This is a genomic window from Emticicia fontis (assembly GCF_054779675.1).
The window spans coordinates 1-200,371 of sequence record NZ_BAAGXU010000006.1 but is presented as its reverse complement, the minus strand read 5'-3'; the positions used below and the strand labels follow the sequence as shown (position 1 = coordinate 200,371).

Sequence of the window (200,371 nt, the reverse complement as noted above, 5' to 3'; positions counted from 1 at the left end):
TACAGACTTACTCAAATCTATGCTTAACGATACCTACCCCACAGCTTTTATACTTGATCCCATCTTTTGGGATAAGTTCAAAAAAATGAAATTCAAGCATTCTCAAATCAACATCGAATAAATAATTATCCTAAAATGTTTTACCTATGTTTTACCCAACAAAAAAAGGCAGCTATGAAATTGATTCATAACTGCCTGATAATTAAGGTGGTAATGGACGGAATCGAACCGCCGACACAAGGATTTTCAGTCCTTTGCTCTACCAACTGAGCTACATTACCTTATTACCACCATTTCCCGTTATTTGGGACTGCAAAAGTAGACAAAAAAAAATCAATTACAAACTTATACCAAAAAAAAACTTAAAAATTTTCATTACTCTTGCATTATCTAAAATTTGACTATATTTGTAATAGTATGCTTGCATACTAATATGACAGTATAACCAAGACTTATTCCATCAGTATTCACCCAAACTGAATATTATGCAAATCCTATCACAAATCTTATTCATCGCAGCATTAGGTATCGCGTCCTATTTTATTACCCGTCGGGTAATGCTTATCAAAAAAACTATCCAGTTAGGTCATGATGAAGACCGCACTGATAGACCTGCTGAGCGCCTAAAAATGATGCTCTTGATTGCTTTCGGACAAAAAAAGATGTTTAACCGACCACTGATAGGGTTGATGCACTTTGTTATTTACGCGGGGTTCCTGATTATTAATATTGAAGTGCTGGAAATTATCCTGGATGGTATATTTGGTACGCATCGCCTATTCTCTCCTTTTTTGGGAGGTTTCTATACTTTTCTGATTAATTTCTTTGAGGTATTAGCCGTTGGTGTACTAACAGTTTGCGTAGTATTCCTGCTTCGCCGTAATGTTTTGAAGGTACAACGTTTTCAGGAGAGCCGTCATCGAGAAATGAAAACATGGCCTCGTACTGATGCGAATATCATCCTGACGATTGAAATTCTATTGATGTGGGCTTTTTTAAGTATGAATGCCGCCGACACGCTTCTGCAAGGAAGAGGTGTTGGTCATTACGCAGAGACTATTACAGGAAATTTTGCAATCAGTCAATGGCTACAACCGATTTTCGGTAATTGGAGCGATACGGCTTTAGTGATTTACGAGCGCTTTGCCTGGTGGTTTCATATTTTGGGCATCATGGGCTTTGCGCTATATGTTACCTACTCTAAGCATTTGCATATCTTCCTGGCTTTTCCAAATACCTATTTCTCTAATCTTAAGCCTAAAGGAGAGATGGCTAATATGCCTGCAGTAACCAAAGAGGTGAAAATTATGCTGGGTATGGAACAACCCGACGCCAATCCGGCAGAGGTAGGGCGTTTTGGAGCTAAAGATGTGAGAGATTTAAGTTGGAAAAACCTGATGGATGCTTATAGCTGTACCGAGTGCGGACGCTGTACCTCAGCTTGTCCGGCCAATATTACAGGCAAAAAACTATCTCCACGTAAAATCATGATGGATACACGTGATCGTCTGGAGGATATACAAAAGGGTTGGCTGAAAAATGGACAAGATTATGATGATGGCAAAACACTTTTAGGAGATTATATTCTGGAAGAAGAAATTCTGGCCTGCACCACTTGTAATGCCTGTGTGCAGGAATGCCCTGTCAATATTTCACCGCTTGATATTATCCTGGAACTTCGCCGATACAAGGTTATGGAAGAATCATCGGCCCCGGGTTCATGGAATGCGATGTTCTCTAATATGGAAAATAACATGGCTCCCTGGAAGTTTTCACCGGGTGACCGGTTCAATTGGGTAGATGGCGTAAAGTAATTAACCGTTAAATAAATAAATCGCTATAATATTTGTAGAAAAATAGCTTTTTCTTATTATTGAATTATTTTAATGCCTAAACATTTTGCACTTAGGAAATATTTTTTTTAACTTTACAAAGGCTTCAACAAAAACATATTGGTATGTTATTTGAAATAAGCTGTTGTGTTTGTAAATTTATTTTAGCCTAATGTGCATTTTTGCCTCTAACCTCCATGAGAAAATTTAATTCATCCATGTTTTTACAATGGATAGTTTTTATGCCGTTGTTATTACCATTGGCCATTGTAAGCGGGGCATTTGATGGTATTAAGCGTGTTTTTGAGCAAGCTACTTCTGATATTATCGAAAAAGAAATAATATCTTAATCTAGCTTTTAGCTTTCCAAATCCTATAAAAAGCGTCTGGCCCAAAGAAATTTTCTTTAGGACATCTCCCTTTTTGTGATTTAATCAGGCAAATTTCTGAACAACACTTTTCAGTTGCGGTAGTGATAACACTCCCGACTGGCGCCATTTTAGCTCGCTTTTCTTAAATAGCATCAAAGTAGGCACGCCCGAAATTTTATACTTCGTGGCTAATTTCGGATTTCTATCTACATCAATCTTCACAATCTTTATATTATCACCCTGGTCCTCAGCTAGTTGTTGTAGCGTAGGAGATAATACTTTGCATGGCCCGCACCATTCTGCGAAGAAGTCAATCAAAATGGGTGTTTCCGAGGCAATCAGTTCTTCAAATGTCCCTGTCATTTTGTATGTATTTACTGGTTTCTCTTCTTAACAAAAAACAAGCTCCGGTGGTTTCAAAATTATTTTGCCTGAACTTTGATTTACCCCTTATCTTTGCATCCACAGGCATCCATTCTGATTCAGAAAACGTCTATGCATATAAGATTACCATTTTGATTATTGTTTGTTATGAGAAAACACACCTTTATTCTACCATTATTAATCTTTTTGAATTTTAATTCTGCTTTTGCCCAAAGTCTACCAAAGAATGAAGAAATTTTAAAGACCATGAATCTGGCTAATGAGTATTTTATGCTGAAATGGTCTGACGTAAGCAAACCGATTGTAAGACCCGACCGCACTCGTCCGAGTAATATCTGGACAAGGGGCGTGTATTATGAAGGACTTATGGCGCTTTATAAAATTGACCAGCAGAAACGCTTTTACGATTATGCAGTAGCCTGGGGAGAAGCCCATAAATGGGGGTTACGTAACGGCGTGACAACCCGTAATGCTGACGATCAATGTTGCGGACAGACTTATATAGATTTATACTTATACGACCCAAAACCTGAGCGCATCCGTGATATTAAAGCTTCTATTGATAGTCTGATTAATAGCCCTAAAAAAGATGATTGGTCTTGGATAGATGCTGTACAAATGGCTATGCCAGTGTTTGCCCAACTCGGCGTGATTTATGAAGATAATCGTTATTTCGAGAAAATGTATGAAATGTATATGTACACCAAAACCATGCATGGCGACAAGGGATTGTATAATCCGGCAGAGGGGCTTTGGTGGAGAGATAAAGATTTTGACCCACCCTATGTAACACCAGGGGGCAAAAGCTGCTATTGGTCACGTGGGAATGGATGGGTTGTCGCTGCTTTGGTCAGAGTGCTGGATATTCTACCGAAAGATGCACCTCATCGTGAAGAATACGAAAAAACCTATCGTGAAATGATGAATGCGCTTTTACCGCTCCAAAGGCCTGATGGATTCTGGAACGTAAGTCTGACTGACCCCACTGATTTTGGGGGTAAAGAGCTGACAGGTACTTCACTCTTTTTATACGGCATGGCATGGGGTATCAATAAAGGGGTGCTGGATAAGAGAAAATTCTATACGCCTATGGCCCGGGCAGTATACGCCCTGATGAACAACTGTGTTCATCCTAGCGGATTTCTGGGTTTTGTACAAGGTACGGGTAAAGAGCCTAAGGATGGCCAGCCGGTTACTTATGAAAAGGTTCCTGATTTTGAAGATTTTGGACTAGGATGTTTTCTCTTGGGCATGACAGAGGTCTATAAGATGAAACGTTAATGCTAATTTTCTTACTTTTTGTATTAAAATTCTGATAAAACGCAGCTATGTTTCTGAATGTAGCTGCGTTTTCCATTTAATTTCCTAATTTTGGTAAAATCCAAACCACTTAGCATGAAAATCTTAGTAATTGAAGACGAAGTCAGAACTATTCAACTGATCAGACAGGGGCTCGAAGAGCAACAGTGGGAAGTTGATATAGCGTATGATGGAGCTATGGGTTTTCAATTAGCTACAAGGCAGGTTTATGCACTGATTATCTCTGACATTATCTTACCCGGTATGAATGGTCTCGACCTCTGCCGCAAACTCCGCGAGGTGGGTGTCTCCTCTCCTATTTTACTCTTAACAGCTTTAGGCACTACCGATGATAAAATTGAAGGACTGGATGCAGGTGCGGACGATTATCTGGCTAAGCCATTTGAGTTTAAAGAATTAATGGCGAGAGTGAGAGCTCTGACACGCAGAAGCATCGGGATTATTCATACAGCTAATACATTGAAAGTAGCTGATCTTGAGATGGATTTAGATACGAAAACTGTAAATCGTGCCGGACAAGAAATTACATTAACTGCTAAAGAATTCGGGCTTTTAGAGTACTTTATCCGTAATCAGGGGCGGGTAATATCCAAAGCAGAACTGGCTGAAAAAATATGGGATGTCACTTTTGATACCGGTACCAATGTCATTGAAGTATACGTCAACTTTTTGCGCAAGAAAATAGATAAAGATTTTGAGCCTAAACTGCTTCATACCCAGATAGGTATGGGCTATGTACTCAAAGTAACTTCCTGATGAGAAATATCCGCTCCCGCCTAACCTATCAATTCGTAGTGTTAGTCAGTGCCGTACTTCTGTTTTTTTCGTTCGGGGTTTATTTTTTCAGTAAGCTATACCTCGAAAAGCGTTTCTATAAACGCCTGCAAGACCGTGCCATCACCACTACTACCCTACTCTTTGATATTCAGGCGGCCGATACTACTGTTTTAAAATTAGTGAATGTATCAGACCGGGAGTTGCTTACCAAGGAGAGTATCTCGGTATATAACGAATCTCTGGAGCAGTTTATCTTCTTTACCCATCCATCAGATACCAGTTTTCACCAGAAATTGCTGCCTTTGGTAGTCAGCAAGAACTTAACTACTTATGCAAAATATAATGGTTATCAGGTATTAGGTATTCATTTGACCACCCGGGGCAAGGGCAATTGGGTAATTGTGAGTGCCATTGACCAGAATGGACAAGATGCCTTGCAGGATTTAAAGAAAATCCTGATTGTGATGGTATGCGTAGGAATTCTGCTATTAGGTATTTCGGGCTGGATATTCGCCAACAGGGCCTTAGCACCAGTTTCTGGAGTTATCAGGCAGGTAAATCAGATTTTCCCGCGGAATGTAAAGAAACGGGTTGAGTATCCCAATCCCGATGATGAGATAGGTACATTAGTAGCTACTTTTAATCAATTACTTGACCGTATTGAGGAGGCACTTGTTACCCAGAAAATGTTTATTGCCAATGTATCGCATGAATTAAAGAACCCTTTAACCAAAATCTATTCGCAGATAGAAATAGCCCTCTTACAGAAGCGTTCGCCCGAGGCTTATGAAAAAAGCCTGAAATCATTACAGGAAGATACCCGTACGCTTACGCAACTGACCAATACTTTATTGAATCTGGCAACAGTGGTGGCTAATGCCGAAAATGTAAAATATACGCCCGTTCGTTTAGACGAATTGCTTTGGGAGGCGAAAAGCCAATCACAGAAATGGCATGAAGAATATCAGATACAATTAAATTTTAGTGATTTCCCTGATGATGAAGAGGTACTGATTATTCAAGGCAATGAAGCCTCTATGAAAGTGGTTTTCATGAATCTGATGGATAATGCCTGTAAGTTTTCTGAAAATCATACTTCAACAGTCAGCTTTAATGCTTCTGATACCGAAATAGTAATTTCTTTCTTTAATAAAGGCCCTGTTATTCCGAAAAGTGATATTCCTTATATCTTTCAGCCTTTCTACCGAAGCAATGCTTCTGCCCAAAATGTCAAGGGGCACGGGGTTGGTTTAGCCATTGTAGCTCAAATCATGCGCTTGCATAATGGCGAAGTAGAGGTAAAATCTACCCCCGAAGGTACTACTTTTACCCTTATTTTTACCCGATAATCGTCTCTTTTCATCTAACATCGATTATCCCGTGTAAAAAACCGGCTGGCACATTTTTTTTACTATCTGTCTGCGAAATCCCTTCAATCACATTTTAAGGTAAATTTAAAGTCAATTTAACGGCTGTTTAAGTTGCGTGTTATTCATTTGCGATATGGAAATAACTGATACAAAAATGGCATCTGCTGGTAATCAAGGTATATTGAAGGTCTCTTTCGGAGTACTGATAGGTATATTAGCCTTACTTGGCTACTTATTTATGGGTGCAAGAAACGAGACATTTGAACTGCAAAAATCATTGACTGAGAAAGTAGAGCAACTTTCTTCTACACAAATAAAACTTGATTCTATTTCGAAAGTTTTAGACGAAAAAATAGCCAAAATTAACAAATTAGGAGGCAATATTGTCGAATTGAAGCGAATTAAGGCGCAGTTGGAGAACGACAAGAAATCGTTAAAATCAGACTTAAATTTCTCGGTTCAGAAATATAGCGCCAAAATAAAAGATTATGAAAACTTCCTGACTGTTAAAGACAAAGAGTTTAATAATCTGAAAGAAGAAAATACGCAGTTAAAAGCCCGCACCGAGATACTGGAGCAGGAAAAAATAGAAGTATTGACAGAAAACACCAATTTAAAGAGCGATAAAGAAACGTTATCACAAACTGTAGCCGAGTATTCTGCTGAAAACTATAACCTGCAACGTCAGGTAACGCTGGCTTCTTCTATGAAAGCCATCAATGTACAGGTAGCCGCCTTATCATCAAGTGGTAAAGCTCGTGAGGGAAATTCTTTTAAATCATCCCGTATTCATCGCTTAAGAATCTCTTTTATCATGCCCTCTAATTCGATTGCAGTTAAAAACAGAAAAGAGATTTATGTAAGGATTCTTGATGCGAATGGTGGGGTGATTAGCGATAATGTGAATAGTGGGGTTTTAGAATATGAAGGAAATGAGATTGGTTATAGTGTTCGCCAAGGTGTTTTATTTGAAAACAATGACCAGAAAGTAGACATTATTTATGTGCAGGAGGCACCTTATCCTCCCGGAAAATATGAGATAGAACTCTACTGTGAAGGATTTAAAATTGGTAAAGGCGGATTTGAGGTGAAATAAAAGAGGAGCCTTACCACTAATAATAAACTGTTGACCCATAATTATTACGCATATGGTTGTATTAAATGGCTTTAAAATATTTGTCTTCGCTATCTTCCAGACTATGGGAGAGATTGCGATGGAGGGGCTAAGAATTACATTCAGAGCATTCAAGAAATTTCCACGCTCTTATATAGCTGTGTTCTATCTGTTTATAGCAATGGCCTTTTGTTATTATCCGATTTTCGACCATTGGCTGACAGGGTTTATCATGATGAGTCTTCCAGTTGCCTTGCTGGCTGGTTTAATAGCCAGTTGTTACCTGCTTTATAAAAAGCAGAAAATCATGGCCTCGGTGGGTTTGATATGGTTTCTGATGACCTTTCCGATTATCAAACGATTTGTTGGGATAGGCAATGGCAAACCCGAGTTTAATAATACTTCTTCATTAAAAGTTTTAAGTTTTAACAGTGAGAGCTTTGGTGAACAGAACGGCAAAGGCGTTAACTGGAGTTCATTAAAATCGGATATAGCTTGTTTTCAGGAATATTCGCCTAATGAAAACATTGAATCGCAATACAGTGATAAGTTGGTAAAACTGACACCATTCGACCGTAACAGACATATTGGTTTAGCCTTGTTTTCTCAATATCCGGTTGTGAAAGAGTATAGTAAAATCTGGGACAGAAAAGGACAACCGAACATCAACGGCTTTATCTGCGCTGATATTGCCTACCGACAAGATACGGTACGGGTAGTAAATGTACATTTATGGTCGATGGGTGTACGGGTTGATCAGGTGACGGCTGCTTTAAAAAAGGGTGACATTAAAGGCTTTGCCTGGGAGATTTTTGATACATTCCGTCGTTTGAAAGAAGGCTTTGAAGCCAGAGATGAGCAGATAAAAGAAGTAGAATCTTATGTATCAGGCAGTAAATATCCTGTTATTATCTGTGGCGATTTCAACGAAATTCCTTTTGGATATGTATATGGTAAATTGAGTCTGAGTTTTAGCAATGCTTTTGAAGAAGCAGGGCAAGGCTTAGGATTTACATTGAATCGCCGCCCTTACTGGGTTCGGATTGACCAACAATTTTTTAGCTCCGACTGGAAAGTGCAGTCATGCCAGACAATGAAAGGCATTACTATTTCAGATCACTTCCCTGTCGTAGCCCAATATGTACTAAAAAAATCACTGGATACACCTTCTGATCTGGTGGCGAATCGTTAATCACAATTTAAACATCTTTGCCAGAACTTTGTGGTAGGTGTTCGGAAAAACCCGGGCAATTACATCCATAGTTCTGGCATCATTGCCTATCAGTATACGAGGCTTGTTTTTCTCAATTCCATCTAAGATAATAGCCGCGGCTTTCTCTGCAGGCATTTTTAACACAGCTCTTTCAAAATTTGCTACGGCTTTTTTCCCCTCATCATTGTCTTTATTATGTCCCTTGCGAGAATTTCGGGCAATGCCTGTTTTGATGCCTCCCGGGTGTACGGTAGAAATTTTCACATTTGTCCTGATTAATTCAAGCTTTAGTACATCAGAAAAACCTTTTACAGCAAACTTAGCGGTAGCATAAGCCGAATTTTCAGGCATACCTACAATACCAAAAATACTAGATATATTCACAATATGCCCCTGATTCTGTTTTACCAGATGCCTCAAAAAAGCCTTGGTCATTCTTACTACTCCCCACAGGTTAATATTTATGAGCCATTCAAAATCTGTTAATGATGTTTCCAGAAAACCTCCTGAAAACAACGCCACGCCTGCATTATTCACTAAAATAAAGCGCTCATGAAAATGCTTTTTAATAATATCACTGGCAAAGTTTTTAATTTGCTCTTCGTTAGAAACATCTAAAATATACTTTTCGATCCTTCCTGTAGCTTGGCTAAGAGTTTCATCTAGTCCAGCCTCGTTTACATCAGTCGCAATTACTTTTGCTCCGGCAGCAGCCGCTTGTATAGCCAAAGCCCTGCCAATACCTGAAGCAGCGCCTGTTATGATAAAAACACTGTCTTTAATCTGGCTCATATACACTGTGGTAGTTTATACAAAAATAAAGAACAGGATAAGATTTTATCCTGTTCTGCCATAGTTTTATTTTTCGTACCTATATTTCGCCGTATTTCTCCAATAATTCATTCTGTATGTACATCACCTGCTTGCCTTCTTCACTAAGCAGAAATGTTTCTAGCGTAGCTCCTGCTTCACCCATAAAGTTAGCATCTGTTAATCTGGAGATAATTGCCATATAGACCATTGTGTTATTTTCAACCATACTTAATCCTCCATTCTCTCCATCATTATGTATGCCCTGCATCACTTTAATGGCATTTTCAAAACATAGGCTACCCGGCACCAGTGTAGTTTTTAATATGACTTTCGAATTACCTATCTGATAATTATGCACAATGTCTTTCTTAACTGTTGTCGATTCTCCTGCTTTCAGAATAATCTCTTCGTTTCCATTCCAGATTCTGATTTCACCTTCCAGTACTTCAAAAGTTTTATCGAATTTTCTGTGATAATGTGGAGGAATGCTTGCTCCCGGAGCAAATTCCGCCTCTATCACCGTGCGCTTGCCCTTATTGGTCTTAACCGATTCTTTAATTGATGCTGCCTTTTCCATTGCGGTATTTGTTGTAACGTGTTTACTGATTCTTAAGAATCAGTAATTCTCAATGTATCAATGGTAGCAATCAGGCTAGTATATAACAAAGAAGCTGTGCTAAATGTTAGCACAGCTTCTGAAAATTTATTGCTTAATCACTAATACATTAAACTTAGCATTCGTTGGGATAACCGTGTTATTCTGATTAAAGATTTCCCATTTTTGTCGAACAGAATTATAGAATACACCAATGGGTGAGTTATTATAAGTGGGACCAGAAGAAATCATTCTTTGGGTGACAAAAAGTAGACAATCAGGATCTCCATTGCATAGTGGATTATCAATATCTGTTCCGTTTGCACTTAATTTATTGCCGACAGTAGCTGTATGAACAAACGCTGATTTAAAGACTCCTGCTACTCTTATAGCACCATTGTCTATCTCTAAAGCTGTACCTACGCCTTGTCCTGCATATTTGGCTTCTACACCAATACCATTTGCGCTGAAGGTCTCTCCTCTTACCCCTATGCTATAAGCACTATTGTCAGTACTGAGGCCGTATACTCCCCAACCTTTTGATGATTCTCCATAAATACCCCAACCGCTTCCGGCATGGTACCCTATAGTCCCGATTCCCAGAACTCCTGTACCATTATTCACTCCTCTTACCGCCGCAGAATATCCTCCCGGAGAATTGGAGTTTATTTCTCCTAACACTCCTGTTACACCTACACTTGCTCCTAATCCGTGGGTGCTTGAACTGCTTGTACCTTTCAGGCCGATCTGGATTCCATCAGGGGCAGTATTAGCTCCTACTACTCCAATGCCTCCGCCATTAGTAATACCTGTAAGCGCATCTTTTGTACTATTAACATTTTTTATCCGAAATATACCAGCTGCTGTTGTAGCGTCTGGTGTTACAACCTCTATTTGTGCGTAAACAGCAATAGATAAAGTAGAAATAATTAATGAGATAAAGACTGTTTTCATGTTATAGAATGATATTTTGATAAATACATCTCAAAAGTATTTGGTGAAGTTTTTTTAATCAAAAATATCAAACCTAATGGATTAGAATTTCAATCGAATGGATGAAAAATATGAACGAGAGGATACTGATAAACACAGCATATAAGAGACAATAAAAAAACAGGATAAGCCTAAGGGCCTATCCTGTCTGCATTCAAAACACTTAATTTATTTTAATTTAACACTACTAAAATTACTGTTTACTGTAATTCTGCAAGTAGGAGAACCTTTGCCAACCTTACCTTCGTAATATTTGGTCGGGTTAAAGCCATAGCTTTCTTTCTTTTCGGTTTCGGTATTTCTGGTAAATGAGATACCCTTATCTTTCGGATAATCAAAGTCGCCGTAGTGCGCTTTTACATCAAAATCATACGTTACGTTATCATCTAATGTCAATGAAACAGGCGAATAACTGGCTTTGATATCCAGGTCTTTTACATTTTTACCCACGCTTCCCAGTTTGAAATCGCCGGAGAATTCTAATTTCCAGTTACTCGATTCTTTCAACATACCGATTGAGCCGCTCGAATAACTGATTTTAGCATCAACTCTGCCTACTTCCTTTATATCAATATCTCCAAAGCTATTATTGAAATCAAAATTATCAGCTTTTTCCATCTTGATACCAGAGTAAGAAGCATTTAATCGGCCTCCTGACATTGACCTGATATAAGAACCCTGACAGAAAGCTATCTTAATATCTGCCTCAGCGTTTGAAATATCTTCAGCAACCAGTTTTCCGTAGCTTTGGTCTACTTTCAAAGGGGCATTAATGCTTGGGAGAAAAGTATTACCAAAAGAGTTTTTCACCTGCAATGGATTTGATTTAGGCATGTAAACCATATAATCAATCTTCAATGAGTGTTTTTCGCCCTTATTACTCCAATTTCTGTTGTCAGAGCGTTCAATATTGGTCTTGATAGTTACCTGACCATCATCTTTTTTGCCTATTACATCAACCGAGTTGATAAAGTCGGATGCTCTGTCGTCAGAAGAAGCATTGGCTACAATCAGTACCTCTACCTTTACTTCTTTTTTATCCCAGAAGTTGACTTTAATATCGCCAAACTGATTGTGCAGATACACTTTATCTGATGAAGAAACCGGATAAGACAAGTTCACATTTTTCTTTTTCTCAATCCATTCTTTATCATCTTTGGCAAAAGTCTGTGTAACTGTTAAAAGGAATAATACCCAGAACACTCCTCTCTTTTTGGTGGACAGGCTACACCATCGTTTTAATTTTTCCATTTTTAACATCTTTAATTTTTTGAATTATTTGTAACTGTTGGTTTAACAGATCGATCTGCATAGTTAAGTTTTGTACCATAGCCTTCAGCAACTCTTCCGGATTCGGATTTTGCGGTAAATCATTTTTAAGGCTTTGGTAATTTTTGTCTAACGCCTTTAATTCGGCATCAAACTGGTGATAAAGTTGAGGGTCTGCACTTTCTAAGGCTTTCAACTCTTCTCTTTTCTGCTCAATTAAAGAGGCAAATTGTACTAATTCTTTACCGTAGGTTTTCTCATATACACGAGGTACGTCTAGGCCTGCAAAGGTTTCAGGAATTTGCGAGTACATAAAGAATCCATACCCTACTGTCAATAATATGGCAATACCTGCGGCAATACTTATACCTAATCTGGCGCCACCAAATCTTACTACTTTTCCGTTCAGGCGTTTGCCTGTAGGTTGTTGTTTCGCAACCTCCACCTCAATTTTCTTCCATAAATCCTTCGATGGTTCGTAGCTATCAAAGTCTTCACGGTTATCTCTCACGAATCTTTCTAAACGGTCTTTCATATCACTCACCCTTTGCAGGGATTTTTTAATTAAATTAATTCTTCAGTTTAGTCAAAACATTTGTCTGTTTACAATTTCTAATAGCCTTTTTTTGGCCCGCATATATTGTGTGCGAGAGGTTGTCTCGCTTATACCCAATATATTCCCGATTTCTTCGTGGTCGTATCCTTCAAATAAGTATAAGGATAGCACAACCCTGAAACCCTCAGGCAATTGTTCCATTGCCCGTTTGATACGCTCTACTTCCAGCTTTGTATTGTCTTCATTATAGGGCTCGTTTTCTGCATAATCGGCTACATCATATTCGTCTCCGCCAAAATTATAATCGTCAATGTTTACCAGTTCTACTTTTCTTGACCTCAGATGATTGATGGCTTTGTTGACCACAATCTGTTTCAGCCAGACCCCAAAAGTAGCCTGCTGACGGAAGTCTCCGATTTTGGCAAAAGCATCAATGAACGAATCCTGCAATACATCCTCTGCCTCACCTATATGATTCAGTATCCGCATACAGACGTTGAACATAGCCTTTGAGTAATGCTTGTACAACTCGTACTGCGCTTTACTCTCGCCACGCTTACATTGCTCGACCAGGTCGGCATGCTTATTAATGAATACTGTATTTGTCAGAGGGTTATCCTGTTTTATGGTTTCAAACAAAAGATGCTTAAAAAAACAGAACGTTGCACGATTTACAAAAGATTTTCAGAAACCTTACGTAAATCACTGATAATGAGCAGAATAAAAATATCAGAAAAAATAAGTAACTGATAATAAACTTAGAATAACACCAAGAGAGAGACCCGCCCAGGCTTGTTTGGGCGTATGAGCATTGAGTTGTAAGCGCGCACCAATGAGATAACCTGCTATAATCATTGAGCACAGGAAAGGAATAAACAGTGCGCCTTCGCCGAATTTTACCATGATGGCTGCCAAAGCCCCTACTACCCCGCCGATACCTGCAGCATGAGCACTGATTTGCCACCAGAAACTAATAATGGCTACGCATAGAATGACGAGCGTGATGCTCCAGAGAATATAGGCACAGGCAAAAAGGCTTGAGTTTTTGGTATATAAGAAATAACCTAAAATGCCGTAGATAATGGCAGTCATCAGATACGGAATGCGGCGCTCTTGCAGGTTTTCCATTTTAAGGCTGCTGATAAGACCCCAGCGTTTGAGCAGATAGACCAGATATGCCGGAATGGCAAAAGTATAAATAAATACAAAGCCAATGACAATCCATCTGAAAGTTGCATCCATCCCCTCAACTCCTAACGGAACCGGAGCCAGGAAGAATAGAATCAGAAACAACAGGGTTGGCATCAATAGTGGGTGTAAGGTGCCGGATAAGAAATTGGCTAATCGCGTATTCAAAGGAAATCTGTTTTTTTTCTCAAAGTTATCAGATTTTTTTCAATGCACGAACTAAAACCTGAAGTGTGTCGTTATTGAATGGCTAGTAAAAATATTAGGCTTATATTTTGGATATAAATTTTAAACCTAACATCTTTGTACTTGTCTAAGAACACATGAACATTCGTCTTCCCATAACGCCCGTTCGATTTATCAGGTCCGAAAGGACTCGACTGTAACCGTTTTGCCTGCGCGGTAAAACACCCCCTCATCTTATTTTCTCTTTATTTCATTTTTAACAATTTTAGGATACAGCGTCTCCATTTGTGGAAAGCCCAATAAATGACGATGAATAACACAGAAATAATTTCCGACGACCAATATATTGTAGAAATAGCTAACGAAAAGCACTACAGCTTAGCCGAAACGATTTGTGACGAGATGGCAGAGAGTGCGAAAGCCCGTGGTACAGGGATTGCCAAACGTTCTCCTGATTATTTACGTGAGAAAATGCGTGAAGGTAAGGCTATCATTGCCTTGACAAAAACAGGGAAGTGGGTAGGATTCTGCTATGTTGAAACCTGGGAACATGGTAAATTTGTAGCAAACTCAGGCTTGATTGTGAGCCCTGATTTCCGTAAGAGTGGGATTGCTACGCGTATTAAACAAAAAGCCTTTGAACTTTCGCGTTCAAAATATCCTGATGCGAAGATTATCGGTCTGACTACGAGTCTGGCTGTTATGAAAATCAATTCGGATTTGGGTTACGAACCAACTACTTTTAGTGAGTTGCCTGCTGATGATGCATTCTGGAAAGGTTGTTCGAGTTGTGTGAACTATGATATTCTGACGCGTACTAACCGTAAGCACTGCTTATGTACGGGTATGTTGTTTGACCCTGTAGAGGCAAAGAAGAAAGAAGATGCAGGTAAAGAGGATGATAACTGGGATTTTCTGAAAGAGTTGCCTTTATATGAACGTTGGATGCGATTCAAACAAAGAATCTTATTGAGACGTGAGGAATTGAAAAAAAAAAGGTTGGCAGCCGCAAGGGAATTAGTGGAATTATAGATACTATTAATGGTATTATTGAATAAAAAGAGGCTCGTTTGCATAAACGGGCCTCTTTTGTTAATTTATCTTTTTGAATTTTATTTGGGAAGGTAGCCTGTTAATTCTTTTCCATTTACCCGCATTTTTAAGATATATTTATCCGGCGATTCTTCGATAATCCAGGCGATCTTCTGTTCGTTATGCTTGCGTTTCTCTACCGAATAGGCATCTAGTAGTTCAGCATTTGAGGGCTCATTCAGAAATTGAGTGAGGGTAGGTCTGGTATCTTTGATTTTAGGAAAATCTGCAAAAAAAGGCTCGCTTGCTGTTGCGTTTGCTGAGGTGAGCGCGTTTATACAGCCACTCATATTAGCTACAAATTGCGCACCGGCTTTTGTTTCAAATCCCGGATTCAGCGTAATGTACTTGTTGGCATTGTAACTCACCTTTATACCATCATTTATCTTATTGGTACCGACAATATATTTATCTACTGTAAAGTTAGTATTCTGGCTAATTGGGTTGGTAATGGTCATAAATTCCGGACAAGTGAAATCCCATACCCAGAGTTCTTTGCCGTTTATGCCGTCGTCAGCCGCAAAATAGAGTTTATTTTTATGATAGAGGTACTCCGTAATCTCCATACGGGCATTGGTGGCTTCTTTTTGTCGGATAATTGTCATCAGGTTTGTACCATTGGTTGTGCCATCAGAAGCCCACAATTCGTGCCGTGAAGTATTAGGGAGTACATCAAAAATCAATAAATTGTTATTCACATTCATCAATTCTGTAAACCAAGGGTTTATCGCCGAATTTCCCAATGACTTAAGTTGAACAGGTGTTTCAATACCATCTGTCGACCATAAATAAACACCGGGTAAGGGGCCATCGAAGCCTATAAATACTAGTTTATCCTTAAATACTTTTGGTTTACTGACACTTGTTATGCTGCTAAAAAACACGGTGTGCGCACTGGTGCCATCAGACTTGAACAGACCTGAAGTATTTCCGTTGAAAGCATTAAAATAAAGGGTATTGTTATAAACAATCAGGTTTGAGATACTAGCCCCGCTAGTGCCCGGGTTAATATCTTTCACTAATACAGTACCTGTTTCTGTGCCGTCGGTTCTCCATAATTCAAGACCATAGGCTAAGTTTTCAAAGGCAAACATCAACACACCGTTCACCTCATAGAACTTTGACATAATAGTACCTCCCGAAAGGTCTTTTACCAAGACTGTACCCTCACCTGTTCCATCACTTTTCCATATTTTGCTATTATCGTCGCTTGTGAAATACAATAAATCACCCCAGACAAAAAAATTACTCGGGTCTCCTCCCTCGGGCCTTGACGATAAATCTATTACTAACTGAGATGTGTTGCCATCTGTTACAAAAAGGTCGTATCCTATTCCGGAAAGGGAGTTGTACCCCTTATAAAAAACTTTATCCTTATAGATGATAAATTCAGGATTCTTAGGATTGACGAGATAAAAGTGGCTAAATGGCGTTGGGGGAGTAGTCTGGCTAAACTTTACCAATTCGCTGGTAATCTGTGCAATGATTACATCATGGTAAGCAATCATTCCTGAAATAAAAGAATAATAATTTACATCAGGATTAAAATTGGCGTTGAGGTCGGCAAACAGCTGAGTATTTGCGGCGGTACCATCTGTTTTCCAGATTTCACGACCATACTTCATATCATCAGCTGTAAAGAACACATCATTGTTCAGCGCTAAAAACTGTGCCGGTGCCGACGAAGTTATGCCTTTGTTGATATTCTTAAGCATAAATGTACTCACACTTGTGCCATTGGTTTTCCATAACTCAAAGCCATTGAGGGCATCGTAGGCAGTAAAATAATAAGTATCGCCCACAACTGCCAATTGATTATACAATGAACCAGTAGAAAAATTCGGATTCAGGCTATTAATATTAACAGTTCCGGCAGTTGTTCCATCGCTAACCCAATGCTGGGTAATATTCTTAAATTGATTATTACGAAAATTGGAGATTTGAAGGTATATTTTTGAAGTGCCTGCGATAATTTTTATATCTAAAAAAGTATAATCCGTGGTGTTGACTATGGTTTTAATTTTTTCAGAGCCTGCACTTGTACCATTGCTTTTCCATAATTCGAAGTCAGTTCCATTGCGTTTGATGTAATACAACAGGTTATTCAGTTTTACAATATCACCGAATACTTTTAACCCCGTGTTTTCTACTGTTGCAGCATTCTCGTCAGTTTTATACAAACTACCGTTATAGATGGTAAAAAACAGCTGATTATTATAATTTACTTTATACTGTGGCGCATAGCTATAATCACCGTCAATCTCATCAGCAACTACCACAGTACCGGCTTCAGTACCATCGGTTTTCCATAATTTCGGTTGATAAATCGGTGAAGCAGCAAAAAAGAAGACGGTATTTCCGACTTTTTCAAAAGAAACGGGATTGCTCGAACCCGGGCCAGCTTTTATATCTTTTATAATTTTAGTACCACCTGCAGTTCCATCAGTAACCCAGGGCTCATAACCGAAAGTATCGTTTGTAAAACTGAAATAAATTTTATTTCCGGCATTTAAAAAATTTTTATTGTGAAAGATAAAGTGATGCGACCCGGTATAAATATCTGTTACTTTACTCGTATTCAGGGTTGTACCGTCGGTTTTCCATAGTTCTAAAACATTGTTGGTATTATTGCTTACAAACACATAAAGCCACCCGTCTATCACACTTGCTTTCTGGATAGTACTGTTTCCAAAAGCTTTTACAAGGGTGATCGCACTTCCATTAGTGGCATATAAGTTTGAATCTCCAAAATCCATATAATACGCCTTCCCTTTATAGTTAGCCAATAGGCTATAATAATGGTCTGTCTGTTGATCCCCATTCGTAACTTTCTTTGTATTGGCGGTAGTACCATTGGTAAACCAGATATTTTTATACTCATAATTGGTATAAGAAGTATCCTGAGCTATGAAAAATAGGGTATCACCCTTAATCAGGTAATTAGCAAGGTCAACTACATTTCCGTTGACATTAGAACTGGCATCAGAAGAAGCAATATTTTTCAATAATCTTTGTGCATACGAATGCGAATAGATGCTTAGCAGCAAGAAGAGAAGCAGTAGGCGACGATTCATTAGTTTTTTAGTCAGAGTTTATTTAGAATAGTAGTCGGGATATGATGCAATTTAGTTATAAAATATTAATCAAAATTCTAAGGGTAAAAATTCTTTTCCATGAAATATAAAGAAGAATTAAAATAGTATTGAATAAACAACCAAATATCGTAATTTTCAGCGCTTAATCTTAACTATTCAAGCATTAACGTACGAAATTGTTTACTGTTCTTTATTTTATACACTTCGTTTAAAGATGAAAATCTTTGAATTAGCTATTAGCTTAATATTAATTATTTTTTCTGGAAGTCTGATTTTTTTGGGAATTATCTCATTTCTTCAGCGAGATGTTTCTAAAAAACATTTGGATAATGAAGGCTATCTGTTTTTTGGTTTGATTTTGATACCTATCTTCGTTTCAGGCATTTTTGCCATATACAAACACCTTCGCTCAAAATAATAATTTATGATTGCGTAGAATATTCTTGCAGGAATATCGTAATTTTCAGCGCTTTAATCTTAACTACCTAAGCACCATCGTATGAAATTGTTTACTATTCCTAATCTCATGACGCTCGGCAATCTGCTGTGCGGGTGTTTTGGGATTCTTTTTGTTTTTCAGGGCGAATTGACTTATGCCGCCTATCTTATATTTATCGCTGGCGTTCTCGATTTTCTGGATGGTTTTGTGGCTCGTTTGCTCAAACAGCATTCTGCAATTGGTAAAGAACTTGACTCATTGGCTGATATGGTTACTTTTGGTGCATTACCTGCATTTATTGTAGCAAGGCTTATCAGCGATACTATGCATAAAGATTCTATTCTTTCAGAACTTGTGTCTTCTTCCATCGTTTCACAGATTTCATTTCATCCGCTTTCATATGTGGCTTTCGTTCTGGCACTTTTTTCTGCCTTACGTCTGGCTAAGTTTAATGTAGATACTCGCCAGTCAGATTCATTTATTGGCGTGCCTACGCCAGCCAATGCTTTTGTAGTAGCGGCATTCCCTTTGATCCTGGAATTCAATGCTGATTATGAATTTATTATTCATAATAACATCTTTCTGATAGCCTATACTTTGCTGATGAGCTACCTCCTGGTGTCCGAAATCCCGTTGTTTGCCTTGAAGTTTAAAAATTTTTCGTGGGTTGATAACAAAATCAAGTACATATTTATAATTCTTTCTGTAATTTTGTTGGTGGTTTTGCAGTTTCTGGCCATTCCACTGGTTATATTTCTATATATAGCCTTATCTCTTATTAATAAATCTGCCCCTGTTCCCAAAGGGGAGTAAATGTTTAAACAAAATCCCCCTTATCGGGAAAGGGGGTTGATACTTATGAAATTCCTCGCTTCGATTGACGTAATGCCTATCAAAGAAATCCTTGACCCTCAAGGAAAAGCCGTATTACTAGGTTTAAAAAACCTTGATATCCAAGGTTTTAGCGATTGTCGTATCGGCAAACATATTAATATGGAAATTGAGGCTGCCGATAAAGCAACTGCCGAAAGCATTGTAGAAGATGCCTGCAAAAAACTATTGGCCAACCTGATTATGGAAGAATATACGTTTGAATTAACAGCTATCTAAGTCAAAAATTATCAATAAATCCTTTATGCAGAATCCATTTGAGGAGAACGCCGCACCCATGCGGCCTGTATTGCTGACTATCTTGTGTATGCTTACCTTCTTATGGAATGCCTATAAGTTTTATGGGGCTATTCCGAGTGTGCTTACGCCTGAAAAAGTAGCGGCAAGTAAAGAACAGGCTAATGAAATGATGATAGATATGATGTCGAAATATTTATCGGGCAAAGAATTAGAAGAGGTTGAGAAAAATCAGCCGGATATGGATAAACTTTTTGACGAAAAAAGATTGGCAACCAGTGGTGTAGCTTCCATTATTTCGGCTGCTTTACTGGTTCTGGGAGGTATCTGGATGTGGGGATTGCGCAAAAAAGGATTTTATGTATACATAGCCGGAAATGCCATAGGTGTAATTGCACCTATTATTATTTTTGGCGGAACAATGGGCTGGTGGATAGGAATTTTCTCCTTAATCAACGCAGCTATTTTTACAGGATTGTATGGAATACATTTAAAATATTTATCTTAAATGTTAAGCGTTTGTTAACGCCAACAGAAACCAACTCAGATTTGAGTTGGTTTTTTAATTTTATACGGCTTTAACAAATTTTGCCCCTACTACCTTTTTCTATGAAAAAACTATTATTGCTACTCTTTTTTTATAGCTCTATTAGTTATGCACAGATAGATTTTACAAGAATCTACCACCCCATTATCAATGAGGCTGAACTGGCTATTGTTGATACCAGTTATCATGAGGCATTAGCATTTTATAATGAAGCCTTTGCCAATGTAGAAAAACCCTTTGCCAAAGATTATTACAACGCTGCTATCTGTGCTACATTAGTCGGCAAAATGCCTGTAGCATTCGATTTTTTGGAGAAAATCGTAGCTAAAGGATATCTGGTGGAGAATTTCAGAAAAGATTTCTTTTTTAAAAATGTAGCTGATACCTGCAAACAATGGGCAAGCTTTGAAAAGCAGGCTAGGCTCATAAAACCCCTGATCAATACTGAATTACGGGATTCGCTACAGAAGATGTATCTTGCCATGACAAACACCCCTACAACTCCGCTTACGGCTGAATTAAGGAGCTATATTAAAGAACATGCCAAAGACCAGAAATGGATGCCTGTAGATAGTTTATTAATAATGCGAGATATGCCCGAACCTTTATTTCAACAAATAGACAGTCTCCGAAAATTGAATGGGATGAAAGGTTCGATAATTATCCGGGATAATTTCCTGAAAACCTATAAATTATTAGAAACACATGGTTTTCTTGATGAAAATATATTAGGTCTTAATCAGATTATCCAGACTCGTTCACAAGGCCCTCCTTTCCGAAGTACGCTTTCCTCGTCTTATTTGTATGAAAATAACTTAGTAAGCGATATAATAATTTTCAGTTCATTTCAACAGCAAGTAGAAAAAATTGATGTTTCACCTATAATCAAACAAGCCATAAGAGATGGGAAAGCACATCCGGCTATTATAAGGTCATTGCTTGATTATTCTACTGATGAACCCTGTACAATGGGCAAGGTATTGGTTGTTCAGGTTCGACTTGAAGATAATATCAGTTGTCCCAATAATAATTGGGAAGAAAAAAAAGAAAGATATTACTGGAAGAAAGAAAAATCTGCTTCCTTAAGTGAGGTAGAAATTAATGAAAGAAGGCAAAACCTTGGCTTGGAAAAACTGGATGATGCCTATCGGAAAGCTTTTTTTAAATCCCGCCCAACACCATTTCTTATTTATGGTGGTAGTTATCAGTCTGAGTTAGCGTATATTCCCAGTTGCGATTTAATAGATAAAATGATTAAGGGTGCGGTCGTGCTTAGATAAAGAACTTGTTCGAAATATCATTTTTTCAAGAAAATACCCGCTTATACTAATTTTGTCAAAAGATTCTTTGGTTCAATATTATTGTTCTTCTAACATTCCATTAAATTTGTACTCATTCTTATCATTTGTACTTCTTAAATCGTACATCAAATAATCAATATGTCTGTACAAACAACGCTCTATCGTGATACCGAAATCTTCGACTTAATCACGAAAGAAAACAACCGCCAATTACATGGTATTGAACTGATTGCTTCTGAGAACTTCGTTTCACCACAAGTAATGGAAGCCGCAGGTAGTGTACTTACCAATAAATATGCCGAGGGGCTTCCGGGCAAGCGTTATTATGGCGGCTGTGAGGTAGTAGATCAGGTTGAGCAAATTGCTATCGACCGTCTGAAAGCTTTATTTAATCTTACCTGGGCTAACGTACAGCCACACTCAGGAGCACAGGCTAATATGGCTGTTTTTCTGGCGTGTTTACAACCGGGTGATAAAATTTTAGGATTTAACCTTTCGCATGGTGGACACCTTTCGCATGGTTCGCCTGTAAATATCTCTGGTAAATATTTCCAACCATTTTTCTATGGCGTTGAGCAGGAAACAGGTTTGATCGACTGGAATAAAGTAGAAGAAACAGCACACAGAGAAAAACCGAAATTAATTATTTGCGGTGCTTCGGCTTATTCTCGTGACTGGGATTATATCCGTCTTCGCCAGATTGCCGATTCTATCGGTGCTATTCTTTTAGCAGATATTTCGCACCCTGCGGGATTGATTGCTAAAGGTCTATTAAACGATCCATTCGATCATTGTCATATTGTTACTACTACCACACACAAAACCCTTCGTGGAACGCGTGGTGGGGTTATTATGATGCGTAATGACTTCCCGAATCCTTTTGGTATTACAACTCCTAAAGGTGAGGTAAGAATGATGTCTTCTTTATTAGATTCGGGTGTTTTTCCGGGTACACAAGGTGGACCACTAGAGCATATTATTGCTGCCAAAGCCATTGCTTTTGGTGAGGCTTTAACAGAGAACTTCTACAACTACGCCGTGCAGGTTCAGAAAAATGCGAAAGTAATGGCTGCTGAATTTGTGAATCGTGGCTATAAAGTTATTTCAGATGGTACAGATAATCATTTGATGTTGATTGACCTGCGTCCGAAAGGATTAACTGGTAAAATCGCTGAAAACTCTTTGATTCAGGCTGATATTACAGTTAACAAGAATATGGTACCGTTTGATGATAAAACTGCCATGACGACCTCAGGAATGCGTGTAGGAACGGCTGCTATGACAACCCGTGGATTGGTTGAAAAAGACATGGTAAGAATCGTAGATTTGATTGACGACGTATTGATGAATCATGATAAAGCAGCAACAATTGCGGCTGTTAAACAAGAAATCAATACCTGGATGCAGGATTATGCCTTATTCCAGTTTTAAGATTAGCATTTCATACGAGTAAAAAATAAGAAAAGCGTGGTTCAAAGAACCGCGCTTTTTGTCTAAACCTTAACTAAACCGTATGAAAATAAGAATCTTTATTATTAACCAATTACCTGGTAATCAAAATCTTGTTTAATGGCAAAGTAATCGCATTTGCTTTTCTTGAAAGACTTTATTGCGATACTTTTAGAATGAAATAGCTTCTCCGTAAACAAACTGATAACATAGTTTGCACACATCTCTATAAACGACTCCTGATTATTTTCTTCCTCAATCTTTTCAGTAGAAGCCATCAACGAACTCTGTAATACTTGTGTCTCTGTCAGTGCTACTGATTTAGCAGTTGCCTGATTCAATGTACGCTTTTGTCCATAACTATTATGCGGGAAACTCAAAGCCATAGAATTAAGGCTGAATAATAGAGTTGCGAATAGTAATAATAGCTTTTTCATAATTTTATTTTTTTGGAGAGCATTCATCATTCTTAATTGACAATACAAAGATATATGTTTTAATTGGTATTATGCGATACATAGTACTATTATTTTTCTTTGTTTTGGATAAGTGGTCATATATCTGGATGAACGGCTCTTTTTTACCTTGTAAATTTTGTTCTTTTTGTATTACACTTATTAGATGCAAAACTTTGATACAAAGTTGCACTATAAATAATATTTTTTAGGCTAAAAAAAGTTAAAGAGTGTTAAATCATCCGTGAACTGCCAGAATTTTGGAGTGAACTGTGTTGGGCAATAAAAAAGGGGAGAAGCTTGTCAGCCTCTCCCCTCTTCAGGTGATTAAGATTGCTCTTAATATTCCCATAAATTATGTTCGAATTCCATCAGCTTATTCTCCATTTGCTCCGATTGAAGCATACCTTCACGAGCTGATTTGTAGATATCATCTAAGTCTCTATCACCGGCATTCGATATTTTGGTAATTCTGCCATGGAACAAACGTAGTTCAAACGCATCAGCCAAATTTTTGTGTTGCGCTATATTCGCTGCATTGTACCAGATACATTTTGGATTCGAACGGAAATAACGCTCTAAATCTTTATATCTGAAAAATGCTACCGGGCGGTCGAAACCTAAGGTAGTTTGTGCTGCCGGAATCACAATTCCTAACGATTGAATATCGAAATACTGGCGAGAACGTTGTTTGTCAAAAATCCAATCTTCTTTCAGCTCAATGGTTGTAAGTTGGCTTGGGAAATACTCAGTTGCACTGCTTGCAATAGCTGTTGGTGCAGAAAAACTTGCGCCAGTGGTATCAGCACCTGCTGTAGTTTTATCACCGCCACCACCGCCCCAGCCGTCGTCACCGCCGCCAGCTGCAGACGTTTCAGCGCCAAAACCTGCATCTTTTTCTTCTTGCGATAAACCACCACCTTCTTCTTTCATTTGTAAACGCTCACTGAATTGCTCTAAAGTCAATTTAGTGGTCAATGAATCGTTGGTATAAGCATCTAATAAACCTGCTTTTACAGCATCCATCAGGTGCTTAGTAATCTCGCTACCTTTGGCGAAAAGTGGTTGATTAATTTTTTCTCTTAAATCAATTTTTCTCCAAAGCGTTGTTTTGTACATCACATTTGAATCATTAATCGGGCGAACCGAAAGCGGATTCAAATGATTATTCGTTTTTTCCTGAGCTACTGCTAACTGGCTGGTTATTAGTGCAACACCCAAAGCCATGCCGTGTAATTTTCCCATTAGCTGAAATTTATAAATTATTTTTAATTCAAAGGTATAGTAACAATGACACTTCCTACGTCAACCGTTTCAATCTCTCCTTTAAAGTTTCTACGTTCTACTTTTTTCACTTCAATTACATAACGGTCTCCTGCTTGTGCTTGTTGTGCCAGAGTAGCAATATTTGCTGCACCAGTGCCTGACACGCCGTTTACTTTCTTACTGCCGCGCGCAAGGTTCACTTCGAACTCAGATACACGGTAATTGGCATCTTTAGGGTTCGTTGTTTTAAAGTTTTCATCAGCAGCAGCTACGGCTACGATACCGCGTAAACCTGCAGCAGATTCACCTCTTTTCTCATCTAGTCTTTTACCGCCTTGTGTAGTGAAATACACTGTTGGTTTAGGTACACGACGAACTTTGAAAGGGAAATCTTTCAATTTAAAACCGCTATTCGTAACACTTAAAGTTACTTGTGCTGAGTTAGGTACAACGGTTACTCTTCCGCCACCGCCGGGGATAAATTCAGCACCGGAACCTCCGAAAGTTGGAGAATACAAGGCACCTAAACCAGGCGATGAAGTTTGAAGTTCGTTAGCACATTTAAAATACAATGGTGGTAAAGAAGCAGATTCTATCTGTACAGAAGGTTGAAGAACGGTATAGCTTTCTTCTTTATTAACCGTTTTCATGCTTCCATCTGGAGCAGGATAAGATACAGTTGCGTTATAAGAACGTTTCAATTGTCCGTTTTTATCAAATTCTCCACCTTGAGCAGTAATTTCATATACACCTCTACCGTCTTTAATAGGCAAAGAGGTACCATTAATACTAATACGAGGAGTAATAGACTTTGAATAAGCCCCGATGGCTACTTCTGCATGGTATTTCTGGCCTGCCACTACAGCACGAGAATCTGGAATTACCAAGGCTAAGATTTCATCAAACTTAATTTCTTTAATCCCTACCTGAGTCGCCAGATAATCTAATACCTGACTTTCCAGACGTCGAACCTCTGATTGTTTCTGACTTAATACTGCCAAAGCTGCCGGAACAGGTGTCTGAGCAAAATATAATTCAGAGAAATCTTTATTTCTTGTCAAAGCGTCAGTTTTTGCTAATGCCGGGTCTTGGGAAGCATCAATCGCCAGTTCAGAAAATTTGGTATTCGGAGCAGCAAATTTCTGAAGAGCTACACTGAAATCATTCAGTTTTTTCTTCAATTCATATCCTTTACCATTTTTATTAGCACCAACCATCAGGATGGCTACTTTCTCTTCCTCAGAAGGGTTTTTCACACCTCCCGTTATTGGGTCTATTCCGCCACCCGCATTGATTACTTCTTGTTTTAAACCAGCGATATAACCGTCGATTTCAGCAGTCATTTTTCTTACGTCATTTGCCTGACGCAATACATCTGCATATTTTGCAGCAGTCGCATCCTTCTCAATCTTATCTTTAATTGCCTTTACTGATTTACCGTTTGTTTCGTTTGCTGCTGAGTTTGATCTTTCTATACTATTATTCAATAGCTGAAATTTCTGTAGAATAGCATTACTTATCTGGAGTGCCAACATTGCCGTCAGAACCAGATACATCATGTTGATCATCTTCTGACGTGGTGACTCTTTTCCGCCTGCCATATATATAGTAGTATTATACGGTTAGTAAAAATTTTAATTAGAATTATTTTCTATCTCTCAATAATAGTTCCAAAACCAGTTGAGGATAAAACAGATAACTATCAGTTACCTTTCATAGCTGATAACATACTGCCATAAACGTTGTTCAACGAGCTAAGGTTGTTTGTCAATTTAGACATTTCTGACTTAAATTGTTGTGTTTCCTTAGAGGCTTCAGCCATATCTTGCATAGCAGTAGTAAGGTTGCTATAGAAAGCGTTCATAGCTTTCAGGTGCTTGTTAGTATCTTGTAATTCTAACTCGTATACGGCGTTAAGCGCACCCATGTTTTGCGTAATTTTACCAAATTGCGCTCTGTATTCCTGTGCATCTTTGGTAGCATCTGCCATGCTGTTCATTGCTGTTACGGCTGTTCCGTAAGCACTGTTCATAGCAGTTACCTGATTTGATGCTGTTTTTACATTCTTAGCATATTCGCTGGTTGCTACAGTAGCATCGCTCAAATCTGACATTTTAGCTACCTGGCCTGTCAAGCTTTGGATACCTGATTTAAGGTTATCAAAAACATCAGGAGTAATTCTGGCATTGGCCAGCATATCATCCATTTTAGCTGTTAAGCCTGCACCTTGTGTTGGAGCAGCACTTCTTCTTACTGGCTCACCTGCATAATCATCAGCTAATTCAGGATACGCTTTTTCCCATTGGTACTCAACAGGAGGGAATAAGAATGATTGGATTGCGTATAGGATAAAGATTACTGCTTCTGTTGCTAATCCGATGGGAAGCATAAATGCAAGGGCCTCATAGTGCATGATTTTACCCATTGCACCCAAGATTACAACTGCCGCACCCAATGCATAAATAGTAGGTATTAGTCTATCCCAAAAGAAGTTTGTACTTTTCTTTGCTGCCATTTGTTTAAATAAATTAAGAGTTTTATTATACTTTCTATAAAAGGTTATTAAGACACGAAATAAAGAATTTGTTGTTCTAATAAAAAATTAAAGCAACAAATTTATTTTATGGATTATAACGGTAGATTCCGTCTGAAATTTTATTTGTTCTTTGATTTTAAATAATTCCAGCTTTAATGGCGGAATATGCTATCAGGTACAACTATAATCAAACAAGTTTCTATTTAAAAGAATTGCGAAATATGAAGATAGATAGTATTCTTTAACGAATACCCGTTCTTCATATTTCGCAATGAGTTATTCAATTTATTCTCTTCCCGGAACGCTTCCCAGACGGTCCATTACACAACGGAAACCGATATAAGAACGACGTTCGTTACGATATTCATAAGTATTAGTACCTGTTTCCAGGAAATAAGCTACGTCTTTCCACGAGCCACCTTTAATTACTTTTCTTGGTTCGTTATCGTCATTATATACAGGGTTCAAGTCCCAGGTAACAGGCATATAAGATTCTGCATACGCATCCTGACACCACTCTGCTACGTTTCCTGCCATGTTGTATAAGCCGTAGTCATTCGGATTAAAGGCATTTGAAGGAGCTGTATAAGGATACCCATCTGCACGGTAATTACCACGATATGGTTTAAAGTTTGCCAAGAAACATCCTTTGCCATTGGCTACGTAAGGGTTACCCCAAGGATATTTAGCACCTTCTTTACCGCCACGTGCTGCCCACTCCCATTCAGCCTCTGAAGGCAAACGGAAACGCGGAGAACGGAAGGACTTATGCTCTGTTAAATAAGTATTGTATAATTGTGAACGCCATTTGCAGAAATATTGAGCGGCATCCCAGCTTACACCTACTACCGGATACATATCGAAAGCAGGAGACGAGTAGTAGTACTCTGTCATCTGGTCGCCGTTATGATAAGTAAAATCTTTTGTCCAGACTGATGTATCAGGATATAACTGAGACATGATAAACTCTTCTCCCAATACTGAAACCGAATCTTCAACCATCCGATCCATAAACTGGCGATACTCGTGGTTAGTAATTTCTGTGTCGTCCATGTAGAAAGGCACAATCGTTACTCTTTTGTTCATCGAAACACGCGCCGACATTACATCTTCATCTGCTTGTCCCATCATTAAAGACCCCGAGGGAATCAACACCATACCATCAGGAGATACCTGTTTGTAACCTTTACGAGCAAAAGCATTAATTTGCCCATTGCGGATACCATCAGCTCCAGCTTCTTTCGTACTACCATCTTTTCCTTTCTTTCCTCCAAATAAACCACCAAGGCCGCTCTTTCCAGAACCACAACCTTGCATTATAATAATTGGGGCAACGATTAACAGACTTTTAAATAAGGTCTTAAGCATTTGCTTGTTCATAGCGTAAAACAAGTTAATAATCTATATTTTGGGGTACTTACTCTATTTGTTGTAAAAACGCGGCTTACGAAAACATTATTGTATTAACAGACAAAGTTATAAAAAAAATTGGATTTTTCGGGTAATACTCCACTTGTATAGCAATTATTAAGCCAAAAGGCACCAATTTAACCGGATATTGAACCGATTCGGGTAATTTTATAAACCTGTATTGAAATTTAATCAATTACTCAAGAAAAGAGAGGACGAGACTCATTTTGTTATTAAACGGCATAAATTGTGCCAAAATAATAATCTGAGAGGTATTGAATAAGAAGCTAAACTTGCCCTTAGTCACCAATAGCGTTTTTTCCTGATTAAAAATAAAATTCTCCTTTATTGAAAATATTTACTGTTTATTCTCAATTAGGCAACTAAGTTACAATAATTGTTGAAAAAACAGTTAAAAATTTGTCATTAAAAAATAATAAACAATTTTCTGCCATCTATACCAATTTAGCTGATAATCAGCTCTTATTAGTATCTGTATCTAGGTGTACGGATGATTGATTTTTTCCCTGCCCTGAACGGAGCTAACGCATAGCTAAGCATGACCTCATGGGTTGTAGCACTTTTTGCCTGTGCACCGCCAACGATTACGTCTATTGCGTAGCCAATTCTTAATGTATTATTCAAGATATTAGCCCCTAAAAGTGCTGTTACGGCATCACCCACACGATAGCTTGCGCCAAGCCAATAAGTATTGTCATAGGTAGCAATAGCACCTGCCGAAAAGCTTGTAATACTCATATTACTCAGATTTGAACTCAGCATGAACATCGGGCTCACATCAATCATATACGATACTCCGAACAACATCGTACCTGTCAGGTAGGCGCTGCGGTCTAAAACATTGGTTGCTCCCTTAATTGCATCAGTTGCCAGACCATATTTAGGTTCATTTAAGTGATTGACTGAAAGCCCTATTGAATAGGTTGGACTGTAGAAATAAGCGCCTGCACCTAAGTCTAGCTTAGTTTGGCTTATCACACCAGTGCCTAACAAAGGGTCATTATCGTCTCTTGGGCGTAAACGTCCGTAATCAATGCCTCTTGTAAAAAGTCCTCCGTTTACACCAATGGCCAACTGGCTCCCTCCTACCGGAATATGATAAGCATAAGATAATTTTAAGTCTCTTTGGATACTGGCACCAATTTTATCGTTCACAAAAGTCAATCCTACCCCGCTTTTTATCATCTTCAAAGGTACATTGGCAGATATTACCTGTGATACCGGTGCTCCTCCATCATCGAATGTACTTTGATACCCCGTATATTGTGTTCTGTAGATAGCCTGAAAGCGCGTAACATTCTCTGAACCAGCAGTGGCCGGATTGAAGAATAGCTGATTAAAGTAGTAGTGGCTAAATTGCGTATCTTGTTGAGCAGTAGCTGTAAAAAGTGTCAGAGACAATATTACAATGTAAAATTTTTTCATAGTAGGCCAGGGGTCTTCTGTTTTTCCTTGAGCAATATAAGCAAAAATAATATTTGTAATATTATAACGTAAAAAATTAGGCTAAACTTGTGGTTTAGCCTAATAAATTCTATGAAAGATGATTTGCTTTTTTGATGTAGAGTTCCAGTGCCCCTGTCATCGATGGAGCGTTGGGCAGTGGGGCTTCTATATCGAGAATATAGCCCGCATCCCTAATGGCTTTGGCGGTTGTTGGGCCGAAGGCTGCCAATCGGGTATTGTTTTGTTGCCAGTTCGGGAAGTTGGCGTCCAGAGACGTAATTCCTGATGGGCTAAAGAAACAGATAATATCGTAGAAAACTTCTGTCAAATCAGATAAATCAGCAGGTACAGTTTCATACATAATAGCTTCTGTTAAGTGAAGATCATTACGATTCATCAGGTTCGGAATCTCGTTGCTTCTGATGTTTGAACACGGAAACAGGAATTTCTCGCTTTTATGTTTCAGAATCAATGCTTCTAAGTCAGCAGCTGTTTTTTGTCCTACAAAGATTTTACGTTTTCTGATAACTATATATTTCTGTAAATAATTAGCCGTTTGCTCCGAAATACAGAAATACTTCATATCAATCGGTATTTCGATGCGTAGTTCTTTGGCTATTCTGAAAAAGTTATCTACTGCGTTCCGGCTGGTCAGGATAATAGCAGTATGTGCCAGAATATCCACTTTTTGACGACGGAAGTCACGGTGATCCAGGCCTTTAACTTCAATAAACGGACGAAAATCTACTTTGAGGTTGTATTTTTTTTCTAATTCAAAGTAAGGAGACTTTTCGTCAGTTGGTCTTGCCTGGGTTACTAAAATGCTCTCAACTTTACGGAGGCGTTCTTGAAGAAGTTTATCTGTCATTTCACTCATCCAAATTGCGGGGTTTCAAGTACAGAGTTTATTTCTGATATTAATTTTCAACAATTAAGTCAACAGTATCGGCTATTATCTACCTAATAATTAAATAGCGAATCTGATTCCAAGTATAATCGGTAACAGTTCTACAATGCAAAGGTACGAAATTAAATATAGACTTTGTATAGGTACACTTCTATTTATCGTAAAATACAGGATAAAGGATCTGATAAGATAGAATAAAATCATTGGTGTATACAGGTAGGCAGTCCAATTGAAATCTACCGGAAAATACTCTAAAAACAGAACCAGTAATACTATTACCAAGAAGGTATAGAAAATAATAGACGACTGAACGATTTTGAAATAGTGCAGATCGACTACCTTTTCAAGATTAAATAATTGCCCGATAAGACTAATAAAAAAATATTTAAAAATGAGTGCCATGAACACCGCCAGGCATATTCTGAAATAATTAGACGCCAATACCCCCAGGGTTTCACCCTCTTGCAGGAATGTTCTCGCGCCAAACACATAAATCCCCTTACTCTGCAATAACATACAGAAGAAACTCATAATCATGGCCAGCATCACAATAAACATGATGTTCATGCGGCTCAGGGGCTTATTAATGAGGAAAGACTGGTCTCGCACCAGCGTATTGAGCAAATCGCGGAGGTTATAGTATCGCTCAAAGGCCCTTACATAAGAGTTTGATAAGTAAGTGAATATCACCAGAATAAACATCGATACCAGTACAAAGTAATTTTTATAAGGAGCGGGAGTACGAGGCTGGGCTTTAATGCTTGATTCGGCCAGAACAATCGGCTTCTGATTCAACTGGCGTTTATAACCCAGATATAGTCTTTTATCTTCAATATTAGGCGAACCATAAAGCGTAATATAAATCTGTGGTTGCTCATATACTTTATACAGACTATCGATATTTAATACAATCCATTGATTACCTGGGATCTTCTGACGAAGTGAACCATTGATAAACAGGAAGTTATCTTCTTTTTGTGCGTGTACTAACAGGTTATATCCCCGGTTACTTTCAATGTCGCAGAAGACGGTATGAGAAGGATAATTGACGTGCTGCTCGGCAATATAAGGCACATAGGCCTTCATGCGGTCGTTATATACCTGCCAGTCGTCATGATAATCATGAACTAAGTAATATCCTCCGTTTGGACCAACAGTTCCAGCAAACGAGTTAAACGAAACCAACAGGAAAAGTATATAAAGGCCCTTTTTCAATCTATTAAGCAGAATTTTTGCGCAAAATTAACAAAAAAAGGTCAGATTTTCACATCTGACCTTTTATCATCTATTAATTTTTTTTCAATTATGCTTTACCAAGCGCTTTTAGCATTGTAGCACCAATATCAGCCGGTGAAGCTACTACGTGGATACCACACTCTTCCATGATTTTCATTTTTGCGGCAGCAGTATCATCTGCACCACCGATAATAGCTCCTGCATGACCCATACGACGACCTTTAGGGGCTGTCTGGCCAGCAATGAAACCTACAACGGGTTTAGTACCGTGTTCTTTAATCCAATGGGCTGCTTCTGCTTCCATACCACCACCAATCTCACCAATCATTACGATACCTTCCGTTTCAGGGTCGTTCATCAATAGTTCAACTGCTTCTTTGGTTGTAGTACCAATGATTGGGTCACCACCGATTCCGATAGCCGTTGTTTGTCCCAAACCTGCTTTAGTCAATTGGTCTACCGCTTCATAAGTAAGGGTACCCGATTTTGACACAACGCCGATTGTTCCTTTTTTGAAGATAAAGCCCGGCATAATACCTACTTTACATTCTTCGGCTGTAATAATACCCGGACAGTTAGGGCCAATCAAACGAACGTTTTTGCCTTGGATATAAGATTTTGCCACAACCATATCTTTGGTTGGGATACCTTCTGTAATACAAACGATTACTTTGATACCTCCATCAGCGGCTTCCATAATCGCATCTGCTGCGAAAGCCGGTGGCACAAAAATAATTGAAACATCTGCTCCTGTTGCTGATACGGCTTGTTCAACCGTGTTGAATACTGGTTTGTCTAAGTGTAGTTGACCACCTTTTCCGGGCGTTACACCACCTACAACATTAGAACCGTACTCAATCATTTGTCCGGCGTGGAAAGTTCCTTCTGAGCCAGTGAAACCTTGTACAATTATTTTAGAATTTTTATTGACTAAAACGCTCATTATATCATTGATTAGATGATTAGTAGAATTTTTATACTCAAAATGAGGTAAAACCTGTGGCTTTCTCAATTTTACGTAAAAGTAGTTTGAAATGGGAAAAGTGCAAAAGTTTTTTTGAAGCAAAAAAAAGCAGGCTCAGGCGAGAAAGCACAAAACATTGGTAGTCAGACTATTATGTGTTAAAAATTATCTATTAAAAATAAAATACCCTTTGATTCTTTACAATTAGATAAAGTAAGATAGGTGGTAGAAGAACAATAAAAGTTTAAAGATAGGGTCAAATGATGGTTTGTAAAAAACAAACACATTAGAGTAAGCTTGAATAGATGATGCAAATATAGCATATTTCTCATAAAAAATAGGAGCCAAATAAGAGAAAGGTGTTTTTTTATTCATCTACTAGCCTTTTAATAGCTAAATGCCTTACTATCAAAACACTAACTTTTTCAAATTTTTTATTAAAAATCAGTTCTAACAAAATCATTAGATAAAATTAAAGGCGAAAATAGCTTCGTTTAAAATGAAGTCCCTGTTCTATACAATAGATTTGTTGAGGATATACCGTAGGATATTTTATCGAATCATTCAACAATTATAGCTTTGGAAAATCTAAAAACCACAAAGCGATATACAATTTTAATCAGTCTGATAATATTTGTGGTCGCACTTACACAAACCGCTATTACTTATCAGGACTATAACGGGCAAAAAACACATGATGGAGGCTCATTGTTTCTGGTTGGTGGAATTGTGATTCTTGGCGGTGGGCAGAAAGAACGGTTTGTGTGGCTGGCTAATCCATTATATCTGATAGCCTTAATTCTGTTCTTTAAGTGTAAGAGATTAAGCGGAATATTCTCAACAATAGCCCTCTTACTTGCTTTATACTTTATTACTTTTAAAGAAATTTTAGCGGCAGAAGACGGGTGCATGGCTCAGATTCAAAGCCTGAATGTAGCGTATTGGTTATGGATAACAAGTATGGCAATCTTGACTGTCGGAGCATTTTATTACTTTACACAAGCATCTAAAAATACAGTAAACGCATAGTTATTATTTAAGGAATAGCTTTACTAATTCAAAAAACACTAAATTTGTGGCATATTGAATTAATAATCTGCTTCTCAATGACGGTTCAAACCAACGTATCGCTCAAACCTTATAATACTTTTGGAATAGATGCCACTGCTAAATACTTGGTAGAAGTATCAAGCATTGAGCAATTGCAAGACATTCTCCAAAATCCAGACTATCAAGGCATTGAACGTTTAATTTTAGGCGGCGGCAGCAATTTGCTTTTGACTAAAGATTTTAACGGAATTGTGATAAAAATAGCGATTAAGGGAATAGAGAACTTTAAAGAAGATGGCGAAAATATCTGGCTGAAAGTTGGTGCAGGTGAAGTATGGCATGATTTGGTGATGTATTGTGTCAATCATGGTTATGCAGGTGTTGAGAACTTGTCATTGATACCGGGTACAGTAGGCGCTGCTCCCATGCAAAACATCGGGGCCTACGGAATAGAGATTAAAGAAGTATTTGAAAGCCTTGAAGCGATTGAGATAAAAACCGGCAAAAGTAGAATCTTTACCAAAGACGAATGTCAGTTTGGGTATCGGGAAAGTATTTTTAAACATACCATAAAAGGCGAATATGTGATTGTTACTGTCAATTTCAAATTGAGCAAAACACCTGTTTATCATGTAGAATATGGTGCGATTAAAGATACTCTGGCTGAAATGGGTATAGAGCACCTAAGTATCAAAGCCATCAGCGATGCCGTTATTAGTATCCGCCAGAGCAAATTACCTAATCCTGCTGAAATTGGCAATGCGGGAAGTTTCTTCAAAAATCCTGAAATACCTAAAGCACAATTTGATTTATTGAAAGAGCAATTCCCTACTATTCCCTCCTATCCTGTCAATGAGCAAATGGTTAAAGTACCAGCAGGTTGGTTGATTGAGCAAGCCGGTTGGAAAGGTCAACGCTTTGGTGATATTGGTGTACACGCCAAGCAAGCTTTGGTTCTGGTTAATTTTGGCGGTGGTAAGGGCAATGAGATAAAAGAACTCTCACAAAAAATTCAGGATTCTATCAAAGAGAAATTCGGTATTCAGCTACATGCTGAGGTGAATTTTGTTTAAATACATTTTACTATATTCGTTCGGTGAAATATACTATCCCTATGACGGGATATTTTTCAAATTCCAGAGGGACGATTATTAAAAGTTTTCAAATCTATTTTACTCTTCAAGTTTTACTATCAATTGATAATACCGCTGGTCTGTCGGTTTTAGCCACTCATCATTCCTGCAAATTTTTTTTTATTTCTGCGCAACCCTAGTTGTTGCTTTCTGCATCTTGTTTACGAAAAGCAACAAAAAAAGTCTTTTTAAAAACTCCGCGGCAGTTTTTCTAAATATATCAGAACAGATCATTTTAACGATTACAATTATGAAAACGCTTGTAAAAACAATTGCCGCATTAGCCGTAGCTATGACCGTAAATTTCGGAGCATCAGCACAAGAAGAAGACCACTTCGGTACTTCAGAAAAGAAAGATTACAACAGCGATTACACTGAGAAACATTACGAAAGAAAAGAAAGAAGATACAATATGTTTTCTCGCAGAGACTTCGGTTTATATTTAGGCTTGAATACTTACGACAGCAAAAACCTACCTGAATTAGATAACTGGAAATCTCGGTATGTTGCCTTAAGCTGGAAGAAAAATCACCGCTTATTGACTGGTAAACAAGTAGATGTAGCCTTGGGAACGGGATTTGAATTTGCCTGGAATAACTATATGTTGAAAGACAACATCACTTTAGCTAACCAGACTGTAGGTGCTGATTTTATTGAAGTAAAAGACGACTTGCAAAAATCTAAATTAGTGGTTACCAATTTCAATATTCCGGTGATGTTACAATTTGGATTCAAACAAAGCAAATGGATATTAGGCTTGGGTGCGTATGGTGGAGCAAGAATTGATAGTTATACTAAAACCAAAGGTGAAAACGGTACTAAACGTGACCACGGTGCGTATAATATGAATAAGTTTCACTATGGTTTGGCAGCAGAGTTAGGACACAAAAGTTTTACTTTATTTGCCCGTTATCAAATGACTCCTATGTTTAAAGATAACAACCCTGTGAATGGCAATAGTATTATGTTTGGGATTCGTTTGTAAGGATTGATACTATAAAGTGACTTAACAAAGTGCCACGGTTATACTCATTCGAGTTTGGCCGTGGCACAGTTATTTTTATACTCTTGTATATTTTTTAGTTTGTCTGAGTGCTTAAGCGTGCCCCCCGCGCGGCGGCCGCCCCGTTTAAGGTCGAGTAGAGGGGTGACACGCTGGACTCAAATCTTTTCAAAATTTAAAGGCTGAATATCAGGTTCTACCAGACCTAATCGGGCTTCTTTTGTAAAGAGATAGTCTTTTGTATAAAAAATAAAAGCATTGCCTCTATCGCTGTATTTACTTTGCAGAAACTGATTACATACTTGCTCAAATGATTGTCCTTCGCCCGAATATCTATTCCAGAATTCATTTAAAAGCCATATCCAGAAAAGGGTAATGGTATCATGATAACCACTTGAATCTGTATTCATCCCTCCTACTGACTCATTATACGTTGGAATATTCAAACGCATTTCAGCTAAAGCATTTTCATAACCTAGTTCGGCTACATGCCATAGGCCCGTTATCAGATGCGCCTCATGCGTCCATTCTTTTGCAGGGAGCATTTTGGTGCGAAAGCCTCCAACAATATGCTCAAACTCTTTTTGGGTAGAGGGTATATAATAGTCCATTCAGACAAATTTTATTTTGAAATTTCTACAAAAAACGATTTAATATTATAAATTTCAAAATATTATTCTGCCATATTTTTCAATTTTATATTTTTTCTATATTTGTCAAAAAACTAAAATACTATGAGCCCTATTTTCGACCATACCATCCTTAAATTAATACAAGTAGCCATCTCACTTTTTGCCGGTGTTCTTTTTCTGCAATCCGGTTTTGATAAAGTGATTGATTTCAGTGGCAATAAATCTTATATACAAAGCGTATTCGCCAAGACCTTTCTGAGCAGTTTTTCTTCTGTCTTATTTATTGTCATCACTATTCTGGAAGTATCAGCAGGTATAGTAAGTTTCTTAGGAGGAATCTATTATTTTGTAGAAGGACAGGCAGATTTTGCTATTTTAGGCTTAGAATTAGCCGCATTAGCTATCCTATCTCTTTTTACAGGACAACGTATTGCTAAAGATTATGCTGGTGCAGCTTCTTTGGTAAGTTATTTTTTATTGATGGTTTTTGGGCTGTATTTGTATACTTTGCAGGGGTAGATAAGTGTATGCGGAACGCCGCACGCATACATACTAAAACCATTCACTTTGCATATCAATCGTTACCTGGTCGGGGCTTAGTAAACGCTTCATGAGTGAGTCTGCTTTTACTAATTCGTATTCATAAAAATAGCGGGCAGTCATGAGTTTCCCCTGATAAAAATCACGGTCGGAATCATGTGCCTCTGATAGATTTTGTTGGGCAATAATGGCTTGTATGAGCCATTGCCAACCGATTGTAATAAGGCCGAATAACTCTAAATATAAGGTAGCATCTGACAGATATTTCTCAATTTCGCCTTTCTGCGCCAAGCCTAACAAATGACCTGTAAGCTGTTGTGCTTTGCCTAAAGTCTTTTGTAATTGCTCAGCTAAAGGTTTTAATTCATCTATAGTACTGGCTTCTGCCAATGTTTTAGAAACTTCTTCAAAGAATATCTGTGCAGCTTTGCCTTGATGAATTGTGATTTTTCTACCCAATAAATCAAGCCCGTGAATACCCGTTGTACCTTCATGTATCGGGTGAATGCGTGCCTCTCGGTAATATTGTTCTACCGGGAAATCAGTAGTATAGCCTGCCCCACCTAAAATCTGAACGGCTGCGCTGGTGGACAGACAGCACATTTCAGATGGATACGATTTGGCTATTGGAGTTAGCAAATCTAATAATAGCTGAGCTCTTTCTTTGGTTTCACCTTCTGCCACATGGGCTATATCGGCCAGTTTACTGGCATACATTAACAATGAAAATGCACCCTCCGTAACTGCTTTCTGAAACAACAACATTCGCTTCACATCCGCATGATTGATGATAGAGGTTTGCGGTTTGGCAGGGTCTTTTTCTGAAATCTTTCTGCCTTGTGGGCGTTCTTTTGCATAAGCTAAAGAAGCTTGGTAAGCTGCCGTACCGATAGAAACTGCATTTAAACCTACACCTATGCGGGCCTCATTCATCATCTGAAACATATAGTTCAAACCCTTATGCGGTTCGCCAACGAGATAACCTTCACAATCATCGTTTGAGCCCATCATCAGGTGCGCAATCGGCGCTCCCTTATAGCCCATCTTATGATAAACGCCTGCTGTAATTACATCATTGGATGAGAGTTTACCACCTAAATCAGGTCTTTGTTGAGGTACAACAAATAAAGATATGCCTTTTGCTCCTATAGGGCCTCCTTTGATTTTGGCTAACATCAGATGCACTACATTGTTGCAGGCATCATGGTCTCCGCAAGAAATGAATATTTTTTGTCCTTTAATCTTATAAATGCCTTCTTTTTCGGTAGATTCAGCGGAAGTTGTAATATCAGATAATGAGCTTCCGGCATTGGGTTCGGTCAATGCCATCGTACCTTGCCATTCGCCGGAATACATTTTTGGGGTGAAAGTTTCTATCAAATCCTGTGAACCAAAGCTGCGAATCAGGTTAGCCGCTCCCGTAGTCAGAAAAGGGAAAACGCTTGCTGAATAATTGGCGGTTTGAAATATAAAACCTGCTGCATTAAGAATAGTAGCAGGTAATTGCTGTCCGCCTTCTTCATAGGAGAAACCTGCGTTTATCCAGCCATCCTGTCCGAATTGCTTCACGATTGGCTTCATACCCGGATGTACCTTTATCTTGCCCTCTATTAGTTGCGGTTCTTTTCTGTCCATCTCGGTCAGTAGCGGATAAAGCATTTTTTCTGCTATCTGCTGGGCAGCATCCAGGACCATATCAAATGATTCGCGATTATGATCCTGAAAATAAGGGTATTGGGTAAGCGCTTCGCTATCAAGCACTTCGTATAGGTTAAACTGAATATCACGCTTTGAAAAAAACATTATCTTCTTCTACGTTTGCCTTTATCTTTGTTAGAACTACTTTTATCTGAGCTTTTACCTGTACTTCTTTTTGAGTCACCTCTTCCTGAATCACCTCTTCTGGAATTACTTCTTGATGAACCGCCTCTTCCATCACGCCCTTTGGCTTTATTGGCCATTCCTGACGATGATTTATAGGCTTTTCCTCCCACACTTACCAGTTCTAAATCCATGCTTCGGCGCTCCATGTCGGTAGCTTTTACTCTCACTTTTACAGCTTCGCCGAAAGTAATGATACGGCCGGTGCGTTTACCTACTATCCGGTAATTCTCCTTATCCAATTCGTAGAAATCGTCATTCAAATCGGCTAATCGCACCATACCTTCACAACTGGTTGAAGTAATTTCAACGAAAATTCCAAAATCGGTTACACCTGTTACAACCCCATCAAAAATCGTATTATGGTCTTGCATACTCATAAACTCGACCTGCTTGTATTTGATGGAAGCACGCTCAGCTTCGGCAGCTAGTTTCTCACGGTCTGACGAATGCTTTGCTTTCTTTTCATATTCGTCCAGACTTGGAGCCTTTTTCTTATCCAGATAATTCTGCAACAAGCGATGCGCCATCATATCAGGATAACGACGGATTGGTGAGGTAAAGTGGCTATAATGCTCAAAAGCCAAGCCAAAGTGCCCAAGAGGTTCGGTAGTATAACGAGCCTTAGACATCGTTCTTACAGCTAATTGCTCCAACACATTCTGCACGCCTGTTCCTTCCACTTCTTCCATCATCTTATTCATGGTAGAAGACAAGCCTTTCTCCGAATCGGTTCTGATAGTAAATCCTAAACGCGCAGCAAAATTGGCAAAGTTTAAGAGTTTTTCAGGATTTGGTGGTTCGTGTGTACGATAGACCATCGTATTACCACTCTCTTGTTCCTGGCCGTCTTTGGTTTTCTTTTTGCCTAAGTTAAATACAAATTCGGCTACTTTTTTATTGGCCAATAGCATAAACTCTTCAATCAGTTTATGCGAGTCTTTTCTTATCTTTAATTCTACACCGAGTGGCTTCCCTTGTGCATCCAGCTTGAATTTTACTTCATTCGTTTCGAAGTTGATTGCTCCTTTCTGGAAGCGTTCTTTTTTCAGGATTTTTGCCAGATGGTTAAGCGTTTGCAAAGGTTTAAGGTATTGCAGCGCTATTTCATCTACCACTATCTGCCCTTCTTCTATTTCTAAAACTGTCTGGGCTTCCTCGTAAGTAAATCGTTTATCTGAATGGATAATCGTACGACCGAACCACTCACCCACTACCCGGCCATCATGGGTCATTTCAAAAACAGCCGAGAAAGTCAACTTATCCTCATTTGGGCGAAGTGAACAGAGATTATTCGATAATTTCTCCGGCAACATCGGGATAGTTCTATCTACAAGATATACCGATGTGGCACGATTTAATGCTTCTTCTTCTAATCTTGTGCCTAACTTCACATAATGCGTTACGTCGGCGATATGCACCCCTACTTCATAATTGCCATTTTCTAATTCTCTGAAACTCAGGGCATCGTCGAAGTCTTTGGCATCATGTGGGTCAATGGTACAGGTAAGAATATTCCTAAAATCTCTTCTTTTCTTGATTTCGCTCTCCTCAATCTTTTCAGAAATCGCCTCTGCTTCTTCCTCAATTTCTTTCGGGAATCGGATAGGTAAGCCAAATTCAGCTAAAATGGCGTGCATTTCAGCATTATTTTCTCCTGCTTTTCCTAAAATCTCGATTATTTCACCAACGGCTTGTTGGGTATTGGTAGGATATGCATTGATTTTTACAATAACCAAATCATTTTTAGTAGCTCCATTGATTTTGTCTTTAGGAATAAAGATATCTTCATGAAGACTTTTATGATCGGGTTTTACGAGTGCGTAGTTCCCAAAAACCTGTACTTTTCCCACTACTTCGCTTCTTCCTCTTTCAAGGATTTCGATTACTTTTCCTTCCGGGTTATCTCCTTTTCTGTAGAATTCTCCGAAGGTTGCCACTTTTACCAGGTCTCCGTCTATGGCGCCATTCAGGTCATCGGCACTTACCCATATGTCGGGTTTGCCTTCTTCATGCCGGATAAATCCAAAACGTTGGTTCACATGGTCGAGGCGGCCAATGACTGCATTGGCTTCGGCGTCGACTGTATATTTCCCTTTCTCTACCTGATATATCTTACCTTCTTGCAGCAAGTCTTCTATCACCATGCCAAAGAGCATTTTTTCTTGCTTGCTATGTACATCATAGTGTTGATAAAGGTCTTGCAGCGTATAAGGTTGTGTGGTATTGACCGACAAAAAAGCTAAAATCTCGGCCTTTTGCTGATCATAATATGATTGATGTTTATTTTTTGCCATTTTACTGTTTGGCGAACTAGTAGTTCGCCCAAATATATATTTACTATTTAGTTTGGTTGAATGATGTTACTAAAGCTGTGTATTAATCATTAATTACTGCCATTCATACAATGGATTCAAAGTAGGATCCCAGTTTGGATAAATCTTGAAATGTTTGTCCTGAACTTTATTTAATAAAATATCCCGCAGCTCAGCGATATTTTCTTTGTGTTCGGCCGAAATGAAAACTACATTTTCTGTATTTTTGGTCAGGTAGCTTCTTTTCAGTTTTTCAAGATTGCGTTTCAAATCATCTTCTGTTACCGTTTCCAGATGCTCATCAAGATTCTCTTCTGTTTCGGGTTTAAACAAATCTAGTTTATTAAATACCAATACAGTAGATTTCTCAGCTGCCCCGATTTCTGCCAGTGTTGAGTTTACCACTTCAATCTGCTCCTCAAAAGCCGGATGCGAAATATCTACTACGTGAATGAGTATATCAGCCTCACGAATCTCGTCTAAGGTTGATTTGAAAGACTCAATTAATGAAGTAGGCAATTTTCTGATAAACCCAACGGTATCTGTCAATAAGAATGGAATGTTTCCTAATACTACTTTTCTAACGGTAGAATCAATCGTTGCAAACAGTTTATTTTCTGCAAATACATCAGTTTTCGCCAGACGACGCATCAAAGTAGATTTCCCAACGTTGGTATAACCCACTAAAGCTACACGCACCAGACGACTACGTTCTTTGCGGCGGGTGGCGCTTTGTTTGTCTATTTTCTCTAATTTATCTTTCAGGAAAGCGATTCTATCCTGCACAATCCGTTTATCAGTTTCCAACTCTTTCTCTCCAGGGCCACGCATACCAATCCCCCCTTTCTGGCGGCTCAAGTGAGTCCACATACGGGTGAGTCGAGGCAATAAATATTGGTATTGGGCCAGCTCTACCTGTCGTTTAGATTGGTCGGTTCTGGCGCGTTGAGAGAAAATATTTAAAATCAACAGACTTCTGTCAAGAATCTTTATATCCTTAAACGCGGCTTCGAGGTTACGTACCTGAGAGGGCGTTAGGTCGTCGTCAAAAATAATAGTATCAACAGGATTTTCAATAATCCATGTTTCTATCTCCTCTAGTTTCCCCTTGCCGACAAACGTCTTCTGGTCGGCCCTATCCAATCTTTGTACAAATGTTTTTTTAGTAACAACTCCGGCTGTTGTAGCCAGAAAATTTAATTCGTTGAGGTAGTCATAAGTACGCTCAGCGTTTTGTTTCTGCGTAATCAGACCAACCAATATGGCCGTTTCCTGATGCTTAGCAGTAGAAAAAATGGGTGAATTAAGCAATTTTTAAAATTTTTGATCCTAAATAAAATAACTATTAATCTATATGAAAAGTTTCTGCGATAAATTACACGTTCTGAGCAGATTATCTTCATAGAAATGCTTACCAAAAGCAGTATAGAAAAGCCAGGTATGGAGAAGAAAAACCAGACTTATTTTCTGTATACTTTGTTCCTACACAAAAAACTACGGTCTTTTTTGGTAAGAATATAAATATAACAAAAAAAAATAAAAAAATTACATTTTTTTTTGAATAAATTTACGTCCGATTAAAAAATGCCGATAAAAAAGGAATAAAATATTTAATAAACTGGCTATCAGTAATTTATAAGAATATATACCCTTTTAATAAATTAACTAAGGAACTTGGCATAGTTTTGGCGTGTTAATTTGAACGTTATAAAAACATAAAAACCATTAAAACAATCGATTTTCCTAAATGTTATTGTAAGAAAATTTTCATTTTAATTGCGTTTTCATGTTTTATATCATAAATTGCGCTACTTAACCGTAAAATTCGCAAATTTTAAATAGCGGTACACATTTTGAGGAGTGAGATGCGTAAAATGAGGATTAAAATAGTGTATCACGAAACTATTTAAGTTTGCTCAGAGAGGTTTCATTAGAAACTTCTCATTGGAATCGAATCCAGATAGAGCTTATACATGGATTATTAGGAAAGCACGTAAGTCGGAATCCCTGTCACTATTTTTGAGGCAGGGATTTTTTTTATTTATACATTTGTATAAAGAGTACCTCTAAAAACTTTTAACAACAGGCCCTGATATTTGGTGTGTTTGTTCTATAAAAGTTTAATATCAGAGTATAGTCTTTATACACTATACAACAGTATACATTATGAAAGAAAAAATTGCAAAAAAGATTGACGTATTTAACAAGAAGGCTGGGTTTGAGTATTTCTTTTTAGAGAAATATGATGCGGGAATGGTATTGACCGGAACAGAAATTAAGTCGATTCGGATGAATAAATTCAATATGACAGATGCCTATTGTTTTTTTGTTGATGGAGAATTGTTTGTCAAGAACCTGAATATCTCTAAATACGACCAAGGCACCATCTATAACCACGAGCCTTTGCGCGACAGAAAACTCTTATTAAAAAAGAAAGAATTGAAGCGTCTGGACAATAAACTAACAGATAAAGGTCTGACAGTGATACCGACCCGTTTGTTTATCAATGACAGTGGCTTAGCGAAATTAGAGATAGCACTTGCCAAAGGAAAGAAGCTCTATGATAAGCGTGAGACAATTAAAGAAAGAGATGTATCACGTGAGCGCATGAGAGACGAATAAAATTATTCAAAATACTATATCAACCACCAAAACTTGTAAGACCAATGCGCCCAAACCGATTGAAACAACTGTGGAAAGAAGATAAAACTGTGGTAAATGCCTGGGTTACGATACCCTCTTCATGGACGGCCGAGGTAGTAGCACATTCGGGCTTTGATGCCATGACGATTGATGCGCAACATGGCCTGGCCAGCGATCACATGACTATCCTGACCATGTTTCAGGCGATTTCTACGACTGATACGGTTCCATTGGTAAGGGTTCAATGGAATGACCCAGCCTCGCATATGAAAATGTTGGATATGGGTGCTTATGGAATTATCTGCCCCATGATTAATACACGTGAAGAATCAGAAAGTTTTGTGGGGGCGTGCCGGTATGTGCCAGATGGCTATAGAAGTTTTGGGCCTGTAAGAGCAAGTGTATATGGTGGGGATGGCTATTTTGAAAAATCGACGGAAGAAATTGTGACGATGTCGATGATTGAAACGGCTGAGGGTTTGAAGAATGTAGAAGATATTGCTAAAACGCCTACCATGACTGGTCTTTATATCGGCCCCTGGGATTTAAGCATTTCCATGAGACGTCCTCGTCAGGGCGATTTTGACGATGTAGAATTATTAAATGCTTTTGATAAGGTTTTGAATGCCTGTGCCAAGAATAACCTGATTGCCGGAATTCAATGTCCATCTCCTGAGGTTGCTATCAGAATGTCAGAAATGGGATTCCGGTTTGTAACGGCTGCCAATGATACTACTTTATTGAAACAAGGCGCGGTTGACACCGTGAAGACATTCCATCATAAAACCATAAGCGGTAAATCTAATAATGTAAGTAATCCTTATGCTTAAGGTTTAAGAATCGTTGTTTGCTCTGCTACATCTTTAATTTTCTCTTTGGAGAAATAGACAGGAAAATATTGCCCTTTAGCCCACAATTCTATCAGATCTTTGTAGTGTGGGCTATCAGGATTACCCGATTGTCCGGGCGAATTGTTACCCAGTGTTCTATCCCAATCTTTTGTATCTACTATAATTCTGAAAGACGCGCCATGGGCTTGATTCAGGTTATCGCCTGTGCTATTGACCGTTTCTCCATTACCCCCTCTGATAAATGGCCCGACGTTGATTTTCTCTTTCATATCGGCATTAACCAGCGTACTCATCGGGTGTGTAATATAAATATGCTTGTTCTTCAATTGCCCATATTGCCAATCGTGCATATCATTGCCAAGCCTTTTCCTGATGGTATCAACTGCTTTCTCTAAACAAGCAATGATAAATTCGTTACGTCCTTCAATAGGATTCTTACCAAACTCTTTTCTGCCTGAAACCAGCCAGTCAACCATTTTTATAGTAGAGAGGTATTTGACGTACGTACGCGCATTTTCGGGCACTATTAATTTAATTAATTCCTGCTCCATCAATTCTCTCCACTCTAAATAGACTGTAGCCGGAATAGAACCAGGTTCCATAGTAAAATCCCAATCTAATAATAGCTTTCTGGCTTTTTCGGTGTCTTTATCTTTAGACGAAACACCACTTAAAAGAGGCACAAAGTTTCTGGCAGGCAAAGACACATAATCGTTCTGCAATTGCATGAAGTCGGTCAGGGTTTGTCGTTTACCACTACCCAGGACCTCCTCAATGCGATGTGCCCGATATGGACTTGCCCATTCCCAACCTATGGCATTGCGGTTTGGAAAATTTTCAGGAGTAAGATTATCGTTAGCCGTAATGATATAATTTTCGGTGGGATTCGATTTATTTGGCAATTGTTTAATGTTGAGATAACCAGCCCATTCGTATCGCCCATCGCCTGAAACTGGCACTAAACCCGTCCAATTAGGGCGAACAGGTGAGATGCCTACTGCCTGCCAGCCAATATTGCCTTTTCTATCTGCCCAAATCATATTCTCACCAGGAATACGGCTAAAGCTACAAGCTTCTCTGAACTCATCCCAATTTTTTGCCTGATTCATACGTAAACTTGCCAGATAAGGCGAGCAACCGACCTCCAGCCAACCTGCTCTTACGGCAAATAATTTCCGGCTATTGCTATCTTCAAATACTACCGGCCCGTGTCTTGTATATTTTAGCTGAACAATGACAGGTTCGGCATTTAGCACTTTAATGGTATCTGTAATCATTTTCAGATTCTCCCAAACACCTTTGTAGCGATACTGATTCGGATTTTCAGGGTTTACGTCATAGACGTATAAATCCTCATTATCCGTCTGAAAAATAGTTAATCCCCAGACACCATACGCATTATGACCTATTGAAATACCCGGTATGGTTGGCTCTCCACCCCCTACTACATTCCAGCCAGGGGCATTCAGATGACACCAATAGCGTAAGGCTGGGGTACTTTGCGCGCGATGTGGGTCATTCGCCAGCATAGGGAAACCACTCTGTGAGATTTTACCACTAATCACCCAGTTATTGGAGCCTGTAAATCTTGAATCGTCAATGGTATTTTCCAGAAAACTGGTTTTTACTTCTTCTTTATTAAAAGTTAAAGGCTTGCGGAAGGCATCATATAATTCGAGGATATTCTGGAAAAGCAATTTTCCATCAATACTTTTATCCAAATCAATATCAGGCTCGCCCGGATGGAAGTTCAGTATGTCTTTTACTTTTTTGGCGCCTAATAGCTGTACTAATCTGCCATAATTCAGTTCTGATTGTACATTGCTTAATAAACCCTGATGACGGCTGATTACTACTTCGGGCGTCCAAAGCATGGGTTTGATATTCAATACCTTAAATTCGAAGGGGAGTTTTTCAGGGGTTTTGAGTATTTCGGAGATATAAGCATTGATGCCTTTAACAAAGGCTTTTATAATTATGGCACTACGAGGGTGATAATGATTGAGTTCCTGCTCAATGTTCCCTCTGAATTTGAATAATCTTGTGCCAATATCACGTTTAGTTTCTTTAGCACCCAATATTTCTGCTACTGTTCCAGTGGCTTGTCTGCGCCATATTTCAAACTGAAAGAGTCGGTCATAGGCCGCAGAATATCCCTGTGCAAAAAATAAGTCTTCTTCGTTTTGTGCATAAATATGTGCAATTCCCCACTGGTCTCTGATAATCTCGACAGGCTTTTTAAGTCCGTTTATTTTCAAAGTATCTTGTGCCAATACGTTTAAACTAAGTAAGCCCAGACAAACCAATACGAAGAATTTGCTCATAAGACATCTATTTATTTTGAATAAAAGCTATCAAATCGGCCATTTCTTTTACACTGATGGCATTTTCCAGACCATTCGGCATAATTGAGGTTTCAGATTTTACCAGTTTGGCTACGTCCTTTTTCTGTATCACACTTTCTTTCCCTCCCACTTCTCTCAATGTCAATACATTGGCATTTTCCTGCAGTATCAAGCCACCCATACTATTACCATTCTTGAAAGTCAATGTCCAGAAATCATATTTATCGGCAATAGAGTTATTCGGGTTAATGATTTCTGTCAGAATCGAATTAGCATTACGGCTTCTTAAGGTTGAAAGATTCGGGCCAAAATTGACCCCATTTACACCTTCAATCTGGTGACAGGTAGCACAGTTTTTCTCAAATACTTTTTTGCCATCGGCCTGTACACCTTTCATATCAAGCGCTTTCATATAAGTCTGCAAAACGGCTTTGCGGTCTTCATTTACTGCTAAAACTTTACGGGCAAAAGCGCGGATATTGGTTTCTTCATAATTCATCAGATCAACCATCTGGCGCCAACCGATTGCCGATTTATCAATTCTCTTCTGTTCTAAGGCAGTCAATAATAGTGGAATGCGCTCAGGCTTTGCCATTAACAATTCTACTACTTTTTGCTGAATTGGCGCAGAAAAACTCTTAAATTCTTTTAATAAGAAATCAAAAGTCGATTTATCTCCTATTTTACTTAGCGTTCTTAAAACACTGGCCTGTACAAGTTCAGGTTCTTTAGCGCTTAATATCTGCAAGAAATCCTTTTTATATGCACTGGCATTGGCAATAGAAAGTAATTTCACGGCATCAGCACGTAGGTTTTCATCCTGACCTTTATCGGCTAACAACTCTTTTGCTTCTTTGATTTTACCTGCACTGCCACCACTTTTTGGCAAGCCAGTTACCTCTAATAAATCCAGACAGGCGCTTCTGAATTCGGGTGAATTATTGGCTGAGAAAGCCAATACCAGACGATCTTTATCTGCATCGGCAAGCGGAACAGTAATACCTTTATAATGCCAGAGTTTAGAGATACCATTGATGGTAGCCGCTTTCCACCAATCATCGTTGGTGTTTTCGCCTGTGTTACTTATATAAGAAAAAATAGCAGCAAATACCTCTTTGTTTCCGCTATTGGCAATGGTTGCGCCTAAATTGGAGAAAAACTCTGCCGTTTCTTCTGATTTTTCCTTCGCCAGTTCTTTTACTGCGAAATCAAATACCTGATTCTCTTTGCCTGCAAACGAAGCGATACAAGCCACTCCTATCCATTTATCATGAAAATCTCTTTTCAGAATAGCCAAACGGGCTTGTTCTGATTCAGGTGTTTTGACAAATCCTAATGTATTCAATAATTGGAACCTTACCTTATTATTGCCATCATTACCTAGGCTAATGAGTTCTTTCTTTAGCTTTTCGGCATCTGGTTTAGCGGGCGATTGGTTGATATAATTTTCAGCCACCTTAATACCATTTTCTCTTACACCTGCTTCATCATCACGAAACGCTTGAATAATATCTTGTGTTTCAATAGTTTTCAACCCATCCAGCAGCCACAAAGCATTGATTTTTGCTTCAGGCAAGGTGCTTTTGCCGATAATATCTCTCAAAGCGCTACTTATGCCTTTTGCCTGACGTTGGAATAATAATCTTTGAGCTGTGCGGCGATACCAGATATTCTCGTTTTCCAATAATTTTACCAGTTCTGCATCTGATTGTTTGGATAGATTCAATTTACCCAGCCAATCCATCGGTAAACCTTTTTCGGGTACTACCCTGTAAATTCTCCCTTTATCAGAACCATTGTACAAGGCACCTGATTTATTGATTTCATCTGACATCCACTCAGGGTGCTCGATAATCTGGCGGTAATAGTCAATTATATATAAAGCCCCATCAGGCCCGATATAGAAATTCACCGGACGGAACCAATCATCTTTGGATGCTAAAAATTCAGATTTTTCATTCAGACGGCTGGCTGTAAAGCTTGCCCCTGATTGCTTGATTACATCTGCATGTACCAGATTATGCACAGGCTCACCTACAAAGGTTACATCTTTGAATTTATCACCAAATGCCCCACCCAAATACCATGTAACGCCGCAAGAAGAGGTAATGACACCTACATCAGTTAATAATTGATGATTAGGGTTCTGCGTAATCGGATAGATTTCCGCTGCATTGCCGTGGTCAGAAATATCCTGACTGGCATTTGAAAGCAATAAATTGGGGTTGTTTTTCAGGTATTGACTAGCTAGAACCTCATGAAAGAGGTGGTCGGCATTGCTGGTGTAGAGATGATGCCCCCAGGCATCCATTGTATGTCCGAACTGTGTTTCGCCAGATACTTCTTCTACCTGATAGGTATCAGGTTTGAATCTTACGGCACGGCCATTGGCGTTTTTGCCTAAGGTTTGCCCCAATGGCATACCCGGAAAATAGATGTTCTGTCCCTCATCGCCAAATTCTTTTTTATACACAAATGGCGTAACTACAGCCTCATGCCCAAGATAAATCCAGTTGTCTAATTCAAAACGGGGTGTATTCAGGTTATGTTGAGGATTGGATAGTGCAAAGCCTGTCAGCATTACTTTTCTTATATCGGCCTTGCCATCATTATTGGTATCTTCTAAATAAACAACGTCAGGTGTATCAGTAATGATGATTCCTTTTCCCCAACGCATGATGCCTGTGGGTAATCTCAGGCTATCAGCAAAGACTGTACTTGTGTCAGGATAGCCATCGTTGTTAGTATCTTTCAGTAGTTTTACTTTTCCTGTGCGGCTTAAATCTAATGGATAGCCATGCATCTCCACCACATACATATTTCCGTCTTCGTCTACCTCCATCGCCACTGGGTCAGCTACCAGAGGCTCTGATGCTACCATCTCTACTTTAAAGCCATCCATCACACTGATAGACTCAAGAGCCTTCTGGTGTTCGGGTGAAAGTGCGGGTTGTTGTGTTTTTTGCTGACAAGACAACAGCAAACCTAGCGAAATCAGGGAAAGGTAACGCATAGAGGAAATATTCAGAGTGTTAGAGTCTGTTGGTAAATTACTAAAAAATAAGCTTTTATGCTCGCCAATAAGAAATTAAAATCCTGGGTTACGATAATTTTCTGGCTTATACTCTACAAGAGTCGGTAAATGCGGTCGTATTAGTCTTTTTACTCTCGTGCTTATTTGTTTATATACTGCCGGATACAAAAAAAGGGCTATTCAAAGCCCTTCAATTCTATAAAAATTTATCGACAGAAGTAGCTTTACTTCTTCAGATATAATCTTCTTAATGCCCCTGCTATAAAACTAAAAACCAGCGATTGTCCTACGGCTACGTGTGAGGTAAACATGGCCAGGTCTTCATCAACAGGCTCAATAGGTTTGATATAATAAAAGCTTATCACGATTGAGGCTTGTATCAGGGCGAGAATCCAGCCTTTGCGGGGTTCCAGGTATCCAATCAGGAAACTTGAAAGTGCAATAACCGACATAGCCAGGTAACCGTTTCGTGTATGAAAATTGGTATACACAATTAAAGAACTGGTACCTATGGCAATGAATATATTTCTTGCTAAAAGTAAATAGGAATGATTTATTTTGGCTGTCATTAGCTGATTATTAAAATTTAGAACAAATGTACTAAATAATAATTAATTAGAACAAATGTTCTAATTAATTATTATTATGAATCTGCCGGAAATCTGTGTAAAGCTACTTTTCTGAGGCTAAAACAAGCGTTCAATCCGAATGAAATAAAATTATTTCATTCAGTATCAGACATTTTGCTTTCAGTTTAGTTATAAAACTAATAGTCTTCAAATTCATTTCCTCATGCTGGCATTAAATTTTAAGATTGTATGTATTACACAAACAAAGCACAACGATGAAAAAACAAATCATGACAATTCTGGCGGCTATGCTGCTTGGTCTATCCTCTTGTAAAAACAACTCCCAGAAAGCGGCTGAAACCACTGCCGACGGCGATAGTATCTCAACAGGGGCTTCGGTAGAAACTGAAAAACCAAATACAGATTATAAACCTGCTTTTGCCGGACAAACCAGAATAGGGGCTGTAAAATCACAGACGCTTTACGAAGGTACGGTATTAACCAAAGACCTGAAAAAACCCTGGGGCATTACAAGCTTGCCTGATGGCCGATTGCTGATTACAGAAAAAGAAGGAACGATGAGGATTGTCAGTACCACAGGCTCAGTAAGTGAAGCTATCACTGGTATTCCAAAGGTAAATTCGGACGGACAAGGGGGCTTATTAGGATTAACCATTGATCCTGATTTTAGTAGTAATCGCATGGTTTACTGGGTTTTCTCTAACAAACTTTCTGACGGAAATCTCACTGCAGTAGCCAAAGGCAAATTATCTGCCGATGAAAAAACTATTGAAGGGGCTACCGTGATTTATATGGCCACTCCTGCCTATAATGGAGACAAACACTACGGTGGCAGAATCGTATTTGATAAGAGTGGAAACCTCTTTGTAAGTACCGGTGAACGATCTGACCTTGAGACCAGACCACAAGCGCAATTCTTGAACTCGGCATTGGGTAAGGTTTTAAGAATTACGAAGGATGGTAAACCAGTAAGCGGGAATCCATTTGCCGGAAAAAAAGAGAATAAAGCTGAAATATATTCTTATGGACACCGCAACGTACAGGGACTGGCTTTCCATCCCGTTACAGGTGATTTATGGGAAAACGAGTTCGGGCCTAAAGGTGGCGATGAAGTGAACATTATTAAAGCCGGGAAAAATTATGGCTGGCCTATTATTACTTATGGAATTGAATATAAGGGGCCAAAAATCGGTGCAGGTATTCAGCAACAAGAAGGATTGGAGCAACCGGTCTATTATTGGGATCCGGTTGTATCGGCCAGTGGTATGACTTTCTATAGCAGTGATGCGATACCCGAATGGAAAAATAATTTATTCCTTGCCTGTTTAAGTGCCAAACACGTTGACCGCCTGGTGATTGAAAATAACAAAGTAGTAGGTGAAGAGCGATTATTGGCCTCAGAAGACCAACGTTTCCGTGATATTACTCAAGGTAAAGATGGAGCTTTGTATGCGATTACTGACGAAGGGAGATTGTATAGAATTTATAAGAAGTAAATTCAAATAGTAGCATTGCTCAAAAACCTGATTAGAACAAATGTTCTAATCAGGTTTTTTTCGTATCTTCGCTGAAATATTCTCTGATTATTTCATGACTACCAAACAACGGATTCTTCAAACATCACTACATTTATTTAACCAATATGGTATAGATGCAGTTACGGTGCGGCATATTGCGAAGGAATTGGGCATGAGTCATGGCAATTTATGTTATCATTTCCCGAATACTGATGCAATTGCAGAGACACTCTACGAACAATTAATAGCAGAATTGAATCAGGTAATTGAAGAACCTGCGGTATTTTCTACCACTAACCTGCGAGCATTTTACAAGCTTTGTGCTTTTGTTTTTGAAAAACTATATAATTATAAATTCCTTATTCAGGATTTCATCAGTATTACCCGCCGGAATCCGGGTTTGAAACAAAAACATCGGGATTTGCTGACAAGCAGGAGAATCTTTCTCAGAATAGGAATAGATGCAGGTATTCAGGCTGGATTTCTGAAACCTGATATTATTGAAGGGCAATACGAAAACTTTTTCAATCAGCTTTTTATCATCGGCGATTTCTGGCTGGCCAGTGCCGAGATTTTGTTTGAGGGAAAAGAAGAAGATAAATTACCCACTTACCTGAATATTGCTTTTACGCTGATAATACCGTATCTGACTGAAAAAGGTCTGAATGAGTATAAGGGCTTATTAAAACAAACAGAGTCGGTTAATTAGCCGACTCTGTTTGTTTACTAATTCTATAAAGTATGCGAGCCGGAAGCGACCGTCGCTCGGCTCGCGCCACAATTATTAATTCTTTCCGCCTGTTTGCACACCTGCTGCTGAACCTGGTGTACCAGTTGCTGGTTTTTTATCGAAATCTCCTGCTTTTACGATAGAGATTTTCTTAGGATCAACAAATTTCTTCATAGCTGCATTTACTTGTGCTGCGGTTAAAGCTTCCACTTTCTTCTCAAAATCCGCATCAAAAGCCAATGTTCTGTCGTAATACAAGTAGTTGTTCAAACGGCTTGATAACTCGTTATCCTGCGAACGAGATACACTACGACTTTGTAACCAGCCTGTTTTTGCAGCTTTTAGCTCTTCTTCTGTAAAGCCTTCGGTTACCACTTTGTTCATTTCTTCGAAGAACGCTTTTTCCAGTTTCTCAGCATTTTCAGGAGCATAGATAGCGTATGTCATAAAGGTACCTGATTTATCAAATGGCATACCTGACAATTGTGAACCTACACCATAGCTAAGACCGTCTTTCTGACGGATTCTTACGGCCAGACGAGAGCTTAATAAGCCACCACCCAGCATATAGTTACCCAAGATAAGGGCAGGGTAATCAACATCTGTATCCTGCAAAGGTAAGTTCAGACCTGCCAGGAAGAGTGCATTGGCTTTATCAGGTGTTTTGATCGCATTGGCACTTGGCGCAATATCCTGATAAACTGCCTGAATACGTTTGAAAGGAATCGGGTTTTTCCAGTTACCTAAAGAAGAACTGATGATGTTTTTAACTACTGGCTCATCAAAATCTCCTACTACTGAAACTGTAGCTGCCGAAGCACCATAGAAATCTGAGTAGAATTTCTTCACGTCTTCCAGTTTTACGTTCTTCACGTTTTCCAGTTGCTCATCTAATGTTCCTACATAACGCACATCGCTTTTAGGATAAGGATTCATTGTGCGTTGGAAAGCTGTGAATGCCAGGCCTTGCGGGTCGCTTTTTTGTGCTTCTATCTGAGCAATGTTTTCTTGTTTTAATTTATCGAACTCGTTGGCATCAAATACCGGATTCTTCAGAATGTCAGTTACAATAGCCAGCGCTTTTGGTAAATTTTCTTTACTTGATTCGATATTTATAACAATATTATTTCCGCCGCCACCGACAAATACCTGCGACTTGATTTTATCGAGACTATCTTTGATTTGTTGACGATTCAGGCTTTTTGTTCCTTTATTCAACATCGAAGCCGCAAATGAGGAAATCGTTTGTTTGTTTTGCAGGCTTTGCTCATCGCCAATTCTCAAAGTAATATTAGCTCTTACGGTATTACCGCGCGTTGATTTTTGCAATAGCGCGTATTCCAGACCATTAGGCTCTTGTCCGCGTTTCGTTCGGTTTTCGATATTAGCCGGAGATGGGTCAAACGCTTCTCCTTGCGCTACTACCGCACGGCCTTTGTAGTTTTTCACTAAATCATCTACGTTCGGAGAATCCGGTACTTTTACACGGTCAGGTGTTTCTTCTGGTATAAACAAGCCAATCGTACGGTTGGATGATTTGAAGTAGAATTTTGCAACCCGGGCTACATCGGCAGGTGTTATTTTTTCTATGGCATCACGGTAGATATATACTAATCTCCAATCTCCTGCGCCAATGTATTCGCTCAATTGTAAACCTGTTCTTTCAGTATTGCGTAAAGTCAGCTCAAGCCCTTTGATGATTTCGTTTTTGGCACGATCTACATCTTCTTTGGTAATTTCCATGGTTGGAACGGCGTCCAAAGTAGCCAACATGGTCTTTTTAGCATCTTCCAGATCTTTATCTTTCAAAACCGAGGCATTGAAATACAAGATTGTCGGGTCTTTGTTTGTGAATGAATAGGCGTATTGACCCGATGCTTTTTTAGTTTCAACCAAGGCTTTGTAGAGTTTTCCTGCAGGCTCGCTGGTCAGGATTCCTTGTAAAATGTCTAAAGCCGGATAATCAGGGTGCGCATTGCCACAAATATGATAAGCCACGCCTATGGCTTGTACATCACCTACTCGGCGTAGGGTTACTGAACGCTCGCCATCCTGCACAGGTTCAACTGTATAAGTAGGTTGTAATACGCGTGTCGGGCGAGGAATATAACCAAAATATTCGTTTACCATTTTGATGGTTTTGGCTTCATCAATCTTTCCGGCTACCAACAATACGGCGTTATCCGGTTGGTAATATTTTCTATAAAATGCCTGTAGATTATCGATTGGTACCCGCTCAATGTCTTCGCGTGAACCGATGGTTGAATTACCGTAATTATGCCATAAATAGGCCGTTGAAATCACTCTTTCGCCTAATACGCTTTCAGGGTCATTTTCACCCATTTCGAATTCATTTCTCACCACTGAAAACTCTTTTTCTAAATCTTCTTTCTTAATAAATGAATTCACCATACGGTCAGACTCCAGATCTAAAGCCCATTTCAGGTTTTCTTCAGTTGCCGAGAAAGTCTCAAAATAGTTGGTACGGTCGAGCCAGGTAGTACCATTCGGGCGCGCACCGTGGTCGGTCAGTTCCTGTGGGATATTGGTGTGCTTGGTTGAACCTTTAAACACCATGTGCTCCAACAAGTGAGCCATACCTGTTTCGCCATAGCCTTCATGGCGAGAACCTACCAGATAGGTAATGTTTACGGTAATCGTTTGCTTAGATGGATCGGGGAACATCAACACTTTTAAGCCATTGCCCAGGGTGTACTCTGTGATTCCTTCTACTGAAGTAACTCGTACCGGATCGGGGATGACCGGTTTTTCAGCCATAGCGGCGGCATCGCCTTTTTTCTTCTTTCTTTTCTTTTCTTTTTTCTGGGCAAAAACATCGCCGCCGATTAAGAAAAGTCCCACAAGCAAAGTAATAGCTATCTGCCTGATCGGGAGTTGTCGGTAGGTTTTTAACATAATTTTGAGGTGTATTGAGGAATAATTACATACAAATAAACGCCAAAGTAAGCATAAGTTTTTTGCCAATGCCCATTTTGTCGTTTATAATTTTGCTATAACGAATAAACAGAATTAAATAATTTAATCCAAACAGAAAATGTTAAGGTATGTTAAAGGTTGATGAATGGTTCACGGAGAAGAAAGCAACAGTTTGATTATAGCAAAAAACTTCTAAAACACTTTGAAAACACAATTCTAAGTCGGAAATTTAGGGAATGTCTACTTGGAGATACAAAATCTTGCATAAACATTCACAACTAGACGTCCGTATAACCACTATTGACATGAGAAAACGCGCAAAGCAAATCAATGCAAATAATTTCTGCTTCTGTTCAAATATTAACCACTCAAGCGGCCTCAGAAAAGGTAGTCGTTACGGTGAATACCTTTTTGAAAGAGGGCAGAGAGGGATTTGAATTATGAAGGGAACAACTAAGGAAGATACTATAAAAGCCATAAAACTCGTTTCAGAAAAAAAAAAAAATTATAGAAGAAATACCCGGAATTAAAGAATAAATTGCAAAAACTACTAAAAACATACCTCCGTCGGCTAACGAACCTTACTTCGCGTAACAGGTCGCTTTTATTATTAAATTTACCTCAGGAACAATTTCTTGATTTACATAGTCTGAATTTTTTAGACAACAAACCCTCTTTTGACTATATCCAACAGTTAATCAGCCAGAAAAACCAGATTTTGCTGTGCGATGTACAGGATAGTCGCTACGATAAAGTGAACGAAGTAAGCCAAAGGCTACGCAAACTGGCAAGAACGGAGAGTTTTATTGAAGAAGAACGCGGTGCGAAAGACTTATATGTAGGTTATCCTTTTGTAAAAGGCAAGCTTTCTGATGGGACTGTTGTGCGCTGCCCATTACTTTTTTTCCCGGTTACATTAAAGAATACTGGCAAAAAGTGGATTCTGGAACAACGAGATGAACCGGAAGGATTTAATAGAAGTTTTCTGCTGGCTTATTCGTATTTTAATAAGATAAAACTACCTGATGAATGGCTGGAAAAATCTTTTGAGGATTTTGATAAAGATAGTCTGGGTTTCAGGACCCAATTGTATGAATTGTTGAAAGACAGCCCTTTTGAAATTAATTTCAATCAGGAGGTTTTTCAGAATCAACTGATTGATTTTGAAAAACTGGCTAAATCAGAATTAGATGCCAATGAGCGTAATGGTGAACTAAAATTGTATCCGCAGGCTGTATTAGGGATTTTCCCACAAGCAGGTTCTTATCTGGTACCAGACTATGAGCAATTGATAGAAAACGCAGAGGAGGGGCATTATGAACTGGATACTTTTGAAGAGTTGTTTCAACATAGTTCTCCGCCTAGTCTCCGGCCTGTATTTAAAGAAGAAACAGCTTTTCTGCCTTTTGCGATTGATGCATCGCAGGAAGATGCTATCAAGCAGGTAAAAGAAGGATATTCGATTGTGGTACAGGGGCCTCCGGGTACAGGAAAATCACAAATGATCGCCAACTTGATTGCTGATTTTACGGCACGTGGGAAAAGGGTATTGGTAGTTTGCCAGAAACGTGTGGCATTGGATACTGTTTATCAGCGCCTGCGAAAAGTGGCTATGACAGATTTCGTGGCTTTGATTCATGATTTTAAGAATGATAGAAAAACACTTTTTGAGAAAATTGCCAGACAAATAGAGCAGATTGAAGATTTTCAGAAGAAAAATAAAGGGTTGGATGCGATTTTTCTGGAACGCCATTTTACGCAAATCAGCCGTAGAATTGATAAGATTTCAGAAGAATTACAGAGCCTGAAAGAAGCACTGTTTGATGAAACCATTTTTGGAACATCTGTAAAAGAATTGTATTTGAGTAGTAGCCTCAACAAGCCTTCTATTGATTTACAAGACATTTATCGCTCCTTCTCACTTAATGAACTAGCTGATTTTGAGGGTAGACTAAGCCGTTATCTGCAATATCAGGCTAAATTACAAAACGGACTTGGCTATGACTTCTGGCAATTGCGCAATTCATTCAGCAAAAGAGCTTTTACTGATCTTGTAAAAATTACGGATACCATTGGAGCTGCCATTGCTTTTCAACAAAAAAATGGCCAGTTGTTTTCTATTATTGAACTGAATCAACTGGATGAAAATACGGTGGATGAGTTCATTCAATATTTTGAAAATGCACCAGTAGGCAAAATTTTTAAAGCGATTGTTCTGGAAAGAAAATTCATCAGTAATCGTCAGTTTGATCTGGAAAAAATCTATGCTGAGTTGGAGCAACTGTTTATTGAGGATGGTATTGAGCAAAGTATAACAGCCCGTGACCTGTTACTCAGAAAAACGCAGGCAGAAAAAGCCTATGAGGCAAGTCAATCGGGGCTTAATTCTCTTGTCTGGAAATTCTTTTCGAAGGATAAAAAAGAAATTGAAATCCTGTTAGCTCAAAACAGGCTTCCACTGAGCGAAGCGGGTTTGCAGGTATTGAATAAGAAGATTCAGCAGCGCATTGCCTTTGAAGATATTAAAGAAAGGCTGGGCAAAAAGGAGATTGCCATCAATGAAAGAGATAGTTGGGAAACGATTAAAAATCAATTACAGAATTATATTCTGGCCAATAAAGCGTATGCCATTTATCAGCAAGAAGAGCCTATCCGGCGCCAGACCAGTTTGATAATTAATCAATCAAAAATATTTTCTATTAATCCTTTCAGGGATTTAGCAAAGCTGATTGTTGATACCAAATTGGAATTTGTGCAATGGCAATTGTATTTGTCTTATCAGCAAATTGAAAAGCTGGTTGATAAGCCCGAAGAAAAACAGGATTGGATTGCCTATCTGAAACAAAAATTTGATTTGCTTGTTGAGGCTGATGAATTGAAAGAATCTTTTAGTTCAACTGAATCAGAAGTATTACAACGCTTATTGAGTTATGAAAATTCGAAGGTAGACATCAATGCTTTAACAGAGGTTTTCCTCAACTCTATACGCATCGCATGGACACAACATATTGAGACCCTCTACCCTATTTTACGTGGAGTAAGTTCTTTAAAAGTAGAACAATTAGAAACTGAATTACAGGAATGTGTACTCAAAAAACAGGAATTAAGTCAGGAAATATTATTGTTGAAATTGCGTGAACAGACCTATCAGGATCTGGTGATTAATCGGTTGCAGAACGTAGTTACTTACCGTGAATTGCAGCATCAGACTACCAAAAAGCGTAAACTGTGGTCTGTTAGAAAATTATTGGAAAACCATTCAGAAGAAATCTTTAAACTGATTCCTTGCTGGATGGCTTCGCCTGAATCAGTATCAGCTATTTTTCCTTTGGCAGGCCAGAATCCGACTGAATCCCTTTTTGATCTGGTGATTTTTGATGAGGCATCTCAATGTTTTGCAGAGAATGGCATTCCGGCTATTTATCGGGGTAAACAGGTGGTTATTGCCGGAGACTCCAAGCAATTGCAACCGACTGACCTATACCAGATTCGCTACGATGAAGATGCCGAAGATGAGACGGTATTAGAGATAGATTCTCTACTTGATTTAGCTGCGCAATATCTGCCGCAGGCCTGGTTAAAAGGGCATTATCGCAGTCATTCGTTAGATTTGATTGACTTTTCAAATCAGCATTTTTATAAGAATTCCTTACAATTATTGCCTCACTACAGCGAAATCAGTAAGAATAAACCTGCTATCAGCTATATCAAACTGGATGGTTTCTGGGAGAATAATACAAATCCGACGGAGGCGCAGAAAGTATTGGAGATTGTAGAAGATTTGAAACGTAAAGCGCCAGATAAAACTATTGGCGTGGTAACTTTCAACTTTAAACAGGCTGATTTGATTTACCAGACTATCTCACCCGTCTTGGGCGAAGGCTGGGGTGTGATTAAAAATATAGAAAATATACAGGGAGATGAATATGATATTATTATTTTCTCAGTTGGCTATGCACCTAATCTGAAAGGTAAATTATTAATGAACTTCGGTAGTCTGAATCAGCAGGGAGGTGAGAATCGATTGAATGTGGCTGTTACGCGTGCAAGAGAGTTTATTTATATTGTGAGCAGTATTCTTCCACATCAATTACAGGTAGACCAATCACAGAATCTAGGGCCTAAATTATTGAAGAAATATCTGGAATATGCCTTAGAAGTATCGCAAGGTGATTATACGCCTGAGCCGCATACGACTGAAAAGTTTAATACCCGCTGGCTCCTGAAAAATCAATTGGTGAAAGAGAATAAAGGCTTCCATCTGGAGCTGCCTTTTGCAGATATTACCGTAAAAGACGCTGACACTTACGAATCATTGATTTTAACGGATGATGACTTGTATTATGAAAGCATTTCGCCAAAAGATGCCCATGCTTATCTGCCTATCAGTCTGCGTGCAAAGGGTTGGAAGTTTGAAAGATTGTGGAGCCGTAACACGGAATGATATTGACATTCCGTGTTACGGCTGCATAAAATATCATGCTGCCGGTTTCTTCTCAGGAAACACCACACTTGCCCCTACACTGATGACCAGTATACCCACAATCACCAGTAAGGAATGAACATTCGTAAATCCGATGGCGGTCAGTTGGTGATGTAAAAGCATTTTGACACCGATAAAAGTCAGTAAAACGCCTAAACCATATTTGAGAAAACGGAAAAGCGTCATGATACTTGCCAGAAAGAAAAACATTGACCGAAGCCCCATAATGGCAAATACATTAGAGAAGAAAACAATGTAAGGGTCTTTGGTGATAGAAAAAATAGCAGGGATTGAATCAACCGCAAAAACTACATCAGTTCCGGCAATTACCAGCATTACCAGAAAAAGTGGTGTCACATACCATTTTTTATAACGTTTGTTAAAAACTAAAAAGTGGTCAATCACATTCCGTTTATAGACATTGAAGTATTTAGAAGCAAATTTTACCACCGGATGCTTGGCAGGATCTATTTCTTCTTCTTCACCGTTATTCCGCAAGATATTAATACCCGTATAAATCAGGAATGCGCCAAAGATGTATAGAATCCATTCAAATTCCTGTATCAAGGCTGCACCGACGAAAATGAAAATAAAGCGCAAAATAATAGAACCAAGGATACCCCAGACCAATACTTTCTTATAAAACTTCTTTTGCACCCCGAAGGAATTAAAAATCAGAATAAATACGAAAATATTATCTATCGACAACGAGTATTCTGTCAGATAACCCGTCAGATAATCAATAGCCATACTATTCTGAAAAGCCCTTAAGGCAGCCTCAAAATTAGGAGGAAGTATCAACGACTCATAATACTTCTCTTTAACTTCATGTATATGTGACAAGTTACTTATATCGTGAATCAGGTGACCATATTGCCTGATAAAAAAGAAGAAGGCAATAGCCAACGTCACCCAAACGGCACTCCAGATACCTGCTTCTTTAAAACTTACTACATGGCTTTTCGATTTACTGAACGCTCCCAGATCCAGCGCCATCACTAATGCTACAAAAATCGAAAATCCTATAAAAAAAATTGTTTCACTTGATAATGTCATAATAAAAATGGTAACACAGGATTTAGTTCTGTGTATTGATAAATATGATTTGGCATTTTGTTTGCCTAGTTATAACAGGCTAGTAAATAATTTGTTCTTGGAAATCAAAAGAATCATGCTGTATTTTACAGCCCAATTCCCAAATGGTGATATATCACCGCAAATCGGTTGCAAATTAGCACCGAAAACCTGAATATTTTATGTATAACAACAAAAAAGTCGTAATCGTGATGCCAGCTTACCGGGCTTCACAAACACTTGAGCGCACTTACCGAGAAATTCCATTTGATATTGTTGACGAAGTAATTTTAGTAGACGACTACAGTCCGGATGATACTGCCGAAGTAGCTAAAAAATTGAACATTCATCACGTGATCCGCCATGACGTAAACAAAGGTTATGGTGGCAACCAGAAAACCTGCTACACCAAAGCACTTGAAATAGGCGCAGATATAGTGGTAATGGTTCACCCTGATTATCAATATACGCCTAAATTAATCAGAGCCATGGTAAGTATCATTGGCGAAGACTTATATCCTGTTGTTTTTGGATCAAGAATTTTAGGTAAAGGGGCTTTAAAAGGAGGTATGCCGATGTATAAATACATTGCCAACCGTTTTCTGACTTTTACTCAAAATCTATTATTAGGACAAAAACTCTCAGAATACCATACAGGTTACCGTGCGTTTTCAAAACAAGTATTAGAAACTGTTCCTTTCAGAAAATGTGATGATGATTTTATTTTTGATAATGAAATGATTGCACAGATATTCTGGAAAGATTTCGAAATAGCAGAAGTGACTTGTCCGACTAAATATTTTGAAGAGGCCTCTTCTATTAACTTCGTCAGAAGTTCAAAATATGGCTTGGGCGTATTGAGAGTCTCTATTTTGTATAGACTTGCCAAAATGGGTATCAAGTGGGACTTACTTCAATAAACCATTAGTATATAAAAATAAGAGGGCGAATATCTGGTTAGATATTCGCCCTCTTATTTTTATACCGATTTCAATTCAAAAATTGTAATCTCCGGATAAATCCCTAAACGTCCCGGATAACCTATATAACCAAAACCACGATTTACATAGAGTTTCTGGTCTCCTTCTTCATACAAACCAGCCCATTCTTTGTAACGCAATTGCACCGGCGACCATTTAAAATTCCCCAATTCGACGCCGTATTGCATTCCATGCGTATGGCCTGCGAATGCCACATCAATATCTTTGTATTTAGGCAATACCTGTGCTCTCCAATGGCTTGGGTCATGCGAGAGCAATAATTTAACAGGATATTCCTGTGTATTAGCAACTGCTTTCTCCATATCTCCATGTTTCGAAAAACCACCTGCACCCCAGTTCTGAATACCCAGAATTCCAATTTTCTCACCATCCACTTTCAATTCACGGTGTGTATCCATCAACAAATCCCAACCCATGGTTTTATGCGCACCCGTCAGGTCTGCCAGATTCTGACGTTTTTTCTCTAATGATCCCCAATCTGTATAATCCCCGTAATCATGGTTACCCAGTGTAGAGAATGTACCCAGAGGTGCTTTAATTTTAGAGAAAATCTCAATATAGTCTTTTACCTCTGGCGCAATATTATTCACTAAATCGCCGGTAAAGAAAAATACATCCGGTTTCTCTTTCATCAGCATTTCTACCCCACCTTTTACAGCTGTTTTATTAAAAAAACTACCTGAGTGAATATCTGATAGCTGCGCAATAGTCATTCCGTCAAATTGCTTGGGTAAATTTTTTAGCTTAAGCGTTACTCTTCTCAGATGGTAATCATGCGCACCTGATAAAATACCATAGGTCATGGCACCCACATGCAAACCGCCTAAACCTAAAGCAGTTTTAGCAAGAAATTCCGAACGACTGATACCCGTGGATACAGGTTGTAAATTTTCGGTAACTGGTGTTTGCGTTTGTGCAGGAGTACTTTGAAAAAACGAAGCAATCCATCTGAAAAAGCGAATGATATCATCAATAAATAATACCAGTACAGAGAATATTTTTGATATATAGATAATAAAAACTCCTGCCAATAAAAATGTACGAAAACTGGCTTTAACAGGTGGTGCTGCGGGTGAATAGGTCAACGCTGCGATAAATGCTATGATTGAAACGATGGTGAAACCCCAATATCCGTATCCGACTACTCTTTGTGTAAGCACACTTGACGAACGTATCAGCAATTTAACTGCCTGCCAGACATATAAGTCAATCAAAAAAAATACGACCACCGCTATAGGAAGTCCAAAAGCTCTATTCATATCGTTATGATAGTGTTTGTAAAAACCAATGAAAACAAAACGGTTTTCACAAAAATATGGTTTCCTAAGCTTATTTTTTAATCTCTATATATGATGAAAGGCATATTTTGAGGTAGAATAGGTATTAATTACTCCATAGAAGGAAATTACATAATAGTACAGAAAAATTAATGTTCAAATTTTACCTACCAACCGTTTGGTAAAATCAAAACTCTTTGTATATTTGTCAAGCTATTCGTCAGTTGCTTTATTTATCAGATACTAATGCCCATTCAGAAAGTTACAAAAGAGGAAATCTTGCTAAAGTCATCAGATATTTTCCGAACCAGGGGGTATCATAATACCTCTATGCAAGACCTCGCCCAGAATTGTGGTTTATTAAAAGGCAGCTTATATCATTATTTTCCGAGTAAAGAGATGCTGATGAAAGACTTGCTAGTCTGGATTCATGATTATCTGAAAGAGAGGGTTTATCCGATTGCACAGGATTTGAGTCTTACCCCTGAAGAGCGCATGAGTAAACTCCTGAAAAAAATGGGTAGGCTGCTTTTAGAGAAAGAGGGAGGTTGCCTGGTAGGTAATACCACACTCGAAACTGTCGGAGTAATACCTGAGTTTCATGACGTATTGAAAAACATCATGAACGATTGGACAGTGGCACTACAAGAGATTTTTATGACTAAAAAAGACAAGGAGACTTCTTTCAAATTAGCGCAATTAACCATTATGGAGTTTGAAGGCGCAGTGATGTTTTCGAAACTCTATGGAGAGAAACAGTATCTCTATGATGCTTTCAGCCGTACAATGTTGAAATTACAATAGATTTAGAGTACCGAACGGATACATATTTTAGTTTTTGATTTCAGAAACGAACGTTTGGTATAAATACAACGATTTTAATAGTGCGTTAACAGGTAATAGGTCAGGGAACGTGCCGTGTACGTTCCCATGATTTCCTTCATCCATTTTTCAATCATACAATCATGACAAAACCAGAACTAAAAGAAGCTATAACAGCGCGTTTCAGCAGTATTGCACAAGAAATTGAGAATGTCAATGAAACTCAATTCTTTGCCCCTATTGGCGAAAAATGGTCAATTGCTGAAAACCTGCTGCATCTTACCCAATCTGTTAAGGGATTGAATCAAGGGTTAGCCCTTCCAAAAGAAGTTCTGATTAATCAATTCGGTAAAATTGACCGCCCTGTTTTAGACTATGATGGGGTTGTGAGTGCTTATCTGAATGTTTTGGGAACAGGTATCAAAGCAACTGGTAAGTTTGTCCCACTATTACCCGAAAATCCATCAAAAGACATTCTGCTTAATAGTTTTGTAAAACATCATGAAACACTTGTCAATTATCTGGACGAATGGTCAGAAGCCGAAGTAGATGAAGTAGCTATCAGGCATCCTGTTTTAAAACTGATGACAATCAGGGAAATGTATTATTTTATGCACTATCATATAGGGCATCATCAGAAAGCTATTCAGAAAGGGGTATAAATTAACCCTTTCTATTATAAAATAAGCCTTAGAATCACTATATGACCCAAGTCAGTGTTTATCTGCTAAAAGATTTTTATATTTGTCTGATGATTAAATTTAAACTATCGGTATTAAAATAAATCTAATATACGTACGTTAAGTTTAGCAGATTTTTGATAAAAATCACATAACATGAAAAAGGAAATTGGGTTTGTTTTGAGTATGTTCATTGGAGTAAGTCTTTATACCCCTCTGGCGATAGCTATGGATAGAGAGCTTCCTGAGCCAACCCAAAAAGTTCTGGCTGGTTATGGCGTTGGTGATGCCATAGCTGATTTCAAGTTGAAGAATGTTGACGGCAAAATGGTTTCCTTAAAAGACTTTGATTCGGCGAAAGGCTTCATTGTGGTCTTTATTTCCAACCATTGTCCGTTTTCTAAATCTTACGAAGACCGCGTGATTGATATTGATAAAAAATATGCACCACAGGGCTATCCCGTTATTGCTATCAATCCAAATGATCCTGAGGCTTATGAGGAAGATTCTTTTGTCAATATGCAGGCAAGGGCTAAAGAAAAAGGCTATCCTTATCCATACCTCACAGATAATACCCAGGCTGTTTCTAAAGCATTTGGTGCCATGCGTACACCTCATGCTTTTGTATTGAATAAAGAGAATGGTAAAATTATTGTGCATTATATTGGCGCTATCGACGATAATCCGCAAGATCCTGCTAATGTAACCAAGCACTATGTGAGCGATGCCGTAAATAGTTTATTGTTGGGTAAGCCTGTCGTAACTCCCACTACCAAAGCTATCGGCTGTGCCATTAAATGGAAAACTTAATGAGAATTATTCATTGATTAATATTTTGCCATCTGCTCATTTCAGGTGGCTTTTTTGTTTTTTATTCCCGAACTTTACGAAAATTTCAAGCTAGCAATAATAGATTTATGAGCAATAAACTTCCTTTGGTATTTCCTCCTGAACGCATGGAGAAACTCATGGCTTTCGACCGATTGTTGACTATTATGGACGAATTGAGAGAGCAATGTCCGTGGGATAAAAAACAGACCATGGATACTTTGCGCCATCTGACTATTGAAGAAACCTATGAGTTATCGGATGCTATTCTGGAAAAAGACCTGCCTGAAATAAAAAAGGAGTTGGGAGATATTATGCTCCATCTGGTTTTCTATTCAAGAATTGCTTCTGAAACAGGCGATTTTGATGTAGCTGATGTACTAAATGCTATCTGCGATAAACTCATTTCCCGCCACCCGCATATTTATGGCGATGTAAAAGTAGAAAATGAAGAACAGGTAAAACAGAACTGGGAACAGTTGAAACTGAAAGAGGGAAACAAATCAGTTCTGGGTGGTGTGCCACAATCTTTGCCTGCTTTGGTAAAAGCTATGCGAATTCAGGAAAAAGCCAGAGGTGTGGGTTTTGACTGGGAAGAGAAAAGCCAGGTATGGGGCAAGGTAGAAGAAGAAATGCAGGAGTTTAAAGAACTATTCAATGCTGAAAATGAGGAAGTGATTGATGCCGAAAAAGCAGAGGGTGAATTTGGTGATTTATTATTCTCTCTTGTAAACTATGCCCGATTTATTAACCTGAATCCTGAAACGGCCTTAGAGCGTACCAATAAGAAATTTATCAAACGTTTTCAGTACCTTGAAGAAAAAGCCAAAGAAGCCAATAAAAATCTGAAAGATATGACACTGGCCGAAATGGATGTTTTCTGGGAAGAAGCCAAACGTATCTAGTTCATCTTAAATAAGACAATCAATTGCCCAGAATACTAGCTATCGATTACGGAGCCAAACGCACAGGCTTAGCCGTGAGTGATCCGCTCAAAATCATCGCCTCAGCCTTAGAGACAGTCCCCAGCGAAACGCTGCTTGAGTATCTGAAAACATATATGCAATCAGAGGAAGTAGAAGCGTTTGTGTTAGGTATGCCTAAAAATCTGGATGGCTCCGATACACATGGCACCGCTTATGTTAACCGATTACTTGAGGAATTAAAAACACATTTCCCAAATATACCTGTTCATTTACAAGACGAACGGTTTACTTCAAAAATAGCTGTGCAGACTATGGTTGCCGGAGGAATGAAGAAAAAAGACAGACAAGTGAAAGGGAATATTGATAAAATAAGTGCAGTGATTATATTGCAGGGTTTTATGGGGATTTAAATCTCAATTTGAAAGATTTTAGCAGATAAATATGATAAAGCATATTCTTTTAATGGACGGGCCGGATGCCAAAGGGCTCATTTTTCTGGTAACCAGTGTATTATATAAAAACGAATGTAATATTCTGTCACAAGATGAATACGTGAGTCCTGACGGGCAGTTTTTTATGCGTACAGAGTTTGTAGCACCTCCTGAGCTAGACCCTGAGAAAGTCTTAAAAGACCTGCGAGAAAATATTTTGTCTACAGCTATTAATCTGCGAATCAATCCTAAAAAGAAGAAAGATGTAATAGTGTTGTGCACGAAAGAGCATCATTGCTTATCTGATTTATTAATCCGTTATAATTTTGATGAGCTCGATGCTAATATTCTGGCTGTGGTAAGCAATTATAATATCCTGCAACCCTTGGTGAGCAAATTCGGTATTCCTTTTCATTATGTGAGCCATGAGCATAAAACCCGTGAGCAGCATGAAGAAGCAATCTTACGCACTTTAGAGATTTATCAACCGGAGTATGTAGTTTTGGCTAAATATATGCGTATTCTTTCTCCTGAATTCGTGACGCATTATCCTAATAAAATAGTAAATATTCATCACTCTTTCTTACCAGCCTTTATTGGTGCTAACCCATATAGACAGGCTTATGAAAGGGGTGTAAAGATTATAGGTGCAACGGCTCACTTTGTGAATAATAATTTAGATGAAGGGCCCATCATTGCCCAGAATATAAAGAACGTTGACCATAAATATACCTATATGGATATGGCACGTGATGGGAAAGAAGTAGAAAAATCTGTGTTGACTCAGGCTTTGAAATTAGTCTTTAACGATAGAGTTTTTATCTATGGGAATAGAACTGTGATTTTGTAAATCACAGTTCAAGACAAATATTACTTCCTTACAATAACCAACTGCACACGGCGGTTTTGGGCTCTGCCTTCCTCAGTATCATTGGTCGCGATTGGCTTCGTTTCTCCCAAACCCACACTGGTTACCCTTGCGGCCTGAATTTTCTTAGAAACGATATATTTTCGCACAGCCTCTGCTCTATCCTCTGATAGTTTTAAGTTGCTTTCATTAGAGCCTACATTATCCGTATGTCCTTGAATCTCTATTGCCAGATTTGGATTTTCTTTCATAGTATCCACAATTCTATCTAATTCCGGATAAGAATCAGGGCGCAATGTGGCTTTCGCATATTCAAAGAAGATATTATTGAGTGGCAATTCTACGCCTACTTCTATTGGAGCCACTGTTATATTATCGTTTTTTATTTCCTTAAACTCATTTACCTGTGTTAAATCTATGAATTTTTCAATACCTATCGATCCGGTCGCTTCGGCCCGATAACTGTATTTCGCTCCATAGGGTAACACAATTTTATATTCATTGGTGAGTGGATTCACATACGCTTCCCCCTCATCACCATTAGGTAATACTTTATAAATAATCTTAGCGTCTTGTAATGGTTTCCCAGTTTTACTATCTATTACTCTCCCACTTACAATTACTACAGGTGTTGGAGCCAGGCTATTAGCATCAATAGGTGTACCGCCGTTATCCAGACTTTTTTGTTCTTCCGATTTTCCAGATGTTTGCAAACCTGCTACCACAGGTTCCTGCTTTTTCTCTTCACGCAATTTAAAACGAACAATATCATTCTTTCCAACTGAATTCTTTTTTGTACTCATATAGGCATACTCTCCTGATGCTGCTACCGAAAATGAATATTCATTGGCATCTGTGTTCACCTTATCGCCCATATTCACCGGCTTCGACCATTTCGTCCAGCTTCTGTCCTTACGTTTGGCAACCCAGATATCTGTTCCGCCTAATCCTCCATCTTTTCTGTCCGAAGCAAAATATAAGGTATAATTGTCTGATGCCAGAAAAGGTGTTGTTTCAGTACTACCAGTATTAATATCAGGCCCCAGACTCTCAGGCTTTGACCATTTCCCGTCTTTTGCCAAAAAACTTACGAACAAATTATCTTCTTTTGAATTCTTCTTTTCACTAAAAGCCAGTATCAAAGTCTTACCATCATTAGATAAACAGGCAGTCAGATATTGGCCTTTACAGATTTCATCAAACTTCGGAATTACAATCTGTTCAGGCTCCGACCAGCCAGTTTTTGTTCTTTTACACATCGAAATCCCTACTGCATTTTCTCTTCGGCCGTTATGATAAACGCCCGAAATCAGAATCTTATTCCCATCAGGTGTAATACTGAACAAATCATTATATTGATCTTTATTAATTGTATTAGGCATTCTGCGGGCTATCGTCCAGTTTCCATCATCACGCTTTTCCGAATACCATACATCATGGCTTCCTGGCGCTTCCGGACTACCTTTCGTACCAAAGCTATTAGAAGGATGGCTTACTCTTACAAAATACAAAATTTTATCATCAGGTGAGATAATCGGATTCAGTTCACTATACTCTGTATTGATGGCAGAGCCTAACTGCTCTAATTTCTGGGCAGTTGCATAAAAAGAACTTAGTACAGCTAATAAAAGGATACTATAACGCATAGTTTTGTTGGTAGTCAGTATGGCAAATGTACTCTTTATCTATTTGATTATCGTGTTTTTATAATCTTATTGATTAAAAACAATCGCTTACAAATAACGCAATCTCTCTGCCAAAATGTATGATTTTTTTAAAAAATCGTTTAAAATCCTTACTTTTGCATCTCCAAAAAATAGTTGGTAATACGAAATCCATATTTGAATGACAGTCAATCAAATTTTTGATTCTTTTGATAATCTGCGAGTCTTAATTATAGGTGATGTAATGATTGACTCTTATATATTCGGAAAAGTAGAAAGAATTTCACCAGAGGCGCCTATACCGGTTGTGAATGTAAAACGCAAAGAAATACGCTTGGGTGGAGCCGGAAATGTAGCCATGAATATAAAATCTTTAGGCGCTACACCTGTGTTATGTTCAGTAATTGGGGCTGACTCAGAAGCGAAAGATTTAATCGAATTATTAAATACCAGTCATTTACCTACTGAGGGCATTATACAAAGTCCTGGCCGGGTAACGACAGTGAAACAGCGGATTATGGCGGGTTCGCAGCATGTGGTGAGAATAGATTCTGAAATGGATACGCTTATCAATGCACAAGAGAGAAGCCAGTTGGTAGAAAAAGCTAAATCTCTGATTCCGACCTGCGATGTGGTGATATTTGAAGATTACGACAAAGGAGTTTTAGACCAACAGAGTATCCAGGAAATTGTCGCTTTTGCCAAAGCGCATCAAAAACCTACTATTGTTGATCCGAAAAAGCGTAACTTTACTCATTATCAGGGAACAGATTTATTTAAGCCAAATCTAAAAGAGTTGAAAGAAGGCTTGAAAATAGATTTCAATGCTGATAATCTGGAAGATATTAAGTCGGTGGTAGCTGAAGCAAAAAAAGCATTAGGTGTCAATGGTATCTTCCTGACTCTCTCTGAAAGGGGTGTTTTTATTGATTTTCAGGATGAGGTGCATCATGTAGCGGCACATTTAAGAAGTATTACAGATGTGTCTGGCGCAGGCGATACGGTAGTAAGTATTGCAGCTATTTGTTTAGGACTGAAATTATCACCTAAAACTATTGCAGAATTATCTAACTTAGGGGGTGGCCTGGTTTGTGAATCAGTCGGGGTGGTGCCTATCGAGAAAGAAAAACTAAGAGCAGAGTACCAGAAAAATAGTCAATAAGAAGACGTTAAGGGCATATATCTATACACCCTTAAATGATAGGCAAAAGATTCTCTGTACTGGCTTGTATAGCCAATAAGTATAGAGAACCTGATATTTGAGTAAAATTTTTTTGGCTACAATTCATATGAGCTAAATTATCTTACATAAGGTCTGTAATAAGGTAAGGTTGGGTTGGTTTTCTTTGTTAAAGAAAAAACCACAACTCCCACAGCTACAGCAGCGATTCCGAATAAAACTCCCTTCTTCATGGTTGTATTAGATTTGTTTAAATAATAGATAATCCTGATACTTAAATAACGTAAGAAGTGAACAAAACGTTGTGGCAAACTCTTAAAAATTTCTTAAAATTTTATTTAACGGCTATTTTTCTAAGTATATCCTATATAATTAATAGACAATAGTCAAATTTGTGTTAAAATTTAGATTTACGTAAGTAGTTGTTACAAAACGCTTTGTTAAACGGGGCCAGCTTTCATAAAAAATTAAAAATGAGAATTGTTTTGTTTTTAAGATTAATTTAAGCTTTGTTGTTTAAATTGTATTTAAGCATTAATTAATTAAACTCTAGCAAGTTTTGAGCCAAAAGATAGGTTTAGTCATGCGTTCTACGGGTTCCTGGTATGAAGTTCGTACCAGTGAGGGGAATGTTTTGCAGTGTCGGTTAAAAGGGAAGTTTAAAATCAAGGATTTAAAGGTAACAAACCCCATAGCCGTAGGAGACAAAGTAGCCTATGAAATTGAAAGCGAAACCGAAAATACTGGTATTATCTACGATATTCTCCCTCGGGAAAACTATATTATCCGCCAATCAGTGCATAAAACGGCACATGGGCATTTATTAGCTTCAAATCTCGACCAGGCTGTCTTAATTGCCACGCTAACCTTTCCGAGAACTTCTTTAGGCTTTATTGACCGCTTTCTGGTAACTGCCGAATCATTCAGAATTCCAACGGTCTTAATATTCAATAAACTGGATATTCTAGACAATGAAATGATAGCTTATCAGGAAGAACTTGCTGACCTATACGAAAGCCTGGGGTACAAATGTTTATTTACTTCTGCTATCAACAATATAGGGGTAGATACTTTCAGTGATTTGCTGAAAGGGAAAGTAACACTTCTGTCAGGTCATTCGGGCGTTGGTAAATCTACTCTGGTGAATGCCATTGCTCCTGATTTAGATTTGCGTACCTCAGAAATCTCAACCTTTGCCAACAAAGGTGTTCATACCACTACTTTTGCCGAAATGTTTGAAATAGACGCTGATACTTTTATCATTGATTCTCCCGGTATTAAAGAATTAGGATTGGTAGATATGGAAAAAGAAGAAATCAGTCACTACTTTCCAGAAATGAGAGAGCTTTTAGGCGAATGCCGTTTCCATAATTGTTTACACATTGACGAACCCAAATGTGCTGTAAAAGATGGAGTGATAGAAGGTTCTATCGCCGAGAGTCGGTATAGTAGTTATTTGAGTATGGTTTTGGGTGAGGATAACCGGAAGTAATATTTTTGTGGCGCGAACGTCCGCGCAGCGTACCGCCCGTTCGGGGTTGGGTTATTAACTGGCAATAGTCTATCTATTTGAATTATGCTTTCTCTTCTAACAGCGAACGGGACGTTCGCGCCACAATTAGTACAATCGCCAGCACCACCGCCACACCTAATATACTCCCCACAAAAACATCTCTTGGGAAATGTTGGAATAAATAGACTCTTGAATATCCTATCAACATTGCTAATCCTAGCCACAAAAAACCAAGTGTTTTGTTTTTGGCCACGAGCATATAAAAGCAAGCAAAAGCAAAACCTGTGAAGGTATGCCCTGATGGAAAACTCTGCCAATGGTGTATATCCAGCCCCTGAATCACATGAATCGCTCGGCCGCTGTGTTCATACACTTCCATCGGTCGGGGCAGATTAAAAAGATTTTTCAGTGCAATAGAGATAATTCCTTTGGTAATCCAAATAATTATAAGCATTATTGCTTTGTTTTTTACGTCTTTTTTTTCTCTGAAATATTGGTATAGGTACACCAGCAATGGTACAAGCCAGATGCCATCTTCACCTAAGAGCGTAATCAATTGAAAGAAAGTATCGAGGAAAGTATTATTGTGTTGGTTTACCCAAAACATCATCTCGGTGGGCGAAAAAAATATCTGTAAACAGGCCAGAATAATCAACCACAAGAAAAACAGGATAAAAAACGCACGATGATTTCTAAGAATTTTAAGCATTTTCTCTAAAAACTTTCTTAATTCCAAAATTAGCAGTAAATTTGCAACCTTTCTGTAAAAACGTGAGCAAGGTAACATCAAAATATGACATTCATATTCAGGGCCTCGAAAATAATAAGCATTATACTTATGAGTTTGAAGGGGGCAATGAATTTTTCGAGTTTTTTGAACAGGATATTATTACAAAAGGCCATTTTAAGGCTACTGTAGTACTTGATAAGAACTCGGCACTGATGCAATTGTCTTTTGATATTGAAGGAGTTGTAGAATTGACGTGTGATCGATGCCTGGAACCCTTTGAAGAGCCGATTCATGTAAAAGAAAGATATATCTATAAGTTTGGTGACAGACATGAAGAAATCACCGACGAAATAGAGATTATTCCTCAACACACCGCAACTATAAACCTTGCCCAACACATTTATGATTTTATCGGGGTTTCGCTTCCTATGAAGAAACTACACCCGAGATTCAGAAATGAAGAGGAAGAAGAGGACGATAAATTTATATATTCGACAGACGAAGGAGGACAGGACGAGGAGAAAGAAGAGGCAATTGACCCACGCTGGGCTGCACTCCTATCGCTGAAGAACCCGAATGAAGGACAGAATTAAGTTAATATAAAGTACAAAAAATATTAATGCTTTCTTGGGAAAGACGGCATTAGTTAAATTAAATAGAAAAATGGCACATCCAAAACGAAGACATTCGACTACCAGAAGAGATAAACGTAGAACACACGATGCTTTATCAACAAAAGCATTGTCGGTAGATGCATCGACAGGTGAAATCCACCTACGCCACCGTGCGCACGTATTTGAAGGAAATTTGTATTATAAAGGTAAATTAGTGGTTGAAAGCTACGAAAAAGCATAAGACTTTATCGTAAATACTTGATTCTGGTTATTTATTTGAATAGAGTATTCTCTTGAAAATCACTCAGAAACAAGCAAACATTTATTCACTAAAGCCATTCCTTTATGAAAATTGCCGTTGATGTTATGGGAGGAGATTTTGCTCCCAAAGCCATTATCGAAGGTGCCGTAATAGCTGCTAACCATTTACCTGAAGGTACGAAAATCGTATTGGTGGGTAAGCAGGGAGTAATGTTAGATATTTTAAGAACCTTAAAGTATCCTGCTAACTCTATTGAAATGGTTAATGCCGATGACATTATCGAGATGAGTGAGCATCCTACAAGAGCATTTTCACAAAAACCCAATTCCAGTATTGGAGTTGGGTTTAAGCTTTTAAAAGAAAAGCAGGTAGATGCCTTTTGTAGTGCAGGTAATACAGGTGCAATGATGGTGGGTTCGCTGTTTACATTAAAAACAGTGGGCAATATCCAACGCCCTCCTATTGCCGGCTTTTTCCCTTTAAAAAATGGTGGATATAGCCTTATGCTCGACATAGGTGCTAATGCCGACTGCAAGCCGGAAGTATTAGCCGAGTTTGCAGAACTGGGTTCCTTATATGCCAAATTTGCATTTGGTATCGAGAAGCCAAAAGTAGCTTTGCTTAATATCGGTGAAGAAGAGCAAAAAGGCTCTACCGTTGTACAGGCAGCTTATCAGTTGTTAAAAATCAGCAAGAAGATAAACTTTATCGGTAATGTTGAAGGTCGTGATTTGTTTGATGGCAAAGCCGACGTGATTGTTACAGAAGGGTTTACCGGAAATGTAATTTTTAAAATGGGTGAGTCTTTGTATGACTACGCCGCAGGACAAGGCATTCATGACCCTTTAATTGACCGCATGAACTATGAAGTTGGCGGCGGTAGCCCGATTATCGGTATCAAAGGAAATGTGATTGTGGCCCATGGTATTTCAAGCCCGGAAGCTATCAAAAACATGATTTTACTAGCCAAGCGCCAGGTAGACTCAAAGGTAACGGAACAAATTGTAGAAGCATACGAAAATAGATAAGCCCGTAGTGTAGAACATTACAGGCTTATTTTTTGTTAATAAAAATACTTTTCCTACTGATAAACTAACCCCGGTAAGAAAAGCAACCTAAGCTCACCTTCTGTTAAGGGGTTGGAAAAAATCGTACAATGAAACTTAGAGCAGCTATCACAGGTGTTCATGGCTACGTGCCAGAAGATATTTTGACAAACGACGACTTATCTAAGATTGTAGAAACCAGTGATGAGTGGATAACCACCCGAACAGGTATCAAACAACGCCATATTCAACGTGGAGAAGGTCTAGCTACCTCTCACATGGCAGCCGAAGCCGTAAGAGGTCTCCTCAAAAAAACAAATACCCAGCCCGAAGAAGTAGAATTAGTAATATGTGCGACGGTAACACCAGATTATATGTTTCCGTCAACAGCCAATCTGGTTTGTACTCAGGTTGGTATACCTACCATTGGTAGTTTCGATATTCTGGCTGCTTGCTCTGGTTTCTTATATGCCCTTTCTATTGGTTCACAATTTATCGAATCGGGTAAATATAAAAAAGTGGTTGTGATTGGAGCAGATAAAATGTCTGCTATCATTGACTATACCGACCGTACTACTTGCGTATTGTTTGGTGATGGTGCAGGCGCTGTATTGCTTGAGCCTACAACAGAAGAGAATGGACTGATGGATTTTCTGTTACGTTCTGACGGAACAGGTGAAAATCATTTGATTATGAAAGGTGGTGGAAGCCGCTTCCCTGCTTCTCACGAAACCGTTGACCAACGCTTACACTATATTCATCAGGAAGGTCAGTCAGTATTCAAATTTGCGGTAACGAACATGGCTGATATTTCAGCAGAAATCATGGAACGCAATAATTTGATTAGTGATGATATTTCGTGGTTGGTACCACATCAGGCTAATAAGCGTATCATTGATGCAACTGCCCGCCGCATGGGTATTGGCGATGAGAAAGTAATGCTAAATATCCAGAGATATGGCAATACTACAGCCGGAACAATTCCGCTTTGTCTTTTCGATTATGAGAGCCAGTTGAAAAAAGGAGATAACCTGATTCTGGCAGCTTTTGGAGGTGGTTTCACGTGGGGTTCGGCCTATATTAAGTGGGCTTACTAAGAAAGTAAAAAACAACATACTATCTATACACAACGCAGTAAAATGAGAAAATTACTGATACTTACAATAACTCTATTAGGGTTGAACGTCTCATTTGCACAACAAATGAGAGTAGTTGAGCACTACTCATTAAATTACGGTTTCGATAAAAAAACAGAGGTTCCGTCTTTTATGTATAGTCAAACCCTGGTAATGGGCAAAAAGAATAACTTTGCCATAGGAACAGGTCTAAGAATAACAACTTTTTTTGCGAAAGGTAAAACCTATGAGGGCATCGAATCGAAAAACAAGGCAGTTAGCTTTACTCCTTATCCTAGAGCCAGTGCAAACGCATTTAATATTCCATTGATTCTGGAATTCCAGGCAAACAAAGTACTTATAGGTGCCAATTTCGATTTAATCGGATTTGCCTTTGGAAGAACAAGGGATTCGCTTGTAGTAAATAATAAAAGCGGACAGGTTCTTGACTCGATGAGTGTGAGACCACCGCATTTAAATTTAGCTTTTGGCGGGCGAGGTACTACCAATAACGAAGTATACATTGGTTTCAAACCGCAGGATGGCTTCACGGTACGGGTAGGCGTAAGTCTTTTATTCAGCCAATACGGTGCACGTTATCGTAGAAACAATAAAGATGTTGATTTTGGGCGGTTTAAATACGATTTTCCTTTGATGCCTTTTGTGAGTATGGTATTTAATTTTGAACGATAAATATATTTGATAATTAAGCTTTATTTTAGCTAATCACTCATTAGTAATGGCAACAACAGCAGATTTCAGAAATGGCCTTTGTCTTGATTGGAACAATGATCTATATACAATTGTAGAGTTCCAACACGTAAAACCTGGTAAAGGTCCAGCCTTCGTAAGAACAAAACTTCGTAACCTTCGTACAGGTAGAGTAATCGATAATACTTTTAACTCTGGTGTGACGGTTACTACAGCAAGAATAGAAAAAAGACAATACCAGTTTCTTTACAAAGACGAAACAGGTTTCAATTTTATGGAAACCGAGACATTCGAACAAGTAAATATAGACGACAAAATGGTTCCACAAGCCGATCTTATGAAGGAAGGCCAACAAGTGGATATTCTGGTACACGCCGAAACTGAAACGATTCTAAGCGTTGAGTTACCTGCGTATGTAGAGCTACGCGTAACTTATACAGAACCAGGCGTAAAAGGTGATACAGCCAATAGCCCGTCGAAACCTGCTACTGTTGAAACTGGCGCAACCATTAAAGTACCTCTTTTCATTGAAAACGACGAGTTGATTCGTGTAAATACAACTTCTTACGAATACGATTCGAGAGTAAAAGAGAAATAAGATATTAGTAAAAGACGACATCTCATTTGTGTAGAAATAAGGAGTGAATAGAATTGATTTAAGAGTTTTTTAATTCTGAAATCAACGCATAGCGTTCCGGATTTCTTTGTGGGTGTCGTCTTTATTTTTACTTTTGTAGGAATATACTCCTAAGAACCAGATAAAAATACTCAATTACAAACGACAAATCTTTACCCTTCATGGAAACAAAAGACATTCAGAAACTGATAGACTTTATTGCTCAATCAGGACTAGATGAAGTAAATATCGAAACATCGGAGTTAAAACTGGCTATCAAACGCTATTCAAATGTAGCGCCTGTGGCAGTTCAGCAAGTAGCTGCTCCTGCTATTCAGGCCCCTGTTTCTGCTCCAACTCCTGCTGCAGTAGCTCCTGCCGCTCAACCAGCAGCGCCTGCTGCACAAGCTGCCGCAGACACCAGCAAACTAATCACGATCAAGTCGCCGATGATTGGTACATTCTACCGCTCTGCAGGCCCTGATAAAGCATCGTTTGTAGAAGTTGGTGATGAAGTATCAACTGGTAAAGTAGTTTGTATCATTGAAGCGATGAAGCTATTCAATGAAATTGAATCAGAAGTATCTGGAAAAATCGTGAAAATATTGGTTGATAATGCCTCACCTGTTGAGTTTGATCAGCCATTGTTCTTGGTTGAACCTTGATAGGTTTAATTGTAGAACAGGTTTCATAACATTTTTCTATCAAAATTGTTAATTGATTCAATAGCCGAAACGCTTACAATTCCTAATTGAAACGATATGTTCAAGAAAATACTTATAGCCAACCGTGGTGAAATTGCCCTGCGTATCATCAGAACCTGTAAAGAGATGGGCATAAAAACGGTGGCTGTTTATTCAACTGCCGACCGCGACAGTTTACACGTACGCTTTGCCGACGAAGCCGTTTGTATCGGCCCAGCTGTCAGCAAACAATCGTATCTGAATATTCCAAATATTATTTCTGCTGCCGAAATCACTAATGCTGATGCTATTCATCCGGGTTATGGTTTCTTGTCAGAAAACGCCGAGTTTTCAAGAATTTGTGCTGAATACGGTATCAAATTTATTGGTGCTACTGCCGAGCAAATCAACTATATGGGTGATAAAGCTACGGCTAAGGCAACCATGAAAGATTCTGGTGTACCTGTTATTCCGGGTTCAGAAGGTTTATTGGAGTCAGTTGAAGAAGGCAAGAAAATTGCAGCAGAAATCGGGTATCCAGTTATTGTGAAAGCAACTGCCGGAGGTGGTGGACGCGGAATGCGTATCATCAAAAATGAAGGTGAGTTTGAAAAAGCCTGGGATGATGCCAAAATGGAATCAGGAGCGGCTTTTGGTAACGATGGCCTATATCTGGAGAAATTTGTAGAGGAGCCTCGCCACATCGAAATTCAGGTGGTTGGTGATCAATACGGCAAAGTATGCCACTTATCAGAGCGTGATTGCTCTATCCAACGTCGTCACCAGAAATTAGTGGAAGAAACCCCATCTCCTATTGTTTCGCAAGAGCTTCGTGAGAGAATGGGTGAGGCGGCTATTAAAGGTGCCGCAGCTATCGGTTATGAAGGTGCCGGAACCATCGAGTTTCTGGTTGATAAATATGGTGAGTTCTATTTCATGGAAATGAACACCCGTATTCAGGTAGAGCACCCGATTACTGAAGAGGTAACTGATTTTGACTTAATTAAAGAGCAAATAAAAGTAGCGGCTGGTGTACCTATTTCGGGTAAAAACTACTTCCCGAAATTGTACGCAATGGAATGTCGTATCAATGCAGAAGATCCGGGCAATAATTTCCGTCCGTCACCGGGTAAAATCACTAATCTGCATTTACCGGGTGGACATGGGGTGAGAGTTGATAGCCACGTGTATGCAGGTTATACCATTCCGCCAAACTATGACTCTATGATTGCCAAGTTAATTGTAACAGGCCAATCAAGAGAAGAAGTGATTACCCGCATGAAACGCGCCTTGCAGGAGTTTGTGATTGAAGGAGTGAAAACCACGATTCCTTTCCATATTAAACTCATGGAAGACGAGCAGTTTAAATCGGGCCACTTCACTACCAAATTCTTAGAAGGTTTTGATTTCAGCGATTTATAAATAAAATGCCCTCATTTGCATGAGGGCATTTTTTATGAATTTACAGTATTATTTCCCTATTAAAAATTCACTGTAAAACTTATACCATATTGTGGTAGTGACTTTAGTTCACCACCTCCCAGATTTTGGTAAATGGGAAGTCGATAAGATACTCCAACATTAAATCTACGGTAATACATTTCAACTCCTGCATTGGCAAGTGCCGCAAAACCTCCTGTTTGTGAATTACGTTGCCCTTCTTTTATATCTCTAAATCCGTAATCCATTAAAACACCTGCATTTGGCATAATAGAAAACACACCAAGACTTTTAGAATAAAAGGCTGTTAATGAGCCATTGATACGATTTCCAAAACGGTATTTAGCATTACTTTTGGTTGAAATCCTTCCACCAATCTCTGTATTTAAACCCCAATCATGGATTTTGATAGTATGAATAGCACTTAGCAGAAAATCTGTGCTTCCTGTACCTAACTGAAAATTAGGATTAATTTCATCCTCATACCCATATTCAAATTTCCCAGTAGCTAATTTTACCCCCCCGCCAATCATTAAACTTTGGTAAATATGGCTTGTATTAGTTGTATCCATAAATGTATTAAACACATTTACATGACCTAAAATAATTGCATCACCAATGCCGCTTTTTAAGGCTTCTGTACCGCTATTTAACAAAACCTGATGATTGTTATTATAAGGCACGAAAACCATTAATTGAAAATTTTTGATTGGATAAAACCTTGCCCATAATTCGGCCGTTTGAAAGGTTTCACGGGTTTTCAGTAATACACTATTCAAGTGAGAATCATAAGAACGGTATCTATAACGGATACCCGCAAATTGTGCACCTGCCCGTGGTGTGAGTCCAACAAACGCACTGCCATTGGCACAGCCACATATATCGCAGGCAAAAACCTGAATATGGCTGATTAATAATCCTATAAGGAGTAATTTTTTCATATTATTCTATTTACAGATAGTTATATTGCTTTCACAACAATACCTTAAAATTTCTCTTTTCTTTACGTTTGCTTTTAATTCATCCGCATCATAACCAATCGAAATAATATATTGCTTCAATTTTTCGGGACTGGTCTTGGTTGCATCATAAGAAATCTTGATTGTTTCTTTTACCCAATCAACTTTCACGTCCTTTACCCCTTTTTCAAAATAGATACTTTTCCCTAACTTAAACTGACAAATATTACAAATACGTTTAGTCTTTATAATACAGTTAGAAGGCTTTTCATTCTCTAAAACTAAAAGACCTGACAGATTAAAAGTTAGCGTTGAGATGAATTTTTTTCGATTCATTTCTTTACATATTTCTCAGGGTCTTTATCGAATTTCTCTTTGCAAGACTTACCGCAAAAGCCATGTTGCTTTTCTTTATAAACACTTACAAGCGACGTTCCTTTTTTTACTTTCATGCCACAAACAGGGTCTTTACCATCTTTTTCTAATTTAGAAGTTGGTTCCTGACTTATACCATTGAAAACAATCATTCCAAATAATATAAAAGCAAAATATTTTTTCATGTTTAAATGCCAAATTTTTTGTTTTTCAAAAATTCTTCATCCGTTAATGTTTTCAGAAATGCAGTCAATTTTGCTTTCTCATCTTTGTTGAGTGCAATACCTAACGTTTGATTATTCTTTAATGAACCATCTAATGTTTTTGAATCTATTATGCCATCTGTATAATGATTCAAGACAGCATCTAAACTATAAAAACGCCCATCGTGCATATAAGGGGCTGTTACGGCAATGTTCCTTAGACTTGGTACTTTAAACTTATAACTGTCTTCTTCTGATGCTGTAATACGTTGCCTACCCGTATCATCTTTATTATAAACAGGTAGCCCATTATTACGATACGAATGGTCAGTAAATAGTTCACCCGAATGACAAGAGGCACATTTTTGTTTAAAGATATCTAATCCTTCTAATTCATCAGTACTAAGTGTGCCGCCTGTCTCTTTCCTTATATACTTATCATAGCGTGAATTGGCTGATACCAGTGTAAGCATAAATTGTGAAAGTGCTTTCAGGAATCTTTCAGTTGTAATTTCTTTACTTCCGTAGGCCTTCTGAAAAAGCGTAGCATATTTTTCCTGTTTACGTAGTTTCTCTAAAACGTTTCCTAATTTTTCGTCCATTTCTACTGGGTTTTCAATCGGAGCGATAGAAAATAAATCTAAATCAAATACGCCCCCATCCCAGAAAAATTCTTTTTGAAAAGCCATATTCTGAATAGGTGGGGCATTGCGGATGCCAATCTTGTTATCAATACCATGGCTTAAATCATGTCCATGATGGGTGAATGCATACGGTTGGCTATGACATTCAGCACACGAAATTGTTCCATCTCTTGATAAGTTCCCATCAAAGAAAAGTGCTTTACCTAACTCGAAGCCGTCATTAGTAATAGGGTTCTTAGAAAAATCGTACACCGGTTTGGGGAAATTAGCAGGAACCGTGAAAAGTTCTTCGGGTTTAACCTCTTGGGAGCTATCTTTTGAACAAGCAACTCCCAAGTAAATCAAACTGCTAATAACTAATATAACGAACTTTGATTTCATTATTTTTCTTCGTTATGAACATGGTCTACAATAAAACTTTTTGCATAGTTCTGACCTATTGGAATACCTGCTTCGGGTGCATGGGTCATATAAGAAGTAGCAATGCTTACTTTATTTACCCCACTAAACACTTTTTGAACATCATTAATAATATGAATTTGTGGTGAAACATTACCTCTAACTTGTGCCGTTGTAGTAGTTATTGGTAAGATAATAGTTTTAAGATTGTTTGGTGTCTTACCTGTCATCCCACCAAAACCACCAACGTGAAACTGATACTCAGTCATATTCATCATGTTTGGTGGAATGGCACTTGATTTTCCTTCCATTTTGAAGAAGATGTAACCCATGTTCCAAGACCAATACATGTTATCGTCACCATAAGAAGCAGGGTCAAGTACACCTGTGCGTTGACCAACATCAGATACCGATTTTAAGCTATCTACGCCAATCATGTACGAAACCTCATTGTAATTACCAGCAGGAACATTTTCGAGTTTAATAAGCCATGAAGTAGGGTCTGAATGCTTTACAAGAAAATATTTATCAGAGAACTTTATTACATTACCATTCTCATTTTTAAGAGAAATGTTTGAAACGAAGTAATTAAGGCGTGTAACTGTAAAATCTTCATTCAAAGAGTTTTTTGCTGTGGTTGTACCTAATACTAGTTTTTGGTCGCCAATACGATTATCAAATTCAAGCGTTACTGTATTTTTATCATTAGGATTGATAGCATCTTCCTTTTGGCATGAAACAATGATAAGAGATGCAAAAAGGGCAATAAACAAATATGAGAAGTTTTTCATTATTGTAAATGTATAAATATGCGTTTTTGAGATACATATTAGCATACCTCAACAAACACAGATGATTTGTTTTGAAATAAAATATATAGAAATAAGTAAATAGCCATCCGAAAGGAGTTTGGCTATAAAACATCAATAATAGAATGTATTATTGGTATAAAGGGGGATGAAAAATAGAAGATGAAAAATCAATTGTTGTCTTTTCTGCAAAGGAGAAATTATTAACAGAAAAATCTTTAATCTCAACCACATTAGTAAAATCAAAATTACTTTGACTTTCAAATGTATTTATTTCTAAGAGTTTATAAATGAAGTTTTGAAGGGCGTTTTGTTCTTCTTTTTCGGTCTGTGCATGAATTTTTTTAGCCAAAAAACATTTACCATCGCAATGTAATTCAGGCTTGTTCTTATTAACGCAGTAGTTTTTGATAATAAAGTCTTTACGAAGTTCATAATCTAAGCAAATGAAAGGAACTACAAACGATTTCACCACTAAAGCGAGTGAAAGGAATATAAGTCCTATTTGCTTGAATTTAAACATGAGTACAAATGTAGTGCATAATTAAGAATCTTAGTATTTTTTTTATCTAAACTTCCTGTTAAATTAAATCAGGCACTTATATAAAACGAAAATACACTTCTGTATTGTTAATAGTATGCAAAGAATTAAGCTCTGAATATTTTACTTAAAACCAAAAGTATAACTTCCCCAATAACTTTAGTCGGCTTCTTCAAGATTAATATAAGAATCATGTATGGGTAGTAATTATTGCCGTTTATTGTATCTCTTTCTTACAAAAAAATCGGTAGACACAAGCCCACCGATTTTTTCAGGTTTTCAAAATATGTACTAATTGAAGAATAACCAATTACTTCCAACCACCACCTAATGCCTTATAAATATTTACTTCGGCGTTCAGTTGTTTTTTCTTAATTTCCATCAATTCCATTTTTGCTTCGAGTGCTTCTCTCTGCGTTAATAGAACCTCGGTATAATCTGCTCTTGCTGATTTGAACAGGCTATTAGAGATTTCGATAGAACTGCTCAGAATATCTACCTGATTGGATTTGGTTACGTAACTTTCAGAGTAATTTTTATTCCCTGCCAATTGATTAATTACCTCCAGATGCGCATTCAAAACTGCTTGCTCGTATTTATATACTGCCTGAATCTGCTTTTCGTTGGCATTATAGTAATTGGCCTTAATCGCATTTTTGTTGATTAGGGGAGCAATTAAATCGCCCAGAAAATTAACGGCAAGAGATTTAGGATTAATCAGATAAATCGGATTAAATGCCTGTAAACCAATCCCTGCACGAAGGGTGATATTAGGATAAAAAGCAGCTCTTGCTACTGCAATATCCAGTTTTGCGGCCTCTAGTTCCTGTTCTGCCTGGCGGATGTCAGGACGATTGCTCAACAATTGCGATGGAACTCCGGCAGAAATCTTCAAAAATTGAATATTATTCAAATTGGCAGAATTACGCTTAACAGGCTGAGGATTTCTTGCCAGCAAATAATTAATCCGGTTTTCGGTTTCTATAATTTGCTGCTGAATCTCATATTTAAGGTTTTCGGTATTCAATACCTGCGCCATAAAACGATTTACCGCCAATTGGTTTACTCGTGCCGCATCTTTTTGCACTTTTACCATTTCAAGCGCATCTTTCTGAAGACCAATATTTTGTTGTACAATTTCCAACTGATTGTCTAGCACTACCAGTTCATAGTATGAGTTGGCAATTTCGGCAATGAGGTTTGTTACTACAAAATTTCTACCTTCAATTCCAGACAAATAACGCTTTACAGCAGCATCCTTGGCATTATGGAGTTTTTTCCAAACGTCTATTTCCCATGAAAATGTCCCCATCAAAGCCTGTTCACCAATATACTTCGGTAGTTTTTCCGATCTTGATTTCGCATCTTCTTCCGAAACACCATCCCAGGTATAATGGCCTGACTTCTCAGCACCCAAACCTGCGGTTAGAAAACCAAATGGCTGATACTCCCCTTTTCTGGCCATGATTTCGTTCCGACTGATTTCGATTTCATGAAGCATGATATTCAACTCCTGGTTGTTTTTAAGGGCTTCATCTATCAGGTCGGTCAGGTTACTATCGTTAAAATAGTTTCTCCAGACAATACTTTCGGCTTTAGTAGTATCCGCATTCATTGCGTACTTGTCTGGCAATGAATTGGTGACTGTTTTGGTTGGCAGGTTTTCTACCTTACAGCTACCTAATGCAACAATCAGTCCTAGAAAGACACTATATCTTTTTATTCTTTTGTTCTTCATTTTGATTCAAGATTTTTGAAATTAACTTTCTAAGTCTACTTTGTTCACCCAATTCAGTTTGCCCTTCTACTAAATCTTCACTCAATGTCATGACGGCTTCATCATTAATTAATTTTCTGCCATCAATCAGTGTACCGAAAATATAATATAGCCCTGGCACAATTAATACCCCGAAAATTGTTCCGAACAACATCCCTCCCATGGCAGAAGAGCCGATGGTTTTATTACCTACTGCACCCGCACCATGTGCTCTAACCAGTGGTATCATACCCGCAATAAAGGCAAAAGAGGTCATAAGGATAGGTCTGAAACGCTCTTTTGCACCCTCAATAGCAGCTTGCAACACCGTAACACCTTCGTTACGTTTTTGAATGGCGAACTCTACGATCAATACGGCGTTTTTACCTAATAGACCCGTAAGCATGATCAGACCAATCTGAGCAAATACGTCATTACTCAATCCCATTCCTTTTAATAATAAGAAAGAGCCGAATATACCCGGAGGTAAAGACAGAATAACGGCCAGCGGCATGATAAAGCTTTCGTATTGGGCTGCCAAAACCAGATAAACGAAGAATACTACCACCATGAAAATGATGATTGCTTCATTTCCACGACGAGCCTCATCGTATGACAGACCTTCCCAGGCAATATCGTAACCTTTAGGTAGAGCCGTTGCAGCTACTTCACGAATCGCACTAATTGCATCACCTGAAGTATAACCCGGAGCCGGAACCCCATTGATAAGGGCTGATGTATATAAATTATATCTGGCAATCTCGTTAGGCCCTTGTGTCTTTTTAATAGTTGTAAAAGCTGAATAAGGCACCATTTCTCCCTGATCATTTTTGATGAACATATTCAAAATATCAGTCGGGTCTTTTCTGAAAGCAGGGTCAGCTTGTGTATAAACCTTGTAGTATTTATTAAAGCGTATAAAACCTTGCTCGTATGTACTACCAATCATAATATTCAGGTTTTCCATGGCTTTACCTACTGAAACCCCTTTTTGCATCGCCAATACATTATTTACTTGTATCTCGTATTGAGGATAGTTGGCAGAATAAAAAGTAAATAAACCTGAGAGTTCCTTACGTTTTTTCAAGGCAGCCACAAAGTCTTTATTTACCTGATCGAATTTCTGGTAGTCTACGTCGCTACCTTTATCTAATAAACGAACCGCAAAACCTGAAGATGCACCATAACCCGGTACCGCTGGTGGCTCGAAATATTCAATAACCGCTCCGATATTTTTTGTTTTCTCCTCCAGCTCTTCAATAATCTCTTTCACCGATTCTTTTCTCTCCGACCAGTCTTTCAAGTTAATTAAACAGGTACCAGCATTAGAACCACGACCTTCGGTCAGGATTTCATAACCTGCCATAGCCGTTACCGATTGTACACCCGGCGTTTCTTTAGCTATTTTCTGTAGTTCCATTGAAACTGCATTCGTTCTTTCAAGGGTAGTACCAGGAGGTGTCTGAATAATCGCATAAATCTGCCCTTGGTCTTCACCCGGAATGAAACCAGCTGGTAGAATAGTGTTGATCCCCATAATACCTGCTGCGAAAAGTATTAATACCCCAAAAGTCACCACTCTACGATTCACAATTACTGTCAGGAATTTGGTGTATTTACCTAACAACCATTCAAATCTTCTATTGAACCAATCGATAAACTTATCAATAGGTGATTTTTTGCGCGCTTGTCCATGTGTATTTTTCAAAATCATGGCACATAATACAGGCGTAAGCGTAAGAGCCACCACACCGGAAAGTACGATAGACGAAGCCATTGTAATGGCGAATTGTCGGTAAAGTACCCCCACCGGACCTGTCATAAATGCTACCGGTACAAATACCGCTGTCATGATCAGGGTAATCGCTATAATCGCCCCACTGATTTCGCTCAATACTTTCTGTACAGCTTTGAAAGGCGTTAAATGTTCATCATGCATCTTTACGTGCACCGCCTCTACTACCACAATGGCATCATCGACCACAACCCCGATGGCTAATACTAAGGCAAAGAGCGTGATAAGGTTGATACCAATCCCAAAGAACTGCATGAAAACGAATGCACCAATCAACGAAACCGGTACGGCCAAAGTTGGAATCAAAGTAGAACGGAAATCTCCTAGGAAAAGGAATACCACTAATGAAACCAGAATAAATGCCTCTAAGAGCGTATGCAATACCTGATCAATAGAAGCATTTACGAAGCTTGAAACGTCATAGTTGATTTCGTAATCAACGCCCGGAGGGAAGTTTTTCTTCAACTCTTCCAGTTTTGCTTTTACATCACCAATAATTTTATTGGAGTTACTACCAGGGTTTTGTTTCAGGATTAAGGAAGCCGAAGGATAACCATCTTTATTGGTATAAATATCCACAAACTCACTACCTACCTCTACGTTGGCTACATCTTTCAATCTTAAAATCTCACCTTCAGAGTTTGCCCTGATGATGATGTCTTTATACTGCTCAGGCTTATTGTACCAGCCCTGATAAGTAAACACGTACTCGAGTGACTGGGCAACCTTACCGGAACTCAAACCCACACGACCCGGACGCCCCAATACACTTTGTTCATCAATGGCAGTCAATACTTCATCAGCAGAAATATTATAGGCTCTCATTCTGTCAGGATTCAACCATACACGAATAGAGAAGGCACGGCTACCAACAATTTCAGAACGACCTACCCCACTGATACGTTGTAATTCAGGTACAACCAGGTTATCAGCATAGTTAAACAAGAACTTCTGGTCATACTCTTTATCTGTACTATAAAAGTTGACATACATCAACATACTCGGCTGTACGGGTGTAATAATAACCCCCTCACGTTGTACTAAAAGAGGTAAGTTTGCCCAAACCTGATCCACACGGGTTTTTACACGAGCTGCTGCAATGGTTGGGTCGGTGCCTGGGTCAAATACAATCTGAACTGTTGCTTCACTGGCACTTGTTGCATCCGACATCATGTATTGCATACCCGGCACACCATTGATGGCACGCTCCATGATAGTCAGGGTCGATTTTACCAATACGTCTGCATTTGAACCAGGGAACTCAATGAAAATATTTACCCGTGGCGGGGCTATTTCAGGGAATTGGGATATGGGGCGCGTAAAAATCGACAACACCCCCAAAAAGACGATCGCCAGAGACATGGCAATAGCCAGGACTGGTCTATGTATGAATTTACTAAACATTTTTTCTGAGTTTTGTCAATACCTTATGGGTTGCGAATAGTCGCACCATCTAAAACCAATAAGGCTTTTGATAAGATTAAAAATTACTCTGCGTGAAGGTTTTTCAACTCTTCAACAACCGTCCGGTAAGGTTTAAATTTAGTTTTAACGTGGTCGCCGTTTTTAACTTTACGTAAACCCTCAACTATAATTTTATCATTTGTAGACAAGCCGCTCGTAACCGTATAAATATGAGGCATTTCTAAGCCAGTTGTGATTTGTCTGGTTTGAACAACGCCTTTTTCATCTACTACAAATACAAATTTTTTATCAAGAATATCAAAAGTAGCTTCTTGTGGAATCAAAAGGGCATCTTTCACATGCGAAGGCATCAGGATTGTGCCTGTTTCTCCATGACGTAAAATACCTTCCGGATTCGGGAATGTGGCACGGAAAGCGATGTTTCCGGTTTCATTGTTAAAATCAGCTTCAACCGTTTCAAAAAGACCATCATGATTGAAAATCTCATTATTGGCCATCAATAATTTTACTTTTTGAGGTCCTTCTTTTTTGATGCGGGTAGCATACTCCAGATATTCAGCTTCCGGAACATTGAAATAAACCCACAATTTACTGTTATCAGATAAGGTAGTCAATAATTCTCCTTCGTCTACCAGACTTCCCAATCGCATATGGAATCTATCCATGATACCACTAAAGGGAGCATTAACACTTGTTAGACCCAGGTGAGTACTTGATAATTTTAAGTCAGCTTTTTCACGGTCAAGTTTTGCTTTAGCTAGAGCCAGTTCTTGTGGTGAAACAATGTTTTTATCGGCTAGTATTTTGGTATTCTGGTACTCAATTTCAGCGTATTCTACGTCAGCTTTCGACTTTTCCATTTCAGCCTGATACACCAGAGGCATAATCTGAAACATAGGTTGCCCCTGTTTGATATGCTGACCCTCATCAACAAATATTTTTGTTAAATACCCTCTTTCCAGAGAGCGCAGTTCGATGTGATTGCTGGCTCGAATCTGGCAGACATACTCCTTATTAATAGAAGTATCAACCTTTATCGGGCTACTTACTATAAATTCAGATACCTCTTCTTTTGTGTGCTCAGCGTGGTTGCAACCTGCTATATACAATGCAGAGATTGCTAAAAAAATGATTGAATATTTCATGAATATTTTAAAAATAAGAATGGTAAGCCTATTGATTGAAAGAAATTTTCAAACTAAATAATGCCTTAAAAAACCTTTGAAAATTTAGATTTTAAATCCAGATGTAAGCAACCAATTAATTAAATGGGATCTTCCACGAATGATGGAGTAAGAAAAAGGGGATCGTAATTCGTTTTTGAAGAGATAAATTAAAATTTATAAACGAACTCTCTAGAAAATTATAATTAAAATAGGATATGTGTAAAGGGAATTCACTTTCAATAGTGTCGTCCCCTGTACTTTCGTCGGTAGGATCTACTTCTTCTCCTGAACTCAGGATTGATAATAAATCGTATGGAATAGTTGAGTCCCAATCCTGAGAGACACTATTGGCAGTATTGTCTTGACTTGCTGTGAAATAATAGCCTTGTATTTTTTCGTAATTAGCGCTACTGCCTTTAACAAAAATAGAAGTAACCAAAAACAAGCCACAAAATATCCCGAATATTTTGAGGAGGTGACTCGTTATACTATTTCTATTCATAATTTTCATATCTCTATACAAAGCTAACAAACCATTTTTAAATATTGATATAGTTGCTATGTAGACCTGTTTTCATTTCTGATAAATACAATATAGCAACAAAAGTCAATTTATTGATAATCAATATATTGCAATCATAAAAACACAATATTTCTTGAAATAATGAAAATTTAATGTGCAAATTTTAATCACATTTTAACTGCTTATAGCCCTATTAAAACTCGCTTTCTGACTCCAACCTTATGAATATTTGCCATATCATTTTTTTAGATAACAACCAAATCTTTGCTTGCAAAGAAATAAAACGAACCATCCATTACTTATTTGACCCACTTTTGAATAGCTCACTGATAAAAAATGATGTGGTTACTCATACAATTACTAGCAGCTATACATCAATTTTACAGCATAAAAAAAGTCCGCGTTTGGACTACTCTCAAAAGTTAGACACTTATTGAGGCAGTGCAAACAGGGACTTTTCTTATACTATCTCTATACTGAATTCTATCAGGCTATGAATTTAAAAGTCTCATGGACAACCTTCTATGCTAGCCTTGAAAGTACTTCCGCTCTGTGTTTCGAAGCCTGTATTTAATACAATAGCATTACCTGCTTTATAATCTACTTTAGCTGGTGAAATCACTTTATTAGAAGCAGTAATAGTTTGGGTAGCAGCAAATGCAGTACTTCCGCTTGAAATATTAGCTGTCAGGTTTACGGCAGGAGCATTTACTAAAACTGTGCTGGTTGCTACTCTTGAGCTTTTAGTATTTCCACTCTCACAAGTGGCATAATATGTCGTATTGGCTGTTGGGCTTTGGCTCAAGCCATTACCTGTGCCAAGGGCAGAGCCTCCAGTTGGTACATTATACCATGTTATTACGCCTGCGGCACAATTGGCTGATAAAGTAACGCTGGTACCACTACAAATAGCTGTTGAGCTTACCAATACATTGGTTGGAGCAGCAATACTACCCGAAGTAATAGAAAAATTACTGTTGGAAATATCGAAGAAGATATTATTGCTGCTTTCTACCTTGATGCGGGCAGTAGCTGTGTTTACATTGGGGAGTATAATTGATTCTGTGCCATCATTAGGTGTATTAGCGGCAAGGGTAATAGGGAATGTTAATCCACCATCAGTTGAGAGCAGAATATTTACCTGAGCACAATTGACAGGGGCGGCTGTGGTATTAGCTACGCTCCAGGTAATTATTTTACTTGTATTGCCTGTATAGGTTCCAGCCAGATTAGTAGTTTCTAAAAATGGTCCTGAATTGGCATCAACTGTTACAGTTACCTGGCTATAAGTAACTCCACCTACACCATCCCGCACAGTCATCCGATGGGTTGTGACTACCCCTACTGATGGGAGTTTATCGCCTATAGCTTTGTTTGTTCCATTCAAGACAGCCTCTAATCTTGGATAATATCTTATACCCGTAGCAACAGGAGGATAGCTTCTGAAAAAGGGAGCCTTGGTATTATCACTTAAGGTAGTAGGATCTGGCACAACAGTTCCCACGTTAGTTCCTTCCCACGAATAGCTTAATACATTGCTGCTATTCGCATCAGAAGCTGTGCCTTTTAATACAAACGGTGTTGATTTTGGGATAGTGATATTGGCAGGAAACGAATTTATTACCGGAACCGTATTGTTGGTATTCGTAGTGGTAAAACAAGTTAAAGTAGCAATATAGGCCTCTGCCTGAGCATAGCTAACTGTATGAAAATTCAAAAAAGGCTGATAGGATGATTCATAATCGTCATTCCCTGTTTCATCGCTACAAGTATAGCCATAACTCATAATGGTGGTACCAGACCCCGGCTCAACAGAAGTGCCTGGCTCACGAGTAGTACAAACCGGAATAGAGCTATTATAGCTATGACTCATACCAAATTGGTGCCCCATCTCATGTGTTATTAACTGGTCATCAAAAACGGGTGCAAAAGAACCGTCACCTACGCCAGATACGCCTGCTCCTTTAACGTCGTTATTACAAGCCGAAGGACTAAAAGCAATACCTCCTCCTGAGCCAAGCGCAGTTCCTAAAACGTGCCCTATATCATAGTTAGCATTTCCAATGATTGAATCTAATGCCATTTGATTTTGCTCTAACATTGCTGTCTGGTCATTATTGTTATAAGGGTCGGTAGCAGTATTGGTAAAGACCACATTTACATCACTTACTAAGGTAAACGCCACACTTAATTCAGCACGATAAACGGCATTTACTCTATTTACATAACCAACCAATCCGGCAAAGGCATTATTTTTATTACCCCCATATACCGCTTGCTGAGTAAATTCAGCATCGGCAGCCATGGCTAGCCGAAAAGTACGGAGCGTGGCACCTGAATTATTAGTAGTAGCATTCGTACTCTTGACTCTATTATTATTGGTCTTCGGCAAAGTAATTTTTGTATCCAGCACGCCACATTTATTACCCGTTCCGGTAGTAGATTTCTGACTTTTAGGGCTTATCGCATCTTTGGCAAAATAAACCCGGTATAAATGGTCTGATGTGTCTTTTGAAACTTTATCATAATAAGCTGCGTCGTTATCAATCCCTAAAACAATTGCATTAAAACCTATGCCCGTAAAACTGATACGAATCGTATAATTCGTATTCGATTGACCTCTGCCGGTATAAGTTTTAATCTCCGGGTGGTTAGCGGCTACCTGTGGCGATAAAATCGGCGACTCAAACATATGAAAGGTTTCCATCTTTCCATTGGGCAAAGGGATTTCTAGTGGAAGCGCCACACCATTACTGAATTCAAGAGGAGCCTTTGATAAATAGGCTCTTAATTCGCTTTCTTTGAGTTGGTAAAAATCTGTTTTTTTAATGTTTTTTGAGAGAGAGGGGTCTGCACTTAAACGTGTATTTGATAAGTTTTCGGCGATAAAGTAGTTTTTCTGTGCCTTAGCACCGAGAGAACATAGCAATAACAGGCTCCAGTAGAGAGTCGCTTTAAGGTAAAAAGTTAACTTCATAAATAATGGTTAAAATTGTTAAGAAAATGACATGCGCTAACAGCCAATCTATTGATTGTCAGATTTTTAAATGGTCAGCTTGAAATTTTAGTAAATGAGTATGAGGAGAGAAAGCGCACTATAAGAAGCCGTAAAATAGCACTTAGATAGTTTTGCTCATGACATAAGGTGAACAAAGATAAAGAAAAAAGTATATGCTTGATTAAAGCAGATTATTTTATTTCTTAAATTTTAATGCTTAAATGGGAGTGAATCTATGTGGGTATAAAGTAGAGGCAATTAATATAAAGAATAGGTGGATAAACTGAGTCAACTCAAGTTTATTTAAAAATCTGTAACACATCATAGCCAAACCTCACTATTAATCCCAAAACCACAATCAAAAATATCACCCGCACAAAGGCATTGCCACGCAGAATAGCTATTTTGCTACCTACATACGAGCCTGCCATGTTACAAATCATCATCGGAAACGCTATCTGAAACATCACAAATCCCTTATTGATAAAGAAAATCAGCGAAGCAACATCTGCTATTACATTGACTACTTTTGAAATGGCTGATGCCGATAAGAAGCTGTAACCCACAATACTTACAAAACCAAATACCAGTAAGCTACCTGTACCCGGGCCCACAAAACCATTATAGAATCCTGTAGCCATTCCAATCAGCAATCCACAGAAAGGAATGACTTGTAAGCTAAAGCGAAGTTTTTCTTCTTGTCCTAAATCTTTTTTGCGATAGGTATAAATGGCTATTACACTCATTAAAATCAGGATAGTAGGCTTCAAAATGCGAGCGCTCATCATGCTTGATAATAATGCACCTGAATACGACATGACAGCTGCACCGATGCCAGCATAGATTACAGTTCTCCAGGGAATCTTCACTTTTTTGGCGTATTGATAGCCTGCCACGGCGGTACCCATAAACGAAGAAAAGCGATTAGTACCAATGACCTGTGGCACCGAATAAGAGGGAAACAAAATAAACAAAGCAGGGACTTGCACCAAGCCCCCGCCTCCTACTATAGAATCGATAAAGCCTGCAAAAAAAGCTGCGATACAGGCAATGGTTGTTGTTGAAAGCATAATACTATGGAGAAGGGAGAATGGAACAAGGAGAAAGGAAAAGTACCTTTTTCGGTTTTAAATTTTTCTGTTTAAAATTTATACCTTTTCCTTTTTCCATTCTCCATGTTCCGTTTTCCAACTATTGCGACCACTCTGTTGGGGTTCTGTCCCAACGATGGGTTTTGAGTTTTAAGCGGAGATTTTCGTCTAATTTTTTTCCATCGCTGCTACCGATATTGGCTTCTACGTGGCGTATTTTTCTCATACCCGGTATAATAGTATGTACATCGTCATTACACAAGATAAAGCGCAAAGCCATTTCGGGCATGGTCATACCTTCTGGTACTAATGGTTTTAGGGCATCGGCATGTTCTACACTTGGAATCAGGTTTTCTGGCACAAAATAAGTAGAACGCCAGTCATCAGCAGGAAAAGTAGTATCCTTCGTCAATAAACCTGTTAATGTTCCTTCATCAAATGGCACACGGGCAATTACACCAATATCCATTTTTTTACAAAGTGGAAACAATTCGTCCTCCGGATTCTGGTCGAAGATATTATAGATTACCTGTACGGTGTCTATTAAGCCTGTTTTCAAAGTCTCTAATACATTGTTCGGCTCCCAACGGTTTACGCTGACACCAAAGTTTTTTACCTTACCTTCCTGTTTCAGTTTGGTAACAGCTTCTTTCCAATCATCGTTATTGGCCCAGGCATCTTCCCAAACGTGGAATTGTTGCAGGTCAATGCAATCAACACCCAGATTCTTCAAACTCTTTTCTGTATACTCAATGATATGACTGGCCGGGAAACAATCTTCTAATAAAAAGTGTGATTTTGAAGGCCAGGTAAAGTTCTTAGGAGGAATCTTGGTAGCGAAATACAAGCGTTTATTCGCATATTTTTTTAATACATCACCCAAAATTTCTTCGCTTCTTCCGGCGCCATAGCCCCAGGCGGTATCAAAAAAATTACAGCCTAATTCAACTGAGCGGTCAAGCGACTGCCCTACTTCATCCTGGTCAGAGCCTGTCCAACCTGCTAATCCCCACATACCATACCCTATTTCGCTGACGTTCCAATCGGTACGTCCAAATCTTCTATACTCCATGGTTTTTTATAATTGTTTAATTTGAAATACAAAGTTTGGGAAAATGGAGAAAGGAACAAGGAGAATGTAAAAAGTATTGTAAAATTAATATTCATACTTTTTACTTTTTCCTTGGTCCATTTTCCTTTCTCCTATCTATTAAGCAAAATTCTTTTTCTTTACTACCGCAATAATCCATGCTACAATACCTATCAAAAATAATGCAATGCTGGTACCAAAGGCTATCCATTTGAACATTCCGGCATTAGAGGCAAAACTGGCCGCGTTATCAGCTCTTTCAGGGAAAGCATTGAGCATGGCAATAATACCTGCGTTTTCTGCAAAATCGCCAATAGTGGCTAGAATCGGAAAAATATTGAGCTGTTGAATAAAGCTATTAGCTGGGAATCCTTTTTTGAAGACATAACTAAGTAGCAAAACATTGGTAATGGTGTAAATTATCGGATAAACAATGTCAATGACTGCTTCGGCAAAGAAGTAATATTTTCTTCCTTCTTCCCCATAAGCCTTTAACATATTATAGGCTTCGTCGGGGGTGAATCCGAATTTCAGGTCTAAAACGCCTAATGTGTTTGTGGGGTCAAATTTGCCTTGCATATAAGGCAGAATGATGGCTGAAATAATCATTTGCAGAACAAAGAAAATCAGCACATTTCGCCCCGACGCATAGCGCCGAACGAAATTTGAAAAGGAAGTAAGCATTACAGTTTGAAGGTTAGATAAGTGAACTGATTGATTACAAATATAGAAGTTGTTTAGGATTATTCCTTCCATTCAAAGATGTGTTGTTTTGGTTACGCCTGCATCAAATAATTTCGACCATAGCTCTGCTATGGCTCTATCATTTGATTTGGCTCACTCAAAACACCCCTATTTTTAACAAGTAACGAAAATCCTAAACAACTTCATAAAAAACGAATGTAAATTTCTCTGTATTTATCCACTATTTCAGCGCACTTTTTCCACTTTTACGGCCACATTATTAAAAGCCGCATTGCCAGTCAGTTCATCTAAAACATACTCGTCTGTTAAATCATTAATGCTTACACCTGCGTATTTAGACGCAATATCTAATTGTACTCCTTTACGGGCATGTCCATAACCATGCGGCATACTCACTACCCCCTGCATCATGTGGTCGGTAATCTCAATGGGTATCTCCACGCATCCTACTCTTGAGGTTACTTTCACTATTGACTGGCTATCTAAATTGAGTTTTTGCGCATCTGCCGAATGCATCATCAGTGTACATCTGTTTCGGCCTTTCACCAATCGCTCCGAATTGTGCATCCATGAATTATTATCTCTTAAATGTCTTCTGCCAATTAATAGATAATCAAATCCCTTTTGAGCATCAGTAATTTTTAAAGATTGATAAAGCCTTGCTATGTCTTTCACCAAAAGTTCAGGAGCTATATTAATGCGCTTATCCGGTGTCAATAGCCGTTTTGGCAAAACTGGCTTTAATGCACCAAGGTCGATGCCATGCGGATTATCTTTTAATTGTTGTAAGGTGAGTTGATAAGGGCCAAACTGCAAACCCATATCTAATTTCACTTCTGGTGGTTCGGGTTTAAAAGGTGTATCAGGAGCGCTATTTAATCTGTGTACCAACTCCTGATATATTTCCCAATCATACTTAGTTCCTTCTGCTTTCGGGAATAGCGCTTCTGAGTATTTAGCCGTATTTCTGACTGCCAATACATGGAAAGTCATGTCATAATGTGGCACTTCCAGCCCGGTTGCAGGCGGCAAAATTATATGTGCATGGCGGGTAGTTTCGTTGATATAAATATCAATAGCTACCATAAACTCCAATTGCTCAAAAGCCTTGTCTGATTGCCCACCGTTAGGCGTAGAAAGGACAGGATTTCCGCAGCTGATAATCATGGCCTTAATCTGTGATTCGCCCTCCGTTAATATCTCTTCTGCCAGGGTAACCACCGGTAATTCACCTAAAAATTCAGGCAGTTTTCTGACCCTGCTTTGCCAGCGGTTAAATTTATTTTCTGGCTTAGCTCTTGCTAAAAAATCTACTGCAGGGCTGGTAAACATTGCCCCTCCTACACTATCCAGATTGCCTGTCAGTACGTTGATGGCATTAATCAACCATTGCGCAATACCTCCAAAAGTTTGTACAGATACACCTACTCTGCCATAACAAACGGCAGCCTTTGCCTCTGTAAAATCAGATATTAGTTGACGAATTTGCTTAGCAGAAATCCCTGTTTGTTTTTCTACTCTTTCGGGAGTAAAAGGTAAAGAAAGCTCTTTCAAAGCTTCAACACCATCTGTAAACTCAGCTAATCTCCCTAAATTCGCAAGGTTTTCAGCAAAAATAGTCTGAATCATTGCCAACAAAAGAAAAGCATCCGTTCCCGGTCTGATAAAATAATGTTCATCAGCTTTGGCAGCTGTTTCAGTAAAGCGCGGGTCGACTACTACCACTTTACCACCTCTTTTCTGAATAGCTTTCAGACGATTAGCTACATCTGGTACAGACATAATACTACCATTAGAAGCAATGGGATTCCCGCCAATAATGAGCATATAATCGGTATGGTCAATGTCTGGAATAGGCATCAGCATCGGATGCCCGAACATTTGCCAGGCAGCAAAATGATGAGGTAGCTGGTCGGCAGAGGTAGCAGAAAACAAGTTTTTGGTATGAAGTGCTCTGGCCAAACCGGGAGAATTCATAGAGGTACCCAAATTATGTACTGAAGGATTCCCCTGATACATGCCAACTGCATTGTTTCCGTATTTTGCTTGTATCTCTTTTATGCGGCTAATAACTTCTTCAAAAGCGTCTTCCCATGAGATTTGCTGCCAACCATCCGCAGTACGCTTAAGGGGGAATTTCAATCTATTGGGGTCTTCATAAATATCTTTTAGCGCTACTGCTTTAGGGCAAATATGTCCACGGCTGAAAGGGTCATTTTTATCTCCTTCTATCTTTATCACTTTCCCGTCTTCTACTTTGATTTCGAGCCCGCACATAGCCTCGCATAGGTTACAGGTACGGTAATGTGTCAATGTTTGCATAGGTTTAAAGCAGATAGTATAAAGCAAGTTAATAGTTTTTTAAGACACTTTTTTGAAGCAGAAAATAATTTTAGCTGAATTGATAGTTACAAATCAAAAAAAATTAAATTTGCATATATGACTGCACGGCGGCCGATGTCGTTGGATAACGTAATTGATTAATATATATATTGACTCCGTAGCTCAGTTGGTAGAGCAACTGACTCTTAATCAGTGGGTCGAGAGTTCGAGCCTCTCCGGGGTCACCTGATAATGAAGCATTTATGAGACTATTCTTGTAAGTGCTTTTTTATTTGCACAAGATTTGCACAGAAATTTTAGCAATAAATTTGCTCACAAATTATACTATCTTTTTTATAGAGTGGCCAAAACATATTCTACAGCATTATAATAAAGAAGTATAATCTTAAATTTAACTTCCTTGCTTTTCAATTTCAGCTTTTTTGATGTAAGCAATAAGACCTATTTGCAAAAAAATTAAAAATATCTATTTCTAACTAATTCATACTGAGCAAATTATTTTTGCTGTAATTATTGCCAAACAGTAGATATTAGAATAGATTATGTTACATTTGTCTATGAGTCACTGATTGACAAACGCTCTTCTCCTTTTGTAATCAATTACACTACCCTTGTAATAAGCAGTCATTTATTCCTCAACTTTAAATATTTAAAGCCATAAAAACTGATAACTACAAGAAGCTATGTTTTATTTTATTTGTGTCATTTGTCGTGATGTATGCCGTAATGTATTTAAATGTAAGTCAATTCGACCACATTTATCTGAGTATGACAAGATTCTACATGACCTTACTGATGGTCTTACCTATGGCAGTTCTGATGATTCTATTGATGCCCAAAATGTATGCAAATAAGAAATTAAATCTCATCATTATTCTGACTTGCATTATTACATTCGGTATCACATTGACATTTTTAAGAAAGCAGACTTTTATCAAGGACCAGTAATATATGAAAGGTATGATTTCTCATCACTCTTCTGCTATTTTGACATGTGAGCATGCTACTATTGAAGATGTCGAGGTAAGAAAACTGGCAAATCAAATAATAGAAAGCCAGAAAAAGGAAATAGAGCAAATGAAGAAATGCTGGATAGGATGGAAAAAGATAGCGTTGAATTGTTTTTGCGATAGAAGAGCTAATCAAAACGCATATCAGCAACTTTTAAATCCGCTTTGATAACTCGTGTTATTATTGCAGGCTTGACGCTCTTGATTTTTTAGGCCCTTATTTGTAATGGGATATCCAAAGGTCAATAATCTTTTGTGGTAAATTATTTTTCCGTTTATATTAGTGGTTCTTATTTCAAGCTATGCAGGTAGTTCAATTAAAACTTTATAAAGTATTGTTTTTGATGTAGTTATAGCATCCATTGGGTATTTATTCATATCCATAGCTTTGGAAAGAAAATTATACAAGATGTGCTTTTGGCATAGGACAAGGGAATAGAATAGTATTTACCTTTTCTAAGCGTTTTAGGGCCAATTGTACCTTTTATTAGCGGATAATTATCCTGAAATTTTAACTAAGAAGGCCTTATATTAACGACATGAACAGCTACTTTCTATTAATTATCCTCATTACGCTCTCAGCGGCTTTTGCCTATGTGAATCATCGGTTTATTAAAATGCCATTTGTGATTGGCTTGTTTTTCTTATCTACTATTTTTTCTCTGATTATCGTCAGTAGCAAAATCTGGGATTTTCAGCATTACCTGCTTGTCAAAAACATCATTGCCCAGACAGACCTTAGCTATGTTATTCTGGATGTAATGCTGGGATTTCTCCTATTTGCAGGTTCATTGCATACCCCCTGGAATGAAATAAAGAAACAATGGAAACCTATAGGGATATTTGCGGTGGGTGGGGTGATTGCCTCGACAATCATTATTGCATCTATTTTATCTCTTTTATGCGACTGGTTACAACTTCCGGTTAGTTTTATTCATTGTCTGGTTTTCGGCGCTTTAATTTCGCCAACCGATCCTATTGCCGTATTAGGAATCCTTACCAAAGCAAATGTCTCTAAACGGATTGAATCCACTATTGTTGGGGAATCTTTGTTTAATGACGGCGTGGGGGTAGTTATTTTTATAGCATTACTAGAGACCCTGAAACTAGGTAATTCCCACATTGATTTTGGACATTTTGCCGTACTCTTTATTCAGGAAGCTGTTGGAGGAATATTCTTCGGTTTAATTCTGGGCTATTTGTTATACTGGTTACTTAAATCAATTGATAATTATGAAACAGAAGTACTGATGACCATTGCCTTTGTGATGGCCGGGTATAGTCTTTGTTCATATTTCCATTTGTCAGGAGCTTTGGCAATGGTTATTATGGGGCTTTTTATCGGTAACTACAACCAAAACAAAGCCATGAGCGATACAACCCTGGAATATGTGCATAAATTCTGGGAGTTAATTGATGTCATCCTCAATGCTATTCTGTTTATTAGTATTGCATTTGTAGTCATTGTGATAGATTTCAAGTCTACCTATTTTATTGTGGGATTTGCTTCTATTATTATTGTACTTTTATCAAGGATAATAGTAGTATGGCTTCCGAATTTACTGCTGTCTGACCTTACTCGTTTTAAGCCGAAAGAAGCAAGACTTATCATATGGGGCGGATTAAGAGGTGGCTTGTCTATTGCGCTGGTGCTATCATTACCAGATAGCGAAGCCAAGCAAATTCTTATTATTGCTACCTATGCCTGTGTGGTATTTAGTATCCTGGTGCAGGGTTTAACTATTGGTAAAGTGGCAGCAAAGATAACTCAAAGCTAAAATCATTTCTTCAGTATTTTAAGTACTACAGAATTACTTCTATGGAAATAATCAGTACAAGAGATATCAGTAAATACTTTGGCAATACTGCTGCTATTGATCATATCTCTATTCATGTAAATGAAGGAGAAGTATATGGCTTTCTGGGGTTAAATGGGGCGGGTAAAACAACCCTCATCCGAATGCTGCTAGGTATGATTCAGCCAAGCAATGGAGAAATTTCTTTATTTGGCCGAAAACTGACACGTGATTTTAATTTGTGGAACAATATCGGGTATCTGGTAGAAACACCCTATGCCTATCCGAATTTATCAGTCTTGGAAAACCTTGAAGTCTATTATCAATACAGACAGCTAAGAGACAGAAAATTAATCAATAACATTATAGAGCAATTAAAACTAGGGCATTTTATACATACAAAAGCGCAACATTTATCTTTAGGCAATAAACAAAGGTTAGGTCTGGCAAAGGCACTGATACACAGACCCAAGCTATTGATATTAGATGAACCCATTAATGGCTTAGACCCCGAAGGCATTGCTGAGGTAAGAGAACTGTTAATTACACTGGCTAATGAAGGCTCTACTATTCTTCTTTCGAGCCATATACTCAGTGAAATAACAAAGGTAGCCGATCGAATAGGCATTATTCATCAGGGGAAACTTATTGATGAACTTTCTATCGGAGAGTTAAATAAAAGATTAGTAAAGAAAGTATTAGTCAATACGCACAATAACAAAAAGGCACTACAATATCTCATTGAGGCTCGATATGAAGTTATACTGAATGCTAATAATGAACTCGAAGTTATTAATGAATGTGCCATTACTAATCCTGAATATCTAGCAACTTTATTGGTTGAAAAAGAGATTCCACCCACTCAACTCTATTTACAAACCGAAGACCTTGAGATGTTTTTTTTGAGAACGATCAGACCCTAAGTCATGAAAGGACAAATACAGGCAATACGAACAGAACTTATAAAAAGCAAAAATGTCAACATTTTGTGGGTAAGCTTCATTGCCTTTGGATTAGCACCTATTATGGGAGGAATCTTTATGCTGATGATGCGCGACCCAAAGGCTTTAGAAAAAGCTGGTTCATTTAACGCGAAAGCACAAGCCATGAATTTTGCTGCCAGTTGGGATTCATATTTTATGATCCTGACTCAGGCGGTTGGTGTGGGTGGTATAATGGTATTTGGTTTTGTTGCAAGCTGGATTTTTGGCAGAGAGTATAGTGAAGGAACAGCTAAAGATTTACTGGCTTTGCCAACTTCACGAACGCAAATTATAAATGCCAAATTTTTCGTATACCTACTGTGGTGTCTTGCTTTGGCGATAGCCAATGTTTTGATAGCCTATCTTATTGGTACTATCCTTCAAATTGCCCCTTTTCAAGCTTCAAATTTGTCTGCTTATATACTTGATTATTTAATTACTACACTTTTAACAATTCTGCTTGGTACTCCTATTGCTTTCTTTGCTATCTGGGGTAAAGGGTATCTGGCTCCGTTGGGTTTTGTAGCGCTGGCATTGGTATTTGCCCAGATTATTGCAGCAACCGGATATGGCACTTATTTTCCGTGGGCTGTTCCTGGCATATTTAGCGGAGCTAGCGGAATTTATCGTTTACAACTCAATATTTTCAGTTATCTGATTGTATTTTTAACCAGTGTAGCAGGCTATGTAACGAGCATCTTCTATTGGAAATATGCTGACCAAACCAGTTAGGTATCGATAGTGATCTTAAAAACTGTTCCTTTATTTACTTGAGATGTCACTTCAATTTTGCCTTTGTGTATTTTGACTATCCTATCTACCAATGAAAGTCCTATGCCGTAGCCTTTCACATCAGTTGTTTTTTCAGCCCTGTAAAAAGGCTGGAATATTTTTTCTATTTCTTCTTTACTTAAACCAATACCATTATCTTTTATATAGATTTTTTTCTGTTTAGCACTGGCTGAAAGGCTGATATAAGCCTGATTGTCATAAGAAAATTTACAGGCATTTTCGACAAGATTAAATAAGGCTATTTTTAAAAGAGAGTGGCTTCCTACAATACAAAGATGCTCGGGGTCTTCTGGTAAAGCCGTGAAATGGATATGGACTTTATAATGGGCATTATGATTGGCCACCATATCATGCACTTCCCAGATAATATCATCTATTCTTACTTTTTCAACCAGTAAATGCGTAATATCGCTGTCTGAGCGGGAGAGATTGAGCAGATTCTGGACTAATTCGATTAAATCGGTAGTATCTTCTAATACTGATTGAATGGTATGTTTATAATTATCGGATGTACGTTCATTTAACAAACTGACTTCAAGTTGAGAGGAAATACTCGTGAGTGGATTCTGAAGCTCGTGTGAAACATTCGCAATAAACATTTGTTGTAAATGAATTCCTTCCTCAACTCTATCCAATAACTGATTAATAGTTTCGCTTAACTGAGAGATTTCATTATCTCCATCAAATTTCCTCAATCTTAGATTTGTATTCTTTGGAAAAATCTGACTTAATTCTTCGCTGATATTTTCGATGGGTTCTATCGTTTTTTTTGCGTATATCCACCCGATGATTGATACGACAAACAAAGAAATAAGAATGAGAGCCAACATCATCCACCGCATTTGTCTAAGAAATATCATGGCGTATTCATCACGTGCCAGCGCAATAATGACATAAGATTGAGTAGAAGTTTGATAAAGCATCCCCACAGCATTGAAGTCATCTACCATAAATTCTGACTTCTGCTGGATTTTTATTTCCTCTAATCTTGTGCTATCAATCGTCTCAAAAACATTATTGTTGAATATAAATACCAGTTCATTCTTCAGATTATATATCAGAATTTCTTCGGAGGGCATCTGGTCTTTGCGAGATTTCAGCAATCTTTCCAGCAGGCGCATATTCTCCTGGTTCTCTATGGTTTGCGAAAGCCAGTTAATGACCGTTTCACTTCTGTTACTCAAACGCCGGTTAAAATTCTCATCCAGAAAATAGGCGATGAAATAGTAAATAGAAATCAGGGCAGTAAAAAGAATCCCTGTTACTACGGCCACAAATCGAATAGTTTGTTGTTTTCTTAGAGACATAGGCTAATCTTCTCTTAATACGTATCCCATGCCGATAACGGTATGAATCAATTTCTTAGGAAAATCCTTGTCAATTTTTTTACGCAGGTAATTGATATAGACTTCTACATAGTTGGTGCGGGTATCAAAATTTACGTCCCAGACATTTTCGGCAATTTGGACTTTTGATAATACCCAACCCTGATTTTTTAACAGATATTCAAGCAATCTGAACTCCAGAGCGGTCAGGTCTATTCTCTTACCACTTCGTTTGACAGTCTTTGAACCAAGATTTACTTCCAGATCGGCAAATTTGATTACATGATGGCTGATTAAAACCTCAGAAGCTCGTTTGGTTAGTGACCGGACTCTTGCCAGCAATTCAACAAACTGAAAAGGTTTAACCAGATACTGGTCGGCGCCTGCGTCAAATCCGGCAATTTTATCAGGAGTTTCTCCTAACGCTGAGAGCATTAATACAGGAGTTTTTATGCCTGCCTCCCGCAATTCCTGCGTAAGTTGCTGGCCGTTGATACCCGGCATAATTACATCAGTTATAATACAGGCATAGTTATTACGGAGTGCTAATTGTCTGGCAATCAGCCCGTCATAAGCAATATCTACTTCGTAATGGTTTTCTTCTAAGCCTTGCTTGATAGCCTGTATGGTTTTGAGTTCATCCTCTACTACTAGTATTTTCATACACCTTAAAAAAATAGTCAGAAATTCTAAGCTAAATCTAATATCGCGTTTAGCTGGCTCTAATAGATAACAAGGAAATTTGCATATCCTCTACTAAAAAACAAAATATTTTTGAGAGTAGATGACTATAAAAATATTTAAACCATCCAGATATCAGTACCTATACTGCTTCTGGTCAATAAATAGAAGTATAATTCCGGCAAACTGCTGTTAAAGACAACGAAATAACGATGACCACTAATAAATTCTGTGTAAAGATTATACAATTAAAAGGCATGCTTAAAAAAGCCCAAAAAATAAGAATTTCCTTTTTTATTCCTGAAATTTTTAAAACCCATAATGCTGAAATCAAGTCTGTACACCTAAGTATTCGGGATGAAGAAAACAATCCTATTGCGGGATGGATAAAGAATACAATAGTGAAAGGTAAGGATAAAAAAGACTTGCTGACTGAAGTGCACAAAACAAAACTTGTGGATTTCTATAAAAACCCACAAGAGATAGCATTTGAATTTCTGGCAGAGGGGAAACTTCAGTCAGGCGTCTATACTGCTAATGTCTATACAGTAGATGAATTTATTGGAAGTGTTGAATTTAAGATTAGAAAATGGTTCTGGTTCTTTTAAATAAGCCCAAGTACCTCAGACCCATTATAATCAAGTCGAGCTTGCTCATGTTGACTTATAATCCTATGAATAAGAAGATTGAAAACATACTTTTTCCTACTGATTTTTCAGAGACAGCAAATAATGCCTTAATGGTAGCTACCAGTTTCGCTAAGAGAGAAGATGCTACCCTGCACTTGCTACATGTAGTAGTTCCTAAGTTTAGTAGTGTTTCCAGAAGCCATGAAGCTTGGTTGGAATTAGAAAAAAAGAATAAAAAAGGGCTGAAAAGGTTAGCTAATGCTCTGGAAAGACAGTACAAAATCAGAACTATTACTCATACAGCCATCAGCTATATTCATGCTGCCGAGTGTATTGAAGAACTGGCAGAGCAACTAAATACCAATCTGATTGTTATGGGGTCGCATGGTTTGTCAGGTTCCAGAGCTTTTTTTATGGGGAGTAATACTTATACAGTTATGAGAAATGTTTCTTGTCCGGTGTTGGCTGTACCGGCAGATTACAAAAAGTTTACATTCCGTAATATCTTATTACCTTTCAGAAGGATGGCTGAGATTGAAACTAAATTCAAAATCATTTCTCATTTTTTTACAACCACCAGTACAAAAGTAGAATTTTTAGGCGTGGCCTCCTTTACTGAATTTACTTCTTTCGACTCTCTGACCAATCAAATAAGCAAACTGGCCATTAATTTAAGGAATCAAGGCGTGGAGTTGATTCATAGAAATGAGTTTTGCGATGATATTGCCGATTTTGTACTAGAATATGCAGATTCAAATGACGCAGAATTACTTGTGATTAATCCGATGATTGATGATGAGTGGAAAGACTTTTCATTAGGAACTCATGCACAAAAAATTCTTAACCATGCCAATAAACCTGTCTTATGCATCAAATCTGCTGTGAGACAGGAAGAAAAACAGTAATGAATAACCACTAAAACTTAATAGAAAGAAGATGATAACAGTCGTAATTCCGGCACTCAACGAAGAAAAGACCATCGGGTGTGTCATAGATATAGTTAAAACTCATCCGCAGGTGACAGAAATATTGGTCGTAGATGATAAATCAAAAGATAATACAGTAAACATTGCCAAAAAGCATGGCGCCAGAGTGATTACCAGCAATAAACAGGGCAAAGGCACCTCCATGAGAGATGGCGTATTATATGCAAAAAACGAAATCATAGCCTTTCTGGATGCAGATATTACTACCTATCCTGCCGATATAGTCGAATTGCTCTGCAAGCCACTTTTATCTAATAAAGCTGACTTTGTAAAATCTTATTTTACCCGACAGGCCGGGAGAGTTACTGAACTGGTAGCAAAACCGCTACTTTCTATCTTGTATCCTAAGTTTCCGACTTTCCGCCAGCCATTGAGTGGCATGATTGCTGGTAAAAGGAGCCTGTTTCTCAAAGTCGATTTTGAAGAAGGATATGGAGTAGACATTGGCTTACTGATTGATATGTATCACCAGAAAGCCCGGATTGTTGAAGTAAATATCGGGCATATCGAAAATCGTATGCAAAGTATTCTGCAACTAGGCAAGATGTCGAGACAGGTGGCTTCGGTTATCTTGTCAAAATCAAGATTTAAGGGTGCACATGATTTAAAAACGTATGAAGACATTCAGGTGATTAATGAGCAAATGGACATAGCAATCCATGAGAATCTGAAAAACCTTAAAAAGATTGCCATTTTTGATATGGATAATACCATTACCCGAAAGAGTTTTATCCATACTGCTGCCAGGGAATTTGATTTTGCACCAGAGCTAAATGAAATTGTGAAGCACCAGAAAAACCCTGTTACGCGTACCAAGCAGATAGCTACCTTACTGAAAGGGAAATCATTAGATGAGTTATTAAAAGTAGCAGACAGTATTCCTCTTACACCAAATATCCATCAGTTAGTAGACAGTCTGAAAGCAAAAGGGTTTATCATTGGTATTGTCTCTGATAGTTATGATTGCATTACCAAAAACCTGAAAAACAAATTAGGCCTGGATTTTACGCTGGCTAATGAACTTGAGTTCTCTCATGGGATTGCGACAGGGGAAGTAAAAATCCCTTCTTATTTCTTTCCTGAAAAAAATAAGACCTGCTCACACGAGTATTGTAAAAACCACGCCTTAACATACATCTGTAAACACTACGGGATTAATCCTTCTGACACAATTATGATAGGAGATGGCGCGAACGATGTATGTGTGATTGAAAAAGCGGGTGTTGGCATTTCTTTTTGTGCTACCTGTGAAGAAATAGACAGAGTGGCTGATTACATTGTAAAAGAATATGACTTTAGCCAGGTTGCTGAACTGATAGCCTGATAATTACGGATTAAACCAAGAAAAATCCAAAAAGAGCATGCAAACGAAAATAAATGTCATGCTCTTTCTTCGTTATTGCTCTGAAAAACAGAAAATAACAGGCTGCCCATAACTGCGCCATATGCTATACTATTTAATGGCTTTGAAGTAATAGGACAACTGCCTGTGCTGCACCCAATAAACTTCCAATAGAGAAACCCAGCCATTGCACCAATGCATGCACCTATAATCGTCAGTAAGTTTTCTTTAGCAAATTTCTTCATCAATTGTATCTTCTGTTTTTTTTCTGGTTGAAGTTGAATGAGGTACTACATCCTGAGGTACTCCCACAACCTATGTTCATCAAAGGCATTAATGAGAAAATCCCACCTAATATTACAAGTAGCCATTCGTGCACCTGAAAGCCCTGTACAATAACGACAATGGCGAATACAAGTCTCAGAATTCTTACCAGATTCCAGTTTTGCAGATATTTTCTCATTTGGTTTTCTTCTTAAATGTATTGATTCCAAAAGGCAAATACAAGGGGCAAAAACTAATAAATGAAGTTAATAGAAATACAATTGCCAACGCGCCCAAAATGATGGCTAATGTGCCCGAAATAATATGTGTGAAATATAAAACCGCTATTATAACACCTACCAGAAGGCGAATGACCCTATCGGTGGACCCCATATTTTTTTTCATATTGTTTTTTTGATTAATAGATTTATTAATAATTGTTCTTTCTGAATACCCGTTTGAGGTATTGAAGTTGAAAAGTAGTGCAGGCAGAAATGGGCATGTATTTACAGATCTGCCGCACTACATACTAAGAAATACTGCTTTACGAGTTTACCAGTTGATTCACACTATACCAGGTTCCGCCATTGATAACATTCTGAAAACCACTCTGCTCCAGAATATTTTTTGCCATACCACTCCGGTTACCACTCTGGCAAAAGACAACAATATTTTTCTTGTCTTTAAATTTTGATAACTGACTGGAAACTTTATCCAGTGGAATATTGATTGCACCTTTTACTGTACCTGATGAAAACTCACCCGGAGAGCGTACATCTACCAGAAAAGCTCCCTCTTTTATGGCTTCTATTAAATTGCCATTATCTTTTTTCCCGAATAAGTCTGAAAAGAATCCCATAATTTTTTATTTTAAATATTTATGTTTGATAGTAATGTATCAGTTATAATTTTACCTTTATCTGCCATCCATTCTTTCATTCCGCCTGAAAAGTTTCTTATGTTTTGAAATCCTTTTTGCATAAGTAATGAATACGCAATTGCTGACCTGTCGCCTGCCTGACAATGAATAATTACTTGTTTATTTTTACTGATTTTATCCAGATTATCTGTTAGAGTACCAACAAAAACATTGGTTGCTCCTTCTATATGCCCTGATTCATATTCAGTGGCACCTCTCACATCGATTATTTGCACGTCATTGTTACCAATTATGCCTTTCAATTCATCTAAGGAGATTATATCGGCAGTAGAAAGCTCCAAACCCAGGCTGTTCACGTCAGTTATATAACCATATATGTTATCCAGGCCTATACGCATTAGCTTCCGTGTCAGGTCTTCAATCTGGCTACTATCAGCCACAAGCATGAACTGTTCCTGATAATTTAACAACCAACCACACCAGGTTGAAAATGAGTCATTTCCTTGTATATTGATACTACCGGGAATAAATCCTTTGGCAAAATCTGTTTTATAGCGGGCATCAATTATTTTAATACCTTTTGTATAGGCAGAAAGAAACTGTTCTCTGGATAATTGAGGATGTTTCGGAACCTCTATTAACAGTGGCCGATTCACTTTATTCAAGTGCTTCATCATGGCAAAATATTTAGGCGGCTCTGGCTGATCTGCCAGTAGATAATCAGTAAAGCCCGGTTCGTCGTTTCCATACTGAAATGCCCAGTTACGGATTTTTTCATAGCCCACTGTAGAGCTATGCACTGCTCCCAAAGCTTTTCCACAAGCCGAACCTGCTCCATGCGCCGACCATACCTGAACATATTCCGGAAGGTTAGCAAACTTTTTTAATGACTGAAACATCTGTTTTGCACCCACTTCTTTGGTACCGATAAGACCTGCAGCTTTTTCTAATAAGTCAGGACGGCCAATATCACCTACAAAGACGAAGTCACCAGTAAAAACCATTACAGGCTTATCTGTGGCTGGGTGGTCTGTCAGCAAAAAACTGATGCTTTCGGGCGTATGACCTGGGGTATGCATTACCGTTAAGGTCAGATTTCCTACTTCAATAGTATCGCCATCTTTCAGCCCCTGATGTGCAAACTCGTATTGCCAGTCGCTACCACCTTCGTCTGAAAGATACATCATTGCTCCTGTAACAGAGGCCAGTTCTCTTGAACCACAAAGGAAATCAGCGTGAATATGCGTTTCTGTAATGTGTGTAATACGAAGGTTGTTTTGTCTGGCAATATCGAGATACACGTCTATGTCTCTCTGAGCATCAATTACTATAGCCTCTCCCGTAGCCTGACAGCCAATAAAATAGCTGCCTTGTGCTAAACTCTTGTCATAAACATGTTGAAAAAACATAGTATTCTATTTTTAATGTTTGTGTTCTTTTACTTATGCGAATTTCTATTGTTTATTTTTTTCGTACAGCTACTTTTGTTACACAAGATGAAATTTTTTCTTTCTGCTTCATTTTTCTTTTCAACCTTTCAGTTAATATGTTTTCTAACCATCTGAATTTGTGGCGGGCTAAGTATTAAAGGCATTATCCTAGTCGTATTTGATGATTATTCTCTTCTGTTTTTACTTAAAAACCTCTTTAAGGATGATATAAACACCTGTTGCAGACACAAACCAGCCAAACGCAGGTCTGAGGTTTTTGCTGTCAATTTTTGCTGAGAGAAAGTTGCCTGTTATTACACCTAATACAGCAGTGAGAACTACGCTTAATAAAAAGCCCCATTGTATGGTAGTATTTGGTATTGAAAATAAAAAACCGAATAATGAATTTGCCGATATAATAACCAGTGATGTGCCTACTGCCATTTTCATAGGCAGCTTCAGTAGATTTGTTAACGCAGGAATAATCAGAAACCCACCACCTGCGCCGATTAGCCCCGTGACGATTCCGGTAAAAAAGCCCTGCAGAAGTAATTGTGAGTACTTTAATTGTGGCTTGTGGAAACTATCTTTATGTGGATGATTGTCTTTTTTTATCATGCTATATGATGTAAAAATCATCAATACAGCAAAAAACAACATGAGAACAATATTTTTAGTAATAGTGACACTTCCAATACTAAAAAGTTTCTGAGGAATGAGCGGAAGAATAAAAACTCTTGTAAAAAAAATAGTGAGAATTGATGGAATACCAAAGACGATAGCAGTTTTACTATTGACTAGTCTTTGATTGAAATAAGAAAATGACCCTATTGCACTTGTTGTACCTACTATAAAAAGTGAATAAGTAGTTGCCAAAGCGGCATCTACTCTAAACAGATATACCAGTATGGGAACTGTGAGAATACTACCGCCACCGCCTATGAGGCCTAAAGAGATTCCAATAAAAATTGATGCCGAATACCCTGCTATGTCCATTGGTTTTTGAAAATGATACTGCAAAATTGCATCAGTTCAAAAACTCACACAGTTACTTTAGTTACACAAGAATAATTTTATTTCTTCCCAGTTGAACAGTTCCCATATCCTCTAATTGTTTTAATAGTCTTGAAACCACAACTCTGGCGGTTCCTAACTCGTTTGCAAGTTGTTCATGAGTTATATGTAATACATTACTTCGGCTGATTTCTTGTTTTTTGTGTAGTAATGATAACAAGCGCTCATCTACTTTTTTGAATGCGATTGAGTTAATGATTTCCAGCAACTCTTCGAAACGCTTATGATATAGTCTGAAAATGTAGTCTAACCATTGAGGATACTCCTTGATAAAAAAGGCTACTTTTTCTATAGGTAAGAAAAGGATCTCTGCGTCATTTTCAACTTCTGCTTTCAACTTACTTTTTTCGTTATGTAGCCCACCTAAAAAAGACATGATACAACTCTCGCCCGGCTTAATATAATACAGTAAAATTTCTCGGCCATCTTCCTCAGTTCTGATAACCTTTAGTGTTCCGCGGGTAACGATAGGGATTGAACGAATGTTTGCATTTTCGTTTAAGATGATATCGCCCGCATGATACTCTCTTTTTATGCTATACTGATAAAGTTTCTCTAACAGTTCAGGCGATGATTTAAACTCTTCTAATTGCTCAAGGGGCTTCATTATGTAATATTTCTGAATAATTGCTAAATATTAATCCTGTGCATCTATTTCCGAAATAAAGTTAAGAAGAAAGAAGGTGGAATGTTTATCTGACTGCTAAAATTAGTAGAAAAATGAAGACTATAAATGATACAGGATTTTTACAATAGTGCCAACTGGCAAATCCCCATCATATAAATCATCTATCCGAATATTAATTTTATTAGCATAGTTACGGTTAAATAATTCAACTCTCTGATTGGTTATATCTGTACCTTTAGACTTATGGTGCTTCATTGATTTCTCTTTCAGTGCACTTGCTTTTAGTCGTCCTATTCCATTATCTTTTATCAGAAACTCTACCATCGTTTCATTGATTTTCTTAATAAACACTTCTATCCGCTTATCCGGTTTTGGACTTGGCATCAATCCATGCCAGATAGCATTTTCTACAAATGGTTGCAACAGCATGGGGGGTATCTGTAAAGCTTCAGCTTCTATCTGTTCATCTATCATAAAGGCATAGCTGAAATTATCTCCGAAACGCCTTTTTTCTATATCCAGATACAGTCGTAAGGCTATCAGTTCTTCTGACAAGCGAATGACATTCTTTTCAGAGTGATTCAATATCATACGTAATAGCTTCGAAAATTTCGACAGATAGTCACTTGCATTTTCGTTGTCATTCACCATGACCATGTATCTGATAGAATTCAGGCTATTGAATAAAAAGTGAGGATTCATCTGGCTACGCAAGGCCATCATTTCTACCTGCATGGTTTTTTGTTCCAGTTGGTTTTTTATATTTCGTTCCTCTTCAATTTTTTTGGCTATGGCCAATGCAAACACAATGATTTCGAGCAAGATACCTAAAGCAAGTGTAAACAGGTGATTGAATACGCCATACCAATGCTGTTGATTGAATACACCGCCTTTAAGCCAGGCAATTAAGCCGAAAACAATTAAAAGTCCATTACCAATCATTAGATATTTTAACATTGAAGAACGTACATTTCTTGCTATATACACCAGGATACCTGTATACAATAAAAAAATTGGAATACGACTATTATTAAAAATCCAGATTTGCAGGCCAGAATCGTTTGTCAGTAGGAGCCATACAAAAATCAGTAGGCTGTATACAACAAAAACCTTAGCCACCAGACATAAAAATTTAAATAAATGAGGGTGAGTTTTCCGAATATCTAATAGTTCTGTTATAAAAAGCAGGTAAACTGCAAAGCCCAGCCACATAATGGTTTCGGCTGCATAAAACTTAATTATAGGCAATAAACCTAATAACTGCCCGACATAGGTAAAACTCCGGCTCTTAAATAAGGTAAAAGCAAAAGCAGCCAATACATAGAGCAGATAATACAGATAGATTTTTTCCTGCCTATTGCGGTAAAAAATCAGAAAGGCAATAATCAGAATTATTCCTAAACCTCCCTGATAAAAGGTTCTTACCTGTAGTTCTTCCAGGTTATGAGCATAGTAACCATTAAGCCACTGCTCATACCTTTTTTCGTTTAACAGGGCATAAGATGTTTTAATTGGTTTTTGTGAAAAGAGTCTTAGAAAAGGTATGAAGCCTTCATGGTTTGATGCCATGATATAGACTTCTATGGTTTCCAAGGCATCAATAGTAAACGTAGTTAGACCTACCAAATCGTTGCGGTTCATACCCCAGGTTGATACAAATTCACCATTACGGAGGTGGGCTATCTGCTTACTATTGTGAAAAATATAATAATCGCTCTGCTCATTATCCGGATTCCTGATAAAATATTTTTGGGGGCTATTGAATTGATTTTTCAGATAAAATCTTATCCAGACAGTCTGGTTCTGTGGTATCTGATATTCTTGAGTAAGATTTTTCCAGCCTGATTTTTTTTTTATTGTTTCAATTGATTCGGCAGAAGTGCCTGTATAAATCTGGCTATGATAATAAACAGGAGAATAGACAGAGGCATCTGTGATAATCAAGGTGTCTCTTTTCGCCTGTGCAGGAATAACTGTGCATAAAAACAGGATAATCTTCAGGTAATATCTACTCATGCAGCCAGAAAACAAAAATTTGATGCTTAAAATTGGCTAAACTTATGCAGAATACCATCAGTTTTTTGTGTATTTAAAATTCACTTTTATACGGCAAACGGGTAGATTAGGTATATTAATGGTATAGTTCATCACACCCTCCATATTCCTGGGGGTAGTTATTCTTACGTCATATACGGTAGTGAAAGTATTACTTTCTGTTAATTGCAGGATACATTTATACCCATTTGGTTCAACCGGAAACCAATTTGCTTCTTTGGCGGGTAGAAGAGGTTCTGGCGAAAAGGGTTTACTAAATTTCTTGTTACCACTTTCTATTACTTTAATATTAGCCAATTGGGCATCTATTCCTTTAGGACAGTTACCCACTTGTGGTTTTTCACTTTCTATCTTCCATTTTCCATCTTCCGGTTGAATATTCTGATAGATAGACAGCGACCACGGCACAAAAAGTGGATTGCCTTTACCACCAAATAACTTATGCAGTTCGTCAGGATTCCTTTTCCTGTCGGGGTAATGATTTGTTTTGGCATTATCCTCCAAAACAAAGGTTAGTATCCCTTTTTTTGCTTCAAAATTACCCAGATAGTCAAACATGACATCTAGTTGTTTATAGCTGAAAGGGTGGTCATAAAAAACACAGCCTTTGCCAAATTCGCAAAAAGCGACTTTGGGTTTTTCGAGGATTTGTGCAAAGGTATCAGAGATTAACCCTATCAATGATACTATTAAAAATATCCTTTTCATAATAGCATATTTTAAGTTTATAAGCTTTTATTTGATGAGCCTGTTTAAACTTTTTATTTTATGACGAGAATTAGATAATTTGCCTCATCTGAGTAAAATTATCAATTCGCAGGCAAAAGAAAGAAGTTTAAACAGGCTCGATGATTATTTACACTTAGCTAATATCTCGAACGCTAATTTTTTAGCTAATTCTATATTTACTTCAGCATCTCCGCTTATGTTTGCAATTACCCTGAATGTAACCTTACCAGATAACACAATCAGATAATTGCTACTGTATTCCCAGGCTGCGGCATCTCCAATGGCTGGTATAGCTATATACTTAGTTCTTGATGCCAGTGTTTTAGCTATATTTCCTGTATTTTTCGCATCTTTTTCAGAAACTCCCCTTTTCGTTAATTCTGTCTCTGCTTTTTTTAAGGCTGTTTCTTTTTCAACATCTGTCGGGTTTCGATATAATCGTTTAAATGTGGCTAAGGGGGCTTCTTTCTCAGAATAAAAATCAATGATCTTTACCCACATCAACCCAATTTCGTTCGATTCAGGATATGATGCACCGCCAATTGTCATTTTTCTATCGCTCGGCCATGAATAGCGATAAGAATCCCGGTCAAATTTTCCTGAGGCCGATGGGCTGTATTTTAGTTTTGCCGTTGCTAAATCGCCTTTATAGTATTTCTTGATTAAATCAAGTGGCAAAAGCTGGTTGAGTTTCCCCTGATAAGAAAGCAGGCAATCATCTGCTTTTATACTAACTGGTGAGGGTCGTTCTGCTACCAATGACGACAGCGTCATACAAATGCAGGAAAGAGTTGTAATAAGAATTAGGTTTTTCATCGCTTCTATAAATATTGATAAGTTATAAGCAGGCTATGAAACTGCAAAGTATTGCCTGTCCAGTTGCCGACTGATGAAATATTGACATAATATGTATTAGTCAGATTATTGATAACCTCACTGGTATCCTGATTGATACTTCTGATACTGGCATTAGCACTACTACTTGTGGCAGACGCAATTGTAGAAAAGGCATTGGTAGTATGCGTATTGCGGCTGAATGTAAAAGAAATATCAGAGGCCGAATTATCAACAAGGTACATACGCACATTGGTCACTCTTACTCCATCCGGAAGGTTAACAGGCAAATACATTGTACCTCCTGTATTAATGGTGTTAAACCAAGCGTAACCGCTACCTCTGCGCAACTGGTCGTCCCAGTTCTGCACCTGTACCTGGCTGAAATTATAGGATACGTACTGGGTAGAAGCTCCGCCCAATACCAGCACACCATCTTTATCGGCAAATACAGGACGCCTTTCAATAGCGTTGGTTTCGGTAAAATCAAGGTTGTGCGAACGAATAGCTCCACCAACATCAAGGCTTGCTTTAGCCTCCTGAAAAGCGTTATTCCCTATATATATAGGGTTTACTGTTACCCTACCGCTTTCATCTATACGCATGGCATAATTGCCATTAGCCGAATAGTTCTGTTGTTTTTCAGAACTCACAAATAATAAACCTGTTGAATTAAGAGAGGCAAAATCTTCCATATTATTGTTACTCATGATTCTTCCTGCTCTTAAACGCGCACGATCATTGATGTTAACAACAACACTGCCCCCTGTAACTGAAGTGCCAAAAAATGCAGCGTTTTCGCCATTCTCAATTACATTTAGCCTATAAAAGCCTGTAGTAGCGTTATCTGCCAATACAAGTTTGCCGTTTGAAGACATATAGAATTTAGGCCCTATGGTTGAATCAGTAGTAGGAAAAAGCAGAATACCGCTTTTGCCATATATCTGCATACCGCTATAAGAGGTTCGGATTCGCCCATGCAATTGTGAATAATTATAAAAATCAATGGGGGTCAGATGCTCTTCAGATGAAATTTTTAAGGGTCGGGTATGGGAAGAATTTATTTGCGTACCAATAGTTGAATTGGCGAATATACTCTGCCCAGGCTCAATACTCACCGATTGAGCTATTACCCGAACACTTGCGAGGCAAAATAAAACAAGCAAAAACTTTATTTTCATGGCTATAGTTAATTAAAGCTTGATAAACTCTACTCTGCGGTTATTGGCTTTACCCTGTGGCGTAGAATTGGGATCTGACGGTTCGCTTTCTCCTTTGCCATCTGTTTCCATTTGTTTAGTGTCAACACCAAATTCTGTATTAAGCGCATTTTTTACTGCCGTAGCCCGTCGCTTTGATAGGTCAAGATTCTTGGCATCATCACCATCGCTATCAGTATGGCCTATTATTTTTACTTTTACTGTCGGGTTTTCTTTTAGTACTGTACCAATTTCTTTCAGTACTGCATAAGATTCCGGTTTGAGTTTATCTGAGTTAACATCGAACAGAATACCTCTGGTAACAAGTTTACCCTCAGTAAGTAGTTTGTTTCTTGTATCTGGTGCACCAACGGCCACACGCAGGTTTGAGAGGTAGAGCAGACCACCAGTCGTGTAAGTAGCAAATAGTATGGAGTATTTTATATCTGCTATGAAAGCCCTTGGCAAATCCCATACTTTTGCCTCATTGATATATAACCTTACCCTATTTTTTTGTCGCCAGATAGAAATCCGGTTAGGCTTGCCCGATTTCCAATTAAGTGAAGAGCTATTATCAACTGTTTTAGTATTTTTATTGTCTATTACCCAGGCATATGTTATTCCATCACCAGCAGGTAAAGGATGAATATCAAAATTAGTTCTTGCTTCGCCATTGAAGTGCTGGTCATAAGCTGCATTACGCTGACTAAAATCTGGAAAAATCACTTTTAATCCTGAACCATTGTTGTCAAATTCTTCCGAAATCATCATATCAAACTCTAATGTGAAGTTATCAGGCAACTCATTGACGAACTCAGGATAGAATATCCCCTGAGGAGACATTTGCAGCCACTTGAATGTATTGCCCTCTATATTTACAATTTCGCCGCTGGCATTGGTATTCCATTTGGCTGGGAAGTCGCCCACGGAATCCTGTGAAAAATCTTCAAACGCTATTACTTTTTCGCCGGATATAAAATCAAATTTTGAGTAAGCTTTCATTGATGTTTTAACAGGCGTCTGCGTTGCAGAGTTAGTATTTACAGTAGTTTGTTGTGCATTATCTTCTTCTATATCCTCCTCTTTCTGAGTAGTTGATTTCTTTTTGGATTTTGAATTTTTTGTTTCTTCCTCCGCTTCGTCCTCTTCGTTTTTCTTAGCTTTTTTATCTTTTTTCTTGAATATGCTACCAATTCCTTCTTCAACCTTATCCAGGCCCTTATCTATATTGCGATCTATACTGCTATTAACGCGGTCGTTTGCTTTACGTTTAGCAGTCTCTTTGGGGTTAATGATTTGTGCAAGAGATGTATTTGCCATGATGAGCAAGGCAAATATAAGATAGAGAAGATTTTTCATGGTTTGAAATACAAATTTGATCGTATTTCAAAAATAGAACAAAGAATGATAAAAAATGGACACGAATGATTAAGCAGAATGTCTGACTGATTAATCGGTCATTTTCATTGAGTATCCGGTAGAGAGCTATATTTAAGATGTATGCTTTTAATTCAATACCTTATTTATGATACTATAAGGCTTGTTGGAGTCAGGTAAATATGAGGAAGTTCAGTTTATTCATTATTTCGTCTTTACGGCTTCTTGCAACTGTAATTTGCGTTCCATCCTGCATTTCTATATAACCGCCATCACTACGGACATATTTTTTAAGATATTTGAGATTCACAAGATGCGATTGGTGTACACGTAGGAAATTCATATCTTCAAGTAGTTCATCAAAGTCTTTCAGTGTTCTTGAAACAATCATAGATGAGTGGTCGTTAAAGAAAATACGTGTATAATTGCCATCTGACTCACATCGGATAACATCTTTTATCTCTATAAACTCAAAACCCTGATAAGTGGGTACAGCTATTTTCTCAATCGCTACGCCCGTTTGTCTAACCATTTTTTGAAGATGTTCCAGCCTGGATTTGATTTGATACTTCTTCTCCTGGTATTTAGCTATACATGCTTTCAGATCTTCTGATTCAACAGGTTTTAAAAGATAATCAAAGGCGCTGTATTTAAAAGCTTTTACTGCAAAATGGTCATAAGCTGTCACAAAGACTACCTCAAAATCATCTTTCTCAATTTCCTGCAGTAAATCAAAACCATTCATGGTTGGCATTTCAATATCCAGGAATAATAAGTCGAAGTGATTTTTTTGCAGAAACTCAATAGCGCTGGTTGGCTCATTGAATTTTCTTATTACTCGTATCTCAGGGAAATTAGTTTTTAACAGAATATCCAAGGTTTCTGTACTATCTTTTTCATCGTCTACTAATACAACTTCGATCATATTATTTATGAACTGATTTCAGAGAATTGACCAATGTAATTTCTTCTAATGTATTCACAAAGTTTGTTAAAGCTACGCTTAAATCCAAATAAGCTACTCTTACTTCGTAACTATATAGTGCATACTTAAGCCAGCAAATCTGGAAGGATATTACTCAATTACTCTGTAATTATACTTTTTGTGTGTCACCAAATCTTCATAATAGATTGTAAAAAGTTTCTGATTGATTACATATTGAGTCGTAGAAAGTGTTTTGAGCACATTGTCGCGGTTTATTCTGATATCATTTCTAATATCTCCTACGCCTGCATATTGATGAAAGTCAAGTACCTTTTCAGGGTTTAATGGTTGTTGCAAAAAATCGGCAAACCATTGTTCTCTCATCTCAATGATTTCGGGTGAATAAAGAGTAACCGACGACCAGATATGAGCTTTTGATGTATCTATTTTTTTGTTGGAAAGGGCTTTCCCATTCCATCTCAATTCATGGATTATCAGCTCTTGGATATTCTCAATAATGACTAATGTAAAAGGTTCAATTCCGGCAAAATTATAGCCATCAATAAAGGTGTTTATGGCGCTGAACTTAAAGAAATCAAGAATAACCTTACCTCTGCTTTGCCTGTAAGGAGGTTGCGGAGTATGCTTAGTAATTCCTCCATTCAAAAGGCATAAAGTTGTTTCTCCATTGCTGGCAATCCAGGTGCCACCACTACGAGGGTCTTTCGGAAAAAAAACATGGCGCCCATTGATAGCATATTTTCTGGGTGGAGTTGCCACCTCACGGGCTACAGCTTCATCTCGATTTGAGGTAAGAATAAACCCTCTTTCTTCAGTAGGAATATAGGTCAGAACACACATAAACGATAAAGAATTTAGAATTATTCAACTAATCTGCATTTCTTGAATTGTTCTGTATCGTAATAGATACAGAATCAATTTTCACAAGCTAAAAGCGCTTGTTTATGTTTAATTGTTGAATATGCTATGCCAAAATTTGGCTCAATTTTTATATGTCTGAAATTCTCCTGAACACCAATCCTGATTAAAGCAAAATGATGGATAGAATGCTCTATCATGTATACTAATTCACGCATAAAATTTGACTCGATAAGCTCAAAGTCGCTTTCGCCATAATTTACTCTGATCCTAAATGTTCTATAGAGATTTGATTCGGTTGCAATACTACGCTCAATATCAGCTAAAATATTGCGTGTAAAAAGCAGATTGGTTTCAATTAACAGATTACGCTCCCGGCCGTCATAGTCGACTATTCCAATTGAGCTGCCTTTAATTAAACATTGAAAAAACTCAATCGTATGCCTTACGTGCTGCCCGATACTACTGTTATTGAGCACCGTAAGTTTTTCTGTATATTCGGTTGAACTTAGCTGATTGAGTAAATTTCTCAATTGATTGATTACTTCTATTGATGCTGGGCGTGTCATTTTAATGTTGAACATTTAAGGTAATTGAAAGGGTAGCAATATCTTTCAGAAGAGAACTCTTCTCGCCGACTTCATAATCTAATCGGTTCACCTCGAAAGTACTCTTAAACTGAGCCTTTGAATCGCTTTGAACAAACGTGAAAGGGATTTTTATACTTTTCGTGGTTTTCTTAATCGTCAGATTAAAGTATCCCAGGTATTCATTTTCTTTTATTCCTTTTTCAATTCTGGTTGAAGTCATCGAAATTTTAGGATAATTTTCAATATCAAAGTAATTGCTGCCTCTCAGTGTTTTATCGCGTATTTCCAGGCTCGTATCAATTGTTTTGGCATCAATACTAGCTTTTATATTGGCATTTGAGAGATTTTGGGAGTCAAAAACGAGAATACCTGCAAAACCTTTAAACGAGCCATCGGCAGTTGCACCGAATGCATGTTTTATTTTAAATGTTATTGTTGCGGCTACAGGTTTCCATGTCTGAGCCTGAGCGGGCAAATAGACAAAAAGCAAAAACATCAATGGAATATTCTTAAGTCGATTAGTATCCATCTTTATAATCTGTTTTTAAAAGGTGTATAACTAATCGCTACAAATGGCAACAATGCCTTATGCCGGAAGCGGTCGTTTTCAAAGGTCAACGTTTTATCGGTTGTATATTCCAGAAATTGAAAACTTGCTCCGGCACGAACGGCAAAACGGTTGTTTAGCCAATATCTGAAATATAATTCTGAATTCAGGCTGCCCCTATCGCTATCACTGATTAATAATAAGTTGAATAGAGTCGGTTTAGCTGTTTGTGTGGTTGCATGCAATGATTTTGATTCACTAGCCACGAATTTGCCCGTTTGCTTACCACCAAATGTGAATCCGATAGCATCAATGTTGAATCCTATATCAAGTTTTTTGAAGCTATATTGCAGCACAATTGTACTATTTATACTAACAAGCTTTGATTTTGTTAGTTGCAATGTATCAAGATTACCTGCGATATTTTCAGTAAATAAGGCAACAATACTTTGGCTTCCCGAGGTAATGCTTGCGGGTGCAGTGATATAGTTGTTTTGCCCGCTGAAAAAAGTATTTAATCGCAAACCCCAACCAATCTTGAAGCGGTTAGCTTTACCAAGGCCATACAGGTTCTGATAGGAAATGGATGGGGAAAAAGCAGACCCAAAAGCAACGGCTAAATCGAAGTTGCGCTGCCTTGTAGGGTATGAATATTGGGCCGATAAGGTATGACTCAATAATAGGAATAAAATGATTTTCTTCATGGTATTTTATCTTAAGAGTGGGGTTATTTTATCTGAGCAAAGCCAAACAATACTGAGTATTTTCTACACCATACCAATACATGGTTTTGCTTCTCTAAATCAGCATCTGATGGGATTTGTAACGAGATATTACCGTTTTGTACTTTATCGGTAATCTGGATAAAGTTGGTTACAGACTTATCTTCAGCAAGGTAAATACGTAGATCGGGGCCGTCATCGGTCTTGAAATTCTCCAGAACTAATGTGCGCTTCTTGTCTTTATCTTCATAAATTTTTACAATTCCAGAAGTGCTATGCACAGCATTTTCAAAATTTCCCTTCAATAGAAGATTTTGTCCGGTTGGGTTAAATGTACCTGATGTAGTTGCAGGTTCTGAAGTAATATCATTATTGCTTATTACTTCTTTCTGACAGGAAATTAAAGCCCATGTAAGACAGAGGCCTATGAGGTATCTCTTCATCGTTTTTTGTGTTTATAATACAAATATCATGGGTTGCTGAAATTTGTATTGTCGGCTAGACGACCTAAACAAAAAACTAGGGAAAATTCAGGATATTTTTTTTAAGATGATTTCAGTACGAGAGTAATCTAAAATACCTTTTTCTTTAAATTCGTTGAAAAGCTGGGTAACTGTCTGGCGAGTGCTGCATATCAGGCTGGCGATGTCCTGATGAGTAAGGTAATTTTTAAGAATCACTTCATCGGCTGAAGGTGTTCCTTCTTTAGAAGCCCATTCTTCTAAGAAACTCATAAAACGAGTACGAACATCTTTAAACATGAGGTTTGAATATTTACTTTGAAGCCTTTTAAATCTGAAACCCATCCATTTTGTATAGGAAAGGCTCAATTGAGGATTTTTTTCCAGCAATTGTTCAAAGTCTTCCATTTTGAAACTGCAACAAATTACGTTATCAGAAACCGTGACAGCGTATTCATCAGACTGTGTTTCGGTCAAAGTAAATTCACCAAAAATATCTCCTTTTTGTATAACATCTTTCACAACTTCATTACCCTTTTCATCTATCTCTACAATTTTTAATGTTCCTTTCTTCAGAAAATAAACCCTTGTATTTTCATCGTGTGAAAACAAAATAATTTCTCCTTTCTTAGCAGTTTTGAAATTTGTTATCATACATATTGATTTCAATTCTGATGAAGAAAGTACACTGAAAAGTTTATGGTCTCGTAGATACCAGTATTTTGTATCAAGATTCATAAGGGGCCTTGAGTAATATTCTATGCTAATATACTGATTGTATGATATATCTACATAAAATGCTTTTTAATTATTGCCCACACTTCGCTGAATGGCAATGGCTGAAATCCTCTCTTCTGGTTGTGAATACTTATTTCTGCGCTGCGTTTCCAATGCCAGCGCAAATCCCGATAGGCTTGCCAGAGCCGATAGTCAGGGTCATAAATATGTCCGGGGTCAGAGCTTACACCATTCAATTCCATTATTTTTATGTTCTTACCTTGATACAAGTCTTCGATACTTGCTACTTTCATATCGAATCTGCCATAATAAAAGCCTTCAAAGCTTTCCGCTATTTTGCTGAACACCTCATCCAGTTTTTCGTTAATCAGATGATTAGCATTCACAAACTTTGTTCCCCGACAATGATTACCAATAGGCTCTAATAAAAGTTTTTCGTTTTCGAGTAGATTTTCGTGAATACTTTCACCTAATTTAGACTCTAACACTTCTAACTGAAATCGGGCACGGGTAGAATTTTCGATTAACTCTCTGATGGTCGATTTCCCGTCACCTGTAACTGTGAGAAATTCTTTCATAGTCAGCGAAGAAACCTTTCCCTTTCGTTCGTTTGGCAGGCGGCTGAAAAGCACGCCAAACTCAATCGGATGACTAATGAATTCTTGTACGATATAATCTTGCTGAGTTGTTGAATGATAGTTTTGTAGTTGTTCAGTCGTTTCAATTTTGGCAACGTTTGTACCCCTTTCACCGATATTCGGTTTTGCAATGAGAGGGAATATTAAATGGTTGGTGGATAGTACCTGAATAACTTTTTCAAAGGCACTTCTTCTATCAATAAAAACGGTTACCGGCAAAAATTGCGGATTGATTTTCTTTAGAATATCAATCTTGCTTTCTCCATAAAAACCCCCGGCTTCAATACCCGGATTTACAGAAGTAAAATAGGTAAATGAGCGGGTTTTGAATGCCAGGTAAAGCCAATACGGAGCCATTGGCAGGTAAAATACCCACCAGGGCCAGTATTCGTAATTGAAAATCTTAATGACTGAAAGCGGTAGTTTCATTTAATTTATCTGAAAAAATGACTAATAGATGTGGGCAGATATTTCTGAGCAAATGCTATCCCCTGTTTTCGATGAATCATTTGTATAGCTATTGAACAACCCAAAACTATAATGGCCAACATAAACAACTGCCCGCCGTCGCCTTTTGATTCAATGCCAATGACTAATATATGCGAAGCAATTGCACCCAACATTAAGCCCATGCCAAGCAATCCACCAATAAAGGCTGTTGCAGGTACCAATAGTAATATCCCTGTGATTAGCTCTAAAATACCTGTGCCAATTCGCCCCCAGGGTTCAGCACCCAATTTTGTAAATAGCTCAACTGATTCTGGATGTGCCGTGAATTTAAAATAAAGCGTTTGTAAAAGAATCAAGGCAGCTATGATTCGTAAAACCCAGGAAACAATTTTAAGCGTTTTCATTTGATTCATCAGATAGATTAATGAAAAATATTCATCCAGCTTTTATCAGCTTTCTGTTTCAGATTCGCCTCATCCTTATTCCATTTCGGAAGTGTATTATTAGCCCATGAATGATAAAAGAGATAGAGTTTGCCGTTTAAGACTTTAAAAGTTTCCGGGTCTATTTCTACTTTTTCACCTGTAGCACCCATGGCGTAGGCACACCAGCCACCATATTGCGGTTCATATTTTTTAGGGTCTTTTAGAAAAGTCTCTTTGTTGCTTACATTGGCAAACCGATAGGTTATACCTTCAACATTTACGCTGAATTGCTTGTTGCCTTCAATTGCTTTATTCTGACTAAAATAAGCAACAGGATCATAGCCTTGTATTGCCAAACCGTCTTCGAGGTTAAACTGTTTTGCTCTCGTAGCAGATTGAGCAAAAACCTCAACACACAAACCTAAAAATAAGAATATAAAAAAATATCGGAGTTTCATTTCAGTATTATTTAAGTTTATTCATTAGCCTTATTAAGCGTTGGCCAGTTATCATTAGCTTTTTTGATGCGGGTCGGAATATCTTTCGACCACAATTCTTTTACCTTTTTGCTATAATTCAGATAAAGTTTATCATCAACAATTGTCCAGGCGTTAGGGTCGGTTGGTGATTTATGATTTTCACTTACACCAAAGGCACAAAAGCCACCGAATTGTGGAGCATACTTAGTTGGATTAGCTTTGAAAGTATCTAAATTTGACTGAGAACTGAACAACCATTTGGTATCATTCCAGATAAAACTGAAAGTTTCATTCCCTTCAACAGGTTTACTTTCAGTAAAATACGCTACGGGGTCATACCCACCGATAGCTATCCCATTTTTTTCGTAAATAGCTTTTTCTTGTGCAAAAATGCTTCCGGTAAAGAGTAGTAATATGGCAATTACCGAAATAAGTCTGTTTTTCATTTTGATAGAGATTTAATTTTTTACAAAATTGGCACATTAGCAAAAGCCGAATTGTCGGCTCAATGACAAATTCACCGAAAAATTCGGAGAGTTTGATATAAAGACATTGAGATAAAAAACAGTCCGATGATTTTGTCAATAGAATACCTGTTAAATAAACTGAGCAATCTGATTTGAAAACGATTGGTAAGCCAGGCAAAAATCAGCAGAATAAGAAATGACCCCAGGGCCGCTCCTGAAACAAACGAGAGTTGTGAACTAAAAGATTGTAAATTAAAAAATGAATTGAGATAGACCAGAACCACCAGCCAGAAAGGCAATAGTTGCGGATTGAGCATTCCTCTGATAAATCCATTCAAAATGTCTTTTGGTTTATTAGTTGCCTTTATTTCAATACTAGATTTTGAAGCATAGTAGAAACTGTAAATGCCGATTATCAAAAAAAATGGAATAGTCGCCAGTTCCAGAAATTCAAAAAACTGTTTATTTTTTGTCAAAAAAAACTGACTTTTCAGGGCTATTATCGTATAAATGATTTCGGGAAGCGTTCCACTAATGGCAACCCAAACGCCAACTTTAAAACTACGCGAAAGTGTCGCTTGTACCACTGCCAGACTTACAGGACCTGGCTGCACAGAGCCAATAAAACTTATGAGGGCAGTCAGAAATAAGATTAATAATGATTCAGGCATACGTTTATTGATTTCATGCAACAAACGTAATACAATCTTAAATGGTGAATTGTCGGGAGTATGACAGTTTAGACTAAACTATACAATACGCTAATGAGCAATAGTCATATTATTAAATGCAACTCCTTAGACGGAAATTGAGAAACTTAGCTGATAAAAAATCTGCCATATCAGCTATTCAGAATACTCTTACTTAAATACCAATGATTAATAGCAACCTTTCTTTTCTATATCTATGACTGGTACGAGATAAACTTTTTCAGGTTCTTTGAATGTCGTCTTCCTGTTCTGATTCCGTACTAGAATAGCTGGATAAGTTCTATGTTTTTCTGGCAGAATCAGGTGGAATATACTATATTTGTATTCTTATATTTTACTTGATTATTTGTAAAATAATAGATTGAGGCATTGACAAGTACCGTTCAAGCCTCTTAAAATCACTAAAAAGTAGATTATAAACTACTGCCGTAATTTTATTATAAAATGAGAATGTTTGAGAGACGTATTGAAGACTAATAATTTCATAAAATCAAAAAATTGTCTTTTAATATTCGAACAATTAGCTTTCCATTTTACTAATTTACTATCAGTTGTTCTAGCCAAACTCTTCAAATCAGATAGTAAATCATTATTACAGTTTATTTAAAATAGTACAGTAATGCTTTGCGCCTTTGTTCATGCCCTCATTCATTAAAAGCTAATGTATTATTATTTGTTTCTAAGAGGCCCTTACAAGTCCCTAAAATTTCTATGAGTTAATATAACTTCTCAAATCACTTTATAAAACTTATAGTCCCAATATTTAATATTACTAAGCTAATATGACCAATATTTTTAGGTTCAGAACTCCTGACAACAAAATCATCCATTTGACAAAACTAACCTTTCAAGAAAAAACTAATTTATTATTAAATGACCCAAACAAACGCAGTGTACGCGCCTTAGACAGTATTTATAACCTGGCTTATGTTTTGTCTGATGGTAAAATTCTTCATGAAGCTGCGCTCAACCAATATGCTCATTTATTTAATAGTTTAGACGACTATAAAAATCTTATCAAGGGTGAGGATTTTTATGATTCTGTAATTCTCTATGATGATATTGCAGGATACGCTTCTTTCGGTATAAGGCCTGCCAAAATCAATATCTTCCTAAAAGAAAAATATACAATAGATAATACATATGTAGATAAAGAAGGATATAAACCTTATTTATTTGAGAGTGGTAGCGTTTGTTTTGTTAAGAATGTGGCACATCAGCCTAAACGAGCTTTCTGGTTTGAAAACAAGGCTTCATTTGATTATTACTTTTATCATGTATTTGATAATACGCACTGATTAAACCAGTAGTTGTTTTAACTCTATATCTGTGTCGTCTAGCAAATCATACACCGATTTCCCTTCGGCATTAGGGATATTTTTGTCCGCTCCGGCACTTAGTAATATTCCAATACTTTCCAGATGCCCGCTTATGTCTTTTTTTTCTCCTGCTTTCAAGCCATGAACTGCCCAGAAAAGTGGTGTAGATTTAAAATCAATACATAGTTTATTGAGTTCTGCATTGGCTTGCAGAAGTCTTTCTACAACACTGGGTCTGCTACACCAGGCTGCCCAGTGCAAGGCAGTTCCACCATGACATCCCGGATGATTAATATCTGCCCCTTGCTCTATATAGAAAATTGCTACTTTATCAGCATGTAGACTTGAGGCTGCCAGTAAGGGTGTATCTTTCTTTTTTATCATCTCACCTCCATTGATATCCGCCCCATACTCAAGAAATATTTTGGCCATTTCTACACCGTCTTCATCCGTATAATATCCGCTAAATACGCCATCACAAATCCGGTGTAGCGGATGCGCTTTGGTTGGGTTTGCTTCGTCATAAGGCAAGCCTTCATTCACAAGCGTTGGGTTTTGTGAAAGGATATTTCTAAGACCCATCAGGTCTTTTTTATTGATTAATTCTCTTATGATCCATTCCATCAGGTTCTTTTGTTTTTCTTACGAATATTAGTCAAGTTTTCAGAATAATATTCAAGTATTTTCAAAAAATAAAGAAATTGATAATTATATCGAATAGAGTGCGACAAATAGCTAAATTGATATAGATTCACCAGTCAAATTTCAGTAAGGAAACGCCTTGCCTTGGTAGTTTAAGATTTACCTTTAAACTACCATTGTTTGTTTTTACATAACTTGGTGAACTTAATAATGTCAATTGTCCTGCTTTTTCTAAGATAGCTATTTGTTCTTTGGTCGGGTTTTCGGGTGAGCCCATTTTCTTCCAGACTTCATAGGCATTACTGTTTTCATCATCTATCCGATAATGATAGAACCGGATTTTTCCGGCAGGCAATCCCTTCAGATCTATTTCAATGGGTGCATCTTTTGCCTGTACGTCATCATCATGGTAATGCCAGATCATCACAGCGGCCGAGGTCGCATCTTTACTAGCCAAGGCATTAATATCTGCATTTTTCCCCCTCACGCTTGAGTCCCTCACCATCTTGAAATCATATTTCATATTGCCCTTTACTTCTACACGTTTGCCCGACATCTGCCCGAACATTCTGAATACATTCAACACAGGTTTATCGATGCCATTGGTAGCTAAATCGCGGAAACCGTAGAAATAAGGTTGATTTTCAAATTCAAACGACCAGCTCACTGCGGCTTTCAGATTAACGCCATAATGGTCTGCCAAAGCATATTTACGGGCAAAGGAAGCAGCGGTATAACTTGAATACATCGTACCATTCCGATAGGCATTTTGTGGATTGGTTTTCATACCACAAGCAGCACAACCTTCCGGGTCTGACTCGCCGATAATGATAGGCAGATGTTTAAGCGTCGGAAACGAGGCCACAATTCTGAATCCTTCTGAAATATCTCTTAGCTGTGTGCCCATATTCATCTGCACATGACCATCTACAATTTTAGGCGCACCTTTGGCATGGAACGAAATAAAATCGAGCGGAGAGCCTACTTTTCCGGTTACATAATTTTTGCCCGAAATACAGTGTTTCAGAAATGTTTGCAGAAAATCTGCTGCTTTATTCCAGCTTGGGCCTGTGGTTTCGGGACCACCCATTCTAATGGTTGGCAAAGCTCTTTTGGCAGCATCGGCTGTATAATCATATAGTTTGCAATATTCGTCAACAGTACCTTTCCAGTAGCCAATATTAGGCTCATTCCAAAGCTCCCAATACCAGCTTTCTACTTCTTTTTTGCCATATCGCGCTACCGAGTGTTTTACCCATTGGTATACTAATTCTGCCCACTTTTTATAGTCTTTTGGCGGATACGCCCAGCCTGTATAAATATCATTATAAGGCATGCCGGGTTTCCAGTAATGCTCATAAGGCATAGGTTTAGGAGAAAGCGCCTGTGGCATAAAACTGAATTGCGCCAATGGCTTGATGCCTCTTTCCAGATAGGTATCAAATATTTTATCAACAATAGTCCAGTCATAGATTGGATTTCCATTGGCATCCTCGGTATATACATTGGTTGAGCCCCATTTAAGTGTTAAGGTATCATGCCCTGATGTCAGTAAATTATGTGCTCTGAAATAGACAGGTACAGGACTCATGGCCGATAATTCTGACAGTAACTTTTTCCCATCTTTCATATAAGCATAGTTGGGTTCATCAGCACCGAACCATGCCCACATGGTGGTCATATCCCCTATTTTTTTATTAAAATCAACCTGTATGAGTGTCTTTTCGGAAGAGGTACTTTGAGCAAAGCCAATAAAACTAAAAAGGACAAGGAAGCCTGTAAGAATGTTTTTTTTCATGGAAAGGTGGTTTGAATAGAATTATACAAATGTATAAATTCTTATGGCTTAACGAAAGCTATCGCTAAATTTAGACTTGCAAATTCTTTCTCCTTTTTCGTGTTCCTTTCACCTATCTCTTAAACATTGGTAAAGGATTAGCAGGGTGCTTTAAGAAGTTTTTAGTAGTAGCGCGTATCAGGAATCGATGAAAGCCTAAAGTTGGAAATTGCTGTTTATTCAATTGAATGGCTTGCTTATCTGCACCAAATGTCATTATTCCAAAACTCACATCTATCCAGTCGGCTTGCCGGAAAGTCTCTACTGTTTTAGGGTATTTATCTTTGTATGAGCTTATTTTATGATGATTGTCAATCATGAGTTTTATTTCCTCAAACGACTCCTGTTTATTGGTTTCGATAAGATATATTTTAGCTTGTTCGATTGAGGGCGCTAAGTAATCGAAAGTATGGTTAGTCCAGATGCCAATGTCGTGGAAGACGGCTGCGATGGCGTATTTATCTTCGTTATCTCGATTAGTATCCAGCAAAAGGCAATTCAGAAAAACGCGGTATACATGATTGCGATATCTATCATAATCAGCACCGATAGTTGGTCGAAATTTTTGTAGTAAGTTTTCAATGAGTGGGTTCATTATTCGAAATGTTTTTTTAGCACGGAGTTCACAAAGTAATTGCACAGAGTTTCACTGAGTATTTAATCACTAATCATTCACTCGCCCAATCATTAATCACTCAATCACACATTCACTCAATCACCGCAGCGGCGGCCGCTAAACTCTCTCTATCACCACTGCGTAACCCATCCCTACTCCCACGCACATGGCCACTAAAGCGTAGCGTTGTTGGGTTCTTACTAGCTGATTGACTGCTGCTTGTATGATGCGTGTGCCTGACATACCTAGTGGGTGCCCTAAAGCAATAGCACCACCGTTGGGGTTGATTCGTTCATCGTTATCTGCCAAGCCTAATTGGCGACTAACTGCCAGACATTGCGCAGCAAATGCCTCATTGAATTCAATAACTGCCATTTCATTTAATGATAATCCTGCTTTTTGCAAAGCTTTTTTTGAAGCTTCTACAGGACCAATACCCATAATTCGCGGCTCTACACCTACTACCGCCGACGAAACAATGCGGGCTTTTGGGGTAAGATGATAGGCTTTTATAGCTTCTTCTGAAGTTATCAACATGGCTATTGAGCCATCATTCAATCCAGCAGAATTGCCTGCGGTTACTGTTCCGTTTTCTTTTTTAAAAGCGGGTTTGAGTTTAGCTAATATTTCAAGCGTTGTATTGCCTTTAATGAATTCATCTTTATGAAAAAGATTGATATTTCCTTTTTTATCGGCTATTTCTACACCAACGATTTCTTCTGCCAGAACACCATTCTGTTGCGCGGCAAAAGCTTTTTGTTGCGAACGATAGGCAAATAAATCCTGATCTTCGCGGCTGATATTGTAGAGTTCAACCAGATTTTCGGCGGTTACCCCCATCGCATCCGTGCCGTATAGCTGGTGCATTTTAGGGTTGACGAATCGCCAGCCGAAACTTGAATCAAACATCTGGGCATCGTTGCCAAAGGGTTTTGAAGTTTTTGAAATTACCCAAGGCCCGCGTGTCATGTGTTCCATCCCTCCGGCAATAATTACCTCTCCATCGCTTGCTTTAATGGCTCTATTGGCGTGAATGACAGCCGACATACCAGAAGAACACAAACGATTCACTGTTTCGCCCGGAACAGTATATGGTAAACCTGCCAATAGCAAGGCCATACGCGCTACATTGCGATTATCTTCCCCTGCCTGATTATGGCAACCCAAAATCACATCATCAATAGCCTCAGCAGGAATGGTTGGGTTCCTTTTCAACAGTTCTTTAATAGGTATAGCTGCCAGATCATCTGCTCTGACGGTTGATAAACCACCGCCAAAACTACCGATAGGGGTACGAATCGCATCTATGATATAGGAATCTTTCATCAATTTGTTTTTAAATTTTAGCTCAGTTTTTCTACGAAACTGGCACTCGTTTTAGCTCTTACATCTTCCAGAGTTGCATTTGGCATCAATTCTATCAGCGTTAATTGATTTGCTGAATAATCAAAAACTGCCAGTTCAGTTATAATCATACTTACGACCCCCGAAGCCGTTAATGGTAAAGTACAAGTTGGGACGATTTTAGACGAACCATCAGGGTTGGTATGTGTCATGGTGATAATCAATCGCTTGGCACCTTTGGCTAAGTCCATCGCACCACCTACGCCCAATAACGGTTTTCCGGGCACAGCCCAGTTAGCAAGATTAGCCGCTTCATCTACTTCCAAGCCTCCCATAATGGCCACATCGATATGCCCGCCACGAATCATGGCAAATGAATCGGCACTATCAAAATAACTACTGCCTTTCAAAGCCGTCACAGGAATTTTTCCGGCATTTACCGGATAATCCATTGCTCCGCCACCATCGGCAGGCACTGGACCAACGCCCAGCATCCCGTTTTCGGTGTGCAGAATAACCCCATGCTCTTCTGTTATCAGGTCAGCCACTAAAGTCGGAATCCCTATGCCCAAATTAACGACATCTCCTTTTTTCAATTCTGCCAAAGCCCGTCTGGCCATATTCATCCGCGATTCATCTACTTTCTTTGAAGAAGAAACCGAAGCCGACACTCCCAAATCTTCTAAGGTCAAAGTAGCCTGCACCAGATAATCTACATAGCATCCGGGCGTGTGAATATGCTCTGGTTGAAGTTCTCCTACTGGCACAATCTCTTCTACTTCTGCAATGACCAAGTCAGCGGCAGTAGCCATGGCTTTATTAAAATTCTGCTCGGTCATACGGTATTGCAGATTCCCGGCAGTATCTGCCCGCCATGCGCGAATGAAAGCCACATTTCCTCTCAAACCTTTGATAAATACCTGCTCTACCCCATCTATTACTTTCGTTTCTCTACCTGCTGCTATCAAGGTACCTGCTGAGGCTGGTGTATAAAAACCACCGATGCCTGCGCCACCTGCTCTGAGTGCTTCGGCTAAGGTACCCTGTGGCAACAATTCATAGTCTATCAAACCTGCCTGAACGGCCTTTACGGCATCAGGATTGGAGGTAAAGAACGAGCCAATGAGTTTTTTGAGTTGGCCGTTTTTTAATAATCTCCCGCCGCCTAGTCCTACTTCTCCGGCATTGTTGCCTATAAAAGTCAGGTTTTTAGTGCCTGATTCGGCCAAGGCGTGCATCAGATGCACAGGGTTGCCTGTCATGCCAAAGCCACCTTGCAAAAGTGTATCGCCCTCTTTTACCATTCGGGCGGCTGTATGTGTATCAATAATCGGAACCTGTTTCATATTTTCTTATTCAAACGCCTCAAATGGCAAGCCTACATAGTTTTCGGCTATGGTAGTTGCGTAGGCTTCTGACACTTTTATATAATCGAATTTTGCTTTTTGTAATTGATAGGTAAACGACCCGTGTTCATCCTGTTTATGGAAGAGCGTAGTCATGAAATTAGAGAAATCCTGCGCGCGCCAGATGCGTTTCAGGGCTAGCGTTGAGTAATTATCTAATGCCTTGATGGAATTTTTCTGGTAGTATTCAGCTAAGCCATCTGCCAGATGTTTTACGTCTGCTACGGCAAGATTTAATCCTTTACCTCCGGTTGGAGGTACAATATGTGCCGCATCACCTGCTAAAAACAATCTCCCTGCCTGCATATTATCGGTAAAGAAACTACGCATAGGGGTGATGCCTTTCTCGAAAATCGGCCCGGTTTTTAAAGTCCATCCGGCTGTGCCTAAGCGAATGGCTAATTCTTCCCAGATTTGTTCGTCCGGCCAGTTATCAATCGAATCATCATTATCTACCTGAATATATAAACGACTGATTTTTTCTGACCGTAAACTATGCAGTGCAAAGCCCCTTTCATGGTAAGCATAAATCAATTCATCAGTTGAGGGAGCTACATGGGCCAGTATCCCTAACCAACTAAAAGGATAGGTTACCGAATATTCTTTGTAGGAATCTGGCGGTAAAGTCTTGCGGCCTATGCCATGAAAACCATCGCAGGCCGCTACAAAATCACAATCCAGTATACCTGCTTCGCCCTCATACTCAAAATGAATTTTCGGATTATCTGTGTCAAAATCTTCGATTTTTGTGGCAGGGGTTTCAAAGTAAATCTGTCCGCCTCCAACTATCCAGGCATCAGTCAGGTCTTTTACTACCTCTTGTTGCCCGTAAATCGTAATGTTTCTGCCACCTGTCAGTTCACCAAAGGGTATTCTGATGCGTTGCCCGTTAAAACTCAGGTATACACCATGATGTTCCTGTCCTTCTCGCAGAAGGCGGTCGGCTACGCCTAAACTCTTATAAATATCAACTGTGTTCTGTTCTAATAAACCTGCCCTTACACGTGCCTGTACGTACTCACGACTTTTGTTTTCAAGAATAATTGCGCTTATTCCTTGTTTACGCAAGAGTAAAGCCAGTGTCAGTCCTGCCGGGCCTGCGCCAATAATACCTACCTGTGTTTTAAGTATTTTCATACACTATTCCCATTTCTTTAAATAACTCCTGCGCTGAAGCAAAGGCTTCGTTAGCGGCAGGAACCCCACAATAGACAGCCGATTGCAGAATCACTTCTTTGATTTCGGATACCAAAACGCCATTGTTGATAGCAGCCCGTAAATGCAGTTTAAATTCTGCTTTTCTGTTCAGAGCAATCAACATAGCTAAGGTCACCAGACTTCTACTATGTTTTGACAGATTAGGTCGAGTCCAGATTTCACCCCAGGCATAATTGGTGATAAACGATTGAAAATCAGTATTGAACGAGTTGATTTTTTCGTTGGCTTTGTCTACATACGCATTGCCTAACACGGTGCGTCTCACGTGCATACCTCTGGCATAGTTGGTATCTCCTACCAGAAAATCCAACAATACCTGTGCGTATTCTTTAGGGATTTCGGCACTTGCCAAATGGCGGGCATGTAATACTTTCAAGTGGGCATACGGTATTTTATTAGCCAGATATTCTGCCTGCTCTACATTGGTTACCGGGTCTTCGTCGCCTGTAATGATTAGTGTTTCTACAGAGATATTCTGCACTTTTGTTCTAAAATCGGCATCTCTTACAGCGGCACAACCTCCGACATAACCCGTAAGATTGTTACGAAGAAACATGGCTTTAATTTCAGCTACGCGCTTCGGGTTGTGTCTTCTGAAATCTTCGGTAAACCAGCGTTCTATTGTTTCACTCGCAATGCTTTGTACACCTTGTTTGGTAACGGTATCAATGCGGGCATTCCAACGTTCATCGTCTCCTATTTTTGCGGCTGTATTGCTCAATACCAGCTTTTCAAATCTTTCAGGGTGATTCAACCCTAACCATTGTCCGATTAAACCTCCTATAGATAAACCACAGAAATAAGCAGTTTCGAGTTTCAAATCGTCCATCAGGTCTATTACATCTTCGCCCAGTTGTTCAATGGTATATTTCCCGGCTGTTACTTCACTACTGCCGTGCCCTCGCATATCGTATTGCAAAATTCTGAAATAAGGAAGCAGATAAGGAACGAGTTCGTCCCACATCATCATTTCTGAACCTAAAGAATTTGAAAATATCAACACCGGACTATTGGGTGTGCCTTGTAGTTTATAATTTGTTTTCATAATGCATCTCAGTGATTGGAAAGATTGTCTAAAATTTCGTCAATGATGTCTAAACTATTGCCTATGGAGTTGGCAGGCGTGAATAGCTCGTCCAAGTTAGGTAAATCCAAAGACATTTCAGACAAAATTTCTTTCAAATGCTTTTGTTGCGCAATTGCCTGCTTACAGGCTTTCTCTATCAGTTCATGTGCCTGAGTTTTACCTATTTCTGGGGCCAAGGCTAATGAAACATTTTCAGCATAAATCAAGCCTTTGGTGAGTTCCAGGTTGGTTAACATTTGCCTTTCATTCACCTCTAATCCTTCTATTAATTCAATAGTTCTTTCAACGCTACCACCCGTCAGCATCATAATTTCGCTGAATACTTCCCATTCTGAATGCCATAATCCGGCAGAGCGTTCATGCTCTTGTGGCATGGCAGATAATATACTGGCTACTAAATGAGGTAGCCGATTGGCATTGGCTATGATTGCCGCACATAAAACCGGGTTCCGCTTATGGGGCATGGTACTTGAGCCTCCTTTTCCTTCGCCTGCACCTTCCAGTACTTCGGCAACTTCAGTTTGCATCAATAAAGAAATATCTCTGGCTATTTTGCCTAAGCTTCCTGTCAATATCCCTAAAACACTGGCCCATTCGGCCATATTATCTCTGGTTGACTGCCACGAAAAAACATAGTTCAGTTCTAATTTTTCGGCCACTGATTGCTGTACTTCTTTTGAAAGAAAAGCATTACCACTCCCTACTGCGCCATTCAATTGTATCACCAGCACTCTTTCTTCTACATTTTTGATACGGGCTTTTGTTCGTTCAATGCTTTGCAGCCAGTTGGCGGTTTTCAGGCCAAAAGTAATCGGGCGGGCCTGTTGTAAAAGCGTACGGCCCACCATTAAGGTTTGTCGGTGCTTCCTGGTTAAGTCTATTAATAATTGAGAAAGAATATCTAATCTTTCATCAAGCCAGATGATAAATTCCTGTATCTGTAGTACGGTCGCTGTATCTACAATATCCTGACTGGTTGCGCCCAGATGCACATATTTTGAAGCTTCGGCGTTGGTGTTTTTGAGTGTGCTTGTCAGTTGTTTTACCAGAGGGATGGCTGCATTGCCACCTGCTATCAGGTCTGTTTTGAGTTTTTCTATATCTATAAAATCGGTTCGGCAACAGTTAGCAATGGTTTCAGCCAAATCTTTTGGAATAATTCCCTGTTCTGCCTGCGCCATAGCCAATACGCTTTCAACCCGAAGCATCTGTGCGATGCTTTGGGTATCAGACAATAGTTCGTTGACCTCATCTGAATAGAAATATTGAGAATATAAGCTCATAATGTTATAAGCGTTTATATATCAAAAAAAACCGTTTCATTATCGCCCTGCATATAGATATTAAACTCATAGGTTGAGCCGTTTTTCTTCGCTATCAGCGTATGTCGTCTATCTTCCGGTACTACATTCAGCACTTCGTCTGTGCTATTCAGTTCTGCTTCGTCTGAAAAATAGATGCGGGTATACGAATGAATCTGTTGCCCACGCATAAAAACAATCACTGATAAATGCGGCGCTTGCCCATTGACAGAAGTAGGCTTGATGGTATAAAAAATAAAACGATTCTGCACATCAGTACCTGTACCAAAGCGGCCGAAAAGCTGATGTTGCCCGTCATTCTGCCAGATTTCAATGAGTGCATCCGGTATATTGACACCTTGTCCGTCGAATACTTTACCAGTGATAGTGATAGCGTCTTCGTGGTCGAGCGGGCTCACCATTTCGTTGCCGACGAGGCTTTTAAAATCATATATGTATTGCTCGGGTGTGAGCCCATAAGCAAAATAGGGTCCTACGGTTTGAGAGGGAGTTTGCAACATAGATAGATTGTCAATTACAAAGTTTCAAAAGGCGTTTGTTTATAACCTCTTAGTACAAAATCGAAACGATAACCCAAAGCAAAACTGGGTTCAGTAGCACTTAAATCGAATTTCGAAATGAGTAACTCTCTGCCCTTTTCGGGTACGCTCAGAAAAACGGGGTCATAAGCTAACAATGGGTCACCCGGAAAATACATCTGTGTTACCAATCGGTTGGTGATATTAGCCCCGAATAAAGAAAAATGGATATGATTAGGCCGCCAGGCATTGTAGTGGTTACCCCAAGGATAGGCTCCCGGCTTAATGGTATAAAATTTATAATTTCCCTCGTTGTCGGTCATGCAACGCCCTGCGCCTAAGAAATTAGGGTCAAGTGGCGCTTCATGCTGGTCAACTTTGTGCACATAACGCCCTGCGGAATTGGCCTGCCAGATTTCAATCAATGTATTAGGGATAGGCTGACCGTTTTCATTCATCACTTTGCCATGTACGATAATTCTTTCACCGATTGGGTCACCATTTTTAACTGTATTCTTGGTCAGGTCATGGTCGAGCGGTCCTAGACTAAAATCGCCAAAAACAGGCCCTGTAAGCTCGGTTAAAGATTGTTTCAGAACTACCAACGGTTTTTGCGGTGCCCGGTATATTGTTGATTTGTATTCAGGAGTTGAGTAAGCGGGATGTACTTCTCTGTCGAAAGAGTTATAGATAATCTGGCTCATGGTTGAATATTTTTAATAGAATTTTCTCAATTTTTAAACGTAGCTCAGTTAGGTGGTGAGCCATTCCTTTTTGAAAAGCTAACTCACTTCTTTCGAAGAAATAAACAAAGTCATTATACCTGCTATGATAGTTGGAACGGCAAAAATCAGAAAGTTGGTACTTAGAGATAAACCAATACCAATCAGAATACCACCTACGGCGGGGCCTACTATACCTCCCAATCGACCGATGCCGATAGCCCAGCCTACACCAGTTGTTCTGAATTCGGTAGGATACATGCGGGCAGCTACGGCATACAAACCTACAAAGCCTCCTTGTATACCAAAGCCTAACAAACCAAATACATAGAGAATAGCATCTGAACCGATAAATATTTTGAAGATGGCCATCAGAATACCTGTCAGAATCAGGATAGTTCCAATCGTTTTTTTAAGGCCGTATCTGCTTGAAAAATAGCCTTGAGTCATAATCCCAAACCAGGCGCCTACATTAAATACTGTGGCTGTATAAATGGCTAATTGCATAGATAAACCAGCATCAGTAGCCAGTTTTGGTATCCAGCTCGTCAGGAAATATAAAGTAGCAAAGGAAAAGAATAAGGCTATCCACAATTGAAAAGTCGGAAGCCGGAATTCTTTACCCATTACTGACTCGATAGAAGCCTTAGGCGAGTGCAAAGATTTATCAGGCATTGCCTCAATGGCTTCAAAGCCCATTTTTATAAGAATCGCATTAATTTTTGCTAATGCTGCTTTAGGCTGTTTTTTGATATAGAAATCCAAGGATTCGGTAAGAAAGAAATAGATCAGGGGCAGGGAGATAATAGTAACGATTCCGGCTAGCTGAAACATATTTTGCCAACCCTCCTCTACAATGATTTTGCTAGCCGTCAGCCCTGATAAAACAGCCCCTATCGGATAACCTGAAATAACAAAACTTACCCAGAAGTCCTTTGTTTTATGTGGTGTATACTCCGCAGCTAATGCAGCTGTGCTTGCCAGCATACAGCCAATTCCTAAACCACTGATAAATCTGAATACGACTAACCAATAGATAGATGTGGCAAAAGAGGTAAAATAAACAGTTACGCCCATGATTGCGGCGCTGATAATTATCATATTCTTTCGACCAATAAAGTCGGCAATGGGGGCTAGTAATAATGCGCCGAAAGTCATTCCGAGTAAACCTGAGCTAAATACTATTCCCAAAGCCTTCGGACTGATTCCCCAGTTCTGAGAGATAGCCGGTGCGGCATAAGAGATAACCAGAACGTCCATCCCGTCGAGCATATTCATAAAAAAACAGACGATGAGTGTAGCGTACTGTAATCGGGAAATTGGTGAGTTATCAATCAGGTTTTTGGTGTTAAATATCATGGTTATAGCGGTTGAATAGGCTGATAGATTCTTATTTCACTTTCCAGACCTGAATAGCTACGTTATCCGGGTTCCTCTGGGCTTTGCAGATAAAAATGGCATTATTCAACCATTCATATTTACTGTTTTTGGGCGCTTCAAATTTCGGAATAGCTCTGAAATAATATTCTGATTGACTTACCTGCTCACCTTTGGCAATACGTGCGGCAACTTCGGGCGTAGCGGCTCTTATGCCTGTATTTTTGATATAGATTATTACGCCATCATCGGTTTTCATCTGGTAATGTGCCTCCAGTTCTGCTACCCCATCGCTTCTCACAATCTGCCAGTCAGCTCCGCCATTTAATATTTCGGCTTTGATGCCAGGGCCTTCAACCGTACCGCCAATGATTGGAATAATACGGCGGACACCATGGGGCGTTTCGCCCACTACCATTGCCGGATTGAGTTTTACTTTTAGTTCACAAACAAATTCTAGTTGAGGAGCTTCTGGGGTTGACTGGGCATAAGTACTAACAATGCCTACTAATAGTAGCGTTAGGCTAAGGCAAACTTTTTTCATGAGATGAATAATCATTAGGGTATCAAATAGACATTTTACTGCAAGCCTAATAGTCGGATTGCATTTTCTTTTAAAATTAATGGTTTTACCTCCGGTTTAAAACCTGCTTCATCAAAATCTTTTATCCATCGCTCAGGGGTAATCAGTGGGAAGTCTGTTCCGAAGAGCATCCGGTCTTTTAGTAAGGTATTGGCATATTGTACCAATTGTTTCGGAAAGTATTTAGGCGACCAGCCACTTAAATCAATATAGACATTGGGTTTATGCATAGCTACCGAAAGGGCTTCATCTTGCCAGGGCCAGCTTGGGTGTGCAATGATAATCGGGCAATCGGGAAAATCAATGGCTACATCATCCAGATGCATCGGGTTTGAATATTCCAGACGCAGGCCACCACCGCCCCGCACGCCACTCCCAAAACCCGAATGGCCTGAATGAAAAAGCATCGGCAGTTTATATTCGGCAATGACTTCATATAAATGATAGGCCATTTTATCTTGTGGATAAAAACCCTGCACCGTCGGATGGAACTTAAAGCCTTTTACTCCATAATTTTCAATCAAATCGCGCGCTTCTCTGGCGCCCATACGTCCCTTATGCGGGTCGATACTGGCAAAAGCTATCATCACATCATCGTTTTTCAATGCGCCTTCTGCTACTTCCTTATTAGGTATTCTGCGCTTGCCTACATTAAACTCGGAATCGACCGTGAACATCACAAAAGCCATATTCAATTCCCGATAATAATCGGCTGTTTCCTGAATTGTCGGGCGTTTATCAGATTTAAAATATTTGGAAAATGCCACATCAAACTCAGACCGATAATCGTCATGCGGCTGCTGACAAGAAACCTCGGCATGGGTATGTACATCTATGGCTACTATTTTGTTAATGTCAATCATTCTATATGAAATCTTAAAATCCGATATTCTCAAAAAACTTCGTGCTACTCCGTGGTAAGAATAATCACCTACTCCATAAAACCAGCTTTAGGCTTTACTCCGGTTTTTGTCCAGTTTCTTAACTCATCAAAGGCTAGGGCTATTTGTTGGGGGGAAAAGACACAATGTCCCTGCCCATTCGTATACTTCACTGTGAAATAGGGGTCTTTACCTTTTTGATGAACCATGTTTTCAAAATTGACCACCCCATAAGTAGGCGGTATCAACTGGTCGTAAATGGTATGCATCAACAATACAGGTTTATTGATATTTCCCGAACGATCGTATTTACTAAAAATCACGTCAGGATTGACTGTTGCTGGCAGACGCTCGGCTTTCTGGTTAACCAGAAGATTATCGGGGAAACCCGAATAAACGGTATTGGTATTATCAAATGGGTTTCCTCCTGCTTTCTGGGCAATGTCTCTCAGTACATTTTCATTGAAGAATAGTGAGAAAGGCAAATCGTCTAATTTTAAATCGAAACGTTTGGCAAAGGCTAATGCTAAAACAGAATCTTTTGCCATAATGGCTTTTTTGATTTCCATTGCCTTTGCCATCATTTTTCTTGAATCCTGCGCTTGGTATGGGTTTTTCAAATCAAAAATAGTACTTAAAGAACCAACCACACCCGGAAATAAACCGTTGAAAGTGGCATACATATCAAACTCTTTGCGGCATTGCAGATAGATTCTACTTGAAAGCGGACAAAGCGGTAATGCTCCCTGATAATTGGCATCGAAGTTTTCCATAATAGCCAGAGTGACCCCTCCACCCATCGAGCCTCCTACCATAAAAGTAGAATCTGGCTTGCCGTATTTATAAAAGAAATATTTACGCAAATCTTCTGTATCATCTACTCCCTGCGCCAGAGCTAATCCCTGAAACTGATAATCAGAGGCCGCCACTGCAAAACCTCTGTCTAAGAATGGACTCATCGCTTTAAGAAACTGAGGACTCTGACTCTGTAATGGGCTACCATTAAATTCGTAGCCATGCGCATACATCACCAGTTTCCACTTCCAGTTAGGCGGAAAAAGAATTCTATAACGAGCGCCATTAATATTACCTGAGTCAATTCTGACAATGTTTTGGCCTAAAGCTGAAATGCTTGTAAAAAGAATCAGAAAAATGATATTTTTCATAGTAAACTGAGGTTAAGCGTTCGATTATTTCTTTGCTTTCTTCATTTCCTTTTCAAAAAAGGCTATCATCTGGTTATAGTATTTATCAATCATCACACCCGGCCCGTGTCCGCCTCCTGCCACAATGACCAGTTCGCTTGACACACCCTCTTTTTGAAGTTTTTCGTAGAGTTTTTTGCTCTGGCAATCAGGCACCAAGGGGTCTTTATCTCCATGAAAAATCAGAAATGGAGGATTATCTTTACCGACATAAGAGATAGGGTTTGCTAAGGCAACCTTGGCGGGGTTTTCCTGAATTGCTCCACCAATCAGAGAAGATTCAGGCGATTTAGCGTCGTTGTGTGAAAACGAACTACCGCATTGATCCATAATTAAAAAATCAGTCGGACCAAACCAATCTACAATGGCATTTACACGGCTACTCTGGTCGGTATGCTTGCCCAGACCTCCTTCAATATCAACGCCAAGCCCACCAATGATTTCTGTTTTAATGGCATTGGTTGTACCTGTTAAAGCAGTCAGATGCCCGCCTGACGACCAGCCTGTTACTCCAATAAAAGTATTATCTAAGGAGAATTTTTGCGCATTGGCTTTGACGAAACGAATCGCCGCTTTTATGTCCTGAATCTGTGCAGGAAATTGGGCATCACCACTCGACCGATGATTGACATTGACTACGGCAAAGCCACTCTCCAGCAATTTCTGCCCCAGGCCTTCTTTAAATACCTCTTCTTTCGATGCATTCGAAAACCAGGCACTGCCATAAATAGCAATAATGACAGGATAAGGAGCCTTCCCATTTTTGGGCAAGTGAATATCCAGTTTATGCCCTATCACTTTATCACCCACATAATCAATATCCAACCAATACTTAGATGAAGAAATAGCTGTCTTTTCTGCATCCATTTCTTTCGATTGCGCCCACCCAAACGTAGAAATGAGCATGAGTAGCATGATTTTTTTCATGAGAATTGGTTGGATAATACTGATTATATAAAAATGATAAATTCTTCCCTATACCACAAGCTCCATGCCCTCTGCCCTTATCCCTATGCTCAAGACTCCCCCCAAACCTTAATGGCCGTATTTACTACTAATTCAATCTTGCGCCATTGGTCGTCTTGGGTCATGTCGTTGCCGTGATGAGTAGATGAAAAACCACATTGCGGACTCACGCACATATTTTCTAACGGCATATATTGGGCAGCCTCGTCAATGCGTTTGCATAAATCATCGATGTTTTCTAATTCTTTGTGCTTGGACGAAACAATACCTAAAACTACATTTTTGTTTTTAGGAACAAAACGTAAAGGCGCAAAATCTCCACTGCGTTCATCGTCATACTCCAGAAAATAGGCATTTACATTGATTTCGTTGAAAAGAATTTCAGCTACTGGTTCATAGCCACCTTCGGCAAACCAGGTGCTTCGGTAGTTGCCACGACAAAGGTGTATGCCTATGGTTAAATCTTTGGGGCGACCATCAATGACCGAATTAATCAAAGCCGCATAAGTTCTTGGTAATGCATTCGGGTCTTCTCCTCGTTCGGCAGCGGCGACGCGCATTTTTGGGTCGCATAGATAAGCCAGATTCGTATCATCTAATTGTAGATAGCGTAAACCTGCTTTGTATAAATGGTCGATTTCTTCGCGATAAGCAGTGGCTAAATCATGAAAGAATTCGTCCATATCAGGATAAGAATTAATGTCTATTGATTTTCTGCCACCTCTGAAATGAATCATGGTTGGTGAGGGAATAGTTACTTTCGGCGTTTGTGTAACAATTGATTTCAAATAATTAAAATCATCAACCTGAATATCTTTTACGTGTTTCAATTTACCTGTTACGCTTAATACCGGAGGTTTGAAACCATCTTCTGCTACTTTCGCATTCGGGTTCGCTTCTATTCCTCCTGTTACTGAAACACCCGCTAATTCTTTCAGGAAATCGAGGTGGAAATAATCACGACGAAACTCACCATCAGTGATTGATTTCATGCCTGTTGATTCCAGTTTCTTTACGGTTTCCAGAATAGCATCATCTTCAATGGCTCGTAGTTCTTCGGCAGAAATCTCACCTTTTTTCCACTTTAAGCGATTTTCTTTAACGGCAGGAGTCCGCAATAAACTACCCACATGGTCGGCTCTGAAAGGAGGGTTCATTAGTATAATGTTTTATTGAATGTTGAATATTTACTGATACAATTGTTCTACCAAGTGCGCCCGATGCTTCAGCACAATGCGCTGATTCAACGAGCCCTTATCGGTTATTTCTCCCAGATCAATGGAGGGAGGGTCTAAGGCTATTACAATTTTCTCTACCCGATTGGCACTACCCGTAGCCGATTGATTAAATCTGCTCAGGAATTTACTTAGATAGTCTGATACAATTTCATGCTGAAAAACTTCCCGGTTATGCATTTCAGCTGATAAATCAGCATATTTTCTACAAGCCTCTGCATTCAAAAACAGAATGGCACTCACATATTCTTTATCTAAACCCGCCAATACTACATCCTGCACAATAGGTGAACCGGCTGAAATCAACTTGGCTTTCAGCACGCCTACATTTACCCAGGTTCCTGTTGATAGTTTAAAATCCTCAGCTATTCGCCCATCGAATACCAGACCTTTATCGGGATAATTTTCATCCAAAAACTTCACGGCATCGCCGGTCTTATAATAGCCTTCTTCATCAAATGCTTTTAGGGTAGCTTCCTCATTTCGCCAGTAGCCTTTCATTACATTCGGTGCTTTGTAGCGTGCTTCCAGTTTATCGCCATCAGGGACAATTTTTACGTCCATTCCGGCAACTGGCACACCTAAAAGTCCTGAGAAAGCACCGCCCCAATTAGCAAACATAGCCGATGGACCAGACTCTGTACAGCCTAAGCCAGTAATGATAGGGATGCGCTCACCAATCGTTTCTATGGCCAATTCCTCTAATCGATTCCAGACCGGTTGTGCCAGACTTGCACCTGCATAAAAAAGCATATTCAGGTTTTTGAAGAAATTCTGCCGTAAATCCGGTTCTTTTTCAAGATAAGGAATCAGCATTTCAAAGCCTTTAGGTACATTGAAATAAGCTGTTGGCGCTATTTCTCTTAGGTTTTGAATGGTTGTTTCAATGCCTTGTGGTGTTGGTTTTCCATCATCAATATAGAGTGTGCCTCCATTATAGAGTGCTAATCCGAAATTATGATTCCCACCAAACGTATGATTCCAAGGGAGCCAATCGATAAACACAGGTGGTGTAGCCGACATAAACGGGAAAACCTGTGTAATCTGTTGCAGATTGGTGCACCACATTTGCTGGGTGTTAATTACGCCTTTTGGCAAACCCGTAGAGCCAGAAGTAAAAAGTACTTTGGCTACCGTATCGCTACCTACTTTGGCAAAAGCCTCTTCTACTTCTGGTGTTGGTTTTGTAGCCAGTAAATGGGCAAAATCAATTCCATTGCCGCCATAAACTGTGATAATTTCAGCATTTGGAAATAAGTTTCCAGCTAATTCAAGTGCCTTTTGATATTGCGTGCCATTTTGTGCGAAAATGACTTTGGGCGTCATTAATTCCAGGCAATGCTTTAATTTCCCAAAATCCTGCGAAATCAAAGAATAAGGGGGAGATATGGGCGAATAGGGAATGCCAATATGAATAGCAGCTAATGCCAATAAAGCATGTTCAAGACTATTCTCTGAAAGGATAACAATTGTTTCTTCACTCGTAAAATTCAGGTTCAGCAGGTATTGGGCAATGGATTGTATTTGGCTGAATGTTTCGGCATACGATAAAGTCTGCCATTTTCCTGTTTTATCTCTGCGCGCCAGAAAAGTTTTATCAGGTGTGGTTGCTGCCCAATCAACTAATTTTTGTGTCAGTTTCTCGGGTGTAGATGCTAAGTCTTGTTGCAGACGAAAATGGATAATTCCATCTTCCCGTACCAGTTTATGTGTACGGGTTGGGCCAAAAGCAATATTTTTATAATTTGCCTGCATCATTCGCCTACTTTTTTTGCTCTTCCCTCCAGAAAATCATTCAAACGTTGCTTGGCTTCGGGTGAGCTTTGGGCAATGGCAGCCATCAAGCTTTCGAGCATTAAGCCCTCGGTTTGCGACGAATCTGCTATTCGTGGCAAGACGTGCATCAGGGCATAATTCGTCATTTCGGCATTTTTAGCTATTTTCTGGGCTAATTCTTTGCCTTTGGCTAATCCTTCTCCTGCCGCCACCAGGTATTGTGCTAACCCAATCCGTTCTCCCTCTTCGGCTTTATAAACCCTGCCTGTCATCATCATATCTGTCATGCGGGCTACACCAATCAATTTGGGTAATCTGACTGAGGCACCACCGCCCACAAAAATTCCCCGTTGTCCTTCCGGTAATGCATAGAAGGTACTTGGTTCTGATACCCGGATATGACAAGCAGCCGCTAATTCTAATCCCCCTCCTACTACGGCCCCGTGCAATACAGCAACAACGGGCGCAGTACCAAACTGCACTTTCTCTAAGGCCCGATGCCACATACGGGAATGATGGATACCCTGAACAGCGTTTCGTTCTTTTAATTCTGATAAATCAAGCCCTGCAGAGAAGTGGTCACCGATGCCGTAAATAACTACGCAACGGATGGATGGAGGTAGATTTTCAAATATTTTTTCGATGCCAAGAATCAGTTCGTCATTGAAAGCATTCCGCTTTTCAGGTCGGTTTAAACCTACCATTAAGATTTCGCCTTGAATCTCTACTTGTAATGTTTGGGGCAAAAAAGAATGAAAGATTTCCTTATACACAATATCTATTATTTATACAATTTTATATAGGAATTTTACCATACAAATTTGAATAAATAAGGTGTGTAAATTATAGGCAATAACTCACTGATACTATGCAAAATCAATCAATTTTCTAACTGGCGATATTGGCGGGGAGTAAGATTTGTTTTGGATTTGAAGAAACGGCTGAAATCGCTGGGATCGAACCTACCGAGTTTAAAAGCGATTTCACCAATGCTCATCGACGTTTGTTTCAATAGTACTTTGGCTTCCAGAATACGCATATCTTCCAATAGCTCGTGCGCTGATTTGCCGATAGTAGCTTTTACACACTTATGCAGATGATTGGGAGAAATAGCCAGGTATTCAGAAAACTCCTGTACCGATTTTTTCTCATAGATAAATTCTGAAAGGGCATTTTTGTAACGCTGGGTAATAAATGTAGCCGCATTTTTGGTATTCTGAGAGGCAGGCTGCGCCAGATGCTTTATTTCCAAAAAAAGAGACATCAGGTATATAGGAATCATTTCAAACCTTTTATTGTCGCCTGCCTGATATTCCTTCTCAAGGATTTCCAGAATTCTGACAATACGTTCAGACTCCTGTACATAAATCAGGGGTTCGTCTGTAAATTGAAAAAATGGCAAATCTCTATCAATATCAATCTTAATAAATGATTGATTGAAAATATCTGGCGAAAAATGGCAATAAAACCCTTCGGCATCTGCATCCGCTTTTTCTATTGAAGTAATGACATTGGAAGGTAAACAGAAGAAATTATTGGATTTTATCTCATATAAGGAAAGACCTTTGCTTCTGATGACCGAGCCCTTGGTAATGAACACAAAGAAATAAACCGAACGGCGATGCGGCTGCATAGGAATACGTAAGTGGTCTTTGTAGGTTTCTACCCGCGCAATATGAAACTTATCATAAAAACCCGATATGGTAGGCTTCCAGTCGGCGAAGATATAATCATCGAACTCTGAAGGGTCTAGTAAAGGAATTTTTGATGTGTTTCGTTTTTCCATGGTATGCAAAAATAGAAAACTATTTAAACAGAAAAATTAAAAATGTAAAACCGAGAAATGTAAAAGGGAAAAAGCAAAAAATCCCCGAAAAACTTTTCGGGGATTTAAAACAAAACTATTTATTAAACAACAATTCTAAATGCTTACAGAGGGTTTTGATGAATGAATAAATGGTTATCAGCTTATATAATTACTCATTCACTAAATCACACAATCACTAAATTACTTATACGTCAACCAAGTAGTAGCCTGGCAATCTTTGTCTGTTGCGAAACGAATCCAACGCGCCTGGAATGAATCTGAGAATGTGTGCTCAAATGTTTCATTAGGCTTAACCGTTACTTCTTTATACAACATCCAAGGACCATGACCAATAGGTTCCACTTCAATTCTGAATGTGACAGGCTGGTTTGATTTGTGAGAGATTTTTAAGCTCTTTTTGTCATAAAATCCAATCAGATATGGGTCTGATGCGGTATTAGCTGTTACTTGTGTATCTTTCCACGGGCCGCCTTGTCCCACTGGTTTGCCTAGTTTCCAAAGATCATCAATGGTTCCTGCCCATATTTTGGCTTTGCCGTCTGCTGAGGTAATGATATGTTCGCTGGCAGCGGTCTGGTTATTTAAGCCTGTCATAATTAATAATCCACGATAAGAAGCATAATCATGAATAGCCAATGCGTGTGAGGCTACCGGTCTGATTTTGGCATAGCCGTCTGCGTTTTCAGCAGGCAATTCATAGAAAGTACCGTGGGCATTCATTAAATCACGCTCGGTAGCTACTTCTCTACAAATTCTTAACGAAGCGCTATTGGTCTTAGCTGTCAGGGCATCGTTACCTTTTGGTAATCTCCATCTTCTTCCGGCATCGTCTGTGATTAAAACAGAAGCCTCATCAATGGTCAGGATATTGCTTGGAACAGCAAATTTCTCACGAACAAACTGAGCCGTTTGAGCATCGTCTTTCTTCACCAGATTCATTAAACTATCTAATTCATAATAGCCTGTTTCGGTGAATTTGCCATTAGAGAAATCTTCTGCCAACACTCCCATTTTACGGCGGTTATTACCTAAGCCATACAAAAGTCCGCCTTTATAGTTATTGCTATTGGCAGGAGTTAAGCCCGTAAACATTTTATCCATCGCAGCTACATAACGGCTATCATCTGTATAGTTGAAGTTAACAGTGGCAGTAGTTGCTTTATCCGTTTTTACACGAATCCACTCTCCTACTTCCGTAGCCGCAAAAGTAATTGAGGCTGATTGACCTGCTTTTACTGATACTGAGCGTAACAATTTCCAAGAGTTTGTACCATTTACATCTACTTCAATACTAAACGTTACATCTTCATTGCCGGCATTGTTTATCCATGCCATGCGTTTTTTCCAGCCTGCAAAAAGGAAAGGTTCTGACGCAGTGTTGGCTGCAACTTTCTCATTCAACCAGACTGCGCCTTGCGCTGTGTTTGGCCCTAATAAATCAGGTGTATTGATTGAAGTAAACCATAAGTTAGAGTTTGATTGCCCCGGACCTTCAATGTTTCCTTTGGCTCCACGCTTGTTCAAAAACTCTTTTTGTGCCGAATCATCACAACCCAATACCAACATATTCTGCCAGCGGCTATAATCACCGATTACTTTCAGATAAGCCGAACGTGGACGGATACCTGCTGTATTTTTAGAAGTAAAGGTTTTAGGGAAACGCCAGAACATACCGTGCATAGTCATCAGATAATCTGGTTTTTCAGCCGTACCAATGTCTCTGATACGTGGCCATTCGGTATTGAAGCCATGGGCACCATCGTAGCTATGGCTGGCTTTTGGCAGGCGGAAGAATGTCCATTTGCCACCATCACGCACACTTACAAAAATCGATTTATGGTCCCAACCTGTCGACCAGATAGGGTCTGTTTCAGGATTAGCGTTTCCATAGATACCACCCGGGCCTGTTACTTCTACAAACTGATTGCGGCGCACATTTTTCCAGTCTTTACCATTCCATTCAGCCAACAGCCCTGACTCAATATCAAACTGTTTCATAGCCAATTGGCTGGCTTCACCGTTATTTGAATACACCATTACGCCTTGCCCAGAATACACCCCTTTGCCATGCGCACCTACCAATAGTTGTGCTTCCTGTGCCATTTCACCTTTTTTGCGGTCAACGTTGCCATCTTTATAAAGCATCTTAGGTTCAAGGGTATGTACATCTACTTCGTAGAAACCCTCTTCCATCGTTGCATAATAAATCTTGTTAGCAGGGTCAAATAAATGGCGGGCATTGCCTGTATGGCGGCCCGGCATTTTTGTATAAGGAATGGTACGCACATTGCCTGTGCTTGAGATAGCATACGGCCCGATAAACAACTGATTTGATTCTTTATGAATCATGCGGTTTTCGGGCGTACCACCGATACTCTCCGGACGAACGACACGGTCAAGATTATTGCTGATTTCATAGAGTTTATCAGATGAACCAAACGGGAAATGTTGCCCATAAGAAATCACCCAGAGTTTACCTGCCCAGGGTACTACAGCACCTGTACCACATTCACCTTCGTTGTTGTAGTATGCCATGTGTGGATAGATACCGCTTATCTGTCGGTAAGAAGTTTTGATTTGTGCCTTTAAGGTTTGGCATACCAATAGCAGAGCAACTGCTAGAATCGCTTTAAAATTTTTCATTAGTAATAAAATTTTGGTAATTGAAGAGGGTTAATTAATAACCCTCGTTTTGTTTCATATTCGGATTAATCTGAATTTCAGCAGTCGGAATCGGCCATAGGTACTGACGGTCGTTCCACGAGGTAGGAACCAGATTTTTGATAAGACCGGTAGCAGCCATAGCACTAAAATCAGGGATACCATCTTCATCAATAGTAGGTGTTCCGGCAAAGAACCATAAGCCTTTATCTACTACTTTGGCTTTCAAGTCAACCGGGTCAAGCATGCCATAAATCGGGCGGTTTAGTACTTTTCCGGCAATTCTCCAGCGTACAATATCCATATATCTCAAGCCTTCCATGGCCAACTCCATTCTTCTTTCCATGCGCAATATCTTGCGCAATTCTGTCTGGTTTCTCTCAGTAACAGCCGGATAAAGTGTCGTAGCAGTTGTGGCTACTTTATAGGCTCTGGCTCTTACGCTATTGATGGCATCCAACACCGAATCATCAATCTGGTTCTGTTCAATCTTCGCTTCGGCATACATCAAAAGAATATCAGCATAGCGGATAATTATCTGCTCAGGCTCAATTAAACGACCATTAGCCAACCATGAATCATCTATGCCTTTTTTCCATACTAGGCCGTTGAAAGAAGCAAACTGGGCATTGACACGGTTATCGTTATTGGTAACCAATGAATTGCTGCTTAAACGTAATACCTGTACCGCATTTGGGTGTGGGTCATAAATAAAACCTAAATGTGCCTGACCAAACTCTACGATAGAAGCCGTGCAACGCGGGTCACGGTTTTTGAAAGGATTGCGAGGGTCATATAAAGGAGATTTATCAATCGTTTTACCGTCAGTACATAAGTAAGCGCAGAACAAATCCCAGGTTGGATTGGTAGCCGCAAAGCCACCTGAGTTTCTGGTAATTTTATCAGAAGTAGGCCCTAAGGTAACTTTTTGCTCTAAAGAACGCGGAATAGAGAAAATAACTTCTTTTGAGTTCTTGGTGCTTTGCAAGAATAAATTAGCATAATCAGGGTGCAGGCTATACTGATTCAAATCCATACAGGCTTTTGCTGCGGTGGCTGCGGTAGCATAGTCTTTCTGATATAAAGCAAAGCGGGCTTTCAGTGCCATTGCCACGCCTTTAGTTACTCGTTTTACGGCCGATGTGGCATAAGATGCCGGTAAGTTAGCGATGGCAAAGTCAAAATCTTCATAGATTTTTGTAGTGACCGTTTTCTTGTCTGTTCTGCCTACTTTATAGGCATCTTCAATACTTACTACGCCATCAGAATACACCACATCACCAAATCTATCTACCAGCTTGGCATATTGCGCCGCACGATGGAAACGTGCTTCACCCAGATACACATCCAGTTTTGCCTGACTTACTTTTGCTTTGGTTTCAGTACTATTTAAGGCAACAATCGCACGATTGGCGCGGGCAATGGCTTTATAACCATTACGCCAGGTAGTTGTTGAAAAATCCCACTGACTGGTTACTGTTCCCGATTTAATCGGGGTCAGGGTCTGGCGATAAAAACCATCGTCTGAGATATAATTGACACTTGTATTGTCTTCATCCCATTGCCACCAGTCCAGGCGATAGAGGTCATTTAGTGCCAATTGGATTTCTGTTTCATTAGAATACCATTTTTCGGCCGATGGCTGTGCCAAAGGATATAAATCGAGAGAATTCTGGCAGGAAGCTAATAACAATAAGCTCAACACTGCACTATATATTTTTACTTTCATTTTGTTGTCGTTTGTTTTAGAAACCAATAGTAAATCCACCAATGTAAGTTGATACGATACCTAAGCCTTCTGGATCCCAGCCTTTTGGATATTTGTTGATTGAAAAAATATCGCTTCCGGTTACGTAAAAACGGATATTATTTGACAGGATTCTTTTGGTAAGATCCTTTGGCAAAGTATAACCCAATGTCACATTTTTCAAGCGGAAATAGCCCCCATTAAACAACCAGAAATCTGATAAACCACGATTCAATGATTTGTTGGTTTCGGTCAATCGTGGATATTTAGCATTCAGGTTTTGTTCGGCTGTATTATTCATACTAAAGGTATTACCATCGAGATAGACAGGGAAAGCGCCGAAGTTTTCAGCATTATAATCGGTATAAGGCAATAATGAACTACGTTGATAACCAATACCCTGAACCGAAATGCCCAGATCAAAACCGCTGTAATCTAATCTGAAATTACCGCCATATATCCATTGTGGTTGAGAATTACCTAAAAGCACGCGGTCATATTCAGGTGAGATTTTTCCATCAGGTATACCATTCGGGCCACTGATGTCTTTATATTTCAAATCGCCTACTTTTACATTGCTACTCAGTTTCGGCGAATTATTTACGTCTTCCTGTGTCTGGTAAATACCCTGTGCTACGTAACCATACCACTCATCAAACTGGCTGCCTTTTTTCCTGATTTTATCACCAATGAATTCGGTTCCACCTAAATCACCCATGGTTGATTTGAATTGTGAAAGATTGAAAGAGGCTGAATATCTGAGTTTGCCAACGGTGCTTGTCCAGCCTAAATCAAGGTCAATGCCCTTGGTGGTCATCATACCTGTATTCTGGTTTGGATTATCGAAGCCTACAAATATGGGTATCTGCAAGGCTAGCAACATATCTTTAGTTTCTTTACGATAAACATCAGCAGTAAAACGAAGTTTGTTTTTCAGGAAATAGGCATCTAAACCCAGATCAACAGAGGATGTTTTTTCCCACGAAATATCTTTAATAGCATATTGTACCTGTGCCGCTGTTTGTTGCGAAACCACCACATTGTTCTGGTAAAACAGAGCATTGTAGAAATTCATGATACCCACCGATGGATAATTACCGATACGCTCATTACCCAATGAACCCCATGAAGCACGGAGTTTTAAGAAAGAAACCAGGTTTTGTTTTTTGAAGAACTCTTCTTCACTCACTACCCAACCTGCCGAAACAGAAGGGAATGTACCCCAACGATAAGCCGAATTAAAACGAGAAGAACCGTCGCGGCGAACATTGGCCTGAATCAGGTATTTTCCCTGAAAATCATAGGTTGCCCGTGCAAAATAGGAACGGTAAGCCGTTTCAAAAGCCGTTCCGAAATTATCTCTGTAAGCCGCCGGGCCCTGATCTAAGTAGGGATAAGTATCAAATAAATACTGGTCACGCGAGGCACCCATTGATTCGCTTTTGTAATAATAATTTTCATACCCTACTAAGGCGGTCAAATCATGCTTGCCAAAGGTTTTCATATAATTAGCCAGAAATTGCGTAGTCAGGCTATAATTATTGGTGCGGTTTTCATCCAGACGAGTAGTTAATCCTCCGCCAATTAGAGAAGTGATATATTGATTAGGATTATCCGAGGCATAGACATCTACTTTTTTGTTGAATTTTTTCTGGCTTACAAAATCAAAAATAGGCGCCAGAATACCTGAGATTTTTAAGCCTTCAATGGGTTTTAAATCCAGTGCGATACGTCCCCCTACCTGATTATAAGTATAAGCATCGGTGCCGCCGTATTTTACTTTGGCATATACATTTTCTCCGGCTTTACCATCAGCAATTCTTCCATCAGCCCAAAGAGCAGGATAAATCGGTGCAGCAATTCTGGAACGGTACAGTGGGTCAGTTGCCGTAGGGTCAACGGTATTGGTTCTTTTGAAATTAAAGTCAACGGTTCCGCCTACGATTTTATTAATCGTGAAATCGTTGTTGGAACGCACAAAAACACGACCGTAGTTTTTGTTATCGTAGAAACCCCCGATTTTTTCATAACGAACCGAAGCATTCGATTTGACGAATTTAGAACCACCTACCACACTCACACTATGTGCTTCGCGTTGCGCCATGTTTTTCAATGTCATATCCATCCAGCGGGTATCCGGGTATTTATCAGGATTGGTTGCGTGTTTCTGTGCATAATCTGTCAATAAATCCTGGCTGAATGCCGGAAACTTGTTTGTGCCATTGCCGGCATCATTCCAGCGTAATTCGTTTTGCAATTCCATGTAGCGTACGGCGCCCATATAATCAGGCAATTGCGTAGGGGTATCAAAACCTCTTTCGTAGCTATAGCTGAAAGATGCCTGATCGGTTTTGGCTCTTTTGGTAGTTATCAGAATAACCCCTGCTGCCGCACGAGAACCATAGATAGAAGCCGAAGCAGCATCTTTCAGTACTGATAAATTATCAATATCATTCGGGTTTACCTGATTTACATCACTTACAGGCACACCATCAACAATCACTAAAGGGTTAGAGTCGCCAATGGTAGTAATCCCTCTGATTTGAATCGTTGCACTTCCCATTGAGCCCAGAGAAGCATTACGATTGACCATAACTCCTGACATAGCTCCCTGCAAAGCCTGTGAAACCTGTGTTTCTTTGCGTTCTTTAAAAACATCTGAGTTGATAGACGATACCGCGCCCGTTAAATCTTTCTTTTTCTGTACGCCATAACCTACCACCACTACCTCTTCCAATGCTCTGGTATCTGTTTGTAGGGTTACATTTAAAACACTCTGATTTTCTACTACTAATTCCTGTGCCTGATAGCCTACAAAACTGAAAACCAGAATGGCTTTGGTATCAGGAATCGAAATACTATATTCTCCATTTACCCCTGTTATGGTTCCGCGTGTGGTGCCTTTTACGGTTACACTTACCCCCGGCAAGCCCTCTCCCTTTTCATCACTTACGGTACCTTTTATATTTATATCGGCTGTATTGATTTCGTTGGGAGGGTAAGCAATTGTATTGGGCAAGGTTTCGGGCAAGGCTAAGGTGAGCAACCTTGACAGGATAATCTGGTTATTTACTACTTTATATTTGATTTTGAGCGGAGTCAACAATTTATCTAATACCTGCGAAAGCGATTGATTGACAATGCTCAATGATACTTTTTGCGGTATAGCTAATAATTTAGATCGGTATGTAAATTTTACATCGGCCTGCTTTTCTATAATTGAGATAGCGTCTTCAAAGTTGCGGTTCTCAATCTGAACACTCACCTTTCGGTTGAGCAATTCCTGCGCTTCAGCATCTTTTGCCAACGAAATACCCGTAAAAATCATCGCAATGCAACATTGTAGGAGCGATAGTTTCATAAGGTACAGTAGTTTTTTTTTGATTTGTTGTCTTTTTTTCATTTAATTTACTAAGTTTTTGTTAGATAAGGAGCAAAAACAATCCCTCCCACCCAGAATTCTGGGTGCAGTTCTTCGAAAACTTTGAGGAGGAAACAGAGCCGATAACGCCGGAATCGTTATCGGTTTTTCTTATTTAAGGGAGTCAGATATGTTTTTTAATCATAAGTATGAATAATGTATAGGTGTTTGGGTTGAACTTAATTACATCCGTTACTTGTGATAACTACCTGCGCGTCTATCAGCTTATAAGTGGCATCCAACGCCGCACAGATAATATCCAGTTTTTCAAAGAGTGTTTCATTAGTCAGCGAGGTTGTCAGGCGGCAATTCAACATTACTTCTTTATCGTAGATAATCTCTACCCCATAAGCTTTTTCAAGGGCTGAGAAAATCTCGTCGATAGGTGCATTTTTAAAGGCAAAGCCCTGTAATTGCTGATTATTTAATAGTATCGTGGGTTTGGCTACCAGCGTACGTGTCAAGTGCTCGTTCTCTTTACTATAAATTACTTGCTGATTAGGCGTTAGTACTACGCCTTTTGTTTCAGGGTCAGCATTTGCATTAGATTGCTGGGCATAAACCGATACCTTACCAGTTTTTACATCAACCGACACTTGTTTATCCTGCTCATAGGCTTTTATAGAAAAGCTGGTACCTAATACTTTGGTAACTAATCCGTTGGCGTAGACCACAAAAGGAATCTTGGCATTTTTCTTTACATCAAAAAAAGCTTCGCCAGATAGATATACCTCTCTCAACTCACCACTGAAAGATTCATTATAACTCAATCGACTATTGGGTTGTAGTTTTACCTGACTACCGTCAGGCATATTAACAGGCATTACGCTCTTAGATGTGTTCACTACTTCTTTAATAGGTTTCTGACTACTGGTGGTTAGTTCTGTATAAACACTGGTAGGTTTTACCCAAATATTTTTATTAAGCCAGAAAATCACACCGAGTATCAGAATAATAGAGGCAGCTGCTGCCCAATATCTCCATGAGACCTGACGACCTGTGCGAGGTGTTTGTCCTTGTGCAAGATTCTCTTCAATATCTGTCCAGATAACGGGTATTTCAGTGGTTGGGGCTTCTTGTTTACTGGCAATAGCTAATTGCTGAATCGCTAATCGGGCTGTGTGGATTCGTTTAGCTTGGGAAGGCGTATTGGTAATCAATGCCTGAAAGAATTGTTCCGACTCTTCCGTAGGGTATTTTACCCAACGAATAAAATCTTCATCGGTGATAAACTCTTCAAGCGTGTATGTTTCGTAATTCTTAGTCATAGGTTTTTATTTCTATACCCTAAATCAGGAATAGTTGGTTTTGTACTCATGAAAATTGAATTATTTTTAATTTTTTTTGAAACTTATCAAGAAGGCAAGTATCAGTAGCAAAAATGGGGTAAAATACTGGCGCAATTCGGTAATAGCCCGATGAAGTAGATTACGGACAGACTGGTTATTAATCTGCATCATTTCGGCAATTTCTTCAAAACTGAAATCGTGATAATACCGAAGCTGAATAATTTCCTGCTGGCGCTTGGGTAGCTGTTGAATAGCCCGTTTCAATTGAATAATCTGCTCGCTGTATTGCTCGGTGCTAATGAGTTCATCTTCTACAGATAATACGCCTATGATATTCTCAAATAAATCCTGTGTATCAATAGAAGTATGGTTGTGTTTTTCAATATTGCGGAGGATACGGTTGCGGAGAGATACGTAGAGATAGAAACGGATGGAGTCAGTATCGGTCAGGTTTTCGCGGGTATGCCATAGGTGCAGGAAGAGATCCTGGATACTATCACGAATTAACTGGCGGTCGTTAGTTACCCGATAACCATAGCTAAGCAAGTCTTCAATGAAAAGGTTATAGATTTTTGCAAAGGCATCTCTGTCTCCTCTCTTAAACGCCTGCCATAGAGCTATATCTTTGCTATCACTATTCAATTGATGACTCTGATTTTTGTAGCAAAATTATGATTAATTATTAAAAGAAAACATTATCTCAAAAAAATACCATTTTGGAGATGAATTAATGATTTTATAAACAAACAGACTAAGCCTCTAATCTACGTTTATTGCTATAATTTAAATAGTTTTTATGGATTGGGGATTTTTTTCCACTAAAAATTCTACACTATACCAGCTTTCATCTAAGGCTTTATATTACCTATTTTTATTGATAAAACCCTGCCTATATAATATACAAATCCTGATTTATTACTTATTTACAATCTTATAAAGGCTATTTGACGGATTCTATGGCATACTTTTTTTGCCTTATAACACATAAAACGGGCATTGAGGAAAAATATAAACGCAATATTCCTACCGGCCGAAACTTATGTCATACTAAATAAAACACACAATCTCATGAAAGTTTTTGTTAAACCTCTGGTAATCTTTTTTGCAGTTACTTCACTGGCTTCCTGCGTCGCAAAAAAGAAGTATGTAGCACTTCAAACTGAACACGAACGTGTACAAGCCAACTTAGTGAAATGCGGCGATGAAGTACAAGATTACAAAGACCGCCTGGCCAAATTACAAACGAGTTCTGATGCACAAATCTCAACTGCACAAAATACGATTCAACAACGTGACCAACAGTTGAATGATATGAAAGACCAGTTGAACGACTTAAGAAAAGTACGTGACCGCCAGTTAGAACAAGTGGGTGATTTAACAGTGCTATCTAAAGCCGCCAATAGCAATATTGATAATACCTTGACGCAAATGGCGCAAAAAGACCAGTACATCAATCGTCTGCACGCCGCAAGAACTAAAGCTGACTCAATGAATCTGGCTTTAGCATTTAATCTGACCCGCGTGTTGAAAGATGGTATTGATGACAAAGATATTGAAGTAAAAGTTGACAAAACTGTAGTAATGATTAACATTTCAGATAAAATGTTATTCAGCAGTGGTAGCTTTAAAATTTCTTCAAGAGCTAACGAGGTGTTAGGCAAAATTGCACAGATTATCCAGTCAAGACCAGAACTTGAAGTAATGGTTGAAGGTTATACTGATAACGTTTCTATTAAAAACGAATGTATATCTGATAACTGGGATTTGAGTGTAAAACGTGCCACTTCGGTAGTTCGTACGCTACAAAGTCAGTTTAAGGTAGATCCTAATAAACTGATTGCAGCCGGACGTGGAGAATTTAACGCGTTAACAAGTAATGATACAGCCGAAGGACGTACTGCTAATCGTCGTACCCGTATCATCTTAATGCCAAAATTGAATCAATTCTATGATTTGTTAAGTGCTAATAAATAATCAGAATAGATTTAATATACGAGACAGAGCTGCTTTGGTAGCTCTGTTTTTTTGTGTTTATAAAAATCTATAGCAGACTATTTGTTATATTTATCTAACCATTTCGGCGAACCTGACGGTCCGACGTGCGGAAATTCAAGCCACAAATCAAACTAAACTGTATGAAAAAGTATTTGATTCTCGTTCTACAACTTGTATTCAGTATTACAACAATCCGTGCCCAATCTAAAGCCCAAAAGCTGGAAGAAGTCATGAAGGCTTATCATCAGTTCAATATGTTTGATGGAAGCGTATTGGTAGCAGAAAACGGAAAAGTAATTTATAAAGGTGCTTTCGGCATGGCTAATCGCGAATGGGATATTCCGAATACGGTTGATACTAAGTTTATGATCGGTTCGGTATCAAAGCCTTTGACGGCTATTCTCATGCTGATACAGGTACAAAAGGGACTGGTCAATCTTAATAAAACTATTGCTGATTACTTGCCTGAATATTCGAAGAAAAATGGTAGCCGGATTACCATTCGCCAGTTATTGAGCCATACTTCTGGTATCCCTAATTATGATATTATTAAAGATTTTTTCCCAAGAATCAGTCGTCAGAATTATACGCGAGAAGACTATATCAAGCTATACATGGACTCAACGCTTGTTTTTGAGCCCGGTAGTAGTTATTACTATAGCAGTTGGGGTTATTATACTTTAGGCTATATTATGGAAAAGGTTACGGGCAAAAGCTATGCGCAGTTGATGAAAGAAGATATTTTTGATAAGCTGCAAATGAATAGTTCGGGTTCTTATTACCATACCCAGATTATACCCAAAAGAGCAACCGGCTATGATTATATCATTGGTGGTTATACCAGTTCTGATTTCAGAGATCAATCGAATACGATGGGAACAGGAGATATTTATTCAACCGTTGAAGACCTCTTTAAGCTGCATCTAGGTATCAGTAATAATACCTTGCTTAACCAGCAATTGACTGACGAGATGTTTAAACCTGGTATTCGTCCCTGGCGATATGGCTTTGGCTGGTTTAATCAACAATTCAGATACACGCCTAAAGATAGTGTTTTTGCTAATTATCATTTAGGCATGACCGAAGGCTTTCTCTCCTTTCTGATTCGTATTCCTTCTACCAATAGTCTGGTGGTATTTTTATGTAATAGTTCACCTACTCATTTCTTTGGTATCACTCAAAGCCTGATGCGGGTATTGTATAATAAGCCTGTGCAATTGAAACAACCTGCGCACAAAGCTATGGAAACAGTGATTGCCACCAAAAGCACAGCAGAGGCTGTGAAAGCCTATCAGGTTTATAAAAAAGATACGGCCAATTATTATATAGACTGGCTGGCGATGGATCAGCTCGGTAATCAACTATTTGCTGATAAACGCTACAATGATGCGCTTCTGATTTTTGAGAACAATGCAAAAGAATTCCCTCAGCGGGATTTAGTGCTAATCAGCCTTGCTAAAACTTACGCAATATTGAAACGCAAAGAAGAAGCGATTGAATACTATAAAAAAGCAGTAGCTGCCAATCCGAACAATGAAGAGCCTAAGAATAGGTTGAAGGAATTGGAGGGGAAGAAATAATGATATACATACTTGTGGCGCGAACCGGGCGACATTTTAATTATTTCCCGATTTGGACATTTGTCCAGTATTATCCTTTGATAGCCTGCCAATTTTGCCTCATCAAAATGATTCAAAATTTAAAAAACACAGGCATCATGGAAAATTTTACTAATACAAAAACCATTGGCAGACTACTCATTGCAGGTGGAATCTCGTTATTTATTCCTTATACCATCTTAGGTATTATCTTCGATTATCCGGCTATTCTGCGCGAGGATACAGGTCTTATACTTACCAGATTTCATGAAGGCGGCTCAACCCTTATCTGGGTATGGTTTACTTTCGCCATTATCGGCTTACCGTTTTTACCCGCCTATGTCATGCTGGGGCAAAAGCTTGAAAAACAATTTTCTTTTGTTCGTTGGGCTACAACCATTGGTGTGGTTGGGTTAATTGTACAAATGGTAGGCTTATTACGCTGGACCTTCGTAGTACCCCTTTTAGCTGACCATTATGTGCATGGCAACGAAGCCATAAAAGAAACCAGCAAGATCGTATTTCAAGTCATTCACCAATACGGAGGTGTTATTTTAGGCGAACATTTAGGGCAATTATTTACAATTATCTGGACGGTAATGATGACTACGGCTTTTGCTAAATTGAAATTATTCCCTCAATGGATTATCTGGTTAGGTTATATTTCGTCGGGTATTTATCTGATGGCACAAGCAGAGATATTTGCGACGGTAATGCCCGATTTTCCGGTATGGAGTTTAGCAGGCTTTATAGGTAGTACTTTGTGGTTGATTTGGTTGATTACTGTTGGTTTTTTGATGCAGAGAAAGGAAATTAATTGGTAAAGCAGAATCTCATCCTTACTCTTACATGCATAGGATAGCGCAACAGTATGATTATACCCAAAAACTGTCTAAATATTTTGAAAGCACAAGCATAAGTCAGAAATTTAGGAAAACGCCTAGTTGGGAACGCCTAGTTGGGGACGCCTAGTCTTGAATAACAACTATTGCCATGCAAGAAAAGAAAGGGATGCTTAGTAAAAGAAAATCAATACAGGTAGCAAAGTTTCAGCCACTAAAATGGAAACCGAAAAGGTAGACGCTACGGTGTATACCTTTTTGAATGAGGGCAGCAAATGAATCAATTTTATCATTCTCTCTTTCCTGGCCTATAGAAAAGTGGGAGAAACTTTACTTTAACAAATGAGGGTATGACAAAAAATAATTGTCTTATTTATGCAACGCGAAAAAGTTTTTCTGCATCTTATTACCAAAGCATCAAAATTATTGATTTAAACTGTACTTAATTTATGAAAAAGCTACTCTCATTATTAATCATTGGATTATCAACCGTTACTATTTCTTTTGCTCAGGACAAGGAGACCCCTTACCTGGTAAAAACTTACCAATCTTCTGAAGTTCAGAATCTGAACGTGCGTACTTCTGGTGGTAGTATCTCTGTTATGGGTCAGCAGGGCAACGAAACCCGTGTAGAAGTATACATTAAACCTAATAACTGGAATGGTGGCTCAATCAGCAAATCTGAAATTGAAGAGCGTCTGCAAGAATATGAACTAAGTATCAAAAAAGAAGGTGGCACCATTTATTGTTTAGCGAAAAGAAAACGTGAAGGTAGCTGGACTGACTGGAAAAAATCTTTGAATATTGCTTTCAGAATCTATTCTCCTGAAAAAGTTTCTACTGACCTGGAAACCAGTGGTGGTGGTATCACGATGAAAAACCTGACTGGAAATCTAGAATTTACGACCAGTGGTGGCGGTTTAAAACTGACTAATTTAGGTGGAAACGTAAGAGGAAGAACCTCAGGCGGTGGAATTGACATTGTTGGCTGTCGTGATATGATTGATGTAACAACCAGTGGAGGTGGCATTGATGCAGACAATTGTAAAGGTAAAATCAGATTAAGCACTTCGGGTGGTGGTTTACGCTTGAAACGCCTTGATGGTACAATCAGCGCAACTACCAGTGGTGGTGGTGTAAGAGCAGAAGAAATTTCTGGAGAATTGATTACCTCAACTTCGGGTGGTTCTATTCACTTAAACGATATCAGAGCAAGTGTAAAGGCCTCAACCAGTGGTGGTGGTATTGATGCGGATATTAAATCATTCGGCAAATACCTTTCTCTTTCAACCAGTGCAGGAAGCATCAATGTAAGAATGCCAATGGATAAAGGTTTAGACCTTGATTTAGATGGTAACCGTGTGCGTGTACCAGAAATCAAAAACTTCAGCGGTAGAATAGAAAAAGACCGTGTGAAAGGTTCAGTAAATGGCGGTGGTATTCCGGTAACGATGGATGCTAATTCTGGTAGTGTGAATATTAATGAATAATATTAATTGATAGAAATATGAAAAAACTACTTATTTTCTTTTTTTGTGCAGGTATTATCAGCACAGCATCGGCCCAAAAAGAAGTTTCGGCAAAAACTATTTTTGATGCTATCGACAAAGGACAAGCCGTTAGCTATGAAGGGGCTGTGATTACAGGTAAGTTAGACCTGACTGAGCTTTCTAATAAGCAACGCGTGAAAAAAAACAGAGATTACGAAGAATTCAAAAGTACAGTTGAAGTACCGGTTTCTTTTAAAAACTGTACATTTAAAGACGATTTCATTGCTTATAAAAACAACGAAGATAAAACAGGCGGCAGAAATTGGAGTATTAGTGTCGGTAATGGTGAAACATATACTACTGATTTCGAAAAGAGTGTAGTTTTTGAAAACTGTACTTTTGAAGGTCAGAGTGAATTCAAATATTCTGATTTTGCAGAAAAAGCATCGTTTAGCGGAACAAAGTTTGAGAAAGAAGCTAATTTCAAATATGCCGATTTCAAGAAAGAGTCAAATTTTGCTAATTGTAATTTCAACGAGTATGCCAATTTCAAGTATTCAAACTTTAAATATGATGTTGATTTTTATAGTGTAACATTCAGGGATTATGCTGATTTCAAGTATACTAATTTCAACGAACGTGTTACTTTCAAAGGCGCTTCGTTCAATGGTCATGCTGATTTTAAATATACAGAATTTAAAGATTCAGGCAATTTTGATAATACAAAATTCAAATCAGGGATTGACATGAAGTACTCGAACGGGAAAAAATACATGAACTAATCACACCTTTTTTATAACCCTATCCCTTGTCCGAAGGCGTACAAATCTTGTCCGTTTTCGGACAATTTTATTTTACACAAACACCACAAACAGCTGATTATCAGCAATTTAATTTTAATGGCATAACTTTGGTAAATACTTATGCAACATACAAAAATGAAAATCAGCTAAGAAATAGTATCTTAACGCATAGAACTAATCAATTCAATCAAAATGATTCAATTAAAAAATTTATCTAAATACTACCCAGCAGGCTTCGGAAAAATTTATGTATTAAGAAATATTAATCTTACTATCAATCAAGGTGAGTTTGTCTCTATCATGGGGCCGTCAGGCTCGGGTAAATCTACCTTGCTACATATTTTAGGACTTTTAGAAGAAGCATCAGAAGGTGAATATTTATTTGAGGATGTGCCCGTACAGAAGCTTTCAGAAAAGAAGCGTACTGAATTACATAGAACCAGTATCGGCTTCGTATTTCAGGCTTACCATCTGATAGACGAGCTGACTGTTTATGAAAACATAGAAACCCCTCTTTTGTATAAAGGCCAGTCGGGTTCTGAACGTAAAAGTAGAGTAGCTGACGTATTAGACCGTTTTAATATGGTAGCTAAAAAAGACCTTTTCCCAACACAGCTTTCGGGTGGACAACAACAACTGGTAGGCATTGCAAGAGCCATTGTAGCAGAGCCAAAAATCATTTTTGCCGATGAACCTACCGGAAACCTCCACTCCGAACAAGCCAGACAAATTATGGAGCTATTTAAAGAATTAAATGAAAAAGATGGGGTAACCATCGTGCAAGTAACACACTCAGAAGAAAACGCCACGTATGGCAATAGAATTATCAGACTAAAAGACGGCTGGGTGGAGTAATCAGAAGAAAGTTTTGAAATCAGTGATTTATAACAATACAATGAAGAATTTAACCAAATACTTACTGTTTTTTTCGTTTACCTTGAGCTTTTCGGGTGCATTTGCTCAAAATCAAATGACCTTGAAAGAGTGCCTTGATGTAGCCATCAAAAACAACTTAACTTATCGGGAAAGTCAGATACAGGCCGAAGCTGCCAATGTTGAATTATCAAGAGTTAAATCTTTGCAATATCCAAGAATAGGATTTTCAGTAGGGCAGGATTTACGTATCGGTAGAAGTATCGACCGTTTTACCAACTCTTATATTGAAGAATTGTACAGTACTAATGGCTTCGGTGTTGATGCCTCTGTTACGGTCTTCAATGGTTTTCAGATAAAAAACCAGATTCAGCAAAACCAGTTATTGAAAGAAGCCGGTGTAAAAGGTATTGAGGCCACACGTAATCTCATTACAATCAACCTTTTACAGGCGTACTTGCAGGTATTGGCTTCTCAGGAGTTAGTAGAAGTGGCGCGTCAACAGGTAGAAAGTTCTAAAGCGCAATTGGAAAGAATAAACAAAATGGTAAGTGCGGGGCTTTTAGGTCAGGCGGAGTATTTCTTGGTGAGATCTCAATTAGCTAATGACGAGTTTGCGTTTGTAACCACCAAAAATACATTGAAAACGAATCGTTTGCTATTGTTCCAGTTGATGAATATGACTCCAACCGTTAATGTTACTTTTACGCCTATTGGCGATGAGGTAAATATTTATAAAGTGGATGATAATTTCGTCAATCAACTATACGATCAATCGCTTGCTAATTTCCCATCGGTTAAAAGAGCTGAATTGCAGCTAAAAAGCTATAATAATCTGATAAAAGCCACAAAGGCTAACGTAGCACCAAATATTTCACTATCGGCAAGTTACGGAGCTTTTTACTCTACTTCTAACAAAAATGAAACCTATGTGCAGCAAATTAACGGTACACGTAACGGTTCTATTTCTTTAGGCTTAAGTGTTCCGATTTTAGGAGGTATGCAAAACAGACCACGTATTGCGGCTGTAAAAGTACAACAACAATTGACTGAGAATACTTTGAATACAGCCAAACTTCAATTACGCCAGGCCATTGAGCAATCATTCCAGGCATTTGATGCGGCTTCTGAAAGATATAAAGTAGCTACTGATCAGGTAAGTATTAATCAGGATAATGTGAAAGCCGTAGAAAGCAAAATCAGTGCAGGTACGGTGAATACGGTAGAATATGTGTTAGCAAAAACTAACTTCGACCGTGCGAGAAGTAATTTGGTTCAGGCAAAATATGAAGTTCTCCTGCAACAAAAAATCCTTGATTTCTACAAGGACGGAGAATGGAAAATTAATTAATAAATACAATTTTTATGAAACTGGCTACGGCACTTGTCGTAGCTATTGTTTTTTTATGACTTCGCTCGTATCAGGGCAATTGGCTAATAAAGATGTATTGGTTTCTTGTAATTGCGGATGAATGAAGTCAGGAGCAATTTCTGCCAAAGGTACTAATACAAACCGGCGTTCCTGAATAAATGGATGAGGGACTGTCAGATTATCAAGCTTGATGATATTATCATTATAGTATAGCATATCTATATCTATAATTCTTGCTCCCCATTTAACCTCCCGTATTCTGCCCATAGATTGTTCTACTGCCAGAATCTTCGTCAATAGCGCTGGTGCTTCAAATTCAGTAGTAATACAAATCACCTGATTGAGAAAATCGTCTTGTTCAGTTACACCCCATGCGGCTGTTTCGTAGATACTTGACTGTGCCAAAATAGCTCCGATGTTTTCGGAAATACGCAGGCAAGCTAAGTCTAAGTTTTCCTGCCTGTTCCCAAGATTTGAGCCAAGCCCCAGATAAACCTGATTGATTTTCACTAAACTGTTGTTAGATTAAAAGATTGGATAACCTCCGCTATCTCTGGAAGTAAAGTAGGATTTTTCTCAAAGGCATTGCCAATTACAATAATATCAGCTCCGGCTTCAAGCGCTTCATGTGCTTTTTCAGAAGAATTAATGCCACCACCTACAATTAGTGGCGCATCAATATTTTCTCTTACCCGACGAATCATTTTAGGAGATACCGGATACATGGCTCCGCTACCACCATCAAGGTAGATGAGTTTTAAGCCCAATAATTCTCCGGCTATAGCTGTGCAAGCAGCAATATCTGGTTTATCGTGCGGAATAGGCGTGGTATTACTGATATAAGAAACCGTAGTTTGTCGGCCACTATCTACCAGAATATAACCTGTTGACAGGATTTCTAAACCACTCTGTTTCAGAATAGGTGCTGCAATTACATGTTGACCAATGAGATAATCAGGGTTGCGGCCGGAAATCAATGAAAGTAATAAAATACCATCAGCAGAAGGCTCTATATGTAGGCTATTACCCGGAAAAATAATCACCGGAATATTAGTCTGGCTGTGAATGCTTTCAATCATTTCAGCCATAATATTATTGGTAATCAGGCTACCGCCTACAAAGAAAAAATCTACACGATTTTCGACGCAGTTATATAAGAAGTGATTAAAAGCGGTGGTCTCAACTTTATCAGGGTCGAGCAAAACAGCTAAAGCTTTTTTCTTTAGCTGTTGGTTTTGTAATATTTTATCAAGAAGTTGCTTCGGCATCTTTTGTTGTGAGGTGGTCTATCAATTCCATCAATTTTTCTTTTGCAACAGCCAGCAGAACTGAGGTAGCAGCACCTTTTAAAGCACCCCATACGAGAGAGTCTCCTTCTTTTTCTTTCACAGGTTCGGGCTCGGTTAATAATAAAGGCTCATCTGCTTGCTTGTCTTCTTTCCCTTCTGGCAAAAGCAACTCTGTTATTGCATATACTGCAACAATGATTCCTCCGATTACCAATGCATTTTTACCAACCTTTTTCAAGTCTCCTATCTGGGTTTCAATGGCTCCTAAATACTTATCTATCGATTCCTGTAATAATTCCTTACGTTCTTCACGATTCGACTTCGGTGGCACAATCGGTACTCCTGTTATGTTTTCTCTCTGATTTTTCACTTTCCCACAGATTTTTGTTCAAAATTATTCAAAAATGCTAAAAAAAGAAAGATTACTGCCTGTTTATAGCAATTTATGGTATAAAACGTAAATAATAAACGTATAGTATCATATTTTTTAATAGCCTATACGAATCTTATTACCTTTGACTACTAAACTTCGGCAATCGGGTAAAAGTTTCGGTTTTTGAGGTTTATCTTTTAAACTTTGCACACTAACTATCGATACAACCAAACAGTATATTTTTCTCCGTTCCTGAAAACCTCTTTCCCTAGAGGCAATTCCATAAAAGCATCGGTATCTACCAGACTGGCCAAATCGCCGGAGCCATTGCTTTCAATTGGCATTGCTTTCCATACCCCTGTTTCAGATCTTTCCAATTTTACCTGCAAGAAAAAGGTCAATTCAAATTTCACGGCAAAATCTTTGCCTAGTTCAGCACCGATACGTTCGGTCTTTAGCCCATGTGATGAATCAAGCCAGGGCTTGAAATACCGATGCAGGCACATAAAAGTAGAAACCGGATTACCCGGCAAAGCAAAAACGGCTTTATCATCTTTAACCCCAAACCAGAAAGGTTTGCCGGGCCTTTGAGAGACTTTATGAAACAATTTACGAACACCTTGGTTCTCCAGGGCTTGCGGTACAAAATCAAATTTTCCGGCTGATACGCCACCGCTTAGAATTAAAACATCGTAGGTCTCCAGATATTCGCCTATCTTTTGCTCAATTATTTCCTGACTATCAGGCAACAAAACTCTATCAGCCAATACTCCCCAGTTTTTCAGACAAGCCTGCAAGGCATAACTATTAGACGTACGTATCTGATGTGGTAGTGGAGTGGTAGTTATAGGTACAATCTCTTCTCCTGTCGAAATTACAATTGCTTTTACACGCCTTTGTACCAATAGCTCATTTTTGCCAATCGTAGCTGCAATACCAATCTCTGCAGCGCTTATCCTTGAGCCTTTTTTAACGATAATTTCGCTTTGTTTCCTGTCTATTCCCTTTTCGTGAATATTTATTCTTGCTTTTACAGGTAAAACCTCAATAGTAGCCATTTTATCTTTTATACTTACCTCTTCATAACGAATAACAGTATCGGTACCAATAGGCAGCATTGCACCTGTCATCACCTCAATACAATGTTCAGGATTTTTTAAAGTAGCCTGTGGCTTGCCCGCGGCTACCGTTTGTACAATCGGGAAAACGGTTTGCCCTTTAACTACTTGTGCATAAGCAATAGCAATACCGTCCATAGATACGCGGTCGAAAGGAGGAAAGTCACGATCGGCTTTTAAATCTTCGGCTAAAACTCTTCCAAGCGCCTCTTCAATAGATACTTTTTCTGTAGAAAGACTTAGCTTGTTATTCAGAATAATTTCTTCGGCTTGTTGAACTGTTGTCATGGCTATGAATTTGATCTGGGCAGGTTATTTGCTATCGTTTTATAGACTACATCACTACAAAATTATGATTTTTCAGAGGGAATCTATCTTTTGTTTTGAAATGTCTAGTAGCTACAAAAGAATCCTTTATCCTTTTATTGATTTTTACCTCAATACAGGAAAAGTATTTACGAGAATATTGAATATGCGAGATTATTATAATAATCTCTAAACAGTTCTAGGGGTTTTTCTGTACCTGACCATCAAAGGGGCTTTGTTCAGGCATCCACGCATGGTTCTATCAACAATCAATATGAACCCTACAGAAAAAATGAGCTTACCAATAGTAAAAAGGTAATCGGTATAAGTGACAAAAACAAAAAGGCTCAGGTACACATAAATATCAAGTACAGCTATTGCCATGGTGCCTACTACAACCTTATACCAGTTTTTTGATAAAGTTTTATCGACAAAAAAACTAACACAAACTGTAGCAGTCGTCAGAAGCATTGCCAATAACACAATAAAGAAAAATAGCTTATTGGATGCAAAATATTCCTGATAGACTTTTATAATAGAAAAACTAAATCCTATAATAAATAGTATCCCTGCCGATACGGTATAAGTTATGTTTTTAGGGTTCACTACCTCTTCGCGTAATTGTACTCTTTGCCTCATAAACATTACCAACAATACGAGATAAATCAGGCTGTTGTTGAAAATATTGAAAGTCACTAAATAATCAGCACTTACGAAATAATAATAAACTTCAGAAAAAACATTCAGGAAAAGAAAGGTCATTAACAAGTAAAAAATATCAACTTTCTTCACTCTTTTTCGCTGCACCCATAAGTAGCCCATACAAAGCAGAGTTGGAGCCTGATTTAATAATTTCGACAGTAATAGTTCTTCCCAAGAAAGCATCTTTGGCAAGGGCACAAACTGAAAAAACAAGGAAGTTAAAATAACAACTACCCCGTATAAGGTTACGAACTTAAACGACATGCAAATAATAGTATTTTACAAAAGCTAACATAATTAATTTAATACCAGCAGTTTAAACAAAACTCAATAGCAAAAGCTTTTTAGATAAGGAATCTCAGGAAGGTGTGAATAAAGAACAGCAATAATATTTTACTTCTAAGAAAAAACCAAATTTTAGACATCATAAATTGGTTTATTTCTGAATTTAAGCTTGATAGCATCTCTACCAGAGAAATTTGTGCGGATTTCGGCACATACAGACAAGGCAATCTCTTCGGGCGTGTTGGCACCAATATCCAGACCAACGGGGCTGTAAATACGACTTTCATTTTCAGGCGTAATCGGATTTCCTTCTTCCTTCATCCGGTCATACATCTTGACAGTACGTTTCTTAGGACCCAATAGACCGATGTAAGATATATCTGTTTTTAGTAGTGTTTGCAGGTTGCGGTAATCAGTCTCATAGTCATGACACATAGAGATAGCTGCTGTATAGGCATCAATCAAAGGTACATAATCTTTGGGCATTACGGCATCTGCTGTTTCAAAGAGCGAGGAGTGCATTTTGTTTGGATTACAAACTACTATTATTTTCCATCCCAATTCTTTCGCCATACGTACCATTGGATACACATCATAATTGCTCCCGAATACATATAGCTGGATAGTCGGAGGGATAACCTCAACAAATAAACTGACAATCAGACCATCAGCCAGTGTGTATGTTTGTAAGGTAGATTTAGTTGTAGTCAAAGAGCTTTGAATCTCTTCTATCACTTGTTCACGGATAGTTTCCAGAGGAAAAATCTTGCCAAAATGCTCAGCCGTATCAAACCTGAAAGCCTGACCTAGTTGAATTCGCTCATTAGGTCTGTTTAAGGCCGTTACCGTAACCATTACATTCGGGCTCCGAAGGTCTAGGCAATGACTCATTTGCAAAACGGCATTTTGCTCGTTTTGTGGGTCAAGTGGAGTAATCAATACATCTATTATCCCATTACAACCTAAGCCTACGCCTATCTGATAGGGATCATCATCGGAAGTATCATAGGTAATCAGAGTAGCTTTATTCTGTGACATCGCCAGCCTAGCTTTTTTCAAGGCATCGCCTTCCAGACATCCACCACTAATTCCGCCAATCCATTCTCCTGACTCCATCACCAGCATCCGTGCACCGGTTCTGCGATACGAAGAACCCTCAACACGCACAACCGTTGCCAAAGCTGCCCGATTCTGACTAAAATCAATCTTCTGATAGGCTTCAACAATTTGCTTAATTTCTTTCATATATATTCTATAAAAGGGCATAATGGTAATTTGGCAGTTAATTTTTCTCTGCCCAAAGTCTGAAAGCTTCCTGCGCTTCTTCTCTTCCTAAGGGTTCAATAACAATTTTTCTTTCTGAAAGCGGCAAAGGAATTTCCTGATAAAGAAAAGCATCATCAAAACCTACTGCGGCTGCATCATCACGGGTGTTACCATAATATATTTTTCCTAGTTTTGCCCAATAGATGGCACTGAGGCACATCGGGCATGGCTCGCATGAGGTATATATTTCACAGCCTTGGAGTTCGAATGTTCCCAGATTCTTACAAGCATCTCTGATTGCTACCACCTCAGCATGAGCAGTGGGGTCGTTGTGAGATAAAACCTGGTTATGCCCCTGCCCTACTATTCTTCCATCTTTTACTATTACTGCCCCAAAAGGCCCTTGCCCCACTCCATCCTGACTGCCTATTAAAGACAATTCGATGGCTTTGCGCATGAATTCTTTTTTTTGCTCTTCCATAATGTTCGTGTAGATTATCAAAATTTACAAACTTCTATTATTCAGTATATTCGATAACAACGATTTGAAAAATCGTCAAACATGTAATACTTTCCTCATTCGCCCTACCACCTCAGCAATATGTTTAATAGCCAGCTCAACATCTTCCTGTTTCGTCATTCTACCCAGGCTAAATCTGATAGACCCGTAGGCCGAATCATCGTCTAATCCTAAAGCTTTTAGTACATAAGATGGTTCAGTAGAGGCTGAATTACATGCCGACCCATTAGACACAGCTATTTCATTCAGGCTCATTAATAGCTGCTCGCCATCAATCCTGCCAAAACAAATATTACTGGTATTAGGCAAGCGGTTGGTAATATTACCGTTTACATTAGCAAAAGGTATGGCTTCTAAAATACCTTTTTCCAAAGCATTTCTTAGGTGGAACAGTCTAATAGCTTCTGCATCCATAGTTTCCTGGCAAATCTCACAGGCTTTTCCTAAGCCAACAATGCCGGGTACATTTAGTGTTCCAGAGCGTAGACCCCGTTCGTGTTTCCCGCCATCCTGTTGTGCTACAATATTTAGTTTTTTCCTGATATATAAGGCCCCTACTCCTTTAGGGCCATAGAGTTTATGAGCAGACAGACTTAATAAATCTATTCCATAGGCACCAACATCAATGGGCAATTTCCCTATTGCCTGTGTAGCATCAGTATGAAACAAAGCCTGATATTTATGGGCGATTTCCGCAATAGTCTTTAAAGGGTAAGTTACACCGATTTCATTATTCGCTGCCATTACTGAAACCAGAATCGTGGTTGGCCGGATGCTATTTTCAAGCAAGGCTAAATCAATATTTCCTTCACCATCTATAGGCAGATAAGTAATTTCTGCACCTGATTTTTCCAGATGCTGGCAAGTATCTAAAACGGCCTTATGTTCTGTAGCAACTGTGATGATGTGATTACCCTTTTGGCTAAAAGCTTCATATACACCTTTAATCGCCAGATTAACCGATTCTGTTGCGCCACTTGTAAATACAATTTCTTTCTCTGAAGCACCCAGTAAGTCTGCCACCTGCTGCCGGGCTGTGCTTACTGCCTCGGCGGCTTTCCAGCCATAAGCATGAAACCTACTCGCAGCATTGCCGAAATGCTCTGTCAGATAAGGCAACATGGCTTCCAGCACCTCTCTATCAAGTGGTGTAGTAGCATTGTAATCCATATAGATAGGGTATTTCATGGGTTGACTAAAACAGGTTTGTCTATGCTATATTTGCACGAGTAAAATTACTGATTTTATAGATTATTGTAGCTTAAAAAGAGACGACATTCAACAGAATTGTTTTATCTTTTGAAATATTTTAACTTTTTCAAGAAAAACCAAACTTTATTCGGCAAACTAATCAAAATACAGTAGATTTTTACGTAGTTTGTTTTGTCAAAACATTAATACTCCTAAGAAAAATGCTGGGAAATTCTATTGATTCGGTTTTTACACAAGAGATTCATAATAAATATCTTGTATTTAATACGCTTTTTTCAAGGCTACCTTATGATAAGATGACCAAAATTGGTCAATTAATGCCTTTTTTGCATGATATGTCAGAGGTGGATTTTGAGGCAGGGAAAGAACCCAAAGAAATCATTGATACGTTTTTCAAGCAATATACCTCTATCAAAGAAGAAAAGGAAAAAATAGACCTTTTGTTCAGGTTTATTACCTATATCGAGCGCCAGGTCGTATTGTTTGATAGTGTAGAAGATTCAGCGTTTGAAAAACTCAATCCGTTGAATGGCAAAGGGACACTTCAAGGGACACTTGATCTGGCCATGCAACAAGATAAACTGGAGGAAGTACACGAGAAGTTAAAGAATTTTAAGGTACGTATCGTTTTCACGGCTCACCCTACGCAGTTTTATCCAAGTAGCGTATTGCGTATCATTCAGGATTTAGAGCAACTGATTCCTAAAAATGATATTAATGGTATAGATTCTCTGCTACAGCAATTAGGTAAAACACCTTTTATCAACTACCAGAAACCTACCCCATTAGAAGAAGCCCAAAGTATTATCTTCTATCTGCGCCACGTATACTATCAGGTAATTGGTGAAATTCATGATAAATTAAGAACGTATTTTCAGAATGGAAGTGGAGGCTTTAATCCGGTACTGGAACTAGGTTTCTGGCCGGGTGGTGATCGCGATGGCAATCCTTTTGTAACAGCTGAAATCTCGAAAAAGGTATCTCTTGAACTTCGTACCAGCATTCTGAAATGTTATTACGATGACTTTATATTCATTTGTCGTCGTCTGACATTCAAAGGAATTATGCCTCTGTTAACAGCCATTAGTAATCGTATTTATAACAATATGAATGGGCTGGTTTATGATTTGACTTTAGATGAGTTGCTAGCTTCATTAGACCAGGTAAGACAATTATTGATTACCAAGCACAATAGCATATTTCTTGATTTATTAGATAAGTTTATTCAGCAGGTAAAACTATTTGGGTTGCACTTCGCCAGTCTCGATATCAGACAAGATAGTAGTATACACGAGAGTGTAATGGAGCAGATTAATCAGAAATATGGTATTTCTGACAAACCTTATCAAGAGTGGAGCGATGATGAAAAACTACAATTCCTGACCGAACATGAATTGCAGATAAACGAAGATGATTTTGAAGATGCGCTTACAAAAGACACTTTCAAGACTGTTCGTATTATCAAAGAAATACAAGCAATAAACGGCGAAAAAGCCTGCCACAGATACATTATCAGTAACTCTACTTCTATGTTTTCAGTGTTAGAAGTATTGGCGCTGTTCCGTTTTTGTGGCTATAAAGAATCTGAAATCAAGGTTGATGTGGTGCCATTGTTTGAGACTATCGAAGGCTTAGACAACTCTCAGGCTACCATGACCAGCCTTTACCAATTGCCTTTCTACAAAACCCATCTTGAAAACCGTGCCAACCACCAGACTATTATGCTAGGTTTCTCGGATGGTACAAAAGACGGAGGATATGTAAAAGCCAACTGGGAGATTTATCAATCTAAAGAGAAACTGACACGTATTTCGAAAAAGAATCAGATAGAAGTCATTTTCTTCGATGGTCGTGGCGGCCCTCCTGCCCGTGGTGGTGGTAAAACTCAACAGTTTTACGCATCGCAGGGACCAACGATTGCTAATAACGAAATTCAGGTAACTATTCAGGGGCAAACCATTACTTCTATGTATGGTTCACGCTCACAGGCTATGTATAATTTTGAGCAATTGTTATCGGCAGGTATTATCAATGATGTTTTTCAGGACGATAAATCTATCATTAATAAGCAAGAGCGTAACCTGATTGAAGAGCTGGCAGAAGAAGGTGTAAAGAAATATTTTGAGTTAAAAGAACATCCGCTTTTTGTGCCTTATCTTGAAAACAAGAGTCCGCTGAAATATTACGGATTGACTAATATTGGTAGCCGCCCAAGCAAGAGAAGTTCAGGCAAAAAACTGACTTTATCTGATCTGAGAGCTATTCCGTTTGTAGGTTCATGGAGTCAGTTAAAACAAAATGTACCGGGTTATTTTGGTTTTGGTACGGCTTTGCAAAAAGTCATTGATGAAGGGCGATTGGAAGATTTAAAGTTGCTTTATGAAAACTCATTGTATTTCAAAACCTTGATGGAAAACAGTATGATGGGTTTAACTAAAACATACTTCCCATTGACTTATTACATGAAGAAAGATCCGGAATATGGCGAATTCTGGCAGATTCTTTTTGATGAGTACCAATTGACGGTGAAAAATATGCTGTTAGTATCGGGACAAGATAGCTTAATGGCTAACGAAAAATTAAGCAAAATGTCTATCGACTACCGTGAGCATATTGTATTGCCTTTATTGACGATTCAGCAATATGCTTTACAGAAAATAGAAGAGACAACTGATGAGCAATTAAGATTAGTTTACGAGAAAATGGTTACTCGCTCACTATTCGGGAATATCAATGCCAGTAGAAACTCGGCGTAATTTTAAATCAGATTATCCCTTATATCTATCATACATAAGCCCGATAAATGCACATGGCATTATTCGGGCTTATTTGCATTTTATCGGGTGTTTTACCTATATCTCGAATCTTTCAAAGAAATTGCTTAGCTCCACTGCATATACATACGGAACTTCCATTGGTGCAAAATGCCCTCCTTTCTCTAGTTTATTAAAACTCACCAGATTCACCATCCTTTCTGCCCATTCCTGTGGAAATTGCGCTTCTTTCGGAAATAATGACACACCTGTTAGCACATTTACTTTTTGAGAAGATTTTAAGCCTCCCATATATGATGCTCTTGCATTTTCAGCATACGTTCTGATTGAACTGTTGATTGTCTGACTTACCCAATAAATCATGATGTTTGTAATCAACTCATCCTTGGTGAAGCTATTCTCAATATCCCCATTATTATCACTCCAGGAATTGAATTTTTCCAGTATCCAACCTGCCAAACCTACAGGAGAATCATTCAATCCATAACTTAAAGATTGAGGCTTAGTTGATTGAATCATATTAAACGCCCCTTCACTAAAAAACCACCCCTGAATCATCTGACCAAATTGCTGTTCGGCTTCTGACATTGTACTCCAATCCTCAGTTCCGTCCGGATAACCTACATCAGTGATATGAATGGCTTTTACCTGAATGGGGAACTGATTGGCCATTGATTTGGCAATGACACTTCCCATATCACCACCTGCCACAAAATACTGCGTATAGCCAAGTGTTTCAACCATTAATTGATTGAATATTTCAGCCGTTACGTCATTATTTACTGCATGATGGCTTGAAAATCCAAAACCCGGAATAGACGGAATGACTAAATCAAATGAGTTTTCATTCTCGGTCAATAAGGCGATTAATTTATGAAACCGATAAAAAGAGTCAGGCCAGCCATGTATCAACAATAAAGGTTTGTTTTGTTTACCCTTCCCTTTTACATGAATAAAATGAATAGTTGTTCCGTTGATTTCAGTTGTGAATTGGGGAAACTGATTCAGTGCCTCTTCTTGTTTACGCCAGTCATACTTATTCTGCCAATAGTCTACTAGTTCTTTTAAGTAAGTAGAATTTGTTCCATAACTCCACCCTGAGCCTTTAGGTTCTTCTGTCCAGCGGGTATTTTTTAGTCTTGTGGCAAGGTCGTCCAATACTATTTGTTCAATGCTAATATTAAATCTTTTCATTGTTGTCATACCTTTTTGTTATTGATATGACAAAGATCGGCTTTGTTAGGCACCTGCCATTGTAAAAAATTTACCTCTTAAAAGAGTATAATATCATTGATGACTTTATTATGTTCGGAGTTGTTGATTTTGAAGTATTCGGCAGGACTGATACCCGTAAAATGGATAAATTCTTTAATAAAATGAGCCTGGTCAAAATAATCATGGTCATAAACAATAGATGACCAGTGCAGTTGTCCCTTTGATTGCTGAATGGTATGAATTACTTTATGAAATCGTTGGAGGCGTTGCAGGTATTTTGGAGAAAATCCGGTTTGTTTTTTTAATAGATGAATCAGATGCTTTTGCGAATAACCTGATTTATTTACCAACCAGTCAATAGGCTTATCTATATGCTTATCAATAAATTTCACGACTGAGGTTTCGAAGGTATTATCACTTATATACTTCTGAAAATAATCCTGAATATGCTGAAATTTGTTCTCGATTTCTACCTCATTAATCAGGGTTTGGTATAGCCTGTTAAATGAACTGCCTAATAATAATTCAATTTCTAAACCGGGATAGATTATCTCAGACATCGGAATCTTTGTAAGTGCATAAAAGCCCCCCACAGTAAAACGGACACTGACAATAGTCGAATTATTATTATTTTGATAGGTAATGGCTTTTGCATTTGCCCCTGAAATCCATCCATGTTTCATGGTACGCTTCCCTTCAAAATTACTTTCAGAATATAGGGTATTTATACTATTTTCTTCCAACTCGATTATCAGGTTTATCCTGCCATCAGGCAATTCCATCAAATAGGGCAAAGGCTGTGAGCCTTTAGCATATATGATATGCTCTATGTATTGCGACATAGGGTATTGTGGTATATGCTTCCTGAAAATCAAGGTTTATGTATTTATGATTTATTTGCTGCTGTCAAGCGATTATAATCAATAAAATCCAATTATTTTCTCCAATTCCTCAATTACAATCTTCAATGGTAGCCTTAAACACCGAGCCATTTTTAGACTCAAAGCCTGGTAGGAGTTCCACTTTGTTTTTGGCTGTATAGTCAATCTTGCCACTTAGCTGTATTTTTTGTGTGCTCTGAACAGATACTTTACTTTGATACGGTGATTCTGTATTAATTACTGAGCCACTTAAGGATAAACTTGTTGGGAAACACGAAGAAACGGTAACACTTTTGGAAGTAGAACTTGCTGCACAATTTAATGTTTTACATTGCACAGTATAAGAGCTTGTTGATGGTGGGCTTATTACCAAAGGATTGGCAGTTGCTCCTGTTGACCATGAATAGGTTGCATTGCAGCCCGAGCCAGTTAATGTAACACTCTCTCCTGGACGTATCTGTGAAACAGATGTAGTGAAAGAAGGTGTAGTTGGCAATGGGAAGGTAGACAAATTAATGATAGGACTAAAGAATGTCTTTTTTGAAGATTTTCTAACCGTAGCTGCCAGACGCGCAGGCGCGACTGTAATGGAACTTGTATTGGGTAGACTTGTCCAGTTTAAACGCTCGTAACCTGCGGGAGGCAGGAAACTATAAGTACAACAGCCACTTGAATTATAGCCTCTGGCTTCACTGTCTGTATTATTCCGATTCGACCAATAATATTGGTCATAAGAGCCCGATACAGATAAAGTAATAGGTGTAGATGGGCTACCAGTATTACAAGCCAGATTTAATGCCAGCAAAGGCGATGGCATCATCGGTGTTGAATTATTAAAGAAATCATTGCTCAGGCTCGCATTCCAGGCATTGGCAAATTCGGCCTGCCCGGCATAAGTATCAAAATGGATGCCGTCTGTACGCTTATCTCCTCCAAGAATCAAGTCAGTGTCAGGGCCAGCAAAGACATCGGGCAAAGCTGAATCATTATCAATCAACATATTTTGCCCATCTCTTGCACCCCAATGATACTGTTGATCAGGAGAGTTTACAGAGGCGCGAGCTACTACCCAAGCCAAATTACTGTACTCAGCGTTTTCTCTGGTTTTTTCTATAACAAGTTTCATGTTATCATAATAAGTGTTAGCCGCTGTATTCGGATCACTTTCTCCCTGATGCCATAGTACGGCTCTTAACCCTGTCAGGCTGGCATAAATAGAGACCGAATTTTCTAAGGCACGATAAGGTGCTCCGTGATCCCGACGTATCCAGTCAGGGCCATCGAAAGGTTGCCCCTGAGAAGATTTGCTCCATTGGTCGCTCGAAGTTCCTCCATGGGCAGCGCCATAAAAAAGAACAGGTACACCTAATTTTTGCACCAATAAATCACCTACTCTTCCCCAGGCCCAAGGCACGTAATGAAATGGACCTATGGCGGTAGAATCGCCTGTTAATTTAGAAAAACCTATGGGCAATCTATTATAATCTGAATAAGCATCGGTATAATCAATCGTACTTACTCTATCATCTTCTGCTGATGTACTTACGCCTGCCCCTCCCTGCGCATTTGATTGTCCGGCTATGGCAAAGACCTCACCTACACCAACTTTTTGAATCGTTTTTGTATCGACCAGTACATTGTTTTTAAAGGCTCTTACTTGTAGTTGATACCAACCTCCCTGAGCAGTAAGCGAACCTGAAAAATAACCGTTAGCAGGGTTGTTCTGAATGACTACCCAACCTGTAGCAGTACCTGAGCCGTCCCATTGAGGCAATACCTGTGCTTCAATTCTATCAACTACTGACAGATAGGTTCCTCCGATGATAATAGTCCCTTGATTAGCATTATTACGTTGGAACACCATGCGTTCCATGGGGTGAGAGAGTACAATCTGAGCCATGCTTTTAAGGCTTAAAAACATAATGGCTACACAAATCCTGACAAAAATGCGATTAAGTAACATATCAATTATAGGGGCTTATAAAGTTGCTAAGACTTGAACACCTTGACAGTAATGATACTATATAGGTTGTATGCGTATACAAATGTAAGGAAAATTTATTGTGGAAATGAAATCTTACCCATTGAAACACTGGGTACGCCCTTGCGGGAACCAAAATCAGTTTTGCCGCCAACCAGGGCTTCATTTGCCAGAGTAGCAAACAAAACAGCTTCTTTGGCATCGCCCGAAATACCCAGATCATCTGTTTTCATGAAATCAAAATCAGGGAGTAGTTCTTTAATAAATTGCATGATTAGTGGGTTATGCATCCCCCCTCCGCTTCCGTAAATTCTGAATGATTCCGGATTGGAGGTATATTCCGGCAATTGAAAAATGAGTTTTTGAATTGCCTCGGCAATGGTTTCTGCCGAAAATCTGCACAGGGTAGCTAAAATGTCTTCGTGAGAAAGCCCCTGTGTATTACTTTTTTCTTGCGAGTTTGCTAAATATTCCAGATTAAATAATTCGGGGCCTGTTGTTTTTGGAAAAGGTTTTTCAAAGAAATCATCCTGTTTCAAAATTTGCAATAGAGCTTGATTTACTTCTCCTTGTCTGGCAATTTTAGCGTCTTCATCAAAAGGCAAATCGAAATGTTTCTTCATATAAGCGTCAATCATCGTATTGCCTGTGCCTGTATCAGTAGCAAAAACTTCGTTTGCGTCCAGATTTCCGGACAGATAGGTAAAGTTGGCTATACCTCCCATATTGAGTAGAATCCTGTTTTCGTCACGTTTTGAGAAAATAAGGTAATCACCATACACAGCTAAAGGAGCTCCTTCACCTCCTGCGGCGCAATGTTTCTGGCGGAAATCTGAGAGGGTAATAATTCCTGTTTTTACAGCCAGATGGTCTCCATCGCCAATCTGGAGTGTAGCATTCGGGAATTTTTCAAGCCCATGCAGAATTTTAGGTGAATGAAAAACCGTCTGCCCATGACTGGCAATCACATCAACTCTCTCTGCCGGAATCTCCCATTTTTTTAGAAAATCGTTTACTATTTCACCATGCAGATTCCCAATCCACGGATTCAATACACATAATTGTTGAAAATCTATTTCCTTTTTAGCGAATACCTTTCTTATCTCATCTTTTATGTCTTCCGAAAAACTGATAGTATCAAAATGCAACAGGGCAATTTCTGTATCTCCCCCACTTTTTCTGAATTTACACAAAGCCACATCTAATCCATCCATTGAAGTGCCGGACATCAGCCCGATAATCATTCTTTCTTCACTTTGTGCGATGTTGTATAGTTTTTCTATGTTTTGGTTCATGCTGTATGTATTTATCTAAAGAACTTAAATCCTTACTCACAAAAATAACTGTTAGAATTGAAAAATGAAGATTAATCTTCTTCTCTTAATCTCTATATTTACCAATCCTTTATTTTCAAACTACCTATCTATGAAAAAACTTCTGTTTGCTATAATTGTTATAGTTGTTGCCCTTTTAGGTATTATCTATTATTTACGAAGTCAACTACAGGACGATTCTATTCCATTGGCAGATAGTTTTTCGGGAGAAAAAGTGATGTTTATTTTTCCCCACCCTGATGATGAAATCACAAGTGCAGGCACCTTGAAACTATTTGGTAAGGAGGGGATTGAAACCAGTCTGATCACTTTTACGCATGGAGAAGCCGGAGGAAGTAATGGCTTAGTGAATGAAACAGATTCAATAAAAAGGAAAATAGCTTTAGGAAAAATCAGGTTTAAAGAATTAAGTGCTGTCGGGCAGTTATTAGGAGTCGATCATCAGGAGATTTTGGATTACCCTGATAGTGGTATTAAAAACCTTTCACCTGACTCATTGAAAAAAGTAATCAGAGAAAAAATAGCGCATTATCAGCCTACCGTCTTGTTTACTTATGATGATGTGATTGGTTTATATGGACATCCTGACCACCGCCTGATATCACAATATGCTAAGGAGATATTTTTGGAAGAAAAAGGTAAAAATGGTTTTCCTGTTAAAAAACTCTACCAGGTTACACTCCCCAAACCTATGATTGAAACCGCCAAAAAGATTTCGGCTAGTTTTCAGAAAAACTTTAGCAACAATGCTACTTTACCCACACCTACCATGGCTATTAAAATAACAGAAGTAGGCGATTTCAAGAAACAAGCCATGTTATTGCACGTTTCTCAAAGGCCTACTTTCAATGATATGCAACCTTATTTCGACAAAGTACCTGTCTGGCTTTATTACCGTATTTTTGACAAGGAGTATTTTGCCGAAGTGAAATAGTTATTGATTTTCATAAATCCAGGTCAGGATTTTCTCTACTTCTTTACGCACTTTAGTGGTCGACTGATTGAAATTATTGTTCATAAAGCTCACCAATAAGGTTTTTCCTTTTTTTGTTACCAGATAGCCACTCAGGTTGTAAACGCCGCCCAGAGAGCCTGTTTTAGCAAAGATAAAAGGCTTGTCGGTGTTTTTGAAACCATTCTTCAATGTACCAGATTGCCCACCCACTGGCAAAATGGAATAGAGTTTTTGCTGAGGTACTTCTGCCCGTATTTTTTCCAGTAATTTTATGATAGAACGAGGTGTAAACAGATTGTATCTTGATAGCCCTGAACCATCTACCCATTTAGGTGCATCAGGCAAATCCAGCAAATATTTATCGGTTATCGATTTAATGACAAAAGAAGAATTCAAAGAGTCTTTCAGCGTAGCTCCACAAAGCAGCAAGAGATGTTCGGCCAGCATATTATCGCTTTCCTGCATCATCAGGCGATATACATCTTCTGATGCCATGCTATACAGTGTCTGAGCCTCCTTCGATACAGGAATATGTAGCACACTTACATTCCGTTTAAGTGTATCCATTAAGAGTTGCTGGGTTAATCCGGAAAAAGTTTTATAGGGGATATCCTGTGTATAATTACTCTTCTGTAACATGGATTTAGGCAAAAAAAACACATTATCTGTCTGTAGACGGGTGATGGTAGTGCCTTCATCTTTTTTGTAGAAACTATTATTAAAAATCGTTGGTTGTAATTTCAGGTCTTCTTTATCAATCTTTATCCTGACAATGTTTCCGTACATAGGGAGTGGTGAAACTTCTGCCGAATAATAATCATTAAAATCATCCCATGCCCAACCTGGCCCCATAGCTGTACTCGTAAAATTGCCATCTGAATAATAGAGTTTTTTGCTATTTCTATACGTTTTCAGAAATTCATAGGCACGGGTACTCTTTAAATCATGGTGAAAAAAGGTAGGATCACCTGTACCCCAGAAAATCAATGAATCTCCTTTAATCTGATAGCGCAAGGCAGGAATGGAGTCGCCAAGGGTTTTGATACATGAATAATAAGTAAATAGCTTGGTATTAGATGCAGGTGTAAAATATCTGTCTGCATTTCTTTCAAAAAGTGTTTTCTTTTCGTCGGCATCATAAATGGCCAGTCCAGTAAAATTATTGGCAAATACCTGAGAGGTATCTATCAATCTGGCGTAAGGTTTTTTGTTTGATAATTTCTTTGAGGTCGTACAAGAGATTCCAACAAAAGCTAATAAGGCTAGTACAATCAGTTTCTGCATATTTTTGATTTTTTGCGAATTTACATCAAGAATGCTATGATTTGCAATGTTTGATAACGGGTTTTCCAGAAATTACACAGATTTCTGATTCTTCGGCAAGTATTTTAAATGACTTTTTAGTCTTGTTATTTTTCAAAACCAGACAGAACTATTTCTTTGGCTGCTCCGTTCTGCCCTTAGTCAGAAAGCAAATCCTCTTTCTACGACATTGACAGTATATTTTAACGCTTAAATCTATTTGCTATGAATCATCTCGACTTATCTATAAAAATTGCCGTTAATAACTGGCAATTACAAATAAATGCTTTCAATAGCGTGCTCGAAAAGCTATCTGATGAGCAACTCATGGCTGAAATAGCCCCTTCTAAAAACAGAGGCATCTATCTTTTAGGTCATTCAGCTGCTGTACACGATTTAATGCTACCACTTTTGCGCTTTGGCGAGGCTATTCATCCGGAGCTACATCCTGTTTTTGTGGAGGCTGCCGATAAAACAATTGAAGAACTTCCAACAATCAGTCAGCTGAAAGAACAGTGGAAAGAGATAAACGATATTCTAACAGCACATATTAATCATTTACCTGTGGAACAATGGTTTACACGCCACAACAATATTTCAGAGGAAAACTTTGAAAAAGAACCTCAAAGAAATCGTTTAAACGTATTATTTAGCCGCACCAATCATTTAAGCTATCATAGAGGTCAGTTGGCTTTATTAATAAAGAAAGATTAAAATCCGTTTTGATATTAAACAACAAGAGCCATTCCCGTTTTGAGAATGGCTCTTGTTATATGTTTTGCTTTTAATTATCTGCTAACTACAAATCTTTTAGTTACCATGCCATTTTCGGTATGTAAACGAACCAGATAAGTACCCGGATTCAAATCACTTACATCAATTTTCTGGTAGAAAGTATTGATCTCTGCCATAAACTCTCTATCCATTATCTTTTTACCATTGACACCAAATACTTCCATTTTCACACGGCCCGGTTTGGCTAAAGTAGTGCTGATTTGTATTTCATCCGGCGATGGGTTTGGTGATAGAATTACTGATTTTTCTAAACCCGGCTCTACTGCCAGTACTGGTGGTGGTGGCGGTAATTGTATTTTCAGATTATCGATAGCCCAGCCCCAGCCATAAGTTAACTGGTCAGAATATAAACGGAAACGAATCAGTACAATATCTCCACCTACAAAATTATCTGTACTTAACATTTTAATAGTTCTTGTTTTGTACATAGCAGGTGTACCCACTGCTTTAGAGTCTACACTAGGAAAAGGCTCACCATCGGCTCCCATTACCGTACCATTTACCATACTACCTGTAAAAGCTTTCTGCCACACACTATTGCTGGTGGCATCATAGCCATCTTCAAAAGGTATCCATGAGGCGCCTCCATCGTAAGAGCCTTCTACCACTACATAATCAAAAAAAGTAGGATCTCCGAATACTGTGCCGTTATCACCTGGTTCTACTAATACAATTTCATCAAAAGTAATGTTAGCCGAATCTGCATCCATCTTCAACTCAATTGGCCTTAAAAATAAAGCCATTGTATTAGACTCCAGGTTCTCATCGCCACCATTTTTATAAGGGTGAGCAGAGTGCAAAGCCCCATCATTAAAGCCTGATGGTTGGGTAATACCCCAACCGCCTATACCTGCGAAATCGTTATTAGTAGTATTAAAATCTGTACTATAAGTTAAAACTGGTGTTTGCGTTACCAGATCTGTTACTGCAAATTCATAATAATCAGGTGTAACTTTTACATTATTTCCTGGTGTGTTCAGATAAGAAGGCAGTATAGTTGTATTTTTTTTCTTCGAGTTATCGATGGCCACAATGCGATACAATACATGGTCTCCTGATTTCAAATCACCGAAAATAGCTTTCCCTAAATAAGAAAATGCATCATTTCTACCTTGAGAGTAAGATTTATCATCAGTAGCCGGATTATATTTTTTCAGACCAACAGGTGTCTTTGCCTGCCCATTCACCATATATTCTACATAAACGGTGTCTATCCCGTGTTCGAAATCATCTTCGGCATTCAGAAAAATATCTGGTTTAACACCTGAAGAAACAAATGTTAGGGGAGCCGCTGAAACAAAAGGAGACGAGATGTCTGCCTCACCAATCTGGAATCCATAATAACCTGACAAAGGTGCTTCGGCAGGCGCTGTATTTTTACGTTTGAAATTATCATCAACCACCAGATAATATCTGATAATTGAACTTTGGGTAGTTACCGGAATAGTTGCGGTATAATCATTAGTCGAACCTACACGTACCAGATTTATCGACTTTGCGTGAGTCATTACTGTATCATTCTCAGTATAAAATACTTTTGCGCTACCCGCTATCAAAGTGGTATCACTTGTGATAGTAGCCTTAACTGTTACAGTTTTTACTGAAGTCTCTATATTCTTGAGCGGTGTATGCAAGATAGATGTCCCTTTCCAGCCCATATCAGCAAACATATTTTTCACTAATGGGCCTGGATCACGGATTACCTCTCTTAAGCTGGCAGACGAGGTCATCAATGAATTAGGATTTCCTGATGTATAAGTATTATCATCTACGTGTGAAGTACTTGAACCTGGCTGATAGGTATTAGGTGCATATAAGCGAGGTTTTTCATCGCCTTTAGCCGCAGAGCTCGGGCTATTAAAGAACAGATTATTGCCTATCAACTGTTGACGCAAAGCCGCAGATGGATTTGGGAAATTTTTCGTATCAATTAATTGCTGGCCTGTACCGTTTTCAACAAATCCGTCGAAAACAAAAGGTGAGCCGGTGTCATATCCCCATGAAGCAGTAGTGGAAGTAATAGCTGAACGTAATGAGGAAGTAAAACCTAAACCGTGGCATAACTCATGCAAAACTACAGAAGCAAAATCAAACTCATTACGACCTGGTGAACCAGTACCTAAGTACCAGGGTGCTGAACTATTAAATTCGGCTGTAATATCAGGGTCATTAACTGAGTTCAGTTCTTGCCCGGCTATTTTCTCAGCCAAAGCAATCGGATACCATGTGGAAGCCTTTTGTTGCCCAGGGAAATTTCTGGTAAAGTCTGCCGGGCTTGCCTGCCCCAAGATAGTACCACTTACGCCTTCGCTATCAATCGGATGCCAGATGGCATTGATACGAATAGGTACAGGCGAGGTGATTAAATTAGACCAGATATCTACTGCTAACTGGAAAGACTTCTGAGCCGCCGGCGAGAAGCCATTATAGGTTACAATAAAAGTAGCTTTGGTTGTTGAACGTACGTTTTTCCCTTTCAAGGCTTCTTCTACTTCTTTGGCAGGAGGTACATAAGTATTGGCATCAACAAAATTGCCCGGACACACAATCATCTTTCCCTTCATGAATTCTATCTTGTAGGGATTCGTCTTTGCAAACTCCTCATGGCGTGGTTTAGTAGATTTCTGGGCAAATACTGACATTACCAAAAGAGATAGTAAGCCAGAAAGGTAAATTTTTCTCATAATCTTTAGCGTCAATTCCTGTTTTCAAGGGTCTTAAAAAAAATACGTAATTCAATGGGTCAAGGTTGCTTTGAATTTTTGTACAAGGTATAAATTCTAGCGAATATTATAACGTTTTTGCGAAGCTAATATTCTAAATAATGCTGAAAGTATGATTTACCGGTTAACTTTCAAAGGTACCCTTATTCATACAAATTACTTCTTAAACTAATTATTTTACGCTTAGATAAACTATCATATTAGCTTATCTTTGCATTATAGACGGAAACTGCGATTTGAACGATGCAAGCATCTAGAGAAATATTATTAAAATATTGGCAACATGAAACGTTCCGACCTTTACAGGAAGATATTATCAATTCTGTATTGGCTGGAAACGATACTTTGGCTATTCTGCCAACCGGAGGGGGGAAATCGATTTGCTTTCAGGTACCTGCCTTACAAATGGAGGGAGTTTGTATTGTAGTTACTCCATTGATTGCCTTGATGAAAGACCAGGTAGAGCAATTGAAAAAAAGAGGCATCAAGGCAGCCGCTATCTATTCGGGTATGCACCGCACCGAAATAGACTATACATTAGATAATTTTGTGTATGGTGATTATAAGTTTTTGTATGTATCGCCTGAGCGTCTATTGACAGAAATCATGCAGGAGCGTACCAAACGCATGAAAGTATGTTTACTGGCTATTGACGAAGCACACTGTGTATCGCAATGGGGTTATGATTTCCGGCCTCCTTATCTGAAAATCCCTGATTTCAGGAAATTTGCGCCTAATGCGCCAATGATTGCCCTAACGGCAACTGCGACTAAAGATGTGAAGGCGGATATTCAGCAGAAACTAGGCTTACGCAATACGAAGGTATTTCAGCAGAGCTTTGCCAGAGCAAATATCTCGTATTCTGCTTTTTGTGAAGAGAGTAAAGAGCGCAAGTTGTTTGATATTTTACAGAAAGTACAAGGCTCAGCCATTGTTTATGTAAGAAGCCGCCGGAGAACCAAAGAGATTTCAGACTGGTTGAACCGAAACAGAATACCCTCTGAATTTTATCATGCCGGATTGGCGATGAACGACCGTTTCAAGAAGCAGGAAGCGTGGATCAAAAATCAGGTGAGGGTAATAGTGGCTACCAATGCGTTTGGCATGGGGATAGATAAACCCGATGTACGAGTAGTGGTGCATCTGGACTTGCCCGAGAATCTGGAAGCCTATTATCAGGAATCAGGCCGTGCCGGACGGGATGGTTTAAAATCTTATGCTATTCTGCTATATTTTAAATCTGACTTGACTGATATATATAAGCAGATCGAACAAAAATATCCACCAATCGAGAATCTGAAAAGGATTTATCAGGCTTTGGCTAATTACTTCAAATTGGCTGTAGGGGCAGAAAACTTTGAGAGTTATGATTTCGACTTTCAGGAATATATCGGCACTTTTGGTTTAGTGGCTAATGATACACATAATGCTTTGAAGAAACTGGAAGACGAGGGATTGATACAGTTGAGTGATTCTTATTTCAGCCCCTCAAAACTGATTTTTAAGGTTGATAATCATGCTTTGTATAATTTTCAGTTGAAAAATGCCAATTATGATAAGTTCACGAAAATGCTGCTAAGGATGTATGGCGGCCAGTTGTTTACCGATTTCACGGTTATTTCTGAATCTGCCATAGCCAGAAATTTCTTTGCCCAAAACTCGGAAGTAGAGAAGATGCTTGAGTATCTGCACGAAGTAGGCATAGCTACTTATCAGAAGCAGAAAAGCACCCCTCAATTAACTTTTCTGACAGCCCGACAAGATGCTAATTACTTAGCTATTGACAGAGCTGAGTATAATCGGAGAAAAGCAAAAGACACTGAAAGGGTTGATGCCGTTGTTCAATTTGCGCAGGAAGAACGCCGATGCCGGATGCAGTTCTTGCAGGAATACTTTGATGAGTTTACGGAGGCAACCTGTGGAATTTGCGATAATTGTCTGAAACACAAGAAACGCGAGGTACCCTTTGACATTTACGCGAAGTATAGGCTAAAAATACTTGAAATTCTGCCTGCCAATATTGTTAATGTAGTCAATTATAGTTTCTTTACTAATAAAGACTTTGTAACAGAAGTAATCAGAAAAATGATTGAAAATGAAGAAATATGGTATAGCGAACTAGGCGTTTTACAAAAGAAATAAAATTATGTCAGAATTTACCCATATAGACGCCTCCGGAAACCCTTCAATGGTTGATGTAAGCGAAAAAAGCATTACTAAACGAATAGCCAAGGCCCGAAGCATTGTAGTATTAGATGAGGCGATTCTTGAAAAATTGCAGAATGATGAAATTCATACCAAAAAAGGTCCGGTATTTCAGATAGCCATTATTGCCGGAGTAATGGCTGCCAAACGCACGGGCGATTTAATACCTCTCTGCCATCCACTTGGACTTGAAAATTGCCAGATTACGATTGCACTAAATGATAAAAAAGAAGTGGTAATTGAATGCACGGCTTCATTGACAGGTAAAACAGGTGTAGAAATGGAAGCGCTGACCGGGGCCAGCATTGCTGCATTGACTGTGTATGATATGTGTAAGGCGTTCTCTCACAATATTGTTATCAAAGAAACGCGATTGATTGAGAAATCAGGTGGAAAACGGGATTTTAAATTGGAGATTGAATGAATGGGTTGATTCTGATTGGAGGCAAAAGTTCTCGGATGGGCACGGATAAAAGTCTGCTTCGTTATCATGGCTTATCTCAAAGAGATTATCTATTCAAGCTATTAAGTAAGTTTTGCTCAGAAGTTTATTTTTCTTCCCGCGAAGAGCAGGGGCTTGTTGAAAATGTCATACCTGATATCCTTGCTATCAGCCCTATCAGTGGTATTCTCTCAGCTTTTGAATATAATTCCCAAGCTGCATGGTTGGTAATTGCTTGTGATATGCCTTTGGTTACTGACGAAATTATTGCACTCTTAATCAAACATCGAAATCCTGAGAAAATTGCCACAGCTTTCTACAACCCTGAAATTGATGCGCCTGAACCTTTGATTACTATTTATGAACCGAAAGCCTACCCATTGTTGAAGGAATATATCAAAGCAGGTCATAAAAGCCCAAAGGTTTTTCTGCAATACAATGAGGTTGAGCTGATAGAAGTAGAAGAAAAAAGCTTTTTGAAGAATGTGAATACAAGAGTTGAGTTTGACTCATTCCGATTTAACGACCAATCATGAGTCAAACTAAATTGTAATCATACATAATGGCCTAATTTATCTGAAATCGTAGATTCATCATAAAGCTTGGCATTTTAAAATGAGCCGGGCCAGCTATCCCTATAGTGTAATAAGCGGTTCTTTCAGTACCATTATAGTTTATATCTAACCCTATTCTTTTATAATTTAACCCGACGCCTATCATCCCTCCATAGGTGGTTTTGTTAAATTTAGTAGCTTGTCCGCCCCACCAGCCATTGGTATATTTACTCGCATTATCTAAAATATCCTGCGTTGGAATAATTGGTTTCCATCCTAAACTATTTGTTTCTTTTACTTCATATCTGATATTGTTTTCAAGCACTAATCCTGCATAGATATTGGTTCTGAATTTTTTCGTTTTAATTATATCCACATGCAAAGCCAAGGGAATTTGAACAGCTAAGGCTTCATGATCAAATTTGGTATATAAATCTAAAGTATAATTCTTTACACCATTGTCATAGGTTGAAAAAGATATGGTATTAACCGATCTGGGCGATGTGTTTGATTTCCTTGAAATGAGACTAACTCCACTCTCAAGATACAAGCGCTTGGCGAAATAAAGATCAATAAATCCACCAAAATTATAAGAGGAATTCCACTGATAGGTAGTACCAAATTTCATTCCTGATGTCTTATTTGGAGGCGGCGTAATTTTACTCATATTCATTCCTCCATAAAGTCCAAACAATACTTTCTTTTGTTTCTCTTGAGAGAAACCCAGGTTTTGAAGACAAGTCACAAGGCAAAAAACAGCCAGAAGCTGTTTTAAATAAGGCAGTTTTTTCATTTGTAGCAGTATATATTTGTCACGTTTATTATTTACCATAATCAAGGCGTAGCCGATACCCATACCTCTCCATCTTCAAAAATCTCTTTTTTCCAGATAGGTACTGTTTCTTTCAAGGTATCAATCACAAATTCGCAGGCATCAAAGGCGGCTTTACGGTGTGCTGATGAAACAGCAATTACTACCGGAACTTCGCCTACGGCCAGCGTTCCTACCCGATGATGAACAGAAATTTTTTTGAGGGCGAATTGTTCAACGGCTTGCACAGCAATTTTTCGCATTTCCGAAATAGCCATAGGCTCATAGGCTTCAAAATCGAGTTTTATAACCGCTTTGCCTTTCGTCTGGTTGCGTACGGTACCTACAAAAACCACAATACCTCCGGCATCATCTGTTTTCACAAAATCAAGGCAAGTCTGTTCTGAAAGTGGCGTTTGTAAGAGTTGTATATCTATCATCATATCAGATTTCTTCAAATGAATCATCCCCCACTCACAGGCGGAATTAATACTATTTCATCGTTTTCTTTCAATGTCATGGCATCTTCAGCATACTCTTCATTCAAAGCGATACGCAGCGATTTTAAAGTTGCAAATCTTGGAAACTGCGCTGAAAGTTGGTTTTTCAAGTCTGCCACCGTCGCCTCCGATGGAAGCGACATTTTATATTCAAATTGCCCGATAATATCACGGGTAATGCCAAAACACAGTACTTTTAAATTCATTTTTTCACATGGCTTTTTCTAAAATAACTAAAACATACATCTTCATTTCCCTAGAATAAAATTCTCCGCAAAAAAGCGGGTCATTTCTTCAATAATTCATTACAAGCTAGTTATTTTTGTTTGAAATCAGTCCAAATTTACTTCGTGCTTTATTAGAATGAAAAAACTACTCACTTTTATTTTTATTATTGGTTTTCTGGTGGATGCTTCCGCACAAAAAACGCAGAATTTTAGTAAATATTTTAAAGAGAAGAATCTGGAAGGAGGCTTTTTTCTATACGATTATAAAAAGAAAGAATATATCGTGAGTGATAAAGCCGAGTTTATAAAACCTACTTCTCCGGCATCGACTTTTAAAATACCCAATTCGCTGATAGCCTTAGAAACAGGGGTAATAAAAGATGAAAATGAAGTAATTAAATGGGACGGGCAAAAACGATTCCGTGATGTGTGGAATGCTGACCATGATTTAAAAAATGCCTATAAAAATTCGACCGTCTGGTTTTATCAGGAATTAGCCCGAAGGATTGGCGAGAAAAATTATCAACAATACCTGAAGGTCTGTAATTATGGCAACAAAGATATAAGTGCCGGACTAACGACTTTCTGGCTGGGGTCAAGCCTGACTATTTCACCTAAAAACCAACTAGAATTTCTGGTAAAATTGCATGAAGAAAAACTACCTTTTTCGAAAAGGACTTTTGGCATAGTGAAGAAAATTATGATTCAGGAAGAAACACCTGATTATATACTGCGAGCCAAAACAGGTTGGGCTGATACTCCGCCGAAAGATATAGGCTGGTATGTGGGCTATATCCAAACGAAAAACAATATATACTTTTTTGCTACAAGAGTCTATAAACCAGTTGAGAAAGAGATGCCGACTTTTGCGGCTGACAGAATTGAAATTACCAAAAGCATTTTAAAGAAATTAGGCATTCTATAGTACCTAAAAACGCTAGAAATCTACCCATATGAAAATTAAAACCCTGATTATTGACGATGAAGTAAGAGGAAGCCAGGTGCTTGCCAAATTATTAGAACGTTATCCTGAAATAGAATTGTTAGGGGCAGCGCACTCAGCAGATGAGGGAATTGTTACCATTCAACGCCTGAAACCGGATCTGGTATTTCTGGACATACAGATGCCGGGCAAAACCGGATTTGATATGCTGACAGCCATGCCGGAGGTAAAATTTGAAGTCATTTTCGTAACAGGTTATGACCAGTATGCCATTCAGGCCTTTAAGTTTGGAGCTATTGATTATCTGCTAAAACCAGTGGATGTTGACGATTTGGATTATTCGGTAGAGAAAGTAATAAACCGTATCAAAAAGAAAGATACCAATCATAGCATAGAGTTGCTGTTGCAGAATATCCGTACGCCTAAAAACGACAATATGCAACTGGCATTGCCAACGCAGGAAGGTGTTTTTTATATCCCGATTTCAGAAATTATCAGGTGCGAGTCCGATGGTAGCTATACTGTATTCCATCTGTCCGACAAAAAGAAAATTATTGTATCGAAAAATGTGAAAGAATATGAGGAATTATTGACCCCTTATCATTTTTGTAGGGTACATAATCAACACTTAATCAATCTGCGCCACGTAAAGAAATACGTCAAAGGCGAGGGTGGATTTGCTATCATGTCAGATAATTATGAAGTGGAAGTAGCACGTCGCCGGAAGGAAGACTTTCTGATTGACCTAGGCAAAATAACACTCAGATAAACCTCTTCAGAAGTTTATAGATTTTGCAGGAGCGGCACAGGTCGTTCCTTTTTTGTTTTCAGAAGTGACACACAGAGAAGACCGGAATACTTCAAGTACCTATACCTATAAAGTATTCTATCACATCAATTAGCAAGCTAGTATCTATTATTCCTCAGTTTTCAGGTAGCCCCAATTTTCACCCGAGCGTATACGATTTAATTGCGTATGTGTGATACCAAACTGTTTTGCAATCATTTTCAGACGGGTATTTTCGTTCTGAAGCATCTTTTTTATCATTCTAACCTTTGTTTCGGTTAGTTTGTAGTTTTTTGTATTCCTGGGAATCGGCTTATTCTTAACAGCAGGATTTTCGCGGTTGTGCTCTACCATTTCGTCTTTTGTAACCCATTTCAGGTTTTCAAAATGGTTATTCATCTTATCGTAGTCAAGGTGGATAACAAACTTGTGGTCGAGGCTATCTTTTTTCACAAAGGTTTCTGCCACTAATTTATGAATATAGCGATTAAATGTTTTTCCTTTAGGTAATCTTACATTCAGCGATCTATAACCCTGAATAACCGAGCCTTTGATAATTGTACCTTTAGCATCGTTCTGCAAGCTGCGGAGTCTTCCAAAATTAGAAACCTCATAACGAGGAGGATTTTCAACTCCTTCTACATCAATGACAACTGGTGTCCATCGCTCTGCCCAAAGAGCAGTTTTTTCACTATTCAGTCCTCTATTCATCACAAAAATTATATAAGTTTTTTAATCTCAACTATTGTTCATTCTACTTAAAAAAGTATGCCAGCAGCAAAATGAGTATAAGTCTCAACAGTCAGGATTATCTTCGCATAATAACAACATTTTCAGCAAAAAATTGTTTTTAATTTGTGGTTTTAATCCAAAATTAAGGAACAAAAGCCATTTATTTAAATGTTTTAGTATAAATAACAAGACAAGCAATGTCAAAAAAAACTTTAGTCATAGGCGCATCCACCGACCCCACACGTTACGCTTTTTTAGCTGCAAACCGGTTGTTAAATCATGGGCATGAAATTGAACTCATTGGCAGAGACCAAGGAGAAATTGGCGGTAAAGAAATACAGGTAAATAAGCCCGAACTGGAGGGCGTAGACACCGTAACGATGTATATCAGTCCCAAACGTCAGCCTGAATATTATGAATATATTGTAGGGTTAAAACCTAAGCGAGTAATATTCAACCCAGGCACCGAAAACCCTGAGTTTGAATCATTATTGACTCAAAATAAGATTGAACCTTTGGAGGCTTGTACCCTTGTCATGCTCTCTACGGGTCAATATTAAGCAGCAATTCTTAATATGCCCTAAAAGCAGCGTGATTTTAGGTAGAATAATTTATTAAATGGCAGCTATACTTAGGTTGCCATACGTCCCTCAAATCCTAAGTCAAGAAGTCGTTCGTAAGCGGTCCAGACTTCTTCAGGAATATCCATTGCTATCAGAAATCCTTTGTCCGGATATATCTTTAATCTTTGTAAATCGCCTGTCATATTACTGATTACTCTTTCTTTTGTAATCCCACCAGCCTGGCATCGGGCTAAGTACGAATCGTAAGTATCAGGCAATGCCGAAACGATGAAATCAAAATCGTTAAACTGTACCATAGCCGTGGCATAAGTCCGGCGGATCATATAGGGTTTTTGCACCAGAATAAAACGCTTGAAATCTAAGTTCTTATCTTTTAGCAGTTTTCTGGTACATATAAAGTTAGCACCTGTGTTGGTCGCTTCATTTTCTAAGAGAATAGCTTCGGCGGGCACACCTTTGCTTACGGCAATATCGAAAAACGCCTCTGCTTCGGTTTTGGGCACTTCATTTCTCAGTTCACCTACTGGCCGAATCACCCCACCTGAAAAAATGATATAAGGCGCATAGCCCTCATTATAAAGTTGAGCTGCGTAATCGGCTACCGATGGATCGTGACTACCCAATACAAAAATACAATCAGCTTTTTTAAGCGGTTGCTGCAAAAAATGATAGTCAAAAAGGATCCGAGCGTAATCGTCAATAAGGTTTTCGTCCATTTATCAATATTTTTCTTATTTCCTAATAGTTGGTTTTACTAACCGTTTGGGAGGTAAGGGCCACCCGTTTCTCCCCAACCCCATTTAGGCATTGGTTCACTGGTTGTCATCGGATTTTCTGTCAGTTGCGAGTTAATAACTGCCAATCTTGTCCCCCATTCAATATATCCTACAAATGCCGAACGAAATTCCGGGTCACTCTTTAAACCTACTTCATCAGCGGTTTGTAATAAAAGCTGTACCCAACGCTGGCGTTTTTCTTCTGTCAGCATTTTTCCAATATGCTTGCCAATCATTTTGGTATGGCTGCCATTGTCTTCGTTTGTATAAAATTTATCTCCGCCAAAAACTTCTGCCACAAAATGTGACACGTGTTTAATATGCTCCGGCGACATATCTTTAAAAACTTCGCCCAGTAGTTCATCTTTCAGAACTTTAGCATAAAACTTCGTAAATAAGGCGTCAAAAGTTTTAATATCGCCTGCCCATTCGTAAAGTGTTGGAATACTTTTTTTGTTGTCAATAAGGTTTTCAGCCATTTATCAATATTTTTTACCTATGGGCAAAATTAATGATTATCCTCATAAATTATTGATACTTTTATTCCCTAATTTCGTCGATTTAGTTTTAACAACAAATAAATTTAAGACCATGGTAAATGCAAAACACTTAGCCACATTCGTACTGGGAGCAGCTGCGGGTGTAGCCTTACACAAATATTTACAGACCGAAGAAGGAGAAAAAGCACTGGCCGATTTGAAAGAAAAAGGCACTAAGTTTAAAGGCGAAGCCGAAGAAGCGCTTGATAAAGCACCTGAGTATTTTGAAAAACTGAAAACAGAAGGAGCAGAAGCTTTAAAGCAGTATTTTCCGGGAGCTGAGAAATTCTTACAGGATTTATTCGGTGGCAATAAAGCGGAAGAACCAACACAACCAACACCGCCAAGCGAACCACAGGCATAAATAAAGAAAGGCTAACCGTTTGGTTAGCCTTTCCTAGTTATTAAGCTTTTTTGATATTGAAGCTAATCTTGTAATCCTGCAAGCTAATCGGATCAGGTGTTTGCGGATAAGGCGATACATCTGTTACCTCAATTACATAAGTTGTACCATTCAGAACCACAGAAGTTGATGATGGTTTTTGTTCGCCACCTTTTACATCAATAACCGCTTCTTTGGTTGCACCTTTTTCAGAAACGCTTATATACACTCTTACCATTCCTTCCCAAACACATACAACGCTTTTCGGACAACGGCTGTCCTCTATTTTTGTTACTTTTACTTCAACACCTTCCTGCAACACTACTGCTTTAGAATATGCTGTTTCAATTGTGCTACCCAGCGAAGCCTTTTGCTCTGTCACTTCGTCTTTCGAACATGCAGTTGCCAATGCAACCATCATAACTACCATTAACCTTTTCATAAAATTTTCCTTTAAATTTTTTAAGCTATCTTTCATACATTCAGAGAATTTTAGTTCAAAAACTATTCCAGTAGTTTTGTCTAAAATTCTCTACATTTACTACTAGGATACCAGATAACGCTAAAAGGTTGGAAGAATTTTAAAATATCCTGAAAATTACCATTCCCTCAACAATCTACCCATTTATGTAGTTTTTTTTGAAAGATATTCTCCTAAACTTATATATTCGTCGCAAAATCATAAACCCAATATATAGCTATGCGTTCTCACGAAATTGATTACAAAATATTTGGCGAAGACATTCAGATTGTCGAAATCGAACTAGACCCTTACGAAACCGTAGTTGCCGAAGCCGGCTCTATGCTCTTCATGGAAGACGGTATCCAGTTTGAAACCAAGATGGGCGATGGCTCACAGCCACAACAAGGTTTTTTAGGTAAATTATTGCAGGCGGGCAGCCGGGCTATCATGGGTGAATCTATTTTCATGACTCACTTTACGAACCGTGCGCCACAAATGAAGCGCAAAGTAGCCTTTGCTGCGCCTTATCCGGGTACAATTAAAGCGGTTGATTTAGGTAAAATCATGGGCAATACCCTTATTGTTCAAAAAGATGCATTCCTTTGTGCAGCTTTAGGAACAAGCATCTCTATCCATTTTAACCAACGTTTAGGTTCAGGTTTCTTTGGTGGAGAGGGTTTTATTCTTGAAAAATTGCAAGGCGACGGAATGGCTTTCATTCACTCAGGTGGAGTGGTTATTGAGCGTCAGTTAAATAATGAAACTTTGCGTATCGATACTGGTTGTGTGGTAGGTTTCGAGCCACAACTACAATTTGATATTGAACGTGCAGGTAGCCTGAAATCAATGATTTTTGGTGGCGAAGGTTTATTCCTGGCTACACTTCGTGGCACCGGAAAGGTATGGATTCAATCATTACCAATTTCTAAACTGATTCAACGTCTGGCTCCTTATGGTGGCAATGCCAATAAAGAAAGCGGCTCTGTTTTAGGTGGCTTAGGTAAGATGTTTGAGGGTTGAGATTTGAAATAGAATTCAATGAAAGCACAGGTAGATGGCTGCCTGTGCTTTTTTTGTTGGTTAGAAAAAATTCAAAGGCTTGAGTTTGGATTAAAAACCACAAAAAATCACATTTATCATTCCGTTTGTGCAATAAAATCTACTAACTTGCCGTGCATTTAATTAAAACCAAAACCTCCTGCAAAACTATGATGATTGATCGCAGAAAATTCTTACAACAAACGGCTTCTTTGGCAGTATTGGCCCTGATAGCTAACAGAGTAGAAGCTAAAGGCACACTGAAAGAGTTCGGTTGCCAGCTATATAGTATCCGTGATGTATTGCCAAAAGACCCTAAAGGCTATATGAAACAATTGGCTGATATGGGCTACGAATATTTTGAAAGTTACTCAAAAGACCCATTCTGGGGAATGACTCCAAAAGAAGCGAAAGCTTATCTATCTGACATCGGAGTGAAAATGGTAAGTACACACTTAGGCTTGAACGATACCAACGAAGAAATGATTGCCAAATGTGCTGAAGGTGGTTTAAGCTATGTGATTTGTCCGGCTATCGGTATGCAGCCATCGGCAGATGCCTGGAAACAAAAGGCAGAGGCTTTCACTAAAAATGGTGAAATTGCTAAAAAATATGGCATCAAATATGGTTACCATAATCACTCATACTCATTCCAGAATGCGAACGGGGTGAAAGGTCAACGTATTTTATTAGAGAATACTGACCCATCATTAGTGATGTTTGAATTAGATATGTGCTGGATTGAAGCTGCCGGGGAAGATACATTAGCCCACTTGAAAGAATATGGCAAACGTTACGAATTGTGCCATATAAAACAATTGGAGACCAAAGACCCTAAGCCAAAACAAACTGATTTGGAGAAAGGTATCATTGATTACAAAAAATTATTGCGTGCAGGTAAAGATGCTGGCATTAAGTATTTTTTGGTAGAGCAAGAGCAATATCCTGTAAGCCCGATTGAAAGTATGAAAAACGATGCAGCTTATCTGAAAGATTTGAAATTCTAATTAGCTGACAATTATGACTAGTCCTAAAAAAACGATACAGGGTAATAGATATTAAAGGTACATTTTTTAAGT

Annotated in this window: 183 protein-coding genes and 2 tRNA genes; 68 read left to right on the top strand and 117 right to left on the bottom strand. The window is 38.6% G+C overall.

All coding sequences use genetic code 11. From position 1 onward, the window contains the following. Positions 1-208: 208 nt before the first annotated feature. A tRNA-Phe gene (locus ACYVFA_RS05310) sits at positions 209-281 on the bottom strand. A gap of 204 nt (positions 282-485) precedes the next feature. Here ACYVFA_RS05310 and ACYVFA_RS05305 point away from each other — a divergent pair. Together ACYVFA_RS05305 and ACYVFA_RS05300 are read left to right on the top strand one after the other, a co-directional pair. Further along, positions 486-1,814, top strand: a complete 1,329-nt coding sequence (locus ACYVFA_RS05305) for a (Fe-S)-binding protein (protein WP_460470763.1) — start codon at positions 486-488, stop codon at positions 1,812-1,814. A 215-nt stretch (positions 1,815-2,029) separates the two neighbouring features. Next, positions 2,030-2,182, top strand: a complete 153-nt coding sequence (locus tag ACYVFA_RS05300; RefSeq protein WP_158561210.1) for a hypothetical protein — start codon at positions 2,030-2,032, stop codon at positions 2,180-2,182. A gap of 84 nt (positions 2,183-2,266) precedes the next feature. Here ACYVFA_RS05300 and trxA read toward each other — a convergent pair whose 3' ends face one another. Next, positions 2,267-2,566, bottom strand: a complete 300-nt coding sequence (trxA, locus tag ACYVFA_RS05295; protein ID WP_460470762.1) for a thioredoxin family protein — start codon at positions 2,564-2,566, stop codon at positions 2,267-2,269. Positions 2,567-2,734: 168 nt separating this feature from the next. Here trxA and ACYVFA_RS05290 point away from each other — a divergent pair, with 168 nt between their 5' ends. The 5 genes from ACYVFA_RS05290 to ACYVFA_RS05270 all read left to right on the top strand — a co-directional run bounded on the left by ACYVFA_RS05290 (position 2,735) and on the right by ACYVFA_RS05270 (position 8,360). Beyond that, on the top strand, positions 2,735-3,868 hold the full coding sequence (locus tag ACYVFA_RS05290) for a glycoside hydrolase family 88/105 protein (RefSeq protein WP_460470761.1): 1,134 nt from the start codon (positions 2,735-2,737) through the stop codon (positions 3,866-3,868). 114 nt (positions 3,869-3,982) lie between these two features. After that, positions 3,983-4,663 (top strand): response regulator, encoded by a 681-nt coding sequence (locus ACYVFA_RS05285; RefSeq protein WP_460470760.1) that lies wholly within the window; start codon positions 3,983-3,985, stop codon positions 4,661-4,663. Beyond that, on the top strand, positions 4,663-6,033 hold the full coding sequence (locus tag ACYVFA_RS05280; RefSeq protein ID WP_460470759.1) for a HAMP domain-containing sensor histidine kinase: 1,371 nt from the start codon (positions 4,663-4,665) through the stop codon (positions 6,031-6,033). Before ACYVFA_RS05285 ends, ACYVFA_RS05280 begins: the two co-directional genes overlap by 1 nt. Before the next feature lie 154 nt (positions 6,034-6,187). After that, positions 6,188-7,150 (top strand): zinc ribbon domain-containing protein, encoded by a 963-nt coding sequence (locus ACYVFA_RS05275; protein ID WP_460470758.1) that lies wholly within the window; start codon positions 6,188-6,190, stop codon positions 7,148-7,150. Between the two features lie 52 nt (positions 7,151-7,202). Next, on the top strand, positions 7,203-8,360 hold the full coding sequence (locus ACYVFA_RS05270) for an endonuclease/exonuclease/phosphatase family protein (RefSeq protein WP_460470757.1): 1,158 nt from the start codon (positions 7,203-7,205) through the stop codon (positions 8,358-8,360). On the opposite strand, the gene ACYVFA_RS05265 is transcribed toward ACYVFA_RS05270, so the two are convergent. The 7 genes from ACYVFA_RS05265 to ACYVFA_RS05235 form a co-directional block, all read right to left on the bottom strand. Further along, entirely contained in the window at positions 8,361-9,173 is an 813-nt protein-coding gene (locus ACYVFA_RS05265) for an SDR family NAD(P)-dependent oxidoreductase (RefSeq protein ID WP_460470756.1), read from the bottom strand. 79 nt (positions 9,174-9,252) lie between these two features. Further along, positions 9,253-9,771, bottom strand: a complete 519-nt coding sequence (locus ACYVFA_RS05260) for a cupin domain-containing protein (RefSeq protein ID WP_460470755.1) — start codon at positions 9,769-9,771, stop codon at positions 9,253-9,255. A gap of 126 nt (positions 9,772-9,897) precedes the next feature. Then, positions 9,898-10,743, bottom strand: coding sequence for a DUF7452 domain-containing protein (locus ACYVFA_RS05255; protein WP_460470754.1), 846 nt, complete (start codon positions 10,741-10,743; stop codon positions 9,898-9,900). A gap of 207 nt (positions 10,744-10,950) precedes the next feature. Beyond that, positions 10,951-12,033, bottom strand: coding sequence for a DUF4097 family beta strand repeat-containing protein (locus ACYVFA_RS05250; RefSeq protein ID WP_460470753.1), 1,083 nt, complete (start codon positions 12,031-12,033; stop codon positions 10,951-10,953). Further along, positions 12,008-12,586: a hypothetical protein gene (locus ACYVFA_RS05245; protein WP_460470752.1), complete on the bottom strand. Its 579-nt coding sequence runs from the start codon at positions 12,584-12,586 to the stop codon at positions 12,008-12,010. Before ACYVFA_RS05245 ends, ACYVFA_RS05250 begins: the two co-directional genes overlap by 26 nt. Positions 12,587-12,637: 51 nt before the next feature. Further along, positions 12,638-13,246, bottom strand: a complete 609-nt coding sequence (locus tag ACYVFA_RS05240) for an RNA polymerase sigma factor (protein ID WP_460470751.1) — start codon at positions 13,244-13,246, stop codon at positions 12,638-12,640. A gap of 90 nt (positions 13,247-13,336) precedes the next feature. Continuing rightward, positions 13,337-13,963, bottom strand: coding sequence for a hypothetical protein (locus tag ACYVFA_RS05235; RefSeq protein WP_460470750.1), 627 nt, complete (start codon positions 13,961-13,963; stop codon positions 13,337-13,339). Positions 13,964-14,290: 327 nt separating this feature from the next. Between ACYVFA_RS05235 and ACYVFA_RS05230 the strand changes: the two genes are divergently transcribed. Next, complete coding sequence (locus ACYVFA_RS05230) at positions 14,291-15,013, top strand: GNAT family N-acetyltransferase (RefSeq protein ID WP_460470749.1); 723 nt, start codon at positions 14,291-14,293, stop codon at positions 15,011-15,013. An 80-nt stretch (positions 15,014-15,093) separates the two neighbouring features. On the opposite strand, the gene ACYVFA_RS05225 is transcribed toward ACYVFA_RS05230, so the two are convergent. After that, positions 15,094-18,147, bottom strand: a complete 3,054-nt coding sequence (locus ACYVFA_RS05225) for a 3-coathanger stack domain-containing protein (protein WP_460470748.1) — start codon at positions 18,145-18,147, stop codon at positions 15,094-15,096. A 520-nt stretch (positions 18,148-18,667) separates the two neighbouring features. On the opposite strand from ACYVFA_RS05225, the gene ACYVFA_RS05220 reads away from it, so the two are divergent. The 5 genes from ACYVFA_RS05220 to ACYVFA_RS05200 all read left to right on the top strand — a co-directional run bounded on the left by ACYVFA_RS05220 (position 18,668) and on the right by ACYVFA_RS05200 (position 23,014). Next, positions 18,668-19,420: a CDP-alcohol phosphatidyltransferase family protein gene (locus ACYVFA_RS05220; RefSeq protein ID WP_460470747.1), complete on the top strand. Its 753-nt coding sequence runs from the start codon at positions 18,668-18,670 to the stop codon at positions 19,418-19,420. A gap of 45 nt (positions 19,421-19,465) precedes the next feature. Then, the gene (gene purS / locus ACYVFA_RS05215) at positions 19,466-19,717 is read left to right on the top strand and encodes a phosphoribosylformylglycinamidine synthase subunit PurS (protein WP_130021400.1); all 252 of its coding nucleotides are present in this window, start codon (positions 19,466-19,468) and stop codon (positions 19,715-19,717) included. A gap of 25 nt (positions 19,718-19,742) precedes the next feature. Continuing rightward, the gene (locus tag ACYVFA_RS05210; RefSeq protein WP_460470746.1) at positions 19,743-20,243 is read left to right on the top strand and encodes a hypothetical protein; all 501 of its coding nucleotides are present in this window, start codon (positions 19,743-19,745) and stop codon (positions 20,241-20,243) included. A 101-nt stretch (positions 20,244-20,344) separates the two neighbouring features. Continuing rightward, complete coding sequence (locus ACYVFA_RS05205) at positions 20,345-21,562, top strand: hypothetical protein (protein WP_460470745.1); 1,218 nt, start codon at positions 20,345-20,347, stop codon at positions 21,560-21,562. Between the two features lie 159 nt (positions 21,563-21,721). Next, the gene (locus ACYVFA_RS05200) at positions 21,722-23,014 is read left to right on the top strand and encodes a serine hydroxymethyltransferase (protein WP_460470744.1); all 1,293 of its coding nucleotides are present in this window, start codon (positions 21,722-21,724) and stop codon (positions 23,012-23,014) included. 104 nt (positions 23,015-23,118) lie between these two features. Here ACYVFA_RS05200 and ACYVFA_RS05195 read toward each other — a convergent pair whose 3' ends face one another. The 9 genes from ACYVFA_RS05195 to sucD all read right to left on the bottom strand — a co-directional run bounded on the left by ACYVFA_RS05195 (position 23,119) and on the right by sucD (position 33,252). Beyond that, on the bottom strand, positions 23,119-23,469 hold the full coding sequence (locus ACYVFA_RS05195) for a hypothetical protein (protein WP_460470743.1): 351 nt from the start codon (positions 23,467-23,469) through the stop codon (positions 23,119-23,121). A gap of 357 nt (positions 23,470-23,826) precedes the next feature. Continuing rightward, positions 23,827-24,732 carry a type IX secretion system ring subunit PorN/GldN gene (porN, locus tag ACYVFA_RS05190; protein ID WP_460470742.1) on the bottom strand — a complete coding sequence of 302 codons (906 nt, stop codon included), beginning with the start codon at positions 24,730-24,732 and terminating at the stop codon, positions 23,827-23,829. A gap of 23 nt (positions 24,733-24,755) precedes the next feature. Next, the gene (gene porM, locus ACYVFA_RS05185; RefSeq protein ID WP_460470741.1) at positions 24,756-26,354 is read right to left on the bottom strand and encodes a type IX secretion system motor protein PorM/GldM; all 1,599 of its coding nucleotides are present in this window, start codon (positions 26,352-26,354) and stop codon (positions 24,756-24,758) included. Positions 26,355-26,455: 101 nt separating this feature from the next. Further along, positions 26,456-27,268 carry a type IX secretion system motor protein PorL/GldL gene (gene porL, locus ACYVFA_RS05180; protein ID WP_460470740.1) on the bottom strand — a complete coding sequence of 271 codons (813 nt, stop codon included), beginning with the start codon at positions 27,266-27,268 and terminating at the stop codon, positions 26,456-26,458. A gap of 306 nt (positions 27,269-27,574) precedes the next feature. Next, positions 27,575-28,669 carry a T9SS ring complex lipoprotein PorK/GldK gene (porK, locus tag ACYVFA_RS05175; RefSeq protein ID WP_460470739.1) on the bottom strand — a complete coding sequence of 365 codons (1,095 nt, stop codon included), beginning with the start codon at positions 28,667-28,669 and terminating at the stop codon, positions 27,575-27,577. Between the two features lie 516 nt (positions 28,670-29,185). Continuing rightward, entirely contained in the window at positions 29,186-30,145 is a 960-nt protein-coding gene (locus tag ACYVFA_RS05170) for a PorP/SprF family type IX secretion system membrane protein (protein WP_460470738.1), read from the bottom strand. 109 nt (positions 30,146-30,254) lie between these two features. Continuing rightward, a complete protein-coding gene (locus ACYVFA_RS05165) occupies positions 30,255-31,043 on the bottom strand; it encodes a uroporphyrinogen-III synthase (protein WP_460470737.1) in 789 nt (262 codons plus the stop codon). Positions 31,044-31,133: 90 nt separating this feature from the next. After that, a complete protein-coding gene (locus ACYVFA_RS05160) occupies positions 31,134-32,288 on the bottom strand; it encodes a DUF4271 domain-containing protein (RefSeq protein WP_460470736.1) in 1,155 nt (384 codons plus the stop codon). Between the two features lie 88 nt (positions 32,289-32,376). Beyond that, the gene (gene sucD, locus ACYVFA_RS05155; RefSeq protein ID WP_460470735.1) at positions 32,377-33,252 is read right to left on the bottom strand and encodes a succinate--CoA ligase subunit alpha; all 876 of its coding nucleotides are present in this window, start codon (positions 33,250-33,252) and stop codon (positions 32,377-32,379) included. 600 nt (positions 33,253-33,852) lie between these two features. On the opposite strand from sucD, the gene ACYVFA_RS05150 reads away from it, so the two are divergent. The 3 genes from ACYVFA_RS05150 to ACYVFA_RS05140 all read left to right on the top strand — a co-directional run bounded on the left by ACYVFA_RS05150 (position 33,853) and on the right by ACYVFA_RS05140 (position 36,441). After that, positions 33,853-34,302 (top strand): hypothetical protein, encoded by a 450-nt coding sequence (locus tag ACYVFA_RS05150; RefSeq protein ID WP_460470734.1) that lies wholly within the window; start codon positions 33,853-33,855, stop codon positions 34,300-34,302. Positions 34,303-34,379: 77 nt separating this feature from the next. Beyond that, the gene (murB, locus tag ACYVFA_RS05145; protein WP_460470733.1) at positions 34,380-35,396 is read left to right on the top strand and encodes a UDP-N-acetylmuramate dehydrogenase; all 1,017 of its coding nucleotides are present in this window, start codon (positions 34,380-34,382) and stop codon (positions 35,394-35,396) included. A gap of 310 nt (positions 35,397-35,706) precedes the next feature. Continuing rightward, the gene (locus ACYVFA_RS05140; protein ID WP_460470732.1) at positions 35,707-36,441 is read left to right on the top strand and encodes a porin family protein; all 735 of its coding nucleotides are present in this window, start codon (positions 35,707-35,709) and stop codon (positions 36,439-36,441) included. Positions 36,442-36,617: 176 nt separating this feature from the next. Here the strand turns inward: ACYVFA_RS05140 and ACYVFA_RS05135 are convergent, their stop codons facing one another. After that, positions 36,618-37,070 (bottom strand): hypothetical protein, encoded by a 453-nt coding sequence (locus tag ACYVFA_RS05135; protein ID WP_460470731.1) that lies wholly within the window; start codon positions 37,068-37,070, stop codon positions 36,618-36,620. Between the two features lie 123 nt (positions 37,071-37,193). Between ACYVFA_RS05135 and ACYVFA_RS05130 the strand changes: the two genes are divergently transcribed. Then, positions 37,194-37,610, top strand: a complete 417-nt coding sequence (locus ACYVFA_RS05130) for a DoxX family protein (protein ID WP_460470730.1) — start codon at positions 37,194-37,196, stop codon at positions 37,608-37,610. A 33-nt stretch (positions 37,611-37,643) separates the two neighbouring features. Here ACYVFA_RS05130 and ACYVFA_RS05125 read toward each other — a convergent pair whose 3' ends face one another. From ACYVFA_RS05125 to hflX, 3 genes are all read right to left on the bottom strand, one after another. Beyond that, entirely contained in the window at positions 37,644-39,434 is a 1,791-nt protein-coding gene (locus ACYVFA_RS05125) for an acyl-CoA dehydrogenase (RefSeq protein WP_460470729.1), read from the bottom strand. Then, positions 39,434-41,809 carry a ribonuclease R family protein gene (gene rnr, locus ACYVFA_RS05120; protein WP_460470728.1) on the bottom strand — a complete coding sequence of 792 codons (2,376 nt, stop codon included), beginning with the start codon at positions 41,807-41,809 and terminating at the stop codon, positions 39,434-39,436. The genes ACYVFA_RS05125 and rnr overlap by 1 nt, the downstream gene beginning before the upstream one ends. Positions 41,810-41,902: 93 nt before the next feature. Next, the gene (gene hflX, locus ACYVFA_RS05115; RefSeq protein ID WP_460470727.1) at positions 41,903-43,138 is read right to left on the bottom strand and encodes an HflX GTPase family protein; all 1,236 of its coding nucleotides are present in this window, start codon (positions 43,136-43,138) and stop codon (positions 41,903-41,905) included. Positions 43,139-43,993: 855 nt separating this feature from the next. Here hflX and smpB point away from each other — a divergent pair. Next, on the top strand, positions 43,994-44,449 hold the full coding sequence (gene smpB / locus ACYVFA_RS05110; protein WP_460470726.1) for an SsrA-binding protein: 456 nt from the start codon (positions 43,994-43,996) through the stop codon (positions 44,447-44,449). Positions 44,450-44,493: 44 nt separating this feature from the next. Then, positions 44,494-45,300 carry an HpcH/HpaI aldolase family protein gene (locus ACYVFA_RS05105; protein WP_460470725.1) on the top strand — a complete coding sequence of 269 codons (807 nt, stop codon included), beginning with the start codon at positions 44,494-44,496 and terminating at the stop codon, positions 45,298-45,300. Here the strand turns inward: ACYVFA_RS05105 and ACYVFA_RS05100 are convergent. The 3 genes from ACYVFA_RS05100 to ACYVFA_RS05090 form a co-directional block, all read right to left on the bottom strand. Next, positions 45,297-47,645 carry a penicillin acylase family protein gene (locus ACYVFA_RS05100; RefSeq protein WP_460470724.1) on the bottom strand — a complete coding sequence of 783 codons (2,349 nt, stop codon included), beginning with the start codon at positions 47,643-47,645 and terminating at the stop codon, positions 45,297-45,299. The two genes, ACYVFA_RS05105 and ACYVFA_RS05100, sit on opposite strands and share 4 nt — an antisense overlap. Positions 47,646-47,652: 7 nt before the next feature. Further along, complete coding sequence (locus ACYVFA_RS05095; protein WP_460470723.1) at positions 47,653-50,679, bottom strand: PVC-type heme-binding CxxCH protein; 3,027 nt, start codon at positions 50,677-50,679, stop codon at positions 47,653-47,655. A 245-nt stretch (positions 50,680-50,924) separates the two neighbouring features. Beyond that, a complete protein-coding gene (locus tag ACYVFA_RS05090) occupies positions 50,925-51,269 on the bottom strand; it encodes a hypothetical protein (protein WP_460470722.1) in 345 nt (114 codons plus the stop codon). Positions 51,270-51,544: 275 nt separating this feature from the next. On the opposite strand from ACYVFA_RS05090, the gene ACYVFA_RS05085 reads away from it, so the two are divergent. Next, positions 51,545-52,786, top strand: a complete 1,242-nt coding sequence (locus ACYVFA_RS05085) for a PQQ-dependent sugar dehydrogenase (RefSeq protein WP_460470721.1) — start codon at positions 51,545-51,547, stop codon at positions 52,784-52,786. 94 nt (positions 52,787-52,880) lie between these two features. Next, complete coding sequence (locus ACYVFA_RS05080; RefSeq protein ID WP_460470720.1) at positions 52,881-53,516, top strand: TetR/AcrR family transcriptional regulator; 636 nt, start codon at positions 52,881-52,883, stop codon at positions 53,514-53,516. Positions 53,517-53,591: 75 nt separating this feature from the next. On the opposite strand, the gene ACYVFA_RS05075 is transcribed toward ACYVFA_RS05080, so the two are convergent. Next, entirely contained in the window at positions 53,592-56,453 is a 2,862-nt protein-coding gene (locus ACYVFA_RS05075) for a M16 family metallopeptidase (protein ID WP_460470719.1), read from the bottom strand. A 559-nt stretch (positions 56,454-57,012) separates the two neighbouring features. Between ACYVFA_RS05075 and ACYVFA_RS05070 the strand changes: the two genes are divergently transcribed. Continuing rightward, positions 57,013-60,918, top strand: a complete 3,906-nt coding sequence (locus ACYVFA_RS05070; protein ID WP_460470718.1) for an AAA domain-containing protein — start codon at positions 57,013-57,015, stop codon at positions 60,916-60,918. Between the two features lie 33 nt (positions 60,919-60,951). Here the strand turns inward: ACYVFA_RS05070 and ACYVFA_RS05065 are convergent, their stop codons facing one another. Continuing rightward, positions 60,952-62,013: a TerC family protein gene (locus tag ACYVFA_RS05065; protein WP_460470717.1), complete on the bottom strand. Its 1,062-nt coding sequence runs from the start codon at positions 62,011-62,013 to the stop codon at positions 60,952-60,954. Between the two features lie 200 nt (positions 62,014-62,213). On the opposite strand from ACYVFA_RS05065, the gene ACYVFA_RS05060 reads away from it, so the two are divergent. Further along, positions 62,214-62,951: a glycosyltransferase family 2 protein gene (locus tag ACYVFA_RS05060; protein ID WP_460470716.1), complete on the top strand. Its 738-nt coding sequence runs from the start codon at positions 62,214-62,216 to the stop codon at positions 62,949-62,951. A 59-nt stretch (positions 62,952-63,010) separates the two neighbouring features. On the opposite strand, the gene ACYVFA_RS05055 is transcribed toward ACYVFA_RS05060, so the two are convergent. Further along, on the bottom strand, positions 63,011-64,291 hold the full coding sequence (locus ACYVFA_RS05055; RefSeq protein ID WP_460470715.1) for a metallophosphoesterase: 1,281 nt from the start codon (positions 64,289-64,291) through the stop codon (positions 63,011-63,013). Positions 64,292-64,555: 264 nt separating this feature from the next. On the opposite strand from ACYVFA_RS05055, the gene ACYVFA_RS05050 reads away from it, so the two are divergent. The 6 genes from ACYVFA_RS05050 to purU all read left to right on the top strand — a co-directional run bounded on the left by ACYVFA_RS05050 (position 64,556) and on the right by purU (position 68,846). Then, positions 64,556-65,113, top strand: coding sequence for a TetR/AcrR family transcriptional regulator (locus ACYVFA_RS05050; RefSeq protein ID WP_460470714.1), 558 nt, complete (start codon positions 64,556-64,558; stop codon positions 65,111-65,113). A 161-nt stretch (positions 65,114-65,274) separates the two neighbouring features. Then, a complete protein-coding gene (locus ACYVFA_RS05045; protein ID WP_460470713.1) occupies positions 65,275-65,793 on the top strand; it encodes a DinB family protein in 519 nt (172 codons plus the stop codon). Positions 65,794-65,967: 174 nt separating this feature from the next. After that, entirely contained in the window at positions 65,968-66,621 is a 654-nt protein-coding gene (locus ACYVFA_RS05040; RefSeq protein WP_460470712.1) for a thioredoxin family protein, read from the top strand. Positions 66,622-66,728: 107 nt separating this feature from the next. Then, the gene (gene mazG, locus ACYVFA_RS05035) at positions 66,729-67,544 is read left to right on the top strand and encodes a nucleoside triphosphate pyrophosphohydrolase (RefSeq protein ID WP_460470711.1); all 816 of its coding nucleotides are present in this window, start codon (positions 66,729-66,731) and stop codon (positions 67,542-67,544) included. 23 nt (positions 67,545-67,567) lie between these two features. After that, positions 67,568-67,975, top strand: a complete 408-nt coding sequence (ruvX, locus tag ACYVFA_RS05030) for a RuvX/YqgF family protein (RefSeq protein ID WP_460470710.1) — start codon at positions 67,568-67,570, stop codon at positions 67,973-67,975. A 31-nt stretch (positions 67,976-68,006) separates the two neighbouring features. Next, on the top strand, positions 68,007-68,846 hold the full coding sequence (gene purU / locus ACYVFA_RS05025; protein ID WP_460470709.1) for a formyltetrahydrofolate deformylase: 840 nt from the start codon (positions 68,007-68,009) through the stop codon (positions 68,844-68,846). Positions 68,847-68,866: 20 nt separating this feature from the next. Here the strand turns inward: purU and ACYVFA_RS05020 are convergent, their stop codons facing one another. Next, complete coding sequence (locus tag ACYVFA_RS05020; protein ID WP_460470708.1) at positions 68,867-70,510, bottom strand: OmpA family protein; 1,644 nt, start codon at positions 70,508-70,510, stop codon at positions 68,867-68,869. 199 nt (positions 70,511-70,709) lie between these two features. Here ACYVFA_RS05020 and ACYVFA_RS05015 point away from each other — a divergent pair, with 199 nt between their 5' ends. Then, a complete protein-coding gene (locus ACYVFA_RS05015) occupies positions 70,710-71,690 on the top strand; it encodes a bifunctional heptose 7-phosphate kinase/heptose 1-phosphate adenyltransferase (RefSeq protein ID WP_460470707.1) in 981 nt (326 codons plus the stop codon). Positions 71,691-72,291: 601 nt separating this feature from the next. Then, on the top strand, positions 72,292-73,200 hold the full coding sequence (gene rsgA, locus ACYVFA_RS05010; protein ID WP_460470768.1) for a ribosome small subunit-dependent GTPase A: 909 nt from the start codon (positions 72,292-72,294) through the stop codon (positions 73,198-73,200). A gap of 82 nt (positions 73,201-73,282) precedes the next feature. On the opposite strand, the gene ACYVFA_RS05005 is transcribed toward rsgA, so the two are convergent. Then, complete coding sequence (locus ACYVFA_RS05005) at positions 73,283-73,930, bottom strand: phosphatase PAP2 family protein (RefSeq protein ID WP_460470706.1); 648 nt, start codon at positions 73,928-73,930, stop codon at positions 73,283-73,285. A gap of 62 nt (positions 73,931-73,992) precedes the next feature. Between ACYVFA_RS05005 and ACYVFA_RS05000 the strand changes: the two genes are divergently transcribed. The 8 genes from ACYVFA_RS05000 (at position 73,993) to accC (ending at position 80,420) form a co-directional block, all read left to right on the top strand. Next, positions 73,993-74,544 carry a YceD family protein gene (locus ACYVFA_RS05000; RefSeq protein WP_460470705.1) on the top strand — a complete coding sequence of 184 codons (552 nt, stop codon included), beginning with the start codon at positions 73,993-73,995 and terminating at the stop codon, positions 74,542-74,544. Between the two features lie 70 nt (positions 74,545-74,614). Continuing rightward, a complete protein-coding gene (gene rpmF, locus ACYVFA_RS04995; RefSeq protein WP_460470704.1) occupies positions 74,615-74,806 on the top strand; it encodes a large ribosomal subunit protein bL32 in 192 nt (63 codons plus the stop codon). Between the two features lie 104 nt (positions 74,807-74,910). Beyond that, positions 74,911-75,855 (top strand): phosphate acyltransferase, encoded by a 945-nt coding sequence (plsX, locus tag ACYVFA_RS04990; RefSeq protein WP_460470703.1) that lies wholly within the window; start codon positions 74,911-74,913, stop codon positions 75,853-75,855. A gap of 128 nt (positions 75,856-75,983) precedes the next feature. After that, entirely contained in the window at positions 75,984-76,970 is a 987-nt protein-coding gene (locus ACYVFA_RS04985; protein WP_460470702.1) for a beta-ketoacyl-ACP synthase III, read from the top strand. A gap of 42 nt (positions 76,971-77,012) precedes the next feature. Continuing rightward, entirely contained in the window at positions 77,013-77,681 is a 669-nt protein-coding gene (locus ACYVFA_RS04980; RefSeq protein ID WP_460470701.1) for a hypothetical protein, read from the top strand. A gap of 46 nt (positions 77,682-77,727) precedes the next feature. After that, a complete protein-coding gene (gene efp / locus ACYVFA_RS04975; RefSeq protein WP_460470700.1) occupies positions 77,728-78,297 on the top strand; it encodes an elongation factor P in 570 nt (189 codons plus the stop codon). 200 nt (positions 78,298-78,497) lie between these two features. Further along, positions 78,498-78,980, top strand: a complete 483-nt coding sequence (accB, locus tag ACYVFA_RS04970) for an acetyl-CoA carboxylase biotin carboxyl carrier protein (RefSeq protein WP_460470699.1) — start codon at positions 78,498-78,500, stop codon at positions 78,978-78,980. A gap of 96 nt (positions 78,981-79,076) precedes the next feature. Next, on the top strand, positions 79,077-80,420 hold the full coding sequence (gene accC, locus ACYVFA_RS04965; protein WP_460470698.1) for an acetyl-CoA carboxylase biotin carboxylase subunit: 1,344 nt from the start codon (positions 79,077-79,079) through the stop codon (positions 80,418-80,420). 59 nt (positions 80,421-80,479) lie between these two features. Here the strand turns inward: accC and ACYVFA_RS04960 are convergent, their stop codons facing one another. The 15 genes from ACYVFA_RS04960 to ACYVFA_RS04890 form a co-directional block, all read right to left on the bottom strand. Then, on the bottom strand, positions 80,480-81,379 hold the full coding sequence (locus tag ACYVFA_RS04960) for a hypothetical protein (RefSeq protein ID WP_460470697.1): 900 nt from the start codon (positions 81,377-81,379) through the stop codon (positions 80,480-80,482). A gap of 6 nt (positions 81,380-81,385) precedes the next feature. Continuing rightward, positions 81,386-81,733 carry a heavy-metal-associated domain-containing protein gene (locus ACYVFA_RS04955; RefSeq protein ID WP_460470696.1) on the bottom strand — a complete coding sequence of 116 codons (348 nt, stop codon included), beginning with the start codon at positions 81,731-81,733 and terminating at the stop codon, positions 81,386-81,388. Further along, complete coding sequence (locus tag ACYVFA_RS04950; protein ID WP_460470695.1) at positions 81,730-81,957, bottom strand: YHS domain-containing protein; 228 nt, start codon at positions 81,955-81,957, stop codon at positions 81,730-81,732. The genes ACYVFA_RS04955 and ACYVFA_RS04950 overlap by 4 nt, the downstream gene beginning before the upstream one ends. 2 nt (positions 81,958-81,959) lie before the next feature. After that, the gene (locus tag ACYVFA_RS04945) at positions 81,960-83,000 is read right to left on the bottom strand and encodes a cytochrome-c peroxidase (protein ID WP_460470694.1); all 1,041 of its coding nucleotides are present in this window, start codon (positions 82,998-83,000) and stop codon (positions 81,960-81,962) included. Next, the gene (locus tag ACYVFA_RS04940) at positions 83,000-83,809 is read right to left on the bottom strand and encodes an MbnP family protein (protein WP_460470693.1); all 810 of its coding nucleotides are present in this window, start codon (positions 83,807-83,809) and stop codon (positions 83,000-83,002) included. Before ACYVFA_RS04940 ends, ACYVFA_RS04945 begins: the two co-directional genes overlap by 1 nt. A 148-nt stretch (positions 83,810-83,957) precedes the next feature. Continuing rightward, complete coding sequence (locus ACYVFA_RS04935) at positions 83,958-84,350, bottom strand: hypothetical protein (protein WP_460470692.1); 393 nt, start codon at positions 84,348-84,350, stop codon at positions 83,958-83,960. A gap of 328 nt (positions 84,351-84,678) precedes the next feature. Next, positions 84,679-86,106, bottom strand: a complete 1,428-nt coding sequence (locus ACYVFA_RS04930) for a TolC family protein (protein ID WP_460470691.1) — start codon at positions 86,104-86,106, stop codon at positions 84,679-84,681. Next, positions 86,078-89,323 (bottom strand): efflux RND transporter permease subunit, encoded by a 3,246-nt coding sequence (locus tag ACYVFA_RS04925; RefSeq protein ID WP_460470690.1) that lies wholly within the window; start codon positions 89,321-89,323, stop codon positions 86,078-86,080. Before ACYVFA_RS04925 ends, ACYVFA_RS04930 begins: the two co-directional genes overlap by 29 nt. An 83-nt stretch (positions 89,324-89,406) precedes the next feature. Beyond that, positions 89,407-90,489: an efflux RND transporter periplasmic adaptor subunit gene (locus tag ACYVFA_RS04920; protein WP_460470689.1), complete on the bottom strand. Its 1,083-nt coding sequence runs from the start codon at positions 90,487-90,489 to the stop codon at positions 89,407-89,409. A gap of 115 nt (positions 90,490-90,604) precedes the next feature. Then, positions 90,605-91,012 (bottom strand): hypothetical protein, encoded by a 408-nt coding sequence (locus tag ACYVFA_RS04915; RefSeq protein ID WP_460470688.1) that lies wholly within the window; start codon positions 91,010-91,012, stop codon positions 90,605-90,607. A gap of 529 nt (positions 91,013-91,541) precedes the next feature. Then, positions 91,542-94,010: a reprolysin-like metallopeptidase gene (locus ACYVFA_RS04910; RefSeq protein WP_460470687.1), complete on the bottom strand. Its 2,469-nt coding sequence runs from the start codon at positions 94,008-94,010 to the stop codon at positions 91,542-91,544. Between the two features lie 320 nt (positions 94,011-94,330). Next, positions 94,331-95,101, bottom strand: a complete 771-nt coding sequence (locus ACYVFA_RS04905) for a sulfite exporter TauE/SafE family protein (protein WP_460470686.1) — start codon at positions 95,099-95,101, stop codon at positions 94,331-94,333. A gap of 121 nt (positions 95,102-95,222) precedes the next feature. After that, positions 95,223-96,194, bottom strand: a complete 972-nt coding sequence (locus ACYVFA_RS04900) for an aldo/keto reductase (protein WP_460470685.1) — start codon at positions 96,192-96,194, stop codon at positions 95,223-95,225. A 138-nt stretch (positions 96,195-96,332) separates the two neighbouring features. After that, the gene (locus tag ACYVFA_RS04895) at positions 96,333-96,896 is read right to left on the bottom strand and encodes a hypothetical protein (protein ID WP_460470684.1); all 564 of its coding nucleotides are present in this window, start codon (positions 96,894-96,896) and stop codon (positions 96,333-96,335) included. 246 nt (positions 96,897-97,142) lie between these two features. Then, the gene (locus tag ACYVFA_RS04890) at positions 97,143-99,239 is read right to left on the bottom strand and encodes a molybdopterin oxidoreductase family protein (RefSeq protein WP_460470683.1); all 2,097 of its coding nucleotides are present in this window, start codon (positions 99,237-99,239) and stop codon (positions 97,143-97,145) included. A gap of 172 nt (positions 99,240-99,411) precedes the next feature. Here ACYVFA_RS04890 and ACYVFA_RS04885 point away from each other — a divergent pair. The 6 genes from ACYVFA_RS04885 (at position 99,412) to ACYVFA_RS04860 (ending at position 103,781) form a co-directional block, all read left to right on the top strand. Continuing rightward, positions 99,412-99,484, top strand: a tRNA-Lys gene (locus ACYVFA_RS04885). 544 nt (positions 99,485-100,028) lie between these two features. Then, a complete protein-coding gene (locus ACYVFA_RS04880) occupies positions 100,029-100,208 on the top strand; it encodes a hypothetical protein (RefSeq protein WP_460470682.1) in 180 nt (59 codons plus the stop codon). 3 nt (positions 100,209-100,211) lie between these two features. Further along, positions 100,212-100,439 (top strand): DUF305 domain-containing protein, encoded by a 228-nt coding sequence (locus ACYVFA_RS04875; RefSeq protein ID WP_460470681.1) that lies wholly within the window; start codon positions 100,212-100,214, stop codon positions 100,437-100,439. 370 nt (positions 100,440-100,809) lie between these two features. Continuing rightward, on the top strand, positions 100,810-102,048 hold the full coding sequence (locus tag ACYVFA_RS04870; protein WP_460470680.1) for a cation:proton antiporter: 1,239 nt from the start codon (positions 100,810-100,812) through the stop codon (positions 102,046-102,048). Between the two features lie 41 nt (positions 102,049-102,089). Further along, positions 102,090-102,989, top strand: coding sequence for an ABC transporter ATP-binding protein (locus ACYVFA_RS04865; protein ID WP_460470679.1), 900 nt, complete (start codon positions 102,090-102,092; stop codon positions 102,987-102,989). Positions 102,990-102,992: 3 nt separating this feature from the next. After that, on the top strand, positions 102,993-103,781 hold the full coding sequence (locus tag ACYVFA_RS04860) for an ABC-2 transporter permease (RefSeq protein ID WP_460470678.1): 789 nt from the start codon (positions 102,993-102,995) through the stop codon (positions 103,779-103,781). Here the strand turns inward: ACYVFA_RS04860 and ACYVFA_RS04855 are convergent. Together ACYVFA_RS04855 and ACYVFA_RS04850 are read right to left on the bottom strand one after the other, a co-directional pair. Beyond that, positions 103,778-105,148, bottom strand: a complete 1,371-nt coding sequence (locus tag ACYVFA_RS04855) for a sensor histidine kinase (protein ID WP_460470677.1) — start codon at positions 105,146-105,148, stop codon at positions 103,778-103,780. The two genes, ACYVFA_RS04860 and ACYVFA_RS04855, sit on opposite strands and share 4 nt — an antisense overlap. 3 nt (positions 105,149-105,151) lie before the next feature. Beyond that, positions 105,152-105,829, bottom strand: coding sequence for a response regulator transcription factor (locus tag ACYVFA_RS04850; RefSeq protein WP_460470676.1), 678 nt, complete (start codon positions 105,827-105,829; stop codon positions 105,152-105,154). Between the two features lie 275 nt (positions 105,830-106,104). On the opposite strand from ACYVFA_RS04850, the gene ACYVFA_RS04845 reads away from it, so the two are divergent. From ACYVFA_RS04845 to ACYVFA_RS04835, 3 genes are all read left to right on the top strand, one after another. Beyond that, entirely contained in the window at positions 106,105-106,455 is a 351-nt protein-coding gene (locus tag ACYVFA_RS04845) for a hypothetical protein (RefSeq protein ID WP_460470675.1), read from the top strand. Between the two features lie 65 nt (positions 106,456-106,520). Then, positions 106,521-107,381: a universal stress protein gene (locus ACYVFA_RS04840; protein ID WP_460470674.1), complete on the top strand. Its 861-nt coding sequence runs from the start codon at positions 106,521-106,523 to the stop codon at positions 107,379-107,381. Positions 107,382-107,412: 31 nt separating this feature from the next. Beyond that, a complete protein-coding gene (locus tag ACYVFA_RS04835) occupies positions 107,413-108,786 on the top strand; it encodes an HAD-IB family phosphatase (RefSeq protein WP_460470673.1) in 1,374 nt (457 codons plus the stop codon). 56 nt (positions 108,787-108,842) lie between these two features. Here the strand turns inward: ACYVFA_RS04835 and ACYVFA_RS04830 are convergent, their stop codons facing one another. The 24 genes from ACYVFA_RS04830 to ACYVFA_RS04715 form a co-directional block, all read right to left on the bottom strand. After that, positions 108,843-109,049 carry a DUF6132 family protein gene (locus ACYVFA_RS04830; protein WP_460470672.1) on the bottom strand — a complete coding sequence of 69 codons (207 nt, stop codon included), beginning with the start codon at positions 109,047-109,049 and terminating at the stop codon, positions 108,843-108,845. Then, positions 109,049-109,267, bottom strand: coding sequence for a hypothetical protein (locus ACYVFA_RS04825; RefSeq protein ID WP_460470671.1), 219 nt, complete (start codon positions 109,265-109,267; stop codon positions 109,049-109,051). The genes ACYVFA_RS04830 and ACYVFA_RS04825 overlap by 1 nt, the downstream gene beginning before the upstream one ends. Further along, on the bottom strand, positions 109,264-109,461 hold the full coding sequence (locus tag ACYVFA_RS04820) for a YgaP family membrane protein (protein ID WP_460470767.1): 198 nt from the start codon (positions 109,459-109,461) through the stop codon (positions 109,264-109,266). The genes ACYVFA_RS04825 and ACYVFA_RS04820 overlap by 4 nt, the downstream gene beginning before the upstream one ends. 151 nt (positions 109,462-109,612) lie before the next feature. Next, positions 109,613-109,927: a rhodanese-like domain-containing protein gene (locus tag ACYVFA_RS04815; RefSeq protein ID WP_460470670.1), complete on the bottom strand. Its 315-nt coding sequence runs from the start codon at positions 109,925-109,927 to the stop codon at positions 109,613-109,615. 11 nt (positions 109,928-109,938) lie between these two features. Next, positions 109,939-111,357 carry an MBL fold metallo-hydrolase gene (locus ACYVFA_RS04810; protein ID WP_460470669.1) on the bottom strand — a complete coding sequence of 473 codons (1,419 nt, stop codon included), beginning with the start codon at positions 111,355-111,357 and terminating at the stop codon, positions 109,939-109,941. A gap of 222 nt (positions 111,358-111,579) precedes the next feature. Then, entirely contained in the window at positions 111,580-112,374 is a 795-nt protein-coding gene (locus tag ACYVFA_RS04805; RefSeq protein ID WP_460470668.1) for a sulfite exporter TauE/SafE family protein, read from the bottom strand. A 61-nt stretch (positions 112,375-112,435) separates the two neighbouring features. Then, positions 112,436-113,059 (bottom strand): Crp/Fnr family transcriptional regulator, encoded by a 624-nt coding sequence (locus ACYVFA_RS04800; protein ID WP_460470667.1) that lies wholly within the window; start codon positions 113,057-113,059, stop codon positions 112,436-112,438. Positions 113,060-113,179: 120 nt separating this feature from the next. Continuing rightward, positions 113,180-115,096, bottom strand: coding sequence for a sensor histidine kinase (locus ACYVFA_RS04795; protein ID WP_460470666.1), 1,917 nt, complete (start codon positions 115,094-115,096; stop codon positions 113,180-113,182). Between the two features lie 57 nt (positions 115,097-115,153). Then, a complete protein-coding gene (locus ACYVFA_RS04790) occupies positions 115,154-115,843 on the bottom strand; it encodes a hypothetical protein (RefSeq protein ID WP_460470665.1) in 690 nt (229 codons plus the stop codon). 144 nt (positions 115,844-115,987) lie between these two features. Continuing rightward, on the bottom strand, positions 115,988-116,680 hold the full coding sequence (locus ACYVFA_RS04785; RefSeq protein ID WP_460470664.1) for a hypothetical protein: 693 nt from the start codon (positions 116,678-116,680) through the stop codon (positions 115,988-115,990). A 5-nt stretch (positions 116,681-116,685) separates the two neighbouring features. Next, positions 116,686-117,879, bottom strand: coding sequence for a hypothetical protein (locus tag ACYVFA_RS04780; protein WP_460470663.1), 1,194 nt, complete (start codon positions 117,877-117,879; stop codon positions 116,686-116,688). Positions 117,880-117,891: 12 nt separating this feature from the next. Further along, entirely contained in the window at positions 117,892-119,256 is a 1,365-nt protein-coding gene (locus ACYVFA_RS04775) for an OmpA family protein (protein WP_460470662.1), read from the bottom strand. A 190-nt stretch (positions 119,257-119,446) separates the two neighbouring features. Further along, positions 119,447-120,199, bottom strand: a complete 753-nt coding sequence (locus ACYVFA_RS04770) for a LytR/AlgR family response regulator transcription factor (protein ID WP_460470661.1) — start codon at positions 120,197-120,199, stop codon at positions 119,447-119,449. 150 nt (positions 120,200-120,349) lie between these two features. After that, a complete protein-coding gene (locus tag ACYVFA_RS04765; protein WP_460470660.1) occupies positions 120,350-121,060 on the bottom strand; it encodes an NRDE family protein in 711 nt (236 codons plus the stop codon). A gap of 74 nt (positions 121,061-121,134) precedes the next feature. Beyond that, positions 121,135-121,647 (bottom strand): hypothetical protein, encoded by a 513-nt coding sequence (locus ACYVFA_RS04760; RefSeq protein WP_460470659.1) that lies wholly within the window; start codon positions 121,645-121,647, stop codon positions 121,135-121,137. A gap of 1 nt (position 121,648) precedes the next feature. Next, entirely contained in the window at positions 121,649-122,197 is a 549-nt protein-coding gene (locus ACYVFA_RS04755) for a YceI family protein (protein WP_460470658.1), read from the bottom strand. Between the two features lie 2 nt (positions 122,198-122,199). Next, positions 122,200-122,919 carry a hypothetical protein gene (locus tag ACYVFA_RS04750; RefSeq protein WP_460470657.1) on the bottom strand — a complete coding sequence of 240 codons (720 nt, stop codon included), beginning with the start codon at positions 122,917-122,919 and terminating at the stop codon, positions 122,200-122,202. Positions 122,920-122,942: 23 nt separating this feature from the next. Further along, the gene (locus tag ACYVFA_RS04745; RefSeq protein ID WP_460470656.1) at positions 122,943-123,380 is read right to left on the bottom strand and encodes a DM13 domain-containing protein; all 438 of its coding nucleotides are present in this window, start codon (positions 123,378-123,380) and stop codon (positions 122,943-122,945) included. 87 nt (positions 123,381-123,467) lie between these two features. Next, positions 123,468-124,052, bottom strand: a complete 585-nt coding sequence (locus ACYVFA_RS04740) for a Crp/Fnr family transcriptional regulator (RefSeq protein WP_460470655.1) — start codon at positions 124,050-124,052, stop codon at positions 123,468-123,470. 134 nt (positions 124,053-124,186) lie between these two features. Continuing rightward, complete coding sequence (locus tag ACYVFA_RS04735; RefSeq protein ID WP_460470654.1) at positions 124,187-125,203, bottom strand: ATP-grasp domain-containing protein; 1,017 nt, start codon at positions 125,201-125,203, stop codon at positions 124,187-124,189. Positions 125,204-125,208: 5 nt separating this feature from the next. Then, positions 125,209-125,628, bottom strand: coding sequence for a DoxX family protein (locus tag ACYVFA_RS04730; protein ID WP_460470653.1), 420 nt, complete (start codon positions 125,626-125,628; stop codon positions 125,209-125,211). Positions 125,629-125,645: 17 nt separating this feature from the next. Continuing rightward, positions 125,646-126,107 carry a YHS domain-containing (seleno)protein gene (locus ACYVFA_RS04725; protein WP_460470652.1) on the bottom strand — a complete coding sequence of 154 codons (462 nt, stop codon included), beginning with the start codon at positions 126,105-126,107 and terminating at the stop codon, positions 125,646-125,648. A 17-nt stretch (positions 126,108-126,124) separates the two neighbouring features. Continuing rightward, positions 126,125-126,574: a YHS domain-containing (seleno)protein gene (locus tag ACYVFA_RS04720; protein WP_460470651.1), complete on the bottom strand. Its 450-nt coding sequence runs from the start codon at positions 126,572-126,574 to the stop codon at positions 126,125-126,127. A gap of 71 nt (positions 126,575-126,645) precedes the next feature. Continuing rightward, positions 126,646-127,266, bottom strand: coding sequence for a LysE family translocator (locus tag ACYVFA_RS04715; RefSeq protein WP_460470650.1), 621 nt, complete (start codon positions 127,264-127,266; stop codon positions 126,646-126,648). Positions 127,267-128,087: 821 nt separating this feature from the next. On the opposite strand from ACYVFA_RS04715, the gene ACYVFA_RS04710 reads away from it, so the two are divergent. Further along, positions 128,088-128,603, top strand: a complete 516-nt coding sequence (locus ACYVFA_RS04710; protein ID WP_460470649.1) for a hypothetical protein — start codon at positions 128,088-128,090, stop codon at positions 128,601-128,603. On the opposite strand, the gene ACYVFA_RS04705 is transcribed toward ACYVFA_RS04710, so the two are convergent. The 24 genes from ACYVFA_RS04705 to ACYVFA_RS04590 form a co-directional block, all read right to left on the bottom strand. Continuing rightward, entirely contained in the window at positions 128,604-129,248 is a 645-nt protein-coding gene (locus tag ACYVFA_RS04705) for an ankyrin repeat domain-containing protein (RefSeq protein ID WP_460470648.1), read from the bottom strand. A 127-nt stretch (positions 129,249-129,375) separates the two neighbouring features. Continuing rightward, complete coding sequence (locus tag ACYVFA_RS04700; protein ID WP_460470647.1) at positions 129,376-131,064, bottom strand: GH39 family glycosyl hydrolase; 1,689 nt, start codon at positions 131,062-131,064, stop codon at positions 129,376-129,378. A gap of 112 nt (positions 131,065-131,176) precedes the next feature. After that, positions 131,177-131,698, bottom strand: coding sequence for an HD domain-containing protein (locus ACYVFA_RS04695; RefSeq protein WP_460470646.1), 522 nt, complete (start codon positions 131,696-131,698; stop codon positions 131,177-131,179). 138 nt (positions 131,699-131,836) lie between these two features. Next, positions 131,837-133,045: a thiolase family protein gene (pcaF, locus tag ACYVFA_RS04690; protein ID WP_460470645.1), complete on the bottom strand. Its 1,209-nt coding sequence runs from the start codon at positions 133,043-133,045 to the stop codon at positions 131,837-131,839. Between the two features lie 17 nt (positions 133,046-133,062). Further along, complete coding sequence (locus ACYVFA_RS04685) at positions 133,063-134,409, bottom strand: 3-oxoacid CoA-transferase (protein WP_460470644.1); 1,347 nt, start codon at positions 134,407-134,409, stop codon at positions 133,063-133,065. A 6-nt stretch (positions 134,410-134,415) separates the two neighbouring features. Continuing rightward, on the bottom strand, positions 134,416-135,606 hold the full coding sequence (locus ACYVFA_RS04680) for a 4-hydroxybenzoate 3-monooxygenase (protein WP_460470643.1): 1,191 nt from the start codon (positions 135,604-135,606) through the stop codon (positions 134,416-134,418). Continuing rightward, positions 135,593-136,732: a bifunctional 3-oxoadipate enol-lactonase/4-carboxymuconolactone decarboxylase PcaDC gene (gene pcaDC, locus ACYVFA_RS04675; RefSeq protein ID WP_460470642.1), complete on the bottom strand. Its 1,140-nt coding sequence runs from the start codon at positions 136,730-136,732 to the stop codon at positions 135,593-135,595. Before pcaDC ends, ACYVFA_RS04680 begins: the two co-directional genes overlap by 14 nt. Positions 136,733-136,740: 8 nt before the next feature. Continuing rightward, positions 136,741-138,057: a class-II fumarase/aspartase family protein gene (gene pcaB, locus ACYVFA_RS04670; protein WP_460470641.1), complete on the bottom strand. Its 1,317-nt coding sequence runs from the start codon at positions 138,055-138,057 to the stop codon at positions 136,741-136,743. Between the two features lie 14 nt (positions 138,058-138,071). After that, positions 138,072-138,596 carry a peptidase associated/transthyretin-like domain-containing protein gene (gene pcaG, locus ACYVFA_RS04665; RefSeq protein WP_460470640.1) on the bottom strand — a complete coding sequence of 175 codons (525 nt, stop codon included), beginning with the start codon at positions 138,594-138,596 and terminating at the stop codon, positions 138,072-138,074. 14 nt (positions 138,597-138,610) lie between these two features. Then, a complete protein-coding gene (gene pcaH, locus ACYVFA_RS04660; protein ID WP_460470639.1) occupies positions 138,611-139,318 on the bottom strand; it encodes a peptidase associated/transthyretin-like domain-containing protein in 708 nt (235 codons plus the stop codon). Positions 139,319-139,396: 78 nt separating this feature from the next. Next, positions 139,397-140,695, bottom strand: coding sequence for an MFS transporter (locus tag ACYVFA_RS04655; RefSeq protein WP_460470638.1), 1,299 nt, complete (start codon positions 140,693-140,695; stop codon positions 139,397-139,399). A gap of 31 nt (positions 140,696-140,726) precedes the next feature. Next, entirely contained in the window at positions 140,727-141,257 is a 531-nt protein-coding gene (locus ACYVFA_RS04650) for a DUF3237 domain-containing protein (RefSeq protein ID WP_460470637.1), read from the bottom strand. Between the two features lie 35 nt (positions 141,258-141,292). Continuing rightward, positions 141,293-142,159, bottom strand: a complete 867-nt coding sequence (locus tag ACYVFA_RS04645; protein ID WP_460470636.1) for an amidohydrolase family protein — start codon at positions 142,157-142,159, stop codon at positions 141,293-141,295. 68 nt (positions 142,160-142,227) lie between these two features. After that, positions 142,228-143,343 carry an alpha/beta hydrolase gene (locus ACYVFA_RS04640; RefSeq protein WP_460470635.1) on the bottom strand — a complete coding sequence of 372 codons (1,116 nt, stop codon included), beginning with the start codon at positions 143,341-143,343 and terminating at the stop codon, positions 142,228-142,230. A 24-nt stretch (positions 143,344-143,367) separates the two neighbouring features. Then, positions 143,368-144,309 carry a prolyl oligopeptidase family serine peptidase gene (locus ACYVFA_RS04635; protein ID WP_460470634.1) on the bottom strand — a complete coding sequence of 314 codons (942 nt, stop codon included), beginning with the start codon at positions 144,307-144,309 and terminating at the stop codon, positions 143,368-143,370. Positions 144,310-144,398: 89 nt separating this feature from the next. Next, positions 144,399-145,505, bottom strand: a complete 1,107-nt coding sequence (locus tag ACYVFA_RS04630) for a uroporphyrinogen decarboxylase/cobalamine-independent methonine synthase family protein (RefSeq protein WP_460470633.1) — start codon at positions 145,503-145,505, stop codon at positions 144,399-144,401. Between the two features lie 30 nt (positions 145,506-145,535). Then, a complete protein-coding gene (locus tag ACYVFA_RS04625) occupies positions 145,536-147,338 on the bottom strand; it encodes a feruloyl-CoA synthase (RefSeq protein ID WP_460470766.1) in 1,803 nt (600 codons plus the stop codon). Beyond that, positions 147,338-148,132 (bottom strand): crotonase/enoyl-CoA hydratase family protein, encoded by a 795-nt coding sequence (locus ACYVFA_RS04620; protein ID WP_460470632.1) that lies wholly within the window; start codon positions 148,130-148,132, stop codon positions 147,338-147,340. Before ACYVFA_RS04620 ends, ACYVFA_RS04625 begins: the two co-directional genes overlap by 1 nt. A 107-nt stretch (positions 148,133-148,239) precedes the next feature. Further along, on the bottom strand, positions 148,240-149,145 hold the full coding sequence (locus ACYVFA_RS04615) for a helix-turn-helix domain-containing protein (protein ID WP_460470631.1): 906 nt from the start codon (positions 149,143-149,145) through the stop codon (positions 148,240-148,242). A gap of 222 nt (positions 149,146-149,367) precedes the next feature. Next, positions 149,368-151,830 carry a hypothetical protein gene (locus tag ACYVFA_RS04610; protein WP_460470630.1) on the bottom strand — a complete coding sequence of 821 codons (2,463 nt, stop codon included), beginning with the start codon at positions 151,828-151,830 and terminating at the stop codon, positions 149,368-149,370. A gap of 34 nt (positions 151,831-151,864) precedes the next feature. Beyond that, positions 151,865-153,577, bottom strand: coding sequence for a RagB/SusD family nutrient uptake outer membrane protein (locus ACYVFA_RS04605; RefSeq protein ID WP_460470629.1), 1,713 nt, complete (start codon positions 153,575-153,577; stop codon positions 151,865-151,867). 16 nt (positions 153,578-153,593) lie between these two features. Then, positions 153,594-156,956: a TonB-dependent receptor gene (locus ACYVFA_RS04600; protein ID WP_460470628.1), complete on the bottom strand. Its 3,363-nt coding sequence runs from the start codon at positions 156,954-156,956 to the stop codon at positions 153,594-153,596. 239 nt (positions 156,957-157,195) lie between these two features. Beyond that, positions 157,196-158,284 (bottom strand): FecR family protein, encoded by a 1,089-nt coding sequence (locus ACYVFA_RS04595; protein WP_460470627.1) that lies wholly within the window; start codon positions 158,282-158,284, stop codon positions 157,196-157,198. 66 nt (positions 158,285-158,350) lie between these two features. Continuing rightward, positions 158,351-158,947, bottom strand: coding sequence for an RNA polymerase sigma factor (locus ACYVFA_RS04590; protein ID WP_460470626.1), 597 nt, complete (start codon positions 158,945-158,947; stop codon positions 158,351-158,353). Between the two features lie 426 nt (positions 158,948-159,373). Here ACYVFA_RS04590 and ACYVFA_RS04585 point away from each other — a divergent pair, with 426 nt between their 5' ends. From ACYVFA_RS04585 to ACYVFA_RS04555, 7 genes are all read left to right on the top strand, one after another. Then, positions 159,374-160,279 carry an OmpA/MotB family protein gene (locus tag ACYVFA_RS04585; protein WP_460470625.1) on the top strand — a complete coding sequence of 302 codons (906 nt, stop codon included), beginning with the start codon at positions 159,374-159,376 and terminating at the stop codon, positions 160,277-160,279. Positions 160,280-160,440: 161 nt separating this feature from the next. Further along, positions 160,441-161,880: a serine hydrolase gene (locus ACYVFA_RS04580; RefSeq protein ID WP_460470624.1), complete on the top strand. Its 1,440-nt coding sequence runs from the start codon at positions 160,441-160,443 to the stop codon at positions 161,878-161,880. Between the two features lie 137 nt (positions 161,881-162,017). Then, a complete protein-coding gene (locus tag ACYVFA_RS04575; protein WP_460470623.1) occupies positions 162,018-162,722 on the top strand; it encodes a DUF4386 domain-containing protein in 705 nt (234 codons plus the stop codon). Positions 162,723-163,189: 467 nt separating this feature from the next. After that, positions 163,190-164,230 carry a DUF4097 family beta strand repeat-containing protein gene (locus ACYVFA_RS04570; RefSeq protein ID WP_460470622.1) on the top strand — a complete coding sequence of 347 codons (1,041 nt, stop codon included), beginning with the start codon at positions 163,190-163,192 and terminating at the stop codon, positions 164,228-164,230. Between the two features lie 17 nt (positions 164,231-164,247). Continuing rightward, positions 164,248-165,012, top strand: a complete 765-nt coding sequence (locus ACYVFA_RS04565; protein ID WP_460470621.1) for a pentapeptide repeat-containing protein — start codon at positions 164,248-164,250, stop codon at positions 165,010-165,012. 213 nt (positions 165,013-165,225) lie between these two features. Then, complete coding sequence (locus tag ACYVFA_RS04560) at positions 165,226-165,888, top strand: ABC transporter ATP-binding protein (RefSeq protein ID WP_460470620.1); 663 nt, start codon at positions 165,226-165,228, stop codon at positions 165,886-165,888. 40 nt (positions 165,889-165,928) lie between these two features. Further along, entirely contained in the window at positions 165,929-167,257 is a 1,329-nt protein-coding gene (locus ACYVFA_RS04555) for a TolC family protein (protein ID WP_460470619.1), read from the top strand. Between the two features lie 42 nt (positions 167,258-167,299). On the opposite strand, the gene folK is transcribed toward ACYVFA_RS04555, so the two are convergent. The 8 genes from folK to ACYVFA_RS04515 form a co-directional block, all read right to left on the bottom strand. Further along, positions 167,300-167,788 (bottom strand): 2-amino-4-hydroxy-6-hydroxymethyldihydropteridine diphosphokinase, encoded by a 489-nt coding sequence (gene folK / locus ACYVFA_RS04550; protein ID WP_460470618.1) that lies wholly within the window; start codon positions 167,786-167,788, stop codon positions 167,300-167,302. Beyond that, positions 167,788-168,546 (bottom strand): geranylgeranylglyceryl/heptaprenylglyceryl phosphate synthase, encoded by a 759-nt coding sequence (locus ACYVFA_RS04545; protein WP_460470617.1) that lies wholly within the window; start codon positions 168,544-168,546, stop codon positions 167,788-167,790. Before ACYVFA_RS04545 ends, folK begins: the two co-directional genes overlap by 1 nt. Beyond that, positions 168,527-168,937 (bottom strand): glutathione S-transferase family protein, encoded by a 411-nt coding sequence (locus tag ACYVFA_RS04540; RefSeq protein ID WP_460470616.1) that lies wholly within the window; start codon positions 168,935-168,937, stop codon positions 168,527-168,529. The genes ACYVFA_RS04545 and ACYVFA_RS04540 overlap by 20 nt, the downstream gene beginning before the upstream one ends. A gap of 218 nt (positions 168,938-169,155) precedes the next feature. Then, positions 169,156-170,346: a molybdopterin molybdotransferase MoeA gene (locus ACYVFA_RS04535; RefSeq protein WP_460470615.1), complete on the bottom strand. Its 1,191-nt coding sequence runs from the start codon at positions 170,344-170,346 to the stop codon at positions 169,156-169,158. Between the two features lie 207 nt (positions 170,347-170,553). Then, a complete protein-coding gene (locus ACYVFA_RS04530; RefSeq protein WP_460470614.1) occupies positions 170,554-171,330 on the bottom strand; it encodes a hypothetical protein in 777 nt (258 codons plus the stop codon). A 153-nt stretch (positions 171,331-171,483) separates the two neighbouring features. Beyond that, positions 171,484-172,596: an XdhC family protein gene (locus ACYVFA_RS04525; protein WP_460470613.1), complete on the bottom strand. Its 1,113-nt coding sequence runs from the start codon at positions 172,594-172,596 to the stop codon at positions 171,484-171,486. A 37-nt stretch (positions 172,597-172,633) separates the two neighbouring features. Beyond that, positions 172,634-173,098: a nucleoside deaminase gene (locus ACYVFA_RS04520; protein WP_460470612.1), complete on the bottom strand. Its 465-nt coding sequence runs from the start codon at positions 173,096-173,098 to the stop codon at positions 172,634-172,636. 75 nt (positions 173,099-173,173) lie between these two features. Next, positions 173,174-174,325 carry a cysteine desulfurase family protein gene (locus ACYVFA_RS04515; protein ID WP_460470611.1) on the bottom strand — a complete coding sequence of 384 codons (1,152 nt, stop codon included), beginning with the start codon at positions 174,323-174,325 and terminating at the stop codon, positions 173,174-173,176. A gap of 224 nt (positions 174,326-174,549) precedes the next feature. On the opposite strand from ACYVFA_RS04515, the gene ACYVFA_RS04510 reads away from it, so the two are divergent. Beyond that, positions 174,550-177,105, top strand: coding sequence for a phosphoenolpyruvate carboxylase family protein (locus tag ACYVFA_RS04510; protein WP_460470610.1), 2,556 nt, complete (start codon positions 174,550-174,552; stop codon positions 177,103-177,105). A 96-nt stretch (positions 177,106-177,201) separates the two neighbouring features. Here the strand turns inward: ACYVFA_RS04510 and ACYVFA_RS04505 are convergent, their stop codons facing one another. The 4 genes from ACYVFA_RS04505 to ACYVFA_RS04490 all read right to left on the bottom strand — a co-directional run bounded on the left by ACYVFA_RS04505 (position 177,202) and on the right by ACYVFA_RS04490 (position 182,495). Further along, positions 177,202-178,317, bottom strand: coding sequence for an epoxide hydrolase family protein (locus tag ACYVFA_RS04505; protein ID WP_460470609.1), 1,116 nt, complete (start codon positions 178,315-178,317; stop codon positions 177,202-177,204). A gap of 77 nt (positions 178,318-178,394) precedes the next feature. Next, positions 178,395-179,213: a helix-turn-helix domain-containing protein gene (locus tag ACYVFA_RS04500; protein WP_460470608.1), complete on the bottom strand. Its 819-nt coding sequence runs from the start codon at positions 179,211-179,213 to the stop codon at positions 178,395-178,397. Between the two features lie 76 nt (positions 179,214-179,289). Continuing rightward, positions 179,290-181,182, bottom strand: coding sequence for a 3-coathanger stack domain-containing protein (locus tag ACYVFA_RS04495; RefSeq protein WP_460470607.1), 1,893 nt, complete (start codon positions 181,180-181,182; stop codon positions 179,290-179,292). 95 nt (positions 181,183-181,277) lie between these two features. After that, positions 181,278-182,495, bottom strand: coding sequence for an anhydro-N-acetylmuramic acid kinase (locus ACYVFA_RS04490; protein ID WP_460470606.1), 1,218 nt, complete (start codon positions 182,493-182,495; stop codon positions 181,278-181,280). A gap of 130 nt (positions 182,496-182,625) precedes the next feature. Here ACYVFA_RS04490 and ACYVFA_RS04485 point away from each other — a divergent pair, with 130 nt between their 5' ends. Beyond that, entirely contained in the window at positions 182,626-183,468 is an 843-nt protein-coding gene (locus ACYVFA_RS04485; protein WP_460470605.1) for a PIG-L deacetylase family protein, read from the top strand. Here the strand turns inward: ACYVFA_RS04485 and ACYVFA_RS04480 are convergent, their stop codons facing one another. Further along, a complete protein-coding gene (locus ACYVFA_RS04480; protein ID WP_460470604.1) occupies positions 183,469-184,773 on the bottom strand; it encodes a D-alanyl-D-alanine carboxypeptidase/D-alanyl-D-alanine-endopeptidase in 1,305 nt (434 codons plus the stop codon). A 243-nt stretch (positions 184,774-185,016) separates the two neighbouring features. Here ACYVFA_RS04480 and ACYVFA_RS04475 point away from each other — a divergent pair, with 243 nt between their 5' ends. Next, positions 185,017-185,505, top strand: a complete 489-nt coding sequence (locus ACYVFA_RS04475) for a DinB family protein (RefSeq protein WP_460470603.1) — start codon at positions 185,017-185,019, stop codon at positions 185,503-185,505. Between the two features lie 74 nt (positions 185,506-185,579). Here ACYVFA_RS04475 and ACYVFA_RS04470 read toward each other — a convergent pair whose 3' ends face one another. Then, positions 185,580-188,270 (bottom strand): T9SS type A sorting domain-containing protein, encoded by a 2,691-nt coding sequence (locus ACYVFA_RS04470; protein WP_460470602.1) that lies wholly within the window; start codon positions 188,268-188,270, stop codon positions 185,580-185,582. A 282-nt stretch (positions 188,271-188,552) separates the two neighbouring features. On the opposite strand from ACYVFA_RS04470, the gene ACYVFA_RS04465 reads away from it, so the two are divergent. Genes ACYVFA_RS04465 through ACYVFA_RS04455 form a run of 3 tightly spaced genes read left to right on the top strand, consistent with a single transcriptional unit; the run spans position 188,553 to position 191,492 of the window. Further along, entirely contained in the window at positions 188,553-190,451 is a 1,899-nt protein-coding gene (locus ACYVFA_RS04465) for a RecQ family ATP-dependent DNA helicase (RefSeq protein ID WP_460470601.1), read from the top strand. Positions 190,452-190,455: 4 nt separating this feature from the next. Beyond that, positions 190,456-190,938 (top strand): cyclic pyranopterin monophosphate synthase, encoded by a 483-nt coding sequence (gene moaC, locus ACYVFA_RS04460; RefSeq protein WP_460470600.1) that lies wholly within the window; start codon positions 190,456-190,458, stop codon positions 190,936-190,938. Next, positions 190,935-191,492, top strand: a complete 558-nt coding sequence (locus ACYVFA_RS04455) for an NTP transferase domain-containing protein (RefSeq protein WP_460470599.1) — start codon at positions 190,935-190,937, stop codon at positions 191,490-191,492. Before moaC ends, ACYVFA_RS04455 begins: the two co-directional genes overlap by 4 nt. A 31-nt stretch (positions 191,493-191,523) precedes the next feature. On the opposite strand, the gene ACYVFA_RS04450 is transcribed toward ACYVFA_RS04455, so the two are convergent. Genes ACYVFA_RS04450 through moaD form a run of 3 tightly spaced genes read right to left on the bottom strand, consistent with a single transcriptional unit; the run spans position 191,524 to position 193,027 of the window. Next, entirely contained in the window at positions 191,524-192,366 is an 843-nt protein-coding gene (locus ACYVFA_RS04450) for a porin family protein (protein WP_460470598.1), read from the bottom strand. Then, entirely contained in the window at positions 192,345-192,764 is a 420-nt protein-coding gene (locus ACYVFA_RS04445; RefSeq protein ID WP_460470597.1) for a molybdenum cofactor biosynthesis protein MoaE, read from the bottom strand. Before ACYVFA_RS04445 ends, ACYVFA_RS04450 begins: the two co-directional genes overlap by 22 nt. Positions 192,765-192,784: 20 nt before the next feature. Further along, complete coding sequence (gene moaD, locus ACYVFA_RS04440) at positions 192,785-193,027, bottom strand: MoaD/ThiS family protein (RefSeq protein ID WP_460470596.1); 243 nt, start codon at positions 193,025-193,027, stop codon at positions 192,785-192,787. Between the two features lie 157 nt (positions 193,028-193,184). Between moaD and blaOXA the strand changes: the two genes are divergently transcribed. Together blaOXA and ACYVFA_RS04430 are read left to right on the top strand one after the other, a co-directional pair. Next, on the top strand, positions 193,185-193,973 hold the full coding sequence (gene blaOXA / locus ACYVFA_RS04435; RefSeq protein ID WP_460470595.1) for a class D beta-lactamase: 789 nt from the start codon (positions 193,185-193,187) through the stop codon (positions 193,971-193,973). A 28-nt stretch (positions 193,974-194,001) separates the two neighbouring features. After that, positions 194,002-194,760 (top strand): LytR/AlgR family response regulator transcription factor, encoded by a 759-nt coding sequence (locus ACYVFA_RS04430; protein ID WP_460470594.1) that lies wholly within the window; start codon positions 194,002-194,004, stop codon positions 194,758-194,760. Positions 194,761-194,907: 147 nt separating this feature from the next. On the opposite strand, the gene ACYVFA_RS04425 is transcribed toward ACYVFA_RS04430, so the two are convergent. After that, entirely contained in the window at positions 194,908-195,489 is a 582-nt protein-coding gene (locus tag ACYVFA_RS04425; protein WP_460470765.1) for an NUMOD4 domain-containing protein, read from the bottom strand. A 218-nt stretch (positions 195,490-195,707) separates the two neighbouring features. Between ACYVFA_RS04425 and ACYVFA_RS04420 the strand changes: the two genes are divergently transcribed. Further along, entirely contained in the window at positions 195,708-196,070 is a 363-nt protein-coding gene (locus tag ACYVFA_RS04420) for a CoA-binding protein (RefSeq protein ID WP_460470593.1), read from the top strand. A gap of 71 nt (positions 196,071-196,141) precedes the next feature. Here ACYVFA_RS04420 and ACYVFA_RS04415 read toward each other — a convergent pair whose 3' ends face one another. Together ACYVFA_RS04415 and ACYVFA_RS04410 are read right to left on the bottom strand one after the other, a co-directional pair. After that, on the bottom strand, positions 196,142-196,810 hold the full coding sequence (locus ACYVFA_RS04415; protein ID WP_460470592.1) for a YdcF family protein: 669 nt from the start codon (positions 196,808-196,810) through the stop codon (positions 196,142-196,144). Positions 196,811-196,848: 38 nt separating this feature from the next. Beyond that, positions 196,849-197,349, bottom strand: coding sequence for a group II truncated hemoglobin (locus ACYVFA_RS04410; RefSeq protein WP_460470591.1), 501 nt, complete (start codon positions 197,347-197,349; stop codon positions 196,849-196,851). Positions 197,350-197,461: 112 nt separating this feature from the next. Between ACYVFA_RS04410 and ACYVFA_RS04405 the strand changes: the two genes are divergently transcribed. Further along, complete coding sequence (locus ACYVFA_RS04405; RefSeq protein WP_460470764.1) at positions 197,462-197,773, top strand: YtxH domain-containing protein; 312 nt, start codon at positions 197,462-197,464, stop codon at positions 197,771-197,773. 40 nt (positions 197,774-197,813) lie between these two features. Here the strand turns inward: ACYVFA_RS04405 and ACYVFA_RS04400 are convergent, their stop codons facing one another. Beyond that, the gene (locus ACYVFA_RS04400) at positions 197,814-198,233 is read right to left on the bottom strand and encodes a hypothetical protein (RefSeq protein WP_460470590.1); all 420 of its coding nucleotides are present in this window, start codon (positions 198,231-198,233) and stop codon (positions 197,814-197,816) included. Positions 198,234-198,491: 258 nt separating this feature from the next. Here ACYVFA_RS04400 and ACYVFA_RS04395 point away from each other — a divergent pair, with 258 nt between their 5' ends. Beyond that, a complete protein-coding gene (locus ACYVFA_RS04395) occupies positions 198,492-199,274 on the top strand; it encodes an AIM24 family protein (protein WP_460470589.1) in 783 nt (260 codons plus the stop codon). 188 nt (positions 199,275-199,462) lie between these two features. Next, the gene (locus tag ACYVFA_RS04390; RefSeq protein ID WP_460470588.1) at positions 199,463-200,299 is read left to right on the top strand and encodes a sugar phosphate isomerase/epimerase family protein; all 837 of its coding nucleotides are present in this window, start codon (positions 199,463-199,465) and stop codon (positions 200,297-200,299) included. The last annotated feature ends 72 nt before the right edge of the window (positions 200,300-200,371 follow it).

Bases quoted from the DNA above. Each gene is read 5' to 3' on its own strand.
- ACYVFA_RS05305 (WP_460470763.1), top strand. From the start codon at position 486: ATGCAAATCCTATCACAAATCTTATTCATCGCAGCATTAGGTATCGCG.
- ACYVFA_RS05300 (WP_158561210.1), top strand. From the start codon at position 2,030: ATGAGAAAATTTAATTCATCCATGTTTTTACAATGGATAGTTTTTATG.
- trxA (WP_460470762.1), bottom strand. From the start codon at position 2,566: ATGACAGGGACATTTGAAGAACTGATTGCCTCGGAAACACCCATTTTG.
- ACYVFA_RS05290 (WP_460470761.1), top strand. From the start codon at position 2,735: ATGAGAAAACACACCTTTATTCTACCATTATTAATCTTTTTGAATTTT.
- ACYVFA_RS05285 (WP_460470760.1), top strand. From the start codon at position 3,983: ATGAAAATCTTAGTAATTGAAGACGAAGTCAGAACTATTCAACTGATC.
- ACYVFA_RS05280 (WP_460470759.1), top strand. From the start codon at position 4,663: ATGAGAAATATCCGCTCCCGCCTAACCTATCAATTCGTAGTGTTAGTC.
- ACYVFA_RS05275 (WP_460470758.1), top strand. From the start codon at position 6,188: ATGGAAATAACTGATACAAAAATGGCATCTGCTGGTAATCAAGGTATA.
- ACYVFA_RS05270 (WP_460470757.1), top strand. From the start codon at position 7,203: ATGGTTGTATTAAATGGCTTTAAAATATTTGTCTTCGCTATCTTCCAG.
- ACYVFA_RS05265 (WP_460470756.1), bottom strand. From the start codon at position 9,173: ATGAGCCAGATTAAAGACAGTGTTTTTATCATAACAGGCGCTGCTTCA.
- ACYVFA_RS05260 (WP_460470755.1), bottom strand. From the start codon at position 9,771: ATGGAAAAGGCAGCATCAATTAAAGAATCGGTTAAGACCAATAAGGGC.
- ACYVFA_RS05255 (WP_460470754.1), bottom strand. From the start codon at position 10,743: ATGAAAACAGTCTTTATCTCATTAATTATTTCTACTTTATCTATTGCT.
- ACYVFA_RS05250 (WP_460470753.1), bottom strand. From the start codon at position 12,033: ATGGAAAAATTAAAACGATGGTGTAGCCTGTCCACCAAAAAGAGAGGA.
- ACYVFA_RS05245 (WP_460470752.1), bottom strand. From the start codon at position 12,586: ATGAAAGACCGTTTAGAAAGATTCGTGAGAGATAACCGTGAAGACTTT.
- ACYVFA_RS05230 (WP_460470749.1), top strand. From the start codon at position 14,291: ATGAATAACACAGAAATAATTTCCGACGACCAATATATTGTAGAAATA.
- ACYVFA_RS05225 (WP_460470748.1), bottom strand. From the start codon at position 18,147: ATGAATCGTCGCCTACTGCTTCTCTTCTTGCTGCTAAGCATCTATTCG.
- ACYVFA_RS05220 (WP_460470747.1), top strand. From the start codon at position 18,668: ATGAAATTGTTTACTATTCCTAATCTCATGACGCTCGGCAATCTGCTG.
- purS (WP_130021400.1), top strand. From the start codon at position 19,466: ATGAAATTCCTCGCTTCGATTGACGTAATGCCTATCAAAGAAATCCTT.
- ACYVFA_RS05210 (WP_460470746.1), top strand. From the start codon at position 19,743: ATGCAGAATCCATTTGAGGAGAACGCCGCACCCATGCGGCCTGTATTG.
- ACYVFA_RS05205 (WP_460470745.1), top strand. From the start codon at position 20,345: ATGAAAAAACTATTATTGCTACTCTTTTTTTATAGCTCTATTAGTTAT.
- ACYVFA_RS05200 (WP_460470744.1), top strand. From the start codon at position 21,722: ATGTCTGTACAAACAACGCTCTATCGTGATACCGAAATCTTCGACTTA.
- ACYVFA_RS05195 (WP_460470743.1), bottom strand. From the start codon at position 23,469: ATGAAAAAGCTATTATTACTATTCGCAACTCTATTATTCAGCCTTAAT.
- porN (WP_460470742.1), bottom strand. From the start codon at position 24,732: ATGGGAAAATTACACGGCATGGCTTTGGGTGTTGCACTAATAACCAGC.
- porM (WP_460470741.1), bottom strand. From the start codon at position 26,354: ATGGCAGGCGGAAAAGAGTCACCACGTCAGAAGATGATCAACATGATG.
- porL (WP_460470740.1), bottom strand. From the start codon at position 27,268: ATGGCAGCAAAGAAAAGTACAAACTTCTTTTGGGATAGACTAATACCT.
- porK (WP_460470739.1), bottom strand. From the start codon at position 28,669: ATGAACAAGCAAATGCTTAAGACCTTATTTAAAAGTCTGTTAATCGTT.
- ACYVFA_RS05170 (WP_460470738.1), bottom strand. From the start codon at position 30,145: ATGAAAAAATTTTACATTGTAATATTGTCTCTGACACTTTTTACAGCT.
- ACYVFA_RS05165 (WP_460470737.1), bottom strand. From the start codon at position 31,043: ATGAGTGAAATGACAGATAAACTTCTTCAAGAACGCCTCCGTAAAGTT.
- sucD (WP_460470735.1), bottom strand. From the start codon at position 33,252: ATGAGCGTTTTAGTCAATAAAAATTCTAAAATAATTGTACAAGGTTTC.
- murB (WP_460470733.1), top strand. From the start codon at position 34,380: ATGACGGTTCAAACCAACGTATCGCTCAAACCTTATAATACTTTTGGA.
- ACYVFA_RS05140 (WP_460470732.1), top strand. From the start codon at position 35,707: ATGAAAACGCTTGTAAAAACAATTGCCGCATTAGCCGTAGCTATGACC.
- ACYVFA_RS05135 (WP_460470731.1), bottom strand. From the start codon at position 37,070: ATGGACTATTATATACCCTCTACCCAAAAAGAGTTTGAGCATATTGTT.
- ACYVFA_RS05130 (WP_460470730.1), top strand. From the start codon at position 37,194: ATGAGCCCTATTTTCGACCATACCATCCTTAAATTAATACAAGTAGCC.
- ACYVFA_RS05125 (WP_460470729.1), bottom strand. From the start codon at position 39,434: ATGTTTTTTTCAAAGCGTGATATTCAGTTTAACCTATACGAAGTGCTT.
- rnr (WP_460470728.1), bottom strand. From the start codon at position 41,809: ATGGCAAAAAATAAACATCAATCATATTATGATCAGCAAAAGGCCGAG.
- smpB (WP_460470726.1), top strand. From the start codon at position 43,994: ATGAAAGAAAAAATTGCAAAAAAGATTGACGTATTTAACAAGAAGGCT.
- ACYVFA_RS05105 (WP_460470725.1), top strand. From the start codon at position 44,494: ATGCGCCCAAACCGATTGAAACAACTGTGGAAAGAAGATAAAACTGTG.
- ACYVFA_RS05100 (WP_460470724.1), bottom strand. From the start codon at position 47,645: ATGAGCAAATTCTTCGTATTGGTTTGTCTGGGCTTACTTAGTTTAAAC.
- ACYVFA_RS05095 (WP_460470723.1), bottom strand. From the start codon at position 50,679: ATGCGTTACCTTTCCCTGATTTCGCTAGGTTTGCTGTTGTCTTGTCAG.
- ACYVFA_RS05090 (WP_460470722.1), bottom strand. From the start codon at position 51,269: ATGACAGCCAAAATAAATCATTCCTATTTACTTTTAGCAAGAAATATA.
- ACYVFA_RS05085 (WP_460470721.1), top strand. From the start codon at position 51,545: ATGAAAAAACAAATCATGACAATTCTGGCGGCTATGCTGCTTGGTCTA.
- ACYVFA_RS05080 (WP_460470720.1), top strand. From the start codon at position 52,881: ATGACTACCAAACAACGGATTCTTCAAACATCACTACATTTATTTAAC.
- ACYVFA_RS05075 (WP_460470719.1), bottom strand. From the start codon at position 56,453: ATGTTAAAAACCTACCGACAACTCCCGATCAGGCAGATAGCTATTACT.
- ACYVFA_RS05065 (WP_460470717.1), bottom strand. From the start codon at position 62,013: ATGACATTATCAAGTGAAACAATTTTTTTTATAGGATTTTCGATTTTT.
- ACYVFA_RS05060 (WP_460470716.1), top strand. From the start codon at position 62,214: ATGTATAACAACAAAAAAGTCGTAATCGTGATGCCAGCTTACCGGGCT.
- ACYVFA_RS05055 (WP_460470715.1), bottom strand. From the start codon at position 64,291: ATGAATAGAGCTTTTGGACTTCCTATAGCGGTGGTCGTATTTTTTTTG.
- ACYVFA_RS05050 (WP_460470714.1), top strand. From the start codon at position 64,556: ATGCCCATTCAGAAAGTTACAAAAGAGGAAATCTTGCTAAAGTCATCA.
- ACYVFA_RS05045 (WP_460470713.1), top strand. From the start codon at position 65,275: ATGACAAAACCAGAACTAAAAGAAGCTATAACAGCGCGTTTCAGCAGT.
- ACYVFA_RS05040 (WP_460470712.1), top strand. From the start codon at position 65,968: ATGAAAAAGGAAATTGGGTTTGTTTTGAGTATGTTCATTGGAGTAAGT.
- mazG (WP_460470711.1), top strand. From the start codon at position 66,729: ATGAGCAATAAACTTCCTTTGGTATTTCCTCCTGAACGCATGGAGAAA.
- purU (WP_460470709.1), top strand. From the start codon at position 68,007: ATGATAAAGCATATTCTTTTAATGGACGGGCCGGATGCCAAAGGGCTC.
- ACYVFA_RS05020 (WP_460470708.1), bottom strand. From the start codon at position 70,510: ATGCGTTATAGTATCCTTTTATTAGCTGTACTAAGTTCTTTTTATGCA.
- ACYVFA_RS05015 (WP_460470707.1), top strand. From the start codon at position 70,710: ATGACAGTCAATCAAATTTTTGATTCTTTTGATAATCTGCGAGTCTTA.
- rsgA (WP_460470768.1), top strand. From the start codon at position 72,292: ATGCGTTCTACGGGTTCCTGGTATGAAGTTCGTACCAGTGAGGGGAAT.
- ACYVFA_RS05005 (WP_460470706.1), bottom strand. From the start codon at position 73,930: ATGCTTAAAATTCTTAGAAATCATCGTGCGTTTTTTATCCTGTTTTTC.
- rpmF (WP_460470704.1), top strand. From the start codon at position 74,615: ATGGCACATCCAAAACGAAGACATTCGACTACCAGAAGAGATAAACGT.
- plsX (WP_460470703.1), top strand. From the start codon at position 74,911: ATGAAAATTGCCGTTGATGTTATGGGAGGAGATTTTGCTCCCAAAGCC.
- ACYVFA_RS04985 (WP_460470702.1), top strand. From the start codon at position 75,984: ATGAAACTTAGAGCAGCTATCACAGGTGTTCATGGCTACGTGCCAGAA.
- ACYVFA_RS04980 (WP_460470701.1), top strand. From the start codon at position 77,013: ATGAGAAAATTACTGATACTTACAATAACTCTATTAGGGTTGAACGTC.
- efp (WP_460470700.1), top strand. From the start codon at position 77,728: ATGGCAACAACAGCAGATTTCAGAAATGGCCTTTGTCTTGATTGGAAC.
- accB (WP_460470699.1), top strand. From the start codon at position 78,498: ATGGAAACAAAAGACATTCAGAAACTGATAGACTTTATTGCTCAATCA.
- accC (WP_460470698.1), top strand. From the start codon at position 79,077: ATGTTCAAGAAAATACTTATAGCCAACCGTGGTGAAATTGCCCTGCGT.
- ACYVFA_RS04960 (WP_460470697.1), bottom strand. From the start codon at position 81,379: ATGAAAAAATTACTCCTTATAGGATTATTAATCAGCCATATTCAGGTT.
- ACYVFA_RS04955 (WP_460470696.1), bottom strand. From the start codon at position 81,733: ATGAATCGAAAAAAATTCATCTCAACGCTAACTTTTAATCTGTCAGGT.
- ACYVFA_RS04950 (WP_460470695.1), bottom strand. From the start codon at position 81,957: ATGAAAAAATATTTTGCTTTTATATTATTTGGAATGATTGTTTTCAAT.
- ACYVFA_RS04945 (WP_460470694.1), bottom strand. From the start codon at position 83,000: ATGAAATCAAAGTTCGTTATATTAGTTATTAGCAGTTTGATTTACTTG.
- ACYVFA_RS04940 (WP_460470693.1), bottom strand. From the start codon at position 83,809: ATGAAAAACTTCTCATATTTGTTTATTGCCCTTTTTGCATCTCTTATC.
- ACYVFA_RS04935 (WP_460470692.1), bottom strand. From the start codon at position 84,350: ATGTTTAAATTCAAGCAAATAGGACTTATATTCCTTTCACTCGCTTTA.
- ACYVFA_RS04930 (WP_460470691.1), bottom strand. From the start codon at position 86,106: ATGAAGAACAAAAGAATAAAAAGATATAGTGTCTTTCTAGGACTGATT.
- ACYVFA_RS04925 (WP_460470690.1), bottom strand. From the start codon at position 89,323: ATGTTTAGTAAATTCATACATAGACCAGTCCTGGCTATTGCCATGTCT.
- ACYVFA_RS04920 (WP_460470689.1), bottom strand. From the start codon at position 90,489: ATGAAATATTCAATCATTTTTTTAGCAATCTCTGCATTGTATATAGCA.
- ACYVFA_RS04915 (WP_460470688.1), bottom strand. From the start codon at position 91,012: ATGAATAGAAATAGTATAACGAGTCACCTCCTCAAAATATTCGGGATA.
- ACYVFA_RS04910 (WP_460470687.1), bottom strand. From the start codon at position 94,010: ATGAAGTTAACTTTTTACCTTAAAGCGACTCTCTACTGGAGCCTGTTA.
- ACYVFA_RS04905 (WP_460470686.1), bottom strand. From the start codon at position 95,101: ATGCTTTCAACAACAACCATTGCCTGTATCGCAGCTTTTTTTGCAGGC.
- ACYVFA_RS04900 (WP_460470685.1), bottom strand. From the start codon at position 96,194: ATGGAGTATAGAAGATTTGGACGTACCGATTGGAACGTCAGCGAAATA.
- ACYVFA_RS04895 (WP_460470684.1), bottom strand. From the start codon at position 96,896: ATGCTTACTTCCTTTTCAAATTTCGTTCGGCGCTATGCGTCGGGGCGA.
- ACYVFA_RS04890 (WP_460470683.1), bottom strand. From the start codon at position 99,239: ATGCAAACATTGACACATTACCGTACCTGTAACCTATGCGAGGCTATG.
- ACYVFA_RS04880 (WP_460470682.1), top strand. From the start codon at position 100,029: ATGACAAGATTCTACATGACCTTACTGATGGTCTTACCTATGGCAGTT.
- ACYVFA_RS04875 (WP_460470681.1), top strand. From the start codon at position 100,212: ATGAAAGGTATGATTTCTCATCACTCTTCTGCTATTTTGACATGTGAG.
- ACYVFA_RS04870 (WP_460470680.1), top strand. From the start codon at position 100,810: ATGAACAGCTACTTTCTATTAATTATCCTCATTACGCTCTCAGCGGCT.
- ACYVFA_RS04865 (WP_460470679.1), top strand. From the start codon at position 102,090: ATGGAAATAATCAGTACAAGAGATATCAGTAAATACTTTGGCAATACT.
- ACYVFA_RS04860 (WP_460470678.1), top strand. From the start codon at position 102,993: ATGAAAGGACAAATACAGGCAATACGAACAGAACTTATAAAAAGCAAA.
- ACYVFA_RS04855 (WP_460470677.1), bottom strand. From the start codon at position 105,148: ATGTCTCTAAGAAAACAACAAACTATTCGATTTGTGGCCGTAGTAACA.
- ACYVFA_RS04850 (WP_460470676.1), bottom strand. From the start codon at position 105,829: ATGAAAATACTAGTAGTAGAGGATGAACTCAAAACCATACAGGCTATC.
- ACYVFA_RS04845 (WP_460470675.1), top strand. From the start codon at position 106,105: ATGCTTAAAAAAGCCCAAAAAATAAGAATTTCCTTTTTTATTCCTGAA.
- ACYVFA_RS04840 (WP_460470674.1), top strand. From the start codon at position 106,521: ATGAATAAGAAGATTGAAAACATACTTTTTCCTACTGATTTTTCAGAG.
- ACYVFA_RS04835 (WP_460470673.1), top strand. From the start codon at position 107,413: ATGATAACAGTCGTAATTCCGGCACTCAACGAAGAAAAGACCATCGGG.
- ACYVFA_RS04830 (WP_460470672.1), bottom strand. From the start codon at position 109,049: ATGAAGAAATTTGCTAAAGAAAACTTACTGACGATTATAGGTGCATGC.
- ACYVFA_RS04825 (WP_460470671.1), bottom strand. From the start codon at position 109,267: ATGAGAAAATATCTGCAAAACTGGAATCTGGTAAGAATTCTGAGACTT.
- ACYVFA_RS04820 (WP_460470767.1), bottom strand. From the start codon at position 109,461: ATGGGGTCCACCGATAGGGTCATTCGCCTTCTGGTAGGTGTTATAATA.
- ACYVFA_RS04815 (WP_460470670.1), bottom strand. From the start codon at position 109,927: ATGGGATTCTTTTCAGACTTATTCGGGAAAAAAGATAATGGCAATTTA.
- ACYVFA_RS04810 (WP_460470669.1), bottom strand. From the start codon at position 111,357: ATGTTTTTTCAACATGTTTATGACAAGAGTTTAGCACAAGGCAGCTAT.
- ACYVFA_RS04805 (WP_460470668.1), bottom strand. From the start codon at position 112,374: ATGGACATAGCAGGGTATTCGGCATCAATTTTTATTGGAATCTCTTTA.
- ACYVFA_RS04800 (WP_460470667.1), bottom strand. From the start codon at position 113,059: ATGAAGCCCCTTGAGCAATTAGAAGAGTTTAAATCATCGCCTGAACTG.
- ACYVFA_RS04795 (WP_460470666.1), bottom strand. From the start codon at position 115,096: ATGAGTAGATATTACCTGAAGATTATCCTGTTTTTATGCACAGTTATT.
- ACYVFA_RS04790 (WP_460470665.1), bottom strand. From the start codon at position 115,843: ATGAAAAGGATATTTTTAATAGTATCATTGATAGGGTTAATCTCTGAT.
- ACYVFA_RS04785 (WP_460470664.1), bottom strand. From the start codon at position 116,680: ATGAAAAACCTAATTCTTATTACAACTCTTTCCTGCATTTGTATGACG.
- ACYVFA_RS04780 (WP_460470663.1), bottom strand. From the start codon at position 117,879: ATGAAAATAAAGTTTTTGCTTGTTTTATTTTGCCTCGCAAGTGTTCGG.
- ACYVFA_RS04775 (WP_460470662.1), bottom strand. From the start codon at position 119,256: ATGAAAAATCTTCTCTATCTTATATTTGCCTTGCTCATCATGGCAAAT.
- ACYVFA_RS04770 (WP_460470661.1), bottom strand. From the start codon at position 120,199: ATGATCGAAGTTGTATTAGTAGACGATGAAAAAGATAGTACAGAAACC.
- ACYVFA_RS04765 (WP_460470660.1), bottom strand. From the start codon at position 121,060: ATGTGTGTTCTGACCTATATTCCTACTGAAGAAAGAGGGTTTATTCTT.
- ACYVFA_RS04760 (WP_460470659.1), bottom strand. From the start codon at position 121,647: ATGACACGCCCAGCATCAATAGAAGTAATCAATCAATTGAGAAATTTA.
- ACYVFA_RS04755 (WP_460470658.1), bottom strand. From the start codon at position 122,197: ATGGATACTAATCGACTTAAGAATATTCCATTGATGTTTTTGCTTTTT.
- ACYVFA_RS04750 (WP_460470657.1), bottom strand. From the start codon at position 122,919: ATGAAGAAAATCATTTTATTCCTATTATTGAGTCATACCTTATCGGCC.
- ACYVFA_RS04745 (WP_460470656.1), bottom strand. From the start codon at position 123,380: ATGAAGAGATACCTCATAGGCCTCTGTCTTACATGGGCTTTAATTTCC.
- ACYVFA_RS04740 (WP_460470655.1), bottom strand. From the start codon at position 124,052: ATGATAACAAATTTCAAAACTGCTAAGAAAGGAGAAATTATTTTGTTT.
- ACYVFA_RS04735 (WP_460470654.1), bottom strand. From the start codon at position 125,203: ATGAAACTACCGCTTTCAGTCATTAAGATTTTCAATTACGAATACTGG.
- ACYVFA_RS04730 (WP_460470653.1), bottom strand. From the start codon at position 125,628: ATGAAAACGCTTAAAATTGTTTCCTGGGTTTTACGAATCATAGCTGCC.
- ACYVFA_RS04725 (WP_460470652.1), bottom strand. From the start codon at position 126,107: ATGAAACTCCGATATTTTTTTATATTCTTATTTTTAGGTTTGTGTGTT.
- ACYVFA_RS04720 (WP_460470651.1), bottom strand. From the start codon at position 126,574: ATGAAAAACAGACTTATTTCGGTAATTGCCATATTACTACTCTTTACC.
- ACYVFA_RS04715 (WP_460470650.1), bottom strand. From the start codon at position 127,266: ATGCCTGAATCATTATTAATCTTATTTCTGACTGCCCTCATAAGTTTT.
- ACYVFA_RS04710 (WP_460470649.1), top strand. From the start codon at position 128,088: ATGACCAATATTTTTAGGTTCAGAACTCCTGACAACAAAATCATCCAT.
- ACYVFA_RS04705 (WP_460470648.1), bottom strand. From the start codon at position 129,248: ATGGAATGGATCATAAGAGAATTAATCAATAAAAAAGACCTGATGGGT.
- ACYVFA_RS04700 (WP_460470647.1), bottom strand. From the start codon at position 131,064: ATGAAAAAAAACATTCTTACAGGCTTCCTTGTCCTTTTTAGTTTTATT.
- ACYVFA_RS04695 (WP_460470646.1), bottom strand. From the start codon at position 131,698: ATGAACCCACTCATTGAAAACTTACTACAAAAATTTCGACCAACTATC.
- pcaF (WP_460470645.1), bottom strand. From the start codon at position 133,045: ATGAAAGATTCCTATATCATAGATGCGATTCGTACCCCTATCGGTAGT.
- ACYVFA_RS04685 (WP_460470644.1), bottom strand. From the start codon at position 134,409: ATGAAACAGGTTCCGATTATTGATACACATACAGCCGCCCGAATGGTA.
- ACYVFA_RS04680 (WP_460470643.1), bottom strand. From the start codon at position 135,606: ATGAAAATACTTAAAACACAGGTAGGTATTATTGGCGCAGGCCCGGCA.
- pcaDC (WP_460470642.1), bottom strand. From the start codon at position 136,732: ATGAAAACAAATTATAAACTACAAGGCACACCCAATAGTCCGGTGTTG.
- pcaB (WP_460470641.1), bottom strand. From the start codon at position 138,057: ATGAGCTTATATTCTCAATATTTCTATTCAGATGAGGTCAACGAACTA.
- pcaG (WP_460470640.1), bottom strand. From the start codon at position 138,596: ATGTTGCAAACTCCCTCTCAAACCGTAGGACCCTATTTTGCTTATGGG.
- pcaH (WP_460470639.1), bottom strand. From the start codon at position 139,318: ATGAGCCAGATTATCTATAACTCTTTCGACAGAGAAGTACATCCCGCT.
- ACYVFA_RS04655 (WP_460470638.1), bottom strand. From the start codon at position 140,695: ATGATATTTAACACCAAAAACCTGATTGATAACTCACCAATTTCCCGA.
- ACYVFA_RS04650 (WP_460470637.1), bottom strand. From the start codon at position 141,257: ATGAAAAAAGTTTGCCTTAGCCTAACGCTACTATTAGTAGGCATTGTT.
- ACYVFA_RS04645 (WP_460470636.1), bottom strand. From the start codon at position 142,159: ATGATTGACATTAACAAAATAGTAGCCATAGATGTACATACCCATGCC.
- ACYVFA_RS04640 (WP_460470635.1), bottom strand. From the start codon at position 143,343: ATGAAAAATATCATTTTTCTGATTCTTTTTACAAGCATTTCAGCTTTA.
- ACYVFA_RS04635 (WP_460470634.1), bottom strand. From the start codon at position 144,309: ATGAAAAAAATCATGCTACTCATGCTCATTTCTACGTTTGGGTGGGCG.
- ACYVFA_RS04630 (WP_460470633.1), bottom strand. From the start codon at position 145,505: ATGAACCCTCCTTTCAGAGCCGACCATGTGGGTAGTTTATTGCGGACT.
- ACYVFA_RS04625 (WP_460470766.1), bottom strand. From the start codon at position 147,338: ATGCAGGCAAATTATAAAAATATTGCTTTTGGCCCAACCCGTACACAT.
- ACYVFA_RS04615 (WP_460470631.1), bottom strand. From the start codon at position 149,145: ATGGAAAAACGAAACACATCAAAAATTCCTTTACTAGACCCTTCAGAG.
- ACYVFA_RS04610 (WP_460470630.1), bottom strand. From the start codon at position 151,830: ATGAAAAATTTTAAAGCGATTCTAGCAGTTGCTCTGCTATTGGTATGC.
- ACYVFA_RS04605 (WP_460470629.1), bottom strand. From the start codon at position 153,577: ATGAAAGTAAAAATATATAGTGCAGTGTTGAGCTTATTGTTATTAGCT.
- ACYVFA_RS04600 (WP_460470628.1), bottom strand. From the start codon at position 156,956: ATGAAACTATCGCTCCTACAATGTTGCATTGCGATGATTTTTACGGGT.
- ACYVFA_RS04595 (WP_460470627.1), bottom strand. From the start codon at position 158,284: ATGACTAAGAATTACGAAACATACACGCTTGAAGAGTTTATCACCGAT.
- ACYVFA_RS04585 (WP_460470625.1), top strand. From the start codon at position 159,374: ATGAAAGTTTTTGTTAAACCTCTGGTAATCTTTTTTGCAGTTACTTCA.
- ACYVFA_RS04580 (WP_460470624.1), top strand. From the start codon at position 160,441: ATGAAAAAGTATTTGATTCTCGTTCTACAACTTGTATTCAGTATTACA.
- ACYVFA_RS04575 (WP_460470623.1), top strand. From the start codon at position 162,018: ATGGAAAATTTTACTAATACAAAAACCATTGGCAGACTACTCATTGCA.
- ACYVFA_RS04570 (WP_460470622.1), top strand. From the start codon at position 163,190: ATGAAAAAGCTACTCTCATTATTAATCATTGGATTATCAACCGTTACT.
- ACYVFA_RS04565 (WP_460470621.1), top strand. From the start codon at position 164,248: ATGAAAAAACTACTTATTTTCTTTTTTTGTGCAGGTATTATCAGCACA.
- ACYVFA_RS04560 (WP_460470620.1), top strand. From the start codon at position 165,226: ATGATTCAATTAAAAAATTTATCTAAATACTACCCAGCAGGCTTCGGA.
- ACYVFA_RS04555 (WP_460470619.1), top strand. From the start codon at position 165,929: ATGAAGAATTTAACCAAATACTTACTGTTTTTTTCGTTTACCTTGAGC.
- ACYVFA_RS04545 (WP_460470617.1), bottom strand. From the start codon at position 168,546: ATGCCGAAGCAACTTCTTGATAAAATATTACAAAACCAACAGCTAAAG.
- ACYVFA_RS04535 (WP_460470615.1), bottom strand. From the start codon at position 170,346: ATGACAACAGTTCAACAAGCCGAAGAAATTATTCTGAATAACAAGCTA.
- ACYVFA_RS04530 (WP_460470614.1), bottom strand. From the start codon at position 171,330: ATGTCGTTTAAGTTCGTAACCTTATACGGGGTAGTTGTTATTTTAACT.
- ACYVFA_RS04525 (WP_460470613.1), bottom strand. From the start codon at position 172,596: ATGAAAGAAATTAAGCAAATTGTTGAAGCCTATCAGAAGATTGATTTT.
- ACYVFA_RS04520 (WP_460470612.1), bottom strand. From the start codon at position 173,098: ATGGAAGAGCAAAAAAAAGAATTCATGCGCAAAGCCATCGAATTGTCT.
- ACYVFA_RS04515 (WP_460470611.1), bottom strand. From the start codon at position 174,325: ATGAAATACCCTATCTATATGGATTACAATGCTACTACACCACTTGAT.
- ACYVFA_RS04510 (WP_460470610.1), top strand. From the start codon at position 174,550: ATGCTGGGAAATTCTATTGATTCGGTTTTTACACAAGAGATTCATAAT.
- ACYVFA_RS04505 (WP_460470609.1), bottom strand. From the start codon at position 178,317: ATGAAAAGATTTAATATTAGCATTGAACAAATAGTATTGGACGACCTT.
- ACYVFA_RS04495 (WP_460470607.1), bottom strand. From the start codon at position 181,182: ATGTTACTTAATCGCATTTTTGTCAGGATTTGTGTAGCCATTATGTTT.
- ACYVFA_RS04490 (WP_460470606.1), bottom strand. From the start codon at position 182,495: ATGAACCAAAACATAGAAAAACTATACAACATCGCACAAAGTGAAGAA.
- ACYVFA_RS04485 (WP_460470605.1), top strand. From the start codon at position 182,626: ATGAAAAAACTTCTGTTTGCTATAATTGTTATAGTTGTTGCCCTTTTA.
- ACYVFA_RS04480 (WP_460470604.1), bottom strand. From the start codon at position 184,773: ATGCAGAAACTGATTGTACTAGCCTTATTAGCTTTTGTTGGAATCTCT.
- ACYVFA_RS04475 (WP_460470603.1), top strand. From the start codon at position 185,017: ATGAATCATCTCGACTTATCTATAAAAATTGCCGTTAATAACTGGCAA.
- ACYVFA_RS04470 (WP_460470602.1), bottom strand. From the start codon at position 188,270: ATGAGAAAAATTTACCTTTCTGGCTTACTATCTCTTTTGGTAATGTCA.
- ACYVFA_RS04465 (WP_460470601.1), top strand. From the start codon at position 188,553: ATGCAAGCATCTAGAGAAATATTATTAAAATATTGGCAACATGAAACG.
- moaC (WP_460470600.1), top strand. From the start codon at position 190,456: ATGTCAGAATTTACCCATATAGACGCCTCCGGAAACCCTTCAATGGTT.
- ACYVFA_RS04455 (WP_460470599.1), top strand. From the start codon at position 190,935: ATGAATGGGTTGATTCTGATTGGAGGCAAAAGTTCTCGGATGGGCACG.
- ACYVFA_RS04450 (WP_460470598.1), bottom strand. From the start codon at position 192,366: ATGGGTATCGGCTACGCCTTGATTATGGTAAATAATAAACGTGACAAA.
- ACYVFA_RS04445 (WP_460470597.1), bottom strand. From the start codon at position 192,764: ATGATGATAGATATACAACTCTTACAAACGCCACTTTCAGAACAGACT.
- moaD (WP_460470596.1), bottom strand. From the start codon at position 193,027: ATGAATTTAAAAGTACTGTGTTTTGGCATTACCCGTGATATTATCGGG.
- blaOXA (WP_460470595.1), top strand. From the start codon at position 193,185: ATGAAAAAACTACTCACTTTTATTTTTATTATTGGTTTTCTGGTGGAT.
- ACYVFA_RS04430 (WP_460470594.1), top strand. From the start codon at position 194,002: ATGAAAATTAAAACCCTGATTATTGACGATGAAGTAAGAGGAAGCCAG.
- ACYVFA_RS04425 (WP_460470765.1), bottom strand. From the start codon at position 195,489: ATGAATAGAGGACTGAATAGTGAAAAAACTGCTCTTTGGGCAGAGCGA.
- ACYVFA_RS04420 (WP_460470593.1), top strand. From the start codon at position 195,708: ATGTCAAAAAAAACTTTAGTCATAGGCGCATCCACCGACCCCACACGT.
- ACYVFA_RS04415 (WP_460470592.1), bottom strand. From the start codon at position 196,810: ATGGACGAAAACCTTATTGACGATTACGCTCGGATCCTTTTTGACTAT.
- ACYVFA_RS04410 (WP_460470591.1), bottom strand. From the start codon at position 197,349: ATGGCTGAAAACCTTATTGACAACAAAAAAAGTATTCCAACACTTTAC.
- ACYVFA_RS04405 (WP_460470764.1), top strand. From the start codon at position 197,462: ATGGTAAATGCAAAACACTTAGCCACATTCGTACTGGGAGCAGCTGCG.
- ACYVFA_RS04400 (WP_460470590.1), bottom strand. From the start codon at position 198,233: ATGAAAAGGTTAATGGTAGTTATGATGGTTGCATTGGCAACTGCATGT.
- ACYVFA_RS04395 (WP_460470589.1), top strand. From the start codon at position 198,492: ATGCGTTCTCACGAAATTGATTACAAAATATTTGGCGAAGACATTCAG.
- ACYVFA_RS04390 (WP_460470588.1), top strand. From the start codon at position 199,463: ATGATGATTGATCGCAGAAAATTCTTACAACAAACGGCTTCTTTGGCA.